Source organism: Priestia sp. D51 (assembly GCF_053345675.1).
On sequence record NZ_JBLTIR010000003.1, the window covers coordinates 691,277 to 921,182 of the forward strand.

At 38.3% G+C, this 229,906-nt stretch carries 239 protein-coding genes, 1 other RNA gene and 5 riboswitches (2 of these 245 cut by a window edge); of the genes, 173 read left to right on the top strand and 67 right to left on the bottom strand.

The genetic code is table 11. From position 1 onward, the window contains the following. The 3 genes from nhaC to ACNHOZ_RS15345 form a co-directional block, all read left to right on the top strand. A protein-coding gene (nhaC, locus tag ACNHOZ_RS15335; RefSeq protein ID WP_033578380.1) for a Na+/H+ antiporter NhaC crosses the window boundary here: on the top strand, positions 1–1,345 show its 3' portion. Its footprint begins 38 nt before the window's first position; only the last 1,345 of its 1,383 coding nucleotides appear in the window; its start codon lies off the left edge, out of view; its stop codon occupies positions 1,343–1,345. A 293-nt stretch (positions 1,346–1,638) separates the two neighbouring features. Beyond that, positions 1,639–2,520, top strand: a complete 882-nt coding sequence (locus tag ACNHOZ_RS15340) for an alpha/beta hydrolase family protein (protein WP_048020034.1) — start codon at positions 1,639–1,641, stop codon at positions 2,518–2,520. Positions 2,521–2,607: 87 nt separating this feature from the next. Further along, positions 2,608–2,733 carry a DUF6254 family protein gene (locus ACNHOZ_RS15345; protein ID WP_013082238.1) on the top strand — a complete coding sequence of 42 codons (126 nt, stop codon included), beginning with the start codon at positions 2,608–2,610 and terminating at the stop codon, positions 2,731–2,733. 65 nt (positions 2,734–2,798) lie between these two features. Here the strand turns inward: ACNHOZ_RS15345 and ACNHOZ_RS15350 are convergent, their stop codons facing one another. Further along, the gene (locus ACNHOZ_RS15350; protein WP_028414153.1) at positions 2,799–3,518 is read right to left on the bottom strand and encodes a 3-ketoacyl-ACP reductase; all 720 of its coding nucleotides are present in this window, start codon (positions 3,516–3,518) and stop codon (positions 2,799–2,801) included. Positions 3,519–3,725: 207 nt separating this feature from the next. Here ACNHOZ_RS15350 and ACNHOZ_RS15355 point away from each other — a divergent pair, with 207 nt between their 5' ends. From ACNHOZ_RS15355 to ACNHOZ_RS15395, 9 genes are all read left to right on the top strand, one after another. After that, the gene (locus ACNHOZ_RS15355) at positions 3,726–5,324 is read left to right on the top strand and encodes a spore germination protein (RefSeq protein ID WP_028414152.1); all 1,599 of its coding nucleotides are present in this window, start codon (positions 3,726–3,728) and stop codon (positions 5,322–5,324) included. Positions 5,325–5,348: 24 nt separating this feature from the next. Beyond that, positions 5,349–6,548, top strand: coding sequence for a Ger(x)C family spore germination protein (locus ACNHOZ_RS15360; protein WP_028414151.1), 1,200 nt, complete (start codon positions 5,349–5,351; stop codon positions 6,546–6,548). An 11-nt stretch (positions 6,549–6,559) separates the two neighbouring features. Further along, positions 6,560–6,796 carry a hypothetical protein gene (locus ACNHOZ_RS15365; protein ID WP_048020033.1) on the top strand — a complete coding sequence of 79 codons (237 nt, stop codon included), beginning with the start codon at positions 6,560–6,562 and terminating at the stop codon, positions 6,794–6,796. A gap of 22 nt (positions 6,797–6,818) precedes the next feature. Continuing rightward, a complete protein-coding gene (locus tag ACNHOZ_RS15370) occupies positions 6,819–7,940 on the top strand; it encodes a GerAB/ArcD/ProY family transporter (RefSeq protein WP_048020032.1) in 1,122 nt (373 codons plus the stop codon). 72 nt (positions 7,941–8,012) lie between these two features. Beyond that, positions 8,013–8,056, top strand: a riboswitch (PreQ1 riboswitch). Between the two features lie 230 nt (positions 8,057–8,286). Beyond that, positions 8,287–8,952 (top strand): 7-cyano-7-deazaguanine synthase QueC, encoded by a 666-nt coding sequence (gene queC, locus ACNHOZ_RS15375; RefSeq protein ID WP_028414148.1) that lies wholly within the window; start codon positions 8,287–8,289, stop codon positions 8,950–8,952. Continuing rightward, positions 8,952–9,392: a 6-carboxytetrahydropterin synthase QueD gene (gene queD / locus ACNHOZ_RS15380; protein ID WP_013055983.1), complete on the top strand. Its 441-nt coding sequence runs from the start codon at positions 8,952–8,954 to the stop codon at positions 9,390–9,392. The genes queC and queD overlap by 1 nt, the downstream gene beginning before the upstream one ends. After that, positions 9,385–10,116: a 7-carboxy-7-deazaguanine synthase QueE gene (queE, locus tag ACNHOZ_RS15385; RefSeq protein ID WP_048020031.1), complete on the top strand. Its 732-nt coding sequence runs from the start codon at positions 9,385–9,387 to the stop codon at positions 10,114–10,116. The genes queD and queE overlap by 8 nt, the downstream gene beginning before the upstream one ends. A 98-nt stretch (positions 10,117–10,214) precedes the next feature. Continuing rightward, positions 10,215–10,712, top strand: a complete 498-nt coding sequence (gene queF, locus ACNHOZ_RS15390; protein WP_013055985.1) for a preQ(1) synthase — start codon at positions 10,215–10,217, stop codon at positions 10,710–10,712. Between the two features lie 68 nt (positions 10,713–10,780). After that, positions 10,781–11,482: an NAD(P)H-binding protein gene (locus ACNHOZ_RS15395; protein WP_028414147.1), complete on the top strand. Its 702-nt coding sequence runs from the start codon at positions 10,781–10,783 to the stop codon at positions 11,480–11,482. Positions 11,483–11,513: 31 nt separating this feature from the next. Here the strand turns inward: ACNHOZ_RS15395 and ACNHOZ_RS15400 are convergent, their stop codons facing one another. Together ACNHOZ_RS15400 and ACNHOZ_RS15405 are read right to left on the bottom strand one after the other, a co-directional pair. After that, entirely contained in the window at positions 11,514–11,741 is a 228-nt protein-coding gene (locus ACNHOZ_RS15400) for a hypothetical protein (RefSeq protein WP_034268205.1), read from the bottom strand. Between the two features lie 316 nt (positions 11,742–12,057). Beyond that, positions 12,058–12,243: a YkvS family protein gene (locus tag ACNHOZ_RS15405; protein ID WP_048020030.1), complete on the bottom strand. Its 186-nt coding sequence runs from the start codon at positions 12,241–12,243 to the stop codon at positions 12,058–12,060. A 308-nt stretch (positions 12,244–12,551) separates the two neighbouring features. Between ACNHOZ_RS15405 and ACNHOZ_RS15410 the strand changes: the two genes are divergently transcribed. The 4 genes from ACNHOZ_RS15410 to ACNHOZ_RS15425 all read left to right on the top strand — a co-directional run bounded on the left by ACNHOZ_RS15410 (position 12,552) and on the right by ACNHOZ_RS15425 (position 15,109). Further along, positions 12,552–13,397, top strand: a complete 846-nt coding sequence (locus ACNHOZ_RS15410) for a patatin-like phospholipase family protein (protein WP_028414145.1) — start codon at positions 12,552–12,554, stop codon at positions 13,395–13,397. 17 nt (positions 13,398–13,414) lie between these two features. Then, complete coding sequence (locus ACNHOZ_RS15415; protein WP_033578384.1) at positions 13,415–13,609, top strand: hypothetical protein; 195 nt, start codon at positions 13,415–13,417, stop codon at positions 13,607–13,609. Positions 13,610–13,756: 147 nt separating this feature from the next. Further along, positions 13,757–14,083: a hypothetical protein gene (locus ACNHOZ_RS15420; RefSeq protein ID WP_013082248.1), complete on the top strand. Its 327-nt coding sequence runs from the start codon at positions 13,757–13,759 to the stop codon at positions 14,081–14,083. Positions 14,084–14,395: 312 nt separating this feature from the next. Beyond that, positions 14,396–15,109, top strand: a complete 714-nt coding sequence (locus tag ACNHOZ_RS15425; RefSeq protein WP_048020029.1) for a cell wall hydrolase — start codon at positions 14,396–14,398, stop codon at positions 15,107–15,109. A 162-nt stretch (positions 15,110–15,271) separates the two neighbouring features. On the opposite strand, the gene ACNHOZ_RS15430 is transcribed toward ACNHOZ_RS15425, so the two are convergent. Then, a complete protein-coding gene (locus tag ACNHOZ_RS15430; protein WP_014461047.1) occupies positions 15,272–15,631 on the bottom strand; it encodes a YueI family protein in 360 nt (119 codons plus the stop codon). 664 nt (positions 15,632–16,295) lie between these two features. Here ACNHOZ_RS15430 and ACNHOZ_RS15435 point away from each other — a divergent pair. The 5 genes from ACNHOZ_RS15435 to ACNHOZ_RS15455 all read left to right on the top strand — a co-directional run bounded on the left by ACNHOZ_RS15435 (position 16,296) and on the right by ACNHOZ_RS15455 (position 19,377). Beyond that, complete coding sequence (locus tag ACNHOZ_RS15435; RefSeq protein ID WP_033578387.1) at positions 16,296–16,577, top strand: hypothetical protein; 282 nt, start codon at positions 16,296–16,298, stop codon at positions 16,575–16,577. A 230-nt stretch (positions 16,578–16,807) separates the two neighbouring features. Further along, positions 16,808–18,106 carry an NCS2 family permease gene (locus tag ACNHOZ_RS15440; RefSeq protein WP_048020028.1) on the top strand — a complete coding sequence of 433 codons (1,299 nt, stop codon included), beginning with the start codon at positions 16,808–16,810 and terminating at the stop codon, positions 18,104–18,106. A gap of 173 nt (positions 18,107–18,279) precedes the next feature. Beyond that, positions 18,280–18,654 (top strand): hypothetical protein, encoded by a 375-nt coding sequence (locus tag ACNHOZ_RS15445; RefSeq protein WP_028414141.1) that lies wholly within the window; start codon positions 18,280–18,282, stop codon positions 18,652–18,654. Positions 18,655–18,858: 204 nt separating this feature from the next. Next, the gene (locus ACNHOZ_RS15450; protein ID WP_013055998.1) at positions 18,859–19,122 is read left to right on the top strand and encodes a hypothetical protein; all 264 of its coding nucleotides are present in this window, start codon (positions 18,859–18,861) and stop codon (positions 19,120–19,122) included. 48 nt (positions 19,123–19,170) lie between these two features. Beyond that, on the top strand, positions 19,171–19,377 hold the full coding sequence (locus ACNHOZ_RS15455) for a hypothetical protein (protein WP_013055999.1): 207 nt from the start codon (positions 19,171–19,173) through the stop codon (positions 19,375–19,377). Between the two features lie 57 nt (positions 19,378–19,434). Here the strand turns inward: ACNHOZ_RS15455 and ACNHOZ_RS15460 are convergent, their stop codons facing one another. The 3 genes from ACNHOZ_RS15460 to ACNHOZ_RS15470 form a co-directional block, all read right to left on the bottom strand. After that, positions 19,435–20,232 (bottom strand): Cof-type HAD-IIB family hydrolase, encoded by a 798-nt coding sequence (locus ACNHOZ_RS15460; RefSeq protein WP_028414140.1) that lies wholly within the window; start codon positions 20,230–20,232, stop codon positions 19,435–19,437. Between the two features lie 377 nt (positions 20,233–20,609). Beyond that, positions 20,610–24,053, bottom strand: a complete 3,444-nt coding sequence (gene metH / locus ACNHOZ_RS15465; protein WP_028414139.1) for a methionine synthase — start codon at positions 24,051–24,053, stop codon at positions 20,610–20,612. Further along, positions 24,054–25,892, bottom strand: a complete 1,839-nt coding sequence (locus tag ACNHOZ_RS15470) for a bifunctional homocysteine S-methyltransferase/methylenetetrahydrofolate reductase (RefSeq protein WP_047751399.1) — start codon at positions 25,890–25,892, stop codon at positions 24,054–24,056. It abuts the gene before it with no gap. Positions 25,893–25,996: 104 nt separating this feature from the next. Then, positions 25,997–26,107: riboswitch (SAM riboswitch) on the bottom strand. A 332-nt stretch (positions 26,108–26,439) separates the two neighbouring features. Here ACNHOZ_RS15470 and ACNHOZ_RS15475 point away from each other — a divergent pair. The 9 genes from ACNHOZ_RS15475 to ptsP all read left to right on the top strand — a co-directional run bounded on the left by ACNHOZ_RS15475 (position 26,440) and on the right by ptsP (position 37,001). Then, a complete protein-coding gene (locus tag ACNHOZ_RS15475; RefSeq protein WP_230683535.1) occupies positions 26,440–27,474 on the top strand; it encodes a YkvI family membrane protein in 1,035 nt (344 codons plus the stop codon). 107 nt (positions 27,475–27,581) lie between these two features. Further along, positions 27,582–27,732, top strand: a riboswitch (FMN riboswitch). Positions 27,733–28,010: 278 nt separating this feature from the next. Beyond that, positions 28,011–28,670, top strand: coding sequence for a riboflavin synthase (gene ribE / locus ACNHOZ_RS15480; RefSeq protein ID WP_028414136.1), 660 nt, complete (start codon positions 28,011–28,013; stop codon positions 28,668–28,670). 16 nt (positions 28,671–28,686) lie between these two features. Continuing rightward, positions 28,687–29,880 (top strand): bifunctional 3,4-dihydroxy-2-butanone-4-phosphate synthase/GTP cyclohydrolase II, encoded by a 1,194-nt coding sequence (locus tag ACNHOZ_RS15485; protein WP_028414135.1) that lies wholly within the window; start codon positions 28,687–28,689, stop codon positions 29,878–29,880. 91 nt (positions 29,881–29,971) lie between these two features. Beyond that, positions 29,972–30,442: a 6,7-dimethyl-8-ribityllumazine synthase gene (ribH, locus tag ACNHOZ_RS15490; RefSeq protein ID WP_013056007.1), complete on the top strand. Its 471-nt coding sequence runs from the start codon at positions 29,972–29,974 to the stop codon at positions 30,440–30,442. Positions 30,443–30,816: 374 nt separating this feature from the next. Next, complete coding sequence (locus ACNHOZ_RS15495; protein ID WP_028414134.1) at positions 30,817–31,689, top strand: hypothetical protein; 873 nt, start codon at positions 30,817–30,819, stop codon at positions 31,687–31,689. Positions 31,690–31,820: 131 nt separating this feature from the next. Beyond that, on the top strand, positions 31,821–32,669 hold the full coding sequence (glcT, locus tag ACNHOZ_RS15500) for a glucose PTS transporter transcription antiterminator GlcT (RefSeq protein ID WP_048020025.1): 849 nt from the start codon (positions 31,821–31,823) through the stop codon (positions 32,667–32,669). A gap of 271 nt (positions 32,670–32,940) precedes the next feature. After that, entirely contained in the window at positions 32,941–34,995 is a 2,055-nt protein-coding gene (gene ptsG / locus ACNHOZ_RS15505) for a glucose-specific PTS transporter subunit IIBC (RefSeq protein ID WP_028414132.1), read from the top strand. A gap of 18 nt (positions 34,996–35,013) precedes the next feature. Next, complete coding sequence (locus ACNHOZ_RS15510; protein ID WP_013056011.1) at positions 35,014–35,280, top strand: phosphocarrier protein HPr; 267 nt, start codon at positions 35,014–35,016, stop codon at positions 35,278–35,280. Beyond that, positions 35,280–37,001, top strand: a complete 1,722-nt coding sequence (ptsP, locus tag ACNHOZ_RS15515) for a phosphoenolpyruvate--protein phosphotransferase (RefSeq protein WP_048020024.1) — start codon at positions 35,280–35,282, stop codon at positions 36,999–37,001. The genes ACNHOZ_RS15510 and ptsP overlap by 1 nt, the downstream gene beginning before the upstream one ends. A gap of 41 nt (positions 37,002–37,042) precedes the next feature. Here ptsP and ACNHOZ_RS15520 read toward each other — a convergent pair whose 3' ends face one another. From ACNHOZ_RS15520 to ACNHOZ_RS15530, 3 genes are all read right to left on the bottom strand, one after another. After that, entirely contained in the window at positions 37,043–37,729 is a 687-nt protein-coding gene (locus ACNHOZ_RS15520) for an LrgB family protein (protein WP_033578394.1), read from the bottom strand. Next, positions 37,726–38,094 carry a CidA/LrgA family holin-like protein gene (locus ACNHOZ_RS15525; protein ID WP_014461029.1) on the bottom strand — a complete coding sequence of 123 codons (369 nt, stop codon included), beginning with the start codon at positions 38,092–38,094 and terminating at the stop codon, positions 37,726–37,728. Before ACNHOZ_RS15525 ends, ACNHOZ_RS15520 begins: the two co-directional genes overlap by 4 nt. Positions 38,095–38,595: 501 nt before the next feature. Continuing rightward, entirely contained in the window at positions 38,596–39,471 is an 876-nt protein-coding gene (locus tag ACNHOZ_RS15530; protein ID WP_033578395.1) for a LysR family transcriptional regulator, read from the bottom strand. A gap of 241 nt (positions 39,472–39,712) precedes the next feature. Here ACNHOZ_RS15530 and ACNHOZ_RS15535 point away from each other — a divergent pair, with 241 nt between their 5' ends. Beyond that, positions 39,713–40,489, top strand: coding sequence for a hypothetical protein (locus ACNHOZ_RS15535; RefSeq protein WP_033578396.1), 777 nt, complete (start codon positions 39,713–39,715; stop codon positions 40,487–40,489). 139 nt (positions 40,490–40,628) lie between these two features. Here ACNHOZ_RS15535 and ACNHOZ_RS15540 read toward each other — a convergent pair whose 3' ends face one another. Further along, the gene (locus tag ACNHOZ_RS15540) at positions 40,629–41,324 is read right to left on the bottom strand and encodes a GNAT family N-acetyltransferase (RefSeq protein ID WP_033578397.1); all 696 of its coding nucleotides are present in this window, start codon (positions 41,322–41,324) and stop codon (positions 40,629–40,631) included. A 140-nt stretch (positions 41,325–41,464) separates the two neighbouring features. On the opposite strand from ACNHOZ_RS15540, the gene ACNHOZ_RS15545 reads away from it, so the two are divergent. Further along, positions 41,465–42,250 carry an SDR family oxidoreductase gene (locus ACNHOZ_RS15545; protein WP_048020023.1) on the top strand — a complete coding sequence of 262 codons (786 nt, stop codon included), beginning with the start codon at positions 41,465–41,467 and terminating at the stop codon, positions 42,248–42,250. Between the two features lie 36 nt (positions 42,251–42,286). On the opposite strand, the gene ACNHOZ_RS15550 is transcribed toward ACNHOZ_RS15545, so the two are convergent. From ACNHOZ_RS15550 to ACNHOZ_RS15570, 5 genes are all read right to left on the bottom strand, one after another. After that, positions 42,287–42,898: a nitroreductase family protein gene (locus ACNHOZ_RS15550; RefSeq protein WP_014461024.1), complete on the bottom strand. Its 612-nt coding sequence runs from the start codon at positions 42,896–42,898 to the stop codon at positions 42,287–42,289. Positions 42,899–43,050: 152 nt separating this feature from the next. Next, on the bottom strand, positions 43,051–44,217 hold the full coding sequence (locus ACNHOZ_RS15555; protein ID WP_048020022.1) for an aminotransferase A: 1,167 nt from the start codon (positions 44,215–44,217) through the stop codon (positions 43,051–43,053). A gap of 96 nt (positions 44,218–44,313) precedes the next feature. After that, positions 44,314–44,535, bottom strand: a complete 222-nt coding sequence (locus tag ACNHOZ_RS15560) for an IDEAL domain-containing protein (protein WP_028414125.1) — start codon at positions 44,533–44,535, stop codon at positions 44,314–44,316. Positions 44,536–44,738: 203 nt separating this feature from the next. Beyond that, positions 44,739–44,933, bottom strand: coding sequence for a hypothetical protein (locus ACNHOZ_RS15565; protein WP_013056022.1), 195 nt, complete (start codon positions 44,931–44,933; stop codon positions 44,739–44,741). A 113-nt stretch (positions 44,934–45,046) separates the two neighbouring features. After that, positions 45,047–45,646: a TetR/AcrR family transcriptional regulator gene (locus tag ACNHOZ_RS15570; protein WP_013082269.1), complete on the bottom strand. Its 600-nt coding sequence runs from the start codon at positions 45,644–45,646 to the stop codon at positions 45,047–45,049. Between the two features lie 297 nt (positions 45,647–45,943). Here ACNHOZ_RS15570 and ACNHOZ_RS15575 point away from each other — a divergent pair, with 297 nt between their 5' ends. After that, positions 45,944–46,849, top strand: coding sequence for a chemotaxis protein (locus tag ACNHOZ_RS15575; protein ID WP_048020021.1), 906 nt, complete (start codon positions 45,944–45,946; stop codon positions 46,847–46,849). Positions 46,850–46,899: 50 nt separating this feature from the next. Here ACNHOZ_RS15575 and ACNHOZ_RS15580 read toward each other — a convergent pair whose 3' ends face one another. Both ACNHOZ_RS15580 and ACNHOZ_RS15585 read right to left on the bottom strand, forming a co-directional pair. Continuing rightward, the gene (locus tag ACNHOZ_RS15580; protein WP_013056025.1) at positions 46,900–47,367 is read right to left on the bottom strand and encodes a YkyB family protein; all 468 of its coding nucleotides are present in this window, start codon (positions 47,365–47,367) and stop codon (positions 46,900–46,902) included. Between the two features lie 254 nt (positions 47,368–47,621). Next, the gene (locus ACNHOZ_RS15585) at positions 47,622–48,134 is read right to left on the bottom strand and encodes a L,D-transpeptidase family protein (protein WP_063247558.1); all 513 of its coding nucleotides are present in this window, start codon (positions 48,132–48,134) and stop codon (positions 47,622–47,624) included. A 102-nt stretch (positions 48,135–48,236) separates the two neighbouring features. On the opposite strand from ACNHOZ_RS15585, the gene ACNHOZ_RS15590 reads away from it, so the two are divergent. Beyond that, the gene (locus ACNHOZ_RS15590) at positions 48,237–49,763 is read left to right on the top strand and encodes a Ppx/GppA family phosphatase (RefSeq protein ID WP_243495636.1); all 1,527 of its coding nucleotides are present in this window, start codon (positions 48,237–48,239) and stop codon (positions 49,761–49,763) included. 73 nt (positions 49,764–49,836) lie between these two features. Beyond that, complete coding sequence (locus ACNHOZ_RS15595; RefSeq protein ID WP_310884265.1) at positions 49,837–51,960, top strand: RNA degradosome polyphosphate kinase; 2,124 nt, start codon at positions 49,837–49,839, stop codon at positions 51,958–51,960. Between the two features lie 39 nt (positions 51,961–51,999). Here ACNHOZ_RS15595 and ACNHOZ_RS15600 read toward each other — a convergent pair whose 3' ends face one another. Together ACNHOZ_RS15600 and ACNHOZ_RS15605 are read right to left on the bottom strand one after the other, a co-directional pair. Further along, positions 52,000–52,338 (bottom strand): hypothetical protein, encoded by a 339-nt coding sequence (locus tag ACNHOZ_RS15600; protein ID WP_014461015.1) that lies wholly within the window; start codon positions 52,336–52,338, stop codon positions 52,000–52,002. Between the two features lie 146 nt (positions 52,339–52,484). Beyond that, the gene (locus ACNHOZ_RS15605; RefSeq protein ID WP_013082275.1) at positions 52,485–53,351 is read right to left on the bottom strand and encodes a metallophosphoesterase; all 867 of its coding nucleotides are present in this window, start codon (positions 53,349–53,351) and stop codon (positions 52,485–52,487) included. Positions 53,352–53,522: 171 nt separating this feature from the next. Between ACNHOZ_RS15605 and fadH the strand changes: the two genes are divergently transcribed. The 3 genes from fadH (at position 53,523) to ACNHOZ_RS15620 (ending at position 56,243) form a co-directional block, all read left to right on the top strand. After that, positions 53,523–54,287, top strand: coding sequence for a 2,4-dienoyl-CoA reductase (fadH, locus tag ACNHOZ_RS15610; RefSeq protein WP_028414119.1), 765 nt, complete (start codon positions 53,523–53,525; stop codon positions 54,285–54,287). Between the two features lie 132 nt (positions 54,288–54,419). After that, entirely contained in the window at positions 54,420–55,604 is a 1,185-nt protein-coding gene (locus ACNHOZ_RS15615) for an EAL-associated domain-containing protein (RefSeq protein WP_447697248.1), read from the top strand. A 156-nt stretch (positions 55,605–55,760) separates the two neighbouring features. Continuing rightward, on the top strand, positions 55,761–56,243 hold the full coding sequence (locus ACNHOZ_RS15620) for a DUF3993 domain-containing protein (RefSeq protein WP_048020016.1): 483 nt from the start codon (positions 55,761–55,763) through the stop codon (positions 56,241–56,243). Between the two features lie 29 nt (positions 56,244–56,272). Here ACNHOZ_RS15620 and ACNHOZ_RS15625 read toward each other — a convergent pair whose 3' ends face one another. After that, the gene (locus ACNHOZ_RS15625; RefSeq protein WP_425205121.1) at positions 56,273–56,509 is read right to left on the bottom strand and encodes a glutaredoxin domain-containing protein; all 237 of its coding nucleotides are present in this window, start codon (positions 56,507–56,509) and stop codon (positions 56,273–56,275) included. A gap of 280 nt (positions 56,510–56,789) precedes the next feature. On the opposite strand from ACNHOZ_RS15625, the gene ACNHOZ_RS15630 reads away from it, so the two are divergent. The 6 genes from ACNHOZ_RS15630 to ACNHOZ_RS15655 all read left to right on the top strand — a co-directional run bounded on the left by ACNHOZ_RS15630 (position 56,790) and on the right by ACNHOZ_RS15655 (position 61,265). Then, positions 56,790–57,026, top strand: coding sequence for a YkuJ family protein (locus ACNHOZ_RS15630; protein ID WP_013056035.1), 237 nt, complete (start codon positions 56,790–56,792; stop codon positions 57,024–57,026). Between the two features lie 382 nt (positions 57,027–57,408). Beyond that, a complete protein-coding gene (cbpB, locus tag ACNHOZ_RS15635) occupies positions 57,409–57,864 on the top strand; it encodes a cyclic-di-AMP-binding protein CbpB (protein ID WP_013056036.1) in 456 nt (151 codons plus the stop codon). 99 nt (positions 57,865–57,963) lie between these two features. Then, positions 57,964–58,842 carry a LysR family transcriptional regulator gene (locus tag ACNHOZ_RS15640; protein WP_013056037.1) on the top strand — a complete coding sequence of 293 codons (879 nt, stop codon included), beginning with the start codon at positions 57,964–57,966 and terminating at the stop codon, positions 58,840–58,842. Between the two features lie 129 nt (positions 58,843–58,971). Then, the gene (gene dapD / locus ACNHOZ_RS15645; protein WP_013082280.1) at positions 58,972–59,691 is read left to right on the top strand and encodes a 2,3,4,5-tetrahydropyridine-2,6-dicarboxylate N-acetyltransferase; all 720 of its coding nucleotides are present in this window, start codon (positions 58,972–58,974) and stop codon (positions 59,689–59,691) included. A gap of 144 nt (positions 59,692–59,835) precedes the next feature. Further along, positions 59,836–60,963, top strand: a complete 1,128-nt coding sequence (locus ACNHOZ_RS15650) for an N-acetyldiaminopimelate deacetylase (RefSeq protein ID WP_014461009.1) — start codon at positions 59,836–59,838, stop codon at positions 60,961–60,963. 56 nt (positions 60,964–61,019) lie between these two features. After that, complete coding sequence (locus ACNHOZ_RS15655) at positions 61,020–61,265, top strand: YkuS family protein (RefSeq protein WP_013056040.1); 246 nt, start codon at positions 61,020–61,022, stop codon at positions 61,263–61,265. Between the two features lie 34 nt (positions 61,266–61,299). On the opposite strand, the gene ACNHOZ_RS15660 is transcribed toward ACNHOZ_RS15655, so the two are convergent. Then, the gene (locus tag ACNHOZ_RS15660) at positions 61,300–62,163 is read right to left on the bottom strand and encodes a mechanosensitive ion channel family protein (RefSeq protein ID WP_014461007.1); all 864 of its coding nucleotides are present in this window, start codon (positions 62,161–62,163) and stop codon (positions 61,300–61,302) included. Positions 62,164–62,519: 356 nt separating this feature from the next. Between ACNHOZ_RS15660 and ACNHOZ_RS15665 the strand changes: the two genes are divergently transcribed. The 6 genes from ACNHOZ_RS15665 to ACNHOZ_RS15690 all read left to right on the top strand — a co-directional run bounded on the left by ACNHOZ_RS15665 (position 62,520) and on the right by ACNHOZ_RS15690 (position 69,330). Beyond that, entirely contained in the window at positions 62,520–63,068 is a 549-nt protein-coding gene (locus ACNHOZ_RS15665) for a peroxiredoxin (RefSeq protein WP_014461006.1), read from the top strand. Positions 63,069–63,170: 102 nt separating this feature from the next. Continuing rightward, the gene (locus tag ACNHOZ_RS15670; protein WP_028414116.1) at positions 63,171–63,617 is read left to right on the top strand and encodes a TlpA family protein disulfide reductase; all 447 of its coding nucleotides are present in this window, start codon (positions 63,171–63,173) and stop codon (positions 63,615–63,617) included. A 187-nt stretch (positions 63,618–63,804) separates the two neighbouring features. Further along, positions 63,805–64,701: a phosphogluconate dehydrogenase (NAD(+)-dependent, decarboxylating) gene (gnd, locus tag ACNHOZ_RS15675; RefSeq protein ID WP_025749395.1), complete on the top strand. Its 897-nt coding sequence runs from the start codon at positions 63,805–63,807 to the stop codon at positions 64,699–64,701. A gap of 259 nt (positions 64,702–64,960) precedes the next feature. Further along, complete coding sequence (locus tag ACNHOZ_RS15680; RefSeq protein WP_221832913.1) at positions 64,961–66,697, top strand: ABC transporter ATP-binding protein; 1,737 nt, start codon at positions 64,961–64,963, stop codon at positions 66,695–66,697. A 15-nt stretch (positions 66,698–66,712) separates the two neighbouring features. Beyond that, positions 66,713–68,518 (top strand): ABC transporter ATP-binding protein, encoded by a 1,806-nt coding sequence (locus tag ACNHOZ_RS15685; RefSeq protein WP_048020015.1) that lies wholly within the window; start codon positions 66,713–66,715, stop codon positions 68,516–68,518. Positions 68,519–68,667: 149 nt separating this feature from the next. After that, complete coding sequence (locus tag ACNHOZ_RS15690; protein ID WP_028414113.1) at positions 68,668–69,330, top strand: potassium channel family protein; 663 nt, start codon at positions 68,668–68,670, stop codon at positions 69,328–69,330. 42 nt (positions 69,331–69,372) lie between these two features. Here the strand turns inward: ACNHOZ_RS15690 and rnjA are convergent, their stop codons facing one another. Continuing rightward, positions 69,373–71,040 (bottom strand): ribonuclease J1, encoded by a 1,668-nt coding sequence (gene rnjA / locus ACNHOZ_RS15695; RefSeq protein WP_013056048.1) that lies wholly within the window; start codon positions 71,038–71,040, stop codon positions 69,373–69,375. Positions 71,041–71,045: 5 nt separating this feature from the next. After that, entirely contained in the window at positions 71,046–71,255 is a 210-nt protein-coding gene (locus ACNHOZ_RS15700; RefSeq protein WP_013056049.1) for a DNA-dependent RNA polymerase subunit epsilon, read from the bottom strand. Positions 71,256–71,803: 548 nt separating this feature from the next. On the opposite strand from ACNHOZ_RS15700, the gene ACNHOZ_RS15705 reads away from it, so the two are divergent. Beyond that, entirely contained in the window at positions 71,804–72,586 is a 783-nt protein-coding gene (locus ACNHOZ_RS15705; protein WP_048020014.1) for a Cof-type HAD-IIB family hydrolase, read from the top strand. Positions 72,587–72,615: 29 nt separating this feature from the next. Here the strand turns inward: ACNHOZ_RS15705 and def are convergent, their stop codons facing one another. Further along, positions 72,616–73,170, bottom strand: coding sequence for a peptide deformylase (gene def, locus ACNHOZ_RS15710; protein ID WP_028414111.1), 555 nt, complete (start codon positions 73,168–73,170; stop codon positions 72,616–72,618). Positions 73,171–73,344: 174 nt separating this feature from the next. Beyond that, on the bottom strand, positions 73,345–73,455 hold the full coding sequence (locus ACNHOZ_RS15715; protein ID WP_016763434.1) for a YjcZ family sporulation protein: 111 nt from the start codon (positions 73,453–73,455) through the stop codon (positions 73,345–73,347). A gap of 169 nt (positions 73,456–73,624) precedes the next feature. Between ACNHOZ_RS15715 and ACNHOZ_RS15720 the strand changes: the two genes are divergently transcribed. The 6 genes from ACNHOZ_RS15720 (at position 73,625) to ACNHOZ_RS15745 (ending at position 80,278) form a co-directional block, all read left to right on the top strand. Beyond that, a complete protein-coding gene (locus ACNHOZ_RS15720; protein WP_028407940.1) occupies positions 73,625–74,290 on the top strand; it encodes a YkyA family protein in 666 nt (221 codons plus the stop codon). Positions 74,291–74,871: 581 nt separating this feature from the next. Next, positions 74,872–75,987, top strand: coding sequence for a pyruvate dehydrogenase (acetyl-transferring) E1 component subunit alpha (gene pdhA / locus ACNHOZ_RS15725; RefSeq protein WP_013056054.1), 1,116 nt, complete (start codon positions 74,872–74,874; stop codon positions 75,985–75,987). Between the two features lie 3 nt (positions 75,988–75,990). Then, positions 75,991–76,968 carry an alpha-ketoacid dehydrogenase subunit beta gene (locus tag ACNHOZ_RS15730; RefSeq protein ID WP_013056055.1) on the top strand — a complete coding sequence of 326 codons (978 nt, stop codon included), beginning with the start codon at positions 75,991–75,993 and terminating at the stop codon, positions 76,966–76,968. A gap of 102 nt (positions 76,969–77,070) precedes the next feature. Beyond that, on the top strand, positions 77,071–78,372 hold the full coding sequence (locus ACNHOZ_RS15735) for a dihydrolipoamide acetyltransferase family protein (protein ID WP_028414110.1): 1,302 nt from the start codon (positions 77,071–77,073) through the stop codon (positions 78,370–78,372). Between the two features lie 3 nt (positions 78,373–78,375). Beyond that, on the top strand, positions 78,376–79,788 hold the full coding sequence (lpdA, locus tag ACNHOZ_RS15740) for a dihydrolipoyl dehydrogenase (protein WP_013082295.1): 1,413 nt from the start codon (positions 78,376–78,378) through the stop codon (positions 79,786–79,788). 247 nt (positions 79,789–80,035) lie between these two features. Beyond that, positions 80,036–80,278: a hypothetical protein gene (locus tag ACNHOZ_RS15745; RefSeq protein ID WP_033578408.1), complete on the top strand. Its 243-nt coding sequence runs from the start codon at positions 80,036–80,038 to the stop codon at positions 80,276–80,278. A gap of 49 nt (positions 80,279–80,327) precedes the next feature. On the opposite strand, the gene ACNHOZ_RS15750 is transcribed toward ACNHOZ_RS15745, so the two are convergent. Next, on the bottom strand, positions 80,328–81,848 hold the full coding sequence (locus ACNHOZ_RS15750) for a glycine betaine uptake BCCT transporter (RefSeq protein ID WP_048020013.1): 1,521 nt from the start codon (positions 81,846–81,848) through the stop codon (positions 80,328–80,330). A gap of 393 nt (positions 81,849–82,241) precedes the next feature. Between ACNHOZ_RS15750 and ACNHOZ_RS15755 the strand changes: the two genes are divergently transcribed. Next, positions 82,242–82,367 (top strand): GapA-binding peptide SR1P, encoded by a 126-nt coding sequence (locus tag ACNHOZ_RS15755; protein ID WP_013056059.1) that lies wholly within the window; start codon positions 82,242–82,244, stop codon positions 82,365–82,367. 38 nt (positions 82,368–82,405) lie between these two features. Here ACNHOZ_RS15755 and ACNHOZ_RS15760 read toward each other — a convergent pair whose 3' ends face one another. After that, entirely contained in the window at positions 82,406–83,881 is a 1,476-nt protein-coding gene (locus ACNHOZ_RS15760) for an aminotransferase class I/II-fold pyridoxal phosphate-dependent enzyme (protein ID WP_028414107.1), read from the bottom strand. A gap of 531 nt (positions 83,882–84,412) precedes the next feature. On the opposite strand from ACNHOZ_RS15760, the gene ACNHOZ_RS15765 reads away from it, so the two are divergent. Further along, on the top strand, positions 84,413–84,682 hold the full coding sequence (locus tag ACNHOZ_RS15765) for a UPF0223 family protein (protein WP_013056061.1): 270 nt from the start codon (positions 84,413–84,415) through the stop codon (positions 84,680–84,682). 128 nt (positions 84,683–84,810) lie between these two features. Further along, the gene (locus ACNHOZ_RS15770) at positions 84,811–85,065 is read left to right on the top strand and encodes a hypothetical protein (RefSeq protein WP_081213986.1); all 255 of its coding nucleotides are present in this window, start codon (positions 84,811–84,813) and stop codon (positions 85,063–85,065) included. Here ACNHOZ_RS15770 and ACNHOZ_RS15775 read toward each other — a convergent pair. Beyond that, positions 85,042–85,677 (bottom strand): YktB family protein, encoded by a 636-nt coding sequence (locus tag ACNHOZ_RS15775; protein ID WP_063247549.1) that lies wholly within the window; start codon positions 85,675–85,677, stop codon positions 85,042–85,044. The genes ACNHOZ_RS15770 and ACNHOZ_RS15775 overlap by 24 nt on opposite strands. 268 nt (positions 85,678–85,945) lie before the next feature. On the opposite strand from ACNHOZ_RS15775, the gene ACNHOZ_RS15780 reads away from it, so the two are divergent. After that, positions 85,946–86,131, top strand: a complete 186-nt coding sequence (locus ACNHOZ_RS15780; protein ID WP_013056063.1) for a hypothetical protein — start codon at positions 85,946–85,948, stop codon at positions 86,129–86,131. Between the two features lie 196 nt (positions 86,132–86,327). Beyond that, positions 86,328–87,134: an inositol monophosphatase family protein gene (locus ACNHOZ_RS15785; protein ID WP_014460992.1), complete on the top strand. Its 807-nt coding sequence runs from the start codon at positions 86,328–86,330 to the stop codon at positions 87,132–87,134. Between the two features lie 108 nt (positions 87,135–87,242). Here the strand turns inward: ACNHOZ_RS15785 and ACNHOZ_RS15790 are convergent, their stop codons facing one another. Then, positions 87,243–87,428, bottom strand: a complete 186-nt coding sequence (locus tag ACNHOZ_RS15790) for a YlaF family protein (protein WP_028414104.1) — start codon at positions 87,426–87,428, stop codon at positions 87,243–87,245. A gap of 113 nt (positions 87,429–87,541) precedes the next feature. Here ACNHOZ_RS15790 and typA point away from each other — a divergent pair, with 113 nt between their 5' ends. Together typA and ACNHOZ_RS15800 are read left to right on the top strand one after the other, a co-directional pair. Further along, positions 87,542–89,380, top strand: coding sequence for a translational GTPase TypA (gene typA, locus ACNHOZ_RS15795; RefSeq protein WP_013056066.1), 1,839 nt, complete (start codon positions 87,542–87,544; stop codon positions 89,378–89,380). Between the two features lie 160 nt (positions 89,381–89,540). Beyond that, entirely contained in the window at positions 89,541–89,858 is a 318-nt protein-coding gene (locus tag ACNHOZ_RS15800) for a YlaH-like family protein (RefSeq protein ID WP_013056067.1), read from the top strand. 26 nt (positions 89,859–89,884) lie between these two features. Here the strand turns inward: ACNHOZ_RS15800 and ACNHOZ_RS15805 are convergent, their stop codons facing one another. After that, the gene (locus ACNHOZ_RS15805) at positions 89,885–90,319 is read right to left on the bottom strand and encodes a hypothetical protein (RefSeq protein WP_033578411.1); all 435 of its coding nucleotides are present in this window, start codon (positions 90,317–90,319) and stop codon (positions 89,885–89,887) included. 1 nt (position 90,320) lies between these two features. After that, positions 90,321–90,521, bottom strand: a complete 201-nt coding sequence (locus ACNHOZ_RS15810; protein WP_013056069.1) for a YlaI family protein — start codon at positions 90,519–90,521, stop codon at positions 90,321–90,323. Positions 90,522–90,706: 185 nt separating this feature from the next. On the opposite strand from ACNHOZ_RS15810, the gene ACNHOZ_RS15815 reads away from it, so the two are divergent. Beyond that, positions 90,707–91,162 (top strand): pyridoxamine 5'-phosphate oxidase family protein, encoded by a 456-nt coding sequence (locus ACNHOZ_RS15815; protein ID WP_028414102.1) that lies wholly within the window; start codon positions 90,707–90,709, stop codon positions 91,160–91,162. Positions 91,163–91,188: 26 nt separating this feature from the next. Here ACNHOZ_RS15815 and ACNHOZ_RS15820 read toward each other — a convergent pair whose 3' ends face one another. After that, a complete protein-coding gene (locus tag ACNHOZ_RS15820) occupies positions 91,189–91,788 on the bottom strand; it encodes a YhcN/YlaJ family sporulation lipoprotein (RefSeq protein WP_013056071.1) in 600 nt (199 codons plus the stop codon). 216 nt (positions 91,789–92,004) lie between these two features. Here ACNHOZ_RS15820 and ACNHOZ_RS15825 point away from each other — a divergent pair, with 216 nt between their 5' ends. After that, positions 92,005–93,333 carry a PhoH family protein gene (locus ACNHOZ_RS15825; protein ID WP_013056072.1) on the top strand — a complete coding sequence of 443 codons (1,329 nt, stop codon included), beginning with the start codon at positions 92,005–92,007 and terminating at the stop codon, positions 93,331–93,333. A gap of 38 nt (positions 93,334–93,371) precedes the next feature. Here the strand turns inward: ACNHOZ_RS15825 and ACNHOZ_RS15830 are convergent, their stop codons facing one another. Next, complete coding sequence (locus ACNHOZ_RS15830) at positions 93,372–93,872, bottom strand: hypothetical protein (protein WP_014460988.1); 501 nt, start codon at positions 93,870–93,872, stop codon at positions 93,372–93,374. Positions 93,873–94,153: 281 nt separating this feature from the next. Between ACNHOZ_RS15830 and ACNHOZ_RS15835 the strand changes: the two genes are divergently transcribed. The 3 genes from ACNHOZ_RS15835 to pyc all read left to right on the top strand — a co-directional run bounded on the left by ACNHOZ_RS15835 (position 94,154) and on the right by pyc (position 99,337). Then, complete coding sequence (locus ACNHOZ_RS15835) at positions 94,154–94,420, top strand: YlaN family protein (protein ID WP_370506486.1); 267 nt, start codon at positions 94,154–94,156, stop codon at positions 94,418–94,420. Between the two features lie 143 nt (positions 94,421–94,563). Next, on the top strand, positions 94,564–95,754 hold the full coding sequence (locus ACNHOZ_RS15840) for an FtsW/RodA/SpoVE family cell cycle protein (protein ID WP_028414100.1): 1,191 nt from the start codon (positions 94,564–94,566) through the stop codon (positions 95,752–95,754). A gap of 133 nt (positions 95,755–95,887) precedes the next feature. Then, complete coding sequence (gene pyc, locus ACNHOZ_RS15845) at positions 95,888–99,337, top strand: pyruvate carboxylase (protein WP_033578413.1); 3,450 nt, start codon at positions 95,888–95,890, stop codon at positions 99,335–99,337. 39 nt (positions 99,338–99,376) lie between these two features. On the opposite strand, the gene ACNHOZ_RS15850 is transcribed toward pyc, so the two are convergent. Then, a complete protein-coding gene (locus tag ACNHOZ_RS15850) occupies positions 99,377–100,279 on the bottom strand; it encodes a COX15/CtaA family protein (protein ID WP_028414098.1) in 903 nt (300 codons plus the stop codon). Positions 100,280–100,783: 504 nt separating this feature from the next. Here ACNHOZ_RS15850 and cyoE point away from each other — a divergent pair. From cyoE to ctaG, 6 genes are all read left to right on the top strand, one after another. Continuing rightward, positions 100,784–101,722 carry a heme o synthase gene (gene cyoE, locus ACNHOZ_RS15855; protein ID WP_048020010.1) on the top strand — a complete coding sequence of 313 codons (939 nt, stop codon included), beginning with the start codon at positions 100,784–100,786 and terminating at the stop codon, positions 101,720–101,722. Between the two features lie 137 nt (positions 101,723–101,859). After that, complete coding sequence (gene coxB, locus ACNHOZ_RS15860; RefSeq protein ID WP_028414096.1) at positions 101,860–102,915, top strand: cytochrome c oxidase subunit II; 1,056 nt, start codon at positions 101,860–101,862, stop codon at positions 102,913–102,915. A 34-nt stretch (positions 102,916–102,949) separates the two neighbouring features. After that, on the top strand, positions 102,950–104,815 hold the full coding sequence (ctaD, locus tag ACNHOZ_RS15865; protein WP_033578414.1) for a cytochrome c oxidase subunit I: 1,866 nt from the start codon (positions 102,950–102,952) through the stop codon (positions 104,813–104,815). After that, positions 104,815–105,435: a cytochrome c oxidase subunit III gene (gene ctaE, locus ACNHOZ_RS15870; RefSeq protein ID WP_013056081.1), complete on the top strand. Its 621-nt coding sequence runs from the start codon at positions 104,815–104,817 to the stop codon at positions 105,433–105,435. Before ctaD ends, ctaE begins: the two co-directional genes overlap by 1 nt. Positions 105,436–105,439: 4 nt before the next feature. Further along, positions 105,440–105,772 (top strand): cytochrome c oxidase subunit IVB, encoded by a 333-nt coding sequence (gene ctaF / locus ACNHOZ_RS15875; protein ID WP_014460982.1) that lies wholly within the window; start codon positions 105,440–105,442, stop codon positions 105,770–105,772. Between the two features lie 57 nt (positions 105,773–105,829). Continuing rightward, on the top strand, positions 105,830–106,768 hold the full coding sequence (gene ctaG / locus ACNHOZ_RS15880; RefSeq protein ID WP_028414094.1) for a cytochrome c oxidase assembly factor CtaG: 939 nt from the start codon (positions 105,830–105,832) through the stop codon (positions 106,766–106,768). Between the two features lie 36 nt (positions 106,769–106,804). Here the strand turns inward: ctaG and ACNHOZ_RS15885 are convergent, their stop codons facing one another. Continuing rightward, positions 106,805–107,164: a YugN family protein gene (locus tag ACNHOZ_RS15885; protein WP_013056084.1), complete on the bottom strand. Its 360-nt coding sequence runs from the start codon at positions 107,162–107,164 to the stop codon at positions 106,805–106,807. A 185-nt stretch (positions 107,165–107,349) separates the two neighbouring features. Between ACNHOZ_RS15885 and ACNHOZ_RS15890 the strand changes: the two genes are divergently transcribed. The 4 genes from ACNHOZ_RS15890 (at position 107,350) to ACNHOZ_RS15905 (ending at position 110,579) form a co-directional block, all read left to right on the top strand. Further along, positions 107,350–107,769, top strand: a complete 420-nt coding sequence (locus ACNHOZ_RS15890) for a CBS domain-containing protein (RefSeq protein ID WP_028414093.1) — start codon at positions 107,350–107,352, stop codon at positions 107,767–107,769. A gap of 190 nt (positions 107,770–107,959) precedes the next feature. Next, the gene (locus ACNHOZ_RS15895) at positions 107,960–108,976 is read left to right on the top strand and encodes a CAP domain-containing protein (protein ID WP_048020009.1); all 1,017 of its coding nucleotides are present in this window, start codon (positions 107,960–107,962) and stop codon (positions 108,974–108,976) included. A gap of 84 nt (positions 108,977–109,060) precedes the next feature. Continuing rightward, positions 109,061–109,837 carry a sporulation protein YpjB gene (locus ACNHOZ_RS15900; RefSeq protein ID WP_028414091.1) on the top strand — a complete coding sequence of 259 codons (777 nt, stop codon included), beginning with the start codon at positions 109,061–109,063 and terminating at the stop codon, positions 109,835–109,837. A gap of 64 nt (positions 109,838–109,901) precedes the next feature. Continuing rightward, complete coding sequence (locus ACNHOZ_RS15905; RefSeq protein WP_013056088.1) at positions 109,902–110,579, top strand: zinc metallopeptidase; 678 nt, start codon at positions 109,902–109,904, stop codon at positions 110,577–110,579. Positions 110,580–110,608: 29 nt separating this feature from the next. Here ACNHOZ_RS15905 and ACNHOZ_RS15910 read toward each other — a convergent pair whose 3' ends face one another. Then, on the bottom strand, positions 110,609–111,475 hold the full coding sequence (locus ACNHOZ_RS15910) for a YitT family protein (protein WP_028414090.1): 867 nt from the start codon (positions 111,473–111,475) through the stop codon (positions 110,609–110,611). Between the two features lie 312 nt (positions 111,476–111,787). Between ACNHOZ_RS15910 and ACNHOZ_RS15915 the strand changes: the two genes are divergently transcribed. The 19 genes from ACNHOZ_RS15915 to ACNHOZ_RS16005 all read left to right on the top strand — a co-directional run bounded on the left by ACNHOZ_RS15915 (position 111,788) and on the right by ACNHOZ_RS16005 (position 129,580). Continuing rightward, positions 111,788–112,117, top strand: a complete 330-nt coding sequence (locus ACNHOZ_RS15915; protein WP_013056090.1) for a nucleotide pyrophosphohydrolase — start codon at positions 111,788–111,790, stop codon at positions 112,115–112,117. Between the two features lie 13 nt (positions 112,118–112,130). Then, on the top strand, positions 112,131–112,931 hold the full coding sequence (dapB, locus tag ACNHOZ_RS15920; RefSeq protein ID WP_013056091.1) for a 4-hydroxy-tetrahydrodipicolinate reductase: 801 nt from the start codon (positions 112,131–112,133) through the stop codon (positions 112,929–112,931). Positions 112,932–112,943: 12 nt separating this feature from the next. Continuing rightward, positions 112,944–113,342 carry a methylglyoxal synthase gene (gene mgsA / locus ACNHOZ_RS15925; protein ID WP_033578417.1) on the top strand — a complete coding sequence of 133 codons (399 nt, stop codon included), beginning with the start codon at positions 112,944–112,946 and terminating at the stop codon, positions 113,340–113,342. A gap of 10 nt (positions 113,343–113,352) precedes the next feature. Further along, positions 113,353–114,063 carry a bacillithiol biosynthesis deacetylase BshB1 gene (gene bshB1 / locus ACNHOZ_RS15930; RefSeq protein WP_028414088.1) on the top strand — a complete coding sequence of 237 codons (711 nt, stop codon included), beginning with the start codon at positions 113,353–113,355 and terminating at the stop codon, positions 114,061–114,063. Then, positions 114,064–115,191 (top strand): N-acetyl-alpha-D-glucosaminyl L-malate synthase BshA, encoded by a 1,128-nt coding sequence (bshA, locus tag ACNHOZ_RS15935; protein WP_048020008.1) that lies wholly within the window; start codon positions 114,064–114,066, stop codon positions 115,189–115,191. A gap of 15 nt (positions 115,192–115,206) precedes the next feature. Beyond that, complete coding sequence (locus ACNHOZ_RS15940; protein ID WP_063247546.1) at positions 115,207–116,400, top strand: CCA tRNA nucleotidyltransferase; 1,194 nt, start codon at positions 115,207–115,209, stop codon at positions 116,398–116,400. Next, on the top strand, positions 116,385–117,374 hold the full coding sequence (locus ACNHOZ_RS15945) for a bifunctional biotin--[acetyl-CoA-carboxylase] synthetase/biotin operon repressor (protein ID WP_013056096.1): 990 nt from the start codon (positions 116,385–116,387) through the stop codon (positions 117,372–117,374). The genes ACNHOZ_RS15940 and ACNHOZ_RS15945 overlap by 16 nt, the downstream gene beginning before the upstream one ends. 273 nt (positions 117,375–117,647) lie before the next feature. Continuing rightward, the gene (gene panB, locus ACNHOZ_RS15950; protein WP_047751378.1) at positions 117,648–118,481 is read left to right on the top strand and encodes a 3-methyl-2-oxobutanoate hydroxymethyltransferase; all 834 of its coding nucleotides are present in this window, start codon (positions 117,648–117,650) and stop codon (positions 118,479–118,481) included. Position 118,482: 1 nt separating this feature from the next. Beyond that, positions 118,483–119,340 carry a pantoate--beta-alanine ligase gene (panC, locus tag ACNHOZ_RS15955; protein ID WP_048020006.1) on the top strand — a complete coding sequence of 286 codons (858 nt, stop codon included), beginning with the start codon at positions 118,483–118,485 and terminating at the stop codon, positions 119,338–119,340. Further along, complete coding sequence (gene panD / locus ACNHOZ_RS15960; protein ID WP_028407965.1) at positions 119,341–119,724, top strand: aspartate 1-decarboxylase; 384 nt, start codon at positions 119,341–119,343, stop codon at positions 119,722–119,724. A gap of 202 nt (positions 119,725–119,926) precedes the next feature. Continuing rightward, positions 119,927–122,728: an ATP-dependent DNA helicase DinG gene (gene dinG, locus ACNHOZ_RS15965; RefSeq protein WP_063247545.1), complete on the top strand. Its 2,802-nt coding sequence runs from the start codon at positions 119,927–119,929 to the stop codon at positions 122,726–122,728. A gap of 87 nt (positions 122,729–122,815) precedes the next feature. Continuing rightward, positions 122,816–123,613, top strand: a complete 798-nt coding sequence (locus ACNHOZ_RS15970) for a hydrolase (RefSeq protein ID WP_047751376.1) — start codon at positions 122,816–122,818, stop codon at positions 123,611–123,613. Positions 123,614–123,800: 187 nt separating this feature from the next. Continuing rightward, positions 123,801–123,971 carry a YpmA family protein gene (locus ACNHOZ_RS15975; protein WP_013056102.1) on the top strand — a complete coding sequence of 57 codons (171 nt, stop codon included), beginning with the start codon at positions 123,801–123,803 and terminating at the stop codon, positions 123,969–123,971. Between the two features lie 11 nt (positions 123,972–123,982). Continuing rightward, complete coding sequence (locus ACNHOZ_RS15980) at positions 123,983–124,471, top strand: cell wall elongation regulator TseB-like domain-containing protein (RefSeq protein WP_013056103.1); 489 nt, start codon at positions 123,983–123,985, stop codon at positions 124,469–124,471. A gap of 133 nt (positions 124,472–124,604) precedes the next feature. Further along, complete coding sequence (locus ACNHOZ_RS15985; RefSeq protein WP_063247544.1) at positions 124,605–125,789, top strand: pyridoxal phosphate-dependent aminotransferase; 1,185 nt, start codon at positions 124,605–124,607, stop codon at positions 125,787–125,789. Between the two features lie 155 nt (positions 125,790–125,944). Beyond that, positions 125,945–127,237 carry an asparagine--tRNA ligase gene (asnS, locus tag ACNHOZ_RS15990; RefSeq protein WP_045293839.1) on the top strand — a complete coding sequence of 431 codons (1,293 nt, stop codon included), beginning with the start codon at positions 125,945–125,947 and terminating at the stop codon, positions 127,235–127,237. 336 nt (positions 127,238–127,573) lie between these two features. Then, positions 127,574–128,281, top strand: a complete 708-nt coding sequence (locus ACNHOZ_RS15995) for a DnaD domain-containing protein (protein ID WP_016763459.1) — start codon at positions 127,574–127,576, stop codon at positions 128,279–128,281. A 140-nt stretch (positions 128,282–128,421) separates the two neighbouring features. Further along, positions 128,422–129,093 carry an endonuclease III gene (gene nth / locus ACNHOZ_RS16000; RefSeq protein ID WP_028414079.1) on the top strand — a complete coding sequence of 224 codons (672 nt, stop codon included), beginning with the start codon at positions 128,422–128,424 and terminating at the stop codon, positions 129,091–129,093. Then, complete coding sequence (locus ACNHOZ_RS16005; RefSeq protein WP_048020002.1) at positions 129,080–129,580, top strand: YpoC family protein; 501 nt, start codon at positions 129,080–129,082, stop codon at positions 129,578–129,580. The genes nth and ACNHOZ_RS16005 overlap by 14 nt, the downstream gene beginning before the upstream one ends. Before the next feature lie 35 nt (positions 129,581–129,615). Here the strand turns inward: ACNHOZ_RS16005 and ACNHOZ_RS16010 are convergent, their stop codons facing one another. Together ACNHOZ_RS16010 and recU are read right to left on the bottom strand one after the other, a co-directional pair. After that, entirely contained in the window at positions 129,616–132,453 is a 2,838-nt protein-coding gene (locus tag ACNHOZ_RS16010; protein WP_447697233.1) for a PBP1A family penicillin-binding protein, read from the bottom strand. Positions 132,454–132,516: 63 nt separating this feature from the next. After that, positions 132,517–133,116: a Holliday junction resolvase RecU gene (recU, locus tag ACNHOZ_RS16015; protein WP_034266860.1), complete on the bottom strand. Its 600-nt coding sequence runs from the start codon at positions 133,114–133,116 to the stop codon at positions 132,517–132,519. 73 nt (positions 133,117–133,189) lie between these two features. On the opposite strand from recU, the gene ACNHOZ_RS16020 reads away from it, so the two are divergent. Further along, on the top strand, positions 133,190–134,185 hold the full coding sequence (locus tag ACNHOZ_RS16020) for a DUF2515 family protein (protein ID WP_048020000.1): 996 nt from the start codon (positions 133,190–133,192) through the stop codon (positions 134,183–134,185). Positions 134,186–134,196: 11 nt separating this feature from the next. Here ACNHOZ_RS16020 and ACNHOZ_RS16025 read toward each other — a convergent pair whose 3' ends face one another. Continuing rightward, on the bottom strand, positions 134,197–134,298 hold the full coding sequence (locus tag ACNHOZ_RS16025) for a hypothetical protein (RefSeq protein WP_016763465.1): 102 nt from the start codon (positions 134,296–134,298) through the stop codon (positions 134,197–134,199). Positions 134,299–134,525: 227 nt separating this feature from the next. Here ACNHOZ_RS16025 and ACNHOZ_RS16030 point away from each other — a divergent pair, with 227 nt between their 5' ends. Beyond that, positions 134,526–134,780 (top strand): hypothetical protein, encoded by a 255-nt coding sequence (locus ACNHOZ_RS16030; RefSeq protein ID WP_029325131.1) that lies wholly within the window; start codon positions 134,526–134,528, stop codon positions 134,778–134,780. A 45-nt stretch (positions 134,781–134,825) separates the two neighbouring features. Continuing rightward, entirely contained in the window at positions 134,826–135,176 is a 351-nt protein-coding gene (locus ACNHOZ_RS16035) for a YppE family protein (RefSeq protein WP_013056113.1), read from the top strand. A 396-nt stretch (positions 135,177–135,572) separates the two neighbouring features. Here the strand turns inward: ACNHOZ_RS16035 and ACNHOZ_RS16040 are convergent, their stop codons facing one another. Next, positions 135,573–135,743, bottom strand: a complete 171-nt coding sequence (locus tag ACNHOZ_RS16040) for a hypothetical protein (RefSeq protein WP_165573332.1) — start codon at positions 135,741–135,743, stop codon at positions 135,573–135,575. A gap of 126 nt (positions 135,744–135,869) precedes the next feature. Next, the gene (locus tag ACNHOZ_RS16045; protein ID WP_013056115.1) at positions 135,870–136,064 is read right to left on the bottom strand and encodes a YppF family protein; all 195 of its coding nucleotides are present in this window, start codon (positions 136,062–136,064) and stop codon (positions 135,870–135,872) included. Between the two features lie 229 nt (positions 136,065–136,293). Between ACNHOZ_RS16045 and ACNHOZ_RS16050 the strand changes: the two genes are divergently transcribed. Continuing rightward, positions 136,294–136,707 carry a YppG family protein gene (locus ACNHOZ_RS16050; RefSeq protein WP_013056116.1) on the top strand — a complete coding sequence of 138 codons (414 nt, stop codon included), beginning with the start codon at positions 136,294–136,296 and terminating at the stop codon, positions 136,705–136,707. Positions 136,708–136,738: 31 nt separating this feature from the next. Here the strand turns inward: ACNHOZ_RS16050 and ACNHOZ_RS16055 are convergent, their stop codons facing one another. Together ACNHOZ_RS16055 and ACNHOZ_RS16060 are read right to left on the bottom strand one after the other, a co-directional pair. Next, positions 136,739–136,885, bottom strand: coding sequence for a hypothetical protein (locus ACNHOZ_RS16055; protein WP_168760479.1), 147 nt, complete (start codon positions 136,883–136,885; stop codon positions 136,739–136,741). Positions 136,886–137,036: 151 nt separating this feature from the next. Continuing rightward, the gene (locus tag ACNHOZ_RS16060; RefSeq protein WP_447697234.1) at positions 137,037–137,483 is read right to left on the bottom strand and encodes a CotG/ExsB N-terminal domain-containing protein; all 447 of its coding nucleotides are present in this window, start codon (positions 137,481–137,483) and stop codon (positions 137,037–137,039) included. 168 nt (positions 137,484–137,651) lie between these two features. On the opposite strand from ACNHOZ_RS16060, the gene ACNHOZ_RS16065 reads away from it, so the two are divergent. The 5 genes from ACNHOZ_RS16065 (at position 137,652) to ACNHOZ_RS16085 (ending at position 143,361) form a co-directional block, all read left to right on the top strand. Then, a complete protein-coding gene (locus ACNHOZ_RS16065; RefSeq protein WP_372497472.1) occupies positions 137,652–138,740 on the top strand; it encodes a CotH kinase family protein in 1,089 nt (362 codons plus the stop codon). A gap of 131 nt (positions 138,741–138,871) precedes the next feature. Beyond that, positions 138,872–139,963: a hypothetical protein gene (locus tag ACNHOZ_RS16070; RefSeq protein ID WP_048018479.1), complete on the top strand. Its 1,092-nt coding sequence runs from the start codon at positions 138,872–138,874 to the stop codon at positions 139,961–139,963. Positions 139,964–140,032: 69 nt separating this feature from the next. After that, complete coding sequence (locus tag ACNHOZ_RS16075; protein ID WP_028414069.1) at positions 140,033–140,695, top strand: hypothetical protein; 663 nt, start codon at positions 140,033–140,035, stop codon at positions 140,693–140,695. 166 nt (positions 140,696–140,861) lie between these two features. After that, positions 140,862–140,979: riboswitch (SAM riboswitch) on the top strand. A gap of 71 nt (positions 140,980–141,050) precedes the next feature. Then, a complete protein-coding gene (locus ACNHOZ_RS16080) occupies positions 141,051–142,196 on the top strand; it encodes a trans-sulfuration enzyme family protein (RefSeq protein ID WP_048018480.1) in 1,146 nt (381 codons plus the stop codon). Then, the gene (locus ACNHOZ_RS16085; protein ID WP_048018481.1) at positions 142,180–143,361 is read left to right on the top strand and encodes a trans-sulfuration enzyme family protein; all 1,182 of its coding nucleotides are present in this window, start codon (positions 142,180–142,182) and stop codon (positions 143,359–143,361) included. The genes ACNHOZ_RS16080 and ACNHOZ_RS16085 overlap by 17 nt, the downstream gene beginning before the upstream one ends. Before the next feature lie 34 nt (positions 143,362–143,395). Here ACNHOZ_RS16085 and ACNHOZ_RS16090 read toward each other — a convergent pair whose 3' ends face one another. From ACNHOZ_RS16090 to ACNHOZ_RS16105, 4 genes are all read right to left on the bottom strand, one after another. Next, the gene (locus ACNHOZ_RS16090; RefSeq protein ID WP_048018482.1) at positions 143,396–143,662 is read right to left on the bottom strand and encodes a hypothetical protein; all 267 of its coding nucleotides are present in this window, start codon (positions 143,660–143,662) and stop codon (positions 143,396–143,398) included. Positions 143,663–143,724: 62 nt separating this feature from the next. Next, the gene (locus ACNHOZ_RS16095; RefSeq protein ID WP_048018483.1) at positions 143,725–144,384 is read right to left on the bottom strand and encodes an SIMPL domain-containing protein; all 660 of its coding nucleotides are present in this window, start codon (positions 144,382–144,384) and stop codon (positions 143,725–143,727) included. A gap of 231 nt (positions 144,385–144,615) precedes the next feature. Then, complete coding sequence (gene putP, locus ACNHOZ_RS16100) at positions 144,616–146,094, bottom strand: sodium/proline symporter PutP (RefSeq protein ID WP_048018484.1); 1,479 nt, start codon at positions 146,092–146,094, stop codon at positions 144,616–144,618. 292 nt (positions 146,095–146,386) lie between these two features. Beyond that, positions 146,387–146,932 (bottom strand): YhcN/YlaJ family sporulation lipoprotein, encoded by a 546-nt coding sequence (locus ACNHOZ_RS16105; RefSeq protein ID WP_033578433.1) that lies wholly within the window; start codon positions 146,930–146,932, stop codon positions 146,387–146,389. Positions 146,933–147,043: 111 nt separating this feature from the next. Between ACNHOZ_RS16105 and ACNHOZ_RS16110 the strand changes: the two genes are divergently transcribed. From ACNHOZ_RS16110 to ACNHOZ_RS16120, 3 genes are all read left to right on the top strand, one after another. Continuing rightward, positions 147,044–147,211: a hypothetical protein gene (locus ACNHOZ_RS16110; RefSeq protein WP_165573336.1), complete on the top strand. Its 168-nt coding sequence runs from the start codon at positions 147,044–147,046 to the stop codon at positions 147,209–147,211. A gap of 279 nt (positions 147,212–147,490) precedes the next feature. Next, complete coding sequence (locus ACNHOZ_RS16115) at positions 147,491–147,694, top strand: cold-shock protein (protein WP_013056130.1); 204 nt, start codon at positions 147,491–147,493, stop codon at positions 147,692–147,694. A gap of 167 nt (positions 147,695–147,861) precedes the next feature. Continuing rightward, on the top strand, positions 147,862–147,987 hold the full coding sequence (locus tag ACNHOZ_RS16120; RefSeq protein WP_305120133.1) for a hypothetical protein: 126 nt from the start codon (positions 147,862–147,864) through the stop codon (positions 147,985–147,987). A gap of 277 nt (positions 147,988–148,264) precedes the next feature. On the opposite strand, the gene ACNHOZ_RS16125 is transcribed toward ACNHOZ_RS16120, so the two are convergent. The 3 genes from ACNHOZ_RS16125 to ACNHOZ_RS16135 all read right to left on the bottom strand — a co-directional run bounded on the left by ACNHOZ_RS16125 (position 148,265) and on the right by ACNHOZ_RS16135 (position 150,652). Continuing rightward, positions 148,265–148,576 (bottom strand): DUF6509 family protein, encoded by a 312-nt coding sequence (locus ACNHOZ_RS16125; protein WP_028414061.1) that lies wholly within the window; start codon positions 148,574–148,576, stop codon positions 148,265–148,267. 160 nt (positions 148,577–148,736) lie between these two features. Next, entirely contained in the window at positions 148,737–150,248 is a 1,512-nt protein-coding gene (locus ACNHOZ_RS16130; RefSeq protein ID WP_048018486.1) for a sensor domain-containing diguanylate cyclase, read from the bottom strand. A gap of 152 nt (positions 150,249–150,400) precedes the next feature. Continuing rightward, on the bottom strand, positions 150,401–150,652 hold the full coding sequence (locus ACNHOZ_RS16135; RefSeq protein WP_063246874.1) for a hypothetical protein: 252 nt from the start codon (positions 150,650–150,652) through the stop codon (positions 150,401–150,403). Positions 150,653–150,773: 121 nt separating this feature from the next. Here ACNHOZ_RS16135 and ACNHOZ_RS16140 point away from each other — a divergent pair, with 121 nt between their 5' ends. The 13 genes from ACNHOZ_RS16140 (at position 150,774) to ACNHOZ_RS16200 (ending at position 163,577) form a co-directional block, all read left to right on the top strand. Further along, on the top strand, positions 150,774–153,044 hold the full coding sequence (locus tag ACNHOZ_RS16140; RefSeq protein ID WP_305120030.1) for a DEAD/DEAH box helicase: 2,271 nt from the start codon (positions 150,774–150,776) through the stop codon (positions 153,042–153,044). Positions 153,045–153,048: 4 nt separating this feature from the next. After that, positions 153,049–154,299 carry a ribonuclease H-like domain-containing protein gene (locus tag ACNHOZ_RS16145; RefSeq protein ID WP_048018488.1) on the top strand — a complete coding sequence of 417 codons (1,251 nt, stop codon included), beginning with the start codon at positions 153,049–153,051 and terminating at the stop codon, positions 154,297–154,299. A 346-nt stretch (positions 154,300–154,645) separates the two neighbouring features. Next, positions 154,646–155,137, top strand: coding sequence for a spore coat protein (locus ACNHOZ_RS16150; RefSeq protein WP_033578437.1), 492 nt, complete (start codon positions 154,646–154,648; stop codon positions 155,135–155,137). 63 nt (positions 155,138–155,200) lie between these two features. Further along, positions 155,201–155,752: a DUF1273 domain-containing protein gene (locus ACNHOZ_RS16155; protein ID WP_048018489.1), complete on the top strand. Its 552-nt coding sequence runs from the start codon at positions 155,201–155,203 to the stop codon at positions 155,750–155,752. Positions 155,753–155,856: 104 nt separating this feature from the next. Then, complete coding sequence (gpsB, locus tag ACNHOZ_RS16160) at positions 155,857–156,189, top strand: cell division regulator GpsB (RefSeq protein WP_013056140.1); 333 nt, start codon at positions 155,857–155,859, stop codon at positions 156,187–156,189. A 63-nt stretch (positions 156,190–156,252) separates the two neighbouring features. Further along, positions 156,253–156,641: RNase P RNA component class B (gene rnpB, locus ACNHOZ_RS16165), an RNA gene on the top strand. A 247-nt stretch (positions 156,642–156,888) separates the two neighbouring features. After that, on the top strand, positions 156,889–157,233 hold the full coding sequence (locus tag ACNHOZ_RS16170) for a lmo0954 family membrane protein (RefSeq protein WP_048018490.1): 345 nt from the start codon (positions 156,889–156,891) through the stop codon (positions 157,231–157,233). A 36-nt stretch (positions 157,234–157,269) separates the two neighbouring features. Further along, positions 157,270–157,896, top strand: a complete 627-nt coding sequence (locus ACNHOZ_RS16175) for a PspA/IM30 family protein (protein ID WP_048018491.1) — start codon at positions 157,270–157,272, stop codon at positions 157,894–157,896. Between the two features lie 135 nt (positions 157,897–158,031). After that, positions 158,032–158,760 carry a cell wall-active antibiotics response protein LiaF gene (liaF, locus tag ACNHOZ_RS16180; protein ID WP_048018492.1) on the top strand — a complete coding sequence of 243 codons (729 nt, stop codon included), beginning with the start codon at positions 158,032–158,034 and terminating at the stop codon, positions 158,758–158,760. Continuing rightward, entirely contained in the window at positions 158,757–159,803 is a 1,047-nt protein-coding gene (locus ACNHOZ_RS16185) for a sensor histidine kinase (RefSeq protein ID WP_048018493.1), read from the top strand. Before liaF ends, ACNHOZ_RS16185 begins: the two co-directional genes overlap by 4 nt. Continuing rightward, positions 159,796–160,422, top strand: a complete 627-nt coding sequence (locus ACNHOZ_RS16190; protein ID WP_048018494.1) for a response regulator — start codon at positions 159,796–159,798, stop codon at positions 160,420–160,422. Before ACNHOZ_RS16185 ends, ACNHOZ_RS16190 begins: the two co-directional genes overlap by 8 nt. A gap of 132 nt (positions 160,423–160,554) precedes the next feature. Then, on the top strand, positions 160,555–162,222 hold the full coding sequence (locus tag ACNHOZ_RS16195) for a glycoside hydrolase family 13 protein (RefSeq protein ID WP_048018495.1): 1,668 nt from the start codon (positions 160,555–160,557) through the stop codon (positions 162,220–162,222). Positions 162,223–162,431: 209 nt separating this feature from the next. Next, entirely contained in the window at positions 162,432–163,577 is a 1,146-nt protein-coding gene (locus tag ACNHOZ_RS16200; protein ID WP_028414050.1) for a THUMP domain-containing class I SAM-dependent RNA methyltransferase, read from the top strand. Positions 163,578–163,621: 44 nt separating this feature from the next. On the opposite strand, the gene ACNHOZ_RS16205 is transcribed toward ACNHOZ_RS16200, so the two are convergent. Beyond that, the gene (locus ACNHOZ_RS16205; RefSeq protein WP_013056148.1) at positions 163,622–163,750 is read right to left on the bottom strand and encodes a hypothetical protein; all 129 of its coding nucleotides are present in this window, start codon (positions 163,748–163,750) and stop codon (positions 163,622–163,624) included. A gap of 159 nt (positions 163,751–163,909) precedes the next feature. Between ACNHOZ_RS16205 and ACNHOZ_RS16210 the strand changes: the two genes are divergently transcribed. Continuing rightward, positions 163,910–164,404 (top strand): hypothetical protein, encoded by a 495-nt coding sequence (locus ACNHOZ_RS16210; RefSeq protein WP_048018496.1) that lies wholly within the window; start codon positions 163,910–163,912, stop codon positions 164,402–164,404. 34 nt (positions 164,405–164,438) lie between these two features. On the opposite strand, the gene ACNHOZ_RS16215 is transcribed toward ACNHOZ_RS16210, so the two are convergent. Genes ACNHOZ_RS16215 through ACNHOZ_RS16230 form a run of 4 tightly spaced genes read right to left on the bottom strand, consistent with a single transcriptional unit; the run spans position 164,439 to position 168,578 of the window. Continuing rightward, positions 164,439–165,251, bottom strand: a complete 813-nt coding sequence (locus ACNHOZ_RS16215; RefSeq protein ID WP_028407995.1) for a carbohydrate ABC transporter permease — start codon at positions 165,249–165,251, stop codon at positions 164,439–164,441. Between the two features lie 14 nt (positions 165,252–165,265). Further along, positions 165,266–166,219, bottom strand: a complete 954-nt coding sequence (locus ACNHOZ_RS16220) for a carbohydrate ABC transporter permease (protein WP_338705338.1) — start codon at positions 166,217–166,219, stop codon at positions 165,266–165,268. Continuing rightward, on the bottom strand, positions 166,203–167,450 hold the full coding sequence (locus tag ACNHOZ_RS16225) for an ABC transporter substrate-binding protein (RefSeq protein ID WP_338705339.1): 1,248 nt from the start codon (positions 167,448–167,450) through the stop codon (positions 166,203–166,205). Before ACNHOZ_RS16225 ends, ACNHOZ_RS16220 begins: the two co-directional genes overlap by 17 nt. 36 nt (positions 167,451–167,486) lie before the next feature. Continuing rightward, on the bottom strand, positions 167,487–168,578 hold the full coding sequence (locus ACNHOZ_RS16230; protein ID WP_033578445.1) for an ABC transporter ATP-binding protein: 1,092 nt from the start codon (positions 168,576–168,578) through the stop codon (positions 167,487–167,489). Between the two features lie 332 nt (positions 168,579–168,910). Here ACNHOZ_RS16230 and ACNHOZ_RS16235 point away from each other — a divergent pair, with 332 nt between their 5' ends. From ACNHOZ_RS16235 to ACNHOZ_RS16255, 5 genes are all read left to right on the top strand, one after another. Then, positions 168,911–169,090: a hypothetical protein gene (locus ACNHOZ_RS16235; protein WP_013056154.1), complete on the top strand. Its 180-nt coding sequence runs from the start codon at positions 168,911–168,913 to the stop codon at positions 169,088–169,090. 224 nt (positions 169,091–169,314) lie between these two features. Next, complete coding sequence (locus ACNHOZ_RS16240) at positions 169,315–171,252, top strand: ATP-dependent DNA helicase (protein ID WP_013056155.1); 1,938 nt, start codon at positions 169,315–169,317, stop codon at positions 171,250–171,252. Between the two features lie 125 nt (positions 171,253–171,377). Next, positions 171,378–172,895, top strand: coding sequence for a carboxypeptidase M32 (locus tag ACNHOZ_RS16245; protein WP_028414043.1), 1,518 nt, complete (start codon positions 171,378–171,380; stop codon positions 172,893–172,895). 97 nt (positions 172,896–172,992) lie between these two features. Further along, a riboswitch (purine riboswitch) is annotated at positions 172,993–173,094 on the top strand. 103 nt (positions 173,095–173,197) lie between these two features. Continuing rightward, positions 173,198–173,791: a xanthine phosphoribosyltransferase gene (locus ACNHOZ_RS16250; protein WP_028414042.1), complete on the top strand. Its 594-nt coding sequence runs from the start codon at positions 173,198–173,200 to the stop codon at positions 173,789–173,791. Position 173,792: 1 nt separating this feature from the next. Next, positions 173,793–175,103, top strand: a complete 1,311-nt coding sequence (locus ACNHOZ_RS16255; RefSeq protein ID WP_221831799.1) for a nucleobase:cation symporter-2 family protein — start codon at positions 173,793–173,795, stop codon at positions 175,101–175,103. A 138-nt stretch (positions 175,104–175,241) separates the two neighbouring features. On the opposite strand, the gene ACNHOZ_RS16260 is transcribed toward ACNHOZ_RS16255, so the two are convergent. Then, positions 175,242–176,102 carry a LysR family transcriptional regulator gene (locus ACNHOZ_RS16260; protein ID WP_034266540.1) on the bottom strand — a complete coding sequence of 287 codons (861 nt, stop codon included), beginning with the start codon at positions 176,100–176,102 and terminating at the stop codon, positions 175,242–175,244. Positions 176,103–176,232: 130 nt separating this feature from the next. Here ACNHOZ_RS16260 and ACNHOZ_RS16265 point away from each other — a divergent pair, with 130 nt between their 5' ends. From ACNHOZ_RS16265 to ACNHOZ_RS16315, 11 genes are all read left to right on the top strand, one after another. Further along, complete coding sequence (locus tag ACNHOZ_RS16265) at positions 176,233–177,657, top strand: NAD-dependent succinate-semialdehyde dehydrogenase (RefSeq protein WP_338705341.1); 1,425 nt, start codon at positions 176,233–176,235, stop codon at positions 177,655–177,657. A 444-nt stretch (positions 177,658–178,101) separates the two neighbouring features. Continuing rightward, the gene (locus ACNHOZ_RS16270) at positions 178,102–178,644 is read left to right on the top strand and encodes a GNAT family N-acetyltransferase (RefSeq protein WP_028414038.1); all 543 of its coding nucleotides are present in this window, start codon (positions 178,102–178,104) and stop codon (positions 178,642–178,644) included. A gap of 224 nt (positions 178,645–178,868) precedes the next feature. Further along, entirely contained in the window at positions 178,869–179,954 is a 1,086-nt protein-coding gene (locus tag ACNHOZ_RS16275) for a type III polyketide synthase (RefSeq protein ID WP_447697235.1), read from the top strand. Between the two features lie 5 nt (positions 179,955–179,959). Further along, complete coding sequence (locus ACNHOZ_RS16280) at positions 179,960–180,523, top strand: isoprenylcysteine carboxyl methyltransferase family protein (RefSeq protein WP_028414036.1); 564 nt, start codon at positions 179,960–179,962, stop codon at positions 180,521–180,523. 6 nt (positions 180,524–180,529) lie between these two features. Further along, positions 180,530–180,700 (top strand): hypothetical protein, encoded by a 171-nt coding sequence (locus ACNHOZ_RS16285; RefSeq protein WP_221831796.1) that lies wholly within the window; start codon positions 180,530–180,532, stop codon positions 180,698–180,700. A gap of 199 nt (positions 180,701–180,899) precedes the next feature. Continuing rightward, positions 180,900–184,517, top strand: coding sequence for a dynamin family protein (locus tag ACNHOZ_RS16290; protein ID WP_447697236.1), 3,618 nt, complete (start codon positions 180,900–180,902; stop codon positions 184,515–184,517). 5 nt (positions 184,518–184,522) lie between these two features. Then, on the top strand, positions 184,523–185,293 hold the full coding sequence (locus tag ACNHOZ_RS16295) for a nucleotidyltransferase domain-containing protein (RefSeq protein ID WP_394556975.1): 771 nt from the start codon (positions 184,523–184,525) through the stop codon (positions 185,291–185,293). Then, positions 185,290–185,547 (top strand): DUF2533 family protein, encoded by a 258-nt coding sequence (locus ACNHOZ_RS16300; protein WP_013082381.1) that lies wholly within the window; start codon positions 185,290–185,292, stop codon positions 185,545–185,547. The genes ACNHOZ_RS16295 and ACNHOZ_RS16300 overlap by 4 nt, the downstream gene beginning before the upstream one ends. A gap of 105 nt (positions 185,548–185,652) precedes the next feature. After that, positions 185,653–185,967, top strand: a complete 315-nt coding sequence (locus ACNHOZ_RS16305) for a hypothetical protein (RefSeq protein WP_013056168.1) — start codon at positions 185,653–185,655, stop codon at positions 185,965–185,967. Between the two features lie 130 nt (positions 185,968–186,097). Beyond that, positions 186,098–186,559, top strand: coding sequence for a divergent PAP2 family protein (locus ACNHOZ_RS16310; protein WP_013056169.1), 462 nt, complete (start codon positions 186,098–186,100; stop codon positions 186,557–186,559). Positions 186,560–186,620: 61 nt separating this feature from the next. After that, entirely contained in the window at positions 186,621–186,896 is a 276-nt protein-coding gene (locus ACNHOZ_RS16315; RefSeq protein WP_013082383.1) for a DUF6123 family protein, read from the top strand. A 6-nt stretch (positions 186,897–186,902) separates the two neighbouring features. Here ACNHOZ_RS16315 and ACNHOZ_RS16320 read toward each other — a convergent pair whose 3' ends face one another. Continuing rightward, positions 186,903–187,301, bottom strand: a complete 399-nt coding sequence (locus tag ACNHOZ_RS16320; protein WP_033578453.1) for a reverse transcriptase-like protein — start codon at positions 187,299–187,301, stop codon at positions 186,903–186,905. A 219-nt stretch (positions 187,302–187,520) separates the two neighbouring features. On the opposite strand from ACNHOZ_RS16320, the gene ACNHOZ_RS16325 reads away from it, so the two are divergent. From ACNHOZ_RS16325 to ACNHOZ_RS16335, 3 genes are read left to right on the top strand one after another with little or no spacing between them, the layout of a single operon-like run. After that, positions 187,521–188,174, top strand: a complete 654-nt coding sequence (locus tag ACNHOZ_RS16325; RefSeq protein ID WP_034266558.1) for a ribonuclease H family protein — start codon at positions 187,521–187,523, stop codon at positions 188,172–188,174. Between the two features lie 29 nt (positions 188,175–188,203). Next, a complete protein-coding gene (locus ACNHOZ_RS16330) occupies positions 188,204–188,386 on the top strand; it encodes a zinc-finger domain-containing protein (RefSeq protein ID WP_013056173.1) in 183 nt (60 codons plus the stop codon). Positions 188,387–188,442: 56 nt separating this feature from the next. After that, positions 188,443–188,715, top strand: a complete 273-nt coding sequence (locus ACNHOZ_RS16335) for a DUF2564 family protein (protein WP_028414030.1) — start codon at positions 188,443–188,445, stop codon at positions 188,713–188,715. A 59-nt stretch (positions 188,716–188,774) separates the two neighbouring features. Here the strand turns inward: ACNHOZ_RS16335 and cspD are convergent, their stop codons facing one another. Beyond that, entirely contained in the window at positions 188,775–188,978 is a 204-nt protein-coding gene (cspD, locus tag ACNHOZ_RS16340; RefSeq protein ID WP_013056175.1) for a cold-shock protein CspD, read from the bottom strand. Positions 188,979–189,253: 275 nt separating this feature from the next. On the opposite strand from cspD, the gene ACNHOZ_RS16345 reads away from it, so the two are divergent. From ACNHOZ_RS16345 to ACNHOZ_RS16355, 3 genes are all read left to right on the top strand, one after another. Further along, a complete protein-coding gene (locus ACNHOZ_RS16345) occupies positions 189,254–189,541 on the top strand; it encodes a hypothetical protein (protein WP_028414029.1) in 288 nt (95 codons plus the stop codon). Positions 189,542–189,843: 302 nt separating this feature from the next. Further along, complete coding sequence (locus tag ACNHOZ_RS16350; protein WP_028414028.1) at positions 189,844–191,085, top strand: MFS transporter; 1,242 nt, start codon at positions 189,844–189,846, stop codon at positions 191,083–191,085. 167 nt (positions 191,086–191,252) lie between these two features. After that, positions 191,253–195,458, top strand: coding sequence for a tetratricopeptide repeat protein (locus tag ACNHOZ_RS16355; RefSeq protein ID WP_447697237.1), 4,206 nt, complete (start codon positions 191,253–191,255; stop codon positions 195,456–195,458). A gap of 30 nt (positions 195,459–195,488) precedes the next feature. Here ACNHOZ_RS16355 and ACNHOZ_RS16360 read toward each other — a convergent pair whose 3' ends face one another. Then, the gene (locus tag ACNHOZ_RS16360) at positions 195,489–196,784 is read right to left on the bottom strand and encodes a purine/pyrimidine permease (protein ID WP_048018507.1); all 1,296 of its coding nucleotides are present in this window, start codon (positions 196,782–196,784) and stop codon (positions 195,489–195,491) included. Positions 196,785–197,036: 252 nt separating this feature from the next. Here ACNHOZ_RS16360 and ACNHOZ_RS16365 point away from each other — a divergent pair, with 252 nt between their 5' ends. From ACNHOZ_RS16365 to ACNHOZ_RS16420, 12 genes are all read left to right on the top strand, one after another. Beyond that, positions 197,037–197,861 (top strand): M55 family metallopeptidase, encoded by an 825-nt coding sequence (locus ACNHOZ_RS16365; RefSeq protein ID WP_048018508.1) that lies wholly within the window; start codon positions 197,037–197,039, stop codon positions 197,859–197,861. A gap of 14 nt (positions 197,862–197,875) precedes the next feature. After that, positions 197,876–198,805 (top strand): ABC transporter permease, encoded by a 930-nt coding sequence (locus ACNHOZ_RS16370; protein WP_080963405.1) that lies wholly within the window; start codon positions 197,876–197,878, stop codon positions 198,803–198,805. Beyond that, positions 198,789–199,745 (top strand): ABC transporter permease, encoded by a 957-nt coding sequence (locus ACNHOZ_RS16375; protein ID WP_176344786.1) that lies wholly within the window; start codon positions 198,789–198,791, stop codon positions 199,743–199,745. The genes ACNHOZ_RS16370 and ACNHOZ_RS16375 overlap by 17 nt, the downstream gene beginning before the upstream one ends. 4 nt (positions 199,746–199,749) lie before the next feature. Then, positions 199,750–200,748: an ABC transporter ATP-binding protein gene (locus ACNHOZ_RS16380; protein WP_221831788.1), complete on the top strand. Its 999-nt coding sequence runs from the start codon at positions 199,750–199,752 to the stop codon at positions 200,746–200,748. 23 nt (positions 200,749–200,771) lie between these two features. After that, positions 200,772–202,415 carry a peptide ABC transporter substrate-binding protein gene (locus ACNHOZ_RS16385; RefSeq protein ID WP_338705482.1) on the top strand — a complete coding sequence of 548 codons (1,644 nt, stop codon included), beginning with the start codon at positions 200,772–200,774 and terminating at the stop codon, positions 202,413–202,415. Between the two features lie 88 nt (positions 202,416–202,503). Further along, positions 202,504–203,448: a S66 peptidase family protein gene (locus ACNHOZ_RS16390; RefSeq protein WP_048018509.1), complete on the top strand. Its 945-nt coding sequence runs from the start codon at positions 202,504–202,506 to the stop codon at positions 203,446–203,448. Between the two features lie 31 nt (positions 203,449–203,479). Continuing rightward, entirely contained in the window at positions 203,480–204,388 is a 909-nt protein-coding gene (locus ACNHOZ_RS16395; protein WP_338705343.1) for a C40 family peptidase, read from the top strand. A 12-nt stretch (positions 204,389–204,400) separates the two neighbouring features. Beyond that, on the top strand, positions 204,401–205,408 hold the full coding sequence (locus ACNHOZ_RS16400) for an ABC transporter ATP-binding protein (protein WP_338705344.1): 1,008 nt from the start codon (positions 204,401–204,403) through the stop codon (positions 205,406–205,408). After that, positions 205,408–206,184: a serine hydrolase gene (locus tag ACNHOZ_RS16405; RefSeq protein WP_230683537.1), complete on the top strand. Its 777-nt coding sequence runs from the start codon at positions 205,408–205,410 to the stop codon at positions 206,182–206,184. The genes ACNHOZ_RS16400 and ACNHOZ_RS16405 overlap by 1 nt, the downstream gene beginning before the upstream one ends. Positions 206,185–206,522: 338 nt before the next feature. Beyond that, positions 206,523–207,074: a hypothetical protein gene (locus ACNHOZ_RS16410; protein WP_013056190.1), complete on the top strand. Its 552-nt coding sequence runs from the start codon at positions 206,523–206,525 to the stop codon at positions 207,072–207,074. 109 nt (positions 207,075–207,183) lie between these two features. Beyond that, positions 207,184–207,711, top strand: coding sequence for a GNAT family N-acetyltransferase (locus ACNHOZ_RS16415; protein ID WP_028414016.1), 528 nt, complete (start codon positions 207,184–207,186; stop codon positions 207,709–207,711). Between the two features lie 86 nt (positions 207,712–207,797). After that, positions 207,798–210,566, top strand: coding sequence for a bifunctional diguanylate cyclase/phosphodiesterase (locus tag ACNHOZ_RS16420; protein ID WP_447697238.1), 2,769 nt, complete (start codon positions 207,798–207,800; stop codon positions 210,564–210,566). A gap of 15 nt (positions 210,567–210,581) precedes the next feature. On the opposite strand, the gene ACNHOZ_RS16425 is transcribed toward ACNHOZ_RS16420, so the two are convergent. Continuing rightward, on the bottom strand, positions 210,582–210,884 hold the full coding sequence (locus ACNHOZ_RS16425) for a hypothetical protein (RefSeq protein WP_063246888.1): 303 nt from the start codon (positions 210,882–210,884) through the stop codon (positions 210,582–210,584). A gap of 88 nt (positions 210,885–210,972) precedes the next feature. Beyond that, a complete protein-coding gene (locus ACNHOZ_RS16430; RefSeq protein ID WP_063246889.1) occupies positions 210,973–211,524 on the bottom strand; it encodes a TVP38/TMEM64 family protein in 552 nt (183 codons plus the stop codon). A 493-nt stretch (positions 211,525–212,017) separates the two neighbouring features. Between ACNHOZ_RS16430 and ACNHOZ_RS16435 the strand changes: the two genes are divergently transcribed. From ACNHOZ_RS16435 to ACNHOZ_RS16445, 3 genes are all read left to right on the top strand, one after another. After that, on the top strand, positions 212,018–212,335 hold the full coding sequence (locus ACNHOZ_RS16435; protein WP_028414006.1) for a hypothetical protein: 318 nt from the start codon (positions 212,018–212,020) through the stop codon (positions 212,333–212,335). Positions 212,336–212,364: 29 nt separating this feature from the next. Further along, on the top strand, positions 212,365–212,547 hold the full coding sequence (locus tag ACNHOZ_RS16440; RefSeq protein ID WP_447697239.1) for a hypothetical protein: 183 nt from the start codon (positions 212,365–212,367) through the stop codon (positions 212,545–212,547). Between the two features lie 127 nt (positions 212,548–212,674). Continuing rightward, entirely contained in the window at positions 212,675–213,199 is a 525-nt protein-coding gene (locus ACNHOZ_RS16445) for a cupin domain-containing protein (protein ID WP_028414004.1), read from the top strand. Between the two features lie 33 nt (positions 213,200–213,232). On the opposite strand, the gene ACNHOZ_RS16450 is transcribed toward ACNHOZ_RS16445, so the two are convergent. The 3 genes from ACNHOZ_RS16450 to ACNHOZ_RS16460 form a co-directional block, all read right to left on the bottom strand. After that, the gene (locus ACNHOZ_RS16450; protein ID WP_013056197.1) at positions 213,233–213,835 is read right to left on the bottom strand and encodes a response regulator transcription factor; all 603 of its coding nucleotides are present in this window, start codon (positions 213,833–213,835) and stop codon (positions 213,233–213,235) included. Continuing rightward, a complete protein-coding gene (locus ACNHOZ_RS16455) occupies positions 213,832–214,974 on the bottom strand; it encodes a sensor histidine kinase (protein ID WP_063246891.1) in 1,143 nt (380 codons plus the stop codon). Before ACNHOZ_RS16455 ends, ACNHOZ_RS16450 begins: the two co-directional genes overlap by 4 nt. Positions 214,975–215,086: 112 nt before the next feature. Next, on the bottom strand, positions 215,087–216,130 hold the full coding sequence (locus tag ACNHOZ_RS16460) for a fatty acid desaturase (protein WP_063246892.1): 1,044 nt from the start codon (positions 216,128–216,130) through the stop codon (positions 215,087–215,089). Between the two features lie 219 nt (positions 216,131–216,349). Here ACNHOZ_RS16460 and ACNHOZ_RS16465 point away from each other — a divergent pair, with 219 nt between their 5' ends. The 9 genes from ACNHOZ_RS16465 (at position 216,350) to ACNHOZ_RS16505 (ending at position 225,837) form a co-directional block, all read left to right on the top strand. Then, the gene (locus ACNHOZ_RS16465) at positions 216,350–216,745 is read left to right on the top strand and encodes a ribosomal maturation YjgA family protein (protein WP_063246893.1); all 396 of its coding nucleotides are present in this window, start codon (positions 216,350–216,352) and stop codon (positions 216,743–216,745) included. A 157-nt stretch (positions 216,746–216,902) separates the two neighbouring features. Then, on the top strand, positions 216,903–217,457 hold the full coding sequence (locus tag ACNHOZ_RS16470) for a hypothetical protein (RefSeq protein WP_063246894.1): 555 nt from the start codon (positions 216,903–216,905) through the stop codon (positions 217,455–217,457). A gap of 260 nt (positions 217,458–217,717) precedes the next feature. Continuing rightward, entirely contained in the window at positions 217,718–219,220 is a 1,503-nt protein-coding gene (gene cls, locus ACNHOZ_RS16475; RefSeq protein WP_033578467.1) for a cardiolipin synthase, read from the top strand. Between the two features lie 35 nt (positions 219,221–219,255). Further along, positions 219,256–220,110 carry a DUF1206 domain-containing protein gene (locus tag ACNHOZ_RS16480; RefSeq protein ID WP_447697240.1) on the top strand — a complete coding sequence of 285 codons (855 nt, stop codon included), beginning with the start codon at positions 219,256–219,258 and terminating at the stop codon, positions 220,108–220,110. A gap of 84 nt (positions 220,111–220,194) precedes the next feature. Beyond that, positions 220,195–220,416, top strand: coding sequence for a spore germination protein (locus ACNHOZ_RS16485; protein ID WP_028413997.1), 222 nt, complete (start codon positions 220,195–220,197; stop codon positions 220,414–220,416). Positions 220,417–220,624: 208 nt separating this feature from the next. After that, positions 220,625–222,079, top strand: a complete 1,455-nt coding sequence (locus ACNHOZ_RS16490) for a LysM peptidoglycan-binding domain-containing protein (RefSeq protein ID WP_231099177.1) — start codon at positions 220,625–220,627, stop codon at positions 222,077–222,079. Positions 222,080–222,366: 287 nt separating this feature from the next. Then, on the top strand, positions 222,367–223,569 hold the full coding sequence (locus tag ACNHOZ_RS16495) for a macrolide family glycosyltransferase (protein ID WP_033578469.1): 1,203 nt from the start codon (positions 222,367–222,369) through the stop codon (positions 223,567–223,569). Between the two features lie 44 nt (positions 223,570–223,613). Continuing rightward, positions 223,614–224,522 carry a UTP--glucose-1-phosphate uridylyltransferase GalU gene (gene galU / locus ACNHOZ_RS16500; protein ID WP_063246895.1) on the top strand — a complete coding sequence of 303 codons (909 nt, stop codon included), beginning with the start codon at positions 223,614–223,616 and terminating at the stop codon, positions 224,520–224,522. Between the two features lie 103 nt (positions 224,523–224,625). Continuing rightward, positions 224,626–225,837, top strand: coding sequence for an MFS transporter (locus tag ACNHOZ_RS16505; protein WP_310884291.1), 1,212 nt, complete (start codon positions 224,626–224,628; stop codon positions 225,835–225,837). Positions 225,838–225,873: 36 nt separating this feature from the next. Here the strand turns inward: ACNHOZ_RS16505 and ACNHOZ_RS16510 are convergent, their stop codons facing one another. Together ACNHOZ_RS16510 and ACNHOZ_RS16515 are read right to left on the bottom strand one after the other, a co-directional pair. Next, positions 225,874–226,038 (bottom strand): hypothetical protein, encoded by a 165-nt coding sequence (locus tag ACNHOZ_RS16510; protein WP_168760487.1) that lies wholly within the window; start codon positions 226,036–226,038, stop codon positions 225,874–225,876. Between the two features lie 115 nt (positions 226,039–226,153). Further along, the gene (locus ACNHOZ_RS16515) at positions 226,154–227,377 is read right to left on the bottom strand and encodes an MFS transporter (RefSeq protein WP_028413992.1); all 1,224 of its coding nucleotides are present in this window, start codon (positions 227,375–227,377) and stop codon (positions 226,154–226,156) included. Positions 227,378–227,796: 419 nt separating this feature from the next. On the opposite strand from ACNHOZ_RS16515, the gene ACNHOZ_RS16520 reads away from it, so the two are divergent. From ACNHOZ_RS16520 to ACNHOZ_RS16530, 3 genes are all read left to right on the top strand, one after another. Further along, positions 227,797–228,168, top strand: coding sequence for a thiol-disulfide oxidoreductase DCC family protein (locus ACNHOZ_RS16520; protein WP_028413991.1), 372 nt, complete (start codon positions 227,797–227,799; stop codon positions 228,166–228,168). A gap of 147 nt (positions 228,169–228,315) precedes the next feature. Next, positions 228,316–229,236, top strand: a complete 921-nt coding sequence (locus ACNHOZ_RS16525) for an oxidoreductase (protein WP_154991523.1) — start codon at positions 228,316–228,318, stop codon at positions 229,234–229,236. 180 nt (positions 229,237–229,416) lie between these two features. Beyond that, positions 229,417–229,906, top strand: partial view of a DUF3231 family protein gene (locus ACNHOZ_RS16530; RefSeq protein ID WP_033578473.1) — the 5' end (the start) only. The gene runs 491 nt beyond the window's last position; 490 of the gene's 981 nt are visible here — the first part of the coding sequence; it begins with the start codon at positions 229,417–229,419; its stop codon lies beyond the right edge, outside the window.

The window sequence follows — 229,906 nt, forward strand, 5'->3', positions numbered from 1 at the left end:
GGTTTTGGTGCTATTAGCTATTATTTTTGTTTCATTATTTATGTTAAAGCTGCCGCCTCATATTCCGCTAATATTTGGTGTAGCATTTATTAGTGTGATTGGCTTTTTGTTGAAATATAAGTGGACAGAAATGGAGAAAGGCATTTTAGACGGTGTTAGACTTGGCATTAAGCCTATCCTTATTCTAATGCTGATCGGGATGCTCATTGCGATTTGGATGGTAGGAGGAACGATACCGACGATTTTATCCTACGGCTTCCACTGGATTTCACCGCAGTACTTTTTAATTAGTGCTTTGGTTATCACCGTGTTAGTTTCAACATTCACGGGAAGTTCATTAACAACCGTCAGTACGGTAGGAGTCGCTTTATTTGGCGTGGGAACTGCTATTGGTGTACATCCAGGGCTAGCAGCAGGGATGATTGTTTCAGGAGCTGTGTTTGGAGATAAAATGTCTCCATTGTCTGATACAACAAATTTTGCTTCTGGTATCGTTGAAGTGCCGCTCCCTAAACATATTCAGCATATTACGTGGACGACGGTTCCAAGTATTGTTATTACAGCAATCATTGCATTGGTAATCGGAATGAACGGAAATCATGAAAGCGTCAATTACGGAGAAATTCAAGGAATTCAAGAAGCATTAAAACATACGTTTAATTTACACGTGTTAACGTTGCTTTCTCCACTCTTAGTTCTTATTTTTTCGATGAGAAGAGTCGATGTATTGCCAACGTTAGTTTTAGGGATTGTAACGGCCATTATTACAGGAATGATTACACAGCATGAATTTACGCTGAGTCAATTGCTAGGGGTTCTTCAAAGCGGGCCGGCAATCGAGTCAGGAAATAAAGTAGTCGATGCGATTGTAAACAAAGGCGGATTACAGTCCATGATGTTTTCTATTTCTCTTATCATGATTGCCTTGTCGCTAGGTGGCTTGATGAGAGCGGTTGGAATTATTGATGCTTTATTAAAAGGATTAGCAAAACAAATCCGCCGCAGCGGAGACGTTATTTTTGCTACGCTTCTATCTTCAATTGGAGTGAACGTTATTACAGGAGAACAGTATTTATCAATTCTTCTGCCTGGGCAAACGTTTAAGCCGCTGTATGAAAAGTGGAACTTAGATCCGAAAAACTTATCACGAACGCTTGAAGACGGTGGAACGGTTATTAATGCTATTATTCCGTGGGGTGTCAGCGGAGCTTTTATTTCAACTGCATTAAATATTCCAGCGGCTGACTATATTCCATTTACATTCTTTAGCATTTTATGTCCGATTTTTTCAATTATTTTAGCATATACAGGCATTGGTATTGCCAAGAAAAAAGCTCAGTCTTAACTGGGCTTTTTTCTTTTTAAAAAAGGACAGGTAAAAAACGACAAAAAAAGTATCATTCCACTTTTCAAATCTACAATTTAATAATACAATTTACTATACGTCTTTCCTGTTCATGTATTTGTATGAATTCTTATTTCTTTATTAATGAAGAAATTTGGGTTTTGCGGTATGATAGATAAGCTGTATTGGCGATGGGATGAATGCCCTTTTTAGCAAACATTTAAGAAGGGTAAAGGCAAATGAAAACACTCATTATAAAAGAGAAAAGATATTTATTGAGGAGAGGGTTTCTGTTGAAAAAATGGGGCATCATTGCATTAATCACTGTAGCTGTGCTCGGTGTGACAGCGGTTTTTAACCGAGCTGAAAGTGATGATGTAAATAAAGAAAAATTGAATTTATTATCGCCTTATTCAAATAAAGTAGATGTATATAGCATTACGTATCCTAGTGATAATTTAAAGATAAAAGGGTTTTTAGTACAGCCTAAAGACATTGCAGACAAACATTATCCGCTTTTAGTATATAATCGCGGAGGAAATCGCGAACATGGCATGATTCGCGCAAAAACACTTCAGTATTTGTCATACTGGGCAAGTAAAGGCTACGTCGTTGTTGCGACTCAATACAGGGGAAATGGCGGAAGTGAAGGAACAGAGACGTACGGCGGTAAAGATATTGACGACGTATTAAATCTTGTTAAATGGGGAGAACAGCTTCCTTACGTAAATCACCAGCAAAAGGTAGCGCTAGGATATTCACGCGGCGGTATGATGACGTATTTAACGATGAAAAACGGCGTTAAATTTGATGCTGTTGTCGTACAATCAGGTATTACAGACATGTTTCAATTCTACGACCAAAGAGGGCCTGAAATGAAACAAGTGCTGCGGACAATTGTAGGAGATCCGGCGCAGTATCCAGAGAGGTATAAAAGTCGTTCTGTTGTCTACTGGAGCGATAAAGTAAATTCACCTCTTTTGATTTTACAGGGCGATCATGATCGTAAAGTTCACCACACTCAGGCTGAAAAACTTGTGAAACAGCTAGATGAGCAGGGAAAAGAATACAAATATGTACTGTACAAAAATGGAGACCATCCGCTAACTGCTTATTATGATCAATACAACGCGGAAATTGATAAATGGTTTAAAATACATTTAGCTAAGCAGTAAAGAAATTGGAAGCAGTTTTGATGAATGGAAAAGAGCAGCTTGTTTTATCCTACTACATGTAAGCATATAAAAAGGGGATGAAGCAAAATGACTCAGTCTAAAAGTCAAAAAGAGCGTCAGTGGAACGTACGAAAGCAATCACAAAACCCATCGCATGGAAAAGTAAAGTCTTTTGAAGAACTATCAGAAGAAATCACGCCTAAACGTAAATAAGCTAACCATCATATAAAAGAAGACACAAAAAAGGAGAGCTGAAGCTCTCCTTTTTCTATGTTTGTTTATGGATTTGTAGACCACATGCCCGCAGATTTGATAAAAATACGCGGATGCAGCTTTAATTGTGCTACCATAATTTCTGCTAGGTCTTCAGGCTGCATCACTTTATCAGGATTGCCATCCGTTAAGTTTTCTTTATATGCTAATTCCGTTGCTACTGTACTTGGTGTTAGAGCTGTTACACGAATATTGTGTTTGCGCACTTCTAGCGCTAAAGATTCAGTTAAGCCAAGCACGCCAAATTTTGAAGCGCTGTAAGCACTTGTAACAGGAGCGCCTTTTTGACCAGCAGTGGATGAAATATTGATGATGTCTCCACCATTTTTTTCGATTAATTGAGGTAGAACGGCGCGCGTTACGTAGTAAACGCCCATTAAATTCACATCAATGATTTGTTTCCACTCAGCTGGGTCTAGCTCTAAAAAGCCTCCGAATTTACCGATTCCCGCATTGTTGATTAAGATATCCGTCGCCCCTAATTTTGTATGTAGATGCTCAACTGCTGCGTTTACTTCTTCCATAGAAGAAACGTCTGCTGTTGCATAAGCAACTTGTACATCAAATGCTTCCAGTTCAGAAGCAACAGCCTTTAAATCTGCCTCTGTACGAGCAATTAAACCGATATTTACGCCTTCTTTTGCTAATTCAATTGCAGTTGAACGACCAATGCCTTTTCCTGCTCCTGTAATAAGAGCTACTTTGCCTTTAAGTGATTGTGCCATGTATAGACTCCTTTCAATGTTCCGTATAAACATTCTTCATAATAACGAAGAATTATCCATTACTATCCTATAGAAATGCACAAATGATGTCAAAAATAAAGATTATTAAAATGGCTTCAAGTATAAATTTCCTTTTCATACAAAAACTATAGAGACTAAAAAGAAGAAATTCCGTTTCTTTTCGTTCAATGTAGTGGAGGATGAACAATGCGTATTAAAAAACTGTCGGAGTTAACGAATAAATCCAAACAGCGGAAAGAAAAAGCTGGTGAATCGAAGGACTCTAAGGCAACTAGTGCTTCTTCCACTGAGGAAGAGCAGAAATTGTCGGAGAGAGTGGGAGATAATATATTCCACATGAAAAAAGCATTGGGACAGAGCACGGACTTAGTGACAAGAGAGTTTCGAATTTCAATTGAAGAAAAATTCACTTTAGGTGTTGCTTACATCGACGGATTGGTAAATAAAGATGAAGTTGAACACTATGCGCTGGACTCCATTATGCATTATCACGATGAGCATTTAACTCATGATGACGGTGTCGTTAATATGTACGAGTTGATTAAAAGCTATAGTTTGGCGGCCGGTGAAATTATGGAAGCCAAAACATTGGATGATGCTCTTCTTCATGTTTTATCAGGAGATACCGTGCTGTTTTTAGAAGGGTATCAAACGTGTATTGTGGCAAGTACAAGAGGGTGGAGAGACAGGGCTGTTTCTGAACCACAATCTCAGACCGTTGTAAGAGGACCTCGAGACAGTTTTACAGAAACACTGCGAACGAATACCGCATTGATTCGGCGCCGAATAAAATCTCCAAAACTTTGGATTGAATCTCAGCAAATAGGAGAGTTTACAAAAACGGATATTGCGCTCGTTTATATAGACGGCATTGCGGATGAACAGGTCATTCAAGAGGTAAAAGAGCGTCTTTCTAAAATTGATATAGACGGTATTTTGGAGAGCGGATATATCGAAGAGTTGATTCAAGATGAAGATTATACACCTTTTCCTACTATGCATAACACGGAGCGTCCAGACTCCGTGGCAGCAGGTCTTTTAGAGGGGCGGATAGCCATTTTAGTAGACGGTACACCTTTTGTATTGATGGTTCCTGCCCTATTTATTCAATTTTTTCAGGCGGCCGAAGATTATTACCAGCGCGCAGATATTAGTACATTGATTCGCTTAATGCGCTACATGGCATTTTTCTTAGCCCTTTTAACACCTTCTGCTTATATTGCTTTAACTACTTTTCATCAAGAGATGCTTCCTTTTGCTTTGTTAATTAGTATTGCAGCTCAAAGGGAAGGTGTGCCTTTTCCAGCTATTATTGAAGCGTTTATTATGGAAATCACGTTTGAAATTTTGCGAGAAGCGGGAGTCCGATTGCCTCGAGCAGTAGGTTCAGCTATTTCAATCGTGGGAGCACTCGTTTTAGGAGAAGCCGCCGTACAAGCTGGATTAGTATCGCCTGCAATGGTTATCGTTGTATCCATCACCGCTATTAGTAACTTTGTTTCACCGGTGTATGATATGGCCATTGCAGTAAGGATGCTGCGCTTTATTTTAATGGTTTTAGCAGCTACTTTTGGCTTGTTCGGTATTATCCTCGGGCTAATTTTAATGATTTTACATTTATGCAGCTTAAGGTCATTTGGAGTCCCTTATATGACACCTATGGCTCCCTTTGTGAAGCGTGATCAAAAGGATGTTCTAATTAGACGTTCGATCAAAAAAATGAAAACAAGGCCAAAGCTTATTAACGAGAAGAATATCTCACGTCAAAAGACGCAAAAAAACTAAACTGTGCAAAGGTGGCCGGTTACTATGAAAGCATTTCTGATGTTATGTATCTGTTCATTGCTGTTAAGCGGCTGCTGGAGCAGTCGAGAGTTGAATGAGCTAGCCATTACGGTTGCTGTCGGAATTGATAAAGCAGAAGATGGCATTATTGTTACAGTTCAGCTGATTAACCCTGGTGATATTCAGGCCAAAACCCCTACAAACGGGCCTTCTGTTACCACATTCTCTATTAAGGCTTCGTCTGTAATGGAAGGGTTAAGAAAAATAACGACAAAATCCCCGCGGAAAATTTATCTTTCTCATTTACGAATGCTAGTCATTAGCGAAAGCATGGCGGAAGAGGGTATTGCTGAAGTGCTTGATTTCTTTGCTCGGGATCATGAAGTGCGTACCGATTATTTTGTTGTTGTTGCTAAAAACACGAAAGCATCGAGCGTTCTGAACGTATTAACAACAATTGAAAAAATACCAGCTAACCATATGTTTGCTTCATTAGACGTCTCTCAGCGTATTTGGGCACCTACTAGAGGCGTAAAGTTAAATGAACTGATCAGTAACTTAACGAGCGAAGGAAAGCAGGCGGTGTTATCGGGAGTATTGGTCAAAGGCGACGTGAAAAAGGCAGGAGATATGTCGAGCATTTCCCGGACCAATCTGTCCACCCTGCTCAATTTTAAAGGATTAGGCGTCTTTCAAAATGATAAGCTGATCGGCTGGTTCAATGAAGACGAAAGTAAAGGATATAACTATATTACAGGAAATGTAAAAAGTACGTTAATTGTTATTCCATGCGAAGGAAAAGAAAAACAGCACGATATCATCGGAGTAGAAATGCTTCGAACGAACGTGAAGGTAACGGCTTCTATGAAAAACCATAAGCCTCATATTCACGTGGATTTAAAAGGTGAAGCAAACGTGGCAGATGTAGAGTGTCAAGTAAACTTACAGGATCCAGCTGTAATCAATATGCTCGAACGAAAAACAGCAGCGGACGTAAAAGAAAAAATGAATGACGCAGTGGAAAAAGCTCAAAAAGATTATAAAAGTGATATCTTCGGTTTTGGAGAAACGTTTTACAGACAAGATGTAAAGAGATGGTACAAAATGAAAAGAGACTGGAACAGAATTTACGCAGAAGATTTAACCGTCGATTTAGATGCCAAAGTTCAAATTCGTCGCTTAGGCACGTTAAATAACTCATATATGAAGCAAATGAAGCATTAAGGAGAAAGAAAATGGAGGGATTTATCGCCTTATTGGTACTTCTTGCTTTTTTGACTAAAAAAATTATGATTAACTTCCGAAAGGAAAAGTATTACCGTGAAATCGTTGTCTATCTTTGTCTTATAGGTATGGGTTTATTCTTTTGGGGAGCCATTACACTCCGTAAAGAAGTACCTACGCCTCTGTACTTTTTAGAGGAACTCATTAAGCCTCTTACTAAAACCGTTCATCATCTGTTATTTACGTAAGCATGTAGGAGAGAAGGGGTGTATGATGCAAATAAAAGAATTTATTACTCCGAAACAACTTCTTTTTCTCATTTATTTTTTTTGTATCGGAAGCGCTATTTTGGCAGTTCCGGCTACGTTATTAGAAACGAATAGACAAAATGCCTGGGTATGTAGTGTGCTTGCTATTGGCTTTGCCCTTTTAATTGTTGCGGTGCTGTTATGGCTGATGCACCGTTACCCTCAGCAAACGTTCATTGAAATAGCTAAAAAAGCGCTAGGTCCTTACGCCGGAGCGTGTATGTCTCTTATTTACATTTTTTTTATGTTCATTCAATCTACGTTTTCCCTTCGAGATATCAGTACATTTATGACGACGCAAATTGTCCCTGAAACGCTGCCTACGTGGATTCATGCTCTTGTGATTTTAGCGGTTATATACGGAGGGTATTTAGGCATTGAAGTGATAGCGAGAACCGCGGAAATCTTTTTACCGTGGATCGTCGTCCCTTTTTTATTGTTAATTTCGTTAAATATTCCTCAGATGAAACTGGATCGTCTTTACCCTTTGTTTGAATTCCGCATGGATGATTTAGTGTTAGGGACCACGTATTTCTTAGGAAATCCGTTTATGGAATTGATTTTTGTGCTAATGATTACGCCTCATATAAAAGGTGGCAAAAAGGTAAAAAGAATGATTGTTATCGGCACTGTGGCATCGGGCTTGACGATTACGATTGCAGTTGCGGCTTGTATATTAGCTCTTGGCGCGAATATTGCATCAATGCACAGCTACCCAGTTTATTTATTAGGAAAAATGATTTCGTTAGGTGCAACGATACAGCATGTTGAAGTATTAGTAGCTATTATTTGGATGTTATCTATCTTTTTTAAAGTTGTCATTGTGTTCTATGCTATTCAGTTAAGTATCGCTCAATTATGTAATTTACGGGTGCGCAATTTTTTGAGCTTTCCTTTAGGTCTAATCATTACAGGCGTGGCGTATTACATTATTCCAAATACAGCATACTTCAATTATTTTGAAAAATATTACTGGCCGTTTTATTTATTTGTACTAAGCGTCTGTTTTCCGTTGTTATTTATTGCGCTTTCTTATAGAAAGAGAAATAAGACAGCTAAAGGTGATAGAAGCCAACAAACATAGCATTATTTATACGTATGTGGTATAGTATACGATGACAATTCAAGAAGAAACGCCGTACACGTTTGTATATGTACGGGAGAGGTTCGAAAACTCCCTCTATAAAAAACTAAGATCATCGTTGATGACAAAAGACACGGTTTTAGCGTGTCTTCTTTCACGTGCTTTTCTATCAACACGTCTTTTTGACGTGTATGCTGGCGAGGACGTGTATCTTAGTTGCTTTTTAGGGAGATTGCTGGAAAAGAGCAGTCTCTTTTTTGTGTTATAAAATTAGTCACAAAGGGAACGAACGGTTCAATAAAGTTTCTTCTTCTTTTGATTTCAATCAAAAAGGAGACGAACAATAATGATGAAAAATGAAAAAGCTATTGTTGTATTTAGCGGAGGTCAAGATAGTACAACATGTCTATTTTGGGCTTTGAAAAACTTTAAAGAAGTAGAAACGGTTACTTTTCAATACGGTCAGCGTCATAGTCAAGAGATAGAGGTAGCAAAAGCTATCGCAGCTGATTTAGGTGTGAAGCATACCGTCCTAGATATGTCACTTTTAAATCAATTAGCACCAAATGCCTTAACACGAGATGATATTGAAATTGAGCAAAAAGAAGGAGAGTTGCCTACAACGTTTGTGGATGGCCGCAATCTGTTATTTTTATCATTTGCTGCCGTACTGGCTAAAAACAGCGGAGGCCGTCATATCGTAACAGGCGTTTGTGAAACTGATTTTTCGGGATATCCAGACTGTCGAGACGTATTTGTGAAATCGTTAAACGTCACGCTTAATTTATCAATGGACTTCGAGTTTGTGATTCATACGCCGCTTATGTGGATTGATAAAGCAGAAACGTGGGCGTTAGCGGATGAGCTAGGAGCGCTTGAATATGTGCGTGAAAAAACATTAACGTGCTACAACGGTATTGTTGCTGATGGGTGCGGCGAATGTCCCGCATGTCAATTGCGAAAACGCGGGTTAGATCAATACTTGCAAACAAAAGAAGGAGGAGAAAAATAATGCTGCAACAAATGTATCCTCAAGTCTTTCATGACTATGAATATGAATTGAACAAAGATATGCAGTTTGCTGCGGCACATTTTGTTCCTCATACAGAAGCAGGAAAATGCCGTCAAGTCCATGGACATACGTATTTTGTAAATTTAACTGTTGCCGGAGATACATTAGACGAAGCGGGCTTTTTAGTAAACTTTGCGCTATTGAAAAAAATTGTTTCTGGTCAATTTGATCATACATTATTGAACGATCATTCTATCTTTAACGAAGAAAATCCAAATGATTTTCCTACAACTGAAGTTGTTGCTCGTAAAATTTATGAGTTGGTTCAAGAATATCTAGACACACTACCAAATAAGCCTTCTTGTGTACAAGTATTCGTGCGGGAAACGCCGACAAGTTACGTAGTTTACCGCCCAAAGAAGGTGAAAAAACGTGGCTAATACAATTCCAGTACTTGAAATATTCGGCCCAACGATTCAAGGGGAAGGAATGGTTGTAGGACGTAAGACGATGTTTGTTCGTACCGCAGGCTGTGATTATTCCTGCAGCTGGTGTGATTCAGCTTTTACATGGGATGGATCAGCTAAAAACGATATTCGTCAGCTAACAGCAGAACAAATTTGGACGGAGCTTAAAGAAATTGGAGGAGAGTGCTTTGATCACGTCACCATTTCTGGAGGAAACCCTGCGCTTATCAAGGCGATTGGTTCACTTGTAGAGCTTTTGCACAGTCATGGGGTAAAAGCAGCTCTTGAAACACAGGGAAGCCGTTATCAGGATTGGTTCCTAAAGATCGATGATTTAACGATTTCTCCTAAGCCTCCAAGTTCATTAATGACAACAAATTTCTCCGTATTAGACGATATTATAGAGACATTAATAAAGGAAAAACGCATGGCGCACATAAGCATAAAAGTCGTTGTATTTAATGATGAGGACTTTGAGTATGCAGCGTCTGTTCATGAACGTTATCCTGAGGTTCCATTTTTTGTTCAAGTAGGCAACGAGGACTTAACGACAATCGATAATGCGTCGTTAACACAAGAATTGCTTAAAAAGTATGAGTGGTTAATCGACAAGGCAGTGGCAGCTAAAAACATGAACGATGTAAGAGTTCTGCCGCAGGTTCACGCCCTTGTTTGGGGAAATAAACGAGGCGTGTAAGCGCATAGCAAAAAATTTACAAAGAAAAATAAAAACAGATATATACAAAATAAAAAAACGCTGTTAGAATGACAATCGTAGAAAGAGAGGAAATGCAAATGAGCGGTCGAAAAGATGAAGAATTAGAAGGTGTATCACTCCTTGGAAATCAAGGAACAAACTATTTGTTTGAATATTCACCAGAGATTCTAGAAGCATTTGATAACAAACATCCAAATCGTGATTATTTTGTGAAATTTAACTGTCCGGAATTTACGAGCTTATGTCCAAAAACGGGTCAGCCGGATTTCGCAACCATTTATATTAGTTACATTCCAGATGAAAAAATGGTGGAAAGCAAGTCGTTAAAGCTTTATTTGTTCAGCTTCCGTAACCATGGAGATTTCCATGAAGACTGTATGAATATTATTATGAATGACTTAATTAAACTGATGAATCCAAGATATATTGAAGTATGGGGGAAATTCACACCACGCGGCGGGATTTCAATTGATCCATATACAAACTATGGCCGTCCTGGTACGAAGTATGAAGAAATGGCTAATTATCGCCTGATGAATCATGATTTATACCCAGAAACAATTGATAATCGTTAATTCGAACAAACAGGTTGTGTATGCAACCTGTTTTCCATTGCAAAAACAACAGATGAGAAGGTGAAAGAATGTCACAGAGATCAGCATTAGTATTAGGTGCAAGCGGACTTGTTGGTCAAGAACTTTTAAAAATGTTATTAAGCAACAGCTTATATAACCATGTGACAGTGTTTGTTCGAAAAAAGCTACCAATCGAACACACAAAGCTACGTCAGCTTGAAATTGATTTTTCAGAGCTTGATAAGCACGAAGAATGCTTTGCAGTTGATGATGTATATTGCTGTTTAGGCACGACAATGAAAAAAGCAAAAACAAAAGCGAAATTCATTAAAGTTGACTACGAATTTCCTTTAAAAGCGGCTAAATGTGCAGAAAAATATCGCTGCAAAAACTTTTTAACGATTACAGCAATTGGTGCTGATCTTCGTTCGCCATTCTTTTACAGTAAAGTAAAGGGGCAAGTAGAAGAAGATATCGCAAGCTTGTATATCCGTTCTACTCACTTTTTCCGCCCATCGTTATTATTAGGCAAGCGCCAAGAGTTTCGCCTATTTGAAAAGCTTGGGGGATACACGTTAAAGTCGTGTTCATTTTGCCTTGTAGGAAAGTGGAGAAAATATCGTCCAATTAAAGCGTATAACGTAGCCAAATCCATGATGAAAGCTGCACTTGAAGATAAATGTGGTGTTCATGTACATGAAAGCCAAGACATCTATACAGGTGAATGCTATTATTCGTTTACCAACGGCAAGCGCGTGTTATCAAAATAAAAAAAGCCTCTTCATAAGAAGAGGCTTTTTTCTATCTTCCGTCAGCATCCGCGTTCCCATCACCATCACCATCACCATCGTGATCGTGATTAGAAGCAGATTCACTCCAGCTTGTGTAGGAGTTAGAATCTTCTTCGGCATAATTCATGGGTTCAACGGATGTTTTTTTATTTGAAGTTTGCTTGCGTTTAAAAACGAACTGCACGATGAAAAAAAGAATGACAATAAGTGCAACGATAAACAATACAGTATCAAACATGCTAGTAATTCCTTTCAGTAAGTAGGTAGTAGTAGCTTGTTCTTATTGTCACACGAAAATAAGACCCTTTCAAGAAAAAATGGGGCCTGGTTTTGTTTCTTTAAGGAAACTTTTTTTATCTTAGCCATATATTATTGTATGAAGAAACATTTTAGAAAAGAGGGAGTACAGTGAAAAAAAGTTCGAAGGATGTTAAGGTTCAACAGTATATTTATCTCATGTATAAGCTGGGAATTATTACAGAAGAACAAAAGAATCAGTTCTTTCAAAACCACTAAAAAAGCAACCGTTTTTGCGTTCCGGTTGCTTTTTCCCTTTACATAGCAGGATTAATAATCGTGTAGTTTTTGTGGTTGACAACAGTTCGCTGTTCTAAGTCTAAATCCCGGTAGTTTGCCATGTAAGTCAAATCAACAATCACGGAGTTTTCATTTACTTTTTCGACAATGCCCTGTAAGCCATTTTTAAATTCTATCAAGTTTCCTACCTCTGCTATTTTCATCATTCATCGCTCCTTTGTTTTAAATTAGTTCATTATTAATTTTTTCAATAATTTTAATTTTGAAAATAGTAAAACTAGTTAGCGTTTTCTTTTTTTACAATTTTGCCTTAAAACTGGGAATTAGTAAAGGGTTTTTTGAAAAAATATAAAATAAAATTGAAAAAACAAGTAAAATGTGCTGAGGAATAGAAGGAATTGGTAGCTTTAACGAAAGAGAGAAGCAACACAGTTCCATCTTTGTTCATCTTTCGTTATAATAAACGAGGTATAATCTTGTCATAAATTATAAGAATTAGAAGGTGTAGAAATTGAAAGATACTGGACTCGTGCTCGAAGGAGGCGGTATGAGAGGCCTTTATACAACCGGAGTTTTAGATTACTTTATGGAAAGAAATCTTTACCTTCCGTATGTAATTGGCGTTTCAGCCGGCGCTTGTCATGCCACTTCTTATTTATCTAGACAAATAGGAAGAAGTCGCAAAGCTAATTTAGATTTTTTAGAGGATCCTCGCTACTTGTCGTGGAAAAATTATTTTAAAACAAAAGAGATATTTGGAATGGATTTCGTTTTTGATGAAATTCCTAATCAGCTTCTTCCATTTGACTTTGAGGCATTTGCTGAGCGTACAGAGAAGCTTGTAGTAGGAGCAACGGACTGCGTGACGGGAGAACCCGTTTATTTTGATGAGTATGATCGGGATATTTTGACAGCGGTTCGCGCTTCTAGTTCCCTTCCATTTTTAGCACCTGTCGTTACATATAAAGGAAAAGAGCTGTTAGATGGAGGAATCAGTGATCCGATTCCAATCAAAAAAGCAGTGCAGGATGGATATAGAAAAAATATTGTTGTGCTAACGCGAAACGAAGGATATCGAAAAAAGAAATCAAATATGCTTTGGTTATTGAAGCGCAAATATCGTCATTATGATGGGCTGACTCGTGCGCTTGAGAACCGCTATAAATTGTATAATGAAACATTGTCATATATTGAAGAGCAGGAAAGACAGGGGAATATCTTTGTGATTCGTCCGCAATCCCCTCTTGTAGTAGGGCGAATTGAGAAGAATCGTGAGCGCCTCGACGCTCTTTATAACCAAGGATATAAAGAAGCTGAAGCTCAATTTGCGTCTCTGCAAAATTGGCTCAACAGCTAAAAACGAGGTGGAACTGAATGGATGAACAAACAGTAATCAATATGTTAAATGAGTTAAGTGAAGGAAAAGTAACCGAAATTAAAGTTAAAAAAGAAGACTTTCTTGCTTTTCGCCCTTTTTTAGTAAATCGCCCTGATTTCAAACATTTTCGTGGAATCGCCGGACGCGGAGGCGATTTTACCTATACGTATCTAGAAATTCCTAGGAGTTAAACGAAATGATGGCATTATTTGATTATGCCTTATATAATGGATGTATGAGCCTGTACAGTAGAGAATATACTGTTACAAGTGCTTGTGCGTTTATTTAGTAACGTATAGTAAGAGCGAATAAACGTGTTTAGTTATAGGAGGGATATTATGGATGAGTTTCGAAAAAGTACAGCACCTTTTTATTTTGCAGATCATATATGGAAAGATAAAAATGGAATGACGACTTATGGGATGCTGTTAACGAACCGGCCCGAAGATGACGGGGACTATGACCTCCATTCGTTATTAGAAGAAGCATATGTAGATCATAAAAAAATTCTAATTACTACTGTTTACGACAACAGTGAACAGCAGTTGACCGGATACGTGATACATTTATCAGATGATCAAGACGTTTTTACGTTTATGGATGATACGGGTGCTAAGCTAGTGATTGATTTCTATGATGTTGTAGAAATTGAGATCGAAGATTAAAAAGAGCTGAATGTTGATTACAACATTCAGCTCTTTTGTGTAAAAGTAGATGAATTTAAATGTTTATCATAAGAATTATAAGGGAAAAACGAATGAAGAAATTTCTGATTAAACTGAAATAAGTCGGGAAAATATACCTGTATTTTAGAAAAATTACCGTGATTATGACAAAAAATAAGGTACAATGTCATATTTGTGTTCCGAACGTAATTTTGTTCATCAAACTTAAAGAAATGTAATTGAATCGTTCGGTGAAACCCCCATATAGCTATGATAGAGTAATACCATACGAAATTTCAGGAGGTATTACCTATGAAACATAGTTATATGAAATCAATGGTAGTAGCTTGTTTAGCTACTCTTTCATTTATAGGTTTTAATGCAACAGCTACGGCTGCAACTAATTATAAAGTAGTCAAAGGCGATAGTCTTTGGAAGTTAGGTAAAAGATATAGTGTAACAATTGACGATATTAAAAAATTAAACAATCGTCAAGGAGATATGATTTATATTGGTGAAACATTAGCTATTCCGAGTAAGACAAAAGTGCTGGCTGCTGAAACAACGGAACCTTCAACGGCAGCACCTGCTAATACGGCTAAGCCAGAACCAAAACCAGAAGCCAAACCTGCAGACCAGGAAACACCTGCAGTTTCGATTTCGGCAAGTGAAAAAGATTTATTAGCTCGCTTAGTAGAAGCCGAAGCAAAAGGCGAATCGTATGAAGGAAAAGTAGGGGTAGCAACAGTGGTGTTAAACCGTGTAAATTCTCCGAAGTTTCCAGATACGGTAACAGGAGTTATTAAACAAGTTGTCGGAAAAGCATACGCTTTTTCACCGGTTCAAAACGGATCAATTAACAAACCTGCTTCAGAAGATTCGAAAAAAGCAGTAGAGCAAGCATTGACTAGAAAAGATCGTTTAGATGATTCCATTTACTTTTATAATCCAAAAACAGCTACCGATAACTGGATTCGTTCACGTGCTGTAATTAAAACAATTGATCATCACGTGTTTGCTAAATAAAAAAGAGGCTGCAACAAAAGTATTTTAGACGAAGTGAAAAACGAACCATTGATCACATGTTGATCAATGGTTCGTTTTTTTTTGATGGTGAATATAGTTTTATCTGTCTCGTTCCTTCTAGCAGTTGATTGGATTCATTTCGTTATGTGTCAACCTCTTTTTTTAGTCTAAAAAGATATCTCGTTCCAAACTGCCCTCAGAACCCGTTAAAACTAGACCAATATCGGTATCAGCTTCTAAGTTCTGAACGATGGTAAAAGGCACTTTATGTTGGTTAGCCGCTTGAATATAAGGGGAGAGGTATGAATAAGACAAAGAGCCATTTAAAAACAAATGACCGTCTTTCACTTTTTTTAAAAGAGGCTTTATTTTTGCTGCATCCTTTTTCATGACTTGCCCTTTTTTTAGCGCAATTTCAATATTCTCACGTAGAGCAGTTAAGAAATATCTTCTTTCGTCTCTTTTTGTTTCCTTTGCTCCGTACATTCCTCGTTCTAAGTATTCTTCTAGTTGATCAGACATTATGTCACTTCCTTTCGTTATAAACTATAAACGATTATGGATATAAGTAAAAGGGACAGGAAAAAAGGAAAATCATTGTGCTATATCACCTGTTTTCTTGCTGAGTACAAAGAAAAACAAAAAATGTGTTGAAATTTAGCCTAAAATATTGTTTAATGTAAATAGATAGAAAATCATATCGGTTTTTTATTAAAGGTTTGTAAGCGATTACAGATATACATACATAGCAGCGTTTGGGGAGACGCTCCTATGATTTTATGTTCAAAGCGCATTGTATAAAAAGGGGATTATATAGCTTTAGGGCATATACGGTCAAGCAAAGGGTCAGATAAATTAATAAAAAATCGCTATGTATTTTCATAAGAAGAACGGTCAACATCTTTGTTGAGCGTTCTTTTTATGCGTTCATATTATGTTTATTTCTCATTGCAGCAGCTGCTGAAAATGCTAAAAGGACATTCCTCGTTTCATCTCTCTTATTTTACATGTAGTATGTTTCAAAGCCTTAAAAAATATGTCTGTACGCTTGTTTGATCCTAACGAGGTGATAGAAAAAGAATATTTTTTAAGAAATCACAAAAAAAGAGGCGATTGCCTATGCAAGAAGTAGGTGAATAACATATGTAATAAAGAGAATGAAATATAATTTGAGGAGGCATGTATCATGCAAGAATTTGATATTAATGACATAAGAAGACCATTTGGTGGTTTTGGAGGCTTTGGCCGTCCAGGATTCGGTTTCGGTCGCCCAGGTTTTGGTTTCGGTCGTCCTGGTTTTGGCTTCGGCCGTCCGGGGTTCGGTTATGGCTTTGGTCGCCCTTGGGGTTGGGGCTTTGGAGCTCCATTTCTTGGAGGATTAGTTCTTGGAAGTGCATTAGGAGGTCCAGGTTATTACGGCTATCCAGCACCATATTATCCGCCGTACCCACCATATTATTATTATTAAAATAGTGAGCGCTGATAAAGCGCTCTTTTATTATGTCCAATACAAGGTATGTATAGAATGCATGCAAGACGTTACGTTTAGAAAATGATAACAGTTTTAAATAAGGAATGAATGCTTAAGCTAAAGGAGACAAGTTTTCCTTGCAACAATTGTTGATTTTGCTATAATAACTTCGGTGGCATTTTTGGTCACTGGGTGGGCGAGGGATAGATGAAAAGAAGGAAATTAGATTGAACGCATTATTTGAAAAGTTGTTTCGTTTAAACGACCACCAAACAACTGTCGGAAAAGAAAGCTTAGCTGGGGTCATTTCATTTCTTTCCATCGTGTATATTATTGCTGTTAATTCAACCATTTTGTCTGATGCCGGTATTCCGCTTGAAGCAGGAATATTCGCAACAGTGGCTTCGGCTTTTGTAGGCTGTGTTATTATGGCTTTTTGGGCAAATGCGCCGCTCATTCTGGTGCCAGGTATGGGGATTAACGCATTGTTTACGTATACGATGGTTCAATCAATGGGATTATCTTGGCAAGAAGGGTTATTAGCAGTAGTGATATCCGGCTTTCTTTTTATAGCATTAGCTTTTTCACGACTGTCTGCCAAAATTGTTTCTTCGATTCCGCATTCGTTAAAAGAAGCGATAACAGTCGGTGTTGGCTTATTTTTAACATTTATCGGTTTGCAAAAAGGGAAGCTTGTAGTTCCAAGCGAAAACACTTTTGTAGCACTTGGAGACTTGTCAGATCCGTTTGTTATCAGTACGCTGTTGACGTTAATTATCACAATCGTACTGTTTATCCGAAATGTGAAGGGTAACTTTTTGTTAAGCATGATTGCTGGATCCGTCCTTGCCTTCTTACTTGGTGTAAGAAGCAGTGCAGAAAATGGACAGTCCGCTGCGAGCGTGAACGACTTCTTTAGCAGCTTTGGCACATTGTCTTTTGGAGCCATTGGAGACGTTGCGTTTTGGGCAGCTGTCTTTTCATTAACAATGGTATTGATTTTTGAAAATATTGGTTTGCTTCATGGTCAGCTAGGTATGATGAATCAAGATAGCAAATTTCCGCGGGCCTTTCAAGCAACAGCCGCCTCAGCTTTGCTAAGCGGGGTGTTTGGAACAAGTCCAACGGTGTCTTCTGTAGAAGGAGCATCTGGTATTGCAGCTGGAGGGCGAACGGGTTTAACATCGCTGATTACAGGAGTTTTATTTTTAAGTTCACTTCTGTTTATTCCATTTATCAAGCTAGTTCCAGATAGTGCTATTGCACCTATTCTCATTGTGATTGGAGCACTAATGATTCAAAATATCAAAAACATCAATTTACAGGACTTAACAGAAGGTTTCCCTGCATTTTTAATTATTGCGCTTATTCCTCTTACGTACAGCATTGCTGATGGAATTGCATTTGGGTTCATTGCGTATCCACTGCTTAAATTATTCCTTGGTAAAATGCGTGAAGTATCGATGTTTATGTATGTAAGCGCGCTATTGTTTTTCTTGAATTTTGTGCTGCATTATATTGCTTAAAATAGACAGCTGAGTACTTTTGCTCAGCTGTTTTTTGTGTTTGCGGTAAAGAATCCTCTTTTTAGATATCATACTCCGTATTTCGTGTCCTTTGGTTAATCAGCCGCTTCTAAAATGGCGTTTCCTGCGTAGAGTAGTACAGAAGTCGGAGGGGATATAAGGGGGAGAAAACGATGGGAATTAAATTAATTAAAATATCAGCCGTTTATTTTGGAATTGGCATCATATTGGGGTATTATATGTCAATTGTTCACAGCTACGCTTTGACGCCTGTTCACGTGCACATTAATTTATTAGGATGGACGTCGCTTACGTTAGCGGGACTTATTTATTATTTGTTTCCTGCGTTTAGCGAAAGTAAATTAGCTAAACTGCACGTATGGTTGCATAATATAGGATTACCGGTCATGATGATTGGTTTATTTCTCATGATCGTACTAGAAAACCAAGCTTTTACACCCGTAGTGGCAGTAGGAGCAACACTTACGGCTATTGGCGTTTTAATTTTCGTATATCACATCCTTAAAAATTTGAAATCTGAACGATAAACCAAGAAGGTCGTTGACGATGGTTGCTAATTTCAAAAGGAAAAAGAACCAGCTATAGCGAATATACATGTAAACAAGGTGAAAGTGCGATTTACATAAAGGTGTGCTAGGCATCTTTATAAGGAGGGGTAAGCTGCAGGGATTTCTAGCTCTTATAAAAGCCAATAAAAGGGCTGATTATAAGTTTCTTGCGGCGGAGATACTATGGGAGAACATCAACAATTAGTGCGTGTTAGGGAGCTAGCAAATGAAATTATTCGACTTCGTCTTCAAGACCGTACGACTTATGACGAATTAGAGTTGCAAAATAATGTAGAGTTGTTGTCTCGTTCTGTGGTTGACTTAGTAAACATTATGTTAGCCGAAGATGTGGATTCGTCTACGTCTTTAAAAGCTACAGCTTCTAAAATGAAAATGGTGTATAATAACATGCATCAAGCTGAGAAAAAAGATTATTTGCATTTCTAATTGCTAGGCTCCTTTTCGCCACAAACGAAATGGAGGTGTACGAGGCAGATGCTATCGTCACTAACGACTTCTGAAGCTATTGTAGCATCCGTTCTTGCACTGGTTGTCATTGCCGTTTCCATTATCTTTTTTGCCACTCTTATTATGGTTGTTGTTCGACGAGAAAGAATCAGCAGCTTGGTTAATCACGGAGAGCATGCAGATGGGAAGCAAAAAAGCTTAGGTGAATTTTTTCGTTCTTTACGGAAAAAATAACTACCGTTTTCTTATTAAATAGATAAAAGCGGTCAATTTAAACGTTGACCGCTTTTTTTAGATGGTTTGCTTATTTTTTTCTAAAACAATACGCGCTGCTTCACTAACAGATGACACAACAGCAGAGGCGTGGCGCTGAACAGCTTCAGGAGCTGTAGCCATAGCGAAACTGTTCGGCGTTAATTGAAACATAGGAATATCGTTAAATGAATCCCCCACACATGCAATTTCCTCTGGTTTTAGCTGAAGATGATTTAATAAAATTTCAATGGCATTTCCTTTGCTGATATGTTTAGGCATAATATCCAAACACTGCTTGGCAGAAATATATGTATCAATATAATCACCAAACTCTTCGTTCACTTCTTTTTGCAGAGCTACCATTTCATCATGATCTCCAAGAACCGTGATTTTAGATGGAGAAAGAGCGTGACCAAATGAATCCGTCATTTCAATTTGTTCTTCGATAGGGAAAAACATATGAGTTTCAATCGCTTCAATAATTTCATTTCGCTGCTCTACATAATTCGTGTCGTTTGAACAGACAAGCGTAATACGGTTAGGATCTATCGTTTTTTTATAAAGTTGAACCGCTAAATCATCTTCAAACACTTTTCCATGAAGTTCTTGATTTTCTTTGGTCCACACAAATCCTCCGTTTTGGCTAATGCGATGAAATGTATTATTAATATCAGTAGAAATCTTTAAAATTTCCGTATCCATTCGTCCAGAAGCAAGACAAACCTCTACTCCTTGGCGCTGAAGTTCACTAAGTGCGTCTGCATTATGCTGTTCTACGTATTTTTCTTCGTGTAAAAGAGTGCCATCTAAGTCGCTTACAAATAATTTAATCATCTCTTGAAAATTCCTTTCCCTAAAAAATTTGCTGTGATAAGAGCGTTACAAATTTATTACATTCCTTATTCTATCAGTGTTTCCCAAGAAACTCATAAAAAAAGCTCAAACCGGCGATGAATTCAAAGGGATCAAGACATAACTGCATCAATTTTTTCCGCAGGAGTGTTCGCTTTGCCCTTCAAACAGCTAGAAACAGCTACATGAAATCCAGTTCACGATCACAATGAAAAAATCCGAATGGAGTTGATTCTCAGTCAAGAATCTGGATTCACCGTTCGGATCTTTCTTCAGCTAAAAATACATTTGTCGCAGCCTTTTTTTAGGTTTGTTCACTGTAAAAAAACAGCCGCGGTCTAAAAGACCGCAGCCATGTTTTACAATACGTTAAAATATTTCGCTTCAGGATGTGCAAAAACAAGGGCTGTAACAGAAGCTTCTGGTTCCATCATGAAACCGTCTGTTAACTGAATGCCGATGTCTTCAGGTTTAATTAATTTAAACAGTTTTGCTTGGTCTTCAAGGTCTGGACATGCGGGATATCCGAATGAAAAACGCTGACCTTGGTATTTGGCTGAAAAACGCTCCGCCATTGTAAAGTCAGGCGAATCGGGGAATCCCCAGCGGTCACGAATTTGCTGATGAACACGTTCTGCTAATCCTTCAGCTAGTTCAAGCGCAAGAGCTTGGAACACGTGACTCTTTAAAAACTCGCCGTTTTCTTTGAATTTCGCCGCGCGTTCGCGAATGCCTGTTCCTGCTGTTACAGAGAAGAAACATACATAGTCCATCTCTTTTTCTTTAGGCTTTGCAAAATCAGATAAGCACAGGAACTGTCCTTTTGCTTGTCGAGGGAAGGTAAAGCGTTCAATTTCTGTTTTTTCATCAGCAGGATCATAAATAATTAAATCATTTCCGTCTGCTTGAGCAGGGAAGAACTGATAAATAACCGCTGGTTTAATTAAGTTTTCTTTTAGTGCCAGTTCGAGAAGGTCATCAACGGTTTCTTTTAATTGAACAGCACGCTCGTCTTTTTCAGCAAGCAGCTTATTCACTTTTCCTTTTAGTCCTAAGTGATGGCCTAAAAGCATCTGCCAGTTAATATACGGAAGAACCTGTGCCAAATCGTAGTGTTTGACAACGTGGCGCTTTAAATCAGCCGGTACAAAAACAGGAACATCCGTTGAAATGGCGGATCTTTCTAAAACAGCCGTAGCTGCTTGAGCGGTTTGAGGCTGGCGTTCTCGAACCGTTACTTTCTTTTCTTGACGCGTTTTTAAATCTGCTAAAAGCTGAATAACTTCTTCTTTGTTCTGCAGCTTATTTGCTAACGCTAATCCGTCCATCGCATCTTTGGCGTAGAGGACGGCACCTTCATATTCCGGGGCAATTTTAAAGTCAGTAAATTTACGGGAAAGGGCAGCGCCTCCTACCATAATTGGAACATCAATGCTTGATTGCGTTAAATCTTGTGCAGTTAAAACCATTTGCTGAGCTGATTTTACTAAAAGACCTGACAGGCCAATGATGTCTGGCTTTTCGTCTTTTACTGCTTCAATCAGCTGCTGCGGCGTTACTTTAATTCCTAAATCAATGACTTTAAAACCATTGTTGCTTAAAATGATGTCTACTAAGTTTTTACCGATATCGTGCACGTCGCCTTTAACCGTTGCAAGAATCACTTTTCCTTTTCCAGAATCATTTTCAGTTGCTTCCATATGAGGTTCTAAAAAGGCAACGGATGCTTTCATAACTTCCGCACTTTGAAGCACTTCTGCTACAATCAGCTGGTTGTCATTAAACAAACGTCCGACTTCCGCCATCCCCTTCATAAGCGGTCCGTTAATAATATCTAACGGATCATCATATTGAGCTAAAGCCTGTTCTAAATCAGGAAGCAATCCTTCTTTTGTACCTTCGACAATATACATTGCCAATCGTTCTTCAAGTGTTAACGTAGAAATTTCTACTTTTGCTTCTTTCTTTTTATCACGATAAAAGTCCGTAAACGTGCTTAGCGTTTCATCAGTTGTGTTAAATAATAACGCATTAGCAAGCTCAATTTCAGCTTCTGGAATAGAAGCATAGCGCTCTAATTTTTCTGTATTAACAATGGCATAATCGAGTCCAGCCTGCGTACAGTGATAAAGGTAAACCGCATTTAGTACTTCACGTCCGACTGGAGGAAGACCGAATGACACGTTACTTACGCCAAGAATGGTCAGGCAATCAGGCAGGGCTTCTTTAATCATTTTAATTCCCTTAACTGTTTCTTCAGCAGAACCAATATATTGTTCATCACCAGTCCCTACAGGAAACACAAGAGGGTCAAAAATAATATCTTTTGGATTAAAGCCATGTTTTTCAACAAGCAAATCATGTGAGCGTTTAGCAATCTCTACTTTTCTTTCTGCAGTAACGGCCATGCCTGTTTCATCGATTGTACCGACAACCAGAGCTGCACCGAATTTTTTTACTAGCGGCAAGATTGCATCAAAACGCTCTTCACCATCTTCTAAGTTAATGGAGTTGATAATGACCTTACCTTGCGAGTACGTTAAAGCTTTTTCAATAACTTTCTCGTCAGTTGAATCGATTACAAGAGGAACCTTCACTTTTTTTACAACTTCTTGAATAAATTCCTCCATGTCTTCCATTTCTTCACGGTCTGGATCTGCTAAGCAAATATCAATAACGTGAGCACCATTTTTAACTTGAGCACGCGCAATTTCAGATGCTTCTTCAATTTTCCCTTCCGCAATCAGACGCTTGAACTTGCGAGAACCGATTACATTCGTACGTTCTCCCACAAAAAGAGGGCGCATAGAATCGTCATATACAAGCGGTTCAATACCGGTTACAGCATGATTATGCTCGGAGCGATCAAGCGAACGAGGAGCAACCTCTTTTACCGCTTCAGCAAGTGCTTTAATATGAGCAGGCGTTGTACCACAGCATCCGCCTACAAAGTTCAGCCAGCCTTTATCAGCAAATCCTTTAATTTTTTGAGCCAGCAGCTCAGGGGACTCATGATAATTGCCTTCTTCATCCGGAAGTCCAGCGTTTGGATAACAGCTAACAGCTGAAGTGGCTAGGTCTGAAAGAGAGCGAATATGATCCGTCATAAATTCAGGACCTGTCGCGCAGTTAAGTCCGACTGAAAGAGGCTTCATGTGTTCCAGTGATAAGTAAAAAGATTCGATATCTTGACCAGCGAGAGTTGTTCCCATTGGCTCAATCGTTCCTGAAATCATAATTGGAACTTCTATTTTCAGTTTTTCAAACGCCGCTGTAATGCCTAAAAACGCAGCTTTTACGTTCAGCATGTCTTGACAGGTTTCGACTAGAAGTAAGTCGACGCCGCCGTCTAACAAACCCCGAGCTTGCTCTTCGTACGATTCTACTAACTCAGGGAATGTAATACCTCCCGTAACAGAGAGAGTTTTAGTGGTAGGACCGATAGCTCCAGCTACGAACCTAGGCCATTCGGGAGTTGAATATTTATCGCGGGCTGCACAAGCAAGCTTCACAGCTTCGATATTCAATTCATACGCCAAGTGGCCTAAATCGTATTCATCAAGTACGGTAGATGTTGAGCCAAACGTATTGGTTTCAATGATGTCAGCACCCGCTGCAAAGTACTCTTCATGAATGCGCTGAATCACATGAGGCGCTGTTCGGGTCAAATATTCGTTGCAGCCTTCATATTCTTCGCCGCCAAAATCTTCAGCGCTTAAATCAGCATCTTGAATCATCGTTCCCATTGCTCCATCGATGACGAGTATTCGCTTCTTTAGTTGTTGTTCGATAAGTGAGCTCATTTATATCTTCCTTTCTGATGTAACGAGTTGCTTGTCATGAATATAGCGTGTTAGAATTTCGGTCATTTCATAGCGCATAAACGGCGTAATTAAGTAAATACCGTCAAATAGTTCATATGCTGTATCAATTAAGTTTTTTGCAATCGCAAGGCCTTCGACTTCACCGCGAATCCGGTCATTTCCCGTTGCGTCCATACGTTCTAGAATATCTTCTGATAATTTAATTCCAGGTACTTCATGGTGAATAAATCGAGCATTTCTTGCGCTTGTTAACGGCATGATTCCGATGTATACCGGTGTTGTTAAATGTTTGGTTGCTTCATATACCTCTTCAATTTGCTTAGTTGAATAGAGAGGCTGAGTAATGAAATAGTGAGCCCCGCAGTCGATTTTCTTTTCCAAGCGCTGAACGGCTCGGTCTAAGTGACGCACGTTTGGGTTAAAGGCAGCTGCAATGGAAAAATTGGTTTTTTGACCAAGCGGTTTGCCGGAATAAGATAGTCCTTCATTAAACTGAGCAATTAAACTAATCAAGTCAAATGAAGATAAATCATAGACCGAAGTGGCGCCAGGGAAATCGCCAACTTTTGATGGATCACCGGTAATTGCAAGCACTTGATTCATTCCTAGCGTATGAAGTCCCATTAAATGAGATTGAAGTCCAATTAAATTTCGGTCGCGACAGGTAATATGAATAAGCGGTCGTGCTTTTGTTTCTTGTTGCATCAGTGTTGCCATTGCCAAGTTGCTGATGCGAGGTGAGGCAAGAGAATTATCAGCTAATGTAATAGCATCTACGCCGACTTTATCAAGTGCTTTTGCGCCTTCTAAAAATTTCGTCGGACCAAGCTGTTTAGGCGGATCCAGCTCAACGATAACCGAGCGGCGCTTCTTCACAATTTCGTGCATATGAGGTTTATCCTGCTGCTCACGCTCTTGAACCGTAACGGCTGGTCTCATTTTAACGACTTTGCTTGTAATCGGAGGCAGGTCTTTTAAGGCAGACGACATGGCGCGTACGTGAGCTGGTGTTGTACCGCAGCATCCTCCAATTAAGCGAACCCCTTGTTCGCGGAATAAACGCGCGCTTTCTACAAAGTAGTCTTCATTCGTTTCATATTCCAGCTTGCCTTCCACATACGCCGGAAGGCTGGCATTAGGGTAAGCAGATAAGAAAGCACGATCAGGAAGCGGTACTTCTTCAAGAGACTGAATCATATGATAAGGACCTAAACGGCAGTTTAGCCCGACAACATCTGCTCCCAAGTCTTCTAATTCTTTTAATGCATCTGCTAAAGGACGCCCATCTTGCAGTACGCCAATATCATGCAGGGAAACGTGGGTAATAATAGGCTTATCCGTTTCTTTTCTTGCTAGTGTAAGAACGGTCTTTAATTCTTCGAAATCATAGTATGTTTCAAATAAAAGGCCATCCACGCCTTCATTTAAAAGCCAAAACATTTGTTCACGAATGCTTCGCTTAACCTCTTCTAAGCTAATAGCATTTTTTTGGAAAGAACGAATTCCGCCGAGTGTACCAACCACGTAAGCCTGATCGTTTGCAGCTTGTTTCGCTAATTTTACACCAGCAACATTGATGTCTTTGACTGAATCTTCTAATCCATAACGGGCAAGTTTTTGATAATTAGCAGCGTACGTATTTGTTTGAATAACGTTTGCACCAGCTTCTACATAGGCTCTGTGAATACGAGAAACCTCTTCTGGTTTGGTGATGTTTAGTTCTTCAAAACAGCTGTCAATACCGTGTGAGTAAAGGAGGGTACCAGTGGCACCATCCCCAATTAAAATTTTAGACTTTAAATCTTCAAGTAACCCCATGTCAAAACCTCCTTAAATTGTTCCGCTTCTATTTCACGAGTGATTCGTTTTATGCAATATGCCGATAAAATAGAAAAAGTCTTCTTAAGAAGACTTTTTTCGCCTTCTTATCTTCCAAGCAATAAATTAATTGCTTGCTGGATTTAGCACCATGTCTCTAACGACTGGTTGCTGAGGTTTCAAAGGGCCAGTCCCTCCACCTCTCATGATAAGAATCAATTGTATATAATTGAAACATATTTTTTTAAATAGAAAGAATACTTATTTAATAATTTATCTGATTTTTAGAAATTATACAACAGTAAATTGTGAATTTCCAGCAAATATTGAGGAAAATTTAAAAGCTAAAGGGAAAATATCCGTATATTTTGTTTGAAAACTGCCGTTATGTTAAGGGATAAAGGGTTTTCATGAAAAAAACAAGAAGGAAATAAAAAAACGAAAAAGGAACAGCACCGGGTGAGGCGAGGATTTACATATAAAAGGCTCGTCTTTTTTTAACCGTTTCTACATATAGTGAACTATGAAGGGTAGAAGGGTGATGGGCATGAAAAGGTGGAAACTCACGCTGCAGGTTGCTGCTACGTATGTAGGCACCGTTGTAGGAGCCGGTTTTGCAACAGGCAAGGAAATTGTTCAATTTTTTACACAGTACGGGGAACTTGGAATGGTTGGAATTTTGGTCAGCGGCTTGTTTTTTATTTGGCTAGGTTCGAAAATGATGCTGCTTTCGCACGCAATTGGGGCTTCTTCTTATCAGCAGCTTAATACATATTTATTTGGTGATGTACTTGGAAAAGCGGTAAACGGTGTAATGATCGTCATTTTATTTGGAGTAACTTCAGTCATGCTAGCGAGTACGGGGGCAATAGGAAAAGAACAGTTCGGACTGTGGCCTCCTGTTGGGATGATTTGTACAATTGTTTTAACTTATATATTTATCGCAAGAGGAATTAACGGTATTTTAATTGTTAATTCTCTTGTTGTGCCTATGATGCTTTCATTTGCTTTTATCATCTTTGTGCCAAATGTCAGCTATTTCTCACTGATTCAAACGAAGCCAGACTTAACGCTCGTCACACAGTGGAAGTGGGCGGTTAGTCCCTTTTTATATATTTCCCTAAATCTAGCTTTGGCTCAGGCCGTTTTAGTTCCATTAGGAAGCTCCGTGAAAGATAAGAGCGTGATCAAAAAAGGGGCCGTAATAGGAGGATGTGTACTTACGTTTATGCTTGTTTCTACTCATCTTGCCCTTTCCAATTTGCCTTATTCATTTCAACTTGATATTCCTATGAGTGCCGTTGTTAAAAATATCTCAGCGGGGGTGAATGTTTTATTTACGGTAGTTGTGTTAGGTGAGATTTTTACTACATTGATTGGAAATGTATTTGGAATCGCTAAACAGCTTCAATCATTTCTTCCCCTGAATGACAAACAAGCTTTTGCGTTTATTATCTTGGCATGCTTTATTATCGGGCAATTTGGATATGCTCAGCTTCTTGAGTTTTTGTATCCGATATTTGGCTATATTGGACTAGCTTTTGTATGGATGCTATGTATTAAAAAAGAAAAAATAAGCTAAAAGCTGGATTTTGCAGAACAGATGTGAAAAAACGAAGTTAAATGATGTGACAAGTCGATTTTACTTTGCTATAATGTAAAACAAATAAGACTCTAGCAGTCGAATATATTATCCTTCGGGGTCGGGTGTAAGTCCCAACCGGCGGTGATAAAGCATATGCTTTTAAGCCCGTGACCCGTTTTCATACGATGTATGTTAGCGGTGGATCTAGTTGAAATCTAGAGCCGACAGTAAAAGTCTGGATGGGAGAAGGATCAGGAAGCACAGTTGTTTTTTTGTGTTGTATTAATAAGGGACAGGTTTGCCTTTTTTAAAGCTACCCTTGTTTTTGTACACAAAACATAACTGTTTATTTCGTATACAATTAGCGGAATTTTGCATAGATAAAACTGATTCAGCTCAGCCGACCCCTTGGACATTTGTTCAAGGGGCTTTTTTATTTTCAGTGGTTGGGGGAAAGATAAATATGAAAAAAAAGCAGCTGCTATTTCAAAACGGCATAAGAAGTTGGAATAGCGCCAAAGCAGGTGAAGAAAATGTTCACAGGTATTATTGAAGAAATTGGAAAAATAAAACGTATTCAAAAGGCTACAGAAGCAATTGTTCTTACGATTGATGCGAAGACCGTGTTAGAAGATGTGAACTTAGGGGATAGTATTTCAGTTAACGGCGTTTGTTTAACCGTAACGGCTTACTCTCAAAATGAATTTACGGTCGACGTCATGCCGGAGACGATTAAAGCAAGTACCCTGCAGCTTCTAACCGTTGGATCACGTGTTAACTTAGAACGGGCGATGGCTGCAAATGGCCGGTTTGGAGGGCATTTCGTCAGCGGACACGTTGATGGAATTGGAACCATTGTAAGCAAAACACGTAAAGGAAATGCCTTTTATTATGAAATTCAAGTAGATCCTGAACTTCGTGAATTTATGATGTTAAAAGGATCTGTTTCTGTAGACGGAACAAGTCTTACTATTTTTGATGTCAGCAACCAATCATTTACTATTTCTCTTATTCCTCATACGGTGCTTCACACAGTCGTGGGAGACAAACAGCGAGGAGACAAGGTGAATATTGAATGCGATATGTTAGCTAAATATATGCATCAGATGATGGCTAACAAGTCAACTCCTGGCGCCTCGAATCGGTCAGGTAATATGAAGGATTTATTGCAGCAGCATGGTTTTACAAATTAACAGTGAGGTGAAAAAGATGTTTCATAAAGTAGAAGAAGCCATTGAAGAGTTAAAAAAGGGAAAAGTGGTTATTGTATGCGACGATGAAGATCGAGAAAATGAAGGAGATTTTATTGCATTAGCCGAAAAAACGACGCCTGAGGTTATTAACTTTATGGCTACTCATGGAAGAGGATTAATTTGTACACCTGTTAATGAAGAAATTGCGCATAAATTGAATCTTCACCCGATGGTAGTGAACAATACGGATGTACATGGAACAGCATTTACAGTAAGTATTGATCATATTTCAAGTACAACAGGTATCAGTGCGTACGAACGTTCTGCTACCGTTATGGCTCTTGTAAATGAAGCAACGGTAGCAAGTGATTTCCAACGACCAGGACACATTTTTCCGTTGATTGCAAAAGACGGGGGCGTTCTGCAGCGTGCGGGTCATACAGAGGCCGCTGTTGATTTAGCCGTGTTAGCAGGAGGAAAGCCTGCGGGTGTTATTTGTGAAATCATGAATGAAGATGGAACAATGGCACGCGTACCGGATTTAACAAAGATTGCAGAGCAATTTGATTTAAAAATGATTACAATAAAAGATTTGATTGCCTACCGCCGTAAACATGACCAGCTGATTAGCCGTGAAGTAGAAGTAAGCTTACCTACGGCATTTGGTGATTTTAAGGCTGTAGGATATACAAATAAACTTGATAATAAAGAACATGTGGCTCTTATCAAGGGTGATATTGATCATAATAGCCCCGTTCTCGTGCGGGTTCACTCCGAGTGCTTGACTGGAGATGTGTTTGGCTCTGAGCGCTGTGACTGCGGTCCTCAGCTTCACGCGGCTCTTACGCAAATTGAAGAAGAAGGACGCGGCATTCTGCTGTATATGCGTCAAGAGGGCAGAGGTATTGGCTTATTAAATAAGCTAAGAGCATATAAGCTGCAGGAAGAAGGATACGATACCGTAGAAGCGAATGAAAAACTCGGGTTTGCTGCGGATTTACGAGAGTATGGAATCGGTGCTCAAATCTTAAAGGACCTTGGAGTCAAACAAATGAAGCTTTTAACGAACAATCCTCGCAAAATTACTGGGCTAAAAGGCTACGACCTTGAAGTGGTAGAGAGAGTGCCTCTTCAAATGCCGGCAGTGGATGCCAATAAAAAATACTTAGATACCAAAGCTAAAAAACTAGGTCATTTATTACATTTATAAGTTTACACTTTTTTTCGTTATAACAAATGAAGCTAATTCATGAAAAGAAATGTAAATAACTATATATTACTACTAGCAGGAGGAACAAGAGATGAATCATTTATATGAAGGAAATTTAGTTGGCACAGGATTAAAAATCGGAATCGTGGTAGGGCGTTTTAATGAATTTATTACAGGGCGTTTACTTAGTGGAGCAGAAGATGCGCTTAAACGTCACGGCGTAGCTGATGAAGATGTAGACGTGGCTTGGGTACCGGGCGCTTATGAAATTCCATTAATCGCTAAAAAATTAGCTGAATCTAAAAAATATGACGCGGTTATTACGCTAGGAACGGTTATTCGAGGAGCTACTCCCCACTTTGATTTTGTATGTAATGAAGTAGCAAAAGGCGTTGCATCTCAAAGCTTACAAACAGGCGTACCAATTATCTTTGGTGTATTAACAACTGAAACAATTGAGCAAGCAATTGAACGTGCAGGAACAAAAGCAGGGAACAAAGGATGGGAAGCTGCAGCATCAGCTATCGAAATGGCTAACCTTTCAAAAATGATTGAAGGATAATAGAGGACGTTCCAGTTTTTGTGAGTTAAAAGAGGCTGAAACAAAAGTATGGTAGTTGAAAGAAGATCCGAACGATGAATCGTTCGGATTTTTTCATGGTTAGGGTTACATTACAACGTAGGTTTCCTGTATGTAGGCTTCTAACTGTTGAGTGGAGAGCAGGGCGAAGGCTCCTGTAGGGAAAGCGCAGCCTTGCAGGGAAATCACCTGCAGTGCAGCAAGCGATCCATACTATCTCATGTATCCGATTTGTTCGCCTTTAGATTGGATTGATGTAGTATGTCTCAATCTCTTTTGAATAGCAGCTAGCTATGTATAATTTAGCTAAAACGTCTTACTCTAAGTAATAATTAGGTCGTAAAAGGGAGACGTCTATGCCTCATTATACTGCTTTTTTTGCATTGATTATTATCAGCACAGCCGTTTTGCTTACAGTATTCATACGTAAAAAAGATAAAAAGCTAGTCGTTTTGCTTTTTTTTATCATTGGAATGGCTTATGTACTAGAGTATGTTGTATTTGTGTTGTTTGAAAGTTACGAGTACGATCCTGATTTTATGACCAATGAATATTTTGATAATTTGTTTGGGTCCTTAACTTCTCAAACGTTTGCTTTTCCAATCATGGCTATGGTGGTAGCTGCTTATCAATTAAAATTTCGCTATATTTTAATCATTTCGGCTATGTTTATGGGGATTGAAGAATTATTTTTACACTGGGATATCTATACACATCACTGGTGGAAAACAATTTATACAGGCGTTTTAATGACTATAGGCTTTAGTATTTCAAAGATTTGGTATGTATGGCTAACAGAACGGTATATGACATTTGTGCATTACGCTACATTTTTTCTGGGAATGCTCGCCATTACTTCTACTATTATGTTTCTGCTGTTAGCATACTTTCATAATAATTGGTTTTATACGGGATGGTTTGCGTCGGCTACTCATGATTCCGTAAATGCAACGATGATTTATGTTTGTATTGTTACGATTCTCCTCGTTTGGAGTGTAGTCAAAGAATTTTTTATTGGAGCTGGGATCATTATAGCGGGGCTGCGTATAGTAGATATTTTACTAATTCACTATGGGATTTTACTGGTATCTATTACCACTTCACTTGTTCTTTTTACGCTTTTACAAGCGGGTATATTCATTCTGAGCGTTATGCTTCAACATTTTATTATGAAAAATTGTTATGGGACGAGTAAAAAAGACGTTGCGTTTCCAGCGAAGAACTACTAAGATAATACGTAACTCAAATAGTTTAGTTCAATAATATTTGAAACAAAGAAAAATGAATTGACGGTTATGCGTATTATTTGTAAGATAGGAAAGCAAATAATAGAAAGCCGAAACAGGGGAGTGAAGGATTCGTGAAAGAGTCCTTTTTTGTAGAAAAGGTACTTAATAATAATGTATTAATTGCTAAACACCTTACCTATGATGAAGTTGTGCTAATTGGGAAAGGAATAGGGTTCAACAAGAAAAAAGACGATGAAATCGATGCAAAAGCTGTGGAAAAAATGTTTTTGCTAAAGAGTGAAGAAGAGCAAGAACAGTACAAGCAGCTTTTAGCTCAGGTGGATGAAGATGTAATTGAAATGATGAATGATATTGTAACGCATATTCAAAAACGCGTTAATATCCCTTTGAATGAGCATATACACATTTCATTGACAGATCATATCGCCTTTGCGATAAAACGTTTTCAGCAGGGGATGGGTCTTAAAAATCCATTTTTACTTGAAACAAAAGCCTTATATCCAGAGGAATATACAATCGCATCTGAAGTGGTAGAGATCATTAGTCGTAAAATAGGCGTGCAGCTTCCGGTAGGAGAGATTGGTTTTATCGCGCTTCATATCCATAGTGCGCTGACTGAAAAAAACCTGTTAGAAGTGAATCAAGACTCGCAGCTTATTCAAACGATTATTAATGTGATTGAAGAATCGCTTCATCTGCAGGTAGACAAAGAATCTGTACACTATATGAGATTGATTCGTCATTTGCATTTTGCCATTGATCGAGTAAAAACAGGGGAAAAAATAGAAGAGCCAAAAAAAATTGCTTTGCTATTGAAAGAAGAATATCCTCTGTGTTACAATGTGTCTTGGAAAGTGATAAAAGTAATGCAGCAAGCGTTACATTTACCTGTGTATGAAGCAGAAGCAGTTTACTTAACGATGCATCTGCAGCGACTTATAACAAAAACGGATTTATAAAATCATTTCAATACGTGTTACTGATACGATCAGGCATGAGTGAGAAATGAAGCGATGTGTAATTGGATGAGTGTATCCATTTATCGTTTCTTTTTCCTCATGCCTTTTTTTGTTATAAGAAAGCGCAATCATTTAAAACTTAGGCTTCAGGACACCAGGAGATGTAATAAGTTTTCTAGTTAAAGAAAGCGTTTTATGAAAGCGCGTTAATGATTCACGTATCAAATAAATAGCTTGTTGCACACTAAATATATAAAAGGAGGTAAGCGCCATGTTTAAAAAACTTTTTGGAGTATTACAAAAAGTCGGAAAAGCGCTTATGCTACCGGTTGCGATTTTACCGGCAGCAGGGATTTTACTTGGAGTAGGGACAGCGCTTCAAAACCCTACATTGTTGGATGCAGTACCGGCACTTGGTGCAGACTGGGTTCAATTAGTTTCAAATGTTTTGTCGCAGGCGGGTCAAATCGTATTTGACAACTTATCGCTATTGTTTGCCGTTGGTGTTGCCGTTGGTTTAGCCGGTGGTGACGGTGTAGCAGGTATTGCTGCAATCGTAGGTTACTTAATTATGAACAAAACGATGAGCACAATCTTAGTTGCTACAGGACAACTAGATCCTGACAAAATGGGTGCTAATCCAGCTTACACTAGCATCTTAGGAATTCCTACGTTAGCTACGGGTGTATTCGGGGGTATCATAGTAGGTATTTTAGCTTCATCCATGTATAATCGTTATTTCAATATTGAATTACCATCTTACTTAGGGTTCTTTGCAGGAAAACGATTTGTACCAATTATTACTGGGGTATTTTCAATTCTTTTAGGTGTTATTATGATTTTCATTTGGCCGCCAATTCAAAGCGGATTAAATGCTTTCTCTACCAACATGATTGATGCAAACCCAACTTTATCAGCGTTTGTATTTGGATTAATTGAACGTTCATTAATTCCATTTGGACTTCATCACATCTTCTACTCTCCGTTCTGGTTTGAGTTTGGTGATTATGTCAATAAAGCAGGTCAACATATTCATGGTGACCAAAAGATTTTCTTTGCTCAATTAGCAGATGGCGTGCCTTTAACAGCAGGAACATTCCAAGTTGGTAAATTCCCGTTCATGATGTTCGGATTGCCAGCAGCCGCTCTTGCGATTTATCACGAAGCGCGTCCTGAAAACAAAAAATATGTAGCTGGTATCATGGGTTCAGCTGCTTTAACATCTTTCTTAACGGGTATTACAGAGCCGCTTGAGTTCTCGTTCTTATTCGTAGCACCAGTATTATTTGCGATTCACGCAGTATTTGCTGGTTTGTCGTTTATGGTTATGCAATTATTAAATGTTAAAATCGGTATGACATTCTCAGGTGGGGTTATCGATTACGTTCTATTTGGAGTTATGCAAAACCGCACAGCATGGTGGCTAGTTATTCCAGTAGGTTTAGTTCTAGCAGTTATCTACTACTTCGGTTTCCGCTTTGCAATCCGTAAATTTAACTTAAAAACACCGGGTCGTGAAGATAAAGAAGAAGGAGAAGAAGATGTAAAAGTAGAAGCAGCAGAGCTTCCGACAAATATTTTGGCTGCACTTGGCGGTAAAGAAAACATTACACATTTAGATGCTTGTATTACGCGTTTACGTGTTTCAGTAGATGATGTGGGTAACGTTGATAAAAACCGTTTGAAAAAACTTGGAGCAGCTGGTGTTCTTGAAGTTGGTAACAATATTCAAGCTATTTTCGGTCCGAAATCTGATACGTTAAAAGGTCAAATTCAAGACATTATGAATGGCAAAACACCGGTTGTCACAAAAGAAGAGACAAAAACAATTGAAAAACCTGTTGCAACATCTGAAGTAGGAAGCGATAATGGTAATGATATTGTTTCACCGATTGAGGGAGAATTGGTACCTTTATCGGAAGTACCAGATCAGGTATTTTCACAAAAATTAATGGGTGACGGTTTTGCGATTATTCCGAAAACAGGCACAGTAGTTGCACCAGTGGACGGAAAAATAGTAAACTTATTCCCGACGAAACATGCTTTAGGTATTGAATCAACGACTGGACGTGAAATTTTAATTCACGTTGGTATTGATACAGTTAATTTAAAAGGCGAAGGTTTTGAAGCTTTAGTTGCCCAAGGCGATGAAGTGAAAAAAGGACAGCCTCTATTGAAAATTGATTTAGACTTTGTAAAAGAAAATGCGCCATCGACGATTACGCCGATCATTTTCACGAATTTACAAGCTGATGAAAAAATTGATATCTTAAAGCAGGGCCAAGTTTCTCAACAAGAAGCAAATATTATTAACATTTCAAAGTAAAAAGGAGATTGATTTAACATGGCACAAAAAACATTTACAGTAACAGCAGACTCAGGAATTCACGCACGTCCAGCAACAACTTTAGTACAAGCAGCAAGCAAATTTGATTCTGACATCAACTTAGAATTCAACGGTAAAACTGTAAACTTAAAATCAATCATGGGCGTTATGTCTTTAGGTATTCAAAAAGGCGCTACAATCACTATCTCTGCAGAAGGTTCTGACGAAGCAGATGCACTTGCTGCTCTTGAAGATACAATGAGCAAAGAAGGATTAGGCGAATAATGACAAAGGAAATTCAAGGCATTGCCGCTTCTAGCGGCATTGCTATTGCTAAAGCATTTCGTCTAGAAAATCCAGAATTAACCGTTGAAAAAAAATCAGTAACTGAAGTTGAAGCAGAAGTAGCACGTCTAGAAGCTGCGCTAGAAAAATCAAAATCAGAACTTGAAATTATTAGAGAGCACGCTCGTAAAGAACTTGGAGATGACAAAGCAGAAATCTTTGAAGCTCACTTATTAGTTCTAAGCGATCCTGAACTTATTAATCCAATTAAAGATAAAATTACGAATGAAAATGTAAACGCTGAACATGCACTTGATGAAGTAGCGGCAATGTTTATTAATATGTTTGAGTCAATGGACAATGAATATATGAAAGAACGTGCTGCTGATATCCGTGACGTAACAAAACGTGTATTAGCTCATCTTTTAGGTGTAAACGTTTCAAATCCAAGCTTAATCTCAGAAGAAGTTGTCATTATCGCAGAAGATTTAACGCCGTCTGATACAGCACAGTTAAATCGTAAGTTCGTAAAAGGATTTACAACAGATATTGGCGGACGTACTTCTCACTCAGCAATTATGGCGCGTTCAATGGAGATCCCAGCTGTTGTAGGTACAAAAACAGTTATGGAAGATATTCAAAACGGCGTATTAGTAATTGTTGATGGTTTAGATGGCGAAGTTATCGTTGATCCAAGCGAAGAAACAGTAAAAGCTTACGAGAAAAAAGCCGCTGAGTATGCAGAACAAAAAGCTGAGTGGGCTAAGCTTGTAAATGAAAAAACGGTTTCAGCTGATGATCATCACGTTGAACTTGCAGCTAACATTGGTACACCAGAAGATATAAAAGGCGTATTAGAAAACGGCGGCGAAGGCGTTGGCCTTTATCGTACAGAATTCTTATATATGGGCCGCGAAGATCTTCCGACGGAAGAAGAGCAGTTTACTTCTTATAAAACAGTTCTTGAACGTATGGAAGGCAAACCAGTGGTTGTTCGTACTCTTGACATCGGTGGAGACAAAGAGCTTCCTTATTTAAATCTACCAAAAGAAATGAACCCATTCTTAGGATTCCGTGCCATTCGCTTATGTCTAGAGATGCAAGACATGTTCCGTACACAGCTTCGTGCGCTTCTACGTGCAAGCGTATACGGTAATCTGAAAATTATGTTTCCTATGATCGCTACTGTTGATGAGTTCCGTCAAGCAAAAGCTATTCTTTTAGAAGAAAAAGCAAAACTTCAACAAGAAGGCGTACAAGTTTCGGAAGACATCGAAGTAGGGATGATGGTAGAGATTCCTTCTTCAGCGGTAATCGCAGATTTATTTGCTAAAGAAGTAGATTTCTTCTCTATCGGAACAAACGATTTAATTCAATACACGCTTGCTGCTGACCGCATGAATGAGCGCGTGTCTTATTTATACCAACCGTATAACCCAGCGATTCTTCGCTTAGTGAATATGGTAATCAAAGCGGCTCACAAAGAAGGTAAATGGGTAGGCATGTGCGGAGAGATGGCAGGAGATGAGATTGCCATTCCAATTCTTTTAGGCTTAGGCTTAGATGAATTCTCAATGAGTGCAACGTCTATTCTGAAAGCTCGTTCTCAAATCCGTCAATTATCAAAAGCTGATATCGAACCTCATTTAGATACAATTCTATCAATGTCTTCTACGGAAGAAGTTATTGAGTTCGTAAAATCAACTTTTCATATTGGATAATAAAAAGGTGTGATCATATATGATCACACCTTTTTTATCTTTTAAGAGAAAATAGTAGGCAAAAGCATATTTGCAAACAGCATTGTAAGAAGTGCTGCTACGATCATGCCAAGGCTAGAAAAAGTGCCTTCAATTTTTCCAAATTCAAAAGCTCTTGCTGTACCTGTCCCATGGGAAGCTACTCCTAAAAGAAGACCTCTTGCTAGAGAAGAGTGCAGTGCGAGGAGCTTAATCAGTTTTGGAGCGACCATACATCCTACTACACCGGTTATAATCACAAACATAATGGTAATATTCGGATCTCCTCCTAGCGTCTGAGACACATTAACGGCAATAGGAATCGTAACCGATCTTGGAATCAAGCTATGAACCAGCGTTGATTGTAAATGAAACACTAATGCTAACAGCATGGAAGAAATCATGGCAGCAAACGTTCCGAGCCCTACGCTTAAGCTGATTTCAACACGATGTTTTTTGAGTAAATCAAAGTATTTAAACATAGGAACAGCAAAAGCAACAGTTGCTGGTCCAAGCATAAAGCTAATAGCACTGGCACCTTGCTTATAATGATCATAAGAGCCATTCGTTACTAATAAGATGCCAATTAAAAGAATGGGGGCTAGTAAAATAGGGGAAACTAGCATAGACTTATATTTTTTATAGAGCACTTTTGTGCCGACATAAACGAGCAGTGTAAGCGGAAGAGCAATCCATGTGAGTAATGTCATTTTAGCGAACCTTCCTTTCTTCTTGAAATATGTTCTGCAATGATTCCCGTTACAGACATCACAATGATCGTACTGATTGTGATAATAATCACAATCTGGATTCCAAAATGCATCAATACATCTCCATAATTGATGAGTCCAACGACGGCTGGTATGAAAAATAATAATAGTTCTCCCACTAACAGTGTTCCACCTTGTTCAACCCAGCTTAATTTAATTACTTTAAAGTACAGTAAGAAAAACAGTAAGAAAAATCCGATGATACTACCTGGCACTGGGAGGTCAAACCACTGTGAAATACTTTCTCCTATTAAAAACAGAGCCGTTAGTAATAAAATCTGTAAAATCACCATAATCAGTTTCATGATTAGCCTCCTTTATTTATGTTTTTATTCATTCATTCATTCCTAGTTTGTTGAGACAATAATGGAGTCGTCTATGCTGAAAAGACGACTCCATCATGGGAAAAGAGAAACTATTTGGATTTTGCAAATGGGGATACAACTTAAGTAAATGAATGCTACACACTTATCTTACAAAAAAACGACTATAATATGAAATATATAATAACTATGATAACTATTCTTTTTAGTTATAGTCGCAAGAAATCTCTTTACAAATGCGTTGGTAACCTTTTCAAAAAAGCGTTTGTGAAATATAAGGTGTAATTATTTAATAAAAGGCAATCAAAAAAAGAAATTGTGACATGCCTACATCCATTCAATCTAAAGACGAACCAATGGGATAAATGATTTAGTATGAATGACTTGTTACACCGCCATGAAAAAAATCCGAACGAGTTTGATTCCCCATCAAGAATCAGGCTCGTTCGGATTTTTAATTAAACTACTTTTGTCTCAGCTTTGTTAAACTGTACTTTTAATATAATCAATAAAAGCCTGCGTAGCATAAGAGATATATCGATCTTTTTTAACGATTAAAGCAATTTCCCATGGAATAGCATTCTCGAGATTAATTACTTTCATATGCTCCAAATCAAGCTTTTCACATAATGAATAAGGGAAAAGAGCAATGCCGAGATTAGCAGCTACCAGCTCTCCAATGAAGTCCCACTGAGAGCTTTTAAAAGCAATATTAGGCGTAAATCCATTTTTTAAACATTCGTTATAGACCATTTCATGCATGGTGAAGTCTTCATGAAAGGAAATAAGCGTTTCGTCTTTTAACTCTTTTAATGAAATCGTAGAATGCTGAGCCAACGGATGAGATTTATGCACAACAAGCTGCAGCGTTTCTCGAGCTAAAGGAGTCGTAAAGAACATATTTTCATCAACTGGAAGTAAAACTACCCCTACGTCCACTTCTCCTTGTTCCACAAACTTTTGCATTCTTTTAGCGCCATATTCCACTAATTGAATATCAATCTCAGGGTATTGCTCTCGAAATGCTTTAATAATAGTAGGAAAAAACAATGTACCAATAATAGGGGGAATGCCTATTTTGATGGTTCCTCTTTTTAAATGCATTAAATCATAGAGGGAATCCGATAAATCTCGGAGAGAAGATAAAATGCTTTCAGCTTGCTCGTACACAATTATTCCTGCATCGGTAAGCTGCACTTGTTTGCCAGCGCGATCAAACAAAGGTGTGCCGAGCTCTTCTTCTAATGATTTAACCATTTTACTGAGAGAAGGTTGAGAAATATGCAGCGCTTCAGAAGCTCTTGTGAAATTTTTATGTTTAGCCACTTCTGTTAAGTAATGCAAATGGCGAACATCCATTTTGTATACCTCCGTGTTCATACATGCTAATTAATAAGATACACACATTCTACCACATTCACGATCAGCTCTATACCTTTCTGTTCTATCCAATAAAATGATCAGTAGAAGGGGGAGTGAATACAAAAGAAATTACTAACAATATATATTTACACATTGTTTATTTTAGAAGTATAATATATAAATCAGTAGAACGGTTACATATCGATCACAGAATCAATCAATAAGGTGGTTAGAACGGTTGAGTAAAGCAGATGAAATAAGAGATATCGTTTATATTAATGGCCATGTAAATAAAAAATGCTTTATTACATATGGAATTGAATTTAAAGAGTTTTATCATTCCCTTCCTACGCCGCTTGCAAATATATTATTGTTAAAGCACGGTTTTGAAGACAGTGATTACCATTACCAAACCCATATGGACTATGTAGAAGAAGAACAAATTCATCTTTTAGCAGAGGATGATGTTTATAATTATGGCGATTTTTGTTGGATTGATTTTGAGGATATATCTTCGTTGGATTTGTTAGAACCTCAAGATATTGCAGCGCTGCTGTATTTAGGTCATTTAAAAAAACCGCTCAATTCGCCATTTAATAATAAACTCGGTAATCAATTTGTTTATTTAGCTCACGATGATGGATTTTATAACAAAATCTATTTTCGAGACGTGTATGATATGAAGCACATTTTAAGTCGAATCATTCCGTTAAAAATGTCAGCAATTAAGCAAAAAAGATTTGTATTTAGAAGGAAGAAGTTAGAATATCCGATTTTGCCGCTCGTGTTAGCAAATACGCTTCTTACTTTAACGAATGACGGTTTGTTTATTGATTTTGAACATATGGTTCAATCCCGTAAAGATATTAAAATTCCTTTGTATACAATCGGTGATTTTGACGATATGAATGAAATGTATAATGATCGGTTTGAGCACAAAGAGATGAGTAAATTGCAGGCGCATCTTGTTCTGACTCATAAAGAACTGGAGTGGAGCATTGAAGAAGTTCAATAATCTAAAAAGAAGTTGAGACATAACGTAATGAATCCAATCAACTGCTAGAAGGAACGAGACAGATAAAACTATATTCACCATCACAAAAAAACGAACCACTAATCAAACATGTTGATTAATGGTTCGTTTTTCACTTGGGCTAAAATGCTTTTGTCCCAGCCTCTTTTTGAATAGACGTATAAAATGGATTTTTCCATTCCATTAGTACGGCGTAGTTGTGTGAATCTTCATCTTCAATATAGTTTGCTGCGAGGCCAATAGGCGTTCTGCCACAGCGCATCAAAAAGGTCATAACGGGGTCGTAGAGAGTTCCGGCTGATACAAGGTTCATATATTCAACGGGCGTGTACAAGGAAGACACTGGTGCGTATCCAGGGATGCGGCACCCGCCGAGCAGCCTTTCTAACTTGTAATGAATCACCACTTCATATAAAGACTGCAACAGCAGCTTCCCAAGCCCCATTGATCGATGCGAAGGAGTGACGCACACGTCCACTACATAAAGCGTATTACCAGAAGGGTCGTGCGTATGAATATATCCGCTTCCTGTTACTTCATCCCATGTGTGAGCCGCATTTCCTTCCACTGAAACAATCGCGCTTGTGATAGATCCGCATATTGTCCCGTCTATCTCCACACATAGCGCTCCATCCGGAAAAAGGGAAACATGGTTATTTAACTGATCTTTACTCCATAATAATTCAGAAGGGAAAGGAGGGGGAAAACTTTCTTCTTGAATCCGAATCAACTCATCAAAATCATTCGATGTATATGATCGTACCGTACATATTACAGGCTTATTTTGATGAAAGACAAAGCATTGCTTTTTATACACTGCTTTTTTGCCTCCTTTAAGAAATAATTTTCAGATAATTATACCATATGGAAAAAAGAAATTATTTCATATTTATTGAAGAATTTGACGAGAACGTGATAAAGTTAAAAAGATTCGAACTATTAGATGAGGTGAAAGAAATGGATGTTGAATTAAAAGGAAAAACAGCGCTTGTATTTGCAGCCAGCCAAGGGCTTGGCAAAGCGATTGCTGCTAGACTCGCAGAAGAAGGCGCAAACGTTATGATTGCAAGTCGTTCAGAAGAGAAACTAGCCCAAGTAGCAGAAGAGATTTCATACCTTGGAAGCGGACAAGTGTTACATAAAACGGCAGACGTTACAAAAACAGAGGACATTCAAGATGTTATTCAATATACAGTAGATACGTTTGCAACTATTGATATTTTAATTAATAATACAGGAGGTCCTAAAGCTGGGAATTTCCTTTCGTTAACAGATGATGATTGGAAGCAGGCATTTGAGTTAAATCTCCTCAGCTATATTCGTATTATTCGTGAGGTAGTGCCCTTTATGAAAAAGAGCGGAGGACGTATTGTCAATATTGCTTCTTCTTCCATTAAAGAGCCAATTGCTGGACTTATTCTGTCAAATACCTTCCGTACAGGAATCGTGGGACTTACGAAAACACTTGCTTCAGAACTAGCAGAGGACGGTATCTTAATTAACACGGTTGCGCCAGGAAGAATTGCAACAGACCGAGTGAAAGAGCTAGATACCATTCGTGCTGAAAAAATGGGAGTAGACGTTTTAGAAGTTGAAGAAGAGATGAGAAACCAAATTCCTCTTAAGCGCTACGGTCAGCCTGAAGAGTTTGCTAAAGCCGTTGCTTTCTTTGTTTCGGGAGCGAATTCATATATGACAGGCCAGTCGTTTCTAATCGACGGAGGCATGGTGAAATCCATTTAGTTACATAGAAAAACCCTGCAGCTGCAGGGTTTTTTGTTAAATCCAAGTTGTAACTTGATCTAATGGTAAACGATCGCTAGCATGTGCTTCTTTAGCTGCTTTTCCAACTGAAATAAGCATAACTGGAATGTATCGATCCTCAATTTTAAACTCTTCTACAAATTTTTGTGCGTTAAATCCGCCCATTGAACATGTGTCATATCCTTTTGCTTTTGCTGCAAGCATGAATGTCATAGATGCAAGCGAAGCATTTGTAAACGCGGCATCGCGGGCGAAAGCACCGTTTTTATAAGCGCCGTTAATTTGTCCTGACAAAATGTTTTTTACGTCTTCTGTCATGTGACCTGCTTCGACTAGTGGGTTGTACACGTCATCTACATTTTTATTGGCTTCTAAATCACCTAACACAGCTACTACAGCGCCTGCTTCTGTAATTTGTTTTTGGTTGTAAGCAATTGGAAGTAGACGTTCTTTCGCATCTTGGTCTGTAATAACAACGAAATGCCAGTGCTGTAAGTTCCAAGCTGATGGTGACTTCACTGTTGCTTCTAAAAGTTCCGTTAATTCTTCTTTGCTTAATTTAGCTGAAGAGTCATATTCTCGAATCGATGTACGTTCATTTACCACATCAAAAAAATCTTTTGTCATAATAAAAACCTCCGTTAAAAGTATGTATTTCTTTAGTGAATCGATGCACATTTTATAATGATACACTATTGAAGTCAATTTATATGCTTCTAGTATACCCGCTCTTATGTGCTATCACTCACAAAAAAATGCATACACTTCTTACCACTGGTTTAACGTGATTGACGAGATGTAATAAGATAAGCTTCAATTCGATCACAGGCTTCACGCAGCGTGTTCATGGAATACGCATACGACAGGCGTACATATCCTTCACCGTGGGAAGAAAAAGCGCTGCCGGGTACTAGTGCAACACCCGCTTCTTTGACTAACTCCAGGGCAAAATCAAATGAATTACTGTGGAAGTTCTGGATAGAAGGGAAGATATAAAAAGCACCAGTCGGCTTTTCTACGTCAAATCCCATGTTTACTAGTCGGTCATACACATAATTCAGTCTTTGTTCGTATTCTTTTTTCATATCCACCGCATCGTTTTTACCTGCTGTCAGTGCCTCGAGTGCAGCTGCTTGAGAGACAGAAGAAGCACAGCTCACGTTGTATTGATGAACTTTCAAAATATGTTTGGCTAAATAAGAAGGAGCAAATAAAAGACCAATTCGCCAGCCCGTCATGGAGTGAGACTTTGATACTCCGTTAATAACAATTGTTTTCTCTCTCATAGATGAAATGGAGGCAATGGACTGATGTTTTTTATCAAAAACGAGCTCGCTGTATATTTCATCAGATAGTACAAAAATATTTTTATCGCTTAAAAGAGCAGAAATTTCTTTTAATTCTTGCTGTGACAACGTCACGCCTGTAGGATTAGACGGATAAGGTAAGATGACGCATCTTGTTTTAGAGGTCAAATGTTGTTCGATTAAATCCGCAGTTAGTCGAAATCCTGTTTCGGTTGTATCAATATGTACAGGTTTAGCGCCGTTTAACCGGATAAGCGGTTCGTATCCTGGATAAACAGGTCCAGGCAAGATAACTTCGGAATCTTCTTCTAAAATGGTGCGAAGAGCAATATCAATTGCTTGACTAGCTCCAATGGTCACAATCACTTCATCCGCTGGGTTATAGTGCAAGTCATATTTTTCTTTGACAAATTGAGCTGCTGCCTCGCGCAGTTCGATTGTTCCAGCATTGTGGGTATAAGAAGTTTGGTTACCATCAATTGCAGATTTTGCCGCTTCTTTTACATGCTGTGGTGTTAAGAAGTCAGGTTGTCCAATTGTGAGGGATAAAACATCTTGGTATTGTGAGACCATATTATAAAATGTACGTATTCCTGATAGTTCAATTTCTTTGACACGTTTATTGATTAAGTGCTCCATGGTTTCAAATCCTTCCGCGTATTTTCAACTCATTTTATCACAATGAAAATAGGTAAAAAACCACTATTTGCGCATTTTGCAAATAGTGGTTTTAAGTTAGGTGTTATATAGCTTATTATAAGCAGTTGTTAGTTCATAAAATTGTTCTTCATCTCTGTTATCTAACGCATCGTCGATAAGAGATTTCAAATGCTGTTTATTAAAGTTTGTACTCATAGCCGTTAAAATGCGATCAGCTTCTTTTGCGTAATAGTGTTGGTAAGGTGTGTACTGAGATGAGTGAGGATAGTGATTCATATTTTTTCGATAAGAACTCATAACATAAACCTCCTTTTTTAAAATAAAACGCAGCTTCTATTACTTGAAATGTACCCTTTCTATATAGTTGTTAACCCTGTTTTTAACTGCGAATGTGCTAAGGTATGTGTTAGGAAATCAGAGGTTCCTTGCTTCACGTTCAATTCTAGGTTCAAAAAAATAAGTGCATAAAAAGACCTGCATATATATGCAGGTCTTGTATATTAGTCAGTGTGTATTTGGCCTTCACGCCAATAAACGGGGGAAACGTAGCCAAAATCAACTTCATGATCGTCCAATGTGACAACGCAGTGATCAGAGCCTTCTTGTTCTTTAATATCTTGATATACAGCTTCTTCTACGTTTTCAATAATGGTCATTTCATTATCGTCATTAAAAAGAATGACGGAGCCTTTCATATTACGAACACCTTCTTTTAAGATTATTCATTCACTTTGTGTAGTATAAACCGTTTTGGCTGTAGAGTCCACAGCTATCTTCGATTTCTTGTTAAAAATTTGTGAACAGGCTTTTAGGAATGAATAAGAAACCCTCTAAATAGAAGAGTAACCGACTTGTCTATTCTTTCTTGAAGGGTAGCAGAGTCGGGTTGGTTAGTACACCAGTAGAGAAGGGTGCCAAAAAAATTAAGTATAGCAATAGAAGCCATTTCTTCGGCAGGGATATCGACTATAAGTTCACCTCGGTCTTGTCCTGTTTGAAAAACTTTTGTAAAATGAGCGCGCATTTTTTCAATTTGAAGAATTTCAGATTGTTGAAAGGAACTGTTGGTAATAGCAATATGAAACCAAGAACGGATTAGGTGAGGGTTCGCTTCTTCGTTTGATTGTGCTAGTAATAAAAACAGTTGTTTAACAATGGCAGCAGTTGATTCTTCGGTTTGAAGGAGCTGTTCTAATTTATAGGAGATACGGTTTGTGAAATTAATTCCAAGGTAGTGAAGAACTTCTTCTTTTGTTTTGAAGTAATTAAAAAATGTTCCCTTTGCTACACCCGCTTCATGCGTAATTTGAGACACAGTCGTTTTTTGATATCCCTGCTGTTGGAATAAAGAGATAGCTGCTTTTTGAATGCGTTTTTTTGTTTCTTCTTTTTGTAATCCTCTGTTCATAAATTACACCTCATTTGAATAGGAGTGGTCGTTTGACTCAAGTTCATAAGCTAGTATAGAGAAGTAAAGTAGAGCAAGTAAAAAACTGAGCAGAGGATAAGGCGAAAGGGATCAACGCTCATGTTTTTATATAGTATATAATATTCTGTTAATTCGTAAAACAATATTTTATGTATATGTTTTAGGGAAAAAGGATAATAAAATAAGAAAATTTTTCTTTACGGATATAAGAGGCGGTCACTATAATAGGAAATATGGACTATTAGATAAGCGGGTGAGATGAGAGGAGTAAGTGATATGAATCAAGATAAAGGAATACTGTTAGAAAGTGGTACAAACGAACTGGAAATTGTCGAATTTGAGATAGGAAATGTTTTATTTGGCATCAATGTAGTAAAAGTTAGAGAGATTATTAATCCTGTATCTATTACACCTGTTCCAAATGCGCATTCTTACATAGAAGGTATTATAGAGCTAAGAGGAGAAGTTCTTCCTGTCGTTGACATAGCAAAAGCGTTAAAAATGGAACCTTCAAATACGCCGGAAAAAGATAAGTTAATCGTCACAGAGTTCAATCAGCAAAAAATAGTCTTTCACACACACGCAGTAACGCAAATTCACCGTATTTCTTGGAAAGAAATTGAGAAGCCTTCAGATTTGTATCAAGGTTTGGAAACGCAGATTACTGGAGTGGTAAAATTAAACGGGCAAATGCTTCTGCTGTTAGACTTCGAAAAGTTGATTTCTGATGTGAACCCTGATGCGGGTATTAATCAGTCGAAAATAAAAAAGCTAGGGGCTAGAGAACGTTCTAATAAAAAGATTGTCGTGGCTGAAGACTCGCCGCTGTTGCGCCGAATGATTGAAGATACTCTTGCACAAGCAGGTTATGAGAACACGGAATTTTTCGAGAACGGTGAGGAAGCATGGAACTATCTAAGCTCAGTGATCGATGAAGGAGTGGAAATCAGTGATCAAGTCCAGCTGCTTATTACAGATATAGAAATGCCGCAAATGGATGGCCATCATTTAACTAAAAAAGTGAAAGAAAATCCTCAGCTTTCTATCCTTCCAGTTATTATTTTCTCTTCTCTTATCACAGAAGATTTACGTCACAAGGGAAAAATGGTAGGAGCGGAAGGACAAGTAAGTAAGCCGGAAATCGGAGAGCTTGTTGAGTTGATTGATCTCTATATTTTGTAGGAAGACAAAAAAGTGCCTGAAAGCAGATTGCTCCACTTCAGGCACTTTTTTTAAAAATAACTTTTACCCAGCGGTTTAAACACAGGTGCTTGCCGTTTTCTTGGAGTCGAAACAGGGCTTTTAGCCGGCTGTACGAGATGACCCGTATATTTAGATAATAAGCGCTTCGCATAAGATAATGACATAGTCGTTTTGGGATTTCGATACTGATGGTTTAAATGGCCGAGGTGTGATAACTCTTTGAAGTCTTCTTTCTTTGGAGGCATATGGAAAAAGTAGTCTCCAACTGATACAAGTACATCTGATTTTTGCTGACTTTTACCAGGGTTTGGCGAAAAGTGAAGTCCTTCTTTTTTTGCTTTTCCTTCTAAAATTAGTTGATCTAATGCAATTTTCTTTAACGTATATAACTGCTTAGGATCAGGAGCAGCTTTTGCGTGACGATTTACAGTGAAAATAGCTTGTGCAATCTCAGATACAGACGGGGTCAAAGAGCCTTGTCCATTTGCTTGAGACATACGTTCACTCCCTTTCTATCATATCAGCTGTTCAACCTATAAGGTGAAAGCTGATACGTTCATTATAGCGTGTCTTGTCCCATTTGAAAATAATTACACGAAGAAGTATTTTGGTAATTAATGAAATTTCCTATGTATAGGGTTTGTTTTGTTACGCTTCCTTATACAAGTAAAGTGGAACAGCACGCCATACTTTCTATTTTTAAAAAATGCTGCTCGCACAGTTAAACAATCATTGATTAGTAAATCCCGAACTATTGAGCCATTCGTCGAGAGGGTCGAATATAAACACCAGTACCATTTGGCAAAATTTGAGCTAGCTCATTTACTTGGGCATTATACATACGAATGCATCCTTTGGATACGGCTTTTCCAATAGAACTTGGATCATTTGTTCCGTGAATGCCATATGACTTTTTAGACAAGCTTAGCCACATTGTACCAAAAGGCCCCCCGGGGTTTGGTTCCCGGTTAACGATAACAAAGTCTCCAGTAGGCGTTGCGCTCAGCATTTTTCCTGCTGCAATGGGATAGACTTTTTGTATGATATTATTTCTTCGTAATTCAAGCTGTTTTTCAGCAATAAACACGTGGATCGTGTAAGGAATGAGCTCTTTATCGGGGAGGTTTGGAATGATGATTACTTGCCCAGGCTTCAGCGCATGATGGCTTACAAAAGGATTAGCCATCCACAGGTCTTCAACCGGAATCCGGTAGTCACCTGAAACGCTTTGCCAGGTTTCACCGCGCTTTACTATATATCTCATTAACTTCGCTCCTTTGATATATGACTATGCTGTAACAGTATACGATTGAAAAAAGTAAAAGTGACTTTTTAAAGTTATTTTGAAAAAGGTGTTGAAATTACATTGACTTATAAGCATGGACTGATTGATATAGGTTCAAATACAATACGCCTTGTTATTTATGAATACAAAAAAGGCAGAGGGTTTAAGCAAATTGAAAACGTGAAAGTAGCTGCACGGATTCGAAATTATTTAGATAAAGAAGGCGTGTTAACGGCTAAAGGAATACATACCTTGCTTGATACGCTTAAAACGTTTGGAGTTATTACCAAGCATTATCAGCTGCTGCGCGTTACCTGTGTGGCCACAGCTACCATCCGTCAAGCGACTAATGCAAAAGAAGTTCTAGCCCTTGTAAAAAAAGAAACGGGCTTTTCTATTCAACTATTGTCTGAATATGAAGAAGCGTATTACGGCTTTGTTGCAGTTATTCATTCCACTTCGATCGAAGAAGCCATTACAATTGACATTGGCGGGGGGAGTACGGAAGTTACGTATTTTCGCAATCGAGAGTTAGTGCAGTACCACAGCTTTCCATTCGGTGCCTTATCTCTACGTCTGCAGTTCGTCAAAGGCAATATTCCCACTGCAGAAGAAAAAGCGAAAATCCGGAATTTCGTGATCCGGCATTTCCATGCTGTCCCTTGGCTTTTAAATCGTCATGTGCCGATTGTAGCAATTGGAGGAAGTGCAAGAAGTATGGTGCAACTGCATCAAGGTTTTATCCACTATCCTCTCGCGGGGCTGCATCAATATGAAATGAATTTAGCTGATATATTGCATGTGAAATCTGCTATAGGCTCATTGTCTTATCACAATCTTCAAAAGCTAGACCGCTTGTCAAACGATCGTGCAGATACAATTTTGCCAGCGATTGAAGTATTTCAATCAATATATGAAACAGTGAACGCGACTCGCTTCATCCTAAGCCGCAAAGGCTTGAGAGAAGGGGTGTTATTTAAAGAAGCATCTGATGCTAATATCCAGCCAATGTACCCCGATGTCATACAGCAAAGTTTTCAAGAAATAATGGAAGAGTTTGAAGTAAGTAAAGATTACGTCAAACAGCTTACGCGCACAGCTAGTATGATGTTTCAGCATCTTAGGGAGCAGGGACCGGTTGAGTTAAAAGAGGATGACTTAGCGCTTCTTATAAAAGCTGCGCAAGTGTATGATATAGGAAAGTATATTGATGCAGAATCAAGCAGCCAGCATACGTTTTATGTGCTTGCTAATCGTACAATAGATGGAATTTCACATAGAGAACGTTTAAAGCTGGCACTTGTTTCTTCATATAAAGGGAAGTCTTCTTTTAGGCAATATGTTGCTCCTTTTAAAAAGTGGTTAACAAAAGACGAACAAAAAAAAGTTCAGCTGCTCGGTGCACTTTTAAAAATAGCTGATGGCTTACATGCAACAAAGCGAAATGTTGTTCAACATATTGATGTGAAAAGCGATGAAAACACAGTGACGATTAAACTATTATGTACAAAAACCTTTCTTCCTGAACAATATCAGGCTGAAAAACAGAAAAAGCATCTAGAAAAAGTAGTAAAAAAAAATATTGTTCTTGAATTTACTAAGCTTTAGAATAACGCTGGATCGGTTAGAATATTCAGTATAGCTAACTAGATTAAATTCATTATCCTGGAAGGTGAGGCTAATGTTAGAAAGTAATCGCGCTTATAAGCAAACCATACAAGTGGCTGATTCAGCTTATTACAATAATCGTGAATTGAGCTGGCTGGCCTTTAACAAGCGGGTGCTGGAAGAAGCTGTAGATACGAAAAACCCTTTGCTTGAGCGATTTAAATTTCTAGGGATTTTCAGTTCGAATCTGGATGAGTTTTTTATGATTCGGGTAGCGGGGTTAAAAGATCAGGTGAAGGCTGGATTTAACAAACCCGAAAACAAAGCAGGCTTAACTCCTACACAGCAGCTATTCTCTATCTCCAAACAAAACCACGACCTAGTCAAGCAGCAGTATGATACGTATATTCACACACTTCTGCCCGAATTACAGAAATACGGTGTGGAAATCATTTCGGTTGAAAAGCTGGAGAAATCAAATCTAGATAAGCTTGAACAGTATTTTGACGAGCAAATCTTTCCCGTATTAACTCCTATGGCTATTGATACATACCGGCCGTTTCCTATGTTGATGAATAAAAGCTTGAACTTAGCAGTTGTCCTTTCAGAAAAGTTAAATGATGAGCAGCAAATTGCCGAGATAAAAGGAAGACTAGCTATCGTTCAAGTACCTTCGATGCTAACGCGCTATATTGAAATAGCTACGTCAGATTCTACCCGTCTATTTGTGTTGCTAGAGGATGTGATTGCCTATTTTATTAAAAAGTTGTTTAAGGGATACTGCGTTTCTTCCGTTTCTCAATTTCGAATTACCCGGAACGCAGATATGACTATTCACGAAGAAGACGCTCAAGATTTATTAAAAGGGATTGAAGAAGAGTTGCAGAAGCGAAAATGGGGAGCGGCTGTTCGGCTTGAGATTAAGAGTCCATACGATCAGGGTGTACTAGCGTATTTAAAGTCAGTCCTTGAAATTGACGATGAAGATGTGTATGAGATCAAAGAACAGTTGGATTTAACCAGTTTATTTTCGTTTTATAGATTACTTAAATCTACCCATGAAGAGCTGGCTGAAAAAGCCTTTATTCCTAAGGTTACAACACAGTTACACCCGGATCAAAATGTTTTCGACCAAATGATTCAAAGAGACATTTTGCTTCACCATCCTTATGAATCGTTTAAGCCGGTGCTTGACTTTGTTAACTGTGCAGCAGACGATGAAAATGTGCTTGCTATTAAGCAAACGTTATATAGGGTAAGCGGAGATTCTCCCGTTATTAAAGCATTAAAACGAGCGGCTGCAAAAGGTAAACAAGTGACGGTACTAGTTGAACTAAAAGCAAGGTTTGATGAAGAGAATAATGTGCAATGGGCTAAAGAGTTAGAGCGGGCAGGATGCCACGTGATATATGGAATGACGCATTTAAAAACGCATGGTAAAATTACGCTCGTGGTGAGAAGAGAAGGAGAGCATATTAAGCGATTTGTTCATCTTGGTACTGGGAATTACAACGATGCGACGGCAAAGATCTATACGGATATAAGTCTTTTTACTGTCAACCAAAACATCGGGATAGATGCGGCCAATTTTTTTAATTACTTAAGTGGCTATACGCAAAAACCAGTATATCATCATTTATCCGTTGCACCATTTGATATAAGAAACGATTTTTTGCATCTCATTGATCAGGAAATACAGTATCACAGACGGTATGGCAATGGAAGAATCATTGGGAAAATGAACTCATTGACGGATAAAATTTTAATTATGAAGCTATATGAAGCTTCTATAGCGGGTGTGACAATCGAACTCATTGTTAGAGGAGCGTGCTGCTTGCGCCCTCAAATTCAAGGCGTTAGCGAGAATATCAGAGTAAGAAGCATTGTCGGACGATTTTTAGAGCATAGCCGAATCTATTATTTTCATCATAATAAACAGGAAAAGTTTTTCTTTTCATCTGCAGATATGATGACAAGAAATATGGTGAAACGAGTAGAAATTTTATTTCCTGTCTTGGATACACATTTGAAAAAAAAAGTGTGGAAGTGGCTTGAAGTTATGCTTGCTGATAATGTAAAAGCACGAGAACAAGATCAAGAAGGGAATTATCATTACGTCATAAAAAAAGAAAATGAGCTCTCTATCAATAGTCAAGAGATCTTTTGTCAATACGCTCTTTGCGACGATCAAGAATAACATAAAAAAAGCCGAGTGCTCGGCTTTTTAGTCATGTTATTATCTAGGAATGGGACCACCAGGACCGTATCCAGGTCCGTAGTATGTGTTATAAACAGGAGCACCGCCTCCATAACCGGCACCAGGGTAGCCTCCTCCAGAAAATCCAACGCCTCCAAAGCCGGCACCAGGGTAGCCTCCTCCAGGAAATCCACCGCCATAAAACGGAACGGGATAAGGATAAGGTGGTGGACAGCACCCAGGTCTGCCTCCAAAGCCGCCAACAGCTAGTCCGCCAAGCAGCCCACCAGCTAAGCCAGCAACAAAAGGAAATCCAAAAAAGCGCTCGTCACCATTTGGAATATTACGATATCCTGTATAGGGATATTGATAGTACATAATTTAACCTCCTTGTCAGTTGTCTTTGTAGTGTATGGCTGAACGGAAGTTTTTGAGCCTGGTTTATTTCTTTAAGACTAGAATTAGGCGGTCATGATCAGCTAAAAAAAGACAAAAAAACATAAAAACGCCCTGTAAGGGCGTTTTTATGTTGATTGCAAGGTGAAAAGCGTAATTTCAGGCGTAGCTAAAAAGCGAAAAGGAATGCGCGTGGTTCCTAAGCCTCTATTCACATAAAGCTTCATTTTAGAATCTCCAACTTCGTACATTCCTTCAGGGTAAACCGTCCCAAAGGGCGGTGTAATCAAAGGACCGTAAAAAGGAATTTGAATTTGGCCTCCATGACTGTGGCCGGAGAGCTGAAGATCCACTGGAAAAGGAGCTGCTTTGACAGCAACGTCAGGTTCATGAATCATAGCAATAGAAAAGATATCCGGCTGTAATTGTCCTAGCGTTCCCTCATATTGTGGATTCCCAAGCATAATATCATCGAGTCCACAAATATGAATGTAGCTTTTATCGGGCATGGAAACCGTGTCAACTTCATTTACTAGAAGTCTAAATCCTGCGTCTTCAATGGCTTGTTTGTAGATATTTGTTCCATACCCTCCATGATCATGGTTTCCATATATTGCGTATTTTCCAAGAGGAGCCTGAAGCCTCTGTAAAATCGGGGGAATTCTTTCTGGATGCGGGTATTCATTAGGTACATCCATTAAATCTCCAGTAAATAATATAATAGTAGGCTTCAAATTATTTATGGTTACCATAAGCTGTTCTAGTTGTAATAAATCATAAGAGAGTCCAAGGTGAATATCACTAAATTGTAAAATTTTTATTCCGTTAAAGCTTTTCGGAATGTTTTTAGAAGTAATTGTATGACGAACAATTTGCAGACGTCTAGGCTCAATATATTTGGCATATGTATACCCAAAAGACGTGGTGAGCAAAGACCCTAACGAAATAGACGCTAGTCCTTTCAAAAAAGATCGTCTTGTATACGTCTTTTTCATGCAAAATCAACCTATTCCTTATAGTTTTCAAGTTTTCATTATAGCATTGTTTTTTTTATCATCACAACGAGAAGTCTGCTTTTAAGTTAAATAGATAAAAGTTTCACTTTATTCAGAAAAAATAGTAAAATAATAGTTGTAAAACACTTATGTTTTGGGGAGGAAGATAAATTGAAGAACAAGGTCGTAATTGTTACTGGCGGTTCAAGCGGAATGGGAAAACATATGGCGAAGCGATTTGCAGAACAAGGTGCTCATGTGGTAATCACAGGTAGGTCAGCCGATCGATTACAAGAGACAGAAAAGGAAATTAAAACGTTTGATGGACAGGTACTTTCCGTGGTAATGGATGTACGCAATCCAGAAGATGTGGAACGAATGGTTCAAGAAACAGACAAGGCATTTGGACAAATTGATTTTTTAGTTAATAATGCTGCAGGAAATTTTATATGTGCAGCTGAAGACTTATCCGTTAACGGATGGAACAGCGTAATTAATATTGTATTAAATGGTACATTTTATTGCAGTTCCGCAGTAGGGAAATATTGGATCGATAAAGGTACAAAAGGAGCCATTACAAACATTGTGGCTACATATGCGTGGAACGCAGGAGCAGGTGTTATTCATTCAGCTTGTGCCAAGTCAGGAGTTTTAACCATGACGCGCACGCTCGCAGTAGAGTGGGGAAAGAAATACGGTATACGGGTGAATGCGATTGCGCCGGGGCCGATCGAGCGAACAGGAGGAGCCGATAAGTTATTTGAGTCAGAAAAAATGAAAGCGCGTACATTGAATTCTGTACCATTAGGACGCCTTGGAACTCCTGAGGAAATAGCAGGATTAGCTAGTTTCTTATTCTCCGATGAAGCATCTTATATCAATGGGGAATGCATCACAATGGACGGGGGACAGTGGCTAAATCAGCATCCTTTTTAAGGTTGGATACGCACTAAAAAGTACAAAGCAAACCTAGAAGGACTAGCAAAATTATGCTATTCGTATTATACTAACGTAAAGTGAACAAGGAGAGGGGAGAGTTGAGTGGACCCGTTAGATGTATTAACAAACATGGAGAAAACTCTTCCGTATTATCAAGCAATTTTTAGTGCAGATGGACATAGAGTAATTGGCTATGAAGTGTTGGCGAGGTTTCAAAATGAAGGGGAAATTGAAAGTCTCGGCCCATTCTTTCATGATGATGCGATTCCGGATGAATATCGCATAGAAGTTGATTATGCTGTTTTAACACAAGCGCTCGAGCATATGTTGACCCAGGAAGAACAATTTTTAATTTTTATTAATCAGAACCCTAATTTATTAATGAACGATCATGGAGAATCCTTGCTAGAATTATTGCAACTTTTCGAAAATAAAGGATTATCGCTTGATCGAATTGTTCTCGAAATTACAGAACACAATTTTAGTGGAGATTTGGAATCGCTTCAACACTTACTAAAGTATTATCAAACATATGGTATTAAGATTGCAATTGATAATATAGGAAAAGAAAGTAGTAATCTAGACAGAATTGGGTTGCTGTCACCAGATATCTTAAAAGTAGATTTACATATTCTAAGACAAACGGACATGGCGCAGTCGTATCAAGACGTATTGTATTCTTTATCTCTTTTAGCAAGAAAAATGGGTGCTACGCTTCTATATGAAGATATAGAAGCCTCCTATCAGCTGCAGTATGCATGGAGAAACGGAGGCAGATATTTTCAAGGTTATTATTTACATAAGCCGGCTGCTGAACTTGTCGATCCGAACATCTTAAAGGATAAACTAAAGGAACGTTTCGAAATGTATATCGCTCATGAAAAGAAAAAGCTGCTTGCTGTTTACCAGCTGACGGAACGCTTTCAAGATAAAATGCAGCAGGTAATGACAAAGTGCAGAAAGCTAGAAACGTATGACGATATGCTGCCTGTTATTGCAGAAGAACTATCCAACGTGTGTTTTCGCCTTTACATCTGCGATGAAAATGGATTTCAAAAGTCTTCTAACTATGTAAAGAAAAACGAGGATTGGATTCTTGAGCCTGAATATGTAAAGAAAAATTGGAGCTGGCGCCCATATTTTCTTGAGAATATTATTCGAATGAGCTATGAAAAAAAAGGCATATTATCAGATTTGTATAATGATATTGAAACAGGTGAGAATATCCGGACTTTTTCGTATCCGATTGATAATATGCACTATATATTCCTTGATATTTCATATTCTTTTTTATATGAAAGAGACGTTTTGTAGAGAATATATAAGTTGAAGTTAAACCGGCAATCAGCAAAAGTGGTTGCCGGTTTTTTATGTTTTTTTAGAGGGGAACGACAGTCGGTTATAGAGATATGCATAGGCAGGGGAAATTTCGGAATTCTAATAAAAAAGAAGCGAAGGAGCTGAGTTAATTTGAAGAAAATATGCTTACTTGTCTTTTTGATGATGATCTTGTACTCAGGAAAATCTGTTTATGCAGAAGTGTCAGGAGAGATTAGGCATGAAATCTTTATAAATTTGCAGGACGCTTATCAGGCTCAGCTAAGAGCTGCGTCTGCCCATGCTAATCAAGATGCTGCTCGTGAGCTGAAATTATTTTTAGATGATGAGTATGCATCCGTATTTTTTAATGAGGCTCTCTTACAAAAAGCTCAAGGATATGTCGGAGAGGGACCTGAATATTTAACACACTACATCCCTTTCTTTTCTTTCGATGAACAGACGAAGGTAGCTCTTCATTCCGACCAAAACAAAGCTTATGTCTATCAATTTTTTCCGGCTGTGCATAATGAACGAGTAAAATACCAAGATCATTATGAAATGATCACTTTAGTAAAAAAACAGGGGAAATGGAAGGTACAAAAGCTTATATATAGTAAGAAACACTCAAAATAGCCGAGAAAAGCTTATTTTGAGTGTTTCTGTTACCCAATGTTCAGAAGCTTCTCAAGCGCTTGAAGGTCAAACCCTCTGATAATTTCCTGATTAACACGAATAGTCGGAGTGGAATAAGACTCTAACTCAGTAGTCATTCGTTTTCGAGCAGAAGCATCTTTAGATACGTCAAATTCTTTATAGGAAACGTGGTGATGCTGTAAAAACTGTTTAACAATTTCGCAAGGTGGGCAAGCTGGTTGTGTGTACAGCTCTATAGATCTCAATGAAAGCACCTCCCTATATCAAAATGAATGGTGTTAAAGTAGAATGAAGTTTTGGATGATACATAGTATATCGCTATGTTATTATAATAAAAAACGACATATATCGCTATAATAAGGCATTTTCTTATGAAAAATCACGTAAAGTACTTGTGTTTTTTTAGTATGTGGCATATAGTGAAATGGTGTCTTTTAAGTATTAGTTTAGATAAAGTACTTATTTGAATTGATATTGTAGAAAAGTCGAATGCGTAATGATGTAATAGGTGAAAGGAGAGATTATATGTCACAATTACAAGGTATTTTAACTCGTCTTGTGAATCTCCGTGAGCAAGCAAGTGGAAGTGAAGCGCCACAACGCTTCTTCGAAGTAGAGGGAAAAAGAATTTGCAGCGTGAAATATCATGCAAAAACTGAAACATACGAACTTGAAGTATATCAAGATGGTGAAAAGCCAGCTGTTTATCAATTTGATAACGTTGATATGATTGCAATTGAAATTTTTGAACTTATTCATTAAGGGATAAAGCAAAACGAATGCCGCAAAGGATTTTATACTTTGCGGCATTTTTTTGTTACTGCGTATGGAGTTTTTGCGGTGGCTTCTGTCCTATTTTCCCGGGAAATACCGACAAAGTGATAGCGGATTTTCTGATAAATGGAAGGAAAGGGTCGAATGCTGTAAAAAAAGCAAAATAAAAAATTCAGATAATTATGAACTTTCGTTGACACTTGTTTTAAAAAAATCTAGACTTAACATATAAGGGAGAACATCGAGTGTGTCTGCTTCTATTCCCTCTTAAAGGTTCGCATTTACGTAAGCAAGCTATTTTCATTTTGTAGCTTGTTCTTTTTCTCTTTACACACGTGGAAGTTATGAGAAATGGAAGGAGAATGTATAAATGATTGATATTGATCACAATCAGTTAAATCAAATTGAACTTCGAGATTTGCTTGTCACTTCTGATAAAGTTGCTCATGTTCAAGTGGGAAATAATTTAGAACATGCTTTGCTTGTGTTAACAAAGACTGGCTATACGTCCATTCCCGTATTAAATCCAAGGTTTCAGCTGCAGGGGTTCGTGAGCATGACGCTTATTTTAGATTCGATTTTAGGGTTAAAGCGCATTGAATTTGAAAGATTAGAAACCATGAAAGTAGAAGAAGTTATGAATCAAAATGTTCCTCGTGTCTCCATGAAAAAATCCGTATTAAAAGTCATAAATGCCATGATTAACCATCCTTTTTTGTGCGTAGAGAATGAAGATGGTATTTTTGAAGGGATTTTAACGCGAAGAAATTTGTTAAAGTCATTAAGAAGGCAGTCCATCATTCTCCCGAAAGAGTCATTTCAATAATTTTTTTAAGAAATCGTGTTTCAGCCTATCTTTCTCCGTTTTTTTCTTATATGATAAAGGTAAAATGAAAGTAAAAAGAGGCTTGAAAGGAATAACTGAATGCAATTAATAGAATGTCGAATGCTCGTTGTATTAGCTCAAGAATTAAATATGAGAAAAGCTGCAGAGAGATTATTTGTATCGCAACCAGCTTTATCACAGAGGCTGCAAACCATTGAAAAAGCATGGGATACACAAATCTTCATTCGTTCGCAAAAAGGACTGTCATTAACGCCTGCTGGAGAAAAGATTGTTCAATTTGCAAAAGAAGTAGTAGAAAAAGAAGATCGGGTTCGCGAGGACTTGCATCATTTAGATAATGAAGTATATGGTACACTCAAATTAGCGGTGGCTTCGATTATTGGACAGCACTGGCTGCCGGCGGTGTTAAAACGCTATATGGATCGTTACCCACATGCTAAAATCTCTCTTGTAACCGGCTGGAGCAGTGAAATGCTTCGCTACCTGTACGAAGATGAGGTACATATTGGAATCATACGCGGAAATCCCGATTGGAAAGGCGTCAAAGAACATTTGTTTACAGATCCTCTTTACCTAGTTGATTCAGAAATTGAAAGGGCAGCGGAAGTAGTAAATACTCATCGACCATTTATTCAATTTAAAAGTGACTCAACGTATTATCAAGAAATTTTAGAATGGTGGCATCGAGAGTTTCATACTACACCGAAGCGTACGATTGTAGTGGATCAGATTGAGACGTGTAAACAAATGGCTTTAAATGGTCTTGGTTTCGCTATTTTACCATCGATTGCTATCAAAGAAGCTGGAAGCCATATTCATCGGACGCCGCTTCTAAAAGCAAATGGCGAGCCAATTACACGAGACACTTCTTTAGTTGGATATGAATCAGCGTTTAAACTGAAGCAAGTTCGAGCATTTGTTGATATTGTACGTGAATACGTAAGAGAAACGGTCTAAAGCGAGCTCAGGTGCTCGCTTTTTTTATTTGCAATCGTTATCTTTTTATTAAAACGATAATGATGCTTGTCATTGTGAAAGCATTTTGTTACATTAAATGAGACATTGCTTACTTAGGAGGAATACATAATGAAAATGATGGATGCTAATGAGATTATCTCATTTATTCAAAACAGTACAAAATCAACACCGGTAAAAGTTTACGTAAAAGGTGAAGTAGAAGGAATTGACTTTGGTTCATCTTCTAAAACATTCGTAACGGGCAACACAGGTGTAGTATTTGGTGAATGGAAAGAAATCAAAGCTGCTATTGAAGCAAACGAAGGAAAAATTGAAGACTACGTAATTGAAAACGATCGCCGCAACTCTGCGATTCCTTTATTAGATATGAAAGGAATTAAAGCTCGTATCGAGCCAGGCGCTATTATTCGCGATCAAGTTGAAATCGGCGACAACGCTGTTATTATGATGGGTGCATCGATTAACATCGGTTCTGTAATCGGTGAAGGAACAATGATCGACATGAACGTAGTACTTGGTGGTCGTGCAACAGTAGGTAAAAATTGTCATATCGGCGCAGGTTCTGTATTAGCTGGTGTTATTGAGCCACCTTCTGCAAAACCAGTTGTAGTAGAAGATGATGTAGTAATTGGTGCTAATGCTGTTGTTCTTGAAGGGGTAACAGTAGGTAAAGGTGCCGTAGTTGCTGCAGGTGCAATTGTGGTCGAAGATGTAGCGCCTTACACAGTAGTAGCAGGTACGCCAGCACGCGTTATTAAAGAAATTGACGAAAAAACAAAGTCTAAAACAGAAATCAAGCAAGAATTGCGTCAATTAAACGAAGAATAAGAAAAACGATCATTTTGCGCTTTTTCTTTGCTGAATTAATAGGTTTTAGCGATTGGGATACTGAATCCTTAAACGTATCATATGGACAAGTTGGAAGCGTGGGCAACCACGCTTTCTTCTTTATTTCGTGAGGAGGACATACACATGGCTGAAAATGAATTTGTGAAAATAAGAAGAGAGCTACATAAAATTCCTGAATTAGGGTTTCAAGAGGTGAAAACACAGCGTTTTTTGCTTGATTATATTAACACTCTTCCGCAAGAGCGCTTAGAAGTAAAGACGTGGAAAACGGGACTCTTTGTTAAAGTACATGGTACAAACCCAACTAAAACAATAGGCTACCGAGCAGATATTGACGGTCTTCCTATCACGGAAGAAACGAATTATTCTTTTCAATCACAGCATGAAGGACTCATGCATGCCTGCGGACATGATATGCATATGGCCATTGGGCTAGGCGTACTGACTTACTTTGCTCAGCATGAAATCAAAGATAACGTACTGTTCATCTTTCAGCCGGCAGAAGAAGGTCCAGGAGGAGCACAGCCAATGCTCCAAAGCGATATCATGAAAGAATGGCTTCCAGATTTCATCTTTGCCCTTCACGTAGCTCCTGAATATCCGGTTGGGTCGATTGCACTGAAGGAAGGGTTACTATTTGCTAACACGTCTGAGCTATTTATTGATTTAAAAGGAAAAGGCGGGCATGCTGCTTATCCACATACAACAAATGATATGGTAGTCGCTGCATGTCAGCTCGTTTCACAGCTTCAAACGATTGTTGCTCGCAACGTTGATCCGCTAGACAGCGCTGTAATTACAGTAGGAAAAATTCAAGGGGGGACGGTTCAAAATATTATTGCGGAGCGAGCTCGCATAGAAGGGACCATTCGCACGCTATCTCCTGAATCAATGACGCGTGTTAAAGAACGAATTGAAGCGATTGTTAAAGGAGTAGAAGTAGGGTATCAGTGTGAAACAGCCATTGATTATGGATGTATGTATCATCAAGTATATAATCACCATGAAGTCACGCGAGAGTTTATGGAATTTGCCAAAGCGCAAACCGACGTGGATGTCATTGAATGCAAAGAAGCAATGACGGGAGAAGATTTTGGCTATATGCTAAAAGATATTCCTGGATTTATGTTTTGGCTTGGCGTTCAGTCTGAATATGGGCTTCATCATGCAAAGCTGCAGCCTCATGAAGGCGCAATAGATACGGCGATTTCACTTATTACAAAATATTTTGAACATAAAGGCAATCAATAAATCGTATAATCATTTTTCCTTATGGCTAAATTAATACCATGAGGAGGTGGGCAACGATGGCACGAATTGGTGTAGAATACGGTTTAACAGATGTACAGGCTGCACTTCAGCAGCTCGGACATGAAGTGGTACAATTACGCAACGAAAGTGATGCACAAGGGTGCGATTGCTGTGTTGTAACAGGGCAGGATTCAAACGTAATGGGGATTTCTGATGCAGTAACGCAAGGCTCAGTTATTACAGCTAGCGGATTAACGGCAGAAGAAATTTGTCAGCAAGTAGGCAACAAGGTACAAGGATAAAAGAAAGCCGAAGGAATAAATCCTTCGGCTATTTTTATGCATGCTGAGGCTGCTTGGCATCTTCAGGCTGCTTTTTATCAATATTTACTTGATGAGGGAACGGAATATCAATACCGTTTGCGTCAAATGCTTCTTTAAACTCTTTGCGAAGCTGACGTTCAACCCCCCACTGCTCACCGTTTTTAGCTTTGCCAACTACACGAAGCACAACGTCCGATGCGCCTAGACCTTGAACTCCTATCACGCTTGGTCCTTCTACAATGTTTTCATTTGTTGCAGCAACGCGCTCACATACTTTTTCTAGTACGGAAATTGCTTTGTCAATATCATCATCATACGAAATGCCAATATCAATCAACGCGCGCATATTGCCTCGGGAATGATTGCTTAAGCTTGTAATTTCACGGTTAGGCACATAGTGTAAAGTTCCATCAAATCCGCGAATTTGAGTAGTACGCAGACCTACTGATTCGACAATTCCTGAAAAACTTCCGGTTGTTACATAGTCGTCAACATCCAGCTGTTTTTCAAGAAGTAAAAAGAAACCTGTTACAACGTCGCTAACTAGTCCTTGAGCACCGAACCCGATTGCTAGACCCACAACTCCGGCACCGGCTAATAGAGCTGTCGCATGGATATTTACTGCTTCAAGCAGCATGACGACAAAAATAAAAATAAGTACATATGAAAACACATTAACGGTTAAACTTTTGAGTGTGAGCATGCGTCCGCGAGTAGTATTTTCGCGCTCACTCATTTTTTCAAAGGAACGCTCAATAACTTTTTTACCAATTGCTCGTACAAGTAAAAATACAATGGTAATGGCAATAAGTTTTAACACAATAACTCCAGCATTGGTAAGAAGCTGTTCCCAGTTGATGTCTTGCATCTTAAACATTCGTTGTTCATCCTTCCTATGTTCTGTTTCAATATTAATAAGTGGGAATGTATTCTGTGGAAAAGATTTTGTAAGAGTATGAGCACATTTGTTTATTCCCGATATTAGACATGCTAAACTGAGAAGGTAAATAAATGCAACCCTTTTATAGCATTTTTTTGCTGAAGTCAGGGTTTAATTTGCCCTAAAGGCGGGCATAACAACTATGTTACCATTATAAGATGTTGTTTAAATTCATTCTTAATTAATATTGACTAAAAAAACAATATCCATTATAATGAAAACCGTTATAACAGTACATAAGTGAGAATGTTTTATACATTTTCTCATTTAATAATTATTTGGAGGGATCATGTATGCCAGAACGTATGGTAGGTAAACAAGCTCCACGCTTTGAAATGGAAGCTGTATTATCAAACAAAGAATTCGGTAAAGTTAGCTTAGAAGAAAATATTAAAAATGACAAATGGACAGTATTATTCTTCTATCCAATGGACTTTACATTTGTATGTCCAACAGAAATCACTGCACTTTCTGACCGTTATGATGAGTTTGAAGATCTTGACGCAGAAGTAATCGGTGTTTCTACAGACACAATCCATACACACTTAGCTTGGATCAACACTGATCGTAAAGATAATGGTTTAGGTGATCTTAAATATCCATTAGCAGCTGATACAAATCACGTTGTTTCTCGTGAGTACGGCGTTTTAATTGAAGAAGAAGGTGTAGCACTTCGCGGTTTATTCATCATCAGCCCAGAAGGCGAATTACAATATTCAGTTGTAAACCACAACAATATTGGCCGTGACGTTGATGAAACTTTACGTGTTCTTCAAGCGTTACAAACTGGCGGACTTTGCCCAGCTAACTGGAAACCAGGTCAAGCTACTTTAAACGCGTAAGCACAACGTTTAAAAGGTCTAACGTCCACGTTAGGCCTTTTTTTCATCGGATAATAAAGAACATATAGTCAATAATAGTGAAAACAAGGGAGGCTTTTATTCATGAAATTACGTCAGCCAATGCCTGAGTTAACGGGCGCTACAGAATGGTTAAACGGAGAGGTTACAAAAGAGCAGCTAATTGGCGAAAAGCCAACGCTTATTCATTTTTGGTCAGTAAGCTGTCATCTATGTAAAGAAGCAATGCCTCAAGTAAATGAATTTCGCGACCAATACAAAGAACAACTAAACGTAGTAGCCGTTCATATGCCGCGCTCTGAAGATGATTTAGACTTAACAAAAATTAAAGAAGTAGCAGCAGAACACGATATTACGCAGCCAATTTTTGTAGACAGTGAACATAAATTAACGGATGCATTTGAAAATCAATATGTACCGGCATATTATGTATTTGACAAAACAGGTCAGCTACGCCACTTCCAAGCTGGTGGAAGCGGTATGAAAATGCTTGAAAAGCGCGTGAATCGTGTATTAGGCGAGAACGAATAAATACAGGCAGTTGTAACAGGTGAAAAGCATTCGATGCTTAGTAGAACTTGCATCGAATGTTTTTCTTTTTTGTGTGTAGGAAGTAACTGATAAAGGAAATATAAAAATGTGGATTTTTTCTTGTGAGTTTACACCATACTAACACTAACAACATGATACGAAACTTACTATTGGAGGTAATTTACATATGAAATTAGGTATGATTGGCTTAGGGAAAATGGGAGCAAACTTAGTATTGAATTTACTAGATCATAACCATTCTGTGGTAGCATTCGATGTGAACAACGAAGCCGTACAGAAAGTATCAGAAAAGGGAGCAGAAGGCGCTTCTTCCATTCAAGAATTAGTAAGCAAATTAGAAAAACCACGCATTGCTTGGGTAATGGTTCCAGCCGGAGAGCTCACAGAAAAAGTAATTTCTGAGCTTCAAGAATTACTTGAAGAAGGAGATATGATTATCGAAGGCGGTAATTCTAAGTATAAAGATTCCGTACGACGTGCTGCAGCTTCTGCTGAAAAAGGAATTCACTACTTCGATGTTGGAACGAGCGGCGGAATGGAAGGTGCCCGAAACGGCGCTTGTATGATGATTGGCGGAGATAAAGAAGCATTTGCTACAATCGAACCTATTTTCCGCGACATCAACGTAGAAAATGGCTACCTCTATTCAGGTGCAGCAGGAAGCGGTCACTTCTTGAAAATGGTTCATAACGGAATTGAGTACGGCATGATGCAAGCAATTGCTGAAGGTTTTGATGTGTTAGAGAAAAGTGAATTTGACTATGACTACGAAGCTGTAGCCCGCGTATGGAACAATGGCTCTGTTATTCGCTCATGGTTAATCGAATTAATGGAACGTGCATTTTCAAAAGATGCAAAACTTGACAGTATTAAAGGAGTTATGCATTCTTCCGGTGAAGGGAAATGGACGGTTGAATCAGCTTTAGATTTACAAGTGCCAACGCCAGTTATTGCTTTATCTTTAATGATGCGCTATCGCTCACTTGAAGATGATACGTTTACAGGTAAAGTAGTTGCCGCTCTTCGCAATGAGTTCGGCGGACATGCAGTGGAAAAACAATAAAAAAAGAAGCTGGGACAAAAGTATTTTAGACGAAGTGAAAAACGAACCATTGATCAATATGTTTGATTAGTGGTTCGTTTTTTTGTTTGAGTGAATAGTTTCGTCTTTAGATGGAATTCATTTAGCTATATCCCAACCTCTTTTTTATGACTATTTACCTTTTTTTGAAAAAATATCTAAAAATTATGGTAATTTATTTCGGGAACCGATATATTTAAATATGTGTGCCACATCTTAGCTAAGGGAAAGGACGGGGTATATGGGAACGTTTAAAAAACTAAAAGATTTTTATTTGCCGTACCGAATGTACTTTTTTTATTCTGCTATTTGCTTGTTATTTGTAACCTCCATCACTGTGATTTACCCTATTGTGCTGCAATATACGATTGATCATATCGTGTTAGGAAAACAATATCAGCTAGTCGATAATGTAGCATTTATTTTTATTGGACTGATGATCATCAAAGGAATCTTTACATATATTCAGCAATATTACGGCGACTTATTTGGAATTAAGTCCGTGTATACTCTTCGCAATAAACTTTACCGCAAACTTCAGTATTTACCGTTTTCTTATTATGACAATGCTAAAACAGGGGACTTGATGTCCAGGTTGACAGCTGATGTAGAAGGATTTCGTTTTTTTCTATCTTTTGGCTTCTCAGAATTAATTCGCTTCGTCATTTTACTTACTGCCAGCTTTTCCGTTATGTTCTATTACTCTATTTCACTCACTCTTGTCACAATTTGCCTGCTGCCTTTTTTGGGGGTAGCTGTTTATCGTTTTGATAAACGCGTTCATCCAGCGTTTCGCTTAATTCGCCAATCGTTTGGAGAACTTAATACAAATGTTCAAGAAAATATAAGCGGCATACAGACGGTCAAATCATTATCAAGAGAAAAATTTCAAACCTCTAAATTTAACGATTCCAACGGAGTTTATAAAAATCGAAACATTGAAACAGCGAATGTGTGGGCAACTTATTTCCCCTTAATGGAGTTTATAGGGAATTTATCTATTGTTGGTCTCCTTGCTTACGGAGGAGCGCTTGTTATGAACGGAAGCGTACGTCCTGGAGAGCTTGTTGCTTTCTTTAGCTTAACCTCTTATTTAATGTGGCCGATTATGAATCTAGGGTTTGTTATCAATATGTTTTCACAGTCTAAAGCTTCAGGTGAAAGGCTGCTAGAAATTTTAGAAGAAGAAGAAAAAGTCCATGAGCATGCCGGAAGTTTCTCTATTAATGGAACGGTCGAGTTTCAGCATGTTAGCTTATCCTATCCAAACGAGGATAAAAAATCGCTTGAGAACATATCGTTTTCTGCTTCTAAAGGGAAAGTAGTAGGTTTAATCGGTGCAACTGGAGCCGGCAAAACAAGCTTAACACAGCTGCTCACGAGGTTTTATGAACCGACTTCAGGACAGATCTTAGTTAACCATCGTCCGATTAAAGAGTATCCGCTCTCTGTTCTTCGGAAAGAAATTAGCTTTGTACTTCAAGAAACGTTTTTGTTCTCAAGCAGCATAGGAACCAACATCTCTTATGGCGTGCCGGGTATTTCTAGAGAAGACATTATTGATGCTGCAAAACGAGCGCAGGCGCATGATTTTATTATGGAGCTTCCAGATGGATATGATACGATGCTGGGAGAGAGAGGACTGGGGTTATCAGGCGGGCAAAAGCAGCGTATTGCGATTGCACGAGCGCTTATCTTAAATCCTAGTATTCTAGTATTAGATGATGCCACCAGTGCCGTTGATATGAAAACAGAAAGAGAAATTCAATTGGCTTTAAAAGAAGTGATGAAAAATCGTACGACGTTTATTATCGCGCACCGCCTTTCTTCTTTGCGACATGCCGATGAAATCTTGGTCTTACATCAAGGTCGTATAAAAGAGAGAGGAAGCCACGAAACGCTCATTCAAAAGCAAGGGATTTATAAAAACATTTACGACATTCAATATGAAAGCAGTACGTCGGTGATGAACGTATAACAAGGGAGGAATAGAATGGCAGGCGAAAAAAATAAAGTTGTGCGAGAGCGCTTTTATTATCAAACAGATCAAATCATTGATAAGACGTTTAACTGGAAGCAAATGGCCCGCTTGTTTCGTTATCTTCATCCATATCGAAAAAACTTGCTTCCTTTCTCGTTTCTTATGGTCATTATCACGACGGTCATTAGACTCGCTATTCCTATTTTGATAGGTGTCTATACGCTTGATCATGCTGTAAAAGATAAGAATAGCACGCTGCTCATGCAGTTAGTTTTCATCATTTTTAGCTTGTATATCCTATCTTATATTGCGAATGTCTTTCGGATTAAATGGATGAATCAACTCGGGCAGCACGTGATATATGATTTAAGAAAACATTTATTTACGCATGTTCAAGGGCTGTCGCACCGGTTTTTTGATACGCGTTCAGGAGGCTCTATTCTTGTAAGGATTATGAATGATATTAACTCTCTTCAAGATTTATTTACCAACGGGGTAGTTAACCTATTTATGGACCTCTTATTGTTAGTGGGAATTGTGGTTATATTATTTTCTCTCAGTCCTGCTTTGACATGTGCTGTTTTAGTCATTTTACCGATTATGTTTTTGATTTCTACAAAGCTGAGAAGAAGAATCCGCCGGTCATGGCAAGTTGTTCGTATGAAGCAGTCAGTATTAAATTCACATTTAAATGAGAGTATTCAAGGCATTCGCGTTACTCAATCATTTGCTCAAGAACAAGAAAATATGCTGTTTTTTGATCGCATAAACAGTGAAAATTACGAGAGCTGGAGGCAAGCTACTCGAAAAAATGCCATGTTTCGACCGTTTGTAGAACTCACAAATGCTGTCGGAACGGCCATTTTAATTTGGTTCGGTGCTGCACTTATTCAAGATGAGCGGCTAACAATTGGTATTTTTGTATCATTTGCTTTTTATCTCGGGATGTTTTGGGAACCGATTTCTCGTTTAGGGCAAGTGTACAATCAATTATTAATGGGAATGGCTTCATCCGAGCGCATTTTTGAATTTCTAGATGAAAAACCTCTCGTCGCAGATTTGGAAACCGCTACGTCTTTAGAGAATATGAAGGGGAAAGTTGAGTTCAAGCACGTCTCATTTTCTTATGATGGGAAGCGTAAAGCTCTAAACAACGTATCAATTGAAATAAAAGAAGGACAGACGGTTGCTTTAGTGGGGCATACTGGATCTGGAAAAACGTCCATTGCTAATTTAATCACACGTTTTTATGATGTGAACAAAGGGCAGATTTTAATTGATAATATGCCTATTCAAGATATTACGTTAGCGAGTTTACGAGCACAAATTAGTATTGTGCTGCAAGAAACCTTTATTTTTTCAGGAACCATCACGGAGAATATTCGGTTTGGAAAACCGGATGCTACCGATGATGAAGTGATTAAGGCCGCAGAAGCGGTAGGGGCTGCAGATTTTATAAAGCGTCTGAAAAAAGGCTATGATACGGAAGTAGAAGAGCGAGGAAACGTTTTATCGGTGGGAGAGCGTCAATTGATTTCATTTGCTCGAACGCTGTTGGCTGATCCTCGTATTATCATTTTAGATGAAGCGACAGCAAGCATCGATACAGAAACAGAAGTGAAGATTCAACAAGCGCTTAAAACGCTGTTAAATAACAGAACGGCCATCATGATTGCTCATCGGCTATCGACTATACGAGAAGCAGATAACATCATTGTGTTAGACCACGGAAGCATTATTGAAACAGGCAATCACAGGGAACTTATGCAGCAAAAAGGCGTATATTATTACCTTGTTCAAACCCATGCTACAGCTTAAAAAACAGAAGGAGCTAATCCTTCTGTTTTTCTATGAGAAATAGTAAAGACATATAAGCGTTGTTAACGGGAAAATGAGGTTGATACAAAAGAATTGTGGTAAAATAACGGTAGTTCAGATTTTTTCCTGTACATAATGGAGGAATTCAAATGAAAAAAGAATTTGCAGTCATCGGATTAGGTAGATTTGGTGGAAGTATTTGTAAAACATTAAGCGATCAAGGAATGGAAGTTCTGGCGATTGACATTGATGAAGAAAAGGTAAATGAGTATGCTAACGTTGCTTCGCATGCAGTAGTAGGCGATTCAATGGATGAAGGGGTTCTAAAAAGTTTAGGAATTCGTAATTTTGATCACGTTATCGTAGCTATTGGCGACAATATTCAGGCAAGTATTTTGACGACCCTTATACTAAAAGAGCTGGGGGTTGAAAAAATAACGGTAAAAGCGCAAAATGATTATCATGCCAAAGTATTATCAAAAATTGGCGCCAATTTTATCGTGCATCCCGAACGAGATATGGGACGAAGAATTGCCAATAACATGATTTCAAACAGCGTGCTGGATTATTTGGAGCTATCTGAAGAACACAGCATTGTCGAATTAGTAGCAAGCAAAAGAATGGCTGGCAATACGCTGATTGAGTTAGACATTCGTGCGAAATATGGTATTAACATTGTAGCCATTAAGCGTGATCGAGATATCATCGTTTCTCCTCAGGCGTCCGAAACGATACAAGAAGGAGACGTGTTGATTGTTATTGGAGCAGACGCAGATATCAACCGCTTCGAAAATAAATTTGCCAGTTCCTAATAAAAAAGAGCAGATGCAATTGCATCTGCTCTTTTTCTTTTATTAAACCTCCATAATGATTGGTAAAATCATTGGACGGCGCTTTGTTTTTTCGTAAAGGAATGGAGCCAATGTGTCTGTGATTTCATTTTTAATCTCAGACCATTGTGACGTACGACGTTCCATCACTTTGTTCAAGTGTTTTGTAATGAGGGACTGTGCATCATTAATTAAGTCGCCAGATTCGCGCATATAAACAAAACCACGAGAGATAATGTCTGGACCAGCAGCGATCTTGAAGTCTTTCATATTGATGCTTACAACGACAATAACAAGTCCTTCTTCAGATAAAATGCGGCGGTCACGAAGTACGATATTTCCAATGTCACCAATTCCGCTTCCGTCAATATATACAGAGCCTGAAGGGATTTTTCCAGCTACTGAAGCTTCACTGTCGCTTAAAGCTAGCACCTCTCCATTATCCATAATGAAGCAGTTTTCTTCAGGAACTCCACAGTCTGTTGCAAGTTTGATGTGCATCTTCTGCATGCGATACTCACCGTGAATTGGCATAAAGTATTTTGGTTTCATCAAACGAAGCATTAATTTTTGCTCTTCCTGTCCGCCGTGTCCAGAAGTATGGATATCGTTTAGAGCACCGTGAATAACCTCTGCTCCTGCACGGAATAGCATATCAATTGTTTTGCTAACACTTACTGTATTTCCTGGAATAGGTGAAGATGAGAACACAACCGTATCTCCAGGGATAATTTGAATTTGGCGGTGAGTACCGTTTGCAATTCTAGATAGCGCTGCCATCGGTTCACCTTGGCTGCCTGTACATAAAATAGTCACGCGGTTAGCTGGAATTCGGTTAATTTGAGAAGGCTCAATGAACGTATCTTTTGGACATGAAATATATCCAAGCTGTTGGCCAATCTCAATAGCTGCTTCCATACTGCGTCCGAATACAGCAACTTTGCGGTTATGCAATACGGCTGCTTCCACTACTTGCTGTAAGCGGTGAATATTTGAAGCAAACGTTGCAAAAATAATACGGCCGTCTACTTTACGGAAAATGTCATGAATGCTGTCACCTACGCGGCGCTCAGACATCGTAAAGTTAGGAATTTCACTGTTTGTACTGTCTGAAAGCAAGCATAGAACGCCTTCTTTACCGATTTCAGCCATTTTTGTTAAGTTAGCCGGTTCGCCCACTGGTGTAAAATCAAACTTGAAATCTCCTGTATGTACGATTTGTCCGTTTGGTGTTTTTACCACAATTCCGTAAGAATCAGGAATACTGTGAGTTGTACGGAAGAACGTTACCGATGTTTTACGGAATTTAATTACGTCATCTTCAGTAATTTCATGAAGCTGAGCTGTACGAAGCAACCCGTGCTCGTCTAATTTGTTGCGAAGAAGTCCAAGGGCTAATTTCCCTGCATAAATAGGAATGTTTAATTCTCTTAATAAGTAAGGAATTCCGCCGATGTGATCTTCATGACCATGTGTAACGAAAAGGCCACGGATTTTATCTGCATTTTTTACCAAATAACTGTAGTCAGGAATAACGTAGTCAATTCCTAAAAGCTCATCTTCAGGGAATTTAATTCCTGCATCAATAAGAATAATTTCATCTTGAAACTGTACGGCATACGTATTTTTACCGATTTCGCCTAGTCCACCCAGGGCGAAAACTGCCGTTTGATTATTTTTTACAAATTTCATTTTCATCATATCTCCAATACTTTAAAATCTTCATGCTGTTGTTCATATTCTAGATAGTCTCCAGTCACTGCTTGAACAAACTCAATATTAATTGAACGCGCTTTTAACTTTTTACGAACGTCACGCTCAGAATCTGCGTTCACATACACTGTTTTTGTATTTTCACGTACAGCTACTTCACTCATTTTTTCTTGAAAATAAACTTTAAAAATCATAACAAAAATCTCTCCTTAATTCCGAAATTCAAATAACTTATTTTATTATATTATAAAATGTGTATGTATTTCATGTATTTTCTAAAGAAACTTGCTTTCACTACATTTTAGTCATCTAAATATAACAAGTCAATTAATTATAGAATAATATTAATAGGAAACGGATACAAGACTATATTTTCCGGGCGTATAAAAAATAAGGGCTATTCCATTGTACGATGCAGACACACACTCTGCAAATTTTACAACAGAAAGCCCTAAAAAAATCGATTATGCCATCGTTTTTTTACGCAATAATTCATTCCAGCGTTTTAGCAGCCTTTTTCGAAAATCTTTTAACATGATTTTTCAGCTCCTTTGTTTTTTGCAATACCTGCCTGTCTCTCTCTGTACTTTTATTATATGATGAAAAGCGAGAGGTTTCTCGTGGTTAAATATGGAAAAATTGTAAATAGGGGCGTCCATTTATAGAGAAATCAGTACTTGTTTGATATAATTGGAAAGGCTTAACAAAGAGATAAAAAATTATAAAAAATAAGGTGATAAACGTGGAACGAAAGATTATTTTTTTTGATATTGATGGAACGTTGTTGGATCATGATAAAAAACTGCCTGCTTCTACAAAAAAAGCTGTCCAGCTGTTAAAAGAGCAGGGGCATGAAGTGGCAATTGCAACTGGAAGGGCTCCTTTTATGTTTAAAGATCTGCGTGAAGAGTTGGATATTCAAACATATATTAGCTTTAATGGTCAGTACATTGTTTTAAATGGAGAAGTTCTTTACAAAAACCCGTTAAATAAAGAAGAGCTTCAGGATTTAACAGCTTTTGCTGTTGAGCATGATCACCCTGTCGTATACATGGATCATGAAGATATGAAATCAAACATTGAATTTCATGACTATATCGAATCCAGCATCAGCACGCTGAAAATTGGATTTACCCACCCTCACCATGATCCTGCTTATTTCAAAGGGCGTGAAATTTATCAATCCCTCTTATTCTGCACAGCGGGAGAAGAAGCTCCTTATGAAGAAACATTTAAGAAATTTGATTTTATTCGCTGGCATGAATTTTCAACTGATATTCTGCCAAAAGGTGGATCAAAAGCGCGAGGGATTGAGACCATGATCGAAAAACTTGGCTTTGACAAAAAAGATGTATATGCATTCGGAGACGGCTTAAACGATATCGAAATGCTTGAATTTGTCGGAAATGGCGTAGCGATGGGAAATGCGGAAGAAGTCGTGAAAGAAGTGGCTGATCTTGTTACAAAAGATGTAGCAGAAGATGGCATTCTCCACGGATTAGAGCTAGTGGGATTATTAAAATAAGAAAAAACGCGAGCTCTGGCTCGCGTTTTTTAGCGTTCGTATGGAAAAGCATTTTCAGGTTCTTGAAATGGATGTTCTTTATTAATGTAATCATAAAACATAATTCCGTCTAAATGATCAATTTCGTGCTGAAATACGACAGCAGGAAGGCCTTTCAAACGAATTTTTACTTCTTCGCCTTCAAGCGTTGTGCCTTTTACTGTGATGCGTGCATATCGAGGAACAAATCCTGGGATATCTTGATCGACAGACAAGCAGCCTTCGCCGCCTGTAAGATATGTCTTTTCAACGGAGTGGCTAATGATCTTAGGGTTAAATAATGCATAGCTGTATAGCTTACCTTTTTCATCCGTAACGTGTACCCCAATCATTCGTTTTGATACATTAATTTGAGGAGCGGCAAGTCCGATACCAGATCGCAGTCCATATTTAGCAGCAATTTCAGGGTCTTGGCTGTTTTTCACATATTCTAATAAGCTATGTAAAATCTTTTTGTCTTCTTCAGAAGCAGGTAACGGTACTTCTTTTGCTACTTCTCGCAGCGTTGGGTGTCCGTCTTGGATAATATCGTTCATTGTAATCAACTTTCACATCTCCCTAGGCTATTTTATAGGTATAAAGTGTACCAAATCCGTATAAAAAAGTCATTACCTCGACCTTGACCACATAAATGTTTCTACTAATTATATGTATCAAACATTTGGAAAAACATGCATAAGAAAAAATAAAAGCGGCAGTTAGCCGCTTTTATTGTATAATTACCAGCCGCCACAGCTGCAGCCGATAATAACTAATAAAATGAACAGTACGATTAATAACACGAAACCTTTATTAGAACCGCCGCAGCCATATCCACCATAACCCAACATAATGTAACCTCCCGTAGTTATCAATCCCAAGGTAAAAAGTAATAAACTCCCTTTTTTTCACGATTGGGTTAGTATAATATATTAAAAGGTGGAAAAAGGGTGTAGATAAATTGCTAATTTCCTACAAAAATTGTATAATGACCCATGAATAAGGGAGGATTTACCAAATATGAAATGCGTCGGAAGATATATAGTTATTGGCATTGCTGCTATGTCACTAGCAGGCTGTGCAGAGGGCTCATCGCCTGAACTTGAGGTATATAATGGATTAGAAAAAGTGGTAGCACAAGAAAAGCAATTTGCTGATCAGCAAAAACCGTTAGCTGATTTAGAACAGCAAGAAAATGCGATATACGACCAAATTATTGAGCTAGGGATTAAAGATAAAAAGAAAATAAAAAATAAAGCACAAAAAGCGCAGCAGTTATTAGATGAGCGTGAAAATAAATTACAAAAAGAAGAAAAAAGCATCAGCGCTTCGCAAAAACAGTTTGAAGCGACAGAGCCAAAGATCCAAAAGCTAGAGGACGGCAAAGCAAAAGAAGAGGCGCTTGAACTATCTTCGTTAATGAAGAAGCGTTATAAGGCCTACCAGTCCTTACATGATGCCTATCTTCATTCCATTGAATTAGATCGTCAGCTATATACGCTCTTTGAAAAAGACAATGTGAAATTAGAGAATCTTGAAACACAAATCGCTTCGATCAATGCTACTTATAAAGAAGTTGAAAAGAAAAAAGAAACGTTTAACACACTAACAGCTGACTATAACAAAGCCAAAGAAGATTTTTATAACAAAACGAAGTTAAAGGTGAAAAATAGCGAGGATAAATAAGAAGGCCTGTGAAGTTTACAGGTCTTTTTTTTTGGCTGAAAAGGAAGGTTTTCTGAAATAAAGAAAGAGTTTCGACACGATTCAAGTAAAAATTACAAAAGGTTATTGTTTTAAAAAATCGTTTATTTGTGGCAAGATAGGAGATGTGCAGACGTAAAAAAAGAGAAGGTTATTATAAAACATATAATACAGTTTGTATCTGTGTAATAGTACAGCATGTCTTTTTTATGTGTTTTATTTCACAAACTAAAAAAGCGTAATTTCTTGATGTAAATGCATTGACGAACTGTTTTAGTGTATTGTAAACTAGGTAGCGTAGTAAGTGTTGTATTAATCATTTTTGCAAAATAATTAATACAGTTTAACGAAACGCTCGTTTCGCTTAAACTTTCCTTTTACGTAAATGTTTGCACAGAATTCGCTGGGGAATACATAGAAATGTTAAGGATTAGCGAATTCAAAAAGCTACTCGACAAAATATGACTTTTACTTGTCCATTTGGGACATTCTAAAAGCGTGTATGTTTGTTTGATTAGTAAAATGAATTTATACGGCTTAAATGAAAGGAAGAGGTGACTTAGATGGCTGCTAAAACTAAAAAGGCTATTATTGATGTATCAAAGCAACTTGATAAAATCGCTGAGCAGTACCAAACGTTCCAAATTCTTAATGAAGAGGGCGAAGTAGTAAATAAATCAGCGTTGCCAGATTTATCTGACGAAAAATTAAAAGAGTTAATGACTCGCATGGTATACACTCGTATTCTTGATCAACGTTCAATTTCATTGAACCGTCAAGGTCGTTTAGGTTTCTATGCACCAACTGCTGGGCAAGAAGCTTCTCAAATCGCTTCACATTTCGCATTAGAAAAAGAAGACTTCATTTTACCTGGGTACCGTGATGTGCCTCAGTTAATTTGGCATGGTCTTCCACTATATCAAGCGTTCTTATTCTCTCGTGGTCATTTCCACGGTAACCAAGCGCCAGAAGGTGTAGATGTACTTTCTCCACAAATCATCATCGGTGCACAAATCGTGCAAACTGCTGGTGTGGCACTAGGTCTTAAAAAGCGCGGTAAAAAAGCAGTAGCGATCACTTATACAGGTGACGGTGGAGCTTCACAAGGTGACTTCTACGAAGGTATGAACTTCGCAGGTGCATTCAAAGCTCCAGCAATCTTTGTTGTACAAAACAACCGCTTTGCAATTTCAACACCAGTTGAAAAGCAATCTGCAGCACGTACAATCGCTCAAAAAGCAGCGGCTGTTGGTATCCCAGGCGTTCAAGTAGACGGTATGGATGCACTAGCAGTATACGTTGCAGTAAGCGAAGCTCGTGAGCGTGCAGTAAACGGTGAAGGTCCAACTTTAATTGAAACATTAACTTACCGTTATGGTCCACATACAATGGCTGGTGACGATCCAACTCGTTATCGTACAGCTGAGCTTGACACTGAGTGGGAAAAGAAAGATCCACTTGTTCGCTTCCGTAAATTCTTAGAAGCTAAAGGCATCTGGAATGAAGAAGAAGAAAACAAAGTAATCGAGCAAGCTAAAGAAGATATCAAACAAGCTATTAAGAAGGCTGACGATTATCCAAAACAAAAAGTTACAGATTTAATGGAAATTATGTACGAAACTATGCCTTCAAACTTACAAGAGCAATATGAAATCTACAAAGAGAAGGAGTCGAAGTAAGCCATGGCGCAAATGACAATGATTCAAGCGATTACTGATGCGTTACGCACAGAAATGAAAAACGACGAAAACGTATTAGTTTTTGGTGAAGACGTTGGCGTAAACGGTGGAGTATTCCGTGCGACTGAAGGTCTTCAACAAGAATTCGGCGAAGATCGCGTATTCGATACGCCATTAGCTGAATCTGGTATCGGTGGTCTTGCTGTGGGTCTATCGACTCAAGGTTTCCGTCCGGTTCCTGAAATTCAATTCTTTGGTTTCGTATACGAAGTACTTGATTCTGTATCAGGTCAAGCTGCACGTATGCGCTACCGTTCTGGCGGTCGCTGGAATGCACCAATCACATTCCGTTCACCATTTGGTGGAGGCGTTCATACACCAGAACTTCACGCTGATAGCTTAGAAGGTATCGTAGCATCTCAACCTGGTCTAAAAGTTGTAATTCCTTCAACTCCATACGATGCAAAAGGTCTTTTAATTTCATCAATCCGTGATAACGATCCGGTTGTATACTTAGAGCACATGAAGCTTTACCGTTCATTCCGTCAAGAAGTACCTGAAGAATCATACACTATTGACTTAGGTACAGCTGATGTGAAACGTGAAGGTACAGACGTAACGCTTATCGCTTACGGTGCAATGGTACACTCATCGTTAAAAGCAGCTGAAGAACTAGAAAAAGAAGGTATCTCTGCTGAAGTAGTGGACTTACGTACAGTTCAACCTTTAGATATCGATACAATTCTTGCATCAGTTGAAAAAACTGGTCGCGTAGTAGTAGTTCAAGAAGCTCAAAAACAAGCTGGTATCGCAGCTAACGTTGTAGCTGAAATTAACGATCGTGCAATCTTAAGCTTAGAAGCACCAGTATTACGTGTAACAGCACCGGATACTGTGTTCCCATTCTCTCAAGCTGAGGGCGTATGGTTACCAGACCACAAAGACATCGTTGAAACAGCTAAGAAAGTACTTGAATTTTAATTAGCATTTTACTGTGATAGAAATCAGCTTTGTGCTGATTTCTGTCTTAGATAAAATAAACACTAACAAATTGAACGCAACTAACTAGGAGGGTGAAGACACGTGGCATTTGAATTTAAACTGCCGGATATCGGTGAAGGTATCCACGAAGGTGAAATTGTAAAATGGTTCGTAAAAGCTGGAGATGAAATTGATGAGGATGATGTACTAGCAGAAGTACAAAATGACAAAGCTGTTGTTGAAATCCCATCTCCTGTAAAAGGTAAAGTATTAGAAGTAAAAGTTGACGAAGGTACAGTAGCTACTGTAGGACAAGTTATCGTTACTTTTGATGCTCCTGGATACGAAGACTTAAAATTCAAAGGTGACGATCATGATGATGCACCAGCAGAAGAAGCTAAAGAAGAAGCTTCAACTGAAGAAGTGACTGAAGAAGCAACAGCTCCTGCAGCACAAGCTGATGTTGATCCTAACCGTAAAGTAATTGCTATGCCTTCAGTGCGCAAATATGCTCGTGAAAAAGGTATAGACATTAAAGCTGTTCCTGGTTCAGGTAAAAACGGACGTATTGTTAAAGATGACATCGATAGCTTCTTATCTGGTGGCTCTACAGCTACAGCAACTGCTGAAGCTCCAGCTAAAGAGGAAACTGCTTCAGCTGAACCAAAAGCAGCAGCAGCACAAGCTATTCCTGAAGGCGATCTACCAGAAACTCGCGAGAAAATGAGTGGTATCCGTCGTGCAATCGCAAAAGCTATGGTTAACTCTAAACACACTGCTCCACACGTAACATTAATGGATGAAATCGATGTAACAGCTCTTGTTGCTCATCGTAAAAAATTCAAAACAGTTGCAGCAGATCAAGGTATTAAATTAACATTCTTACCTTACGTGGTAAAAGCGTTAACTTCAGCACTTAAGAAGTTCCCAGCTCTTAACACTTCAATTGATGATTCTACAGATGAAGTAATTCAAAAACATTACTACAACATCGGTATCGCTGCTGACACTGAAAAAGGTCTTTTAGTACCAGTTGTGAAAAATGCTGATCGTAAATCTGTATTCGAAATTTCGGATCAAATTAACGACCTTGCTGGAAAAGCACGTGATGGTAAATTAGCTCCTGCTGAAATGAAAGGCGCTTCTTGTACAATTACAAACATCGGTTCTGCTGGTGGACAATGGTTTACTCCAGTTATCAACCACCCAGAAGTTGCAATTCTAGGTATCGGACGTATCGCTGAAAAACCAGTTGTACGCGACGGTGAAATTGTAATTGCTCCAGTATTAGCATTATCACTAAGCTTTGACCACCGTATTATCGATGGCGCAACAGCTCAAAACGCTCTTAACCAAATCAAGCGTTTATTAAATGATCCAGAATTATTATTAATGGAGGCGTAATAAATGGTAGTAGGAGATTTCCCAATCGAAACTGATACTCTTGTCATTGGTGCTGGCCCTGGTGGCTACGTTGCAGCAATTCGTGCAGCTCAATTAGGTCAAAAAGTTACAATCGTAGAAAAAGGTAATCTTGGAGGCGTATGCTTAAACGTTGGTTGTATTCCTTCAAAAGCATTAATCGCTGCAGGTCACCGTTTCGAACATGCTAAACATTCTGAAGACATGGGGATTATCGCTGAGAACGTAACAGTTGATTTCTCTAAAGTTCAAGAATTCAAAAACGGCGTTGTAAACAAACTTACTGGCGGTGTTGAAGGCCTTCTTAAAGGTAACAAAGTTGACATCGTAAAAGGTGAAGCTTACTTCGTTGACAGCGAAACTGTACGTGTAATGGATGAAAATTCAGCACAAACGTACAAATTCAAAAATGCAATCCTTGCAACTGGTTCTCGTCCAATCGAGATCCCTGGATTCAAATTCTCTGAGCGCGTAATCAACTCTACAGGTGCATTAGCGCTTAAAGAAGTTCCTAAAAAATTAGTTGTAATCGGCGGAGGTTACATCGGTACTGAGCTTGGTACTGCTTTTGCTAACTTCGGTACAGAAGTTACATTTGTAGAAGCTGCTGATGAAATTCTAGCTGGTTTTGAAAAACAAATGAGCTCTCTTGTTAAACGTAACCTTAAGAAAAAAGGAAACGTTGAAATCTATACAAAAGCAATGGCTAAAGGTGTTGAAGAAACTGCTGACGGCGTACAAGTTACGTTTGAAGTAGGCGGAGAGTCAAAAGTAATCGATGCTGACTACGTATTAGTTACTGTAGGTCGCCGTCCTAACACTGATGAGCTTGGTCTTGAGCAAGTTGGCGTTAAAATGACTGACCGTGGTCTTATCGAAATCGATAACCAAACTCGTACATCTGTAAGCAACATCTTTGCAATTGGTGATATCGTAACTGGACCACCACTTGCACACAAAGCTTCTTACGAAGGTAAAATCGCAGCTGAAGTAATCGCTGGCGAACCTGCTGAAATTGACTACTTAGGAATTCCAGCAGTTGTATTCTCTGAGCCTGAGCTTGCATCTGTAGGTTATACTGAAGCACAAGCGAAAGAAGAAGGATTAGCTGTTAAAGCTTCTAAATTCCCATTCGCTGCTAACGGACGTGCGCTTGCACTTAACGCTGCAGAAGGCTTCTTGAAGCTTATCACTCGTAAAGAAGACGGAGTAGTTGTTGGTGCTCAAATCGCTGGACCTAGCGCATCTGACATGATCGCTGAACTTGGTCTTGCTATCGAAGCTGGCGTAACAGCTGAAGATATCGCATTAACAATTCACGCTCACCCAACATTAGGTGAAATTACAATGGAAGCTGCTGAAGTAGCTATTGGAAGCCCAATTCACATTGTAAAATAATTTTTTTAAAAAGCTGATGCATATGCATCAGCTTTTTTTTGAAAAAAAACGGTTTTCATAAAGTATCAGATGCTTGTCAGACAGTTTTTGTTGCTGATGAGTATTCCTTTGGGAGAAACGTGTAAAAAGCGCTGAGACAGTCTTAAATGAGCTCTAGATGCATACATATGAAGTGGGACGTGCTTTGCTTATAGTTGGATACAAAATTGCTTCTTTGAATAACGAATGAAAAGGCGGCGAAGGAGCTATGAAGACATATTTCGTTTGGAGCTTGCACATTGTTATTTGGATGGGGTATTCACTGGTTGAATTATTATCAAAACGTGATCAATTGACATCTAAAATTATTTTATTTTTAGTATTTGCTTATTTAGCTTACGGTATAGCAGAAATGAACGTCAAATCTAAAAGACTGGCGCTTATGATGACGGGCACAACGTCAGCTATCTGCTTGACATGTTATCAACTAATTTTATTTTGCACGGCATAAGAGTGCATAAAAAAAGCGTTAGCTTATATAAGCTAACGCTTTTTTTGTCTTACACAGATTTGTTTTCTCTTTTTAACGCGCCTTCTTCTTTAAATGCTTTCATTAATGAGAAGACCGTTAGCACCAGCACAATTGAGAATGGAAGTGCTGCTATAATCGCAGCTGTTTGGAGCGCATCCAAACCACCTGTCCAAAGCAGAATGATTGCTGTTAACGATTGAATTAAGCCCCACGTAAGCTTAATAGAGCCTGAAGGATTTAGATCACCGTTTGTTGTCTGCATTCCTAAAACAAATGTAGCTGAGTCAGCTGATGTAATGAAGAATGTAGCAATTAAACAAATAGCAACAATGGACATGAACGTACCAAATGGAAACTGTTCAAGTACGTAGAATAAAGCAACTTCTGTTCCTTTATTATTGATAACATCCATAACAGGAAGATCCTTAAAAAAGTCTAAATAAACCCCAGAACCTCCGAATACAGCAAACCATAATCCGCCAAATACGGTCGGAACAGCTAGTACACCAATTAAAAATTCTCGAATGGTTCTACCTCGTGAAATACGAGCAATAAACGTACCAACGAACGGTGCCCAGGCGATCCACCATGCCCAGTAGAAAATTGTCCAATCTCGAACCCAGGTGCTGTTATCAAACGGGCTCAATCGAAAACTCATCGACGGCAAGTTTTGAATGTAGCTGCCAATTGTTGTAACGAATAAGTCCATAATAAAGTTGGTTGGACCTGCAAATAACAAGAATAGCATTAACAGAATAGCTAAAACAATATTAATGTTACTCAAATACTTAATACCTTTGTTCAGACCTGTCTGTGCTGACAGCATGAACAAGAACGTTACGATAATAATAACAATTAATTGAGTCGTGAAATTATTATCAATACTTGGCGATAAGTAAGAGGCTCCACCAGTAATTTGAATAGCGCCAAGTCCTAGAGATGTTGCTACCCCAAAGACAGTTGCAAATACGGCGATGACGTTTATGACCGTTCCAAGAGGTCCATCCACACGTTTTCCTAGTAGTGGACGTAAAATATTACTGATGATGAACGGGTAACCTTTTCTAAATTGAAAGTATGCAAGGGCAAGTGCAAGAACGGAATAAATAGCCCAAGGATGTAAACCCCAGTGGAAAAACGAATAACGTAGAGCTGCACGAGCTGATTCTGCTGTACCGCCTTCACCAGAAGGTGGAGTATGAAAATGATTGATTGGTTCTGAGACACCCCAAAATACAAGACCAATTCCCATACCAGCACTAAATAACATGGCAAACCATGAGACATAACCATACTGAGGTTTTTCGTCAGGCTTCCCTAGTTTGATGTTTCCGTACTTCGAAAAAATTAAGTACAGCGTAAAAACTAAGAATAATGTAGCTGCTAGTAAGTAATACCAGCCAAATTTCTCGATGATAAAACTATGTATTGCCGACGTGACAGGTGTAAGCCCCGCGCTTCCTAGCACAGATTCGGGAATAACACCCCATACGATAAATACTGCAGCAATAATAACCGAAATGATAAAAACGGGAGTCAGTTTTTTCATCGATTAACACTCCTTTCCTATTCTATTTTACATAACATAGTGTTTCATATAGCCTTTTCAGCTATACATGAAACCACATGGTTATACATTCTAGTAAAGTTTGTATGAAATGTCTACCCTATTGGTAAGAAAAAAAGGCAAGATCTCAAATTCTTATTTTTCGTAATTATTTTAAAGTGCCGAAATAGATATAAAATTAGACATAGTTTTTTTATATAAATAGAGATGATGCTAAGGGGTCAGTTTTTTAAAAACAAATATAACATTTATGAGAAAAATATTTTTAATGTGACATACTAATTAGTTGTTGACATATTTAATGTGACATAATAATATAATATCAAGAGTTGTAAAACGCTTACAAAAAAAGACGGTTAAAGGGGAGTTTACAAAATGGGAACAATCGTATGTCAAACATGTAACTGCACAATTGATCATTTCGAAGATGAGAAAGTGACGCGATTATACTCAACATGTAAAAGCGGAGAATGTCAAAAAGCAGATGAAGATTTAGATTAATTCAATAAAAAAAAGGTGCGGAATTCCGCACCTTTTTTTTATTGAATTGCTTTATGTTCTTTAATGACACGAAATGTCTTTAATTCAAAATCTTCCGGACCCTGCACTGGTAAACCTGCCTCTAAGTTTGTTTCAATGTAGGTTAAATTTTCCTCAGTGATGATTTCCCCAGGAATAAAAATAGGAATACCAGGAGGATAGACCATTACAAATTCTGCAATAATACGACCTGCTGACTCATGAAAAGGTACCACTTCGGTTTCAGCGTAAAAAGCATCACGAGGTGTTAAAGCCAATACAGGAATATCAGGTAATAAAATAGCCGGTTTTGCCGTTGTCTCAGAAAGGTTATGGAATTTTGCGGATAACTCACGCAGAGCTGTGACAAGACGTGAAAGATCTTCTTCTGTATCTCCGGGCGTGATAATACATAGAATATTATAAAGGTCAGACATTTCCACTTCGATATTATGAGCTTCACGCATCCATTTTTCTACGTCATAGCCCGTAATTCCTAAATCTGAAACAGAAATAATTAATTTAGTAGGGTCTAAATCATACGTAGCTTTTGTGCCTAAAATTTCTCTGCCTATACATCGGATATGCTCAATTGTATTAATTTCTTTTCGTGCTTTTTCAGCAAGAGAAATTGCACGTTCAGCCAGCTCTTTTCCTTCTGTAGCTAGACGTTTTCGTGCAACATCTAAAGAAGCCAGCAGCAGATAAGAGGTTGATGTTGTTGTCAGCATGCTTAAAATAGACTGTACGCGTTTTGGAGAAATTAAGCCTTCGCGTATGTTTAAAATGGAACTTTGCGTCATAGAACCGCCTAATTTATGCACGCTTGTTGCTGCCATATCTGCACCGGCCTGCATAGCAGACAGAGGCAAATCATCATGGAAGTGAATATGAACGCCGTGAGCTTCATCAACAAGTACAGGCACTTGATACGAGTGGGCAATTTCTACGATTTTACGAAGGTCTCCGGAAATTCCAAAGTAAGTTGGATTGATAACAAGCACTGCTTTTGCTTCAGGGTGCTGCTTTAAGGCTTTTTCTACAGAGTCCGATGTAATACCGTGAGAAATGCCAAGATTTTCGTCAATTTCAGGATGAATAAAAATAGGCGTAGCTCCTGAAAAAACAATCGCACTCATAACAGATTTATGCACGTTTCTAGGAACGATAATTTTATCTCCAGGTCCACATGTCGCCATAACCATTGCCATAATTGCTCCGCTCGTTCCTTGAACAGAGAAAAAAGTATGATCAGCACCAAATGCTTCTGCAGCTAAATCCTGCGCTTGTTTGATAATGCCTTTTGGCTGGTGAAGATCATCAAGGGGACCGATATTAATTAAATCAATGGATAAAGCATCATCGCCAATAAATGAGCGGAATTCAGGATCCATTCCATTTCCTTTTTTATGTCCAGGGATATGGAATTGTGTTGGGTTTTTCTTAGCGTGATTAACTAATCCAGTAAATAATGGAGTTGAAAATTGAGAAGACAACTTTGCTATACACCTCTTTTATCATAAATTGTCAGTCCCTCTAAGCAAAGCTTAGAGGGACTTTGATTGTTTTTTTATCAAATTACAGCATTCAATTTTATATACCAAAAACTAATGGCTGTTGAATTATACATATTAAAATATCAGATCTTTTTTCTATAAAAGAAATTCAACAGAAATTCTACTCCGCAGTTTTCTTGATTTTAACCATTATATAAATGAATGAAACGCGTATGTTTACTACTGTTTGATAATATAAATACAATTTTTAGTTAAAAAAATACAAGTAATTGTAAACTGCTTATTACTTATTATTTTATAGTTCTTTATGTTTTGAAAATCCCCATAAAACAAAAGAATTATAGCACTTATTAACCTATTTGCAAAGATATTTTAAAGAGAAAATAAAAAGAAAAAAAAGGAGAAATTCTTTTGGGTGAAAAGAGAATAAATTTTGTGTACATTATAGATTGTGATAGAGTTAAGAATATAGATATACATAGAATGAAGAAATAAATGGAGTGATGAGAAGTGGAATATCAATACCCTATCTCCCTTGATTGGAGTACAGAAGAAATTATTGATGTAGTGAAGTTTTTTGAAAGCATTGAACGAGCTTATGAAAAAGGTATTGAGCGTGATCACCTAATGGCAGTCTATCGCCGATTTAAAGAAATTGTGCCAAGTAAAGCAGAAGAAAAAACAATCTGTAACGATTTTGAAGACCAAAGCAAATACTCTTCTTATCGAACGATTCAAAAAGCAAAGGCTGCTTCTTCTGGAGATATCATAAAAATGTAAAAAATGAGACTGGGACAAAAGTAGTTTAGCCGAAGTAAAAAACGAATCATTAATCAAATTGTTTGATTAATGATTCGTTTTTTTGTTACGGTAAACATAGAGTTTATCTGTTTCGTTTCTTCTAGCAGTTGATTGGAAGGCAAGGCGAAGACTCCTGCGGGGAAAGCGGAACAGGTGAGACCCCGCAGGAGCGCAAGCGACGAGGAGGCTCACCGGCCGCCGGCGGAAAGCGAAGCCTTGCAGGGAAATCAACTGCGGTGTCACAAGCGTTTCAGCTTATGTATCCCATTTGTTGGTCTTTCGATGAGCTTCCTTTCGTTATGTGTCACCCTCATTTTTTTTATATCAATTCGTTAAAATTATGCATATGCTTTTTTAGTTAGTTCATATAATGGAGTTACCGTATGAAATGTTTGTTCAATACGAGCCATCCATTCTTCGCCGCTCATTGCAATCGCTTCTTCTTTTGGAATTGTAATGCCGCATAGGATCTCAGCTTTTTTAACCGTCTCTAGACGTTCAAACAAACTCTCTAAGTCTTCAGAAGATAAGTCGCCCATTTTTTTACTATCAGGTTTTGTATGATCTTTCGACCAAACAAACGAGTCTGGGATATTTTGACGAATCTCCTCCATGTTTTGTTTTAGCAGCTTTCCAAATTGTTCTTTAATAGGTGATTCGTAAATGACGGCGAACCACACAAAGACGTGTGTTTCCCAAAGGCCAATTTGAAAATGAGGGAGCTTTTTATACCCGCGTTTACTGTTAGCAAAGGCTACCCACGTATCTGCTGGCGGGTTAACTGTTCTTCGTGCGTGCTTGGCAATGTGTACGAACATTTCATCTCCACAAAGTGAAGAAAGAGTAGGAGCAAAATGATTGCTCAATTGTTCGAATTTTGGGCGTATCGTTGTCTTGATGGCTTCCATACGTGCATCAAGCCCCTCGATACGGAATACGTTAAAGTCATCTTGTGAAAATCCTGAGAATGCCATGTGAAACCTCCGTTTTTTTAGTGAATATGTATAGCTGCTGTGCATCTATGCAAGTAAGTATGATTTACGCGAAGATTCTACCACATGAAAAGCATAAACACCAATTAATTCGCATATGCTTGTCAAAACGTGTCTATCATTTTTTTATAGGTAATCACACAATTTAGTTGCATGAGATTAGGTTTCGACATAGACTATATCAATCAAAATATCTGAAAATTTAGTTTTCTATAAGTGGGTTCAATAATTTGAGAGGGGTGTTTGAAACATGAAACAAGTGGTGAATATGTATAAGAAGAATGATGGACAAAAAAGATTAGGTGTAATTCGGTTGGAGTTAGATTACGAGTTAGCGACGTTATATGAAGCCATGATGGAGAATAATGAGGAACAAAAACAAAAATGTAAGCGAAAGCTCGAGAAACTTCGTGAAGAAATGATATCTCTTCAGTAGCAGACACGGGAATAAAATAGAACAAATATGGGTAAACTGTAAAAAAGGATTAAACTGAATGAGCAGATTCATAAGTGGTAACAGAGCACGTGGGAGAAGAAGCGGCAGTTCTTCTCCCACGTGCTCTGTTAATTGACATCTTGCAGAGGTTTTTTTAAGCTTAAAATAAGAGACGTATTTTTGAGGGGGAATTGAGATGACACAACGCTGGAAAGAAATTGATACATACGTTAAAGAGTGGCTAAAAGAAGCTGGACAAAAAATTCAACAGTCGTTTAGTAAAGAACTTCTCATTCAAACGAAATCGAATCCAAATGATTTAGTAACAAATATGGATAAAGAAATTGAACAGTTTTTTATCTCAAAAATCAATGAAACCTTTCCGGAACATCATATTCTCGGAGAAGAAGGATATGGGGAAGAGCTTGAATCAGAAGAAGGAACGATTTGGATTATCGATCCGATCGACGGTACGATGAACTTTGTTCATCAGCAGCGAAATTTTGCTATTTCCATCGGTATATTCGAAAATGGTGTAGGACAAGCAGGTTATATTTATGATGTTATTCATAATGAGCTGTATCATGCTTTAAAAGGACAGGGCGCGTTTATGAATGACATCCAATTGCCGAAACTTGAACCTGTACCAGTTGAAGAAGCTATTATTAGCTTAAATGCAACGTGGGTGACGGAGAACCGCCGTATTGATCCTTCCGTATTAAGTCCGCTTGTGCGTAAAGTAAGAGGGACCCGTTCATATGGATCCGCAGCTATTGAGCTTGCTTACGTAGCGGCTGGACGCTTGGATGGATACATTACTTTACGTTTGGCTCCATGGGACTTTGCTGCCGGTAAAGTGTTGATTGAAGAAGTTGGAGGAGTCATGACGGATTTAGAAGGGAAGCCGTTAGAGATTCTTGAAAAAAGCAGTGTATTTGTAAGCAAACCAACATTACATGACGAAATCTTTCGTACGTACCTTGAAGGAAAGTGGAATAAATAAAATAGAAGTGAAGACTTACGTGTAGTCAAAGAATTTTGTGATGAAAAAACGTCATGAACCATTTTGATGTTGCAAATGGCCATGACGCTTTCAATCATCGCAAAAAAATTACAGCTGCCCTTTTTCTCGCATTTTTTTCTTAGTCGTAAAGCCAAGACCCATTACAACAATTAAAGCTACGATAGCTAAAATGACCCCGAGAGCGCTTCCTTCTCCGATAAATATGCCAATTGACATAATAGCTGCAGTTGCGATGAATGCATATAAAACAAATACCCACTTAATGTTTCTCATGTTGATTCCTCCCATTTGTAACGGATATTTATAGTGTACAACAAAATCATTCTGCAATTCTAGAGTTAGTGTGATATAATAGCTTAGTTATTACAAGCATAGGAGTGAAATGCGTGAACATTCGTAAAGATTTACGTAATATTGCCATTATTGCCCATGTAGACCATGGGAAAACAACGTTAGTAGATAAATTATTACATCAGTCCGGAACATTCCGTACTAATGAGCATGTTGAAGAACGTGCGATGGATTCAAATGACCTTGAGCGTGAGCGTGGAATTACAATTTTAGCGAAAAACACAGCTATTAATTATAAAGATACGCGTATCAACATTATGGATACGCCAGGACATGCTGACTTCGGTGGAGAAGTTGAGCGTATTATGAAAATGGTAGACGGTGTTCTACTTGTAGTAGACGCATACGAAGGATGTATGCCTCAAACGCGCTTTGTATTGAAAAAAGCGTTAGAGCAAAACTTAACGCCGATTGTTGTTGTTAACAAAATTGACCGTGACTTTGCTCGTCCAACTGAAGTAGTTGATGAAGTAATTGACTTATTTATTGAACTAGGTGCAAGTGAGGAACAAATTGAGTTCCCTGTTGTTTATGCTTCAGCAATCAACGGAACGGCTAGCACGAACCCAGAAAAGCAAGATGAGAACATGTCATCTCTATTTGACTCAATCATCGAGCACATTCCAGCACCAGTAGACAACAGCGACGAACCGCTTCAATTCCAAGTGGCAATGCTTGACTACAATGACTACCTTGGTCGTATCGGTGTAGGGCGCGTATTCCGCGGAACAATGAAAGTAGGCCAGCAAGTTGCATTAATGAAGCTTGACGGTACGGTAAAACAATTCCGCGTAACAAAATTATTCGGTTTCCTAGGCTTAAAGCGTGTTGAAATCGAAGAAGCAAAAGCAGGAGACCTGATCGCTGTATCAGGAATGGAAGACATCAACGTAGGTGAAACAGTATGTCCGTTTGACCACCAAGATGCACTGCCAATTTTACGTATTGATGAACCTACTTTACAAATGACGTTCTTAGTAAACAATTCACCGTTTGCTGGTCGTGAAGGTAAATTTGTTACATCTCGTAAAATTGAAGAGCGCTTAATGTCTGAACTTGAGACAGATGTAAGTTTACGCGTGGAAAATACTGATTCACCGGATGTATGGGTCGTTTCAGGACGTGGAGAACTTCATTTATCTATTTTAATTGAAAATATGCGTCGTGAAGGATATGAGATTCAAGTATCAAAACCTGAAGTAATCGTTCGTGAAATTGATGGGGTTCGCTGTGAGCCAGTTGAACGTGTGCAAATCGACGTGCCTGAAGAACATACGGGTTCTATTATGGAATCAATGGGTGCTCGTAAAGGTGAAATGGTTGATATGATTAACAACGGAAGCGGTCAAGTTCGTCTGATCTTTATGGTTCCTGCACGTGGTTTAATCGGTTATACAACTGAGTTCTTATCGTTAACTCGTGGATTCGGTATCATTAACCATTCATTTGATAGCTACCAACCAATGCAGCAAGGTCAAGTTGGAGGTCGCCGTCAAGGTGTGCTTGTTTCTATGGAAAGCGGTAAATCATCTACTTATGGAATCCAAGGCGTAGAAGACCGCGGTACAATTTTCGTGGAGCCAGGTACAGAAGTATACGAAGGTATGATCGTAGGAGAACACACTCGTGAAAATGATATCGTTGTTAACATCTGTAAAATGAAGCAAATGACGAATATGCGTTCTGCTAACAAAGATCAAACAACAGGTATGAAAAAACCTCGTATTATGTCTTTAGAGCAATCACTTGAATATTTAAACGAAGATGAATATTGTGAAATCACACCAGAATCTATTCGTCTACGTAAAAAAATTCTTGATAAAAATGAACGTGAAAAAGCAGCGAAAAAGAAAAAATACGCTGACACGAAATAATAAAAAAAGGAAGTCGTTAGCTTTATTTGCTAGCGGCTTGTTTTTTATCAATTATATCAGAATTTTCTATTTTTTGAAAGCGTTTTATAAAGAGATGATTTGGAAAGGAAAAAGGTGGCTTATATCGAATAATGTAAAGTAAGGAATAGGGGGAAGGAAGATGGATGTAAAAGAACACCTTTCATTTTTTGCTGCTTTGTATCAAGTAGATGAACATGCAAAAATAGGAATGTGGCTGTTATACTTTACTATTTTAGGGCTATCTGTTCTTGTGTACAAACTCGGGTTTGCAAAGAAGCTGCCGCTTTTAAAATCTGTGGTTATTTATCTATTTTTAGCTTTTGGATGTACGATTTTAACGTTTTTAGGCATTTTTTTACCTGTAGCTGAAGGGCTTGTGGTTGCAGCGCTTGTATTAATTATTTATAAAATACGGCTGTATCAGGCTAAAAAGCAAAACTCCACGTTGGGTTCATAAAAGACTACATAAAAAGACGCTTGTAGCTACAAGCGTCTTTTTAGTATGATATAGCCGAAGACAAGAGCGGCTGCGAAAATTAAATGGCCAGCTGTCCAATAAAAAATTGCTACTGCATCATCCACCGCAGGCGTAGGCTTAAGCGCAAGCAGCGTCAACGGAAAATACAAAGGAATGGTTGGAAGTGTTAATAAAAAAGAACACAATACGATTTTTCGAATAGACATATTGTTTAATTTACCTACTATGTAAACAAAAACGATCCCAATTGCAACGGCAATGAATAAATGAAAAACAAACTCCACCCATTCAGGCCATTGAATAGGGCCAATGATAGGAATAAAATCAACATTTAATAAAAGGGTATAAACTTGTTTGCCGGTTAGCCATTCTATCCATTTCAAACATAGCCCAAGGATAATCCCGCTGAACATGCCAATACTTATTCCTAAACGGAGCACCTTACCAATCCTCCTCTGTCTTTTTCGACTCATATAGTTTAAAGTTACCAGTAGCTATGCGTTCTTTTGTTCGTTTTTCAATCCGTTCAGAACATTCATTGCACATATATGTATGGATAGGACGGTTGCGCAGTCGTTTTGCCACGAGCGTTTCATCCTCAATTGTTTCAATTTTATCGCACATGACACATTGTACTCTCATTTCTATCACCTCAACTTCTCTATACATCATTCTAGCCGAAAATTCTTGTTTTATAAAGTTTTTTTGCGGTGCTATCTCTCGGGAGAAAAGGAACGATAGGAAAACATTCCTAAAGAAGCAGGTAATTTTGCTTGTTAGCTCGAAGATAGTAACTAGTAAGTACATAAACAGTAGGAGGGATGAAAATGGCCAACGAAGTCGAGACTCAATTAGTAGATGCATTATACGATGAGCTACAGACAGAGAGATTTGCAACCATTTCAACTATTGATTTTGAAACAAACGCTCCAAATGTTAGTGCCATTTCGTGGTTAGTAGCTCCGACTAAACAAAAAATTCGATTTGCCGTAGATGTCAAATCGAGGATTGTAGAAAACATTAAACATACGAATAAAGCAGTGGTAAATATTCTTGCTAATGAATCATGCTACTCAATCAGCGGAATAGCTGAGGTAGTGCAGGAAAAGTTAGAAGGAGTAGCTTTAAAGCTGACACTAATTGAACTAGATATTAATGAAGTAAGAGATGTCATGTTCTATGGCTCTAAGATTTCAGTAAACCCTTCATATGAAAAGACCTATGATCCAGTAGCAGCCGCTAAACTCGATAAGCAAGTAATTGAAGCGATAAAAAAAGCTTAGCAGCGGCCTGCCGCTAAGCGACTTTCTTATTCATTTTTTTGAAGGTGATTATTAGATTGTTTTTCCTGCTCATTCTTTAAATTTTGCTCTTGTTTATTATTTAATTTTTGATTGTTTGTATCTGTTGAACTAGGATTTCGGCGGATTTCTTCTGCAAATTCAGGCATCACTCGGTTTACAATGGCTGCTAATTCATCTAAAAATCCTGTAACCGGCCGACCTTTGCGAATTTCATTTCCAATTTGTTTTAGCCGAGCGACCGTATCAGGATCTGCAATAACAACAGAGTTAGCGCCGTACGGATCAGCTTTCAGACCTTCGGCAACTGTATATTTGATTGAACTTACTTCTGAACGATCAATATCTTTGCCGACGTCAATGCCTACGATTGCATACTTGCCGAGCACAATGGCAGTAGCATCATTTACATTCGGAACGCTTGAAGCCAGTTCAACTAAATGCGCTGATATTTCATTAGCAGTACGCTTGTGAGAGCGTTCAGGAGATGAATTTTTGACCTGTACAATTCGATCTGTCTTTTGCCCTTCTTCAACGTCTGCTTGATTATTGTTGCAGCCGGTTAGTGTAATAAAACATAAGCTAATGGATAGAAAAAATTTGTTCATGTGGGAGACTCCTCCTTATGAATGACTCATTTTTTGTAGTAATTTGTATTTAGTTTCTAATAGTTCTTCTATCTTTATACACGTGTTCATATATTTAAAGAAAATGGTCCGTCCATTTAAGGTCACTTCACACATGTGCGTTACATAGTATATAAATGGATGGGTGCCTTGTTTCACTCCTTACAGGAAAAACAATCGGAGTAGGAGGCTGAATTATTGGGAAAAATTTATGTATTAGATACGAATGTTTTATTACAAGATCCGCATTCAATTTTTTCATTTGATGATAACGAAGTAGTGATTCCAGCCGTTGTACTAGAAGAAGTTGATTCGAAAAAAAGAAATATGGATGAAGTCGGACGAAATGCAAGGCAGGTATCCAAACTCATTGATAACTTGAGACAACATGGAAAGTTATATGAGAAAATCCCGTTAGAAAATGGGGGCCATTTGCGAATTGAACTCAATCATCGCTCTTTTCAACAGCTTCAAGAAATCTTTGTGGAAAAAACAAATGATAATCGGATTTTAGCTGTTGCTAAAAATTTATCCCTTGAAGAGGAAACAAAAGAAGATGGACGTGAAGTGATACTAGTGAGTAAAGATGTGTTGGTACGTGTGAAGGCTGACGCAATCGGTTTAAGAGCAGAAGATTTTTTAAGTGATCGAGTAGTGGAATTCAATAGTATTTATACAGGCTTTTCAGAAGTCTATATTGCAAAAGAACTGCTGAGTCAATTTTACGAAAAAGGAGAGCTGCTAACGTCTCAAATTGCAAACCACTCCTTTTTTGCAAATCAATTCTTAGTGATGAAAGATGCATTTGGAGGATCCGGATCAGCCATCGGCATTGTCGATCAAACAACAACGAAAGTAAAAAAACTTTTATTTGAATATGATCATATCTGGGGAATTAAACCTCGAAATGTTCAGCAAATTATGGCGTTAGAACTTCTTCTTAGAGACGACGTTCAACTGGTCACGTTAATTGGAAAGGCAGGTACGGGGAAAACGCTGCTTGCTTTAGCTTCAGGACTTATGCAGACGGAAGATCTAGGGTGTTTTAAAAAGCTGCTTGTAGCTCGTCCAATTGTTCCTTTAGGGAAAGATATTGGATTCTTGCCAGGAGAAAAGCAGGAGAAGCTTCGTCCATGGATGCAACCAATTTATGATAACCTAGAGTACTTATTCAACACTAAAAAACCTGGAGAACTGGATGCGATTCTAGCGGGGCTGAGTTCAATAGAAGTGGAAGCCTTGACGTATATAAGAGGCCGAAGTATTCCGGAACAGTTTATTATTATTGATGAAGCACAAAATTTAACGAAGCATGAAATTAAAACAATTTTAACAAGGGTAGGGGAAAAGAGTAAAATTGTGCTTATGGGAGATCCGGCTCAAATTGATCATCCTTATTTAGATGAGTATAACAACGGATTAACGTACGTAGTTGAAAAGTTTAAAGAGCAAAAAGTATCGGGCCACGTTCGGTTAATCAAAGGAGAGCGCTCCGGGCTAGCACAATTAGCAGCTGATATTCTTTAAAAAAAAGTGGGGTCCCTTTTGGAACCCCACTTTTTTTATTATGTAACGATGATTTCTTCCACATATTTAATAGGGTTATTTCGGTTAGATCCGTCCGGTAAATAGACATAGATAGGCCCGTCTTCTCTAAGAGGCTTTCCGTCTTGGCTGAAACCAAAGATTAGTTTTTGCGCTTCTTCTAATGAAAAAGAAATCAGCGCGTCTTTTGTTTTAAATGAAACGTTGGTAGCGTCTTCAGTAGGTGAAGCGTTTGCTAGAAAAGGTGCAAATAAAATCCCAAATGTTCCATTTACTAGCTCCTGTTTTTTGAATTTCTTTTCGGTTTTTAACGTAGGAGGAAAGACGGCTCCTTCTTGAATTTCACGGTCCCAATGCTTAGAAACAGCCTTTGTGTACGCTTCTGTCTCATCTTTTTGCTCCGGTGGATGTTCAAAGAAAACGTCCATATCGAGCTTGCGGTCATCGAAAATCCACACGCTTGGGTCGAGTGTCAGCGTATATTTTACTTTTCCTTTTAACATAATAATTGAATTCATCATAAATGCCCCCTTGCTAAAAGTATAAGCGCTTTCTCCTTATTTGTCACTTTGATGAAAAAATTTAGTTGAGAGTGATTCTCGTATGATATAATGTAAGAGTCAACGAAAGTGCGAAATTTCCTACATCTATGGTAATGGTTTTGAGAAAGTAACAGTATAAAAAAGACGGCCAGCCTCACGGACATGTTTATCCTTGCTTTTTTGGAGCATAGCCTTTAAAATTGAGAGATAGATTAGGTAATCGCTCGCGAACGGAGGGATTGAGTTTGACGCCTGAGACAATGATAGATCATCGTGAAAAAGCGTATGCGTTGTTAAAAGCTGATGCAGATAAGATTTTGCAATTAATTCAAGTTCAAATGGATAACTTAACAATGCCACAATGTCCTCTCTATGAAGAGGTTTTAGATACACAAATGTTTGGTTTATCAAGAGAAATTGATTTTGCAGTTCGTCTTGGTTTAATTGATGAACGTGTTGGAAAAACATTGCTAGACCGCCTCGAGCGTGAACTTTCTGCACTGCATGAAGCGTTTACAAAAAAATAAAAATCACGCGATCGAAACTCAAACTATATACAAACGTAGTTTGAGTTTTTTATTACAGGTGGTTGAAATTTCCTAATTTACTCAAATTTGTACATAAAAGATGAAACGAAACAGAAACACGTCATTTTTAAAGGAAGAGGGTTATGGTAAAAAAAATATTTAGGCATTTTGACTATTCAATTGTAATTCCAGTGCTGCTTCTTTGTGCGGTTGGACTAGTTATGGTTTACAGTTCAAGTATGATTGTAAGTATTACAAGATATCATACGTCAAGTGATTTCTTTTACAACAGACAAAAAATGTGGCTTGCGTTTACGCTTGTATTGTTCATTTTAACAATGCTAACACCTTACAAGCTGTATCCTAAAATACTGCCTTATGCGATTCTGGGCATTTTTGTACTGCTTTTGCTTGTGTTTGTAATGGGGCATACGAGTAACAATGCGCAAAGTTGGCTGCAGCTTGGCGGAGCAAACATGCAGCCGGCTGAGTATGCCAAGCTTGTTGTCATTTTATACTTATCGTATGTTTTGTCTAAAAGGCAAGAGTATATTGACAACATCAAAAAAGCTTTTTTTGGACCTATGGGTCTTGTATTTCTAATATTAGGTTTTGTAGCGATTCAGCCTGACCTTGGAACGGGATCAATTATTTTTGCGATTTCCGTTACCATTATGCTATGTTCGGGAATCTCTAAAAAAACCTTTTTCCGCATGTTAGCACTAGGTATTATTTTGCTTACGGTCATTATTACGATTGGTTTTTTTACAGGTCAGTTTACTGCCAATCGAATCGGCCGTTTTACCGGTGCGTCAGATCCGTTTGCTAATGCTCAAGGAACCGGTTATCAGCTGGTTAATTCATATTTAGCAATAGGTACAGGAGGCTTAAAAGGCCTTGGTTTAGGAGAAAGTGTACAAAAGTATGGTTATCTTCCCGAGCCCCATACCGATTTCATTATGGCCATTATTGCAGAAGAATTAGGATTCTTTGGAGTTATGCTCGTGCTGGGCCTTTTAGGCTTCTTAATTTTCAGGATTTTAATGCTGGCTAAAAAATCTCAGGATCCGTTTGCTAGCATGATTTGTATTGGAGTAGCCAGTATGATAGGTATTCAAACAGGCATCAACCTTGGAGGGCTTACGGGACTCATTCCGATTACCGGCGTCACGCTTCCGTTTATCAGTTACGGAGGGTCTTCGCTGCTAACGCTGATGGTGTCTATGGGAATTATTGTAAATATTTCATTTTTCGTAAATTATCAAAATAAAAAACAGAAAAATACGGAAAATATCGTGCTACATCCGAACAATACATCAACAACAAGCGATTGATTTTCGTAAAAAAATTGTGTAAAAAAAGCAAAAATTTATTGGAATTTTATTATTTTCCATTGATTTTTGCTTTTCTTTTATCCAATTTTGCTATATATTGAAGTTTATACGAAATTGAGAGGAGATTAGCAACATGAGTTTTGTAACTAAAAAAATCAAAAAAGTATTAGTAGCAAACCGAGGAGAAATTGCGATTCGTGTATTTCGAGCATGTACTGAACTGAATATTCGGACTGTTGCAATTTATTCGAAGGAAGACGCAGGTTCTTATCACCGTTACAAAGCGGATGAAGCCTATTTAGTAGGAGCGGAGAAAAAGCCGATTGATGCTTATTTAGATATAGAAGGCATCATCGACATTGCTAAGTCTCATGATGTAGATGCTATTCACCCTGGCTATGGTTTTTTGTCAGAAAATATCCAATTTGCAAAACGTTGCGAAGAAGAAGGCATTATTTTCATTGGCCCAAAATCCAAGCATCTTGATATGTTTGGCGATAAAGTAAAAGCACGTCATCAGGCTATTCAAGCAGATATTCCCGTTATTCCTGGTACAGATGGTCCTATTGATTCAATTGACGAAGCAAAAGAATTTGCTAATCAGCATGGATATCCTCTAATGATCAAAGCAGCTTTGGGCGGAGGCGGTCGAGGTATGCGTATCGTTCGCGATGCAGACAGCCTGAATGAATCTTATGATCGTGCCAAATCAGAAGCAAAAGCGGCTTTTGGTAATGATGAAGTATACGTCGAGAAACTAGTTGAAAATCCAAAACATATTGAAGTGCAAATTTTAGGTGATGAACAAGGAAATGTTGTGCACCTTTACGAACGCGACTGTTCAGTGCAGCGTCGTCACCAAAAAGTAGTAGAAGTAGCACCAAGTGTTTCTATAGATGAAGACTTACGTCTCCGCATTTGTGAAGCAGCTGTGCAGCTGATGGAAAAAGTGCAGTACATAAATGCTGGTACAGTTGAATTTTTAGTATCAGGAAACGATTTTTATTTTATTGAAGTAAATCCACGTGTTCAAGTAGAGCACACAATTACTGAAATGATTACAGGTATTGATATCGTTCAATCGCAAATTTTAATTGCGGACGGCTACGCACTTCACAGCAAGGAAGTGTCTATTCCTGCACAAGACCAAATTCACGTACATGGATATGCAATTCAATCTCGTGTAACGACAGAAGACCCGTTAAATAACTTTATGCCGGATACGGGTAAGATTATGGCTTATCGTTCTGGTGGCGGTTTTGGCGTACGTTTAGATACGGGAAACAGCTTCCAAGGTGCTGTCATTACGCCGTATTATGATTCACTGTTAGTAAAAGTAACAACATGGGCCTTAACATTCGATCAAGCCGCATCAAAAATGGTACGGAACTTAAAAGAGTTTCGTATTCGTGGAATTAAAACCAATATTCCATTTCTTGAAAATGTAGTAAAGCATGATAAGTTCTTAACAGGCGCTTATGATACATCCTTTATTGATACAACGCCTGAACTTTTCGTCTTCCCTAAGCGAAAAGACCGCGGAACTAAAATGCTTACATACATTGGGAATGTTACGGTAAACGGATTCCCGGGTGTATCGGAAAAGAAAAAGCCAATCTTTACGAAACCGCGTGTTCCTAATGTCGATATAAAACAACCAATTCCAAACGGAACAAAGCAGATTTTAGATGAAAAAGGCGCTGAAGGGCTAGTAAATTGGGTGAAAGAACGCAAGGAAGTGCTATTAACGGATACAACCTTCCGTGATGGCCATCAGTCTCTTTTAGCAACGCGTATTCGTACAAACGACTTAAAACAAGTAGCTAACCCAACTGCACGCTTGCTTCCGGATTTATTTTCTATGGAAATGTGGGGAGGAGCAACGTTTGATGTCGCTTATCGATTCTTAAAAGAAGATCCGTGGGATCGCTTGCTTACTTTACGTCAACAAGCGCCAAACGTTCTTTTCCAAATGCTTCTTCGCGCGTCAAATGCGGTTGGATATAAAAACTATCCTGATAATGTAATCAAGGAATTTGTTGAAAAATCAGCTTATGCAGGTATTGATGTTTTCCGTATCTTTGACAGCTTAAACTGGGTGCAAGGAATGACTCTTGCAATTGACTCTGTTCGTCAAACAGGGAAGATTGCAGAAGCAGCGATGTGTTATACAGGTGATATTTTAGATCCGACGCGCCGTAAGTATGATTTGGATTACTACAAGAACTTAGCAAAAGAGCTTGAGCAGTCTGGAGCACATATCCTAGGCATTAAAGATATGGCGGGTCTTTTAAAACCACAGGCAGCTTATGATTTAGTATCGGCTCTAAAAGAAACGGTTGATATCCCAATTCACCTTCATACGCATGATACAAGCGGAAACGGTGTATACACGTATGCAAAAGCAATTGAAGCAGGTGTAGACATTGTAGACGTAGCCGTAAGCTCAATGGCAGGCTTAACGTCTCAGCCGAGCGCTAACTCTCTTTATTACGCATTAGAAGGTGCGGACCGCAGACCAAATCTGGATATTAAAAATCTAGAAGAGCTTTCTTACTATTGGGAAGACGTGCGAAAATATTACCAAGACTTCGAAAGCGGGATGAATGCTCCTCATACGGAAGTGTACGAGCATGAAATGCCAGGCGGTCAATATAGCAACTTACAGCAACAAGCAAAAGCAGTTGGTTTAGGAAACCGCTGGGATGAAGTAAAAGATATGTATTCACGCGTGAATTTGTTATTTGGTGATATTGTAAAAGTTACGCCATCATCAAAAGTAGTTGGAGACATGGCATTGTTTATGGTTCAAAACAATTTGACAGAAGAAACGCTGTTTGAGCGCGGTGAAACGCTTGACTTCCCGGATTCCGTTATTGAATTGTTTGAAGGGTATTTAGGACAGCCTCACGGGGGATTCCCTAAAGAGCTTCAGCGCATCATTCTAAAAGGCAGAAAACCTATTACAGTTCGTCCTGGAGAACTGTTAGAAGATGTGGATTTCGATGCAGTGAAAGAAAAGCTATTTAAAGACTTAAATCGTCAAGTGACGAGTTTTGACGCCATTGCTTATGCGCTGTATCCAAAAGTATTTATGGATTATCACAAAGCAGTCGAACAATACGGAGACATCTCTGTTCTTGATACACCGACTTTCCTATACGGCATGCGTTTAGGAGAAGAGGCTGAAATTGAGATTGAAAAAGGAAAAACCTTAATCGTTCGCCTTGTATCCATTGGAGAACCGCAGGCAGACGGTACGCGAACAGTATACTTTGAATTAAACGGTCAGCCTCGTGAAGTCGTGATTAAAGACGAAAGTGTCAAAACAACCGTTACGGCAAAACAAAAAGCCGACCAAGGAAATCCGGCCCACATTGGCGCTTCAATGCCTGGAACCGTTATTCGAGTAGTAGTAGAAAAAGGCGATAAAGTCTCAAAAGGTGATCACTTAATGATCACAGAAGCAATGAAAATGGAAACAACCGTGCAAGCACCATTTGACGGCGTGATTAAACAAGTACACGTATCGAATGGAGATGGCATCCAGCCGGGAGATTTATTAATTGAATTAGAAAGCTAATCAAAAAAGGTACGAGCTCAGAGCTCGTACCTTTTTTGATTAATTATGTGTATGACGCGTTGCAAGTAAGGTCAAGTAGCTTAATACACCGAATAGGAAAGAGATAATTAAAGAATGAGCAAGCGCGAGCTCTAGCTGCAGACGTGTGACAACAACAAGCATACCGGAAACCGCCTGAAAAATAACTAGAATGAGAGCAGCTAACCATCCGTAAAAAATATTTTTTTGATGACGATAATATTTAACTGCATGGATAAAGGCAGCTAAAATCCATACAAACGTTAAAACAGCAGCGGATCGATGTCCCATTTGAATCCACTGATTCAAATCAACGGGTAGCCAACCGTTTCCGTTTGAACAAAATGGAACGTCTGGACAGGCTAAGCTAGCTTCTTTATGGCGAACAAGCGCGCCCGTGTACACAACGGCATATGTGTATAAGATAACCCCGTAAATATGTTTTTTCATTTTAGAGCCTAGCTGCATATTAGCTGTGTCGAGCTTTTGATCCACTTCAAAAATGATAAGTGTTAACAGCAGTACAGAAGCAAACGAAATAAGGGAAATACCAAAATGAAGAGCAAGCACCGCATCTGATTGCCCCCACATAACGGCAGCGGCCCCAATTAATGCTTGCAGTACTAGGAAGAAAAAAGAGATAAACGCTAAAGGTCTAACTTCTTTTATATGTCCTAGTGAAATCCACGCCCATACGCATAAAGCGAGTACAAGAAAGCCCGACACGCCAGAAACTAAGCGGTGGCTTAATTCAACAACGGTTTCAAATGTTAAAGGGTCGGGAATGAGCTGTCCGTTACACAGAGGCCAAGAATCTCCGCACCCGTCTGCTGAACCAGTTTTCGTAACAAGAGCACCGCCAAGTAGAATAAGTAACATGGCTATGCTCGTCACAACGGATAAAAACTTTAATCCAAGTCGCACAATAATCACCATCCTAAAAGCAAAGTAAGTAATATAACGAGCTAAACATTTTATCCTAATCTTTTTGTATATTAAACATAAATTTCATTTATTCTCCATAAACTTGATTGAATTTGTTATAATGGTAGAAAGTGTAAGGGTTGTTCATGAGTTTGACTCTGCAGATATGTAAAAGGTACCGTACAGAAAACTATTTTACTTGCAGAAATATCTTTTAACAAGTGACAGGGACATGCATTTAGCTCATGACAAAAAAAATCCATATTTTTTTCATGAATTCTTCACAAAGTAACGGCAAAATATGGTTTAATAAACATGAGAAATAGATAATTCTCTACTATTTTATCGTTTACATGTGAAGCTTTTAAGTAGTTTCGGTGAGAGGAATATGACTTCTTTGTGAACAAAGAGGAGATTTTTGTAAAAATATGTTGAAAACGCCTTCATTTATAGACTCTTTATTTACTAGATAAAAGTCTGTGGATGAGTAAAGGAGGAAGCGCCATGGAAGATTCAAAAATGGTGGAAGATTCAACGCTTTCTGCATCGCCTAACACAGCTCATGTAAGCGAAAATAGTTCCATTTGGTCAGATTTTTTAGCTACGATTAAAATCGGAATAGTCAACTCAAATTTCATCACCACCTTTACTGGTTTTTGGCTAGCTCTTTTCTTCAACGAACAACACTTCTTAGAAAACCTGGATAAAGCATTTTTTACTTTAATAGGTTCTTCACTTATCATCGCCGGTTCATGCAGTTTGAACAATTACATAGATCGTGACATTGACCCTCTAATGGAACGAACAAAGGGACGACCTACAGTGACAGGAAGCTTTACAGCTTTGACGGTCCTTGGGATTGGAATCGGTTTGACGTTAACCGGCTTGCTTATGCTACTAGTTGTTTCTTCCGTAGCCGCTCTCATCGGATTAGCAGGAATACTTACATATGTAGTTCTTTACACCATGTGGTCCAAAAGACTATACACAATTAATACAGTAATCGGAAGTATATCAGGCGCTGTCCCGCCATTAATTGGATGGGCCGCTATCGATCCCAATTTACACGTAGTGGCTTGGGTATTATTTTTAATCATGTTTATTTGGCAGCCGCCTCATTTTCTAGCTCTTGCTATGCGAAGATGTGAAGAATATCGAGCAGCGGGAATCCCTATGTTGCCTGTTGTACATGGTTTTGAGCTTACAAAACGACAGATTCTCATTTGGATTGCTTGTTTGTTGCCATTACCTCTTTATTTATACGAATTAGGCATTCCATTTCTAATTTTGGCCACTGTTTTAAACATAGGATGGCTATTTTTAGGATTTGCTCAATACAATAAACAAGAAGACACAAAGTGGGCTAGCATGATGTTTGTCTACTCACTAAACTATTTAACTATTTTATTTGTCTCAATGATTGTCGCAACGCTTTTTGCCTAGATAAAATCTTTCACTGAATGCGACGCTGCACAAGGGGGATTTCTTCTACATGTAGAATTCATTATAGAAGGAATAAGTTTTATGCTCAAGAGGGCATAGATGAAATCACGTCAATGAAAGAGAGGTTGGGGAATGGTATGAAAAAATGGCGATTGAACTTTCGTGTTTTGTCGTTATTTACGCTGCTTGCATTCGTGTTATCGGCCTGTGGAAAACCGTTTTTGTCAACACTTAAGCCTGCAGGTGAGGTAGCTGAAGAACAATATTCGCTTATGCTTCTTAGTACAGCCATCATGGTTTTAGTTATTATTGTGGTCACCATTATCTTTATATTTGTTATTCTGCGCTTTCGTCGTCGTAAAGGCGAAGAAAACGTGATTCCAAAGCAAGTGGAAGGAAGCAGAAAGTTAGAAATTATATGGACAGTGATTCCTATCTTGCTGCTCATTATTTTGACTGTTCCAACGGTCATCTCAACATTTAAGCTAGCGGACGTAAAAGGAATGAAGGACAAAGATGCTGTCGTAGTAAATGTGCGTGCTAACTTGTACTGGTGGGAATTTGAGTATCCTAATCAAAAAATTATTACATCCCAAGATCTAGTTGTTCCAACGGATAAAAAAGTCTACTTTAATATTAAAGCTTCTGACGTCAAGCACTCATTCTGGATTCCTTCAGTTGGAGGAAAGCTCGATGCTAACACAGAAAATGATAATAAATTTTGGCTAGTGTTTGATTCTAAAAAATCGAAGGAAGCTAACGGGGTTTTCTACGGAAAATGTGCTGAGCTTTGCGGTCCATCTCATTCTCTTATGGACTTTAAAGTACGGGCTGTATCAAGCAATGAATTTGATACGTGGGCAAAAGATTTGAAAAAGGCAAAGCCTGATGTAGAAACAGCATCCGCAAAAGCGGGTCAAGAGGTCTTTAATGAAAGCTGTATCGGATGCCATGCTGTTGATGTCAAAGACAATCGTCCAGAGCAAGCTCGTCAAGCACCAAACTTAGCTGGTTTTTCTGAACGTGAGCGTGTAGCCGGAGTGCTTCCTCACAACAAGGAAAATATCAAAAAATGGTTAAAAAACCCTGAGAAAGTTAAGCCGGGTAATAAGATGAGTGGTACATATCCTGACTTAACTGATGAACAAGTAAATGAGCTAGCAGACTATTTAATGAGTTTAAAAGAAAAATAAACGTCCAGTCGTTTTTAAAAGGGGAGGTTTAGCGATGAGTACACTCAGTCAAAAGAAGGGTGTAGGTGGAACAATTTGGGACTTTATGACAACTGTGGATCATAAGAAAATCGCCATTCTTTATTTAATTGCCGGCGGTATCTTTTTTCTAGTCGGAGGAGTGGAAGCGCTATTTATACGTATTCAGCTGGCTATACCAAGCAATGACTTTGTTAGTGCAGGAACGTATAATGAAATTTTAACAATGCATGGAACAACGATGATTTTCTTAGCTGCCATGCCGCTTCTTTTTGCTATGATGAATGCAGTTGTTCCGCTGCAAATCGGAGCTCGAGATGTAGCATTTCCATTTTTAAATTTGTTAGGTTTTTGGTTGTTTGCCTTTGGGGGACTCTTTTTAAATCTAAGCTGGTTTTTAGGAGGAGCACCTGATGCAGGTTGGACATCATATGCTTCGCTGTCTATTGCATCGCCTGGTCACGGAATTGATTTTTATGCGATAGGTTTGCAGATTTCCGGAGCCGGGACATTGATTTCAGGTATCAACTTTCTCGTAACAATCATTAACATGAGGGCGCCAGGTATGACTTATATGCGTATGCCGCTGTTTACGTGGACGACGTTTGTTGCATCAGCTCTTATTTTGTTTGCGTTTCCAGCACTGACGGTTGGATTGTTTTTAATGATTTTTGACCGCTTGTTCGGTGGAAACTTTTTTGACGCCACAATGGGTGGAAATACGATTATCTGGGAACATCTTTTCTGGATATTCGGTCATCCGGAAGTATATATTTTAATTCTTCCAGCGTTTGGTGTTTTCTCGGAAATTTTACCTACTTTTTCAAGAAAGAGATTATTCGGATACTCGTCGATGGTTTTTGCTACCGTATTAATCGGATTTTTAGGGTTCATGGTGTGGGCTCACCACATGTTTACAACCGGACTTGGTCCGATTGCAAATGCCATTTTTGCTGTCGCTACGATGGCCATCGCCGTTCCAACTGGAATTAAAATTTTTAACTGGCTGTTTACGCTTTGGGGAGGAAGTATTGAGTTTACGTCTCCAATGCTTTACGCTGTCGCCTTTATTCCGTCATTTGTTATCGGGGGAGTAACAGGAGTTATGGCAGCTGTAGCACCTGCAGATTATCAATTTCAAGATTCTTATTTTATCGTTGCTCACTTCCATTACGTTATCGTAGGCGGTGTCGTATACGCTATATTAGCAGGTGTCACATACTGGTGGCCAAAAATGTTTGGCAAGATGTTAGATGAAAAGTTAAGCAAAGCAACGTTCTGGCTCTTTTTGATTGGTTTCCACTTAACGTTCTTTATTCAGCATTTCTTAGGTCTAATGGGGATGCCTCGCCGCGTATGGACGTTCTTGCCTAATCAAGGTCTCGACCTTGGGAATGCAATCAGTTCATCAGGAGCTGCTTTCATGGCGGTTGCTACGCTCATTTTACTTGTTAACATTATAAAAACCACTGCCAAAGGACAAAAGGTAGGAGGAGATCCTTGGGGAGACGGACGTACATTAGAATGGGCTATTTCATCTCCGCCACCAGAGTATAACTTTAAACAAACGCCGCTTGTACGCGGGTTAGATGCATATTGGATTGAAAAAATGGCAGGAAATAAAGAAATGACGCCAGCCGAACCTCTTGGTGATATTCATATGCCAAACTCATCGTTTATTCCATTTATGATATCGCTTGGGATGTTTATTGCAGGGATTGGCTTTTTGTATCGAAATGATCATGCGTGGGGAGATGTTGTAGGGATTATCGGAATGATCGTCATGTTTTTATCGATGTTCTTCCGTTCATGGATTGATGATCACGGCTTTCATATTCACAAAGAAGACTTAGTTGATGATGACAAGGAGGCGAAGATGTAATGGAGACTGAACAAAAGCTAACCGCTGAAACTTTCCCTGCTTCGCCTGAAAAAGCAACGCTTGAAGGGAAAAATAAATTTACCGGCTTTTGGCTCTTTTTAGGCGGGGAGACGGTTTTGTTTGCTTCACTTTTTGCTACTTATTTAGCTTTGCGCAATTCAACGATGTCAGGACCTAAGCCGGAAGAATTGTTTGATATTAAGCTTGTTTTTGCAGCAACCATGATTTTATTAACAAGTTCACTAACAAGCGTATATGCTATGTATCATATGAAAAATTTTGAGTTTAAAAAGATGCAGCTATGGTTAGGCGTTACGTGGCTTTTAGGTTTAGCGTTTTTAGGGCTAGAAATCTATGAGTTCAGGCATTATGTTCATGAAGGGCATACGTTTACAAGCAGCGCATTTGGTTCTTCTTTCTACGCGCTGGTTGGGACACACGGAGCTCACGTAACGTTCGGACTGCTTTGGATTGGTTCTTTGATGATTCGAAATGCGAAGCGGGGGCTAAACTTATATAACGCTCCTAAATATTATGTCGCAAGTTTATACTGGCACTTTATCGATGTTGTGTGGGTCTTTATTTTCACGGTTGTATATTTAATGGGAATGGTGGGATAAGCTGATGACGACAAATCAATCAAACTCAGATAACCCAAGACTCAATTTAGAATATCGTAAAAAAAGAAACGCAGAAGATATGAAGATGCAAGTTATCTCTTTTGCAATGATGTTGTTTTTAACACTAATTGCTTTTTTTGCGGTTTATCAAGAGTTTAGCGGATGGTACATTATGCCGGTGATTGTGCTCTTGGCGGTTGTTCAAGTCATCTTTCAACTTTATTATTTCATGCATATGAACCACAAAGGACATACCATACCAGCATTTTTCTTGTATTCAGGCGTATTGGTAGCTCTTTTAACCATTTTAGCTTTTGTAACCATTATTTGGTGGTAAAGAAAAGGGCTGGCATGCGCCAGTCCTTTTCATCATCTGTAGAAGGAGGAATAGACGTTGATTAACAATTTGCAGATGTTTGGTTTTGAAGCACTTTGGAGTCCTTACTATTTTTTAACCATTTGTCTGGTGACCGTCTTATATTTTTTCATCGTTGGTAGATGGAGAGGGAATTTTATAGGAGCGGCGGCCGTAGACAGAAAAACAAAAGCGTATTTTGTTATCAGCATGGTTCTTTTGTATATATGTAAAGGAGGACCTGTAGATTTACTAGGGCACTTTATGTTTAGTGCTCATATGACGCAAATGGCAATTGTTTACTTGGTGATTCCCCCGCTTTTTATTTTAGGAATTCCACCGTGGTTAGCTCGTTCTGTTATTTATGTAAGAGGGGTTAAACCTGTTTTTAAATTTTTTACAAAGCCCTTAATTGCTTTACTATTATTCAATGGGTTATTTTCTTTGTATCATATTCCGCTGCTTTTTGATGTTATTAAAACGGATATGACGCTTCACGGAATCGTGAGTGTTGTATTATTTATCGCTGCATTTTGTATGTGGTGGCCACTCATTAATCAGCTAGAAGAAGAACAAACGCTAAGTTCTTTAAAAAAGCTTGGATACATTTTTGCAGATGGCGTACTTCTTACTCCAGCGTGCGCGCTGATTATTTTTGCAAACCATTCTTTGTATGCGACGTATACAGATTCAAGCGCTTGGGTACAAGCTCTTTCCCTTTGTGTACCGCCTTCTATGATTGCAAGTTTAGGGCAGCTTGCTCCTGAGATGTTTAATACGCTGCCTCCCGTGGAAGACCAGCAGCTAGGCGGCGTTATTATGAAGATCATTCAAGAAATTGTGTATGGAACGGTTTTAGGCTTTATTTTTTTTCAGTGGGCTCGAAAAGAACGAGAGAAAGATACGTACATGCCTGATTTTACTGAACCTCAAGATATAAAACCAAAGGAATTTCCGTCTACTCCTCCTTTGAATTAAAAAAAGCGCAGTCTGATTACTGCGCTTTTTCTAATTCTATAGCTGAACGGTTTCAAGCTGTGATTTGATTTGTGTTAATATCTTTTCACACTGTTCTACAAGGGATGGCGGGAAATATTCTCCGTCTCCATATTCTACACCGTGAGGATAATAATGTTTGCCTAATAGAGGTGTCATAAGGTGAATAACAGCATGCCTGCCCCCTACATCGCCTGAAATAGCATGTCCTTGGACTCGCAAATAGAAGGTATCTCGCTGAAACTCGAATTTTCGATCGTACGTGACGCGTTCATAATCCCATTGTCCGGCGCGGACCAGGCCAAATTGATGCATAATCTCATCTAATAAATCTAAATCTACCTTTAATGAATCAAACTTTGCATATTCAAATTTCATATGAACTCCCTCCCAAAACAGATATACTCCAACTAAATCATAAGCTGAATGGATAAAACTTGCAATATCTAATAAGGAAAAATGTAAACGTTATCTATTTTTATTTAAACGTTTTAAATGCGAAAGTTTACTAAAAAGTTGGTCACACTATAAAGCGAACACACTATGTAAAGGAGGATAAAACAATGAAAACTGTACAAGAGGTAATGACAGCTGATACGGAAACATGCACCACGCTCGATAACGTATATGAAGTGGCAGTGAAAATGAAGGAATGGAATGTAGGCGCAATTCCAATTGTCGATAGAGATCAGTTAGTAGGAATGATTACAGATCGAGACTTAGTTATAAAAGGCATTGCAGAAAAGAAGCCAAATTCAAGTAAAGTAACGGATGTTATGAGTGAAGAGCTTATAACTATTACAGCGGAAGCCTCTGTAGAAGAAGCTTCTAAGCTTATGGCTCAACATCAAATCCGTCGTCTTCCTGTTGTGGAAAATCAAAAGCTAGTCGGGATTGTTTCGCTAGGTGATTTATCAACGTTTCGCTATGCAAATGAACGTGCAGGAGAAGCGCTCTCAGACATTTCAGAACATACGCATTAAAAAGCGAAAGCCAACTGTTTGCAGGATATTCGTAAATAGTTGGCTTTTTCTTTTGTTTCCTTCATACCGATAGCTATTTTTTTTTGAATGCATGTATAATAGAGATAAAAATAAGTTAAACAGGTAAAGAAAACAGGTGTAAGGAGAGGAAGAAAAGCTGAAAAAAGTTATTTTTATTCTCGTATTAATAGTGGCATTTGTATACGCGGAGGATTATTTACCTCAGCTAGAAAAATATCTAACGGGTCAAAATATTGAGCAAAACCAAACGGATTCCAAAAGTCAGCCCACCCAAGAAGTGGCTTCTTATGAAAAACAAAGTGAAAATATGATGAGGCTCATTGGAGATCATTCAGAACAGTTAATTGGAATGCTTGGAGAGCCGGATCGTATTGATTCTTCTGCATATGGCTATGACTGGTGGATTTACAAAAAGAATCGTCAAACGTATGCGCAGGTAGGAGTAGAAAATAATCAAGTTGTATCCGTATACGTCATTGGTTCAAGAACAAATACAGATCCTTTTGAGATTGGTGAGAAGCGAGAAGAAGTGGAAAAAAGAGTTTCACTTTCATCCGAACTCACGCTTCAAAAAGACGGAAATGAATACCGATTTCGTCTGAGTGAAGAGGATATGAAAATGCGTCCCATTATTAAATATGGAGATGTATACGTCCAACTATATTTTGATCAGTTCCTTAATACAATCTCAAGTATTCGAATTATGGATATGGACACGCTATTAAAACAGCGTCCGTACGAAATTGTTTATCGCGGCGAGCTTCCAACAGCTCCGTCATTGACAGCAGAGGAGTGGAAAAGTGTCCAAGAAGGAGAAGAGCAGCAAATTATCGATATTACAAATGTAATTCGAGACCGTTTTCAGCTGTCACCTTTAGCTTGGGACGAAGCCACTGCCGGAGTAGCTTATTTACACAGCAAAGAAATGAGTGACTTAAACTATTTCTCTCACGTTTCACCAGCACAAGGTGATTTAGGCAACCGTCTGCAAAAAGGTGATGTAGTATACCGTATCGCGGGCGAAAATATTGCCTCGAATTATCAGGATGGAATCGCTGCGGTTGAAGGGTGGCTTAATAGTGAGGGACATCGTAAGGCTTTACTCAATAAAGAGTTTACGCGTCTTGGTGTAGGTGTATATGAGAAGTATTATACGCAAAACTTTATCACTCCGATGAATGAATAGTAAGATTAAAACTTCCTTTTGAAAATAGGTCTACTCTTGTCCTCTTTCTCATAAGTTTTAGTAGAGGTTAGAGGAGGGACGAGAATGAAAGGAAGAATAGTAGGAATATTGCTCGTACTTTTCTTTGCATATACGACTACTGTACATGCAGCTGAAGGGCAGTGGGAAAAGCTTGATAACTTATCTGATCAAACGCTATCGCTTGTAGAGCAAAAGGAGTATAAAGCAGCCCAACATTTGTTCAGAAATTTTTCGAATGAATTTACCAGTCTCAATACAGCTTCTTTGGGCGTATCGGCCGAAGATATACGTATTTTAACTCTTTGTTATGAACAGGTAGAAAGGTCTCTTTTATCTTCTGATTCCAGTGATGAAGAACGTCTTCAAAAAGCTACTCAATTTCGATTATTAGTCGATGCGCTGCACAGCAAGCATCAGCCTATGTGGACTGAACTCGAAGGCAGTATGCTAGCAACATTTAAAGAGATGCGAAATGAAGCAGTAAAAGGACAACAGGCGGCTTATGAAGCGCAGCTTAAGCAATTTTTAAAGGAATATGATATGATCTTACCGAGCGCGCAGGTAGACGTGTCGTCTCCCTACGTACAGCGTGTGAGCGCAGACGTTCACTTTTTACAAAGTGAAGGAACGCTAAGTGAGATTAACGATGACCAGTTCAACCAAATGGAACAAAATTTAAAAGATTTTTTTGAACAAGTAAAAGAAAATCGTACGGACCCGTCTTTTATTTGGGTTACAATTACCACCGGAAGTATTATTATTGCTACACTTTTTTATGTAGGAGCGCGAAAATATTTCGCTGACCAGAAAAGAAAGTCAGCCAGAGGGCGTAATGATTGACGTAAAAGCGCAGAATTGTCTAAAATAAAAGAGTAGTCAAACACATAATGAAAGGTGTGGGTAAATGAGCTTTTTGATTTATTTTCTCATTATTATCCTTGTGCCAATTTGGGCACAGTTTAAGGTGAGAAGTGCTTACAAAAAATATTCACAAGTAAGCAACTCATCAGGAATGACAGGCGCAGAAGTAGCAAGAAAAATTTTGGATGAAAACGGATTGTACAACGTTCACGTAGAGCCTGTAGGCGGATTTTTATCCGATCACTACGATCCTCGCTCAAAAGTCATTCGTTTGTCAGAAGACAACTATTACGGAACGTCTGTCGCAGGCGCTGCCGTTGCGGCTCACGAAGTGGGACACGCGATTCAAGACAAAGAAAACTATTCGTTTTTACGCCTTCGCCACTCGCTTGTGCCGGTGGCAAGCCTTGGATCAAACGCTTCTTGGATTTTAATTATGATTGGAATTATCGCGTCGATTAAGCCGTTGCTATTGTTAGGTATTATCTTCATGGCAGCAGCGGTCGTATTCCAAGTTGTAACACTGCCTGTTGAATTTAACGCTTCAAGCCGAGCGATGACGCAAATCGTCTCAGTCGGAGCGATTCGAAATGACGAAGAGCGCGAGACGCGCAAAGTGCTTAACGCAGCGGCTTTAACATACGTAGCAGCCGCAGCAGTAGCAGTTCTTGAGTTGGTTCGTTTAATCATGATTTATACAGGAATGAATAACGACGACTAATAAAAAAATACCGCATTAGCGGTATTTTTTTATCTTTCAAGCGGTTTTTTATTTTCATCAAGGGTAAATCCTTCACCTAAGACATCATGAACATCCGTAACTGCAACGAAGGCGTGTGGATCTACAGAAGTAATAACTTGCTTTAAACGGAAAATTTCATTTTTACTAACAACGCAGTATAGCACGTTGGTATCTTGCTTAGAAAAAGAACCCTGTCCTTTTAAAATCGTCACGCCTCGATCCATTTCTTTCATAATTTTATCCGATATGGCTTCGTTATGATTCGAAATGATGGTTGCGCCTTTGGCCGCATACGCACCGTCTTGCATAAAGTCAATAACCCGTGCAGCGACAAAGACTGCAACAAGTGTGTACATAGCTTCTCGGTAGGATAAATAAATGAGAGACGCACTAATTACAATAAAGTCAAAAAGAAACATCGTTTTCCCCATATTCCACCCGATATATTTTTGAACAACACGGGCAATGATATCGACTCCTCCTGTTGTTCCTCCAAACCTGAAAATAATGCCAAGACCCACTCCAATAAAAACACCGGCAAAAAGAGCTGCTAGAGTCATATCATGGCGCAGGGGCATATTCACCGGAAAGCGCTGGAATATCCATAAAAATAGCGATAAGCTAACAACTCCGAGCATGGTATAAATAAATGCTGTTCTCCCTAATAGTTTCCACCCTACAAAAAACAAAGGAATATTTAACACTAAGTTAGAATAAGAGGGATCAATGTTAAATAAGAAAAATAAAAGCAGGGTAATGCCTGTGAATCCACCTTCAGCTAAATTGTTTTGCATGTTAAAATTAACAAGTCCAAACGCAAATATAGCAGAACCAAGCAGTATAAAAATAATATTTTTTAATCTGAGACCTTTCATACTTACAAACCTCCTATGACCGTTTTTGCACTACCTTATCATAAAGGAATATATTTCATTTCGTAAATAACTATCGAAAAGATTTTTGAAAATAGTAAAAAGTGATGATGTTTCTTCTAGTGCTATGTATTAGTAGTATCCTCAATTCGTAAAATATAGACAGATTTTTGAGAATTAAGGGAAACGTGAGGAATATTGTGAAAGAGCATCTGACAAAGGCGTGGTAAGAAGAAGTAATTACACTAAATAATTTGAAGTAAAGATGTTATAATAGTAAGCTGAGTGTACTTCTAAAAGAGGTGGAATAAAAAGATGTCAAAAAAAACGATGGAGCAAATGCAGCAAGAAGTTGATGCATATATTAGCCAATTTAAAGAAGGATATTTTAGTCCTCTTGCTATGCTTGCGAGAATGTCGGAAGAAGTGGGCGAATTATCGCGCGAAATTAACCACTATTATGGTGAAAAGCCGAAGAAAACGACTGAAGCAGAACGTACGGTCGAAGAAGAAATGGGCGACATTTTATTTGTATTAATTTGCTTTGCAAATTCATTAAATATTGATTTACAAGAAGCGCATGATCGCGTTATGAATAAATTTAATACGCGTGACAAAGATCGCTGGACGAAAAAAGAAGACTAAGGAGAGAAAAAGAATGGACAAAATTCGAATTGTACTTGCAGGACCAAGAGGTCGTATGGGAAAAGAAGCTGTATTATTAATAGAAGAAACAGAGCATTTTGAATTAGTAGCAGCGGTGGATCGTATCAATGAAGGAAAATACATAAGTGATATTGAAGGAATGCCAAATGTACAAGCGCCGATCTACACGGATATTGAAAAATGTTTTCAAGACGTTAAGGCAGATGTTTTAGTTGATTTGACAACACCTGAAATTGGACGCGTTCATACTAAAACAGCTTTAACATATGGAGTACGACCTGTTGTAGGAACAACTGGCTTTTCAGAAGAAGATTTAAAAGAATTAAAGCAGCTTGCTGAAGAGAAGGAACTTGGCTGTATCATTGCACCTAATTTTGCAATTGGCGCTATTTTAATGATGAAGTTTTCACAAATGGCAGCTAAATACTTTGATGATGTAGAAATCATTGAAATGCATCATGATCAAAAGTTAGATGCACCATCAGGAACAGGCTTAAAAACAGCGGAGCTGATCAGTGAAGTTCGTGAAGCAAAAAAACAGGGCCACCCTGAGGAAAAAGAATTACTAGAGGGCGCACGCGGTGCAGATTATGAAGGAATCCGCCTACATAGCGTACGTTTGCCAGGACTGATTGCTCACCAAGAAGTGATGTTCGGAGGATTTGGACAAACGTTAAAAATTCGTCATGATTCATACAACCGCGCTTCTTTTATGTCAGGTGTGAAGCTAGCTGTTGACACAGTTATGAACGTAGACACACTTGTATATGGGTTAGAAAATATTATTGACTAAGGAGCGAGAAAAATGAAAATCGCCTTAATTGCACATGATAAAAAGAAAAATGATATGGTACAATTCACAACAGCCTATCAAGCGATTTTACAGGAACATTCGCTGTTCGCAACAGGAACAACAGGAACGCGTATTTCAGAAGCAACAGGTTTGCAGGTTCACCGCTTTCAATCAGGACCGCTTGGAGGAGATCAGGAGATAGGAGCTTTAATTGCTCAAAATGAAATGGATATGGTTATTTTTTTCCGCGATCCGTTAACAGCTCAGCCTCATGAACCTGATATTTCAGCTCTGATGCGTCTATGTGACGTCTATGCGGTTCCTCTTGCAACGAATATGGGAACAGCAGAGATTTTAATTCATGGACTTGAACGAGGCGATTTGCATTGGCGTTCAATTATAAAAAAATAGGGTGAAGATAATGAAAGAAACAATAGATATCCTTGCCTTTGGTGCTCATGCCGATGATGTAGAAATCGGCATGGGTGGAACCATTGCAAGAATGAGTGAACAAGGTTTGAAGGTAGTTATTTGCGATTTGACGCAAGCTGAACTTTCTTCAAATGGAACGGTTGAAATTCGAAAACAAGAAGCGTCTAAAGCAGCTGAAGTCTTAGGTGTTCATGAGCGAATTCATCTGCATTTGCCAGACAGAGGTTTGTTTTTAAAGCCAGAATATATAGCTGAAATTGCATCAGTCATTCGCACGTATCAACCAAGGATTATATTTGCTCCTTATTTTGAAGATCGTCATCCTGATCATGGAAATTGTGCAAAGCTTGTAGAAGAGGCCATGTTTTCCGCTGGCGTTAAAAATTATATAGATGATAAGAAGCAAAAAGCTCATCGTGCGGAGTCTCTATATTTCTATATGATAAATGGATTTCATAAGCCAGATTTTATCGTAGATGTATCAAGCACGTTTCAAAAGAAAGTAGCTAGTCTAGAGGCTTATGAAAGTCAATTTATAAAAACAGCAGATACGTTTGATACGCCGCTCGTAAACGGATATATTGAAACGGTAGAGAGCAGAGAGCGATTATTTGGCAAAGAAGTCGGGATAGCTTACGGTGAAGGTTTTTTATCTAAAAAACCGATTTTGATGTACGACGATTTAGTAGGTGGAAAATAAATGAAGTTAAAAATTGGTATTACATGTTATGCTTCCGTTGGAGGTTCAGGAGTGGTAGCAACGGAGCTAGGGAAGCTGCTGGCTGAAAAGGGGCACGAAATTCATTTTATTTCCTCTAGCATGCCTTTTAGATTGACGAAAGTATATCCAAATATTTATTTTCACGAAGTAGATGTAAATCAATACTCCGTCTTTAAATACCCTCCGTATGATCTCGCTTTATCCAGTAAAATGGCTGAAGTGGCTAAAAGAGAAAAGCTTGATATTATTCATACGCACTATGCAATCCCCCATGCCGTTTGCGGGATTTTAGCTAAACAAATGGTAGAGCACGAAGTGAAAATTGTGACGACTCTTCATGGAACAGATATTACGGTTCTAGGAGAGGATCCATCGTTAAAAGACTTAATTAAATTTGGAATTGAGAAATCAGATGCAGTGACGGCTGTATCTCAGTCACTTGTTGATCAAACTCACCATTTAATTAGTCCAGATAAAGAAATTGAAACGATGTATAATTTTATTGATGAACGAGTTTATCATAAAAAAGAAGTTCAGTATTTAAAAGCGGAGTATGGCATATTAGAAAATGAAAAAGTCGTTATTCATATTTCAAACTTTCGTCAAGTCAAACGAGTTACAGATATAGTCAAAACATTTGCTATTATTAATGAAAGGCTTCAGTCTAAGCTGCTGCTTGTAGGAGACGGCCCTGAAATGACGGTTGTGTCTCAATTGGTAAAAGAGCTAAATCTTCAAGATTCTGTGTTATTTCTTGGGAAACAAGAAAATGTAGCAGAATTATATTCGATTAGCGATTTAAAACTGTTATTATCTGAAAAAGAAAGCTTTGGGCTTGTACTTTTAGAAGCTATGGCTTGTGGTGTTCCATGCATCGGAACAAATATAGGCGGAATTCCTGAAGTAATTGAACACGAAAAAACAGGATATATTTGCGAAGTTGGAGACGTCGAAGAGGCAGCGAGCAAAGCAATTCAGCTACTTGAAAATGAACAGCTGCATCACCAAATGAGGGAAGCGTCTCTAAGCGCAGTTAATCATAAATTTCATTCAACAGAGATTGTGAGTCAATATGAAAAACTTTATTATAAATTGGTACAGGGTTGAAGAATGGAGGACGTTATGAAAGAACCGTTCATTCATCCGCTTTATATTATTGAAAAACTGGAGACAGCCGGTTACGAAGCGTATTTTGTTGGAGGAGCGGTCCGGGATTTCATTTTAAATCGGACGATTGGAGATATTGATATCGCTACGTCAGCTAGGCCGGAACAAGTGATGGAACTCTTTCCTAAGACGATTCATGTAGGAATTGAGCATGGTACGGTTGTCGTTGTTCATGAGAACGAGACCTATGAGGTGACCACTTTTCGCTCTGAGGGAGAATATGATGATTTTCGTCGTCCCTCGTCCGTTACGTTTATTTCGTCTCTGATAGAAGATTTGCAGCGTCGCGATTTTACAATTAATGCAATGGCTATGAATGCAAAAGGAGAAATTATTGATCCATTTAATGGAAGGGAAGATTTACGAAACCAGTTAATTCGTACTGTCGGAAATGCTAAAGAACGCTTTCATGAAGATGCTCTTCGTATGATGAGAGCCGTTCGCTTTGTCAGTCAGCTGGCGTTTTCGCTGTCTGATCAAACTAAAAGAGCCATTCAGCAATACGGTGAACTACTGAGGCATGTTTCTATTGAACGCATTACAGTTGAATTCGAAAAAATGCTGAGCGGAAAGCGGCCGTCTTTAGCATTAGCACTTGTAGCAGATACGGAGCTGTATCGCTACTTGCCCGAATTGAATGTAGATCCGCAAAAATTCCGATCTGTTTGTGCACACGATTGGATGATGCTTCAGCGAGTATCGGAGTCATGGACACTTCTTGTACATCTGCTCGACATTCAAGACAAGCAGGCATTTTTTAAAAGCTGGAAATTATCTAATAAGCAAATTAAAGATATTCAGCTTCAGTCTATTGGTCTTCGGGACGTTTTGGAAAATGGATGGTCAAAACGCATCATGTATACAATTGGAGAGCAGGCCAGCGTGAGCGTGAATCGTATTTTACAACTTCTTCGAAGCAATGAGTATATGAATGAACATGAGCTTCTTTACATCTATAGCGAGCTGCCTATTCATTCTTTAAAAGATTTAGATATAAATGGTCAAGATCTTTTAGTATGGACAGGTAAAAAGGGTGGTCCATGGGTGTCTCAACTATTAAAAGAAATTGAGGAGAAAGTTCTATACAATGAGTTAATGAACACGAAATCTTCAATAAGAAAGTGGGTGCAGTCTTGCAGTCAGATATAAGAAGAACGCTGCTTGAAATGTTTACGAACGCAGATGGGGACTATGTGTCCGGCCAAAAAATCAGCGATTTATTAGGCTGTTCAAGAACAGCTGTATGGAAGCATATCGAAGAGCTGCGAAAAGACGGCTATGAACTTGAAGCTGTTCGTAAAAAAGGCTATCGCATTGTTGGGAAGCCGAACAAAGTAAGCAGCAACGAGCTTTTATTAGGGCTTCAAACAACAAAAATCGGCCAGTATATTCACTATGAGGAAAGCGTGCATTCTACTCAAAAAATTGCTCATCGAATTGCTCAAGAAGGAGCAAAAGAAGGAACGGTCGTAGTTGCTGAAGAGCAAACGGCAGGAAGAGGAAGACTTGATAGAGCGTGGTACTCCCCAAAATATACTGGTGCCTGGATGAGTATTATACTGCGTCCTTCTATCCCTCCGCAGCAGGCTCCTCAGCTGACTTTACTATCAGCAGTGGCTGTTGTACAGGCCATTCAAGAAGTGACGAACCTTTCTCCAGACATTAAATGGCCGAATGATGTTTTATTAAATGGGAAGAAGCTAGTTGGGATTTTAACGGAAATGCAGGCTGATTTTGACCGGATTCATTCGGTCATCATTGGAATCGGCATTAATGTGAATCAGCAGGAAACGGATTTTAATGAACAAATCAAACACATTGCCACATCTTTACGTATTGAAAAAGGTGAAGAAATTAATCGTGCCGCTTTGATGCAAGCGTTTTTCTTAAAGTTAGAAACCCTTTATGAAGAATACTTAAAAAATGGCTTTGGTTTAATTAAAGTTCTTTGGGAAACGTATGCAATCAGCATTGGAAAGCGAATTATAGCACGGACGATGACAGCCAACATTGAAGGCTTTGCAAAAGGTATAACAGATGAAGGCGTTTTATTGATTGAAGACGATGAAGGTGTTATACACCGAATTCATTCTGCAGATATTGAGCTCTCTGCTAAAAAATAGTAGAAAAATAAAGAAATTTTTATTATAATACGAGTATCAAGGTAGTATCGAAAGAACTTCACTTGATACTCGTTTGTTTATTTTTAATATGACAATAAATCTGCCTTGATCCATTAAGGACTAGGACAGAGGGATGACGCGTAGGTAAGCACATTAGGTAAAGTGTGCTTTTTATAGATGAAGTCTGTCAAAGTCCTTCTTCCTTTTATAGGTAGAAGGGCTTTTTTGTGTGCAGACGTGCGCTCATCTCCTCTGAGAAGGAGGAGAAAGTTAGTGAAAACAAAATTAGATTTTTTACGTATGAAACAAAACAATGAACCAATTGTGATGCTGACTGCGTACGATTATCCGTCAGCTAAGTACGCTGAAGAAGCAGGCGTAGACATGATTTTAGTAGGCGACTCTCTAGGAATGGTCGTTTTAGGATATGACTCTACGATTCCTGTAACGGTAGATGATATGATTCATCATACAAAAGCGGTTAAAAGAGGGGCTAGTGATACATTTATCGTCACCGACATGCCGTTTATGTCCTATCACGTGTCGAAAGAAGACACGATGAAAAATGCTGCTCGCATTATGCAGGAAAGCGGAGCTCATGCTTTAAAAGTAGAAGGTGCAAACGATGTTCTCTATACAATTTCAGAATTGACGCAAGCTGGTATTCCGGTTGTTGCACATCTCGGGTTAACACCTCAGTCTGTCGGTGTTCTGGGCGGTTATAAAGTGCAAGGGAAAGAAGCGAAAGAAGCCAAACAGCTAATCCAAGACGCAATCAAGTGTGAGCAGGCGGGAGCTATTGCTGTTGTATTGGAGTGTGTTCCTAAACAAGTAGCAAAACAAGTAGCTGAACGCTTAAGCATTCCAACAATCGGAATCGGAGCAGGAGCTGAGACGGATGGTCAAGTACTTGTATACCACGATGTATTAACGTACGGCGTAGAGCGTGTGCCCAAATTTGTTCAGTCATTTGCGAAAATAAATGAGCCTATTTTACAAGGGCTTTCTCAGTATGTAAGTGAAGTGAAAAAAAGAGAGTTTCCGAAAGAAGCACATACTTTTTCAATGAAAGAAGAGCAGTTAACGGCACTGTACGGAGGGAAATAAGATGAAAGTCATTACAACAATTAAAGACATGCAGCAGGAGATGAAAAAAGAAAAGCAGCTTGGACGTTCAATTGGATTTGTCCCGACGATGGGCTATTTGCATGAAGGTCATGCTACTCTGCTTGGAGCAGCTCGCACAGAAAATGAAGTAGTGGCGCTAAGTATTTTTGTGAACCCGACTCAATTTGGACCAAATGAAGATTTTGATACGTATCCAAGAGATTTTGAACGCGATGAGCGCGTGGCAAAAGAAGCTAACGTCGACTATTTATTTTATCCTTCAGTAGAGGAAATGTATAAGTCAAGCCGTTCAGTTGCTATAACCGTGAGAGATCGTGTAGACGTATTGTGTGGACAGAAGCGTCCCGGTCATTTTGACGGAGTAGCCACGGTACTAACAAAGCTTTTTCACATTGTAACACCAGATCGTGCATACTTTGGTAAAAAAGATGCGCAGCAAGTTGCTGTAGTAGATGGTTTAATTGAAGATTTTAATTTCCCGGTGGAGCTTAGAGCAGTAGATACAGTGAGAGAAGCAGATGGATTAGCTAAAAGTTCTCGTAACGTATATTTAACAGATAAAGAAAGAGAAGAGGCACCTGTTTTATTTAAGAGTTTACAAAGCGCTCTGCAGCTTCTTGAAGGTGGAGAGAAGCAAGTAGAAATCATTAAAGGGACCATTCGAAAAGAAATTGAGCAACATACGAGCGGTAAAGTGGATTATATCGAGGTTTATACGTATCCAGAGCTAAAACCAATTAAGAACGCCGCTGGAAAAATCATTATCGCTTTAGCTGTTCAATTCTCTAAAGCTCGTTTAATTGATAATGTAATTGTAGACGTACAGGGGGATAACTAAATGTTTCGCACGATGATGAACGCTAAAATACACAGAGCTCATGTAACTGAAGCCAACTTAAATTATGTTGGCAGCATCACCATTGATGAAGATATTATCGACGCAGTAGGAATTGCAGCAAACGAAAAAGTCCAAATTGTAAACAATAATAACGGAGCTCGCTTGGAAACGTACGTGATTCCCGGCGAACGAGGGAGCGGCGTAGTTTGTTTAAATGGAGCTGCTGCAAGACTCGTGCAGCCTGGAGATATCGTCATCATTATCTCTTATGCGCTCGTAGCAAATGAAGAAGTAGCTCACCATCATCCAACCGTAGCGATTATGAATGAGCAGAATAAAATCCAACAATTGCTTAAACAAGAACCAGCTGGTACAATTCTATAAGAACAGTCCCCCTTTATGAGGGGGATTTTTATTTGAATACATACGCTAGTAAGTGAACGGTATAAACCTCTATACACACTAAAGTAAAACTTCTATGTATGAAAGCCTCTCTGTTTTTCACGAGAAGGAGTTGCGCTTTTAAAGCATATAGAGCAGGCTTTCACTTTATACTATAAAAAGACAGACTTGCGAGGTGTTGACCGTGAATAAACGCTTTGTTGTGGTAGATCTTGAAACGACGGGACATTCTCCAAAACAAGGAGATAAAATGATTCAATTTGCTGCTGTCATAGTAGAAGACGGCAAAATTGTTGAACGTTTTTCTAGTTTTTTAAATCCTGGTATGGATATTCCGCCTTTTATTACACAACTAACTAACATTCAAAATGATATGGTGAAAGATGCGCCTTTATTTGAAGAAATTTCACCTAAAATTATAGAATTGCTAGATGATGCTTATTTTGTTGCACATAATGTGGCATTTGATTTAACTTTTTTACAAGAAGAACTCTATCAGTGCGGGATGGAGACGCTTTATAATTCAACCGTGGATACCGTCGAACTGGCCCGGATTCTGTTGCCTACAGTTGATGGGTACAAACTTAGTCAATTAGCTGAGTATTTACATATTGAACATGAAAACCCTCATCAAGCAGATAGTGATGCAGAAGTAACGGCACGTATTTTACTTTTACTAATTGAAAAATTAAAGAAGCTCCCTTTAACAACCTTGAAGCAGCTATACGCGCTAAGCTTACACTTTAAAAGTGAAATTGGAGAACTGATTCAACAAGTTATAGATGATAAAAGTTATGCCGAGGATGATTCTTATGAATTTATACACGGCATTGCGCTAAACAAATATCAGCCGCATTCAGCTAATGAAAAGCAGCACTCTCATACTTACGAAATATTTGAAACTGAAAAGCAAAAGCTGTTCCATCAGGCTCTGCCATTGTTTGAAGAACGAAAAGGGCAGTGGGAGATGATGAACTTTGTACAAGAGTGCTTTGCAGGCAACGAGCATGCTTTAATTGAAGCGGGGACCGGTATTGGTAAAACCTACGCTTATTTAGTTCCTGCCGTGTTTTATGCTTCTGTTCATCACCACCCAGTCATTATCTCAACTAACACGGTAACGCTTCAGCAGCAAATCATCGAAAAAGATGTGCCCATTTTAGAAAAGATTGTGCCATTTCCTGTCACAGCAGCTGTTTTAAAAGGAAGAGAACATTACATTAGTATAAGAAAATTCATTCAGCTCTTAAAAGAGCGAAATAATAATTACGATGCGATCCTCACAAAAGCGAAGCTGCTTATTTGGCTGACGGAAACGGAAACGGGCGACAGCGATGAAATAAACCTGCCTTCTGGGGGCAAACTTTTTTGGGAACAGCTAAATGAAAGCAATCCGTCTCCAAGTGACTTTAAGCATCCCTGGAAACTTTATTCTTTTTATGAACGAGCGCAGAACAGAGCGCAAAATGCCCATATAGTAGTGACAAATCATCGCTTGCTGTTGATGGATGTGATGAGTAATCATGAGCTGCTGCCTGATTATAAACAGGTTATTATTGACGAGGCTCATCACTTAGAAGACATTGCCGGAGAAGAACTAGGAGAGCGCTTAGATTATTTTGCGGTTCATGCGCTATTAAACCGAATCGGAACCATTCAAGACAAAGGGCTGTTAAAAAAAGTTCATCATACGCTTGTAAAATATAGCATCGAGCTTAACACTGAACTTCTTCAAAATCTGTTTGTGCAGCTTCATTCTGAGTGCGATGACTTATTTCGTTTGATTCATTCTTTTGTTCAAAAAAGAACGGGCAATCAGCAGGGCGAGATTGGAAGAAGCAGCTATCGGTATAAAGTGGAAAAAGAGCATGGGCATTACTGGACGGCCATTCAAGAAGCAGCGTCGCGCATTCGTTTTTTAATTCACGATCTTTTTACATGGAATGATGGGGCAAGACATTCCTTTGACGATCTATATGACAAAGCCACAAAAAATGAACAGTCGTCTCTTCATGAATTTCAAACGGCTGTTAAAGGATTTGAGCATATATCTCAGCAAATAGAAAAGCTTTTGTTCAAACAGCAGAGCAATTACGTAACGTGGTTTGAAATTGAGCCAAAAGGAGCAGCAAATGCTACGTATATCTATAGTCAGCCTACTTCCATTGCCGATACGCTGGCTGATGAATTTTTCGCTAAGAAACAAAGCGTTATTTTAACATCGGCTACATTGACGGTGAATGGAACATTTGATTATTTAATTCAAGAGCTAGGGTTATATGACTTTCAGCCTGCTCAACTCATTCTTCCTTCCGAGTTTGATTACGAGAAGCAAGCTAGAGTCTATATTCCTCAGGATATGCCTGCTGTTAACGAAGTATCATTATATGAGTATAGCGCTATGATGGCAGAAAGTATTCTTGACGTAGCCAAAGTAACAAATGGCCGTATGCTGGTGCTTTTTACTTCATATGACATGTTGAAAGCTACATATGGTTATTTGAAAGAGTTAAACGATCTTGAAGAGTTTGTCCTGCTTGGTCAAGGAGTCACAACTAGAAATCGCAATAGACTGTTAAAAGACTTCAGTCAATTTGAGCATTCCATTCTTTTGGGTACAAACAGTCTGTGGGAAGGAATTGATTTGCCAGGAGATTTATTATCATGTCTCGTAATAGTCAGACTTCCTTTTTCATCTCCAAATCAACCTCTGTTGACAGCTAAATTTGAGCAGATGAAAAAAGAAGGGAAAAGTCCCTTTATGAATTATTCACTTCCTCAAGCCGTTATCCGTTTTAAACAAGGATTTGGACGGTTGATTCGTTCAAAAAGTGACCGGGGAGCTATATTTATTTTTGATAATCGTATTACGCGAACAGCATATGGATACCATTTCCTTCACTCGCTTCCAAAAGTCCAGGTTGTTCAAAAAACGTTTTCAAATATCTTACTGGACTACAAAGAATGGTGGAATGAAAAGACTTGAGCATAGCTTAAGTCTTTTTTTATGCATACTGTTTCTTCACTTGAGAGACGATAGTAATATACTATGATAAGCAAATGAGGACAGTGTATGATTAAAATATTGCTAAGTGCTGTACTGTTTTTTAGTTTTATGACCTGTTCGGTTTCAGCAGCCGTCATTAAAAACGTAGATTTTGGTTTGCAAGCTGATGAAGTAGTGATCACCTTTCTGCCTCTTTCAGATGGAGAAGCAAGTCTGATTCAAGACGGAAGCGGTGAGGCGATTTTAGTAAATACGGGGAGTGCATCTTCCTATCCAGAGCTAAACAAGTGGCTGCAGCGATATAAAGTAAAAAAAATCAACCAATTAATAATTACGAAACAGCAAAAGTACTATGATTCAAATGTTCAGCGAGCTGTGAAGGATTATCATATAGAGCGTATTATTGTGCCGGCTCAGTACCAGGCGGAATTTCAAACAGAGAAGTGGAAAGAAAATGATTTATTTCAGTTAACGGATAATATACACGTTGATGTCTTGCATGCATCGAAGCAAAAAACAGCGGCTATGGATCTATTATTTACGATTGGAGAGCACCGAGTTCTATATGCCATGAGCGGCTCAGATGAAGTAGAGGAAAAGTTTTTACGCATTCCCCTTACTCATGTAGATATATTGAAAATTCCTAATTTTGGAGAGGGAACGTTTTTTTCGAATACATTTTTGAAGCAATTAGATATACAGCTTGCCGTTGCGTTTACGAAACCAGGGCGTTCCTATTCCCCTCGACTGCTTTCAAATTTAACAGCTGAATGGATTGAATTATATGACGTAAGAGAGGGGAGCGCTTACTCTATTAAAATGTCGCTAAAATCCTATGATGTGATGAAATTTTCTGCAAAATAAACAAATTTCCTTTTGCAAAAAGAGGTAAATTCCTTATAATATTATATATGTTTACTTATTTATTCGGTTTTTACGCAAAACGTACAGGCTGGATTGATGAGTGAAAAAGATGACGATGGTTTTTGATACCTGTTATAATACGGATATCGTCATTTTGCGTCGTGATAGACGAGCTAGGAGGTTTACAATGGAAAGCAGGATTGAAGTATTATCAACTGTCCGCGTGGAAAATTCCTCGGATTTATATAAAATTGTTGATAGTTTGAATCGCACGTTGAAAAAGCAAGATTTGATGTTCGGATTAGCGTTAGATGAAGAAGATCAAAGCAAAGCTGTATTTACAATTTATCGTACATAAGTAGGGATTTTATGAAAAAGTTAATTATTGTAGCGGTAGCTGCTGTGCTTTTAATTATCGGAGGCATTTCTTTTAGCATTTATCACTCGTCTGTGAAGGATGTTCAGTCTGCTGAGGAAAAAGCAGCATCCCAAGCAAAAAAAGAATTTAATTTGAAATCTGTCACAAGCACCCAGCCATATTTCGGCAATCATGCATTTTATGTAGTAGAAGGTACAAACCGAAGCAATCAAAAGGTAATTGCTTGGATGCCTAAAAGCAAAAAACAAACAGCTGTTTTAAAGAAAGCAAGCAGCGGGATCACAAAAGAGAAAGCCATTTCCATTGTGAAAAATGATAAAAATCCGCAGGAAATTAAGTCGGTGCGCCTAGGCATTGAAAATAAAAAGCCGCTGTGGGAAGTAACATATGTGGATAAAGATAAGAAACATTTAACATACTATTATCTTGATTTCTCTAGCGGTGAATTTATAAAACGATACAGCTTATCTCAATCATAAATCGTTTATACCATATGAAATACCATATGTGTCATAATATAAGATTTCAGCGCTTTATGAAAATGAAGCCAATTTTTTATCTATAATCAGCCTGCGGGCTGATTATAGCTTTAGTTCATAGGGGGAGATTTTAGTGAAGTTAGCAAAACGTGTATCAGCATTAACGCCATCATCAACATTAGCGATTACAGCAAAAGCGAAAGAATTGAAAGCGGCTGGTCATGATGTGATTGGACTTGGAGCAGGGGAACCTGATTTTAATACGCCGCAGCACATTTTAGAAGCGGCTGTTACGGCAATGAATGATGGTCAGACAAAATATACGCCAGCAGGCGGTCTTGCACCATTAAAAGAAGCGGTAATTGAAAAATTCAAACGCGATCAAGGCCTGACGTATTCACCTTCTGAAATTATTGTTTGTACAGGTGCTAAGCACGCACTGTATACGTTATTTCAAGTTCTGTTAGACGAAGGTGACGAAGTAATTATCCCAACTCCTTACTGGGTAAGTTATCCTGAGCAAGTAAAGTTAGCAGAAGGTACACCCGTATTCGTTGAAGGTTCTGAAAATAACGAATTTAAAATCACACCTGAACAATTAGAAGCGTCTATTACTGCTAAAACCAAAGCTGTTATTATCAATTCACCAAGCAACCCAACGGGTATGATTTACACAAGAGAAGAGCTTCAAGCTTTAGGAGAAGTTTGCTTGAAGCACGATATTTTTATCGTATCAGATGAAATTTATGAAAAGCTTGTATATGGTCAAAATGAACATGTATCGATTGCACAGCTTTCACCAGCGTTAAAAGAAAAAACAATTATCATTAACGGTGTTTCTAAGTCACATTCCATGACGGGCTGGCGCATTGGATATGCAGCTGGTGATGCTACATTTATTAAAGCAATGACAAACCTAGCGAGTCACAGCACGTCAAATCCAACATCTATTGCTCAATATGCAACAATCGCTGCTTATAACGGCACTCAGGAGCCGGTGGAAATGATGCGACAAGCTTTTGAAGAGCGTCTAAACGTGATTCATGAAAAGCTGATTAACATTCCAGGGTTCTCATGCTTAAAACCACAGGGTGCTTTCTATTTATTCCCTAATGCAATTGAAGCTGCAAAGTTAACTGGCTTTGATACAGTTGATGCATGGGTAGAAGCTATTTTAGAAGAAGAGAAGGTAGCGCTAGTGCCAGGATCAGGATTCGGTTCACCTGAAAACGTACGTCTTTCTTATGCTACATCACTAGATCTGCTAGAAAAGGCATTGGAACGAATTCAATCATTCATGACTCGTCATATGAAATAAAAAAGATTATATTTAAAAACAAAAGAGCCTTTTAGCACAAATCACACGTGTTAGAAGGCTCTTTTTGTTTGTTACTTGTTATTATGTTTGTCGAAATGTATAATAGGATGGCATACATAATTACGAAATGTAAGTTTTTTGGAGGGATATTAATCGTGAAAATTACGATTTCAGAAGCAAGCAAGCATGTAGGAAAAGAAGTAACAATTGGTGCTTGGTTAGCGAATAAACGTTCAAGTGGTAAAATTGCCTTTTTACAGCTGCGCGATGGATCAGGATTCATGCAAGGGGTAGTTGTAAAAGCTGAAGTAGAAGAAGAAACTTTTAAATTAGCTAAGTCTATGACGCAAGAATCATCACTATATGTAACAGGTGTAGTACGTGAAGATGAGCGCTCACCGTTTGGCTATGAGTTAACAGTTACAAGCCTTGAAGTTATTCATGAAGCTGTTGATTACCCAATTACGCCAAAAGAACATGGAACAGAGTTCTTAATGGATAACCGTCATTTATGGCTGCGTTCTAAACGTCAACATGCTGTTATGAAGGTTCGTAACGAAATCATTCGTGCAACGTATGAATTCTTTAACGAAAACGGGTTTACAAAAGTAGATCCTCCAATCCTAACAGGAAGTGCTCCTGAAGGAACAACAGAATTATTCCACACGAAATATTTTGACGAAGATGCATATCTTTCTCAAAGTGGACAGCTTTATATGGAAGCAGCGGCAATGGCGCTTGGAAAAGTATTTTCATTCGGTCCAACGTTCCGCGCTGAAAAATCTAAAACACGCCGTCATTTAATTGAGTTTTGGATGATTGAACCAGAGATGGCTTTCTACCAATTCGAAGATAACTTGAAAGTACAGGAAGAGTATGTGTCTCATGTCGTACAGTCTGTTTTAACAAACTGTAAGTTAGAGTTAAATGTACTAGGCCGTGATACATCTAAGTTAGAACAAATTAAAGCGCCATTCCCTCGTATTTCGTACGATGAGGCTCTTAAATTCTTACATGAAAAAGGATTTACAGACATTCAGTGGGGAGATGACTTTGGAGCACCGCATGAAACGGCTATCGCAGAAAGCTATGACAAGCCGGTATTCATTACACACTATCCAACGTCATTAAAACCATTTTATATGCAGCCAGATCCAACAAATGAAGACGTAGTATTATGTGCAGACTTAATCGCACCAGAAGGCTACGGAGAAATCATTGGAGGCTCTGAACGTATTCATGATCAAGAGCTTTTAGCTCAGCGTGTAGAAGAGCACAAATTAGATACAGAAACATACAAGTGGTATTTAGAGCTTCGTAAGTATGGCTCAGTTCCACATTCAGGATTTGGTTTAGGCCTTGAGCGTACAGTAGCATGGATTAGCGGCGTAGAACACGTTCGTGAAACGATTCCATTCCCACGCTTATTAAACCGTTTATACCCGTAAGGAAGTGAAAAAGTATTCTGACTCCTGTAGTCAGGATACTTTTTTAGCTTTTTTTTATGAATCATAAAAAGAAAAGAAAAACGAGGTTTTTACTTATATCACAAGGAAACAACGGCAAACATAGAAGAGAGTCTAACTTAAAAGGGAGTTGCAATTCTCGAAAAAATAAGTTAGTGTAATATTCTTGGAAGGAAGTCATCGTTCGTATATATTTTATATGTGCAGAGCAATGGTACGGTTTCAGCGGAAAGTTTTACATAGAAGCTTTTTTAGCTTCGAATAATTATTACTTTGACTATAAACTTCATGATATACTAACTACTGAGGTGTTCGGATATGAAAAAAGAAACGTTAATTGAATGGTTTGAACAAGGCACAGTTTCAATTCCGAAGCTGCTGTTTAATCACTATAGCGATTTGGGAATGAACGAAACGGAATTCATGACGTTAATGCATATTTATGTTTCCATTGAAGGCGGTGAAGGTTTCCCGACACCTAACGAATTGGCGGCAAAAATGAGTATTTCAAGTGCTGTGTGTATGGATACGCTGCGAGCATTAATTCAGCGCGGCTTTTTATCTATTGAGCAAGATCAACAGCAAAACGCCCTTATTTGTGAACGTTATTCATTAAAACCGCTTTGGGAAAAGCTTATTCATCATATGATGCAAGAAACAAGAGAAGTAGAAAAAAGCGAAGAAGAACAAGAAGAGCTTAATTTATATACAATGTTTGAAAAAGAATTTGGCAGAGCATTGTCTCCGTTTGAATGCGAAACGCTAGCGATGTGGATTGATCAAGATCATCATGACCCCATTATTATTAAAGCGGCACTAAGAGAGTCGGTGATGTCTGGAAAATTAAACTTCCGGTATATTGATCGTATTTTATTCGAATGGAAGAAAAATGGCATTCAGACCATTGATCAAGCCCGCAAGCATAGCCAAAAATTTCGTCAAAATCAACAGCCCAAAAAACTATCTTCTGTTAACCCTTCTCAGTCTACATCAGCCATTCCTTTTTTTAACTGGCTAGAGCAATGACAGGATAAAAAGCTGCTTCAAGATCCAAGTAATTGAATCTTGAAGCAGCTTTTTTAAAAGAATGTGGACAAAAGTAGCATTTGACAAGAACCCTATTGTAAAATAGGGGGGAACTACCTGTAAGAAGAAGGAGAACTAGTATGTTAACGTTAAAACAAATCAGACAGTGCCTAGATGCTATGGCAGAAATGTTTCCTGACGCTCACTGTGAGTTAAATCATCGGAATCCCTTTGATTTAGTCATTGCTGTGGCGCTATCTGCTCAGTGCACAGATGCTTTAGTCAACCGCGTAACAGCGGATTTATTCAAGAAATATCAAACGCCTGAAGACTATTTAGCCGTTTCGTTGGAAGAGCTGCAGCAAGATATTAGATCAATCGGCTTATATAGAAATAAAGCTAAAAACATTCAAAAGCTCTGCCGTATGCTCATTGATGAATACGGAGGAGAAGTTCCGAAAGATCGTGATGAGCTGACCAATCTTCCAGGAGTAGGGCGTAAGACGGCTAATGTTGTTGTATCCGTAGCTTTTGGAGTACCGTCAATAGCAGTAGACACGCATGTAGAACGTGTAAGTAAACGCCTTGGGATTTGCAGGTGGAAAGATTCCGTTTTGGAAGTAGAAAAAACGCTGATGAGAAAAATTCCGAAAGATGAATGGTCCGTTACGCATCATCGACTTATCTTCTTTGGACGCTATCACTGTAAAGCACAGTCTCCTCAATGTCATGTCTGCCCGCTTCTTGATCTTTGCCGAGAAGGAAAGAAACGAATGAAAGGAAAAGAGAAGAAGACAGATGTTACCGATTGAAGTGCCGTCACATTTCATATGCGAACCATTTTATTCAAAAGAAGATCGGGTTCTTGAATTAGATACAAAAAATGGAATAAATTATTTTGCTTATGATATTTTATACGATGTACATAAAGAAACGAAAACACCTTGGAGGGATGTTCAAAAGAACATACGGCCATTTTTTGAAAAGTGGGAAACTCAAAGGGAAGAACTGCATACGCTTTTTTCTCAGCGAAAAGCAAAAGAAGCAGCGCCTTGTATGAAACAAGCTGCTGCTATGTATATTAGTTTACTGTTTTGGATTAATGGACAGCCCGTTCGGCGTTTAAATCGGCTGCAAGAAGACATAGCGGACCTAACCTATAAGCCTATTAACTGTGCTGAGAGACTTATGTTTTTGCTGCAGCGAGTTTCTTCTTATCAAGCGTATATTCAGCTGACAGAATTATTTAATGAGCTGCGTAAGCAGTATGCAAAAATGCTTATTCTTCACAAGAAATAAAGCCCCTACACGTGTAGGGGCTTTTTACTGCTGCGTTAATTTTCAGTTGTTGGCTCTTGCTGCGGTGTAGCAGGTGTTGACGGCGTTGATGGTGTAGCAGGAGTTTGTGGTGTTTGACTTCCTGAGTCACTTCCACCGTTGTCTGCTGGAGGAGTTGTTGCGCCTCCGTTATTATTGTTGTTGTTGCTGCTATTACCATCGTTAGCATTGCCGCTATCGTTATTGTTATTGTTATTGTTATTATCGGTATTGCCGCTATTGCTACCGCTGCTATTGCTGCCATTATTGCTGTTTTGGTTATCATCCGGCTGAGTAGATGAATCGTCACCTTGATCAGAGCCGTTGTTTTGATCAGTGCTGCTATTATCTTCATTTTGATTATCGTCCGTTGTTCCGTCATCTTCAGGCTTAGTAGAATCATCTTCGGTAGCTTGATCTGATGAATCAGGGACTTTTACAGAAGAACTAGCGCTTTGGCCCGTATTTGTTGTTACGGTGAAACTATACGTTGCGCCTGGTGCTGGGTTGGAAATTGTTTTTCCACCGGCTCCTGCGCCAGATGCGAGTTGTTCAGAACCGTTAGGAGATGACATTGTGACTGTAAAGGTTGTATCACTGGCTGCGTTTGACGCTGACCAGTTAACTGAAATTGCTCCTCCGCTATACGAAGCAGTAATTTTTGGCTTCACATCTTTATTGTCTTTTTTCTCTTTTTTGTCCTCTTTTTTATCTTCTTTCTTTTCTTCTTTTTCTTTTTTCACAAACGTTTGAGATACTTTGGTCGGTGCAGTACCGCGCACAAAGTATTCTTTCGTAATTAAGCTCGAAGGAGTAGAGCCGCTTGGGCGTTTTAAGTCTTTGCCCGTTGGTTTTTCCACGGAACGTTCAACTACGCTGTCCGGCTGCTTGAAACTTCCTTTAGGTTTGCCTTCAGAAATATGAGTAATAACATGCTTAAAGATATTTTTTGCCATGCCTGTTTCATTAGGACTTAAAATATAGCCGTCTTTAGCAGTTTCATAGCCTGTCCATACGGAAATCGTATAGTTTGGCGTAAATCCATTAAACCAAACGTCTTTTTCACCAGCGTCTGGAATATTGTATCGTTGCTTTTCTGCAGCACTAAAGTTCGAAGTTCCCGTTTTACCCGCAATTTCTAATCCTGGTGTACGAACAGCACGAGCTGTACCATATGATTCGTTTACAACAGATTTCATCATGTCCGTCATCATAAATGCCGTGTAATCTTGCATTGCGCGTTTTGGTTTTGGCGTTAAATCAATTTCTGTTCCATCAGGGAATTTTACCTTTGTCACCGTATGCGGTGCATTGTACATACCTTCATTTGCAAAAGCACTATAGGCTCCAGCCATTTGCAGAGGTGTAACACCTGTACGGAAGCCTCCGATAGAATAAGATTCAGAATAAGCTTCGCCGTCTTCTTCATCTAATTTTAGCCCAAGGCCTGTAGCGAACTCTTTTGCTTTGTCCGCACCGGTTGCTTGGAACGCTTTTAAAGCAGGGATGTTCAGTGAACGTCCTAAAGCTTCACGCGCTGAAACCCAACCTTTATAGTTGCGTCCAAAATTTCGGATTGGCGTGCCGTTTGAATAATGATATTCTTCATCTTTTAGCGGTTGTCCAGTAGACCACTTTAAGTTCTCAATCGCTGGACCGTAATCTAAGATCGGCTTAATTGTTGAGCCGGGCTGGCGTCTCATATTTGTTGCAAAGTTCAAGCCGCCTGACACGCGGTTACGTCCGCCTCCAATTGCTTGAATACCGCCTGTTTCATTATCTACAACGACAAGACCTGCTTGGAATTTATCGTTCGGGAAGTTGACTACTTTGTTATTCATCACATCATCTACATAGTCCTGAGCATTCGTGTCAAGCGTTGTATAAATTTCTAAGCCCGCAGAAAATGGATCCGCGTCTGTTTTCTTTTTTACTTCCTCGATTACTTGATCAATAAATACATCGTACTTAGATGTTGATTCAGTTTGTTTAGCTAAGTGAGCCTGTACATCTACTTGTTTTGCTTTGTCGGCCTCGGCTTGTGTAATGAAGCCGTTTTTAGCCATTAAGTTTAATACTGTGTTACGGCGTTTAGTAGCATTCTCTGGGTTTGTAACTGGGTTATAAGTAGTTGGCGCTTTTGGTAAGCCTGCCAACATAGCAGCTTCATCAAGAGTTAAATCTTTTACGCTTTTAACTCCGTAAAATTTCTCAGCTGCTCGTTCAATACCGTATACTTCACCTGATGCGAAATATATTTTGTTTAAATACATTTCAAGAATTTGTTGCTTCGAATATTTGCGCTCAAGTTGGTAAGCTAACCACATTTCTTGTACTTTACGTTTAACCGTCTTCTTTGGTGATAAGAACGAATTCTTTACCACTTGCTGAGTAATCGTACTACCGCCCTCAGCACCGAAGCCGTTTTTAAAGTTCGCCATTAATGCTCCGCCAATACGGTAAAAGTCGACGCCGTGATGTTTATAAAAACGAACGTCTTCCGTAGCGATAAATGCGTTTTTGACGACTTGAGGGATTTCATCGTATTGCACATATGTACGTTTTTGAGCTCCAATTTCTTTTACAACTGTTTTTCCATCGTTTGCATATACTTTAGATGAAAAAGAGTTTTTTAATACCGAGTCATCAACTTTTGGAGCATCGCTTATCATAGCAAAAAAAGTTCCCACTCCGGCAATGAGCCCGATGATTCCTATCAGTAAAACTGCGGCAACAATTTTACGAAATAGGCCTCCTTTTTTCTTCTTTTTCGGTTTTCCTTGAGATTTACCTTCTGGTTTGTTGTCATTCATAGCTCTTCGTCGTTCTTCACGAGAGCGATAATTATCTGACATAAAAACTCCTACCTTTCAACGCATTGTAAGAGAATGATTTCCGTAAACATATATATCATACTCTTAAAAGTATAATTTATCTATAGTTTTTATGTAATCGATTCTCGGATGGTAACCAAGTTCGATGAAATGCCCTTTTTTTTCAATATCTGCCTTAGGGATTGATTTTCGTCCATCTTTTTTCATGGCATCCCAATAAGGAAAAAGGAACTGTGCTTCGAACAAGTATATTTCTTGTAAAGTAGAGAACATTAATATAACGAAACAAACCCCGTTTTGTTTCACAATTTGCTTCATATGTTCAATTTGATGTTCATGAAAATTACGCAGAGGAAATGAGGTTTTATTTCTCGTTTCTTTTGCTTCAAAGTCAAGGTGTTTTCCTTTATAGATTCCATTATAGTCTGTAGTAGAAGCCTGCTTAAAATAAGCTTCTTTGATAACAGCGGCACTTCTCTTCGGATAGTCTACTTTTACAATTTGAACAGGGGTTGGTTTTTTGTGAACAATGGCTATTCCTTTTGAAACATAGTATTCGTTTGTTTCGTTTAAATCGTCCTCCAGCGTCATACCACGATTGCTATAGCTAGCTTCTAGCTTTTTAGGGGAAGGACTGCTGGTATTCAATGGCTTATAGGCCTTTCCGTTAGGATAGCGAATCATAACCATCACTCCTTTAGTGTAAATCTATTAAACAAACAAATTCTATTATACCAAATCCTACAAATAAAAATAGATGAAAGAAGATGAAGAGATGTCACTCAATAGTTCGGAACAAGCGCTGTTGACGGCGATTAAAAAAACAACAGACAAGCTGAATATTGATAATATATCAAGAACCCAAGCTTATGCAACTTTTTATCATAGATATCCTGAAGTAAAGTGGGCATTTCTCGCAAGTATGGTATCGCGCAACGCAGGGTGGAATATGTGTGATTTGCAAGGAGAACCAATGAAAAAAGCGTTATCAAAGCAAACGCGCGATTTATTATTTTTGACGTATGAAAGAGCAAATTGGCTTATTTTTAAAGATGCCTTCCCGCAATTACTATTGTATGCCGTTTCGCGTAAAAAACATGTCTCTTACGTTCATTTACTTCCCTATTTAAATGTTTCATCTTTTATCGAAGAAAAGTGGAGGCAATTTATGCAGAAACCTTCTGAACTGCAGCTTATTCATGCGTTAATTGTAAATGAGCAGCACGTTATTCAAAAGCCCGTTATTGAACAGCCTTTTTATCAAGACAGAGTATTTAAAAGTGCGCTGTTTTTTTTTCAAGATATATTCCACTTTAGTTCCGTCCTTTTTCCTACTACAAAAGGGGAGCTATACGGTTGTTCTGTTCATGATTTTACAAAAGTAAATAATCGGATTGATTTGGGGAAGAAATTAGGGGCTTTATTATTTCATGAAAAGTATTATCCCTTGTTTTATGAATTTTCTTTGAAAACAAAGCATACGGGTTCGAGACACGATTATGAGCAGTATTTTGTGGATGAAACCAGTTGCTGTACACCTGCACTTCGAAAGGTGTATCCGGCTATTAGCCATCATGAAAAAAAGAGAGAAAAGTGGTTTTTAACAAAAAAAGAGGAACACAAGCTGATGAAAAAGCCGCCTTTTCCAAAGAAAGTTCATTTTACAAAGTGGTATCTTCAAAAGCAAAAGCAGCTGCATATATTAATGAAAGTAGCGCAAGTAGTTAATGTAAATAAAAACGGCCACAAGTGACCGTTTTGTTCTTAAGTAGAAGGCTGGTTAGGACCGTTTAACTTTTTAGGATCACCGTAGGTTTTTGTTTCAGGCTTATTTTTAGGCTGTGATTTTTGCTGTTTGTTGGCCATATCTAGGCACCTCCTATCATGTTGTAATGAACGTTCAGCAGCAGAATGTATCTCCTTAGCTGAAATGTCTATACTAGTGTTTTCAATATGTTCTCTTTCGATTCACCCTAAATGAAAATGTCGAAAACATCTTTCTTTGACGAATAGAAACTAGTTTTGTCATGTGTGAAGGGACATTGAATAAAAAAGAGAATACGTTATGCAAAGGAAAATTTGGAGGGATGGCGATGAAACAAAGTATGGTTAAAACAAGCGAAATGATGACTTTATTAGATAGCTTACTAGAGCAAGTAGATCTAGTGGATAAAACGATGTCTACATCTATAAATGAAGCATTTACACATTGTGAAGAAACATATATGGAACAAGTTCATCGCATTGACCAATCACTGCAAGAAATTGAAGTAGCTGTGTATGAAAGCATGCCTTCCGAAACAGAATGGAGTAGAAGCCGAAGAGAAATGGTTCTTCATACAGTATAAAGATTGTTTATGTTACAATAGTCATCGTAGAGGTGACGAATAACGATGAATGAAGATGTGAAAAAAAGTACGGAAATCATGTTTCAATATAATGAAGTAGCTGTAGAACGATTAGCGTCTATTCAACAGGAAGAAAATTATGAAGTTAAATTTTTTGAAGAAGTAAAACCTTATGGAGATATTTTCTTCAAAGAACTTGATGAATGGGCTAGTCTCGTAACGGAATGGCTGAAGAAAGAGCGACCAAAATATATTCATGTTAATCAAGTGGAGACGTTAAAAGAAAATTTACAAAACGTTGTACTACAGTCATTTTATCCAGAGACGCGAGAAAAGCGATTTAAAAAGATGTATCACTCAAATAAGTATGTGCTCGAGTCGATATTGAATAATTAATCCCGGCCTTCCGTTAAGATCTACAAGGTGGGGATTTTCTATGTATGAAATGGTAACAAAAGTATATTACTCGAATTTAAAAACGAACTATCGATCATTTTTTTGATTCGTAGTTCGTTTTTTTTGATTATTAGCATAGGTTTCATCTGTTTCGTTCCTTCGAGTAGTTGATTTGAGGGCAAGGCAAAGACTCCTGCGGGAAAAGTGGAACAGATGAGACCCCGCAGAAGCGCAAGCGACGAGGAGGCTCATCGACCGCCCGCGGAAAGCGAAGCCTTGCATGGAGATCAACTGCGGTGTCATAAGCGATTCAGCTCATGTATCCCATTTGTTCGTTTCTAGATTGGATTCATTTTTGTTATGTCCCAGCCTCTTTTTATCATGATCAATAAAAAGTTAATCAAAATCTTTTTGAGATTGGATAGAAACAGCTGGGTGATCTTGTGAAGCGACTGTATCGATATGATAATCAACTTTTTCGGTATGTTTAGAAGCAACGGCGTTATTTGTTTTATTTACTGCACTTTGTCCCTGTTTTTTGTGATCAAAATGTTTTCCACGACTCATGAGATAGACCTCCTTTATTGAATACTACGTTAAAGCTTTTATAGTATAAACAAGTCAAAAAAGAAGTATGTGTCCACTTTAAAGGAAACAAAGAAACCACCGATTTCTCGGTGGTAGTAAAAAAAATTAATCGTCTTGTGCACTAAAATCGGGCTTAGTAGCTCCAATTTGTTCGAGTTCACGTACAGCGGCTTTGTAATTCATAGGAGTTAAAAAACCTTTTAAATACTGCTGCTGAGCAAAATCGAGTAATTCATTACTTGACTGCGGCTCATACTGTTTCACCGCTATAAAAGCTTCTTGAAGTTCGTTCACATACATGTAAATTCCCTCCTAATCCCCATTTGTGCCACTACGTATCGTAGTATCACTTGTTCTTATCGTACCATATATTTGAATAATCTCGTTTTTTTGAAAAATTTAAACTTTCGACAGAAACCTACATATTTTTGAATACGTTCTCCAAAAGTACAAGTAGACGAACGTCACCTCTTATTTCTGCATACATACTATATATTATGTAATATTAAAAAGGAGGTATTGATTTTGCATGTATACAAGTAAGCACTATCCGTATTATGAGCAACATCAACCAGAACGTTTTGATTTAAGTCAGGTACATCCATTTCCACAGTATCACCAGCAGCCATGGACGGAAGCTTATATGCCGCAACATCCTTACGCTCAGCAACAAATGCCTTTTGGCCCTCAGCAAATTCCCTATATGAACGGAATGTACCAGCAGCCCATGTACAATAATGCAGGTGCGCCTTTTAATCCATACCCTAAAGCTCAGCAGCAAAAGCCTCAGCCATCTCAATTTCAGTCATTAATGTCTCAGTTTAAATCGAGTGATGGCAATTACGATATGAACAAGATGATGAATACTGCCGGGCAGATGATGGGAGCTATGAACCAATTAACATCCTTAGTAAAAGGATTTTCCGGGATTTTCAAAGTATAAGGACTAGAAGGTGTTTTCTAGTCCCTGCTTACTATTTTTTCTTTTGATTTTTCAAATAGGTTTCTCCAAGAAGTGCAAATACTTCATTGTAAGTTAGTCCAGACTGCGCATTTAAACGTTTGATTTCTTCGACATCTGTGGTTGATGAAGTTAAAATTCGATGCTTATTTTTTTTCATAAAAGCTCTCCTTTTCTATTTCTATGTAAAATGAATAACGCTCCATCTTAGTATATTTCCAAATGTGCACCTTCTATAAGTGGAAAAAAACGCCGAAGACATTCGTAGTTCTTCGGCGTTTTTTTGCAATAAAGATGAGTGTTTAGAGAAATTAAGAGCGGCGAGTAGAACGACGAGAGCGGCGAGTAGAACGACGAGAGCGGCGAGTAGAACGACGAGAGCGGCGAGTAGAACGACGAGAGCGGCGAGTAGAACGGCGAGAGCGGCGAGTAGAACGGCGAGAGCGGCGAGTAGAACGGCGAGAACGGCGAGTAGAACGACGAGAGCGGCGAGAGCGGCGAGTAGAACGGCGAGAACGGCGAGTAGAACGACGAGAACGGCGAGTAGAACGACGAGAGCGGCGAGTAGAACGACGAGAGCGGCGAGAAGAGCGACGCGTACCGCGGGTAGAACGGCGAGAGCTGCGGCCAGTGCTACGAGAAGAGCGACGTGGCTTTGTTAGTGGACCGGCAGTTGGCTCTTGAAACATAAAAGATTTCAGTTCTGTACATTCTAGGGCTTCAGCAGCCTCTTTAATTTTTTCAGGTGTAATATGCAATACAAAAACCTCCTTGTCAATTGGACTAGGTCTTGCATTAATAGAATACGCGATGATGCTTGTCCTTGATATGAGTCAAAAGTGGAGTTTGCGGAAATAGTTGATGCTGCGGGGTATCATGGAGAATTTACCCTTCATATACTTTAATAATTGAAGAAAGGTGGTCGAATCATGAAGCAAAAAGAAATCCCTCAATACGCTCTGTTTGTGAATGTAAAAGATTTAAAGGAAATGCAAAGAGATATTTGGTCAGAAGAAGCGGTTCAGGCAACGATGAAGTTTAACAAAAAACGCTACGATATTGATTTGCTCCTAAGAGGCTCCCATATTCGGAAGATGAAGAAAAAGTCATATTATATTGAATTTTATTCTCCGAAAATATTTCAGCGCGCCAAAGAAATACACCTAAACGCTGAATACAAAGATCCATCGCTTATGCGCAACAAATTGTCCCTCGATTTTTTCTCTTCTTTAGATGTTTTATCTCCCCACTCTCAGTTTGTCACTCTTAAGATTAATGGGAAAAATGAAGGAATATATCTTCAGCTCGAATCGGTAGATGAACTATTTTTGAAAAAAAGAAATTTAGCGGATGGATCTATATTTTATGCAGTAGACGGAGATGCTAATTTTTCTTTGATGAGCGATTTGGATAAAAAGCCAAAAACAACTTTGTTATCTGGATATGAAGATAAAGCAGTGAGAGAAGGAGACGAGGAAAAATTAGAAAAGTTTATATTTAATCTTAATACATGGACAAATACAGAATTCGAACAGAATATTGAGAAGTACCTGAACGTCGACCGCTACTTATCTTGGTTAGTCGGTATTATTTGTATGCAGAATTACGACGGTTTTGTCCATAACTATGCGCTCTATCTAAATCATGAAAGCGGGCGCTTTGAACTGATTCCATGGGATTATGATGCAACTTGGGGAAGAGATGTAAATGGAAAAGTAATGGAAGGAGACTATGTACGTGCACAAGGATTTAATACGCTTACAGCTCGATTACTGGCGGTGAACAGCATTAAAAAGCGATATATTAAAAAAATGAACAATGTTCTAAATAATCAATTTACAATAGAATACATGAAACCAATCATTTATCAACTGCATGATTATATTGCTCCATATGTATTAAAAGATCCTTACGTAAAAGATAACTTGGAGCAATTCCATAAGGAACCAGACCTTATGCTTTCTTTCGTAAAAGACCGAACAGCGTACATTAAAAGTCATCTTTTTGATTTTTGAATTTTACTAGACTGATAGGCAAAAGTGGAATTTAAGAATAATAGGCAAATGCAGGAAGACAATAGCTGTACATGATACGTATATATACATTATGAATGACCAATAAGGACAATTAATAAGGAGGAAAAATAATGAGTAACTATTACTACGACCAAAATCAAGACCAAACTCAAAATGCCAATCGTAGTCGCGCTCGTAAAGTTCAACAATCTGAAAGCACGGGCTACTCTGCCCACTTTAAACCATTAAAAGGGAGAGTAGTAACTGTCTATCGCGGGGGGCCTGAATCTAAAACGGGATATTTAATCGACGTTCAATCAGATTATTTAACACTTGCTCTTGAAACAAAACAAAATAACAATCAGCAAAATAATCAACCGGCGCAGCTTATTCCACAACAGCAATATACATTTATTTATTACCAGCTCGCTCATGTTAAAAGCATTACAGAGGATACAAAGTCTAATTCCGCGCAAACATTTTCTGGATTTAATAGTGAAGTAGAACTGCACAGAGCCAACACATTTGCAGGCACTTTATTATTGATGAAAGATAAACAAGTGCAAATAAATCAAGGAGGGCCAGAGAAAAAATTGGGTAAGATCCTTGATGTATTAGGCTCATTTGAATCTGCGTATGTCGTATTACTAACAGAAGATGACGGCGTCGTTTATATCAATGTAGAGCACATAAAGAGTGTAAGTGAAGTTGTAAGCAAAAATACGCCTGTTGTTCCGCAAAACCCATTATTAGTTGAAGAAACACCTGAGTATATTAAAGCGAAAAGTTTCAATGAACTGTTTGAAGAGTTTTCGCATAGATGGGTAGCTATTAACGGTGGAGGGCCAGAGGCTGTAGAAGGTGTGTTAGTTCAAAGTCGCAATGGGAACTTTACTCTTGTACAAAATAATCAAGTTTTACGTTTACAACCAAGACACGTAAAAACCATTGCCTTAGGATCAAAAGGATCTTTCAAGCAAAATGAAGAAAATTCTGAGCAAAATGGAGATACAAATGAAGAAGATTCTGTGCAAGAATCAACTACTGTAGATAGAACCGGAGGTCGCACGGATGGCCGTACTGGAGACCGTACCGGAAGACGTACAGGAAGACGTACAGGAGGTCGCACAGACGATCGCTCGGGAGGTCGCCGTACGGGTTCACGCTCTTCAACACCAGGTGAAAAAGTTATTAAAACGAAAAATTATCGTTGGAAAGCATGACGAACTGGAACGTAAAAGGTGCTTATAAAGCACCTTTTCTATCATATAGGAAAAAGGAGGAGAATGAGAATGAGTATGAATCATTATATTGATAAAATTGTTGAAGTCGATATATCAGGGAAAACAACGTTTATAGGAAAACTTGTTGATCTAGGGTTAGATGTAATGGTTTTATATAATGGACATGATTATTTGTATATTCCTCTTTTACACATACATCGCTTGCGAGAAGTTTCAGAAGAAGATTATACGCCTTTACGGACAATAGAAGAAAATTTAATAGAAGAAAGCCAGCGGATTTCTTATCGTAATATTTTACAGCAGGCAAAAGGGAAATTTATTGAAATTTATGTAACGGGAGGGAAATCATTGCATGGCTATATCACAAGCGTGCTGAATGATTATCTTGTGTTTTATTCTCCAGTGTATAAAAATGTCTTTGTTTCTCTGCATCATTTGAAATGGCTTACCCCTTACAGTAATGAGTTAACCCCTTATTCTTTAAGTGACAAAGAGCTCCCCGTAAGGCCCGCCTCTGCACCTTTTGTCAGAAACTTTGAAGAGCAGCTTAAAAAATATGAAAATCAACTGGTCGTATTAGATTTAGGGGATCAATCAGAAAAGATTGGTGTACTTAAAGAAGTTTCTAACAATATTGTTGAACTAATTACGGCAAATGGAGAAAGTATGTATTGGAAGTTAGCTCACGTAAAATCTGTGCACTTGCCTTAGAAAAAGAGACCTTGGTGTCGTCTCTTTTTTTATGTGCTTATCAGGACAAGTATATTGAATAAACAAATGAGATGATTTAAATTTTTTAGAAAATTATGTTGACAATAAAGAAAATCTTTATTAAAGTTAGTAACAACAAACGTTAACCACCAACAATTATATAGAACTCTTATCAAGAGTGGCGGAGGGACTGGCCCTGCGATGCCCGGCAACCATCAAATGAATCATTCATTTGAACGGTGCTAATTCCTGTGGAACATCAGTATTGTTCTAACAGATGAGAGAAATCGTGTATAAACGAACACTCTTCCATCTGTGAAGAGTGTTTTTTATTTTGAGTTAAGGAGAGAAATAGATGAAAATTGAAACTTTATTAGTTCGTTCAGGAGTAGGTCGTGATCCTGCAACAGGTTCTATTACAACACCCATTTACCAAGCATCAACATTTGCTCATCCTGCTTTAGGGCAAAGTACAGGATTTGACTATGCACGTACGGCAAATCCTACTCGTACAGCATTGGAAGAAGCAATTGCTGCTTTAGAAAAAGGAGAAGTAGGAGTAGCATTCGCTTCAGGAATGGCGGGTGTAATGGCAGTTTTAGCACTATTTAAAAACGGAGATCATTTAATTGTATCAGAGGATTTATACGGAGGAACGTACCGAGTACTAAATGAAATCTTTTCAGAGCAAGGAATTACTGTTTCGTACGTCAACACAGCCCATCTCGAGCAAGTAAAAGATGCGCTTCGTCCCAACACGAAAGCTTTATTTATTGAAACACCTACAAATCCAATGATGCACGTGACTGATTTGTCAGAAGCAATTGCGTTAGCTAAACAGCATGATTTGCTTACTATCGTTGACAATACATTCATGTCCCCTTACTATCAGCGTCCTTTAGAGCTTGGAGCAGATATTGTGATACATAGTGCAAGCAAATACATTGGGGGTCATAATGATGTTGTTGCTGGTCTTGTAGTCGCTCGATGTAGTAGCTTAGGAGAAAAAATTCGTTTTTATCAAAATGCAGCTGGGGCAATCTTAGGTCCACAGGATAGCTGGCTGTTATTGCGCGGTATTAAGACGCTAGCGCTTCGGATGGAAAAACATAACGAAAACGCACTGAAAATTGCAAATTGGCTTACTGCTCATGATCTCGTGGAAAAAGTGTATTACCCTGGTCTTGAAACACATCCGGGCTATGAAATCATGAAGAAACAAGCAACTGGATTTGGAGGCATGATTTCTTTTGCTGTCTCACACCCTGACATCGTGTCAGTACTTTTAGAAAATGTTAAAGTTATTACATTTGCAGAAAGCTTAGGAGGCGTGGAAAGTTTAATGACATTCCCAGCTCGTCAAACACACGCTGACATTCCTGAGGAAATTCGAAATCGTGTCGGAGTAACAAACTGTTTACTTCGATTATCAGTTGGAATTGAGCACGCAGATGATTTAATTAAAGATTTGAAGGAGGCATTTGATGCATACCAACAATAATAAACATAGATTTGGTACGAACTTAATTCATGCAAATACAGGAATTGACGGTCATTTTGGAGCGGTTAACGTACCTATTTATCAGGTATCTACATTTAATCAAGAAGATGAGACGAACAACGGCCGCTATGACTATTCTCGTTCAGGAAACCCAACGCGTGAGGCTTTAGAAAACACTATTGCTCAGCTAGAAAATGGATACGCTGGTTTTGCTTTTTCATCAGGTATGGCTGCTATTTCATCGGTGTTATCTATTTTTGAATCAGGAGATGAAATTTTAGTTTCACACGATACGTACGGCGGGACATATCGTGTATTAACACGATTATTTTCAAAGTTTGGTATCAAAACAACTTTTGTTGATACAACGAAGGTTGAGAAAGTAGAAGAAGCTATTACAAAAGATACGAAGGCTATTTATATCGAAAGCCCTTCAAATCCATTTTTACAGGTAACGGATATTAAAGCAGTAGCAAGTTTGGCGAAGGAGCACAATCTCCTTACAATTGTGGATAACACGTTTTTAACACCTTATCTGCAGCAGCCCATTGACCTTGGTGTAAATATTGTCATTCATAGTGCTACAAAATATATCAGCGGCCACAGTGACGTCATTGGCGGTTTAGTTGTAGTAAGCGATGAAAAGCTAGCGGAAGAAGTAAAGTTTGTACAAAATGCTTTTGGTGCTATCTTGGGGCCACAGGATTGTTTTTTACTGCTTCGAGGAATTAAGACATTAAAAGTTCGTTTAGATCAGCAGTTAAAAACAGCGCTGCAGTTTGCAAAGTGGCTTGAAGAACAATCTCTAGTGAGCCGTGTATACTACCCAGGCTTAAAAAGTCATCCGGACCACAAACTCATTTCAGAACAAGCAAATGGATACGGAGCTATGATTTCTTTCCAAGTGCAGGATGAAGAAGTAGCACGACATATTTTACAAGGAGTCAAATTAGCTTCAATTGGCGTTAGTCTAGGTGCAGTTGAATCCATTCTCACGCATCCTGCAACAATGTCTCATGCAAGTATCCCAAAAGAAGTACGTGAAGAAAAAGGAATTACTGATTCACTTCTTCGCCTTTCAGTAGGGTTAGAGGAATTCGAGGATTTGAAGCAAGACTTTAACGCTGTTTTTCAAAGCTTAGAAGAAAAAGCGTTAATTAAATAAAAAAAGGACTTCCATTAAGGAAGTCCTTTTTTTGTTATATACAGCTATCTAAAAGGTTTGTGTATAGGGACGTAAGCGCAACTTTTTCATCAGAGGAAAGACCGCTGTTTAGAATTCTTTTTATGCCAAGATGATATTTTACATACGGTGTTTGCCGAACGCGTGGATGAGTCATTTCATCTTTTAAATCTTTCAGAATGGCTTCGTGAAGCTGATCTTCACTTGTCAGGGCTTGTTTAGAAGCGAAAGAACGGTTCAACCATAGGGTCTGATAAGCTGCTAGTAAATGTTCAGAAGTCATTGTGCAAAGAGCTCCTTTAGATTAGTTTCTTCATTATAATAATCTATAGTTTACCATAAGTATTAATACGTGTACGTAACTTTTACAGAAGCAGATACAGTCAAGGACTGAGCTTGAATAGGGGGAGAGGCTGCTAATAACTTAGGCGAGGATCCAGATGACTGATAGACGGGGCCTTCTTCGATTAAAATGGGGATTTGGTTAATAGGGAGCTGCAGCGTGTTGGCAATGGTAAAGGCCTTTTCTTTAGCGTTAAGCAAAGCTTTACTTATCGCTTCTTGTTCATATTTATCATCATTTGTAACGTGGAATTGAAGATCTTGCGCTACGTTGGCTCCGCTTGAAAACGTAGCGTTATAAACATCGCCAGCTTGTTTTACATCTTGTACTCTTACTCTAAACAAATGCTGTACTTCGTATCCTGTAAGAGTCGATTTTCCATCGCTGTAATCATATTTAGGGTTTATAGTGAATGAAGCTGTTTCAATTTGCTGGTCATTGATTCCAAGTTTTTGTATTTCTTGCAGCAGAGTATTTGAAACAGCTGAATTTTCTTTTAAGGCTTCTTGAACGTCTCGGTTTTCCGTGCGCGTTCCAATCGTCATGGAAATTTCATTTGGAATGGCTGAAGCACTCCCTTCACCAATTACTTTAATTTCTCTATTTTGTGTATCTGCGCGCAGTTGCTGTGTAGGTTCATAAGGGAAATAAGAATGTTGCATACCAAAAACCTCCTTTATTGATCTTTAGTATATATATGATAAGAAAAGGAGATTAAAAACAAAAAGAGATTGAGACATAACTAAATCAACCGCCAGAAGCAACTATATACATAAAACCTACATTCACCATACCATTAAAAAATCCGAACGAATTTGATTCTTCATCAAGAATCTCGATTCATCGTTCGGATCTTCCTTCAACTTACGTACTTTTTTTCAGCTTCTTTTTGTTTATTTCGATTCTTTTATTAAAATTTCTTTCATTTCAACAAATTGCTGTTGAACATCGCTTGATGGTTTCTTTGTTTGTAAACTTACAACAATAACAGCTAATAAGCTTAAAAAGAACCCAGGAATCATTTCGTAAAGGGTATCCTTCAACGGAGTGTTCACCCAAATTAATACCGTGACAGCGCCTACAATCATCCCTGCAAGTGCTCCCCATCGAGTCATACGCTTCCAGTATAGACTTAGTAAAATAGCAGGACCAAATGCAGAACCAAATCCAGCCCATGCGTATCCGACAAGTCCTAAAATCGTATCACTAGGTTTTAAAGAAAGCAAAATACCAATAATTGCAACACCTAAAACGGCAGCTCTTCCGACTGTTACAAGCTCTTTGTCAGAGGCTTTGCGTCGGAAAAATGTTTTATAAAAATCTTCTGTAACAGAGCTTGCCGTTACAAGCAGCTGAGAAGAAATCGTACTCATAATTGCCGCTAGTAGAGCTGCATATAAAAATCCAGTAATTAACGGGTTAAAAAGTATATCTGCAAATTTAATAAAAATAGTTTCAGGATCTGCTAGTTTCATACCCGTTTTTTCTACATATGCAATTCCAACAAGTCCTGTCAGCATAGCACCAATAATAGAAATAATCATCCAGCTCATTCCAATACGACGTGCAGGTTTTAGCTCTTTAACAGAAGAGATAGCCATAAAGCGAACGATAATATGAGGCTGTCCGAAATAGCCAAGTCCCCAGGCCAAGAAAGATATAATACCTAAAACGGTTGTACCTTTAAAAATGTCCAGGTATGCTGGATTAATGTTCTGTACAATATCCATTGTTGTGTTAACGCCTCCAACATTGGTGAAAGCTACAATGGGTACTAAAACTAAGGCAAGAAACATAATAACACCTTGCACAAAATCTGTTAAACTAACAGCTAAAAATCCACCGAAAAGAGTGTAGGCAATAACAACAGATGCTGTTACAAATAAGCCGATTTGATAATTCACACCAAATGCCGATTCGAACAATCGTCCGCCTGATACCATACCAGCTGAAGTGTAAAGAGTGAAGAAAATAAAGATAACAATCGCTGATACTGTTCGAAGAATCTTGGCGTGGTCGCCAAAACGATTTTCAAAAAAGTCTGGAATTGTAATAGAGTCGTTCGCTACTTCCGTATAAGTGCGAAGACGCGGAGCGAGGATTAAATAATTTAAATAAGCACCAATAGATAAACCTACTGCAAGCCATAAACTTGAAAGGCCTGTCACATACATGGATCCTGGAAGCCCCATTAACATCCATCCACTCATATCTGAAGCGCCAGCTGAAAGCGCAGTAACGGCCGGACCTAGTCCGCGTCCGCCTAGCATGTAACCCGATACGTCTTGAGTTGTTTTTGTGTAGGCATACCATCCTATTCCAAGCATTCCTACAAAATAAATGCCCAGTGAAATATAAACACCAATATCCACCAAATCTCCCCTTTATGCATTTTTTATGCATGAAACGAGCACTGCTCGCCATGCAAACATCTTATGGTTTCTAAAACTAACAAACTTTTCCCTTACTATCAACCCACAAAACCGTAAATTACCTAAGTCTAAAATCCCCTAAACCTTTATATCACAGAAATGAAAACGTTTTCAAAATAAAGTAAAATAAAAATATTCAGAAATTTATAAGAGCAATTTTTATGCAATATTTTATGCAAAAAATAAAATAAAAAGAGCATTTCGTAAAATGCTCTTTTGTCATTCATGTATATTAGCGTGAATTAGGGAATACGCGTCGAACAACTTCTGAAAACTCGTCAAATAGTCCAGAGACTGGTTTGCCGGTTTGAAGCTTGTCTACATATCCATTCATACGGTTTACAAAGTCGGGGTTTGTTGATACAAACACTCGATGAACACTGCCGTCGGCTTTTCGTACTTCATGTGCGATCTTATGCTCCATATCTTTTGTGAGATTGCCTTCTTTATTATCGTCTAATACAGCTGCTACATAAGCTGTATGGTCGGTTACGATTACGTTAGCATCTTTTACATTTTTTAACGCTACGATACGATCAGCTGCCACATCGGCTACTCTCATTCCGCCGGACTGATTGTACTGTTCTTTCTCATTACGCTGTACGTCTTGCGTATTATTTACGTCATTCATTTTCGTTTTATTGTTTCCATTTTCATATGTGACGTTGCGGACTGTATTATCGTCAATGACGCCATCTTTACCTTGATCTGCTGTACTGCAGCCGAATAAAGAAAGGGTCGTCATGCAGCCTACAACAAACAAAAACGATTTCTTCATGATAGTATCACTCCTTATAAGTTTTAACCTTTCTTATAATTTGTTAAAAACGTGTGAAGCATACATGAAAAATATAAAAAAGCCTATACTATCGAAAAAGGAGGAATATGTATGAGTGAAATCCGACAAAGCATATTTGTGCTTCATACAAAAGAAGAAAACCATGAAGAAACAACAACGTTTGCGTTAACTTCAGAAGAAGCTAAGCTGTTATTTGAAACCCTGCAAAATAAACGAAAAGAAATTATCGACGCCCATATTGATAACATGTTGACGTAAGGAAGGTAAATATCTTGTAAAACAGATGAGCCATATGTTAAAGGTGGCCAAATATTTGCATTCTACATATAGGTATAGTATAATGTAAACGCAACCAAATATAATTAATACTATGTTTTGACCATATACTCGAATTAGATTTAGTGAAAATTCACTTGTTATAAAGGAGATCTACTTCGCGTAGGTCTCTTTTATAATATGTGAATTTTTTATTTACGGTATAAATGTAAATATAGAGTAACATATTAAAATTTTTACATTTTTTGGAGGTTTTTTTACATGGCTACTACAGGTACAGTAAAATGGTTTAACAGTGAAAAAGGCTTCGGTTTTATCGAAGTACCAGGCGAAAATGATGTATTTGTTCATTTTTCAGCTATCCAATCTGAAGGCTTCAAAACATTAGAAGAAGGCCAAAAAGTTGAATTTGAAATCGTTGAAGGCCAACGTGGACCTCAAGCGGAGAATGTTGTAAAATTATAATTCAACGCTACATATGAAAGCTGCCAATCGGCAGCTTTTTTTGTGCAAATTTTTTTTATTTGTATGATTAAGAAAATAGATTAAAGTAGGGGAGAAGGGAAGGCGTGAGTTCATTTCATTGTTGTGCCACATGTCAACATTTTCAAAGCATTAAATTGGATAAGGGAATGAAGTATCAATGCAAGAGACTAGGCTATGAAACTCGTCCTGCTTATCAGTTTACATGCTGGGAACCAAAAGAAGTAGTTAAAAAGCTAATGGAAAAACGAAATCAAAAAGATATTGATACATAACGAAATCGATCCCATCTAAAGACGAACAAAGAACAAATGGAATGGATTCTCTAGTATGAATTGCTTGTTACATCGCTGTTGGTTTCCGTGCAAGACTGCGCTTTCCGCGGGCGGGCGCTGAGCCTTGCCCTCCAATCAACAGCTATAAGCACCTACATACATGAAACCTAAGTTCACCATCACTACGAAAAAATCCGAACGAGTTGGATTCTCCATCAGGAATCTCAATTCATCGTTCGGATTTTTACTAAACTACTTTTGTTCCAGCCGCTTTTAATTATTCCTCTTTATCTGTCCCCTCCTCTGAAGGTAAATGCTTCCCGCAAAACTCTTTGACAGCTGCTTCTTCCTCTTCTTCTAGGTCGAAGTCTAATACTTTATTTGTTGAAACTTCGTAGAAATGAGTCTGGGCAATAGAAGTGTTATCTTCGCCTTTAATATATACTACGCGTAGTGCTAGGTCGCTGCCGGTATATAATTCATCCTCTTCTTCTACCTCAATGTATAAATGAAATTCATAGCGTTCACCTAGAAGGAGACCAAATGGATCCTGCAATTGTTCAGCTGTATATTCTTTAATTGTAAACATATGTACGTCCTTTCCATATATCAGTAAAATACTTGCATCATCTATTATAGTTTTTCTTTGCAAAGAAAGAAAGTGCATGCGTAATTCATGCACGGATTTATTCCTTGGTCATTCTATTTAGCGAATCTACTTGATGCGATGGCGCAAGGAATTCGATGGTTTACTTAAAGATGGAAGAAACGCGCGTATGTTTTTGCTTGTACATGGCAGCATCTGCTTTTTGAATTAATGTATCTAGGCTGGTGTCGTCTGAAGGCGCACATATAATAAACCCGTAACTCGCAGACAGTGCATATGGCTTCTTACATTCTTTCTTTTTATCTTCTAGCTGATTATTAATATTTTGCCACAGCTCGTGTACGTATTCTTCCGTTTGTTCAGGAGCAATTAATAAAAACTCATCACCTCCGTAGCGAAAGAGCGTATCATTCTTGCTAATATAACCACTAATTGATTCTGCTATTGTTTTAATAAGCCAGTCGCCTTCTCTATGACCGTAGTGATCATTTACTAGTTTTAAGGAATTAATATCGATAAAACATAATACAAAAGATGTATCATTGGTTTTAGCTCTCAGCAGTTCCAGCTGCAGTTTTTCCATTCCGCTTCTTCGATTTAAAATTCCGGTTAGCATATCAGTTGAAGCGTGCAAGCTCAATTCATGCTCAACCGCTTTTAAATCGGTTATATCGGTAATACCTGCGAGTATGCAGCTTTCGCTTTGATACTCTAGTAATTCATAATTGATCATAACCCACTTAGAATCTCCATGTTCACGTGCTTCTAGGATGTAGTTTTTTACATGCTTTTCTTGTTGAAGACGTTTTAAAATCTCCTCTCGATCTTCATCAGTAGGGTAGATTATAAATCCGTCTAGTTGATCAAGATCTTGAGAAGCAAGATTGTAAAAATGAATAGCTTTATTGTTAATGAGCAGCACTTTGTGGTCGGATAATCTCGTTAATAGTAAAGGATAGGGATTAATTTTGAACAGCGTAAAAAAATTATGTTCGCTTTCTTTTAGCTTTAAATGATTCATATATTCTTTGTGACGGTATGTATAGAGAATATATGAGATAAGCAAAGCGATAGCAACTGCTGCAGTTGTATTGATCTGCTTTGAAATAAGAGAAAAAGAATCCGGTACATATCGTGATAAGCCATATAGTAAAAAAAGATGGTTAGGAATAAAAATAATGCACAGATGTTTTAATTTCATAGGACATAAAACAGCTGTGGAAATCAAAAGCATCATATAGACGTCTACGCGACCTGTGAAAAGCTGGCTGTTAATAGTAGAAAGTGCTGCAGCAAATACGTAATAAAATATATAGCCATATACCATGGTGCTTAAGTAGTTAGCAAATCGCTCTTTTCTTTTACTAAAATAATAGAAGAATAAATAAAGAGAAGAGAGAGCGAAACTAGTGAAATGAATGCCAATTAGTGTATGTCTAAACTGAGATGTCCCCGCATGTTGAAGTAAAGAAAACCCTATATAAATATAAAGAGGGTAGGAAATGACAAGAGCAAGTGAAACTAGCTTGACTCTTTGTTGAAGCATTTCTGCATTCGTTTTATCGAACATTTTATCTTCATTAACTTCTCTTCCTGAAGGGGAACGAAATTTCTTCAGAAAGGAGAAAGGTAAAAGCGAAAGAAGAAATGACATGACCATCATCTCCATATCTTTTTTTTAGGTATTTTAGCATGTTTGTATAAGAAAAGACATGAATTTTTTAGATGAAAATGTCTGCTTTTCCATCAAGAAAAAGCACTAAGAGTTATAGGAGTAAAGGTGAGACCAAAGGGCCCCACCTTTTTTTATTGAAGTTTATTTGATTCAGCATGCCGTACAAACATGTTTTCATCTTCTACTAAGCCGCAAGCTCCGCACTGAATGCGTTTTTGGGGTCCGTTATAGGCAGCGTGAAAGGCATCGAGCGTATCGTTTGTGTATTCTTCTACGACGTCTCCGCTTCTTGGGTCCATTTTTACAGGTTTTGCATTTTGTTCAATGATATTAAAGCGCGTTCGATTTGTTTTGCAGCTAGGGCAAAGATAAGGGCTTCCCATTTTTAACATCTCCTTGAAAAATTTACTGTATTAATACCATGTCCGAATCCACCAAAAACATACAAAAACTTATGGTTTTCTATCGAACGTTCATTCGTTAAAATAGAAGCAGGTGATGAAAATGAGAATACGAAAAAACTTACAAGAAGTAATAGATATCTTGCAAACGAATCCATCGTATCAGCAAAATATTGTTCATTGGCATACAATCGAAGAGAAAGAAGCTAAAACTGCACCATTTCCAGCTTCTTTGCATACGAAACTGCGGGAAGCACTTGAAAAACGAGGAATTGGTTCGCTTTATACGCATCAAAAAACAGCGTTTGATTTGGCGACAGCTAAGAAGAATGTTGTGGCCGTTACGCCAACAGCCTCGGGGAAAACACTGTGCTACAACTTGCCGGTACTGCAAAGTATTATGGAAAACGATCAAGCTCGAGCTCTTTATTTGTTCCCAACAAAAGCGCTTGCCCAAGATCAAAAAAGTGAATTAAATGAAATCATTGAAGAAATGGAAGTGCCAATCAATAGCTACACGTATGATGGAGATACTCCGGCAAATATCCGCCAAAAGGTGAGAAAAGCAGGGCATATCGTTATTACGAATCCGGATATGCTTCATTCAGCTATTTTACCTCATCATACGAAATGGGTATCACTGTTTGAGAATCTGAAATACATTGTGATTGATGAACTTCATACGTACCGCGGTGTTTTTGGAAGCCACGTAGCCAACGTTATCCGCCGGTTAAAGCGAATTTGCCGCTACTATGGAAGCGATCCTATCTTTATTTGTACATCAGCGACCATCGCTAATCCAAAAGAACTCGCTGAACATTTAACGGGAGCTCATGTTATGTTAGTAGATAACAACGGAGCGCCTAGCGGCCGCAAACATTTTATTTTTTATAACCCGCCTATTGTGAATAAACCGTTAAACATTAGAAGAAGTGCTACGCTTGAAGTGCGAAATATTGCAGGAGAGTTTTTGAAAAATAAAATTCAAACGATTGTATTTGCACGAAGCCGAGTACGAGTGGAAATTATTTTAACGTATCTGCAGGAGCTCGTAAAAAACCAGCTTCAACATAAGTCTATTCAAGGGTATCGAGGAGGATATTTGCCGAAGCAGCGACGCGAAATAGAAAGAGGACTTCGAGAGGGAAGTATTTACGGGGTAGTCAGTACGAATGCTTTAGAGCTAGGAGTGGATATCGGGCAGCTGCAGGTGTGTGTAATGACAGGTTATCCAGGCACGGTTGCAAGCGCTTGGCAGCAAGCAGGACGAGCAGGAAGACGTCATGGAGAAGCCGTCATTGTGATGGTCGCAAGTTCAAGTCCGCTTGATCAGTATATGATTCAGCATCCGGATTACTTTTTTAGCAGAAATCCAGAAACAGCTCGAATTAATCCTGATAATCTTGTTATTTTAGTCGATCATTTAAAATGTGCGTCCTATGAGCTGCCGTTTAAGCAGGGAGAAACATTTGATGGGGTAGAAATTGAAGACGTGCTGGAGTTTTTGCAAGAAGAACGAGTGATTCATTTTAGCGGAGATAAATGGTACTGGATGAATGATTCCTTCCCAGCTCATAATATCAGTCTGCGCTCTGCATCCCAAGAAAATGTTGTCATCATTGATCAATCGGACGTTGCAAATGTGAAAGTAATTGGAGAAATGGATCGCTTTAGTGCCATGACGCTTCTTCATGATGAGGCGATTTACTTGCATCAAGGCATTCAGTATCAAGTAGAATACTTGGACTGGGATGAGAAAAAAGCGTATGTTCGTGAAGTCGATGTAGACTATTTCACCGATGCAAACTTAGCGGTTAACTTAAAGGTTCTAGAAGCTGATAAAGAGCGACTGGAAGGAACATATTCAATCGGTTATGGCGATGTAATGGTCAGCGCCATGGCGACGATATTTAAAAAAATAAAGTTTGAGACGCATGAAAACATAGGGTCAGGTCCCATTTCACTTCCGGAAGAAGAGCTTCATACAAATGCCGTGTGGCTAAGCTTTGAAAAAGAACAGTTTTACGAATCAGAAGAACGATTGGAACAAGCTCTTATTTCCGTGGCAAATGCCCTTCAGTCAATTGCACCGCTTATGGTGATGTGCGATCCGTCTGATTTACATGTAGTTCCTCAGATAAAAGCGGTGCACAACGAACAGCCGACTATCTTCTTATATGATCGATACCCGGGAGGCATTGGGCTAAGTGATAAAGTATACGAACAAATGAATGATGTGCTAAATCAAGCCAATCAATTAATTGTAAATTGTTCTTGCGAAAGCGGCTGTCCGTCTTGTATCGGTATGGAAGCACAGGGAGAACACGCGAAAAGCGATGCGCTCGTGCTGCTACAACAACTGCAAAGTAGGTGAACTCTTGTCTTTTAAAAATAAATTAAACCGTATGAAAAAGCATCTTCATGTTACAGAAGCAAAGCCGCCGGTTGAAAGTAACCCGCAGCGATCTAAAAGCGCGTCTATTCCCTATGAGCAGGAATGGGAGGGAAATCATGCTGCGCCTTACTTTGCCGAAGACAGCTACTGTATGATTAGAGAAGTGGTTTACCCGCTCGACTACAAGCATGGACATTATGAATTTAATGAGCTGAAAAAAGTAGTGGAAGTATGGAATCGGTCTACAGTTGCTCATCCGCTTTCATCAAAAGGCCACACTTATTCAGATTTATTTTTCTTTGATACGGAAACGACAGGGCTTAGTACAGGTACGGGAACGACTATCTTTTTGCTAGGGTATGCAAGGGTGCTAAAAGATTCTGTCGTTTTTCGTCAGCATATATTGACGGAGCCAAGTGGAGAAGTAGCATTTTACGAAAGTTTTTTAAAAGAAGTAGACTATACGACGCTTGTGACTTATAATGGGAAATCTTTCGATTGGCCTCACGTGAAGACTCGCCATACGCTATTGAGAGATCATTTGCCCAAGCTGCCTAAGTTCGGTCACTTTGATTTACTTCATGCGTCAAGAAGGCTGTGGAAACACAAAATGCATTCGGTTAAGCTTGCGAATGTCGAAAAAGAAATACTTGGAATTGAACGAGTTGATGATATTCCAGGTTTTTTAGCTCCCATGATTTATTTTGATTTTATTGAAACGAAAAATCCAAGAGGCTTATTCGACATTATGAAACATAATGAACATGATATTTTATCGCTTATTACCTTATACATTCATTTATCAAAGCATCTCCTTACTAGTGAGGAGTTTACAGAAAAAGAAACATACGAAGTAGCAAGGTGGTATGAGCAATTAGGGGAGAACAAGCACGCTTTCTCTCTTTATCAGGGCGTAGCGGAAAAAGAAAAAGAAGAGCATGAAAAAGCTCAGCTAGCGATGGCTTATCATTATAAAAAAGAGAAGAGTTGGAAAGAGGCAGTGGACATGTTTGAACCCTTGGTTCAAACATGTGAAGGTGACGTCGCTATAGAAGCATTGGTTGAGTTAGCTAAAATTTATGAGCATCGTCTCAAAGATGTTCATCAAGCACTTCTATATACTGAGCTAGCCTCGGAGAAGTGGAATCAACTCAGAGGAATGACGAAAAAAACGTCGAAGGAAGCGCTTGAAAAAAGACTTCTTAGATTAAAAAATAAATCAGCTAAAGCATAGACTTCAGCTGATTTATTTTAAAAAATTCAGAATTATTATTCTTTTATTTTTGTGGAGGTTTTATATTGTTCTATTTTTCAGTCATTGATAAAATTAGTCAATGTAAGACGTATTCTTACAGCTTAAAAACAGAACTTTGGTGAGATGGAGAGAGGCCTCATGAAAAATGTGATTTTAGTATCATTTTTCGCATTAATTTGTTTAACAGTAATTGTCTTAAGCAGTTTGAAAAATTCGTATAACTCCTTTATGTAGGCCAAAAATAGGTGTTTGTCTTAGTACATGTACACTGCCCTTCACATATTGTAATAGTGTAATAACTAAACAGTGAAAGGGGAAAAAGGATATGTATCCAAGACCAACAAAATGTATGCCACCAATTGTGCATCCAACAAAATGCTGCACACAGTTTACTTCTCAGGAGGTAGTTGTACCTCACATTCATCCAAGTCATAATACATTGGTGAACCATACAAACGTGAAGCACGTGCATTACTTCCCGCAAACACAATCTGTTGTAAATGAAACTTCAAATCAACAGTTTTTTGGCGGTGCGCAGCAATATCCAACTCAAGTAGGTGGAGCAGGCTATCCAGGTCAAATGGGAGGCTACCCAGGTCAAGTAGCAGGTGCTGGTTACCCAGGTCAAGTAGCAGGTGCTAGTTATCCAGGCCAAGGAGGCTACCCAGGTCAAGTAGGTGGAGCTGGTTTTCCAGGCCAAGGAGGTTACCCAGGTCAAGTAGCAGGCGCTAGTTATCCTGGACACAAAGGTTGCGGCCAAGGAAGCTGTCATACAAAAGGCGCGCATCAAGGACCTAATTCAGGGTATTTTAGATAATGTACGTTAATAGGAGCTGATTACATCAGTTCCTATTCTATTTTGTTACAAAGGAGTTATATAATGAAGGTGCTAACGGTTACTGGTTATAAGCCATTCGAACTTGGAATTTTTAATGAAAAACATCAAGGCATTACATACATAAAAAAAGCGCTCCATAAAAAATTACAGGAATTAGTAGAAGATGGATTAGAATGGGTATTGATTAGTGGCCAGCTAGGAGTAGAGATTTGGGCAGCAGAAGTGGTATTTGATCTGCAGCTCGAGTATCCCGAGCTTCAGTTAGCTGTTTTAACACCATTTTTGGAGCAGGAAGAAAAATGGAATGACGTCAATAAAGAATTGTATGAATTCGTCTTAAGTCAAGCAGATTATGTAGATAGCATCACAAAAAAGAAATATGAAAGTCCAGCACAGTTTCGGTTGAAAAATCAATTTTTAGTAGAAAAAAGTGAAGGTATTTGTTTAGTTTACGACGAAGAGCACGAAGGAAGTCCTAAATATATGTTAGAAACGGCTAAAAAGCGTGCTGAACGAGAAGAATACCCTATTATAATGGTGACGTCTTACGACTTACAAGATATCGTGGATGAAGAAAAATTTTCGTCTTTTTAACGCCACTTGACGAAACATTTTAAAAGATAAATTGACATTTGAAGCTATTTTTGAAAAAATGAATTATAATAAAGATAAGGTTTATCGTATTCGAGGTGATAGAGATGTTAGCTGATAAAATTCGTTTAACGGCCAAAGAAATTTTAGAAAAAGAATTTAAAACAGGCATGAGAGGCTATAATCAAGAGGAAGTAGATAAGTATCTAGATTCTGTTATTAAAGATTATGAAGCATTTCATGAAGAAATTGAAGCATTACAAACTGAAAATTTACGCTTAAAAAAGCAAGTAGAAGAGTTATCTAAAAAGCCGCAACAACCTTCGTTTACCCCGCCGCCGGCTCAACAGCAGCAGCAAGCGGGTACGACAAACTTTGATATTTTAAAACGTTTGTCAAACTTAGAAAAACATGTGTTTGGAAGTAAATTATACGAATAACCTAAAAATAGGAGTTGCATTCAACTCCTATTTTTATTATACTAAGGAAAGTCGTTATCAATAACGTTCGGGTAATTGCTGCATCACATATGAGGATGTAGAGGAAAGTCCATGCTCGCACAGACTGCGATGTCTGTAGTGTTCGTGCCTAGCGAAGTCATAAGCTAGGGTAGCTGTTAAAAGCTAACGGCGGGGAAAAAGCCTAAGTCTTTTTAAGATATGGCTTGACTACTCTGAAAGTGCCACAGTGACGAAGTCTTATCAGAAATGATAAGAGTGGAACGAGGTAAACCCCTCGAGCGAGAAACCCAAATAATGGTAGGGGAACTTTCTGGAAGGAACTGAACGGAAGGAAGGACAAAATGGTTACATTTTGTAGATAGATAATTGCCACCGGAGTACGAGGTAGCTAGCCGCTTGCAGTACAATGGTACAAAACATGGCTTACAGAACGTTATTGAAAAGCAATCGACAATAGTTGTTATACACTATATTTTAATCCAACCCAGCTCTTCATATAACGGAAGAGCTTTTTTTATGTCAAAATGACAGCTTATCATAAGCTGTCATTTTTTTGTACAATCAGGCTGAGCTTGTTGTCAGCCTCAGGTCTTAGGAGAAAATAAAGCTCTAGCTCGTTTTGAAAAAACGTTATCATCCTTAAACTAAGTATATAGAGAAGCGAAAGGAGGAAACAAAATGAAAAAAGTTGGTTTGTTTTTGATTGGAGCGGTAGCTGCTATCGTTCTTCTTGCAAATGCTGGCCCCATGGTAGGACTTGCGCTTGGCTTGGTTATTTTGTACGTAGCATTTAAAGGGTTTGTTAAAGCAGAGACCCCCTTTAACAAATGGTTCTGGGGGTTTATTGGTGTCGTCGTACTCTTAACAACCGTTTCAAACCTTCCGGCTCTTGCTGGTATCATCGCAGCAGTAGTACTTTACATTGTATATAAAAAGTGGAACAGCAGCAGGCCTATAAAAATGGAAAAAGAAGATCCGTTTAAGCACTTTGAACGTCAGTGGGCTGACTTAAATCAAAAATAATAAAATTTCACTTTATTATCTAAGGAGATGAACAAAATGAGAAACTTATTTACTCGAATGAAAGAAACGATTTCTGCAGACCTTCATCAATTACTTGATCACAAAGAACAAAAAAATCCAATTGCTGCGTTAAATCACTATTTGCGCCAATGCGAGCAGGAGACTGAAAAGGTAAGGCAGCTTGTTGAGCGGCAGCACACGTTAAAAGAGCAGTTTAATCGCGAATACCATCTGGCACTTGACATGATGAAAAAACGTCATGAGCAAGCACAAGTGGCGCAAGCAGCTGAAGAAGCAGAATTACATGAATTTATTGTAAAAGAGCATGCTCACTACGAAGAGAGAGCAAAACGTGTAAAAGAATCTTATGAAGATGCATCCAAGCAGTTAGAAGAGCTTGAACAAAAGTATGAAGAAATGAAGCATAAGGTAAAAGATATGCATATTCGCCGTATGGAACTAATGGGGCGCGAAAATATTGCCCGTGCGCACCATCGTATGAATTCAGTAATGAAAACGGAAGCATCTTATGCGTCCTACAGTCAGTTTGACGAAATGGAAACCTATATTGACCAGCTTGAAAATCAAATTAATACAAATTACTACAGACAAACGGTAGACAGCAAGATTGCTGAATTAGAAAAAAGAGTAAAATCATCGTAAAAAATCAGTGTTTCTGCATAAAACATGGTATTCTAAAAAAGGCGTAGGTTTCTGCGTCTTTTTAAGATGAGAGAATAGATATCTGCAGCATCCAAAGAACGCTATGTCATCTACGAGGAGAAAGGAGAGGGAGCTGTGCAAAGCGTAAACAAAACAGAATCTCTTATGTTCATTTTTATTTGCAGCTTATTTGTCCTGTTTATTGAAATTATGTTTTTTCACAGCGGCTTGATCTTTTCTGTATTAATTGCCGGTGCGTTCATGTATATTGGGCGAAAAAAAATGGGAAGAAAATTAGGGCGTATGTTATTTTGGATTGGCGTTATTGGGCTTGTGTTGAATATATTTAATACGGTTGCCTTTAAGTTTTTAGTTATTGCTCTTTTCCTTTACTTTTTACTTAGATTTATTCAATTACGAAAGCATCCGGTTGAATTTAGACCAACTGACGAGTTGACACAGCAGCCAAACCAAAGTTTGGTGCAGGTCCGGCCGGTTTTGACGAATAAACTTCTTGGTAGTCAAAGAACCGAAGACTCCGTATACGAATGGGATGATATTAATATTCAAAGCGTATGGGGAGACATTGTGATTGATTTAAGCAATACTGTTCTGCCAAAAGGCGATGCGGTTATCTTTATTCGTCAAGTGTTTGGAAATATTAAAGTGCTCATTCCTTACGAAACAGAAGTATCTGTGAATCATTCTAAACTAGCAGGAAACGTAACGGTTTTTGGCCATCAGCGCGGCTTTTCGTTCAATGAAAATTTGTCTATCAAAACAGAGGAATTTGATCAATCTGCTCATAGGGTGAAGATTGTTACAACTGTTGTGATTGGAGATTTAGAGGTGCAAAGGATATGAGTATTCTTCAACGGCAGTTATTGTGGGGGATTTTCTTAAGTTTTTTTGTATTTGTATCCGTGCTCCTTACCGTGTTTTTGGCATATCCTGTTTTTCAACTTAGCGACTTATGGAAAACGAGCGTATTTGGCATGCCTTTTGTGCTGTTTTCCTTCAGTTTAAGCCTTACGATTGGAAGTGTGATTGGAGGAATCATGGGGTTTATGTGGAGACAGCAGTGGACATATGTTGAAAACCGATTATATGAAATAGAAAATGGCCACCGGCATATGTCGGCAAATGAACCGCTTATTCAAGAGACGTCTCGAATTATAAGCCGTTTAAACAAAGTAGATCATAAAATGATTTTTCAAGCGCAGCAATCTCAAAAGATGGCAACGGAAAAAGTGGAAAATCAGCAAAAGCAAGTGCAAGAAATTGTTTCTCAAGAACGAAATCGGCTTGCTAGAGAACTGCATGACTCCGTTAGTCAGCAGCTATTTGCCGCTTCGATGCTTATGTCTGCTATTACGGAATCCAATCTTACGCTACAAGACTCTGAAGCTAACCAATTAAAGATGGTTGAAAAAATGATTAATCAATCACAGCTTGAAATGAGGGCTTTGCTTCTTCATCTTCGTCCTGCAGCATTAAAAGGAAAATCGCTACAGGCTGGAATGAAAGAACTGATGAATGAGCTTGCTCAAAAAGTACCGCTTGAATTAAATTGGAAAATAGAAGGGTTTGAACTTGATAAAGGCATTGAAGACCACTTGTTTAGAATTTTGCAAGAATCCGTATCAAATACGCTGCGTCATGCAAATGCAACAGCTTTAGACGTGCTGCTGATCAAACGTGACTTTTCCATTATTTTACGTATTGTGGATAACGGAGTTGGTTTTGATGTAGAAAAGGAGAAAGTCGGATCGTACGGTCTGCAAAATATGTATGAACGCGCAGTTGAAATTGGAGGCCTATTAAAAATTATTAGTTTGCCCGACAAAGGAACAAAGCTAGAAGTAAAAGTACCGTTAGTAGAAAGAGAGGAGAAGCAAAATGATTAATGTACTGTTAGTAGATGACCATGAAATGGTTCGTATTGGCGTAGGAGCGTATTTGTCGGCTCAAACAGACATTCATGTAATAGCTGAAGCAGCCAATGGCCAACAGGCCGTTGAATTAGGGCTTCAGCTGCGCCCGGATATTATTTTAATGGATTTAGTCATGGAAGAAATGGACGGGATTGAAGCAACAAAACAGCTCATTAAGCAGTGGCCGGAAGCAAAAGTAATTATTGTCACTAGCTTTCTAGATGACGAAAAAGTATATCCCGCTCTAGAGGCAGGGGCAACAAGCTACTTATTAAAAACGTCTAAAGCAGGAGAAATTGCAGCTGCTATTCGCCGTACATATGAGGGGGAATCTGTATTAGAGTCTGAAGTAACCGGTAAAATGATGTCTAAAATGAGAAAGCCGTCTTTACCTCATGAAGAACTCACAGCTCGTGAAATGGAAATTTTACTTTTAATGACACAGGGTAAAACAAATCAAGAGATTGCAGACGAATTATTTATTGCGCTAAAGACGGTAAAAACACATGTGAGCAATTTATTAAGTAAGCTGGATGTGCAGGACCGAACTCAAGCCGTCATTTATGCCTTTAAACACAAATTAGCGCAGTGAGAATCGTTATTCAAAAGAGAATAACGATTTTTTTTGTGAAAAACCTATTTTTTTGCATGTATTCATTATAAAATAGCGATATGCGTAAAGGCGAACGCTTACGTAAAAGCACTATTTTGAGGGGTTGAGCACATGGAAAAGAAATGGTGGAAAGAAGCTGTTGCGTATCAAATCTATCCGCGAAGCTTCATGGATTCAAACGGCGACGGAATTGGTGACATTCAAGGGGTTATTTCAAAATTAGACTATTTATCTGATCTTGGAATTGATGTCATTTGGATTTGCCCGATTTATCAGTCTCCTAACGACGATAATGGCTACGATATCAGTGATTATAAAGATATTATGAAAGATTTTGGAACAATGGAAGACTTTGATGAGCTGTTAGATGAAGTTCACCATCGCGGAATGAAGCTGATTATGGATTTGGTTATTAACCATACTTCAGATGAACATCCTTGGTTTTTAGAATCTAGGTCTGCTAAAGAGAATCCATATCGTGATTATTATATCTGGCACGAAGGTAAAGATGGAAAAGAGCCAAACAACTGGGAATCTATTTTTAGCGGATCAGCTTGGGAGTTCGACGAAAAGACAAAAGAATATTACATGCACGTATTTTCTAAAAAACAGCCCGATTTAAACTGGGAAAACGAAAAAGTACGTCATGAGCTTTATGAAATGGTTAACTGGTGGTTAGATAAAGGAATTGACGGCTTTCGTGTAGATGCTATTTCGCATATTAAGAAAGTGGCCGGCTTCCCAGATCTGCCGAACCCTGAAAAGCTAGATTATGTGCCATCGTTTGAAGGGCATATGAATCGACCGGGAATTCAAGAACATTTAAAAGAGCTAAAAGAAAAAACGTTTGCCAAATACGATATTATGACGGTTGGAGAGGCAAATGGTGTAACATCGGACAGCGCAGATGAGTGGGTAGCTGAAGATGGCGGAAACTTCAATATGATTTTTCAGTTCGAGCATATGGGACTGTGGGATAAAGGAGAAGAAAAACCGCTTGATTTAATCGAGTTAAAAACAATTTTAACTAATTGGCAAAATGGTTTAGAAAAAATTAACGGCTGGAACGCTTTATATTTAGAAAATCATGACCAAATTCGTTCTGTAAATAAATTCGGCAGCACAGCTTACCGAGTGGAAAGTGCAAAGTGCTTAGCTGCACTATACTTTTTAATGAAAGGAACACCGTTTATTTATCAAGGACAAGAACTTGGAATGACCAATGTTAAATTTGATTCTATTGATGATTATGATGATGTTGGGATGATTAACTACTACCGTATTCAGCGTGAAAAAGGCGATTCACATGACGAGATTATGAAAGTTATTTGGGAAACAGGCCGCGATAACTCAAGGACGCCAATGCAGTGGAATACAGAAAAAAATGCAGGATTTTCTACCGGAAACCCCTGGATGAAAGTGAACCCAAATTACGTAGACATTAACGTAGAAGAGCAGAAAAGTGATAAGAATTCGGTACTGAATTTTTACAAACAGCTCATTAAAATTAGAAAACAGCATGATGTGCTGGTGTATGGAACTTATAAGCTGTTGGCAGAAGAAGATTCCGCTATTTACGCGTATACGCGAACATTAGAAGGTAAAACCGCTGTTGTTATTTGTAATATGTCACCGAATAATCAAACGTTCGAGTTTCCTTCAGAGAGCTCATTTGCAAACAGAGAAGTGCTGATTCATAATTATCCGTTGGATAAAAACGAAACGCTTGAACAATGTACGCTGCACCCATATGAAACACGTGTATACTTACTTTCATAAACAAGTTGAGCAACCGGTTGCGCAACTGTAAAGTGGAAAGCTTTTAAAAACAAATTTAAATACGACATATGTAAAGAAACTGCTGGCTCTACCAAGAGCGAGCAGTTTCTGCATTTTGATAAAAAGACGGAGAAAGCTTTGACTACGGCGCATGTATATGGTACTTTTACACTTAGTGTAGATAATTAGAAACAAAATGAGGTTGAAAAATGGCGAAATATAAAATTATTGCAACAGCAGCAATGGGAATTGAAGCACTAGTCGCTAAAGAAGTGCGTGCTTTAGGATATGAATGTGAAGTAGATAATGGCAAGGTTATCTTTGAAGGAGACGAGCTTGCAATTGCTCGATGCAATTTATGGCTTCGTACAGCAGATCGAATTAAAGTACAGGTTGGACAGTTCAAAGCTCGTACGTTTGATGAGCTTTTTGAACAAACAAAAGCATTAAATTGGGGAGATTATTTGCCCGTAGATGCACAGTTTCCTGTATCGGGAAAATCAGTTAAATCTAAATTGTTCAGCGTATCAGATTGTCAAAGCATTGTAAAAAAAGCAATTGTTGACAGCATGAAAAAACATTATAACAAAACAACAGGCTGGCTCGAAGAAACGGGGTCAACGTTTAAAATTGAAGTAGCGTTATTAAAAGATGTTGCTACATTAACAATTGACGCAAGCGGTGCAGGACTTCATAAGCGCGGTTACCGCGTAGGACAAGGGGAAGCTCCTTTAAAAGAAACGCTGGCAGCTGCTTTAATTATGCTAACGCCGTGGAATGCGAATCGTCCGTTTGTCGATGTTTTCTGCGGTTCTGGTACAATTGCTATCGAAGCAGCGCTTATCGGTCAAAATATTGCACCAGGATTTAATCGTGACTTCTTATCAGAAGAGTGGCCGTGGATGTCAGCGAGCATTTGGGACAAAGCGCGCGAAGAAGCAGAAGACTTAGCGAACTACGACCAAGTGCTAGATATTGCTGGTCATGACATTGACCATCGTATGGTAAAAGTAGCGGAGCAAAATGCATTTGAAGCTGGACTTGGAGATTTAATTCAATTTAAGCAAATGCAAGTGCGCGATTTTACGACGCCGAAAGAATATGGAATCATTATTGGTAACCCTCCGTACGGCGAACGTTTAAGCGATCGTCCTTCTGTTGAAAAAATGTACGCTGAAATGGGCGAAGCGTTTTCTAAGCTTGATACGTGGTCGATTTATATGCTTACATCTCATGAACAGTTTGAACAGTACTACGGTAAAAAAGCGACGAAAAAACGCAAATTATTTAACGGATTTATTAAAACAGACTACTATCAGTACTGGGGACCTCGTCCTCCACGCAACGATCAATAAATACAAAAAGCCAAGCGGTGTAAAAACAGCTTGGCTTTTTGTATTTATTTCTTTTTTAAACCGCGATAAGCTAGCATTCCAAACATGCCTATCCCGAGCACGACAATTAATAAAATAAACCAAAACGTAGCATTAAGCAGGTATTTATATAGTCCGTCATAATAATCATGCATGTACTCACCCCATTATGTTTTTTTATAGTATGGGCGAGTAGCAGGGCAATATATGTATTCATTTCTTTTCAATAGCAGGCTTAAAACGAGAAATGATTAGCTTATTTCTAACATATTTACGAAAGGGAAATCTCATACTAAAACCTAAGAGGTGATAAAATGAGAAAAAATCGATCAGCACGGGTTTTTGGCGGGATGATGCTTCTTTCATGGTTAACCATCCCTTTTATAGGACGACAGCATATTAAGCGCTATTTATCATCTACTATGTTTATTTCCTTTTTAATTATGGTTGAAAGCTATATTGCTGAAAAAAAGAAGTGGTGGATATTCCCTAATCCTCCTCATCCATATTTAACAGGTGAAGCTGCTTTACTCTTAGGTCCATTTTTAGCAGGTTCTTTATGGATTAAAAAGTTCACATATGGCCATTTTGGAAGGTATATGTTATTAAATGCAATCGTAGATACATTTTTTGTTTATCCTTTTCAACGAGCTATGAGCCGTGCAAAGCTTTTTAGGATAGGCACATTTAAAGAGTACCATTTGCTAGGTATCTTTCTGTTAAAAGCTGCTTTAATGTACGTTTACCAACACCTAATAGTAGAGAAACCGAAACCTCAGCGTGCTTTAAAAAATAATCCTATAGAATAAAGGGGCAGGCAGGGAAGCGTGATTTTCTTGCCTGCTATTTTAATGCCCCAGAGGTCATTCCTGAAATGAAATGCTTTTGCAAAAACACGTACGCAATCAATAATGGAATAGAAGAAAGAACGACTGCTGAAAACAGCATAGGGTAATTGGTTAGAAATTCCCCTTGAAAGTCCAATAATGCAATAGGCAACGTTTTTACTTCTTTAGATTTTAATAATAGCAAAGGGAATAACAGATCATTCCACACGATCACAAACGAAAAAATTCCTACTGTAGCCATTGAAGGTATGGAGAGTCGAAGAGCGATTTTTGAATATATTTTCCACTCTGACGCCCCGTCCATGCGAGCGGCTTCGAATAGTTCCTTTGGCAAAGTTTTCATAAACCCCGTTATAATAAACACACCGATAGGAAGCAAAAAACTTATGGAGACGATAATGACCCCTGTTAGCGTATTGACCAGTCCAAGCTTATTCATCAGCAAAAAGACAGGAATCATATTGACTTGAGTAGGGACAATCATTCCGCAAACAAAAAAACCGTATACAATCCATCCAAGCTTTTGAGGTAGCTGAATAATAGCGTAAGCAATCATGCTTGAAAACCATAGAATAAAAAACGTGCTAAAGACGGTAACAATCACGCTGTTTTTAATATAGCCAAAGATGGGTTCATTGACGAGCAGCTGTTTATAATTTTCAATATTCCAGCCTGCTGGTAATCCGATTGGGTTGCTGTAAAGTTCAGGCGTTGTTTTAAAGGTTGTTAATAGAACCAAGCTTAAGGGCAACAGAATGATTAAACCGTATATCCCTAAAATCAGTTGTCTGAATGGATTTTGTTTCATAAAAGAATCTCCTTTTACATTTTGGTCAAGCGAAGTACGCGAAATTGAAGAAACGTTAAAAGAGCAATTACAATCATAAATACAACGGAAATGGCAGAGGCATAGCCGAAACGAAAATTAATAAAAGCTTCGTGATAAAGAAGTGTCGAAAGAATTTCAGTTGAGTTGGAGGGACCTCCATTTGTCATTGCAATGATTAAATCAAATGCTTTAAAGCTTTGTATGGTCGTATAAGCCACAACCATTGTCGTAGCTGGAGCTAAAAGAGGCCACGTAATGCGCTTGAATTTTTGCCATCGTGTTGCTCCATCAATACTAGCAGCCTCATATAACTCACTGGGAATAGCTTGAATTCCAGCTACAAAAATAATAAGCATTTGACCAGTATGTGCCCAAAATTGTACAAAAGCCAAGCTGTAAATGGCAATATGTCCATTTCCAATCCAAGACTGGGTCCAATGCTCAAGGCCTATTTTACTTAAAAATAGGTTAACTCCTCCAATGTTGGGGTCATACATAAAGTTCCACGTGAACGCAATCGACACAGACGAAATAATCGTCGGTACAAAAAAGAGTGAGCGATAAAATGTATTCCATGCAGAATTTTTATAAAGTAAGAGTGCAAAGCCTAAGCTCAATAACGTTTGAAAGATCAGCACGCCAATTGTGAACTTTAAGTTGTTTGTAAGAGACTGTGTAAAAATAGCATCGTTTGTTAAAATTTCTTTGAAGTTTTGAAACCCTACAAATGAGAACTGAGAAGACAATCCATTCCAATCAGTTGTACTTAAAAATAAAGCAGAAAGCGTTGGCAATGCAAAGAAAACCGTATATATGACAAAACCAGGAAGAAAAAACAACCATAGATGCCTGCTTTTAGAGATATTTTTAAATGAAAAGAGAGGAAAAGAGAACGAAGGGGTTCTCTTTTCTTCCTCTTGAATAGACGTATTAGTTTTTAGCGACACGTTCTACCTCTCCTTGTGCTTTTTCAGCAGCTTTTTTCGCTGACATACCGGATAGTACGTCCTGTACAGATGTTTCAACAGCTTTTGATACGCGCTCATTTAAAATGGTAAATCGAGGTTGGAAGACCGTTTTTTTGTCTTTCCACTTTGCGCTTTCTTTGAGTTCAGGTGAATCATATTTCACGTCTTTGATCGTTAATAACTGGCCAGTAGCATTTGCATACTCAGAAGAAATCTTTGGATCTGCAAGGAAAGTTAAAAATTTCTTAGCAGCTTCTTTGTGTTTTGATTTTTCAGCAACACCTAATAAGAATGTTGTGGTATGAACACCTTCGTATTTGGCTTTATCTTGATCCACTGTAATCGGTGCAAGCAAACCTTGATCAATCTTTGGATTTTGCTGTTTGACTGTAGCCATCATATAAGAACCTTGAGCAAGCATTGCGCCTTTTTCCTGAGCAAAAAGTGCTGCAGCACTTTCTTTTTTCGTACCAAGAGCATCTTTTTGGAAGTAACCTTTATCATTTAATTCTTTAATTTGAGATAGGGTTTTGATAAACCATTCATCAGTTAGCTTGCGCTTGCCCGTTTCTACTTCGTGAAGGGCGTTATTTGTAGGTTCGTTATTCATAATCATTGGGTTAATAAATTGAGAAGGACTTACGTCTCCTGAAAATAAAATCGGCGTGTAACCATTTTTCTTTAATGTTTCAGCTGTTTTTAAAAAGCTATTCCAGTCTTTAGGAACATCTAAATTTAGTTTTTCAAAAATGCCTTTGTTATAGACAGGGATGTTATAGACTAGCTGATAAGGAAGAGCATATTGCGTATTATCCGCTTTACCCGCTTGGATTAGCTTTTCGTCAAATTTGCTGAATAAGTTTTGGTCGTCCAGCTTTGCAAAACCGTTTGCTTTGCGAATCGTTTCAAATTGACTTCCTGGAAAACTAGCAAATACATCGATGCCTTCTCCAGATAGTAGAGATCCTTGAATTTGTGATTGATATGAATCCGAAGGAAAGACGGTCATCTCTACATGAATATTTGGGTTTTTCTTTTCAAATTGCTCAATGATAGAATCAAAGGCTTTCGTATCTTCTCCTCGCCAATGGGTAAAGTTAATGGTTACTTTTTTTGAAGAATCGCTGCTGTCGCCGCTTGTTGAACTGTTTTTGCCGCAGCCGGCGATGATCACGGTGAGCATTGCTAACAGAATTAATAATTTTTTCATTTTAGTTCCCCCATTTATAGAATTCTTTTTAGATAGTTATTGGTCAATTTTGATACGATTGGTAGATGCTTGGTCAAAGAAATGAGCATGATTCATTTGAAAATGAAACGGAAAGTGCTGATGAACTTGAATATGTTCATCCCCAGGGATTTTAGCCACAAAGAGCTGCTCTCCTAAACTGCTGTATAGTATGTACTCTGCTCCTAATAACTCAGACACATCTACCGGTAATGAAATATGAGGAGCATCAGAAAAGGCACGCGTAATATGCTCGGGTCGAATTCCTACAGTAATGAATTGATTATTGTAGCCTTTTTCATGTAACGAATGCATTTGATTTTCTGTCAGTTGAAACTCATGTTCACTGATGTACAGTTTGCTGTTCACTACTTTTCCTGTGAAAAAGTTCATTCCCGGTGAGCCTATAAAACTGGCTACAAACGTATTCTCTGGAGCATTATACACTTGCATAGGTGAACCTATTTGCTGAATTTTTCCGTCTTTCATAACTACGATTCTGCTTGCCATCGTCATGGCTTCTGTTTGATCGTGGGTTACATAAATAATGGTCGTCTGCAGCCTCTGATGAAGCTTACTGATTTCAGCACGCATTTGTACGCGAAGCTTCGCATCAAGGTTAGACAAAGGCTCATCCATTAAAAAAATTTGGGCATTCCGTACAATGGCTCTTCCTAAAGCCACTCGCTGACGCTGACCTCCTGATAATGCTTTTGGCTTGCGTTTTAAATAGGGTTCTAAGTCCAAAATACGAGCCGCTTCACGAACGCGCTCATCAATTTCTTGTTTTGGGACTTTGCGGAGCTGCAAGCCAAATGCCATGTTGTCGTAAACCGTTAAATGAGGGTAAAGCGCGTAGTTTTGAAACACCATTGCAATATCCCGGTCCTTAGAAGGTAAATCGTTTGCACGATCTCCATTAATAAGCAATTCTCCTTCTGTTATCGATTCAAGGCCGGCGATCATTCGAAGGGTAGTGGATTTGCCGCACCCTGAAGGTCCTACAAATACAATAAATTCTTTGTCTTGAATATGAAGATTAAAATTATCAACTGCAAGACTATCTTTTCCGTATTTTTTATACACATGCTGCAACTGCAGTTCTGCCATTTTTTTCTCCTCTCAGCAGGCTTTTAAAAAATAAAAGCCTCTAATTGCACAGACGGATTGTACGTGTATCTGGCAATTAGAGGCTATCGGTTGACCGGTAAGCCTGTAGTATGTAGTTTTGAGTGATTGAATCTGTAAGTAATTTTAAAATATATTATTCCTATATGTCAAGTGAGAATTAAAATATTTTAATAAGTTCGATTATTTTCTTAAATGAAAGAATCCATTTATTAAGCCAGAGATGCTGGTTTTGAGAATAAAATAAACAGCTGGTGTATAGAATGATAGTATTCACTTTTATAGTAAGCACTACAGAGAGAGGATGTTTATAAATGGATAGAAACACGCAGTTCACTATGATTCGGCAAGCGTTGGAAAACAGCTATCATTTAATGCAGCAGGGAATAGAAGTTAGCGGAGAGACGCTTACTCAGCTGGAACAAGCAAAAGCCGAGTATGAAGCGGCCTTTTTATTGTCTCAGTCCACGGATTCCAAATTCCGCTGTAATTAATTTTTTAATAGCACTTATTCCGTTTGCGTTCTATACACCCAGCTTTTATACAAAAAGGTTCTGTCCTTACAGGCAGAACTTTTTTATGTTCAGCTCTTTTTATTGACATTTTAGATAAAGTAGTCAATAATTAAGTTTTGCTTACATGAGAAATTTACTAGATAAAAAGAAGTGAAGCTAATTTTTATTGATAGATATTTACATAAATAAAGGAGTCAGTATCGATGATGAGAGAGCGGTTGCCTTTTACAATTGAGCGGGATGAAAACTTTTTTGACAAATTAAATGAATGGATAGGTGATGTTTTTTATGATCATCTTCCAGACGCAGGATTAGAACTTCGGGATGAACAAATTTTTATGGCTTTTCAAATCGAACGAGCTTTTAAAGAAAAAAATGTAATCTTTGCAGAAGCAGGTGTAGGAACAGGGAAAACCATTGTGTATTTACTGTACGCTATTTGTTATGCAAGGTATATTGGCAAGCCGGCTATTATTGCCTGTGCGGATGAAACATTAATTGAACAGTTAGTAAAAGCCGAAGGAGACATTGCCAAGCTCTCTGGTATTTTAGATATTAACATGGATGTTCGCCTAGCAAAATCTCAAGATCAGTATCTGTGTTTAAAGAAATTAGATGCTGTGACAGCACGAACAGATAATGAAAACATTGAAGAAATTTACGATACGCTTCCTGATTTTGTTCATGATCATAGTGGTATGCAGTCGTTCTATCACTACGGAGACCGTAAAGAATATCCTCATTTAACGGATGAGGAATGGAATCAAATTAACTGGGATACGTTTCAAGATTGCTCTTCCTGTGAGCAGCGTCATAGATGTGGCTTAACGCTTTCACGCGAGCACTATAGAAAAGCACATGACTTAATTATTTGCTCTCACGATTTTTACATGGAACACATTTGGACATATGAAGCCCGCAAGCGTGAAGGACAGCTTCCGCTTCTTCCTGAAAGCAGCTGTGTTGTATTTGATGAAGGTCACCTGCTGGAATTTGCTGCACAAAAGGCTTTAACGTATCGCATTCAAGAAGATACGTTAGAAAACTTGTTAACGCGTCTATTAGAAAATGACGTGCGAGAAGAATTTGCTGTGAAGATCGAGCACGCTATCGATGTGTATGCAATGTTCTTTGACCGTTTAAGTGAAGCAAGCACAGAAATCGTTGGTTCTAGCCGTAAAGAAGTAGCCCGAACAAACGGGTTACAAAGTGTAGGAAAAGAACTTTTATCGCTGCTTGAACATATCGGAAACGAGCTTGTGTTTGAGAGTGAGACCTATACAGTAGACGAATATACGCTGCGAATTGTAGATGAGTACCTAGATCAAATTGATTATTCGCTGCGCTTATTTATGGACAACGAAAATGCCATCTACTGGGTGGAAGAAAACAACTGGCAGCTGACGTTGGTTATTATGCCGCAAGCAGTAAAAGACGTCTTAAAAGAACGAGTATTTGCGAAGAAAATACCATACATTTTCACTTCTGCCACTCTTTCAGATAACCAATCGTTCGATTATTTAGCATATAGCTTAGGAATTGCAAAGCCGCTTTCTTTTTCAGTTGAATCGCCATTTGATTATGATGAGCAAATGAAAATTGCGGTGAAAAATGTTTCGGATGATCAAGAAGAAGCGTTTGCTGAAAAATTTGCCTTTGCTGTTGCTCAGCTCGAAAAAACGAACGGACGAGCACTTTTATTGTTTAACAGTAAAGAAGAACTAGAGATGTTCAAAGAAGTTTCCAAAGAGTTAAATCAGTACACATTTTTATTTGAAGGCGATCAAGAAATCAGTAAATTAGTGTCTCAGTTCCAAAGGGAAGAAGAAACGATTTTATGCGCTGTTCATTTGTGGGAAGGGTTGGATATTCCTGGACCTTCGTTATCGAATGTAATTATTTGGTCTCTGCCGTATCCGCCAAATGATCCGGTCTTTGAAGCAAAGCGCAATCAAGTAGTCGATCCATTTTGGGATGCAGATATGCCGTATATGCTTCTTCGCTTAAAGCAAGGAGTTGGAAGGCTGATTCGCTCTCATAATGATAAGGGTCTAATCACGATCTTTATGCCAAAAAGCACAGATTCAAAAGTGCGTTCAATCATTGAACAAAATGTTCCAACCAAAATAGAAAACGTATAAAAAAGCGCGGTGGCAGCCGCGCTTTTTTATATGCACAATAGATTGAATTTTCAGTTATATACACACCGTTACTATTATGATAAAATAATTTATGGTGAAATAAGGAAAGTAAGGAGGAAAAAACAATGAGAGAAGACATACAGAAAATTGAGAAACAGTTTTATGAATACATGAATAAAATCAAAAGTTATCACGAGGCAATCGGAGTGATGTACTGGGATTTGAGAACGGGTGCTCCAAAAAAAGGGGCGGATCAGCGTTCTGAAGTGATTGGCATGATGTCATCAGAAGCGTTCAATCTTTCCGTTTCTAATGAAATGGCAGGTTTTATTGAGAAATTAACGAACCCTGAGTCACAGCCTTACATAAACGATATTACGAAAAAAGCAGTGGAAGAATGTAAAAAAGAATATGACTTAAATAAAAAGATTCCTCCGCACGAATATAAAGAATACGTTACGTTAACTTCAAAAGCGGAGTCAATTTGGGAAGAAGCAAAAGAAAAAGCAGATTTTGCTTTATTTCAACCGTACCTTGAAAAAATTGTAGCGTTTAATCAGAAGTTTGTGGAGTATTGGGGGTATGAAGGAAACAAATATAACCGTTTATTAGACCTTTTTGAACCGGGAATGACGGTTGAAATTTTAGACGAGGTATTTGGAAAGCTGCGGGAGCATATTGTGCCTCTTGTTCAGCGAATCGCCGGGTCAAATACAAAGCCCAATACGGAATTTTTATTCCGTACTTTCCCAAAAGAAGCACAAAAGCAATTTAGTCTAGACGTGTTAAAAACACTCGGCTATGATTTTGAAGCGGGGAGACTTGATGAAACCGTCCATCCTTTTGCTACTGGCTTAAACCCGGGAGATGTGCGCATCACCACTAAATATGCCGAGAACGATTTCCGAACGGCTATTTTTGGCACGATTCACGAATGTGGCCATGCTTTATATGAGCAGAATATTTCAAAGGATCTTGTTGGCACGGTTCTATGTGAAGGTACTTCAATGGGAATTCATGAATCACAGTCGCTGTTTTTTGAGCAGTTTGTCGGGAAAAATAAAGCATTTTGGCAGCATCATTACGACGTACTAAAAAAGCATGCGCCGGAACAATTTGACGATGTAGGTTTAGAAGATTTTTACCGAGGAGTAAATGAAGCAAAACCGTCTCTTATTCGTATTGAAGCAGATGAGTTAACGTATCCTCTTCATATTATGATTCGTTACGAAATTGAAAAAGGATTAATAAACGGGGAGTATAAAGTTGAGGATTTACCGGAAATTTGGAATGAGAAATACGAAGAATATTTAGGGGTTCGTCCAAGTCACGATGGAGAAGGCGTGCTTCAGGACGTACACTGGGCCGGAGGAAGCTTTGGGTACTTCCCTTCCTATGCTCTGGGCTATATGTACGCAGCGCAGTTTAAGCATACCATGTTAAAAGACTTGCCTAATTATGATGAACTCTTGGAAAAAGGAGAAATTTCGCCGATTACAAATTGGTTAACAGAACATATTCACCAGTACGGAAAAATGAAAAAACCTCTTGAAATTTTAAACGATGTGACGGGTGAAGGGCTAAATGTAGATTATTTAATTCAATATCTAGAAGAGAAATACGGACAAATTTATCACGTATAAAAAGTGCTATAACCGAATATTATGTTTTGTATTGCAAGTAAATGTTCGAAAATATCTCTTTTAGATATTTTCAAATAAAAGATTTGCTGATATAATACAAGTAACTCAATAACGCACTCATATAATGACGAGAATAAGGCTCGTAAGTATCTACCAAACTACCGTAAATAGTTTGACTATGGGTGAGCGATGAAGTTTGTTTTTCACTTTTGTGCGTAAAAGCTCAAAAACATTGCTCTACTCATATACGAGTGCAGCTATGTTTTTGAGCTTTTTTAATATAAACGTTGGAGGAACGAACTATGAAAGCTTTGCAAAACAAAATTTTAACAGATGGAATCGTATTATCGGACACGGTTTTAAAAGTAGACACATTTTTAAACCACCAAATGGATCCTGTACTGATGAAAGAAATTGGAGAAGAATTTGCTTCGCGCTTTGAAAATGCAGGAATTACGAAGATTTTAACGATTGAATCATCAGGAATTGCTCCAGCGATTATGACCGCATTGAAGCTAAACGTTGAGATGGTGTTTGCCAGAAAAAGAAAATCTTTAACACTTCAAGACGGACTCATTACATCAAAAGTATATTCATTTACAAAAAAAGAAGAAAATGAAATTTCAGTTGCTGATAAATTTATTCGAGAAGATGACGTGATTTTAATTATTGATGACTTTTTAGCAAACGGCCAAGCTGCATTCGGCTTGATGGATATCGTGCAAAAAGCAGGTGCTAAAGTAGGCGGCATTGGTATTGTTATTGAAAAAGCGTTCCAAGATGGAGGAAAACAAATTCGTAAATCAGGCGTTAAAGTAGAATCATTAGCGCGCATTCAGTCTTTATCAAATGGTAAAGTTACATTTGCTGAAGATAAACCGACAGTGGAGGTTTAATATGAATAAAGGAAAAGTCTTTTCACTTGGTTTACAGCATGTTTTAGCTATGTACGGAGGTGCGATTGTTGTCCCGCTTATTGTTGGAGGAGCCATTGGCTTGACTCAGCAGCAGCTTACGTATTTAGTGGCGATTGACTTATTTATGTGCGGTGTGGCAACGTTACTGCAAGTATGGAAAAATCGTTTTTTCGGTATTGGTCTTCCAGTTGTATTAGGGTGTACGTTTACTGCCGTAGGGCCTATGATTTCAATTGGAGGTTCTTACGGCGTTTCCTCCATATATGGTTCTATTATCGTCGCCGGTTTACTCATTGTCCTTCTTTCTGCTTTTCTAGGTAAATTGGTTAAGTTTTTCCCTCCTTTAGTTACGGGTTCGGTTGTAACGATTATTGGAATTACGTTAATTCCTGTAGCGATTAAAGATTTAGCTGGAGGAGAAGGAAGTAAAGATTTTGGCAGCTTGAGCAATTTAGGTTTAGGTTTTGGCGTTTTGCTATTAATTATTGTTCTGTATCGATTTACAAAAGGATTTATGCGCTCCGTCTCTGTGTTATTAGGATTGGTTGTTGGAACAATTGCAGCGTCTTTTATGGGGAAAGTCGATTTTTCCGGCGTAAAAGAAGAAGCGTGGATTCATATGCCGCACGTGTTTTACTTTGGGATGCCAACGTTTAATATTATGGCCATCCTGACAATGTTCCTTGTTTTACTTGTTGGCATTGTCGAGTCCACAGGCGTTTATTTTGCCGTTAGTGATATTTGTAAAAAAGAAGTGGATGAAAAAGATTTATCTAAAGGCTATCGTGCAGAAGGATTGGCGATTTTATTAGGCGGATTTTTTAACGCATTTCCTTATACAGCGTATTCTCAAAATGTAGGACTTTTACAGTTGTCAGGTGTTCGCACAAGAAATGTTGTATTTGCAGCGAGTGGAATTTTAATCATTTTGGGCTTTCTACCTAAAATCGCAGCCGTGACGACAGTTATCCCGAGCTCTGTACTTGGAGGAGCTATGGTAGCCATGTTTGGGATGGTCATCTCTTCAGGTATAAAAATCCTTAGTCAAGTTGATTTAGCAAAACAAGAAAACCTTCTTGTAATTGCATGTTCGGTTGGTATGGGTCTAGGGGTGACGGTTGTACCTGAACTCTTCAAAAACTTACCAGAGAGTCTTCAAGTTCTCACTGGAAGCGGTATTGTGATGGGGAGTTTTACAGCAATCTTTTTAAATATTGTCTTTAATATGATGAAATCACCACGTGCGCAAGTTGCGGAAACAAAGTTAACAAATGAAGTAATATCGAAATAAAAAGAGGCTGGAGCCAAAATATTTTAGTTGAAGAAGATCCGAACGATTAATCGTTCGGATCTTTTCAATGTCATAGGGAACATAGCTGTAACAAGCGATTCATAGTAGATTATTTGTCCAATTTGGTCGTCTTTCCTATTAAGACCGTGTTTTGAAAAACAGTGTATAAAGCATTTTCCCCACGTCAGGATTTTTTGCCACTAATGAAATTTCTCTTTTGAATTTGAAGTCTGTAATAGGCAATGCTTTAATGTTTGAGCTTTGTAAATGGCGCATAAAAATTTCAGGGAGAATTGAAATACCTAAATTAGCTGAAATAAATCCCATAATACTTTGAGCAAATTCAATTTCATTGGCAATGGAAATTTTTAAGTTATGACGATTGTACGCTTTTTCTACTAGTGTCCGAACATCGCACCCTGGAGGGAGAACTACAATGGGTTCTTCTTTGAAATCTTCAAATGATACGCTTTCTTTTTCGGCTAACGGGTGCTGATCATTCACAAATAAATAAAAGTCTTCTTTGAATAATAATTTTGACCAGTAAGTATGTTGAATCTCTCGATCATCAAATAAAGCTCCATCAATTTGATTGCTCTCTAACTGCTCTAACAAATCATAATAGTGATGCGAGGTTTTTATATCAATATGGCGATTGTGGTCTTTAGCAGAAGCCAGTTGATAAGGTAAGTAAAAAGCAGCCATACTTTGCCACGTTCCGATAGTTAAATCACAAGCTTCTTGCGTAGACACTAATTTTTTTTGAAGAGCATGAACGCTTGATAGTATGGATTCACCTTCTTGTAAAAGAATTTCACCTGCTGAGGTTAATTCTACTCCTGTAGCGGAGCGAATAAATAATGTTACTCCTAAATCTTCTTCTAGTTTTCTCATTTGCTTACTGAGCGCGGGCTGCGTCATATGCAGCTGTTCGCTTGCTTTGCTTAAGCTTTTTGTTTTGGCTGTTTCAATAAAAGACTCAAGCCATTCTGTTTTCATATTTATCACCTATAACCTTTTGTTATACCCATAGTATAGAAGGGAAGTTCTCATAAATCAACGAAGATGCTAGTGTATATAGTGTAGTTAACACAGCGCAAAGAAATTCACACAACTAGGAGGATGAATGATGTATCCAAACAAACTATATATTAACGGTGAATGGACAACAACAGAAGAGAAAATTGATGTGATTAATCCAGCAACAAAAGAAGTTATAGGACAAATTCCCAAGGCAGGCGCAAAGGAAGCAGCACTTGCCGCTGATGCAGCAGCGACAGCTTTTAAAACATGGTCGAAAAGAACTGCTCAAGAGCGCAGTGCTATTTTAATGAGATGGCATCAACTTATTGAAAATCATAAAGATGAACTAGCAGAAATTATGACAACGGAACAAGGCAAACCATTTGCAGAAGCAAAAGGTGAAGTGCAGTATGGCAATGATTATATTGCTTGGTTTGCTGAAGAAGGAAAGCGTGTATATGGTGAAACGATTCCAGCTCATCATACGCATAAACGTATTACGGTTAAAAAACAGCCTGTTGGCGTTGTAGCAGCTATTACGCCATGGAACTTCCCTGCAGCCATGATTACGCGTAAAGTGGCCCCAGCTCTTGCAGCAGGATGTACAATTGTTTTAAAACCATCTGAAGAAACACCATTTACAGCATTTCGTTTAGTAGAACTCGCAGAAGAAGCGGGCGTTCCACAAGGTGTGATCAATGTTGTTACTGGAGATGCAGCAGCTATTGGCGACACATGGCAAAAAGACGGACGCATCCGAAAATTAACATTTACTGGTTCAACAGCGGTTGGTAAACATCTAATGCGCGGTGCTGCTGATACTGTGAAAAAATTATCGCTGGAATTAGGCGGTCATGCACCGTTTATCGTAACAGAAAATGCAGATTTAGACGCTGCTGTAAACGGCGTAATTGCTTCTAAGTTTGTCAACGCAGGTCAAACGTGCATCTGCACAAACCGCGTATACGTACAAGAATCCATTGCAGATGTTTTCGTTGAAAAATTTGCAGCAAAAGCGGCGGAATTAACAGTAGGAAACGGATTAGAAGAAGGTACACAAGTTGGACCGTTAATTAACGACAAAGCGGTTGAGAAAGTAAAAGCACAAATTGCGGATGCAAAAAGTAAAGGAGCTAAAGTTGTAGTTGGCGGACAAGCTATAACAACTAAAAACGGTTTCTTTATGGAGCCGACAATTATCACAAATGTAACTGATGACATGAATTGCATGTTTGAAGAAACGTTTGGACCATTGGCACCTGTATCAACATTCAAAACAGTAGAAGAAGCCGTAGAACGAGCAAACAATAGCCCTTATGGTTTAGCAGCTTACGTATTTACAGAAAACATTAAAGAAGCAACATTTGTATCTGAAGAATTAGAATACGGCATTGTAGGAGTAAATGATGGCTCTCCATCTGCAGCTCAAGCTCCATTCGGCGGCTTTAAAGAAAGTGGTCTTGGACGTGAAGGAAGTCATTACGGCATTGAAGATTATTTAGAAGTAAAATATATCTCAATGGGACTTTAATAAAAAGTAGGACAAAAATAGTTTAGTCGAAGTGAAATACGAACTAGCAACTAATAATCAAAATTATTGGTTGTTAGTTCGTATTTTTTTATTGTTAAGATGGACGTAGCTTTCATGCGTTTCGTTGCTTCTAGCGGATTAATCCCATTTGTTCGTCTTTAGGTCGGAGTGATTTCGTTGTGTCCCAGCCTCTTTTTTATGCACTTTTGTAAAGAAAATTTGAAATAATAGTTCTTTAACGCAATTAATTGCATTTCTAGGATGTCTGTGCAAGAATAAATATTTCAAAAATAGTTTAGCTTTGTTTAAAGCGTGGGTAATACAACAAATGCACATGATTGCTTGTTAGATGAAATGAAAAGCAGAACTTTACCACTGATAAATTACGCAAGCTAGAACCAAAATAGTAGTACTGAATGGTGAAAAATATAGGAGTTGATATAGATGATTACAGCAGAGAAAAACATAGTGAAATTTAAAGCAAAAGACGGACGTGAAGTCACTATACGCCCTGCAAAGGCAAGTGATGCAGAGCATATTACAACAGCGGTAAGAGAAATTATTGAAGCCGGGGAATTTATTCAAAAAGATGAGCCGCGCACAGTCCAAGAAGAGCAAGATTTTATTGCATCAGTAGAAAAGAACAATCACATGTACGTTGTAGCTGAAGTCGAAGGTGAAGTGCTTGGAATCGCACGTGTTCTGAGAGGCGAAATTAAAATGAAGCGCCACACGGGGCTCTTCCGTACATGGCTTATTTCAAAAGCACAGGGAATGGGAATAGGAAAACAATTTATGAATTATACGCTAAACTGGTGCAAAGAAAATAATCTTCATAAACTTTCTTTAACTGTGTTTGCTTCTAATAAAGTGGCATACGAATTGTATAAAAAGGTAGGATTTGAACAAGAAGGTGTTATGAAAGAACAAGCTTATTTTAACAATGAATATGTAGATGAAATCTATATGTCCATTTTCTTTTCATAAAAAATAAGCACTTATTTTCGTCAATCCATAAATTGTATCTGTACATTCAGATTATTTGCGCTATAATAAAAGTGCACAACAAACATACACTTCTTCAAAACGTAGACTTTCCTGAGTTACAGGAAAGTTTTTTTATGTTTCACCTCCATTCCACTAAAAAAGAATTGAATAAATCCCCAGCTATTACAAATGTTAAATGTAACGCAATCAAAGAGGTGAAGTGTATGCCAAAAATTGTCTCAGTTGGATTTGGAGTTCCCCCCTATGAATTAACTCAGCAAGACACGCTGCTATTTGCAAAAGAGCTTTTTTCCGAGTCGTTTAAAAATATTAATCGTCTGCTGACCGTTTTTCAAAATGGTCAAATTGAAAAACGTAATTTTGCCAAAGACTTATCTTGGTTTCAAGAAGATCATACATTCGAAGAAAAAAATGATGCTTTTATAGAATGTGCTGTTGAATTAGGTACAAAAGCCATTGAAGAATGCTTAACAAATAAAGACTATGTAAGTACCCCTTTGCCGTGTGGAGAAATTGATGCTATTTTTTACGTTTCAACAAGCGGTGTAGCTACGCCTAGCATTGAAGCTCGAATTATGAATAAGCTTGCGTTTTCAGACCATACAAAAAGAATCCCTATATGGGGATTAGGGTGTGCCGGAGGAGCATCTGGACTTTCAAGGGCTTACGAATATTGCAAAGCCTTTCCGCGCGCTAAAGTTCTTGTATTATCCGTTGAGCTGTGCAGTTTGACTTTTCAGCGGAATGATCGTTCAAAAAGCAACTTAATCGGTACATCTTTATTTGCTGATGGAGTAGCAGCTGCTTTAGTCGCAGGTGACGAAGCAGATATCACTTTTTCCCGTTCAAAAAGCTTTCCTTACATTTTACATACACAATCGACGCTTATGCCAAATTCCGAAGACGTAATGGGATGGGAGATTAAAAATGATGGGTTATTTGTTGTGTTTTCAAAAGATATTCCCACTATTATCGATTCGTGGTTAGGCGGAGAAGTGGAGTCTTTTTTACAAACTCAGAATTTGACCAGTCGGGATTTAAAACATTTTGTTGCTCATCCTGGAGGGAAAAAAGTGCTTGAAGCATATGTATCAACGCTATCGCTAAACGAAAATATGATTGCTGATTCACTAGATGTACTTAAAAACCATGGAAACATGTCTTCGGCAACCGTTTTATATGTGCTAGACCGCTTTATGAAGAAAGAAATTCCGAGTAAAGAATACGGTTTATTAACAGCTCTTGGTCCTGGATTTAGTTCTGAAATGCTTCTATTAGAGTGGAGGTAAAGCGATTGTTTTTTTATAGTTTTTTTGTATTTATTATCTTACAGCGTCTATGTGAATTGGTGATTGCCAAAAGAAATGAAGCTTGGATGAAGAAGCAGGGAGCATACGAAGCTGGTCAAAGTCACTACAAATGGATGGTAAGCATGCACGCCGCTTTTTTTGCTGCTCTTTTTACGGAAGTGTATGTGTTAAACGGTGGAATGTATCACTTTTCTTTTTTGTTGTTTAGCTTTTTTGTGCTTGTGCAACTTGCAAGAGTATGGGCTATTTCTTCGTTAGGAAAGTATTGGAATACAAAAATTATCGTCTTGCCTAACGCGAAGGTTGTGCTAAGAGGTCCTTATCGGTTTATGAAGCACCCAAATTATACAGTTGTAGCGGCAGAATTGGTGTTAGTTCCGCTTATGTTTCAGGCATACTGGACGTTAGCTATTTTTTCTGTTTTCAATTTGTGTATATTAGCCGTTAGAATTCCTTTAGAAGAGCAAGCGCTAACGAATGAAACAAATTATGGCGAGGTCATGCAAAATACGGGACGTTTCTTTCCTGCAAAAAAATCTCAAAACTAATTGAAAATGATTATCTTTCATGATAAGATGAAATCAAATGATAAAGATTATCAATTTCATCAATTAGAAACGGTGGTGGACGTAATGGTTAGTCTTTTTGTGATCGGAGCACTTGCTACATATGTTGGCGTCACAACGTATGTAATGAAAAATATTGAAAAAGCCCAAAAGGCGTAATATATACACGATAAATAAATACAATGCAAAGCTGTCAAATTATTGACAGCTTTTTTTATTGTTTTTGTAACTAAAAATTCAGTTTTTTATGGGAAAACGTAGGTGAATCAAGTAAAATAGAGAAAGAATAAGCAGAAACAAAGATGGATAGAGAACATTTAAATACAGTCTTGAATGAGGCAAAAGGGGTAGAGTAATAATGGGTAAAGTGAGTGTGAAACATCAAGAAAATCTCCAATTGGAAGCATCTCTTTTTCATTTACATAAGCAATTTCAAGCAGCTGGAGATGAACAGCAGGCAGCAAAAGCAATACAGCTGTTAAAAAAGTGGGTGAACGGTGAATTTGTTGTAGCATTTTGCGGACATTTTTCGGCTGGGAAATCGAGTATGATTAACGAATTAATGGGGCAAGCAATTTTGCCTGCAAGTCCTATTCCGACAAGCGCAAACTTAGTATCAGTAAAGGCGGGGGATGAGCATGCAACCGTTTATTACCGCAAACAGCCGCCGGTGCGTTATGAAGCGCCTTATCAGCATGAACAAATTAAGCAGTTTGCTGTCGACGGAGATGAAGTAGAGTCCATTCATTTATCAATCGAGACAAACGCTATTCCTAAAAATGTTGTGGTGATGGACACACCGGGGATTGATTCAACAGATGATGCGCATCGTGTATCGACCGAGTCAGCTCTTCACTTAGCGGACGTTATTTTCTACGTGATGGATTATAATCATGTGCAGGCAGAATTAAATCTTCAATTTGCAAAACAGCTGCAAGAAGCTAATAAAACGCTTTATTTAATTGTAAATCAAATCGATAAACATCAAGAAGATCAGCTAACATTTCAAGCATTTAAAGAATCTGTAGAAACGTCATTTTTAAAGTGGAATGTTAGACCAGAAGGAATCTTCTATACGTCGTTAAAAGAGCCAGCCAACCGTCATAATGACCTTTCGTACGTAAAATCTCTATTACTTGCTATGATGACGGAAAAAGAAAACCGACATCAGCATATTCAACATGCGTTGCAAATGTTAATTGACGATCACCTTGCCTTTATTGAAGACCAAGAAGAAGAAAAGTTAACGATTCATGACGAGCTGCGCCATAAGCTGACGCTTGAGAACCATGAAATAAATAAGCAGCAAAAAGAGCAGCTTCTCGAAAAAGAAGCGGAAATAAAGCGTGCTGAAAAGCAGTTAGCAGAAACGTACCAACAAGAAACAGGCAAGATACTAAGCAACGCCAATTTAACACCATATGAAATGAGAGAAAAAGCTAGGCTGTTTTTAGAAACGACAAAGCCTGATTTCAAAGTGGGTCTTTTATTTGCTAAGAAAAAGACCGAGGAAGTAAAAAAAGAGCGGCTGACGTTATTTTTTGACGATATGAAAGAACGAACAGCCTCTCAGCTGCAGTGGCACTTGCAGCAATATGTGCAAGATCTGGTGAAAAATCAAAATCTTACTGACCCGGATCTTATACGCCAGGTTCAGCAGTTTGAAATTCCGTTAGAACCTCATGACTTAATTGAAACGGTAAAAGCAGGAGCTACGATTAATGGTGATTATGTTTTAACGTACGCAAAAGATGTAGCTGATCACATTAAGAAAAAAGCCACGCGATTGTTATACGAGCTCTATGCGCAAATCGAACAGAGCAAAATGGAGCAAGATGAAGTAAAGCGTGAGAATATTTCTCAACACTTGCAGGAATGTGAGGCATTTGAAGAAGCGTATACATCTCTTCAGGAAATGAAAGCAAAACTGGCACGTACAAAAGCGTTGCTTCAATCTTTACAGCAAACTGATGACGGCCTAACGCTAGAAGATACAAACGAGTTGTCATATATGTTACAAGAAGAATATGAAACGGGCATCATGAAAGCTGAAGAAAAGCATGAAGCTGCGAGTGAGCAGCAGTTAGTTTCACAGCCTGAGGAAGCTGTACATGAAACAGGAACAGAAAAGGTTCTTCAAGATGTATCTGCTGTTCTCGAACAGCTCCGTTCATTTGGAAAATTAGACCGCTTTATTAATAGGCTTCAAGAAAAACGTAAAAAGCTATCAAATCAAACGTTTACCGTAGCTTTATTCGGAGCATTCAGTGCCGGTAAGTCATCTTTTGCTAATGCGTTGATTGGAGAAAGATTACTTCCTGTATCTCCGAATCCAACAACAGCAACCATCAATAAAATTATGCCTCCAACAGAAAAACGGCCGCATAAAACAGCTGTTGTGCAAATGAAAACAAACAAGCAGATGATCCAAGATTTAAATGGTGCACTTAAGCTGTTTCATCATGAAGTAGAAACAATTGACGAAGCGCTAGCGATTATTCCGACCCTGCAGGCAACAGAAGAGCTGCAGCTGCATTTGTCGTTTTTACAGGCAGTAGAAAAAGGCTACGGCGAAGTCAAGCATCATATCGGTTCAGAAGTAGTAGTGGATACAGAAGGATTTCATGATTATGTAGCCAAGGAAGAAAAAGCGTGTTTTGTTCAATTTATTAACCTGTATTATGACTGTGAATTTACTCGCTTAGGCATTACGCTTGTTGATACACCTGGAGCTGATTCAATCAATGCGAGACACACGGGAGTAGCGTTTGAGTATATCAAAAATGCAGATGCCATTTTATTTGTAACGTATTATAATCATGCATTTTCAAAAGCTGACCGAGAATTTCTTATTCAGCTTGGCCGTGTAAAAGATGTATTTGCGCTTGATAAAATGTTTTTCTTAGTAAATGCAGCGGACTTAGCCAGCTCGGATACAGAGCTGCAGTTAGTTCAGACGTACGTAAAAGAGCAGCTTGAACAGTATGGTATACGCTTTCCGCGCTTATACCCGGTATCAAGCTTGCAAGCTTTGCAAAACCACGAGGATAAAATGTTTCTGCCATTCAAAAATGCGTTTTACCGCTTCATAAATTATGAATTACCAGAGCTTGCTATCCAAAGTGTCTATGCAGATTTCGAACAAATTTTAGCAGTTGCCAATGAAATGAAACAGGTGCAGACAAAATCAGAAGTCGATAAAAAGCGATACATTCAATCTCTTCACATAAAAAATGAGCAGGTAGCAGCAAAACTGCATGAAATTCATTTTGAATATGAACAACAGCAGTTTGACCGAGAATTAGAAGAGCTTTTATTTTATGTGAAAAAACGTCTGTTTGTGAGGTACGATGACTTCTTTAAAGAAGCATTCAGTCCGGCAAACTTAAGAGATGATCGAGGTGAAAAGCAAAAGCAGCTGCGCCTGTGTTTGCAGGAGTTGTTAACGTCTATTTCCTTCGACGCAACGCAAGAAGTGCGTGCGACCACTTTGCGAATCGAAAAATACATCGTAAAATTAATCGAAGACTGGCATCGAATGATCATCACAAAGCTACAGCGCTATGAACCGACGTTTACTCCAACGTTGAACTCGTTAGAGCCTCCAAATGGCAGCGAAGTTGTGACAAGTCATCAATTCGATAAGAATGAATCGTATCAAAAAGAGCTTTCACTGTATAAAAACAATAAAAGCTTTTTTGAAAAAAATGAGAAAGCAAAGCTCCACGCTGCTTTATTAGAACGTATTAAGCCGGATGTTAATCACTACATTGCGAAAGAAGAAGCTGCTCTTCATTCACACTATACCTATTTAGTGAATCAGTACGTTTTAGCGCATAAACAGTCTGTATCTGAAGAATGGTATGATTATTACAAACAGCTGCAAGCGGCCGTGTCTGAAGAATTTCCAATTCAAGAATTGGTAAGTACAATGACGGTGCTAGAACTTGTATTGGAGGAAAGAAAGGGTCATTAATTTTTATGTCTACACACATAAATAAACGTTTACAGGAAATTGAAAAAGAATATAATGTAGAAATTTTGTTTGCATGTGAATCAGGGAGCCGTGCTTACGGACTGGACACGTTAGCGAGTGATTTTGACGTCCGCTTTATATATAAATATAAAGCATCACGCTATCTTCATCTCAATAGACCTCAAGAGGTCATTAATGTAGCAGAAGGCAATTATGATATGCAAGGGTGGGATTTGTACAAAACCATTTATTTGTTTACAAAATCAAACCCTTCGCTTTATGAGTGGCTATGGTCGCCTTTTGTTTATTATCAAAAGTCATCGTTTGCTGAGCCACTCCGGCAAATGATGGCTCAATCATATTCCTTAAAAGCATTGGGATATCATTATTTTAAAATTTTAACGATAAATAGTAAAAGAAATCTGACATCTTCTGTTACAATAGAGGATATAAAAGTGATGCTCCAACTGATTCGTGCATTTTTATCACTGAAAGTAGTAAAGCAGCGCAGTTTCCCTGTCATTTTATTTGCCGATTTATGTAAGCAGGCAAATCTCGACGATAGGCAGCAATCCATCATTGAGCAATTTGTACAATGCAAGATAAGCGGGAAAGTCGCTTTTAATGAAAAGATGAAAAACTTTTTGGATAGCATTAAGAAAGAATCTGCAGCGATAGAAAAAAACTTAAAAGAATTACCGGAAAAGCAAATCAGTTATGAGGACATTAACTTATTTTTACTAACTCAGCATAATATAATGGAGGAACGAACATGAGTGTACATAAAGAAATTTCAGCCCATTCTAAAAAACAGCACGAATTAGTACGTGCTTTTGCCAGCTTAGAAGCTCGACGTGAGCAAGCTATTGAAGCAGCTGTGCTTCTCTGCAAAGAAGGGAAGCCCTTTTCTGTAGACGGTATTAACGCTGTAACAGCAGAAATTAATGAGCTGTCTCAAAAATACACCATCATTCCAGGCCGTAAAGTAGTGACGGAAGAAATGGTTAAAGAGTACGTGGCAAGAATATAAACGTGCTAAGCTCTGGTGTTTTTACCTTAATTTGAACAGGATATGACGTGCCGCTTGATCCATACTAATAGTGTACCAACGAGGTACAAATAGGAGGAGATAGCGATGGGTCGTCAAAAATTAGGTAATAAAAATGCGCAAGCGAATAACAATGCAAAGCATAATTATAACCAAGAGTTCTCTTCTGAGTTTAAAGCAAATCAGGCTCAAAAAGCAAAGCGTGCAAAAAGTGCAAATGACACTTATGCTGGGGAGTTTGCTTCTGAGTTCAACGTGCAACAAAACCAAAATAATTCTGTTAACAAGAAGTTAGAAGCTAATAAAAGTGCAAATAATCAATATGGACAAGAATTCGGCTCTTATGCTGAAGTTGAATCTGCCAAAATGAATAATGCTGCACAAAAAAAGCGTAAAAAATAACAGAACTGTTTCCAAAAACGCCGGGATTAGTCTGCTCTGTCAGCAGATTAGCCCGGCGTTTTTTGTTGGGCAATATTTGCTTGGGTACAAGATGTCAATCCATCGCAAACTATAGATGAGGTGAAGCAATATGAATAAAGGAATTGTCATTGCTCTTTCATCAATCGGTTTAGCACAAGCTTTAAAAATCCCAATTAAAAAGTATCAAACAGGAAAATGGGATATGCGGATGATTGCTGCGTCGGGTGGAATGCCAAGCTCTCATTCAGCCGGCGTATCTTCTTTGGCTACCTATGTAGCATTAAAAAGAGGTGTTTCTACGATTGACTTTGCGTTAGCATCTGTTTTTGGAATTATTGTGATGTACGATGCACAAGGAATTCGAAGGCAGACTGGCGAAATTACTATTAAAGTGAATACGTTAGATGAAGAAATTGAAAAGCTTGCGGGTCTTCCAGACGGAGGCTTTCACGATTTGACGGAACAGCGCTTGAAAGAAATGCTTGGTCATCAGCCAGAAGAAGTGATTGGCGGAGCCATTTTAGGAGTAGCACTTGGAGCAATTGGCTATTTTTTAGAAGGGAAATCATAGTCAAATAGCCAAAAGTAAGCTAAGATAAAGAAGAACCTTTGCAAAAGGATGGGACGAAAAAGTGACAAAAACAGCTCAAACCGTTGAAGAGTATCTTCTTTATCTTGAAGAAAAAGGCTTTCATTTAGCAGAAGATGCACGTGGATTTATTTCATTTGGTCAGCAGTATACGCGTGCAGCTGACGAGATGGTCATATTTACAATTGAATGGACACTAAAAGTACAAAAAGAATTTGACGGCAGTTTTTTTGTATCGCTCCTCGAGAATTTGACATCAAATCGTATTAGCAATCAAAAACAAGCCATTCAATATTTAAAGTCATCAGGTATGATTTAAGCAGGATTACATTCCTGCTTCTTTTTGATTAATGGCTTGTCTGGCCAGCTGATCAGCACCTGCATTTTGAGAGCTAGGGATCCACTTTATAAAAAATAAATCAAATTGACTGGACAATTTGAGGGCTTCTTCTAGTAAAGGAGCAAACGCTTTATTTTTAACGTATTCTTGGTTCATTGCGCGGTCTACTAGCTGAGAGTCTGTTCGAAAAGATACGCTCGTATACTTTTTTTCTAAACAAATTTTTAATGCATGAAGAAGTGCATGGTACTCTGCTTCATGATTCGTCATTGTCCCAAGAGCAATAGCGTAACGATGATGTTCACCATTTCCTTTAATTAAAATACCAGCTCCAGAAGGACCAGGATTGCCAGCAGTGGCTCCGTCTATATAAACTTCAATCATCATACAGCCTCCTTGTTAAAACAATATAAGCTTAAACCATGTTTTTTCATCAATAGTATTGTATCATAAGTACTTCAGCTATTTTATATTAGCACGTATAAACGCTAAAATCCGCTTATTAGGTAAGAAAACTGTCATGAAAAGACATAATAGAAGATAAAATACAAAAAAGCAGAAAAAGTGTTGAATTCAAAATTGCTGATGAAAGGAATGCTCGTTATGAATTTCCAAATTGAATGGCATTATAAATCCTCGAAACATAAACAGTTAATTTTCACATCCGATTTCACAGATGCGAATGAGGCGCTAATGATTGTGGGTGATTTAGAAAAAACAGGTCGAACGAAGGAAATTTTTCTACTTGATGAGCAGCAGCAAAAATGGACTGTAAAAGAAGCGAAAAAGCTCTTACAGGAAGTACAGACAGAGCCTCACGATATTGTGGCATATTTTGACGGAGGCTATGAGCATGATACGCTTTTAGCGGGGCTTGGGGCTGTGATTTATTTTAAACAGAACAACCAGTCTTACCGAATACGACGAAACTCAAGACTGCAAGAGATAGAATCAAATAATGAGGCAGAGTATGCTGCTTTTTATTATTTAATACAAGAGCTTGAGGAACTCGGTGTTCATCATATACCGGTAACGTTTAGAGGTGACTCTCAGGTTGTATTAAATCAGCTTGCAGGGGAGTGGCCCTGTTTCGAAGAAGAGTTTAATCGGTACTTAGATCGAATAGAAGATAAAATGCAGGAACTTGGTATCCGACCGGTATATGAGCCTATTTCAAGGAAGGAAAATGAAGAGGCCGACCAGCTTGCGACTCAAGCTCTTCAAGGGATACCAATTGCTAGCAGGAAGCAAGTGTAACACACAGAACGAAATGGAGATGAACGAGAGTGGAACGTAAACAATTATTAGAAGAAGTAACGGAGTTATTGGATTACTACTGTAGTGATTGTTTTGTAAAAAAAACGTTTAACAAAGAAAAGGGCAAAACATACGCTCAGACGTTTTGTATTAAAGAGTGTACCGTAGGAGAAAAGATTAAGCAGTATGGAGATTTGCTGACTAAAAAGTAAGCGTGTATAATTTGTCGGCAGCAGCTTCATTCTATCCATATGGAGGTGTTCTTTCAATGGATAAGTTTTCAAATGAAGAAGTAACAACAGGATATAATGATTTAAAGCAAGTAGAAGTGTCCATTCAATCTGCTCAAAAGATGATTGGGACAGCTACGATGAGTATGAGTCCTCAGCAGCTTGAAGAGGCAACGAATGCGCTTAACGATGCAAAAGCACAGCTTCAATCTGCCAAAGCTCATGGCACAGGAGTAGACGAGCAATTTCTTCAGCAGTGCATGCAGTCTATTCAAACATGTGACCAGCAGCTTACTGAGGCCAAACGCTAGTTATAACAAAAAAGAGACTCAGAAAAGAGTCTCTTTTACTATAAAATAAAAAGATCTATTTATGATAGCTTAGTGACATTAGCGGCTTGTGGGCCTCTATTGCCTTCTACAATTTCAAAAGATACCTCTTGTCCTTCTTCCAAGGATTTATAACCTTCGCTTTGGATGGCAGAAAAATGTACAAATACGTCGCTTCCGCCTTCAACTTCAATAAAGCCATAGCCTTTTTCATTGTTGAACCATTTTACTTTACCATTTTGCATAACTTGAATCCCCCTAGTACTGTGCAGCATCATGCTGCTGAAACTCGAATTATCATTTCCAATAGAGGTAAATGATTGTTTATATTATATAATAAGAAGAAATAAAATTTCAATATTAAAATTTAACTTTTCTGAAAATTAAATTTTATTTAACGTGGACATAGTCTATTTTTAATAAAAAAATTTCTCGTGAGATGAAAAATAACTGAAAATTTAGTTTATAATAAAAGTATAGTCAGCATAATTTTAACGCGGTGATAAGGAGTGGGTCGTGTATGTATCGTACACAAATAAATGGAAAAGAAATCATTTTGTTATTTTCAACGCTCGAAGCAGCAAAGAGCCGCAGCAGCCTAGAGAAAGAACAAATTTATAAGCGCGTATTGCATTTAAATGAGCAGCTGTTAATGTTTCAAAATGGAACAAGCTTCACCATTGGTGATCCGTTAGGATTAATTGTAGCTCAAGTGAAAAAAAGCGATTTGACAACCATATATATCGAACATATTATTGATAAACAGTTTATGTATGATGGAGATGGTCATCGAGGTGAAGTAGTGTAATAAGATGACGCCTATATATGAAGAAGCGTACGGAAATACTCGTACGCTTCTTCATATATGGGATTAAAAACATGTGTTTTTACAAGTATTAACAAGAATAAATAACAAAGTTCAATAAATTAAAGAAGAACAGTGAAACCATGAATAGCAATTACCTTTTTAGCTAAAAAATATAGATACACATCATCTTATGTAATGAGATAGTTAAGCTTTGAAATCAATGAACACGAGAAGTTTTATAAAGCTTAAATTGAAAAACGTGTGATTGTGACGTTAATTAGAAGTAAGGTTTGGAGGACGCTATGGAAAGTAGAAAAAAATTGGATTTACTTGCTCTTGCTTCTGTGCCACTTATCATGACCCTCGGAAATTCAATGTTAATTCCGGTGTTGCCGGTGATTGAAAAACGTCTACAGATAAGCTCGCTGCAGGTATCCATGATTATCACGGTCTACTCAATTTTCGCTATTTTTTTAATCCCGATTGCTGGTTATTTATCAGATCGATTTGGCCGCAAGAAAATTATTATTCCTAGTTTGCTGCTTGCTGCAGTAGGAGGGGCTTTAACAGGCTGGGCTTCATGGCAAATGGCCAATCCATTCTGGGTTATTTTAATTGGCCGCGCGATTCAAGGAATAGGTTCAGCAGGGGCTATGCCTGTTGTGATGCCTTGTGTAGGAGATATGTTCAAAGACGAGCAAGAAATTACAAAAGGACTAGGTTTAATTGAAACAGCCAATACGTTTGGGAAAGTACTAAGCCCAATACTGGGAGCTTTTTTAGCGGCTATGATTTGGTTTCTTCCTTTTTGGTTCATTCCTATTCTTTGCCTTATTTCGATTCTTTTAGTTATCTTTTTAGTAAAAGTTCCGAAAAATGATAGTTCTTCTGAATCTGAACAAAAAAAGAAAAGTATCACGCAGTTTTTGAAGGATTTGAAGAAGACGCTCAAAGAAAATATTGGATGGCTTATGGCTATTTTTATTTTAGGCGCCATTATTATGCTTGTATTATTCGGGGTTTTATTTTACCTATCGACCATACTAGAGGAGCGTTATCATATTGTGAATACGAAAAAAGGCTTGGTAATGGCTATTCCTTTGCTCGCTTTATCTATTTCTTCTTTTGTGGCGGGGAAAAAAGTTGGAAACAATAAAATCGTTATGAAGTGGTCTGCTTTTTTTGGCTTTTTATTGTTAACATGTTCTTTCATCATTTTATTTTTTAATACGTCTCTTTTTAGTATTTTACTCACTTTAGTGCTTGGTGGAATTGGAATTGGAGCAGCTCTTCCCAGTCTTGATGCACTTATTACAGAAGGAATTGAAAAGGAAGAGAGAGGAACCATTACGTCTCTTTACAGTTCGATGCGCTTTGTCGGAGTAGCAGCTGGGCCTCCTCTTTATACATTGCTTATGAAGTGGTCGGACATGGCTGTGTTCCAAACGTCTCTAGGGGTTAGTGCAGTAGGTGCCATTTTAGTTTTAAAAGCTATCAAACCAAAACCTGAAGGCGGCGTAAAACTGAAGAAAGCTGAAGTGTGATTTTACGGAGCTGTCTTATGATAAAAGACAGCTCTTTGCTATTTAAAGACCCGTCAATATGCTTAAATTTATATTGTGTCTAGAAAAAATCCTTGAAATTTCTTATACTTCAATTTATAGACAGCAGATGTAATAGTTCTTATTTTATTGAATAAGGTGGTTTTGAATTGAGTATAAATTATCAGAAATTAAAAAGCATGGTGGATCATTATCAAATATTTGATCTTGTAGCGTATATAACAGAAGAAGTACAAAGCCTTCAACCAAAGAGCCTTGCGGGGATTGTGAAAGAATGGTTGACACACTTACAAACGGAAGAAGAGCTGTACGAGCTTATCCGCTTTTGTGATGAGGCTTTATTAAATCGTTTAAGCCGAATGTTAACGACATATGGCTATCGTCGATTTGGCTCGATTCGAATGGTGACTCTTTATTGCGATGATCTCCTGCGCGAAGGCAAGATACTTGACGCTGATGATAGACTTTCTTTATTAATTTCTCAGCTGGATACGGAATCAGTTAAAAAGGAACAGCTTGAGAAAATCTATTTTTTAAAGGTAAGAATTCTTTTAGAAATGAAACAAGTGGATGAAGCTTCTAAGTGGATGAAACAAGTAACGTCACATAACCAAAAGGGTATGGCTGACAGATGGGGCTATTTTTATTTGCAGCTCAACGACAGAATGAAAGCTGAAGCCTGCTTAAAAGAAGGAACGGCATATAAGGAGAATGGAGATTTTTGCTATGCAATGCTAGCGGACTTATATGCGTACGAAGGGAAGCATGAACAAGCGCTTGAAACAATTAACGAGGCTATTGTTCGCTATCCACAGCTTCCGTCTTTATATATGGATAAAGTCATGCGATTAAAAGATTTAAAAGAGTATTCTCTCTTGCTTGAAACGATTGAATTTATCGACTCAAAGTTACCCTATCACGATTATCAAGATTTTTTTACGCTGCTGCGCGCCGACATTTATTTTGAACAGCAGCAGCAATCTCAGCTTATGCATCTGCTCTCGACCAAGCGATGTTTAAAAGATTCACCTTATCAAAAATTAATCGGAAAGCATACAGACGATAAATTCAGTACAATCAAGCTTCCGATTGTACCCATCGTTCAAAAAGATAATTATTGCGTGCCAGCCAGTATGAGTATGATGTTAAGGCTTTTACATACCGAAAAAACACAGGATGAGATTGGAACGCGTATTTACGGCGGCTTAGGATCCAAATTATCAACTGCGGTGAGCTACTTTGAATCTCTTGGCTTTGCAGCGATGTTTTTCACAGGCACAGTTGAACAGTTTAAAGAACTATTAGACAAAGGGCTGCCTATTTTGGTCAGTCTGGAATTTGAACAAGCTTCCCACGTTCAAGTTGTATTTGGCTACGATGATGAACTTGAACTTTTCCATGTACAAGATGCTAATTTTCTAAGTCCAACATATGTAGAATATAAAAATTTTGATCAGCATTACGCTAATTCGGGGTTTTTATCAATTGTTGCTTCTAAAGCGGCAGCGGATCTCGCTTCACTTTCTAAAGAGCAAGATGAGTTTATCCGTCAGCTGTATGACTTAATCGAACTAGTTGAAGCGGATGAAGAGGCCCACATTAACGATCTCGTTTCTTTATTAAAAGCAAATGAGCATGTTCCATTTTCCGCTATTTACAGTATGAAGCATTTGTACAGAAAAGAGCATGAAGCCTATATTCGTACGTGTATTAATCATGTGTTAGAGAAATATAGCAATCATGATTATCTTAAGCTTCACGCCGCATATGCCTTTTTTAAACTTGACGACAGTAAGGGAGCATCTTCCTTGTTACACCACATAGATAACAAAAAGCATAGCTCTTTTTATCACTATCTTAAAGGAAGAATTGCGCTGGATGAAGAGAAATATGATGAGGCTGTTGAAGCACTGCGCAGCTCGCTGCAATTAGACGTAGAGCAGCATTTGAACTGGAGCTATCTAGCACTTGCATACATGTACCAGGGAAACCTCGAAAAGGCTTTTGAATGCTCGACTATTTCCTTAAATATGTATAGTGATGAATCTTATACACAAATCAATCACGGACTTATTTTAATGGAGAAAGAAAGATACGCAGAAGCCAGAAATCTTTTCGACGCGTTATTAAAGGAAAACCCAAAAGATGCGCACAGCTGGTTTGAAAGAGCCCGTTGTGATGAACATTTAAAAAAGTTTCGTAAAGCTTACCGGGGGTTTCAAGTAGCTAAACAGCTTTTGCCGACTGTTCCTTATCCATATCTTTCGATAGCTGATTTGCTACAATATCAACTAGAAAAAACGGACGAAGCTGAAAGCTATCTCAAAGAAGGCATGAAGCATCTACCGGGCGACATGACAATTCGAGGAAGACTAGGCGATTTATACGTCGCGAATCAAAGGTACGAAGAAGCTATTGCTCTGTATAAAGAAGGCTTAAAAATAGAGGAAGATGCCCTTATGTATTTGGGGTTATCTTATGCGTATTTAGAAACAGGTGAACATTTAACGGCCGTTGATACGCTCACGCTTATTGCGCAGAAGTTTTCATCGAACAGCGACGTCATGTTGGATGCAGGCAGCATGCTTTTAGATGCAGCAAAACAAAAGGAGCTAGACAATCAAACGTTAGAGTTTGGATTTGCTCTTTATGAAGAAGGAATTCATTTTGCTCAAACAGCGTTAGATGAAGTGTTAGAAGCATATACGGGTTATTTAGAAGACACAGCTTTATTGACTCGTGGAATTAAGTTTTTAACTGCAGAACATCAAGAGCACCCTAATGAGATTTTGTACATGTGCTATTTAGGCATATTATACGAACAGGTCAAGCAGCTAACAAAAAGTGAGAAGCTTTATCATCAAGCGCTTCGTATCAAGCAAGATGCTTTGCCATATTATCGGTTAGGTGAAATATATCAATCAATGAATCGCATCACTGAAGCAAACGAGGCCTTCCAAAAGTGCTTAACTCTTGATAAAACATTTGAAGCCGCTTGTATGAAGCTTGCCGAAATGGCTTGTGAAGAACAAAATCGAACGGCTGAAAGAAATTGGCTGCTTCAATGGATACGGCTGAATCCTATGGAAGTAAACGTTGAGCACGTAGCTTCACTTTGTGAAACAGAGAAAGAGTATGAAGAGCTGTTAGAGGTATTAAAGAGCGTAGAGGAAATTGTGCTACCTCAATGGCTCGCTGACAGCCAGGCTCATGTGTATCGTCTAAAAGGAGACATTTCACAGGCTGAAGCGTATCTAGAGAAGGCTCTTGAACTAGATCTACAGAATCCTGCTATTCGCCATCATCAGGCAAAATGGCTCATCATGGAACAGAGATATGAAGAAGCTAGAAAAGTTCTTACAGAGTTGCTAAGTGAGGATCCGGAAGATTACGCTCTATTTCAAACGTTCATGTCTAGCTTTCTAAATGGAAAAAAACTGTCCGGGCTTACGGCAGATTTAAAAAAGATAAAAATGGAAAAACAAAGCAAAAGTTTGTTATTTAAAAACGCAGCCGAGGCTTTAAATGAGTATGCCGATTCGGTCGTAGAAGAGCAGCAAGGATCTATCTTCAAACGAAGCTTAGCAAAATTCAAAGCAAAAGCAAAAACGGTTACGCTGCTTGGCTTAACGATTGAATTGTATGAACTTGCCATAAAAACGGATCGAAATAATAAAGAGGCTGTGCATGCATTTGCGGCTTTTTACGAAGAGAAAGGGTTGATTGAAGATAGCATCACCGTGCTGAAAAAATCGCTGCATCAAAGCTGGGATTTTGATGTTGCCTATCATTTAGCCAATATACTCGTTAATATCCAAGAAAATGAACAGGCTGCACATGAAGCGCTAAACTTAGTTCAAAAACTTCTCAAACAGCAGCCAAATCATATAGATTTGCAGATATACCGAGCATTTATTTTGAGTAACCTTGAAGAGGTAGAAAAATCAGAGGCTGCTTTTCAAGAATTACTTCAGCAGGAGATTTATCAGCCTGACATATATGCAGGACTAGCAAAACTGTATAATAAAACGGAACGTTATCATGAAACTGTTCAGCTTCTTCAAAAAGCAATTGAACAGCGTCAAGAGTATGAAGGAATGTATACCGATTTAGGTATCGCGTATCATTTAGAAGGTGAAACAGAAGCAGCAGCTTCGCTTATGATAACCAGAGTAGAAAGCGGAGACGAAGATCTTTTTATTCGCTATAACTTGGCATGCTACCTAGCTGTTCTTGGAAAAACTGCCTCTGCTCAGGAAGAGTTGGATTATGTTTTAGCGCACGATGAAACGGGAGAATTTTATGAAATGGCTATGGAAGACGATGAACTAAAAGGATTAACGGTAAAAAGGTAAAAAAAGAAGCTGAGTTTCAGCTTCTTTTTTTTATCCCTCTTTTGCATCTTGTCTTTTCAACGAAAGTGATTCGGAAATTTCCAGTGCAAGAATGATAATGGTACCAAGAACTAATCCATTGCTTAAAAACGTAGTAACTAAAGGAGGAAGTGTTGAAAAAGCTTGAGAAGGCAAAAACATAACCCCTATCCCCGACAGCAGCGCAATACCTGCTTTTTTCATTGCTTTTTCGGGCTGTTTGGCATGCTTGAATTCTCCAATTCCAAGAGCCATCATACCTGTAAAAACAGGAAAGATTGCCGCGTATCCGACGGCAGGAGGAAGAGCGGACATAATGGATGTTAAAGGAGTAAAGATACTCAGAAAAAGCAAAAGACACGATGCTACAATAAAAGGAACTCGGCTATAAATATTTGTAGCTGAAATAAATCCACCGGAACCTGAAATAGGAACGGCACCGACACCTGAAAACAATCCTCCAAGCAGCTGGCTTATACCCGAAACCATCCCGGAACGTTTAATATTGTCTTTTTCAATTTTTTCTCCTTTGTGTTTATAAACAGACTCAACAACACGAATAGAAGCGAGCATGTTTGTGATTAAAATGAGTGTTACAAAAAAAGCAGTAACAACCATATTCCATTCAACGCGAGGAGCTCCGAATACAAACACTTTAGGTATGTAAAATAATTGCGCCTGAAATTCGATAGGTTTAGCTAACCCTAACATTGCAAATACTCCCCAGCCTACACCAATACTAATAATAATGCTGAGTTTATTTAACGTCCGGTGTGATAATAAATAAAAAGTCAGCAGCAAAATCGCAGCTGAAGTCAGCGCAATTGGAAGTTTAATAGCTGAATTCGTTTCTGTAATGCCAAACATTCCTTTTAAAAAGGAACCGCTGAGCTGCGTCACTAATAAAATTAAATATGTACCGGTAACCGTTGGAGTAAAGTATTTTGCTAGTTTATCAATGAGACCAAACAGGCTCATTAAAATAGCAATTATCCCGCTTATAAGAAGGGTGAACTGCAGCACGCGAAGCGTTTCGGAGTGAGAACCAAACAGAACGGTTCCAAGACTCGCATACAGAGAAAAGACGCCCCACCAAACGCCAGCTGGCCCTTCCATGATTGGGTATTTATGCCCTATAAATACCTGCAAGAGCCCGGACAAAGCCAAAATAAATAATGTTCGCTGTAAAAATTGAATAGAATCTGCTGGGTTTAAATGAAACTGAGAAGCAATTACAATAGGAACAATCATACTATTAGAAATCATAAATAAAAACCATTGTAGCGAAGCAATGGAAACTCGAAACATTCTTAACACCTCAATTAATGCCGACGAGCGGCTGAATGAACCAACAGGTTGCTCTATTATTTTACCATGGGATTTCCAATTTGTAAGCGATATCTTGTTAAAAGGATGACGAGTAAAATGTCAAAAGATTCAATATATTGTTGTAAAAAGAAGAAAGATAATTTATAATTTTCTTACAATTATAAATTATAAACATAAGAATAATTTATAATAAACTGACTAACAGTCAAGGAAGGAGGAGGGATAAGACAAATGAAACTATACCTGTCGGTTGATATGGAAGGAATTACGGGACTCGTCGATCACACAAATGTTCTGCGAGAGAAAGAGAATTATGAAAGAAGCCGCCAAATAATGACGGATGAAGCGAATGCAGTCATTTATGCAGGGTTTAGAGAAAAGTGCTCAGAAGTTGTGGTAAATGACAGTCATTCGAGTATGAATAATCTCCTTGTTGAACGGCTTCATCCAGAAACTCAGCTTATTTCAGGAAGCGTAAAACCATATTCAATGGTACAGGGATTAGATCAGACTTTTGATGGTGCTATATTTCTAGGGTATCATGCTAAAGCATCCATGCCTGGTGTCATGTCTCATTCAATGATATTTGGTGCTCGCAATATGTACATAGACGATATGAATATTGGAGAGTTAGGCTTCAACGCATACGTCGCAGGCTATTACGGTGTGCCAGTTTTAATGGTAGCTGGTGATGACCAAACGGCGCTGGAAGCACAGCAGCTTATTCCAAACGTGACGACTGCTATCGTCAAACAGGCCATTTCACGTTCTGCAGCCAAAACATTAACCCCTAAGAAAGCAGAACAATTACTTCAAGAAAAAACAGCCGCAGCTATTCAGCACAAACACCTTGTTAAACCTTTAATTCCACCTAAACACCCAACCTTACGAATAGAATTTGCAAATTATGGTCAAGCAGAGTGGGCGCATTTAATGCCGGGCACAGAAATTGAACCTGGAACGACGACCGTTCGGTTTCAAGCAAAAGATATTTTAGAAGCTTATCAGGCCATGCTTGTTATGACTGAATTAGCTACGCGCACAACATTCTGTTAGAAGGTGGGATAAAGGTGAAAAGTTATATTTTAAAGCGATTTTTATCCATGCTTGTTACGCTGTGGGTAATTGTGACCTTAACCTTCTTTTTAATGCATTCGATTCCTGGATCTCCATTTAATGAAGAACGAGCGACAAGCGATGCAGTTCAAAAAAACCTGGAATCATTTTATCACTTAGATGAGCCGCTAGTTGTGCAATATGTTCTTTATTTGAAATCCATTGTTACCTTTGACTTTGGTCCTTCTATTAAACAGCCGTCTCAAACGGTTAACGACCTTTTAGGAAGAGGGTTTCCCGTGTCATTTGAACTTGGAATGGTGACGTTAATTCTTGCGGTGATTTCCGGTATTACACTAGGCATTATCGCTGCTCTTAGAAGAAACGGAATAATTGATTACATTGCGATGAGCATAGCAGTTATCGGATTGTCGATTCCAAATTTTGTTATGGCCACGTTGTTAATTCAACAGCTTTCTGTTAATTTTAAAATTTTACCCGCTGCTACGTGGACGAGCCCTTTACATATGATTCTTCCGACTCTAGCTCTTGCCACAGGTCCTATGGCTATTATTGCACGTTTGACTCGCTCAAGCATGATAGAAGTACTGACTCAAGATTATATTCGAACAGCGCGTGCAAAAGGGCTTTCGCCAATGAAAATTGTATTTAAACACGCGCTTAGAAATGCTTTAATGCCTGTTATAACAGTTCTTGGAACGATTGCAGCCAGCGTATTAACTGGCACATTTGTTATTGAACAAGTCTTTGCTATTCCTGGCATGGGGAAATATTTTGTGGACAGTATTAATACGAGAGACTACCCCGTAATTATGGGCACTACGGTCTTTTACAGTTCGATTCTCATCATTATGCTTTTTTTAGTAGACATTGCTTACGGAATACTTGATCCACGAATCAAACTGTATAAGAAGGAGGGATAACGTGCTGGAAAAACAGGAGTATAAGCAAATTCCTGATGAGTGGTTTACGCCAAAGAAAAAAAAGAAATCTGAAGCCGAAGCAGTTGTAAGGCCGAGTCTTTCTTATTGGCATGATGCATGGCGCAGGCTTGTAAAAAACAAGTTGGCCATGCTGGGTCTCTTTTTTTTAGTCATCCTCGTTGTGATGGCTATATTCGGTCCTATGTTTTCACCCTACAGCGTAACGAAAGCCTCTTTTACAGAGCAAAACCTTCCTCCTTCAGCTAGTCATTGGTTTGGAACGGATGACTTAGGCAGAGATATGTACACTCGGACATGGTACGGGGCTAGAATCTCTTTATTTGTAGGGCTGATGGCAGCGCTTATTGATTTTATCATCGGTGTCATTTACGGGGGCTTCTCAGGCTATAAAGGAGGAAAAACAGATAATGTCATGATGCGCGTAATTGAAATTTTATACGGTCTTCCTTATTTATTAGTGGTAATTTTACTAATGGTAGTCATGGGACCCGGGCTTTCTACGATTATTGTGGCACTTTCCGTTACAGGTTGGATCGGGATGGCGAGAATTGTACGGGGGCAAGTATTGCAAATAAAAAACTATGAATACGTGCTTGCATCCAAAACGTTTGGAACAAAAACAAGCCGTATCATTAAGCGAAACCTGCTTCCAAATACGATGGGACCGATTATCGTTCAAATGACACTAACCGTACCAACTGCCATTTTTGCTGAAGCTTTTTTAAGCTTTTTAGGGCTGGGTGTACAGGCTCCTTATGCGAGCTGGGGAGTAATGGCAAACGATGGTTTATCAACGATTCTATCAGGCTATTGGTGGCGTTTGTTTTTTCCCGCGTTTTTTATTTCTCTTACCATGTTTGCTTTTAATGTCCTTGGAGACGGACTGCAAGATGCACTTGATCCGAAATTAAGGAGGTAAGCAAATGGAAAAAATAATCCGAATCAAAAACTTACACGTACAGTTTTCAACTTACGGAGGGCAAGTTCAAGCTGTAAGAGGCGTTAGTTTTGATTTACATAAAGGAGAAACCCTAGCGATTGTAGGAGAGTCAGGTTGCGGAAAAAGCGTAACATCTCAAAGTATCATGAGGTTAATTCCAACACCTCCGGGCAGGATCACAAGCGGCTCTATTTTATTTAAAGACCAGGATTTAACAAAACTATCAGAAAAGAAAATGCGAGACATTCGAGGCGCTGATATTTCGATGATTTTTCAGGATCCTATGACTGCGCTTAATCCAACTCTTCGCGTAGGTGAGCAAATTGCAGAAAATATTATGCAACATGAAAACATTTCAAAAGAAAAAGCCAAAGAAAAAGCATTTGAAATGCTGGAGCTAGTCGGAATTCCAAATCCTAAAGAACGCCTAAAGCAATATCCTCATGAATTTAGCGGGGGAATGAGACAGCGTATTGTCATTGCAATGGCTCTTGTATGCAACCCCGAAGTGCTAATTGCTGATGAACCTACCACAGCCCTTGACGTCACGATACAGGCGCAGATTTTAGAATTATTTAAGGATGTTCAGCAGAAAACGGATGTCTCCATTGTTTTAATTACCCATGATTTAGGTGTAGTTGCTCAGGTAGCTGACCGTGTTGCCGTAATGTATGCAGGAAAGATTGTAGAAATTGGAACAAGAAGAGACATCTTTTATACGCCGCAGCATCCGTATACAAAAGGATTGCTGCGTTCAGTTCCTCGGTTAGATCTATACGAAAGTGAGCTTGTGCCTATTGCAGGCTCACCTCCCGATTTATTTGCACCTCCATCTGGATGTTCGTTCGCACCTCGCTGTCCTTACGTAATGGAAGTGTGTGATCGCATGTATCCTACGTCGACAAAGCTGAAAGAAAGTCACCAAGTGCACTGCTGGCTTCAAGATGAGAGAGCCCAAAAATTTGTAACAACTATAAGCTAGATTTATAGATGAATAGCGAACTTATGAAAGAGGGGAAAATGATGAAAAAAATAGGGTCTTTACTAATGATGTGTGTACTTATATTTGCACTTGCTGCCTGTACGGCCACAAAAGATTCAGGCGCGGAGCCAGAAAAGAAAAGCAGTACAGCAAAAGAAGACGGTAAGGTCCTTTATATGAATAATGGCGCAGAACCTACGTCTTTTGATCCGCCTATTGGGTTTGATTCATATTCATGGAATATGCTTAATAACTTAATGGAGGGGCTGACTCGTTTAGGAAAAAGCGATGAGCCTGAAGGAGCAATGGCCGAGAAATGGGATATTTCTGAAGATAAAAAAGTCTATACATTTCATTTGCGAAAAGATGCTAAATGGTCAAATGGAGATGACGTAAAAGCAAGTGATTTTGTGTTTGCATGGAAGAGGCTGTTAGATCCTAAGACTGGTTCTCCAGCGGCGTTTTTAGGCTATTTCATTCAAGGTGGAGAAGAATTTAATACGGGTAAAGGCAGTGCTGATCAAGTAGGAGTCAAAGCGCTAGATGACAAAACTTTTGAAGTTACGCTTAAAAGTCCGCAAGCCTATTTCTTAAGCGTAGTTTCCAATCCAGCGTTTTTTCCAATTAATGAAAAAGTAGCAACAAAAAATCCGAAATGGTTTGCAGAAGCAGATTCGTTTGTTGCTAATGGTCCTTTCAAATTAACTCAATGGAAGCATAACAGTAATCTAGTAATGGAAAGAAACGATCAGTACTGGGATGCTAAAAATGTAAAGCTCGATAAGGTAAAATGGGCAATTGTTGAAAATACAAACACAGAATACCAAATGTATCAAAATGGAGAACTAGATGTTTCTGAAATTCCATCGGATTTAAGTGAAAAGCTGTTGAAAGATGGAGATGTTCATATCGAAGACCAAGCGGGAACTTACTTCTATCGCTTTAACTTAGATAAAGAGCCCTTTCAAAACAAAAATATCCGTAAAGCATTCGCAATGGCTGTAGATCAAGATCAAATTGTTAATTTTGTTACAAAAAATAAAGAAAAACCAGCTCGCGGGTTTGTATCATACGGATTTAAAGATGCAGATGGAAAGGATTTCCGTAAAACAGGCGGCGACTTACTAAAAACAGATGGCAAAGAAGCAAAAGCACTTCTGAAAAAAGGAATGAAAGAAGAAGGATATAAAAAGCTGCCAGCTATTACGCTAACATACAGTACAGACGATACACATAAAAAAATAGCAGAAGCACTTCAGCAAATGTTCAAAGAAAATCTAGGTGTAGATGTGAAGCTTGCCAATATGGAATGGAATGTTTTCCAAGAAGAACAAAAAGCGTTAAAGTTTCAGCTGTCACGAAGTTCGTTTTTAGCTGATTATGCAGATCCAATCAACTTTTTAGAGAGCTTCCAGACGGGTCATTCAATGAACCGTACAGCTTGGAGCAATAAAGAATATGATAAGTTAATTAAACAAGCTATGAACGAAACAGATAATAAAAAACGTTTTGAGCTTATGTATAAAGCAGAAGGTATTTTATTTGATGAGATGCCGATCATTCCTATTCATTTCTACAACTATGTGTTTTTAATAAAAGATAACGTATCTGGAATTGTTCGTCATCCTGTTGGCTATTTAGATTTGAAGTGGGCAGATAAACAGTAAAGTGGAACTTTTCGTCAGAGGGGATTTCAATTCCCTTCTGACCCAAGTTTCACTTTCTTCATTTCTTTACACAAAAGGAGTGTAGCAAATGATCAAACCAAAACGATTAAAAAAAGGTGATACAGTAGCTGTTATTGCACCTGCTAGTCCGCCTAATCAGCACAATCTAAAAAAAGGACTAGAATATTTGAAGGAAATAGGATTAAACGTAGTAACGGGTGCGCATTTATATCAAAAAAACGGGTACTTGGCAGGGACTGATGAACAGCGAGCAGCCGATATACATGCGATGTTTGCCAATAAGGAAGTAAAGGCAATTATCTGTGCATGCGGAGGGTACGGGACTGCTAGGCTTGCCTCGCAATTAAACTACAATTTAATTAAGCAAAACCCAAAGATTTTTTGGGGATATAGCGATATTACGTTTTTACATACCGCTATTCATCAGCGCACAGGTTTGGTTACCTTTCACGGGCCAATGCTTTCGTCGGATATCGGAAAAGAAGATGTTCATATAGAGACGAAGCAAGCTTTTTATCAATTATTTTCTCACCGTTCTTTTTACTATACGGATCAAATTAGCCCGCTCGACACTATTTGTGAAGGAGAAGCAACTGGTCAGCTGATAGGAGGAAATCTGACTTTGCTCGTGAGCACGCTTGGCACTCCATTTGAACTAGATACGAAAAATAAAATTTTATTTATTGAAGATATTGACGAAGAGCCGTATGAAATTGACCGCATGATGACACAGCTGTATATGGCCAATAAACTGCAGGATGCAGCGGGAATTCTTATCGGAGATTTCCATAACTGCTATCCTAAAAAACGTACAGAGTCGCTTTCACTAGAAGAGGCATTAACAAGTTACCTGACTTCTTTAAAAAAGCCTGTTATGAGAGGGTTTCGCATCGGGCATTGCTCGCCTCAAACAGCTGTGGGAATTGGAAGTTATGCCACGATGTCGACTTATGAACAAATGGTGGAATTTGAATCCGGTATTACATTACCAAAAGATAAAGTCGAACGCTGAAGGTTAAACCTGCAGGGAGGAGAAATAAGTGATGGATAAAAAAACGTATTACGTTTGTGTGGCTGTGGCGACTGTGTGGACTTCCTGTGACTCTTGCAGAGAAATAGATGACAATGCAACAAGTGTCCCAGTAAAACTAGATAAATGGCTGGAGCAATTAACGTTTACACGTCGGTTGGAGCTTTGTGAGAAAAATTTAGTTCAAACGCAGCTGTTACTAGGAGAAGAAGTATATGTAACGGAACTGAAAGGTAAATGGGCAAAAATCGTTATTCCTTCTCAGTTTTCTTCTAAAGATGAAAGAGGATATCCCGGGTGGGTTCCTTTCCACCAACTGATTTCCCAAGCTGAATATTCTCCATTAAATAAACCAACGGCAGTGGTATCAGCAGCGATTGCGACACTGCAGCTAGCGGAAGAAGCCTTGCAAATTAGTTATCAAACGCAGCTGCCTCTTTTAAAAGAAGATAAAGAATGGCTAGAGGTTCAAACACCGGTTGGCACTGGGAGAATAAAACGTCAAGATGCTGTTGTAATAGAGGATAGAAACCGTAAAACAACAAAAGGAACTGGAGATATGATTATTGCAGCAGGAGAACAGTTTTTGAATCTTCCATATTTATGGGGGGGGATGAGTGCTTGGGGATATGATTGTTCCGGGTTTGCCTATGCTACTCATAAAGCAAACGGCTATCTTATTCCAAGAGATGCCACCGATCAAGCAAGGAAAGGCAAAGAAGTAGGATTAGACTCTATTCAACCCGGAGATTTATTGTTTTTCGCTTATGAAAAAGGGAAGGGGTCTATCCACCATGTTGGTATTTGTTATGGCAGAGGAAAAATGCTTCATTCACCTAAAACGGGTAAAACCGTCGAACTGATTGAATTAAAAGGAACGCTTTATGAAGAAGAGCTGTGCGCAGCCCGGCGCTATTATTAGGAGGTGGCAGTTATGACAGCGAAGCATTTGTTAGAAGTAAAGCAGCTGAGCAAATATTTTTCAATTACGAACAAGCAGGTTTTGAAAGCAGTAGACGGCGTGTCTTTTTATATTTCAAAAGGAGAAACCTTTGGACTTGTTGGTGAATCCGGCTGCGGAAAATCCACTGCCGGGCGAACAATCATTGGATTGTATAACCGTACATCAGGAGAGGTGCTTTATAAAGGGAAAAACGTGCATGAGCTATCAGAGAAAGAGAAATTTGCTTTTCATCGTAATATGCAAATGATTTTTCAAGATCCATATGCTTCACTGAATCCTCGTTCTACCGTAAAGGAGATTATCTCAGAGCCAATGGAGGTTCACGGACTTTATTCCAATAAAAAAGAAATGCTGAACCGGGTGTATGAGCTGCTAGAAGATGTGGGGCTAAATCGTGATCATGCCAACCGCTATCCTCATGAGTTCAGCGGCGGGCAGCGCCAGCGCATAGGGATTGCGAGAGCTTTAGCGTTAAATCCAGAATGCATTATTGCAGACGAACCTATTTCTGCTTTAGATGTATCTGTACAGGCTCAAGTAGTTAATTTATTAAAAAAACTCCAAAAAGAAAAAGGGTTAACTTATTTATTTATTGCACATGACTTGTCGATGGTAAAGCATATAAGCAGTCGTATTGGAGTTATGTATTTAGGGCATTTAGTAGAATTAACAACAAGTTTGGAGCTATATCAAAAACCGCTTCACCCATACACTCAAGCTCTACTGTCAGCTATTCCTATTCCTGATCCTGACGTTGAGGATAATCGGAAGCGGATTGTTCTTAAAGGAGAATTGCCAAGCCCCATTAACCCTCCCTCTGGCTGCGTGTTTAATACACGCTGTCCTCTTGCAGTAGCAGCCTGTAAGACTCAAAAACCAGAGTGGCAGGAAGTTGAAGAAAATCATTTTGTGGCCTGCCACTTATACAATCAAAAGATAATGAGTACCAACTATATTGAAACAGCTGCGACAAAATGATGGAAAAAGCAAGAGTGAAAATAGAAGATGCAGTTACGAAATGGAAACGGAGTAATAATGGACTTATACGGATTCATATTGAAGGGAAAGAATCCATACAGATTAATTCTTTTATCCAACAACGAGCAGCAAGTACAATCAAGCTGCTGCTTGCAATAGAAGCGTTTCGTCAAATTGATGAGGGCATCTTGGCTTTAACATCTGTCATTCGAAGAATGGAAAAAAACACGGTTGGCGGAGCAGGTGTACTTAGAGCTCTTCCGCGGTTAACACATATTAAAGTGGAAGAGCTGCTTGCCCTTATGATAATGGTTTCTGACAACACAGCTACAAATGAGCTCATTTCTTTAGTAGGATTTGAAAAAATTAACGAATGTGCTAAAAATCTAGGATTAAAGAAAACCGTTTTAAACCGCTATATGATGGACGAAACAGCTGTTAAACAAGGAATTGATAATTATACGTGTGCCTCTGACGTAGTAAAGTGCCTAAAGGAAATATGTGAAGGAAACTTTTTGCGAAAATCTAGTTGCGAAAAAATAATGAGAATGCTAGAAATGCAGCAGTTTCGGCATAAGCTTCCAGCACGTATAGGATCAGCGTTTCAAGCTGCGAATAAGACTGGAGAACTACAGGGAGCGGAACATGATAGTGCTATTCTCATGCGAGGTAACGAAACGTATTATGCCGTTGTTTTGATAGATGGACTAAGTGACAATGAACAGGGAAGGAGATTGATTACTGATATTGGATACCTTCTGTCATCTAACATCTAAAAATCTTTTGACCATTTCAATAAGCGGGGGTAGTTTGGTCTCTTTTTATTTAATGTCTTCCATCAAAGAAAAACTCACATGTACTAATAATAAATGCTTGTCTTCTCAGATTTTGGCGAGACCGTTGTTTGCAGTGCTGGATTTGTGCTAGTAATAGATAAACATGTTCTTTTTCATAAAATTTTATGAAAAAATAATGATAAATCATTCATCCTATACCAACTTATTCATATTTTTTATATAATAGAATAATAGTATATATTTTAAACGAATAGTGAATGTCTATGCCAATTAGCAAGGAGCATGAAATTATTCGATTCATAAATGGTGGTGTATGTATGGCAAACGAACATGTAATGATAGATATTATAAAAGCATTTAAACGCAATTCAACTGAATCCATTGCCATGGATTTAATTAAGGAAGTGCGAGGGACATTTAGTCCTTTACCTAAATATATAGCGGATTTAATTGATGAGCTGAGAAAATTAAATTTAAAAGACGAAGTGATCAGTGTAATCTTGTATCAATCTGTATATGTGGCGGATCATCAATTTAATATTAAAGATACCATTACCAATCGTCAGTTTGTAAAAGATACGATTGAAATGGGCAGAAGATGGGTGCATCAGTACGGCCGAATTGAAACAGTAGAAGAAGCAATTCATATTGCAGAGCAAGTGTCTACAAAAGAGGACTTGCCTCATCATTTGCAAACAGCAACAATTGACGAAAAAATTACGCTTGAGGTGCAGCTTGATCATCAAACATATGAAATGTTAAAAAATATAGCGGTTTATTATGATCATCATTCCTATGAACAGTCAATGACTGTAGCAATTAATCGTTTATATACGCAGCTGCGCGATGCACAATCAAAAAATAGTTAAATGTCAAATCTCACATGTTCCGTGCACCATGTGAGATTTTTTAAGATGTGAAAGAGGCGCAGATGAAAATGTCTTGCTCCATCATCCATCAAAAGGAGGGAGAACATAGATGAGGGTATATTTATCTCCTCTTCAAGAAAAAGATGCTTCTAAAGTTTTTGCATATTGGTCGGATGAAGAGGTTACGAGATATATGAATATTGAGCCCTTTACGACGCTTTATCAAGCGGAAAGCATGATTGCACTTCTTCAAAGTTTGACGAAAGAAGGAAAAGCAATACGCTATGCTATTCGATTAAAGACTTCCGATGAGATCATTGGAACCTGCGGTCTAAACCGTATTGATTATGGTAAAAAGCAAGCAGAGATTGGGTATGATTTAGGCAGACCTTTTTGGAAAAAAGGCCTCATGACAGAAGCGCTCTGCCTTTTGCTAGAAAAAGCTTTTGAAGAGTTTCATATACGGGAGATTGAAGCAAAGGTCGATCCTAATAATAAAGATTCAATTACGCTTTTAAAAAAATTCTCGTTTCAATTAAAAGAGGCGTATAAGTCAGATGATTGTACGTGTTTATACACCGTCAATAAAGAAAAAGTGAGCGCGATATTGTCAGGACGCTCAAAAAGTAAGAAGTAAATCCAACAGAAGTTCTTTTGAAATAGTAAATATTTTTAGGCCTTAACCGATAACAAAGAAAAGAACGAATTGAAGGAAGGTCATGAATGAATCATCATACACATTTACTAGAAGGGACGTACAATGAGTTACTCGTTACACTTTCTTTCCTTATCGCTATTACTGCGGCGTACGCTTCTTTTGGGTTAGCTAATCGTGTGAAAATTTCCCGGGCAAAATTTATTCAGTTTTGGTTAATCAGCGGGGCATTTACATTGGGAGTAGGCATTTGGTCCATGCATTTTATTGCCATGCTTGCTTTTCACTTGCCCGTAGATGTTTCATACAATTTATGGTTTGTTCTTCTCTCAATCTTGGGAGCGATAACAGGATGTTATATAGGACTTTACCTCATTCACAAACAAAAGAAAAGCATGAAGGCACTCACCATTGCGGGGAGCTTTATGGGAGCTGGAATTGTTTTTATGCATTATTCCGGCATGATGGCAATGGAGCCCATTATGATTTCATATGATCCATTTGTCGTTTTTCTCTCTATTCTTATTGCTGTTGCTGCTTCTAATACAGCTTTGTGGCTTGGTTTTTACTCAAAGCTAAATGAAGGGAAGCTTACCGTTTTTGCTAAGCTTATTTGTTCTACTATTATGGGCATTGCTATTGCTGGTATGCACTATACGGGTATGCAGGCAGCTTCTTTTTCAGGAATGCCAATGCCTGAACAATCAAACGGTTTTGCTTTAAATCCACTATATTTATCCGCCGTTATTATTTTTTTTGTTGTCTGCCTATTTACGGCTGTGTTTTTAACCATTTTTATGGATCGACGCGTACAAAAACAAGAAGTTTTAAAATGGGCTTTTTTTGAATCTGCCCTGGATGCTATTTTGGTGATTGATGAAAAAAGACATGTTTTATCGCTCAATTATGCAGCAGAAACGCTTTTCTCTCTTAAAGCATCAGATGTAATCGGGAGTGATGTTGTTAAGCTGCTGCCCTTCTATAAATTTTCTTCTCTACAAGACGGACGGACTGAGCACTCCCTTTTGATAAGTAATAGAGAAGTTACGGTTGAGATAACGGTGATGGCGGTAGCGATTGAAGAGACGGTTGAGTATATGCTGTATATACGCAATATGACGCAAGAGCGTGAAGCGGAAAAAACGTTGATTGAAGCAAAAAATCGTTATGAAAACTTGTTTTACTCCTCTCCATTGGCAATTATGGTCCATCGAGAAGAAGAGGTCGTGTCAGTGAATGATGCTATGATTCAGCTTTTAGGAGTAACCGAAGACCAGCTCGTTGGGAAATCGTTATATGATTTCTTTTCATCTGAACAAGTTCCTGATATTAAAAAAGGATTGAAGGCAGTAAGAGATAGAAAAGATGAGCCAAGACCTCCATTAGCTCAGTTGAAAATGTTTAATGCGTTAGGTAAGGAACTCTTTTTAGAAGTGAAATCTACGCTCATTCAAATTAATGGAGAGACGCTTTTTCAGACAGTAACTAGAGATGTAACGGAGCAGAAAAAAGCTCAAGAATCGCTTCAATATATGGCTTTTCACGATATGCTAACAGATTTACCAAATCGAAGTATGTTTTCAAACATTGTAGAGAAATCCATTGATTCAGCAGCTGCTTCAGGAAAAAAGCTTCATTTCTTATTCTTAGACCTCGATCGTTTCAAACAGGTAAATGACACGCTTGGTCATCATGCTGGAGATCAGCTTATGCTTCAGGTGGCCGATCGAATGAAGAGCTGCCTAAGAAACCAAGATGTTCTTTCGCGTTTTGGAGGAGATGAGTTTTTAGTTTTACTGCATGATAGGACGGATGAAGAAGTAAGAAAAATCTGTCAATCATTAAATGACTGCTTATCCACTCCTTTTGTAGTGCTGTCGAGAGATGTTTATTTAGGGGTAAGCATTGGAGTTAGTTTATTTCCTAAAGATGGAAGTTCGCTTGAAGTGCTAGTTCGCCATGCTGATTTAGCGATGTACGAAGTCAAAAAACAAGGGCGTAATCATTATCTGTTTTATCAAAAAGAAATGCAGGTTCATACTACGCGACGAATGAGAATTGAAGATGGTTTACGAAAGGCTTTTGAGCTGGGCGAAATGGAGCTTCACTATCAGCCCAAAGTCAATATTCAAAGTGGCCATATTGCTGGAGTGGAGGCTTTGATCCGGTGGACTCACGCCGAGATGGGCGTTATTTCTCCCGCAGAATTTATTCCGATTGCTGAAGAAACAGGCGTTATTGTTACATTGACGAAATGGGTATTAAAAAAAGCGTGCCATCAAAATAAGTATTGGCAGCTGAAAGGACTTCCTCCCTTAAAAATGAGTGTGAACATATCAAGCGTGGATTTTGGTACAACTGATTTTGTTGATTATGTGTTAGATGTCTTGCGTGAAGTAGAGTTAGAATCACGATATTTAGAACTTGAAATTACGGAAAGTGTAACGATGAAGCATGTTGAGCAAACAATCGAAAAGCTACAAATTTTAAAAGATGCAGGAGTATTTATTTCGATTGATGATTTTGGCTCAGGATATTCCTCATTCAGCTATATTCAGAAGCTGCCTATTCATACGCTGAAAATTGACCGGTCTTTTATTAAAGATTTAGATCCTAATACAACGGAAGTATCGATTGTCAGAGCCATTATTACACTAGCCAAAAGTTTGCAGCTATCCGTCGTAGCAGAAGGTGTAGAAGAAGTTGAACAAGTAGAACTTCTTCATAAAGAAAAATGTGATGAAGTGCAGGGATACTATTTCTCCAAACCGATTTCAGCACAGGAATTTTATGAGAAATTTCATAAAATCGAAGAAAAAATGGAATTTGTTTATTAATGTAAAAAGCCGTTCTTATTTAAAAGAACGGCTTTTTACATGTAAGGTCAGAGCTAACAGTTTATACAATACATAGATTCCAAGGTATGCACCGGTTAATAAAAAAGCTGAATTTAAAAAGATTGCATGAATGCTCGTCATAAAAACAGTATGATTTTTTAAGATACGATAGATAGAAGCAGCGGCTATATTTCCAAATACTAGCGCTGAAAGAAGGGCTAGCGTATTAAAAACTAGTTCTGCTCCTTTCCACTTTAGTGAGAAAAAAAGCATGATAATAGGAACAATAATACTTGCAGAAACCAACAGGAAAATCAATGGACCATCTCCAATACGTTATCTTATTACAGTTACATAGGATAATGTTTTTACTTATTTTTAGATAGTCTTCCCTTTTTATAGTCTGTTAAGCTTTTTTCTTCCATTTTTTAATTATATAAAAAAGTAAAATAATGGTTAAAATCACTAAGATGATTTTTCCTTGCATAGATCCTTGTGAAATATGATAAACCGAATAAACTTCAATAAAAAGCGCTGGAATTTTTCCAAGTGCGCTAGCAGAAATGAATACCGCAAAGGAGCCTTTTCCTACAGCACTGAAGAATGTAATGAGGCCTGATGGAACAAAGGGAAGTAATCGCAAAGAAAGAATGAATATAAAACTCTCTTTCCCTTGTACGCGCAGCAGCTTTAGCCACTTGGAGTGAGAAGGTGTTTTGGTATGAACAAGTGTACGGAAACCTTTTCGGTACAGCCAAAAAGAGAGAGCTACACCTAAAACTTCTCCAATAAAAGAAAGTAAAAATCCATTCCAAAAACCAAATAATTTTACGTTTACGAACGTAAGGGGCCCGCTTGGAAATACGCCCGTAATGCTAATAAGGATGTTCAAGAGAACACTAATAAGCTCTGCTGCTTCTAAATGTTCAAGCAGAAATGTTTGAAGATAGTCAGTCATGGTTATACTCCCGTTTATGTTTTATATGTAGGGCTAATTTAAGCTCATTTTCTACTATTATATAATTTTTGGCATGAAATAAGCAGTCAGCAGTTTATAAAAAACGAAACAGGGTAACTACTTACTAATGAAAGACGATTTACTGATTTGAAGGGATGGACAACTCATGTTGAAATTTTTGCTTGTTATTGTGGTTGTATTATTAATTATTATGATTTTTAAACGCATTATCCGAAAATAAAAATGCTAACTAAGCAGCTCGTGAGACCTTTCTCACGAGCTCTTTTGCGGAGCTATTCGGCAGCTCAACAATACACTTTTTACTGTGATGAATATCACTGCAGCTAGAGAAATGAAGGGGTAAGATAGAAATGGGAGGGAGGTATATGGAGCTAATATTCTATCTCAGCACTTATTTATCAGGGGGAGCTATCGCATTATGGCTAATTAATGCAGCGTTTAATGGATTATTAAAATAACAGAGGGAGAGAAAATGAACGATTCTAAAGGTATATTTAACAATAAAGAAAGAAAGCTTGCTCGCTATTTGGAGACGTACACAACCGAGCAAATTTTAAACGAAGCAGGCATGTCTTCGTCTGCTGCGTTATATGAGTTGAAAAAAATAAGATTACCGCGGGCAGTTGCTAATACGATTGTTTATTACGTACTGGCAACCAATAATCAAAAGCTGGTTATGTACAAACTGCTCATGTTAGCGGGCGTTTGTAAAAAGCTTGGCATTCAAGATGCACAGGCTGCCCTCACTTTTATCAAAAAATATTACGTTTGTCATCAGCATTTACACTAAAAAGCACATCTGTCTGAGGGGGAAAAGAGATGAATATTGTCCCGTTTAAGCAGCGTTCATCTGCGGGAATTTATCAAGATAAAGAACAGCCGTTTCAATTTTTCATTAAGGGAGATCGATTTCAGTTAGATTTGTATATGACGTATTTATTTCATCGCTGCCATTCTAGCAGGTATAGATATAGCCGTGCTAACAGAAAGGGTAGGATGTAATGATAAGATACCGGTGGTAAGCGGCTTCATTTTCCTAATGGAATAATGAAGCCGTTTGTTGTGTTAGAAAGAATGATTTACTATGATGTAGTTAATGATAAAAGAAAAAAGGAAGGGAAGGAACGTAATGGATTTACATAATTGGGAATATTGGATTTCAAAGCTTGAGCTGCAGCCTCATCCAGAAGGAGGGTTTTATAAACAAACCTATCGTTCTAATGATGAAATTTCTGATAAAGAAGTGTCATCTCAGTTTGATGACAAACGATTTCTATATACGAGTATTTACTTTTTATTAAGGTCTCACGATGTATCGCATTTCCACCGGCTGCAATCAGATGAATTATGGTACTATCATGGGGGAAGTTCTTTAACCATTCATATTATCTACCGCGACGGAACCTATCAAGAAGTAAAACTAGGTACAAACTTAGAAAATGGAGAAGTTCCTCAATTTTTAGTTCCAAGAGATACCATTTTCGGTTCCTCTGTCGCAAATGAGAATACGTTTTCCCTGGTAGGATGTATGGTCGCACCAGGCTTTGATTTCCGTGACTTTGAATTATTCACAAAACAGCAGCTGCTTGATGAATTCCCCGAGCATGTCGTGATCATCGACAAATTAGGGTACGATAAATTGCCAAATGATTAAAAAGCATGCATCTCGGTTTGATGCATGCTTTTTTCATTTGAACCATCCTTTTTCTTTAAAGCGAGTAATAGCTTCAATGCGATTCTTTACTTCGAGTTTGTCCAGAATGGTAGAAATATAGTTGCGCACTGTTCCGGTCTTAATAGATAGTTCGTCAGCAATTTCCTTTGTGTTTTTTCCATCAGCTACTAGAGCTAATACTTCTTTCTCTCTAGCAGTAAGAGGACTGGTAGATTCACTATATAAGTCATCCACTAATTCTGGAGCATAGAGGCGTCTGCCTGCCATCACGCTTCGAATTGAATTTGCGAGTTCTTCACTCGGACTATCTTTTAGCAAGTAGCCACTTACGCCTGCTTTCAAAGCTCTTTGAAAATAGCCAGAGCGAGCGAACGTTGTTAAAATGATGACTTTACAGTTTAAATCTTTTAGTTCCTCTGCAGCTTCAAGCCCAGTTTTAAGTGGCATCTCGATGTCCATTACGCATATGTCTGGCTGGTGCTGCTTAGCAAGTGATACCGCTTGTTCCCCATTTGAAGCTTTTCCGACAACTTCCATGTCATCTTCTAAATTTAACAAAGAGCCTAAAGCTCCTAACATCATTTGCTGATCTTCGGCAATGACAATTCGAATCATAATTGTTCCTCCTTAATATGTTTGACGATGTTTGGAACTGTAATATGAATAATCGTCCCCCCTTGACTGGAGATATCAAGATGGCCGTTTACAAACTCCAACCGCTCTTTCATTCCTAAAAGTCCGTTTCCTTCCCAGCAGTTTTTTTTCGTATTAATACCCACTCCATTGTCTTCTACCGTTATGCCTACTTCTTTTGCAGACTGATGTAAAGTAATCGTGCAAACGGTGGCTTGACTATGTTTGACCACATTGGTTACGGCTTCTTTTAAGCACATGCTCAGAATATTTTCAATTAGCAAAGACACATTCTCTAATGAAACATCCTTTTCTCCTACAAACGTAATTTCGGCAGCTTCTAAAAGCTCTTGAACGCGTTTTAGTTCTTCGCTAAGGCGAATTCCACGCATTTGAGAAACCATTTTTCTCACTTCATTAAGAGCCGTGCGCGCTGTTTGCTGGACATCTTTTAATTCAGATTTTGCTTTTTCAGGATCTTTTGCAATAAGTTTTCTTGCTAAATCACTTTTTAGACCAATAAGAGACAGCTTTTGTCCTAGCGTATCGTGCAGGTCGCGAGCTATACGCTGGCGCTCTTCCTGTTTTACAAGCTCAGAAATACGTTTATTTGCATCTTCCAGCTGTTCTTCCAGCCGGTCTCGCTTCTTCCGGTTATAAATGCTAAATGGCAGTACAATTACACTAATGGAAATTACAAAAATGAAAGGCAGCTGTTTTAAAAAGATCTCTTCTTGCATAACAACGTTAAAGTTTACCGAAATAACGGTGCTGATCAAATGAACAGCATACAAAGTGAAGAAAGCGAGCCGTTTTTGGATATTTCCAATAAAATAAGCGATAAAAAAAGCGAAGTAAAAGGCAAAGTAAATATAATTAAAAATCGTTGTTAGGGCTAAGGAAATGACGATTAATAAAGCCGTCCATACGTAAACGGACTTGTCTGTTGAAACAAATGCAAAACGATAGAAAATAAAAAATAAGATGGTGAGTAAAGAGCCAAGAATAATGTGATTCATGGATGAAGACTGTAAGATAAAATAAAATGGTAAAATGGCAAATACCGTCCATATGTAAGGAGATAGCCCAGTGATTTTTTGGAAAAACGTATATTTTTTCATAAAGAACCTCATTTGTTTGTTAAAATACACTATTAGTTTACCACAAAGTAGAATGAAATAAGTTTAGGAGAATAGATAAAACAGTCAAGCTTTTGAAAGCTTGACTGTTTTATTAAAGTTCTGCTTTTGTTTGAGAAGAAATTCTGCTTGCTTTTGGTGCAGTTGAGCGTTTTTTTATTTCTTTAAAGCTCACAAACATTTTGTTTTCTTCATCCCATAAACGGAATCGAAGAGAGCGAAGGCTTGTTGCGAGTGTAATGGTTGGTACATTTTGAAGAGGCTGTGTGTGTTGATGAACAGCTTCAAGCTTATAGTTGGGCACTCTTGGGCTTAAATGATGTACGTGGTGAAACCCGATATTGCCTGTTAGCCATTGCAAAAGTTTTGGAAGCTTGTAAAATGAACTTCCTTCAACGGCTGCTTTTACATAATCCCAGTGCTCATCTTCTTCAAAATAAGAATCTTCAAACTGATGCTGTACATAAAACAGCCAAATTCCAATTGAACCTGAAATGAAGAAAATCGGTCCTTGAATTAATACAAACGCCTGCCAACCTACCAACCAGCAGGTCGCTGCTGCTAATGCAACAATCAATACATTTGTAAGATACGTGTTCATTCTCTCTTTTTTCTTCGCATTTTTTCGATTGAATCGGTTTGTAATCAAAAATACATATATAGGTCCCACGCCGAACATAACGAACGGGTTGCGATAGATACGGTAAGCGATTTTTTTCCAAATAGACGCTTCTTTATATTCCGTTACGGTTAACACCCAAATGTCACCCGTACCTCTTTTATCTAAGTTGCTGCTTGTTGCATGGTGAATGGCATGGCTATGTCCCCATTGACTGTAAGGAAACATCGTTAACACACCGGTAATTGTTCCGAGAATTTTATTGTGTTGTCTACTCTTAAAGAAAGAGTAGTGACAACAGTCATGAAAAATAATGAATATTCTTACTAAAAACCCTGCTGCGATAACAGTTAGCGGAAATGCTAACAAATAAGAAATTGAAAGGCTCTCATAAGCGAGAAACCATAGTGTGAAAAAAGGTAAAAAAGTATTAATCAATTGTCTTATGCTGTCTTTCATTACTGCTTTTTCAAAGGGTGCAACTTGTTTTCGTAAATTCTTTTGTTTTTGTATAGTCATATGAAATTCCTTTCATCACCGTATATTATCCTCAGTATAAAGGGATTTTTCTGACTATTTAAGACATACGTGTCATATAGAAACTATGACACTTGTCATATATACATAGGGGGAAGCTGTAAAAAATGAAAAAAAGAGGTATTTAACAGTTTGCGGTTCTGATAAAATTATACAGTGAAGGCTTATTGTGACGGAGCATTTAAGAAAAAGGAGTTTGAAATGAATAAAAGAAATAGATGGGTATATCTGCTTCTAGCTATTGTGATCATGGGAGCAGGCCTCTTATCAAGAAAACTTACTGCGCATCTTCCTCACATCATAAATATATATGCGGGAGATTCGTTATGGGCCTTAATGATTTTTGTCAGTGCGGGTTTTTTGTTTCCTACATGGAAGACAAAAATGATTGGTATGTTTGCTATAGTGTTTTGTTACTTCATTGAATTTACACAGCTGTATCACGCTCCGTGGATTGATGACATAAGAAAGACTGCGCTAGGAGGGCTCATTTTGGGGTATGGCTTCTTATGGAGCGATATACTAGCCTATTCGATTGGAGTCGCGGTAGGAATGAGCTGGGAGTATTATAGATATCGATTTAAAAGACCCGCCTAGCAAATACGTTTCAATGGATCTTAGAACTCAGCTGAGGATGGAATAAGCCGTAGGGTTATGAAGCAGGATGTATATACATAAAAATAAACTTATGCATAAAATTTTTTATTTAAAACCTATTATCTATTCGTTGAACGAGAGGAAGAGAGGGGATTATTTGAATTTAATAGCCTGGATGATTATTGCATGTGAAATCGCTTTTTGGATAGTCATCATTTTAGGATTAGCAACAAGGTATATGTTTAAAAAACAAAAGCTCAGTTTTTTTATTTTAGCTTTAACACCTGTTGTTGATTTTTTTCTTCTGATTGTGACGAGCATAGACCTTTACGGAGGTGCTACAGCGACTTATGCTCACGCTATTGCAGCCGTGTATATTGGAATTTCGATTGCTTTTGGAAAAAGTATGATTCAATGGGCAGACGAACGCTTTCAATATTATGTGATGAAAAGCGGAGAAAAACCTCGTAGGCGCTATGGAATAGAATATGCAAAGCATTATTTTAAATCATGGATACAGCATCTTGTTGCTTACGCTATTGGGGCAGCTCTTTTAGCGGCGATGATGTATATAGTACCAAATGGAAAAACTAATGTGCTGCAAAATGTAGTGGAAGTTTGGACAGTTATTGTAGGAATTGATTTCTTATTATCTCTTTCTAATTTCGTTTGGCCTAAAAAAGAAAAAGAGTCTGGTTATACTAACTCATAAAAAGGCATCGATGCTTGAAAAGCCAGTGAAAAAACCTCCCTGTAAGGAGGTTTTTTGTTTTACCATCCAGGGTATAGGTATATGAATGATGCTTGTCTGAGGTAGTTCAGTTTAGTTGCTTAAGCGGCTAAACTGCTTTTTGTGCAAATATATGTACATTTTATGTAGCATGCATGATAAGAATTCTGTGTATTCCATATACTACCTCATATGAAAGGTAGGCAAGTGATACAATACAGTTTGTTTTTAGGAGAGCTTTTATGAAAAAACGCCGGTTGGACTTTATTTTTTTATTTATTATTTTACTTTCAATTTATGCTTTCTTTTTTACCTCTATTGATATTCATTGGAAGTATGCCTTAGTTGGATTATATGGTGTCATCATTTTCATTTGTATGTATTCACTTATGCTTGAAAATCGAACGCCTGAAAGTACGTTGGTTTGGATGTATGTCCTCTTTTTCTTCCCTGTTGCAGGCTTTTTCTTTTATTTGTATTCAGGACAGCTCTATTTAAAGGGGCATATGTTCAAAAAAAAGCGTATGCATAACCGAGAGATGCTTAGAAAGATGGCAGATAAAGAAACGACGCCTGATCTATCAACGCTTCAATCTCATCAGCGTTACTTTGCTCAGTATCTTCAATGTGTATCTTTGACAAAGATGAATGTTCATACAAAAACCTACGTCCTTAAGAATGGGCAAGAAACGTTTAACGAAATCAAAAAGCATTTGCAGTCAGCCAAACATTTTATTCATATGGAATACTACATGTTTCACTCAGATTCGTTAGGAAAAGAAATCATTGATATTTTAATTAAAAAAGCAAGCGAAGGTGTAGAAGTGCGCTTTACGTTTGATACAATGGGAAGCTTTACATTATCGGGTTCAGATATTAAGCGAATGAAGAAAGCGAATGTTAAAGTGCATCCTTTCTTACCTATTAAGTATGGATTTTTTAATCAAAAATTTAACTTTCGAAACCACCGTAAAATAGTTGTAATTGATGGGGAAGTAGGTTTTGTAGGAGGACTAAATGTAGGAGATGAGTACTTAGGGAAAAATAAAAAAATCGGTTTTTGGCGAGATACCCACCTGATGTTAAGAGGTGAATCTGTTCAAACGCTGCACTCAATTTTTATGTTTGACTGGGAATACGTTTCTGGAGAATGCTTAATTCATAATGAAGCGTATACAAAACCTCATCGTGTTGAAGGAGAAGGGTTCGTTCAGGTAGTGGCGACAGGGCCAGATACGCAGGAAAATATGAGCGACTATTATTATACAATGATTACAAGCGCGACGAAGTCAATTTGGATTTCTACCCCCTATTTTGTTCCAAACGAAGCTATAAGAACTGCTCTTCGTATTGCGGCTAGAAAAGGTGTAGAAGTACGAATTATGGTGCCGGAAATTAATGATGGCTTTCTGACTCAATATGGAACAAGATCATATTTTGCCGAACTTCTTCGATGTGGAATTGAAGTATATTCGTATAGAAAAGGATTTTTGCATCAAAAAATTGTGATTATCGACGGAGATATGGCTTCGGTCGGTACCGCAAATATGGATATGAGAAGTTTTCATCTGAACTTTGAAGTGAATGCATTTTTAATTGAGGGAGAGACGATTCAAACGCTCATTAAAAATTACGAAGAAGATATGGAAGACAGTCATTTGATCAAACCAGTAGCATTTTACAAGCGAAGCTTAGTAGAACGTTCGAAAGAGTCATTTGCTCGCTTATTTTCAGGTGTTTTATAAAATAAAGTTTGTTTTCAAAAAGCAGGAGGAAACGTATGGGTGAATCTCCATTTGTTAAAAAAGATACGTTTGGTCGAAAGTTACATCGCTTAAAAGAACGCACTAAGCCGTTTGTCGTGCGTTTTTCACGGTTTGGTCATGTAGCTCAAGGTGTGGTCTATTTTGTCATCGGTATATTAGCGATTCAGACAGCTTTCGGATTAAAAGGCGATTTAGTTACTTCTCAAGGGGCCCTACACACAATTGCAAAGCAGCCGTTTGGATTTTTAATTTTAATCGTTTTGGCAGTAGGTTTAAGTGGATATGCGTTTTGGCAAATCATTTCTGCTATTTTTGACCCTCACCACGTTGGGCATGGTGTAAAAGGCGCTTTTACTCGTTTAGGCTATTTAGTTGTAGCCACGTTTTATATTAGTCTTTGTGTGAGTTCGGTAAAAATTTTGCTTCATGCTCACGTTCATACGTCAGGTAAGCATTATCAAACGGTATCAGCCAAGCTGTTATCTTATCCCTTTGGGCAAACCATCATTACGCTTACAGGTATCGGCGTTATTATCTTTGGGATTGGACAAGTATATTGGGCTCTTTCAGGACGCTTCCTAAAAAAACTAAAGAAAAACGAAATGTCAAAAGAAGAGTGGCGATGGAGCGGGCATATTGGAAAAGCGGGTATTATTGCTCGAAGTATCGTCTTTGGGATTATTGGCTTCTTTCTTATTCGCACGGCTCTTCAAGCGGATCCAGACGAAACGAAAGGGTTAGATGGAGCCCTTGCTGAAGTAGCGCAGCGTCCTTTTGGGTCTGTACTGCTGGCTATCGTATCAATCGGGCTTATGGCATACGGAGTATATATGTTTGCAGAATCAAGGTATAAACGAATTGATCCTTAATAAAATTAAAAAGATGAAAAAGCTACTTTTTAGCCTTCTGCTCATATCATATAGCAGATAGATAGTGAACAGGAGGAGAGGCAGATGCCATCGGTAGTAGGAGCCGTAAATATCTCGAATGTATTGGTTTCATCTTCAGTGGAGTTTGGTGATTGTCTGGCTATTAAGCCAAAGAGTACAGCTTTTACAACAGTCGGTTCTGGTAGCGGGAACACAGGAAACTTTATGAATATTACAAGCAGTGCCAGTACCGCCAATACAATTGATATGGATATTAACGATCAAAATGTAGTGGGAAATGCATAAGAAACGAAAGCTTATCGTCATCGGACGGTAAGTTTTTTTATTTGAGTTTGACGTATACCCAGACGTTTCTTTACCACAATGTACCTCTAGGATTCTATCTTATAGGAGTAGTAAACTAGACAGGTGATGTCAAAAAGTGGGGAGGCGAGATTATCAAATGAAGAAAATATGTATGAGCCTACTTATTCTCTGTCTTTTCAGTGGAGGATTGGCCCCAATAAGTAAAGGAGACGCTGCTTCTTCAGTAGGCACTGTCAAAGGTGATAATGTAAATGTGTATCGTTCTCCATCTTTACATTCTTCGGTTGTTCAGACAGTGAAAAAAGGAGAAGAATTTCCTGCTATTTCATCTGAAGCGGGAGATGCAGCTCAAGTTATCACCCATAAAGTAGTGCCAGGAAATACACTATGGCTACTAGCTAAACAATATGGTGTAACAGTCAGCGAGCTAATAAAACAAAATCAGCTAAAAACGACGGAGCTAACTCCGGGGCAAACGCTGAAAATACCACCAAAAGGCTTGTTACATAAAGTAGTATCAGGAGATACGCTTTGGAAAATCTCTGTAAAGTACGGTGTAAAAGCGACTGAATTAACAAAGTTAAATCAGCTATCATCAACAAATATTAAGCCTGGACAAATGCTTATTATTCCTGATTACTATGTACAAGTACAGCTTTTGGAAGGGAAAAAGGGCTGGATCAAAAAATCTGATTTAGCACAAAAGAAGCATCAGCCAGTAGTTATGGGCTGGAGCTTTAATGAAAAAACAGCAGGCTATGCAGAATCGATGAAACAAAAGAACTTAGACGTTGTTTCACCACGCTGGTTTACGCTAACGCGGAGTGACAAAGTTGTTTCATCTTCTATAAATCCATCGTATGTTCAAACGGCTCACAAAAACGGCAAAAAAGTCTGGCCGCTCATCGGTAACAATTTCGATGATGTGCTGACAAGTGACGTCCTAGGCAATAAAGCAAAGCGGCAAAAGCTTGTATCGTCAGTCGAAAGTTCGCTTGTGAAAACAAACAGTGACGGTATTAACGTTGACTTTGAAAATATTAATATCAAAAACAAACAAGATTTTGTTTTATTTATTAAAGAATTAAAAGCAGCGTTAAAGCCTCATGGTATGGCCGTTTCAGTAGACGTAACACGAGAGAATAATGATCCGTTTTGGTCAGGAAGCTTTGATCGAAAACAGATTGGTCAAGTAGCAGATTACGTCATTATGATGGGTTATGAAGAACACTGGGGAGGAAGTCAGGTTCCAGGGTCTGTGGCTTCGCTGCCTTGGGTGAAAGAAGGAACAGAACTTCTTATGAAAGATGTACCTGCACACAAAATCCTGCTGGGAGTTCCTTTTTATACGCGAGAATGGAAAACGGATCTATCTACCAAAAAAGTTGTCACAAAAGACTTAACGATGAAAGAAGCCGAAGCAATTATCTCTTCTAAAAAGTTAACTAAAAAATGGGACAGCCAAGCCTCTCAGTACTATGTAGAATACACCGAAAATGGTACGAAGCATCAAATATGGCTCGAAGACAAAGCATCTATGCAGCGCCGGGTTAAATTAATTAATGACTATCATTTAGGCGGGGCGGCAGCTTGGTATATTGGTTCAGAAACATCAGATATATGGGAGTTATATAACTTCTAAATAAAAAACACACCTTATGCTTAATGTAGCTAGGTGTGTTTTTTATTTTCATCATATTGAAGCGCATACATCTATTTACAAACAAGATAAATTTTACAATATTTGTTTTTCTTGAGTTAATTTATAACTATATTCCAAAATGAGCCTATTTAACCTTTTTTTAGTTGAAAACGCTTAATGACTTTACGATAAAGATAATTTATAGTAAATTCAGTTTCTATACAATAAATTCACCAAATGAATAATTAAGTGGTTTAATTATTAACTAATTGAAAGGAATGGATGTTATGGGAAATGTATTAGTAATAGGCTTTCCAGGTGAAGGACATGTGAACCCTTCTTTAGGAATTGTAAAAGAATTAATGGCTCAAGGGGAGAAGGTCGTCTATTACGGCATTGAAGACTATGCTGAAAAAATCCGAAAAGCAGGAGCGGAATTTCGTGAATACGAAGATTTTCGTCCAAGTCTTGATATGAGCAACCGTATGACCAAAGAAGAGTCTTATGACCGCTATGAAATAATGAATTTGTTTTTAAATGAATCTGAAAATATTATTACTAAAATTATGAGTGAAACGAAACATGAAACATATGATTATGTACTTTATGATTATCACCTTTTAGCAGGTTCCGCTGTGGCCGACCTTCTTCAGCTTCCAAAGGTTTCTCTATGTACGACGTTTGCGTTAAATAAGGAGTTAGCAACTTGTATGATGCCAAGTGGTCAAACAGAACCTGACCAATCTTCCTTTTATCCTCAATTCGAAAAATCATTAAATAAGTTCAACAGCCAATATAATACGGAGTTAAAAGACTCCATGGACATTATGTCAAATCCAGGGGATATTACGTTAATATTTACGTCAGAATTCTTTCAGCCGCACGTATCTGAATTTACGAGTGAGTACAAGTTTATTGGTCCTTCAATTGTTAAACGATTAGATATTGAAGATCCTTCTTACTTACAAAATGAAAATGAAAAAATTATTTTTGTTTCTATGGGAACTATTTTTAATCAGCAGCTAGAAATCTATAACTTATGTATAGAAGCATTAAAAGATTTTGAGGGTAAAGTTATTTTATCTATTGGTAAAAATACAAAACCTGAAGAATTAGCACACATTCCAGAAAACTTCGTTGTAAAACAATACGTACCGCAGCTAGAAATTTTAAAACGTGCGGATTTATTTATTACTCACGGCGGAATGAACAGCAGCAGTGAAGGATTATACTACGATACACCGCTTGTCGTTATTCCAATGGCAGTGGATCAATTTATGGTGGGCGATCGCGTGCAGGAGTTAGGAGCAGGCGTGAAATTAGATAAAAATAATGTATCTGCTGAGCTCATCAAAAATACAGTTAACGACGTTTTAACTACTCACACATATAAACAGCATGCACAACAAATCGGAGAATCACTTCGCTCAGCGGGAGGATACAAGCAAGGTGTGAAAGAAATTTTCAAGATGGTGCCTGTTAAAGCGTAATAGATGTAAGACAGCTAGATAACTAACAGAGAGGAGTAAATCATATGCAGACTATAAAAAAAGCAGTTATACCAGCAGCAGGGTTAGGTACTCGTTTTTTACCCGTTACAAAATCTATCCCAAAAGAAATGCTTCCAATTGTAAATAAGCCCGTCATTCAATTTATTGTGGAAGAAGCCTTAAAATCAGGCATCGAAGATATTTTAATTGTTACAGGAAACGGAAAACAAGCGATTGAAAATCATTTTGACCATAATATTCAATTAGAACACTTGCTTCATCAAAAAGGAAAGACCGAACTATTAGAGGAAATGGAGCATATCTCTGAACTAGCGAATATTCATTACGTTCGTCAAAAAGAAATGAGGGGCCTTGGCCATGCGATTGGCTGTGCTCGACAATTTATTGGAAACGAACCGTTTGCAGTTTTACTTGGAGATGACTTAACAGACCCAGATCAGCCTTGTTTAAAACAGCTGATTGACCAGTATACCCAAACGGGATCGTCGGTTATCGGCGTGCAGCGCGTAGAGGAAGAAGCCGTTCATCGTTACGGGATTATAGATCCAAAAGCAAATAAAAACCGATTATACGAAGTGAATGGTTTTGTAGAAAAACCATCAGTCGAAGAAGCTCCGTCTAATTTAGGAATTATTGGACGCTATGTATTTACACCTGACATTTTTGATTATCTTGAAACGCAGGAAGCTGGAAAAGGTGGGGAGATTCAGCTAACGGATGCTATTCAGCGTATGAATATAGACCGTTCTATTTATGCTTACGAATTCGAAGGCGAACGTTATGATGCAGGGGAAAAATTAGATTTTATTTTTACGACCCTTGCTTTTGCGTTAAAAGATGAAGAATTAAAAGCACCTCTTTTAACTAAATTCAAAGAGCTGATTAACAAGGAAGAACAAAAAGAAAAAATTGCTGTACAAATTGGAAAATAACCTTCATTTACACACCTTTCTTCTACTGTTTCTTGAAGAAAGGTGCGTTTTTTTGCGAAAATGGAACGTTTGACAGCTGGATAGAAAGGGTTGAAATGAGTTTATGTCGAAAGCAGAAAATTCGTTTGTATCAGGCATAAAGATTGTATTTACAGACCGGGATTTTCGAACGATTTTTATTTCATTATTTATTATTGGGTTGTCTGTTGGCGGCTTTATGCCTTATTTAACGGTTTGGGCAACAAATACATTGCACGCCACTTCGTTTCAAGCAGGATTTTTATTTGTCCCAATGAGCATTCTTGGTTTAATCGTCTCGTTTTATTTGGCTTCTTTATCAGACAAATGGGGAAAACGAAAGCCATTTATTATTTGGGCATTACTGATTGGAACCATTTCAAGAGTTCCCTTAGCGTTTACGCATTCTTATACAATAGCACTCATTTTACTTGCTATAGGAGGGTTTAATGCGTTTTCTTTTTTCTTTGCTCTGCTGAATGATTTTATTATTAAAAAGGAAGAAAGTAAATTGCAGGCAGGTACGATTACCGGTACTGTGCGAATGGCATTTTCACAAGGCTATATTTTTGGACCGATGCTCGGAGCTTTAATCATTGACCACGGAGGGTATACTCTTTTATTTTTACTATCAGGGTTGTTATCGCTGGCAACTTTAGTGTGGGTTCTTTTTGCGCTTAAAGAAGACAGTATGCCTCAACCTTCAGCACATGCATCTTCAAAAGCGCCAGCTGGTATACCTTCTGTATTAATAGCTGTATTCGTAGCAGCTCTTTTCATTTTTGCGGGTGATTCCGGACGTTCTATGTATTTGCCGCTGTATATAACGGATACGTTAAAGCAATCCGTTTCGATTGTAGGAATTCTTTTTACCGTTACGTCTGTTTTTGAACTAATATTTATGCCGTTAGGAGGCTATTTTTCTGATAAAATCGGAGTCAAACGCTTCTTTGTTATCGGCATAGCTTGCCAAGTGCTTTATTTTGTTTTAACAAGCCTTCATTTACCGCTGAGTGGATTGATTGCGCTTCAAGTATTTTATGCTTTCATTCTATCCGCTACAATGGGAGTTGGCATGGTGTATGCTCAGTCACTGGCCCCGCGTCAAATTGGACTAGCCACGACGGCATATATGACAGCTATACAAACTTCAGCAGTTGTCAGCAGCTTAGCTATGGGGTCACTAGTTAGCGTGATTCCGTTGCCTTCTACTTTTTACATTTTAGCTGTTTTTGCGGTTGTTTCAGGTGTAATGTTTCTATTGATGAAGCAAAAATCAGCTGAGGAAGTGAGCTGAAAAGTTAAGAAGAGGTTGAGATATTACCAAATTAATCTAATCTAAAGACAAACAAATAGTATGCATGAGCTGCACTGCTTGTGACACCGCAGTTGATTTCCGTGCAAGTCTTCGCTTTCCGCGGGTGGCCGATGAGCCTCCTTGCGGGGTCTCATCTGTTCCACTTTCCCCGCAGGAGTCTTCGCCTTGCCCTCCAATCAACTGCTAGAAGGACCTAAAGAAATGACACATACGTTCACCATAACAAAAAACGAACCATTCATTAATGGTTCGTTTTTTTTACTTTCTCTAAAATACTTTTGCCTCAGCCTCTTTTTTATGAGGCTGTTTCTTGAATTTGTTCGCGGGGCTTTTTATTTAAAATTTTGCGGTAGCGGTAATTAACAAAAGCCGCCGCCGCCATACCTACTACTGAAAGCATCGCATCAAAGATAAAGATAATTGAAATATGTCCCGTTTTAGACATGAGCCCTGTTGCTAAAGGCAATAAAATTGCAGCTAATCCAGCAGCGGTCGCTACAATTCCTGTAACCGTTCCTTTTTTGTTCCAGAAAAGCTCAGTCATAACGGTAATCGCTAATTGAAAGACCCCAGCCGTAGAAAATCCCATGAAAAAAGCAGCTGCAATTGCAATAGCAGGTACTTTAACAAATAGAAGCGTAAGTACAGCGATAAGGGTAATCATCGGGTAAACGAGAATAACCGTTACAGGACGAAGCACTTTGCTTAATAATACGGCTAATACTAAAACAGAGATTAAAGCTCCGATGCTGTAGTAGCTTAAAAGGCGAACCGAGCTGCTTTCAGCCATACCTAATACTTGTTGACCATAAGTAGGAAGCCAAATTTGAGCCACTGTAAACAGAGCTGTAGAAGTAAATCCAATCACAATAAGAGCGATTCCTTCTTGTTTCATGTTAGGAGGAGAGATAAATTTATTCTCTTCTGTACTTTGCTGTTGAACTGTATTCTGTTCGCGTTTATGATTGGGAAAAGGCAGTTTGAACATAAAGATCATATTTAGTAAATAAATAAGAGCGGGAAGGAAAAAAGCATACCCATAAAACAAATCACGATCCGCAAAAAAGGCAATCATAAACGGCAGAAGCGCTGCACCAGCTGATATAAATGCTTTTACAAGAACACTGGCTGAACCTGAAGATTTAGGAAAAACTTCAATCAAAGCAGGGTATGTTCCAGCGTCCATAGCAGAGTTTGCAATACCAGCAATAATGGCAAAGATAAAGGCTGTTTGATAATTTGGCGATAATGGAATGCCAATTAAGAAAATAGCCATCGTCAGAGACGAAACAATAATCAAAGGTTTTCGTCCGACTTTATCAGACAAGATGCCTGATAGAGAATATGAAAGCAATTTTCCAATTCCGATAGCAGAAATGATATAGCTGATTCCAGCACCGTCGGTATTTAATTGTTTTGTCAAAAATGACATATTTGATGCAAGCATGATATTGACCATGCCAAGTAGAAAATAGTTAATATACATACCTGAAGCTGACAGCATGTACTTATTTTTCATCGTTTACACATCCTTACGTAAAAAAGCTTATATGAAATGGATAAAAGTAATCACCCAGCCCTCCTTTTTTCATCGTTATTTATAAACCTACTTCCATGATAAGTTTATGAAGACATTACCTTTACCTTTTATCATTGGATTTATTCAGTTCTTTTTAGTATGCGACTAAATGCATGCATCTAGTGCTTCAAATCAATATGAAATCTATTCTAACATGTTTTTAGCGCTTTAAACCAAAAAAGTGATATTTTATAAAAAAATCCTATCTTCTTTCGCGGCTTCACAAAAGAAACTCCACAAAAAATGTTCGCTTTAAAGCCAGGCTGCACAAGAAGTGCCTCTTAATGATGGTTATTAAAAATGAGAAAAGGGTATTTATAAACTAAGGAAAAAGAAAGAAGGGAAGAAAGGTGGAAACAATGAAGCACAAAGTATTTTTTGATGCGGAATGTCCTTTATGTTACAACGTAAAAAAAATAATTAAAGCGCTGGACTGGACGAACCAAATCCAGTGGATTCCAGTTCAATACATTGAACGAACAGAGTATAGCTACTTAAAAGAAGAAGGAAGAGACTTATATGATCAAATTCATATGGTCACCAAAAAAGGGGAAGTATTAGCAGGATTTGAAACGGTCAGACGGCTTTTAGCTGTTTTGCCTCTTACCTGTCCAATCGGCGTGCTTCTGCATTTACCATTAATGAAAAAAGCGTTTAGTCCGCTATACAAATGGATATCCACAAACAGGTACGACTGGTTTGGGCGCTACGATTCGCCGCGAACCACATAAACATATAAAAAGGACAAGCTTTTTAAAAGCTTGTCCCTTTTGTTTTGAAGACATTATAATTTATACATACTTTAATTTCTAAAAACGTATGTGACCGAGACGCGTAAATTCTAGAAAAGCAGCTATAGCTGAAAGGGAGAACTTTATATGAAAACAAAATGGACAGCTGAACGAATGCCTGATCTAACGGGGAAAACTGCCCTTATAACGGGAGGAAACAGCGGTATTGGGTTTGAAGCTGCAAAGGCTCTAGCAGCTCGCGGAGCAGAAATCATTCTGGCTGTGCGTAATGAAGCAAAAGGGAAAGAAGCTAAGAAAAGAATTAAAGCAGATAACGGAAATGCTAAAGTGACTATTATGTCATTAGATCTTAGTGACTTGAGCTCTATTCGGCATTTTGCCAATCAATTTCTTCAACAATACTCGTCTTTGGATCTTCTCATTAATAATGCAGGCGTGATGGTGCCGCCTCACAGCAAAACGAAAGACGGATTTGAACTGCAGTTTGGCTGTAATCATTTAGGACATTTTGCACTTACGGGCTTGCTGCTTCCTTTACTAACGGCCACTCCACATTCACGTGTCGTAACGGTAAGCAGTATAGCCGCTAATTCTGGAGAAATCTATTTTGATAATCTCGACGGAGAAAAAGGCTATAGTCCAATGAAGTTCTATAGACAAAGCAAACTCGCCAACCTATTGTTTGCCAAAGAATTGCAAACTCGCTTAGAAGCAGCCGGATCAACGACAATTAGTGCCGCTGTACATCCGGGTATTTCAAATACAAACCTATTATCACGCGGTTCAGGCAAAGAACCAAACGGCTTGTTGAAATTTTTAGTCAAGCTATTTAGTCAATCTGCAGAAATGGGCGCGCTGCCTACTCTTTATGCAGCCACTGAATCAATAGAAGGCGGTACATATATTGGGCCAGACGGAAAAGATGCTAAAAAAGGATATCCTGTAAAAGATATGATGGGAGATGTTTTATTTAAACCGGACGTAGCGGAAAAACTATGGAGCGTATCTGAGGACTTAACAGGTGTTGAGTACTCGTTTCGTGCTTAAGATAAAAAACAGTTCTGTAAGTGCGGAGCTGTTTTTTTGTTGCTCAAAAACTATAGATCAGCAGGTTAAATAAAAAAAAGAATGTTGGATAGCATAATGGTAAGTAAACGTACAATGAGTATGTTCTCTTTTGAGCGATAAAAGCACTCAACAAAGCTCAAGAAGCGGAGGAAAGTAACAGTGCCTGACAAACCTAGTATTACCTCAAGTGAAATTGGAACGCTGTGGATGACATATCAGCAGAAAACGTTAATCATTTGCTTGTTGGATTATATGATTGAACATGCAGACGATGAAGATGCTAAAACAATTATGACAGATTTGCGTGAGCAGCTTATTATATACATACGAAAGATAAAAACAATATTTGAAAAAGAAGGAGCCGTAGTGCCAACCGGGCTTTCATCTCAAGACGTAAACATACAGGCTCCAAAACTATTTACTAATGGATTTGATATTATGTTTCTTCGTGTTATTAAAGAAATTAGTATGGGGATGTATACATTAAGTTTAGGTAAGGCCTACAGAGAAGATGTGGTGAAATTTTATCAAGATTTAACAAAGATTACGCAACATTGTTATGATTCCTGTACGCAGTATTTACTGAAAAAAGGGATTTTATCACGTCCACCCTATATTCCGATGCCAACCACTGTTGAGTTTGTTTCTG

Excerpts from the sequence above, each read along its gene's own strand:
- ACNHOZ_RS16115 (WP_013056130.1), top strand. The coding sequence starts at position 147,491 with ATGGCTACTACAGGTACAGTAAAATGGTTTAACAGTGAAAAAGGCTTC.
- ACNHOZ_RS16445 (WP_028414004.1), top strand. The coding sequence starts at position 212,675 with ATGGATTTACATAATTGGGAATATTGGATTTCAAAGCTTGAGCTGCAG.
- ACNHOZ_RS16105 (WP_033578433.1), bottom strand. The coding sequence starts at position 146,932 with ATGAAGAAATCGTTTTTGTTTGTTGTAGGCTGCATGACGACCCTTTCT.
- ACNHOZ_RS15350 (WP_028414153.1), bottom strand. The coding sequence starts at position 3,518 with ATGGCACAATCACTTAAAGGCAAAGTAGCTCTTATTACAGGAGCAGGA.
- ACNHOZ_RS16050 (WP_013056116.1), top strand. The coding sequence starts at position 136,294 with ATGTATACAAGTAAGCACTATCCGTATTATGAGCAACATCAACCAGAA.
- ACNHOZ_RS15355 (WP_028414152.1), top strand. The coding sequence starts at position 3,726 with ATGCGTATTAAAAAACTGTCGGAGTTAACGAATAAATCCAAACAGCGG.
- ACNHOZ_RS15835 (WP_370506486.1), top strand. The coding sequence starts at position 94,154 with ATGATAGATCATCGTGAAAAAGCGTATGCGTTGTTAAAAGCTGATGCA.
- ACNHOZ_RS15650 (WP_014461009.1), top strand. The coding sequence starts at position 59,836 with ATGGCTGAAAATGAATTTGTGAAAATAAGAAGAGAGCTACATAAAATT.
- ACNHOZ_RS15545 (WP_048020023.1), top strand. The coding sequence starts at position 41,465 with ATGGATGTTGAATTAAAAGGAAAAACAGCGCTTGTATTTGCAGCCAGC.
- ACNHOZ_RS15670 (WP_028414116.1), top strand. The coding sequence starts at position 63,171 with ATGAAATTACGTCAGCCAATGCCTGAGTTAACGGGCGCTACAGAATGG.
- galU (WP_063246895.1), top strand. The coding sequence starts at position 223,614 with ATGCAGACTATAAAAAAAGCAGTTATACCAGCAGCAGGGTTAGGTACT.
- ACNHOZ_RS16305 (WP_013056168.1), top strand. The coding sequence starts at position 185,653 with ATGGGTCGTCAAAAATTAGGTAATAAAAATGCGCAAGCGAATAACAAT.
- ACNHOZ_RS16170 (WP_048018490.1), top strand. The coding sequence starts at position 156,889 with ATGAAAAAAGTTGGTTTGTTTTTGATTGGAGCGGTAGCTGCTATCGTT.
- ACNHOZ_RS16230 (WP_033578445.1), bottom strand. The coding sequence starts at position 168,578 with ATGGCAGAACTGCAGTTGCAGCATGTGTATAAAAAATACGGAAAAGAT.
- ACNHOZ_RS15615 (WP_447697248.1), top strand. The coding sequence starts at position 54,420 with ATGGAGAAAACTCTTCCGTATTATCAAGCAATTTTTAGTGCAGATGGA.
- ACNHOZ_RS15980 (WP_013056103.1), top strand. The coding sequence starts at position 123,983 with ATGAAAAAGTTAATTATTGTAGCGGTAGCTGCTGTGCTTTTAATTATC.
- ACNHOZ_RS15995 (WP_016763459.1), top strand. The coding sequence starts at position 127,574 with ATGAAAAAAGAAACGTTAATTGAATGGTTTGAACAAGGCACAGTTTCA.
- ACNHOZ_RS15585 (WP_063247558.1), bottom strand. The coding sequence starts at position 48,134 with ATGAGATATATAGTAAAGCGCGGTGAAACCTGGCAAAGCGTTTCAGGT.
- metH (WP_028414139.1), bottom strand. The coding sequence starts at position 24,053 with ATGAGCTCACTTATCGAACAACAACTAAAGAAGCGAATACTCGTCATC.
- ACNHOZ_RS15345 (WP_013082238.1), top strand. The coding sequence starts at position 2,608 with ATGACTCAGTCTAAAAGTCAAAAAGAGCGTCAGTGGAACGTACGAAAG.
- ACNHOZ_RS16410 (WP_013056190.1), top strand. The coding sequence starts at position 206,523 with ATGGCAAACGAACATGTAATGATAGATATTATAAAAGCATTTAAACGC.
- ACNHOZ_RS16480 (WP_447697240.1), top strand. The coding sequence starts at position 219,256 with ATGGGTGAATCTCCATTTGTTAAAAAAGATACGTTTGGTCGAAAGTTA.
- queC (WP_028414148.1), top strand. The coding sequence starts at position 8,287 with ATGATGAAAAATGAAAAAGCTATTGTTGTATTTAGCGGAGGTCAAGAT.
- ACNHOZ_RS15370 (WP_048020032.1), top strand. The coding sequence starts at position 6,819 with ATGATGCAAATAAAAGAATTTATTACTCCGAAACAACTTCTTTTTCTC.
- ACNHOZ_RS16045 (WP_013056115.1), bottom strand. The coding sequence starts at position 136,064 with ATGTATGTGAACGAACTTCAAGAAGCTTTTATAGCGGTGAAACAGTAT.
- ribH (WP_013056007.1), top strand. The coding sequence starts at position 29,972 with ATGAATCATTTATATGAAGGAAATTTAGTTGGCACAGGATTAAAAATC.
- ACNHOZ_RS15425 (WP_048020029.1), top strand. The coding sequence starts at position 14,396 with ATGAAACATAGTTATATGAAATCAATGGTAGTAGCTTGTTTAGCTACT.
- ACNHOZ_RS16505 (WP_310884291.1), top strand. The coding sequence starts at position 224,626 with ATGTCGAAAGCAGAAAATTCGTTTGTATCAGGCATAAAGATTGTATTT.
- ACNHOZ_RS15555 (WP_048020022.1), bottom strand. The coding sequence starts at position 44,217 with ATGGAGCACTTAATCAATAAACGTGTCAAAGAAATTGAACTATCAGGA.
- ACNHOZ_RS15910 (WP_028414090.1), bottom strand. The coding sequence starts at position 111,475 with ATGAAAGGTCTCAGATTAAAAAATATTATTTTTATACTGCTTGGTTCT.
- ctaF (WP_014460982.1), top strand. The coding sequence starts at position 105,440 with ATGACGACAAATCAATCAAACTCAGATAACCCAAGACTCAATTTAGAA.
- ACNHOZ_RS16300 (WP_013082381.1), top strand. The coding sequence starts at position 185,290 with ATGAGTGTACATAAAGAAATTTCAGCCCATTCTAAAAAACAGCACGAA.
- ACNHOZ_RS15680 (WP_221832913.1), top strand. The coding sequence starts at position 64,961 with ATGGGAACGTTTAAAAAACTAAAAGATTTTTATTTGCCGTACCGAATG.
- ACNHOZ_RS15485 (WP_028414135.1), top strand. The coding sequence starts at position 28,687 with ATGTTTCATAAAGTAGAAGAAGCCATTGAAGAGTTAAAAAAGGGAAAA.
- ACNHOZ_RS16295 (WP_394556975.1), top strand. The coding sequence starts at position 184,523 with ATGTCTACACACATAAATAAACGTTTACAGGAAATTGAAAAAGAATAT.
- ACNHOZ_RS15420 (WP_013082248.1), top strand. The coding sequence starts at position 13,757 with ATGGATGAGTTTCGAAAAAGTACAGCACCTTTTTATTTTGCAGATCAT.
- ACNHOZ_RS16520 (WP_028413991.1), top strand. The coding sequence starts at position 227,797 with ATGAAGCACAAAGTATTTTTTGATGCGGAATGTCCTTTATGTTACAAC.
- ACNHOZ_RS15455 (WP_013055999.1), top strand. The coding sequence starts at position 19,171 with ATGCTATCGTCACTAACGACTTCTGAAGCTATTGTAGCATCCGTTCTT.
- panC (WP_048020006.1), top strand. The coding sequence starts at position 118,483 with ATGAAAGTCATTACAACAATTAAAGACATGCAGCAGGAGATGAAAAAA.
- ACNHOZ_RS16200 (WP_028414050.1), top strand. The coding sequence starts at position 162,432 with ATGGCGAAATATAAAATTATTGCAACAGCAGCAATGGGAATTGAAGCA.
- ACNHOZ_RS15970 (WP_047751376.1), top strand. The coding sequence starts at position 122,816 with ATGATTAAAATATTGCTAAGTGCTGTACTGTTTTTTAGTTTTATGACC.
- ACNHOZ_RS15820 (WP_013056071.1), bottom strand. The coding sequence starts at position 91,788 with ATGAACAAATTTTTTCTATCCATTAGCTTATGTTTTATTACACTAACC.
- ACNHOZ_RS15815 (WP_028414102.1), top strand. The coding sequence starts at position 90,707 with ATGGCCAACGAAGTCGAGACTCAATTAGTAGATGCATTATACGATGAG.
- ACNHOZ_RS16020 (WP_048020000.1), top strand. The coding sequence starts at position 133,190 with ATGAAAGAAGATGAAGAGATGTCACTCAATAGTTCGGAACAAGCGCTG.
- ACNHOZ_RS16265 (WP_338705341.1), top strand. The coding sequence starts at position 176,233 with ATGTATCCAAACAAACTATATATTAACGGTGAATGGACAACAACAGAA.
- ACNHOZ_RS15365 (WP_048020033.1), top strand. The coding sequence starts at position 6,560 with ATGGAGGGATTTATCGCCTTATTGGTACTTCTTGCTTTTTTGACTAAA.
- ACNHOZ_RS16010 (WP_447697233.1), bottom strand. The coding sequence starts at position 132,453 with ATGTCAGATAATTATCGCTCTCGTGAAGAACGACGAAGAGCTATGAAT.
- ACNHOZ_RS15890 (WP_028414093.1), top strand. The coding sequence starts at position 107,350 with ATGAAAACTGTACAAGAGGTAATGACAGCTGATACGGAAACATGCACC.
- ACNHOZ_RS16350 (WP_028414028.1), top strand. The coding sequence starts at position 189,844 with ATGGAAAGTAGAAAAAAATTGGATTTACTTGCTCTTGCTTCTGTGCCA.
- ACNHOZ_RS16495 (WP_033578469.1), top strand. The coding sequence starts at position 222,367 with ATGGGAAATGTATTAGTAATAGGCTTTCCAGGTGAAGGACATGTGAAC.
- ACNHOZ_RS16175 (WP_048018491.1), top strand. The coding sequence starts at position 157,270 with ATGAGAAACTTATTTACTCGAATGAAAGAAACGATTTCTGCAGACCTT.
- ACNHOZ_RS16055 (WP_168760479.1), bottom strand. The coding sequence starts at position 136,885 with ATGAAAAAAAATAAGCATCGAATTTTAACTTCATCAACCACAGATGTC.
- ACNHOZ_RS16320 (WP_033578453.1), bottom strand. The coding sequence starts at position 187,301 with ATGATTGAAGTTTATATAGACGGAGCCACTGCTGGCAATCCTGGTCCT.
- mgsA (WP_033578417.1), top strand. The coding sequence starts at position 112,944 with ATGAAAATCGCCTTAATTGCACATGATAAAAAGAAAAATGATATGGTA.
- ACNHOZ_RS15755 (WP_013056059.1), top strand. The coding sequence starts at position 82,242 with ATGGGAACAATCGTATGTCAAACATGTAACTGCACAATTGATCATTTC.
- ptsP (WP_048020024.1), top strand. The coding sequence starts at position 35,280 with ATGACAAAGGAAATTCAAGGCATTGCCGCTTCTAGCGGCATTGCTATT.
- ACNHOZ_RS16450 (WP_013056197.1), bottom strand. The coding sequence starts at position 213,835 with ATGATTCGAATTGTCATTGCCGAAGATCAGCAAATGATGTTAGGAGCT.
- cls (WP_033578467.1), top strand. The coding sequence starts at position 217,718 with ATGAAAAAACGCCGGTTGGACTTTATTTTTTTATTTATTATTTTACTT.
- ptsG (WP_028414132.1), top strand. The coding sequence starts at position 32,941 with ATGTTTAAAAAACTTTTTGGAGTATTACAAAAAGTCGGAAAAGCGCTT.
- ACNHOZ_RS16095 (WP_048018483.1), bottom strand. The coding sequence starts at position 144,384 with ATGCAACATTCTTATTTCCCTTATGAACCTACACAGCAACTGCGCGCA.
- ACNHOZ_RS15780 (WP_013056063.1), top strand. The coding sequence starts at position 85,946 with ATGAAACAAGTGGTGAATATGTATAAGAAGAATGATGGACAAAAAAGA.
- ACNHOZ_RS16135 (WP_063246874.1), bottom strand. The coding sequence starts at position 150,652 with ATGGGAAGCCCTTATCTTTGCCCTAGCTGCAAAACAAATCGAACGCGC.
- ACNHOZ_RS15475 (WP_230683535.1), top strand. The coding sequence starts at position 26,440 with ATGAAAAGGTGGAAACTCACGCTGCAGGTTGCTGCTACGTATGTAGGC.
- ACNHOZ_RS16040 (WP_165573332.1), bottom strand. The coding sequence starts at position 135,743 with ATGAGTCGTGGAAAACATTTTGATCACAAAAAACAGGGACAAAGTGCA.
- ACNHOZ_RS16090 (WP_048018482.1), bottom strand. The coding sequence starts at position 143,662 with ATGACTTCTGAACATTTACTAGCAGCTTATCAGACCCTATGGTTGAAC.
- ACNHOZ_RS15430 (WP_014461047.1), bottom strand. The coding sequence starts at position 15,631 with ATGTCTGATCAACTAGAAGAATACTTAGAACGAGGAATGTACGGAGCA.
- dapB (WP_013056091.1), top strand. The coding sequence starts at position 112,131 with ATGGACAAAATTCGAATTGTACTTGCAGGACCAAGAGGTCGTATGGGA.
- ACNHOZ_RS15405 (WP_048020030.1), bottom strand. The coding sequence starts at position 12,243 with ATGAAAATAGCAGAGGTAGGAAACTTGATAGAATTTAAAAATGGCTTA.
- bshB1 (WP_028414088.1), top strand. The coding sequence starts at position 113,353 with ATGAAAGAAACAATAGATATCCTTGCCTTTGGTGCTCATGCCGATGAT.
- ACNHOZ_RS16415 (WP_028414016.1), top strand. The coding sequence starts at position 207,184 with ATGAGGGTATATTTATCTCCTCTTCAAGAAAAAGATGCTTCTAAAGTT.
- ACNHOZ_RS15470 (WP_047751399.1), bottom strand. The coding sequence starts at position 25,892 with ATGGGGTTACTTGAAGATTTAAAGTCTAAAATTTTAATTGGGGATGGT.
- lpdA (WP_013082295.1), top strand. The coding sequence starts at position 78,376 with ATGGTAGTAGGAGATTTCCCAATCGAAACTGATACTCTTGTCATTGGT.
- ACNHOZ_RS16380 (WP_221831788.1), top strand. The coding sequence starts at position 199,750 with ATGGAAAAAATAATCCGAATCAAAAACTTACACGTACAGTTTTCAACT.
- ribE (WP_028414136.1), top strand. The coding sequence starts at position 28,011 with ATGTTCACAGGTATTATTGAAGAAATTGGAAAAATAAAACGTATTCAA.
- ACNHOZ_RS16250 (WP_028414042.1), top strand. The coding sequence starts at position 173,198 with ATGAAAGCTTTGCAAAACAAAATTTTAACAGATGGAATCGTATTATCG.
- ACNHOZ_RS15445 (WP_028414141.1), top strand. The coding sequence starts at position 18,280 with ATGGGAATTAAATTAATTAAAATATCAGCCGTTTATTTTGGAATTGGC.
- ACNHOZ_RS15580 (WP_013056025.1), bottom strand. The coding sequence starts at position 47,367 with ATGTCTCAAGCAAATGGACAAGGCTCTTTGACCCCGTCTGTATCTGAG.
- ACNHOZ_RS16235 (WP_013056154.1), top strand. The coding sequence starts at position 168,911 with ATGGATAGAAACACGCAGTTCACTATGATTCGGCAAGCGTTGGAAAAC.
- ACNHOZ_RS15730 (WP_013056055.1), top strand. The coding sequence starts at position 75,991 with ATGGCGCAAATGACAATGATTCAAGCGATTACTGATGCGTTACGCACA.
- ACNHOZ_RS16070 (WP_048018479.1), top strand. The coding sequence starts at position 138,872 with ATGAGTAACTATTACTACGACCAAAATCAAGACCAAACTCAAAATGCC.
- ACNHOZ_RS16205 (WP_013056148.1), bottom strand. The coding sequence starts at position 163,750 with ATGCATGATTATTATGACGGACTATATAAATACCTGCTTAATGCTACG.
- ACNHOZ_RS15915 (WP_013056090.1), top strand. The coding sequence starts at position 111,788 with ATGTCAAAAAAAACGATGGAGCAAATGCAGCAAGAAGTTGATGCATAT.
- ACNHOZ_RS16125 (WP_028414061.1), bottom strand. The coding sequence starts at position 148,576 with ATGTTTACAATTAAAGAATATACAGCTGAACAATTGCAGGATCCATTT.
- ACNHOZ_RS15885 (WP_013056084.1), bottom strand. The coding sequence starts at position 107,164 with ATGAAATTTGAATATGCAAAGTTTGATTCATTAAAGGTAGATTTAGAT.
- ctaE (WP_013056081.1), top strand. The coding sequence starts at position 104,815 with ATGGAGACTGAACAAAAGCTAACCGCTGAAACTTTCCCTGCTTCGCCT.
- ACNHOZ_RS15690 (WP_028414113.1), top strand. The coding sequence starts at position 68,668 with ATGAAAAAAGAATTTGCAGTCATCGGATTAGGTAGATTTGGTGGAAGT.
- ACNHOZ_RS15940 (WP_063247546.1), top strand. The coding sequence starts at position 115,207 with ATGAAAGAACCGTTCATTCATCCGCTTTATATTATTGAAAAACTGGAG.
- ACNHOZ_RS15665 (WP_014461006.1), top strand. The coding sequence starts at position 62,520 with ATGCCAGAACGTATGGTAGGTAAACAAGCTCCACGCTTTGAAATGGAA.
- ACNHOZ_RS15605 (WP_013082275.1), bottom strand. The coding sequence starts at position 53,351 with ATGAAAAAGACGTATACAAGACGATCTTTTTTGAAAGGACTAGCGTCT.
- ACNHOZ_RS16035 (WP_013056113.1), top strand. The coding sequence starts at position 134,826 with ATGAATGAAGATGTGAAAAAAAGTACGGAAATCATGTTTCAATATAAT.
- ACNHOZ_RS16240 (WP_013056155.1), top strand. The coding sequence starts at position 169,315 with ATGATGAGAGAGCGGTTGCCTTTTACAATTGAGCGGGATGAAAACTTT.
- ACNHOZ_RS16525 (WP_154991523.1), top strand. The coding sequence starts at position 228,316 with ATGAAAACAAAATGGACAGCTGAACGAATGCCTGATCTAACGGGGAAA.
- ACNHOZ_RS16360 (WP_048018507.1), bottom strand. The coding sequence starts at position 196,784 with ATGTTTCGAGTTTCCATTGCTTCGCTACAATGGTTTTTATTTATGATT.
- ACNHOZ_RS16405 (WP_230683537.1), top strand. The coding sequence starts at position 205,408 with ATGGAAAAAGCAAGAGTGAAAATAGAAGATGCAGTTACGAAATGGAAA.
- ACNHOZ_RS16120 (WP_305120133.1), top strand. The coding sequence starts at position 147,862 with ATGAAGTATCAATGCAAGAGACTAGGCTATGAAACTCGTCCTGCTTAT.
- ACNHOZ_RS15750 (WP_048020013.1), bottom strand. The coding sequence starts at position 81,848 with ATGAAAAAACTGACTCCCGTTTTTATCATTTCGGTTATTATTGCTGCA.
- pyc (WP_033578413.1), top strand. The coding sequence starts at position 95,888 with ATGAGTTTTGTAACTAAAAAAATCAAAAAAGTATTAGTAGCAAACCGA.
- gnd (WP_025749395.1), top strand. The coding sequence starts at position 63,805 with ATGAAATTAGGTATGATTGGCTTAGGGAAAATGGGAGCAAACTTAGTA.
- ACNHOZ_RS15550 (WP_014461024.1), bottom strand. The coding sequence starts at position 42,898 with ATGACAAAAGATTTTTTTGATGTGGTAAATGAACGTACATCGATTCGA.
- ACNHOZ_RS16365 (WP_048018508.1), top strand. The coding sequence starts at position 197,037 with ATGAAACTATACCTGTCGGTTGATATGGAAGGAATTACGGGACTCGTC.
- ACNHOZ_RS15975 (WP_013056102.1), top strand. The coding sequence starts at position 123,801 with ATGGAAAGCAGGATTGAAGTATTATCAACTGTCCGCGTGGAAAATTCC.
- ACNHOZ_RS15800 (WP_013056067.1), top strand. The coding sequence starts at position 89,541 with ATGGATGTAAAAGAACACCTTTCATTTTTTGCTGCTTTGTATCAAGTA.
- ACNHOZ_RS16085 (WP_048018481.1), top strand. The coding sequence starts at position 142,180 with ATGCATACCAACAATAATAAACATAGATTTGGTACGAACTTAATTCAT.
- ACNHOZ_RS16290 (WP_447697236.1), top strand. The coding sequence starts at position 180,900 with ATGGGTAAAGTGAGTGTGAAACATCAAGAAAATCTCCAATTGGAAGCA.
- ACNHOZ_RS15655 (WP_013056040.1), top strand. The coding sequence starts at position 61,020 with ATGGCACGAATTGGTGTAGAATACGGTTTAACAGATGTACAGGCTGCA.
- ACNHOZ_RS16025 (WP_016763465.1), bottom strand. The coding sequence starts at position 134,298 with ATGGCCAACAAACAGCAAAAATCACAGCCTAAAAATAAGCCTGAAACA.
- ACNHOZ_RS16275 (WP_447697235.1), top strand. The coding sequence starts at position 178,869 with ATGCCAAAAATTGTCTCAGTTGGATTTGGAGTTCCCCCCTATGAATTA.
- ACNHOZ_RS15830 (WP_014460988.1), bottom strand. The coding sequence starts at position 93,872 with ATGATGAATTCAATTATTATGTTAAAAGGAAAAGTAAAATATACGCTG.
- ACNHOZ_RS15685 (WP_048020015.1), top strand. The coding sequence starts at position 66,713 with ATGGCAGGCGAAAAAAATAAAGTTGTGCGAGAGCGCTTTTATTATCAA.
- ACNHOZ_RS15720 (WP_028407940.1), top strand. The coding sequence starts at position 73,625 with ATGAAATGCGTCGGAAGATATATAGTTATTGGCATTGCTGCTATGTCA.
- ACNHOZ_RS15630 (WP_013056035.1), top strand. The coding sequence starts at position 56,790 with ATGTCACAATTACAAGGTATTTTAACTCGTCTTGTGAATCTCCGTGAG.
- ACNHOZ_RS16155 (WP_048018489.1), top strand. The coding sequence starts at position 155,201 with ATGAAGGTGCTAACGGTTACTGGTTATAAGCCATTCGAACTTGGAATT.
- ACNHOZ_RS16260 (WP_034266540.1), bottom strand. The coding sequence starts at position 176,102 with ATGAAAACAGAATGGCTTGAGTCTTTTATTGAAACAGCCAAAACAAAA.
- ACNHOZ_RS16285 (WP_221831796.1), top strand. The coding sequence starts at position 180,530 with ATGATTATCTTTCATGATAAGATGAAATCAAATGATAAAGATTATCAA.
- coxB (WP_028414096.1), top strand. The coding sequence starts at position 101,860 with ATGAAAAAATGGCGATTGAACTTTCGTGTTTTGTCGTTATTTACGCTG.
- ACNHOZ_RS16215 (WP_028407995.1), bottom strand. The coding sequence starts at position 165,251 with ATGAAACAAAATCCATTCAGACAACTGATTTTAGGGATATACGGTTTA.
- ACNHOZ_RS16225 (WP_338705339.1), bottom strand. The coding sequence starts at position 167,450 with ATGAAAAAATTATTAATTCTGTTAGCAATGCTCACCGTGATCATCGCC.
- ACNHOZ_RS16515 (WP_028413992.1), bottom strand. The coding sequence starts at position 227,377 with ATGAAAAATAAGTACATGCTGTCAGCTTCAGGTATGTATATTAACTAT.
- ACNHOZ_RS16270 (WP_028414038.1), top strand. The coding sequence starts at position 178,102 with ATGATTACAGCAGAGAAAAACATAGTGAAATTTAAAGCAAAAGACGGA.
- ACNHOZ_RS15395 (WP_028414147.1), top strand. The coding sequence starts at position 10,781 with ATGTCACAGAGATCAGCATTAGTATTAGGTGCAAGCGGACTTGTTGGT.
- ACNHOZ_RS15520 (WP_033578394.1), bottom strand. The coding sequence starts at position 37,729 with ATGACATTACTCACATGGATTGCTCTTCCGCTTACACTGCTCGTTTAT.
- gpsB (WP_013056140.1), top strand. The coding sequence starts at position 155,857 with ATGTTAGCTGATAAAATTCGTTTAACGGCCAAAGAAATTTTAGAAAAA.
- ACNHOZ_RS16395 (WP_338705343.1), top strand. The coding sequence starts at position 203,480 with ATGGATAAAAAAACGTATTACGTTTGTGTGGCTGTGGCGACTGTGTGG.
- ACNHOZ_RS16345 (WP_028414029.1), top strand. The coding sequence starts at position 189,254 with ATGTATCGTACACAAATAAATGGAAAAGAAATCATTTTGTTATTTTCA.
- ACNHOZ_RS16390 (WP_048018509.1), top strand. The coding sequence starts at position 202,504 with ATGATCAAACCAAAACGATTAAAAAAAGGTGATACAGTAGCTGTTATT.
- ACNHOZ_RS16075 (WP_028414069.1), top strand. The coding sequence starts at position 140,033 with ATGAGTATGAATCATTATATTGATAAAATTGTTGAAGTCGATATATCA.
- cspD (WP_013056175.1), bottom strand. The coding sequence starts at position 188,978 with ATGCAAAATGGTAAAGTAAAATGGTTCAACAATGAAAAAGGCTATGGC.
- ACNHOZ_RS16005 (WP_048020002.1), top strand. The coding sequence starts at position 129,080 with ATGTTACCGATTGAAGTGCCGTCACATTTCATATGCGAACCATTTTAT.
- dapD (WP_013082280.1), top strand. The coding sequence starts at position 58,972 with ATGAAAATGATGGATGCTAATGAGATTATCTCATTTATTCAAAACAGT.
- ACNHOZ_RS15810 (WP_013056069.1), bottom strand. The coding sequence starts at position 90,521 with ATGAGAGTACAATGTGTCATGTGCGATAAAATTGAAACAATTGAGGAT.
- ACNHOZ_RS16460 (WP_063246892.1), bottom strand. The coding sequence starts at position 216,130 with ATGACTATACAAAAACAAAAGAATTTACGAAAACAAGTTGCACCCTTT.
- ACNHOZ_RS15840 (WP_028414100.1), top strand. The coding sequence starts at position 94,564 with ATGGTAAAAAAAATATTTAGGCATTTTGACTATTCAATTGTAATTCCA.
- ACNHOZ_RS16245 (WP_028414043.1), top strand. The coding sequence starts at position 171,378 with ATGAGAGAAGACATACAGAAAATTGAGAAACAGTTTTATGAATACATG.
- ctaD (WP_033578414.1), top strand. The coding sequence starts at position 102,950 with ATGAGTACACTCAGTCAAAAGAAGGGTGTAGGTGGAACAATTTGGGAC.
- ACNHOZ_RS15775 (WP_063247549.1), bottom strand. The coding sequence starts at position 85,677 with ATGGCATTCTCAGGATTTTCACAAGATGACTTTAACGTATTCCGTATC.
- queD (WP_013055983.1), top strand. The coding sequence starts at position 8,952 with ATGCTGCAACAAATGTATCCTCAAGTCTTTCATGACTATGAATATGAA.
- ACNHOZ_RS15595 (WP_310884265.1), top strand. The coding sequence starts at position 49,837 with ATGTTAGAAAGTAATCGCGCTTATAAGCAAACCATACAAGTGGCTGAT.
- cbpB (WP_013056036.1), top strand. The coding sequence starts at position 57,409 with ATGATTGATATTGATCACAATCAGTTAAATCAAATTGAACTTCGAGAT.
- ACNHOZ_RS15790 (WP_028414104.1), bottom strand. The coding sequence starts at position 87,428 with ATGAGAAACATTAAGTGGGTATTTGTTTTATATGCATTCATCGCAACT.
- ACNHOZ_RS15600 (WP_014461015.1), bottom strand. The coding sequence starts at position 52,338 with ATGTACTATCAATATCCCTATACAGGATATCGTAATATTCCAAATGGT.
- ACNHOZ_RS16420 (WP_447697238.1), top strand. The coding sequence starts at position 207,798 with ATGAATCATCATACACATTTACTAGAAGGGACGTACAATGAGTTACTC.
- ACNHOZ_RS16440 (WP_447697239.1), top strand. The coding sequence starts at position 212,365 with ATGAATATTGTCCCGTTTAAGCAGCGTTCATCTGCGGGAATTTATCAA.
- ACNHOZ_RS16150 (WP_033578437.1), top strand. The coding sequence starts at position 154,646 with ATGTATCCAAGACCAACAAAATGTATGCCACCAATTGTGCATCCAACA.
- nth (WP_028414079.1), top strand. The coding sequence starts at position 128,422 with ATGTTAACGTTAAAACAAATCAGACAGTGCCTAGATGCTATGGCAGAA.
- ACNHOZ_RS15570 (WP_013082269.1), bottom strand. The coding sequence starts at position 45,646 with ATGAACAGAGGATTACAAAAAGAAGAAACAAAAAAACGCATTCAAAAA.
- bshA (WP_048020008.1), top strand. The coding sequence starts at position 114,064 with ATGAAGTTAAAAATTGGTATTACATGTTATGCTTCCGTTGGAGGTTCA.
- ACNHOZ_RS15900 (WP_028414091.1), top strand. The coding sequence starts at position 109,061 with ATGAAAGGAAGAATAGTAGGAATATTGCTCGTACTTTTCTTTGCATAT.
- ACNHOZ_RS15460 (WP_028414140.1), bottom strand. The coding sequence starts at position 20,232 with ATGATTAAATTATTTGTAAGCGACTTAGATGGCACTCTTTTACACGAA.
- ACNHOZ_RS16030 (WP_029325131.1), top strand. The coding sequence starts at position 134,526 with ATGAAACAAAGTATGGTTAAAACAAGCGAAATGATGACTTTATTAGAT.
- ACNHOZ_RS16385 (WP_338705482.1), top strand. The coding sequence starts at position 200,772 with ATGAAAGAGGGGAAAATGATGAAAAAAATAGGGTCTTTACTAATGATG.
- ACNHOZ_RS15575 (WP_048020021.1), top strand. The coding sequence starts at position 45,944 with ATGAATCAAGATAAAGGAATACTGTTAGAAAGTGGTACAAACGAACTG.
- ACNHOZ_RS15560 (WP_028414125.1), bottom strand. The coding sequence starts at position 44,535 with ATGAGTTCTTATCGAAAAAATATGAATCACTATCCTCACTCATCTCAG.
- ACNHOZ_RS15400 (WP_034268205.1), bottom strand. The coding sequence starts at position 11,741 with ATGTTTGATACTGTATTGTTTATCGTTGCACTTATTGTCATTCTTTTT.
- ACNHOZ_RS16400 (WP_338705344.1), top strand. The coding sequence starts at position 204,401 with ATGACAGCGAAGCATTTGTTAGAAGTAAAGCAGCTGAGCAAATATTTT.
- ACNHOZ_RS15660 (WP_014461007.1), bottom strand. The coding sequence starts at position 62,163 with ATGTTTAAGATGCAAGACATCAACTGGGAACAGCTTCTTACCAATGCT.
- ACNHOZ_RS15435 (WP_033578387.1), top strand. The coding sequence starts at position 16,296 with ATGCAAGAATTTGATATTAATGACATAAGAAGACCATTTGGTGGTTTT.
- ACNHOZ_RS16080 (WP_048018480.1), top strand. The coding sequence starts at position 141,051 with ATGAAAATTGAAACTTTATTAGTTCGTTCAGGAGTAGGTCGTGATCCT.
- ACNHOZ_RS16130 (WP_048018486.1), bottom strand. The coding sequence starts at position 150,248 with ATGTCATTTCTTCTTTCGCTTTTACCTTTCTCCTTTCTGAAGAAATTT.
- ACNHOZ_RS16185 (WP_048018493.1), top strand. The coding sequence starts at position 158,757 with ATGAGTATTCTTCAACGGCAGTTATTGTGGGGGATTTTCTTAAGTTTT.
- ACNHOZ_RS15565 (WP_013056022.1), bottom strand. The coding sequence starts at position 44,933 with ATGAAAGGCTCCGTCATTCTTTTTAATGACGATAATGAAATGACCATT.
- ACNHOZ_RS16110 (WP_165573336.1), top strand. The coding sequence starts at position 147,044 with ATGAGTGAAATCCGACAAAGCATATTTGTGCTTCATACAAAAGAAGAA.
- ACNHOZ_RS16310 (WP_013056169.1), top strand. The coding sequence starts at position 186,098 with ATGAATAAAGGAATTGTCATTGCTCTTTCATCAATCGGTTTAGCACAA.
- ACNHOZ_RS15510 (WP_013056011.1), top strand. The coding sequence starts at position 35,014 with ATGGCACAAAAAACATTTACAGTAACAGCAGACTCAGGAATTCACGCA.
- ACNHOZ_RS15530 (WP_033578395.1), bottom strand. The coding sequence starts at position 39,471 with ATGGATGTTCGCCATTTGCATTACTTAACAGAAGTGGCTAAACATAAA.
- ACNHOZ_RS15450 (WP_013055998.1), top strand. The coding sequence starts at position 18,859 with ATGGGAGAACATCAACAATTAGTGCGTGTTAGGGAGCTAGCAAATGAA.
- ACNHOZ_RS15745 (WP_033578408.1), top strand. The coding sequence starts at position 80,036 with ATGAAGACATATTTCGTTTGGAGCTTGCACATTGTTATTTGGATGGGG.
- ACNHOZ_RS15415 (WP_033578384.1), top strand. The coding sequence starts at position 13,415 with ATGGATGAACAAACAGTAATCAATATGTTAAATGAGTTAAGTGAAGGA.
- ACNHOZ_RS15525 (WP_014461029.1), bottom strand. The coding sequence starts at position 38,094 with ATGAAACTGATTATGGTGATTTTACAGATTTTATTACTAACGGCTCTG.
- rnjA (WP_013056048.1), bottom strand. The coding sequence starts at position 71,040 with ATGAAATTTGTAAAAAATAATCAAACGGCAGTTTTCGCCCTGGGTGGA.
- ACNHOZ_RS16140 (WP_305120030.1), top strand. The coding sequence starts at position 150,774 with ATGAGAATACGAAAAAACTTACAAGAAGTAATAGATATCTTGCAAACG.
- ACNHOZ_RS15640 (WP_013056037.1), top strand. The coding sequence starts at position 57,964 with ATGCAATTAATAGAATGTCGAATGCTCGTTGTATTAGCTCAAGAATTA.
- ACNHOZ_RS15905 (WP_013056088.1), top strand. The coding sequence starts at position 109,902 with ATGAGCTTTTTGATTTATTTTCTCATTATTATCCTTGTGCCAATTTGG.
- ACNHOZ_RS16210 (WP_048018496.1), top strand. The coding sequence starts at position 163,910 with ATGAGAAAAAATCGATCAGCACGGGTTTTTGGCGGGATGATGCTTCTT.
- ACNHOZ_RS15495 (WP_028414134.1), top strand. The coding sequence starts at position 30,817 with ATGCCTCATTATACTGCTTTTTTTGCATTGATTATTATCAGCACAGCC.
- queF (WP_013055985.1), top strand. The coding sequence starts at position 10,215 with ATGAGCGGTCGAAAAGATGAAGAATTAGAAGGTGTATCACTCCTTGGA.
- ACNHOZ_RS15785 (WP_014460992.1), top strand. The coding sequence starts at position 86,328 with ATGACACAACGCTGGAAAGAAATTGATACATACGTTAAAGAGTGGCTA.
- ACNHOZ_RS16195 (WP_048018495.1), top strand. The coding sequence starts at position 160,555 with ATGGAAAAGAAATGGTGGAAAGAAGCTGTTGCGTATCAAATCTATCCG.
- ACNHOZ_RS16435 (WP_028414006.1), top strand. The coding sequence starts at position 212,018 with ATGAACGATTCTAAAGGTATATTTAACAATAAAGAAAGAAAGCTTGCT.
- pdhA (WP_013056054.1), top strand. The coding sequence starts at position 74,872 with ATGGCTGCTAAAACTAAAAAGGCTATTATTGATGTATCAAAGCAACTT.
- ACNHOZ_RS16455 (WP_063246891.1), bottom strand. The coding sequence starts at position 214,974 with ATGAAAAAATATACGTTTTTCCAAAAAATCACTGGGCTATCTCCTTAC.
- ACNHOZ_RS16325 (WP_034266558.1), top strand. The coding sequence starts at position 187,521 with ATGAATTTCCAAATTGAATGGCATTATAAATCCTCGAAACATAAACAG.
- panD (WP_028407965.1), top strand. The coding sequence starts at position 119,341 with ATGTTTCGCACGATGATGAACGCTAAAATACACAGAGCTCATGTAACT.
- ACNHOZ_RS16335 (WP_028414030.1), top strand. The coding sequence starts at position 188,443 with ATGGATAAGTTTTCAAATGAAGAAGTAACAACAGGATATAATGATTTA.
- ACNHOZ_RS15700 (WP_013056049.1), bottom strand. The coding sequence starts at position 71,255 with ATGATTTTTAAAGTTTATTTTCAAGAAAAAATGAGTGAAGTAGCTGTA.
- ACNHOZ_RS16465 (WP_063246893.1), top strand. The coding sequence starts at position 216,350 with ATGAATAAAAGAAATAGATGGGTATATCTGCTTCTAGCTATTGTGATC.
- ACNHOZ_RS16430 (WP_063246889.1), bottom strand. The coding sequence starts at position 211,524 with ATGACTGACTATCTTCAAACATTTCTGCTTGAACATTTAGAAGCAGCA.
- ACNHOZ_RS16190 (WP_048018494.1), top strand. The coding sequence starts at position 159,796 with ATGATTAATGTACTGTTAGTAGATGACCATGAAATGGTTCGTATTGGC.
- recU (WP_034266860.1), bottom strand. The coding sequence starts at position 133,116 with ATGATTCGCTATCCTAACGGAAAGGCCTATAAGCCATTGAATACCAGC.
- ACNHOZ_RS16485 (WP_028413997.1), top strand. The coding sequence starts at position 220,195 with ATGCCATCGGTAGTAGGAGCCGTAAATATCTCGAATGTATTGGTTTCA.
- ACNHOZ_RS15715 (WP_016763434.1), bottom strand. The coding sequence starts at position 73,455 with ATGTTGGGTTATGGTGGATATGGCTGCGGCGGTTCTAATAAAGGTTTC.
- cyoE (WP_048020010.1), top strand. The coding sequence starts at position 100,784 with ATGGAAGATTCAAAAATGGTGGAAGATTCAACGCTTTCTGCATCGCCT.
- ACNHOZ_RS15360 (WP_028414151.1), top strand. The coding sequence starts at position 5,349 with ATGAAAGCATTTCTGATGTTATGTATCTGTTCATTGCTGTTAAGCGGC.
- ACNHOZ_RS16255 (WP_221831799.1), top strand. The coding sequence starts at position 173,793 with ATGAATAAAGGAAAAGTCTTTTCACTTGGTTTACAGCATGTTTTAGCT.